206 protein-coding genes, 2 tRNA genes and 1 pseudogene (2 of these 209 only partly in view) are annotated in these 230686 nt (G+C 65.9%); 105 read left to right on the top strand and 104 right to left on the bottom strand.

Annotated features, from left to right (window positions below; translation table 11 throughout):
* The 12 genes from J7643_15320 to J7643_15375 form a co-directional block, all read right to left on the bottom strand.
* A protein-coding gene (locus tag J7643_15320; protein ID MBO9541957.1) for a GTPase domain-containing protein crosses the window boundary here: on the bottom strand, window positions 1-367 show its 5' portion. The gene continues 212 nt to the left of window position 1, outside the view; only the first 367 of its 579 coding nucleotides appear in the window; the start codon lies at window positions 365-367; its stop codon lies off the left edge, out of view.
* 12 nt (window positions 368-379) lie between these two features.
* Window positions 380-856, bottom strand: coding sequence for a roadblock/LC7 domain-containing protein (locus J7643_15325; protein ID MBO9541958.1), 477 nt, complete (start codon window positions 854-856; stop codon window positions 380-382).
* A 43-nt stretch (window positions 857-899) separates the two neighbouring features.
* The gene (locus tag J7643_15330; GenBank protein ID MBO9541959.1) at window positions 900-1808 is read right to left on the bottom strand and encodes a DUF4388 domain-containing protein; all 909 of its coding nucleotides are present in this window, start codon (window positions 1806-1808) and stop codon (window positions 900-902) included.
* A complete protein-coding gene (locus tag J7643_15335) occupies window positions 1805-2851 on the bottom strand; it encodes a hypothetical protein (GenBank protein MBO9541960.1) in 1047 nt (348 codons plus the stop codon). The genes J7643_15330 and J7643_15335 overlap by 4 nt, the downstream gene beginning before the upstream one ends.
* An 83-nt stretch (window positions 2852-2934) precedes the next feature.
* Window positions 2935-5400, bottom strand: coding sequence for a HAMP domain-containing protein (locus J7643_15340; GenBank protein ID MBO9541961.1), 2466 nt, complete (start codon window positions 5398-5400; stop codon window positions 2935-2937).
* Window positions 5401-5619: 219 nt separating this feature from the next.
* Window positions 5620-6186: a hypothetical protein gene (locus tag J7643_15345; GenBank protein ID MBO9541962.1), complete on the bottom strand. Its 567-nt coding sequence runs from the start codon at window positions 6184-6186 to the stop codon at window positions 5620-5622.
* 114 nt (window positions 6187-6300) lie between these two features.
* Window positions 6301-6954: a hypothetical protein gene (locus tag J7643_15350; protein MBO9541963.1), complete on the bottom strand. Its 654-nt coding sequence runs from the start codon at window positions 6952-6954 to the stop codon at window positions 6301-6303.
* Window positions 6955-7100: 146 nt separating this feature from the next.
* Window positions 7101-7745, bottom strand: a complete 645-nt coding sequence (locus J7643_15355) for a hypothetical protein (protein ID MBO9541964.1) — start codon at window positions 7743-7745, stop codon at window positions 7101-7103.
* Window positions 7746-7843: 98 nt separating this feature from the next.
* Window positions 7844-8293, bottom strand: a complete 450-nt coding sequence (locus tag J7643_15360) for a hypothetical protein (GenBank protein MBO9541965.1) — start codon at window positions 8291-8293, stop codon at window positions 7844-7846.
* Window positions 8294-8296: 3 nt separating this feature from the next.
* Entirely contained in the window at window positions 8297-9673 is a 1377-nt protein-coding gene (locus J7643_15365; protein MBO9541966.1) for a carboxypeptidase regulatory-like domain-containing protein, read from the bottom strand.
* A gap of 3 nt (window positions 9674-9676) precedes the next feature.
* A complete protein-coding gene (locus tag J7643_15370; protein MBO9541967.1) occupies window positions 9677-10075 on the bottom strand; it encodes a hypothetical protein in 399 nt (132 codons plus the stop codon).
* Between the two features lie 101 nt (window positions 10076-10176).
* Window positions 10177-10758: a hypothetical protein gene (locus tag J7643_15375; GenBank protein MBO9541968.1), complete on the bottom strand. Its 582-nt coding sequence runs from the start codon at window positions 10756-10758 to the stop codon at window positions 10177-10179.
* A gap of 138 nt (window positions 10759-10896) precedes the next feature.
* Between J7643_15375 and J7643_15380 the strand changes: the two genes are divergently transcribed.
* From J7643_15380 to J7643_15390, 3 genes are all read left to right on the top strand, one after another.
* Window positions 10897-10977 (top strand) — tRNA-Leu (locus tag J7643_15380).
* 111 nt (window positions 10978-11088) lie between these two features.
* Entirely contained in the window at window positions 11089-11733 is a 645-nt protein-coding gene (locus tag J7643_15385; GenBank protein MBO9541969.1) for a DedA family protein, read from the top strand.
* A gap of 176 nt (window positions 11734-11909) precedes the next feature.
* Window positions 11910-12089, top strand: coding sequence for a hypothetical protein (locus J7643_15390; protein ID MBO9541970.1), 180 nt, complete (start codon window positions 11910-11912; stop codon window positions 12087-12089).
* Between the two features lie 49 nt (window positions 12090-12138).
* On the opposite strand, the gene J7643_15395 is transcribed toward J7643_15390, so the two are convergent.
* The 5 genes from J7643_15395 to rpsB all read right to left on the bottom strand — a co-directional run bounded on the left by J7643_15395 (window position 12139) and on the right by rpsB (window position 16454).
* Window positions 12139-13065 carry a phosphatidate cytidylyltransferase gene (locus J7643_15395; protein ID MBO9541971.1) on the bottom strand — a complete coding sequence of 309 codons (927 nt, stop codon included), beginning with the start codon at window positions 13063-13065 and terminating at the stop codon, window positions 12139-12141.
* A 221-nt stretch (window positions 13066-13286) separates the two neighbouring features.
* Window positions 13287-13844 carry a ribosome recycling factor gene (frr, locus tag J7643_15400; protein ID MBO9541972.1) on the bottom strand — a complete coding sequence of 186 codons (558 nt, stop codon included), beginning with the start codon at window positions 13842-13844 and terminating at the stop codon, window positions 13287-13289.
* A complete protein-coding gene (locus J7643_15405; protein MBO9541973.1) occupies window positions 13837-14574 on the bottom strand; it encodes a UMP kinase in 738 nt (245 codons plus the stop codon). Before J7643_15405 ends, frr begins: the two co-directional genes overlap by 8 nt.
* Window positions 14575-14638: 64 nt before the next feature.
* Entirely contained in the window at window positions 14639-15580 is a 942-nt protein-coding gene (locus tag J7643_15410; GenBank protein ID MBO9541974.1) for an elongation factor Ts, read from the bottom strand.
* A 139-nt stretch (window positions 15581-15719) separates the two neighbouring features.
* On the bottom strand, window positions 15720-16454 hold the full coding sequence (rpsB, locus tag J7643_15415; GenBank protein ID MBO9541975.1) for a 30S ribosomal protein S2: 735 nt from the start codon (window positions 16452-16454) through the stop codon (window positions 15720-15722).
* Between the two features lie 364 nt (window positions 16455-16818).
* Between rpsB and J7643_15420 the strand changes: the two genes are divergently transcribed.
* From J7643_15420 to J7643_15430, 3 genes are all read left to right on the top strand, one after another.
* Complete coding sequence (locus J7643_15420; GenBank protein MBO9541976.1) at window positions 16819-17232, top strand: hypothetical protein; 414 nt, start codon at window positions 16819-16821, stop codon at window positions 17230-17232.
* A gap of 414 nt (window positions 17233-17646) precedes the next feature.
* Window positions 17647-18927 (top strand): UDP-N-acetylglucosamine 1-carboxyvinyltransferase, encoded by a 1281-nt coding sequence (gene murA / locus J7643_15425; GenBank protein MBO9541977.1) that lies wholly within the window; start codon window positions 17647-17649, stop codon window positions 18925-18927.
* A 1-nt stretch (window position 18928) separates the two neighbouring features.
* Window positions 18929-20401, top strand: coding sequence for a phosphodiester glycosidase family protein (locus J7643_15430; protein MBO9541978.1), 1473 nt, complete (start codon window positions 18929-18931; stop codon window positions 20399-20401).
* A gap of 119 nt (window positions 20402-20520) precedes the next feature.
* On the opposite strand, the gene J7643_15435 is transcribed toward J7643_15430, so the two are convergent.
* Window positions 20521-22056, bottom strand: coding sequence for a hypothetical protein (locus tag J7643_15435; GenBank protein ID MBO9541979.1), 1536 nt, complete (start codon window positions 22054-22056; stop codon window positions 20521-20523).
* A 236-nt stretch (window positions 22057-22292) separates the two neighbouring features.
* Between J7643_15435 and J7643_15440 the strand changes: the two genes are divergently transcribed.
* The 10 genes from J7643_15440 (at window position 22293) to J7643_15485 (ending at window position 30667) form a co-directional block, all read left to right on the top strand.
* Window positions 22293-23165, top strand: coding sequence for a prolyl oligopeptidase family serine peptidase (locus J7643_15440; GenBank protein MBO9541980.1), 873 nt, complete (start codon window positions 22293-22295; stop codon window positions 23163-23165).
* 96 nt (window positions 23166-23261) lie between these two features.
* On the top strand, window positions 23262-23681 hold the full coding sequence (locus J7643_15445) for a hypothetical protein (protein ID MBO9541981.1): 420 nt from the start codon (window positions 23262-23264) through the stop codon (window positions 23679-23681).
* Between the two features lie 26 nt (window positions 23682-23707).
* Window positions 23708-24862 carry a flagellar hook basal-body protein gene (locus J7643_15450; GenBank protein ID MBO9541982.1) on the top strand — a complete coding sequence of 385 codons (1155 nt, stop codon included), beginning with the start codon at window positions 23708-23710 and terminating at the stop codon, window positions 24860-24862.
* A gap of 135 nt (window positions 24863-24997) precedes the next feature.
* Entirely contained in the window at window positions 24998-25909 is a 912-nt protein-coding gene (locus tag J7643_15455; GenBank protein MBO9541983.1) for a FliM/FliN family flagellar motor switch protein, read from the top strand.
* Between the two features lie 10 nt (window positions 25910-25919).
* Window positions 25920-27302 (top strand): FliM/FliN family flagellar motor switch protein, encoded by a 1383-nt coding sequence (locus tag J7643_15460; protein MBO9541984.1) that lies wholly within the window; start codon window positions 25920-25922, stop codon window positions 27300-27302.
* 54 nt (window positions 27303-27356) lie between these two features.
* Window positions 27357-27698, top strand: a complete 342-nt coding sequence (fliN, locus tag J7643_15465) for a flagellar motor switch protein FliN (protein ID MBO9541985.1) — start codon at window positions 27357-27359, stop codon at window positions 27696-27698.
* A gap of 2 nt (window positions 27699-27700) precedes the next feature.
* On the top strand, window positions 27701-28870 hold the full coding sequence (gene fliP / locus J7643_15470; GenBank protein MBO9541986.1) for a flagellar type III secretion system pore protein FliP: 1170 nt from the start codon (window positions 27701-27703) through the stop codon (window positions 28868-28870).
* A 6-nt stretch (window positions 28871-28876) separates the two neighbouring features.
* Window positions 28877-29149, top strand: coding sequence for a flagellar biosynthesis protein FliQ (gene fliQ, locus J7643_15475; protein ID MBO9541987.1), 273 nt, complete (start codon window positions 28877-28879; stop codon window positions 29147-29149).
* A gap of 4 nt (window positions 29150-29153) precedes the next feature.
* The gene (locus tag J7643_15480) at window positions 29154-29975 is read left to right on the top strand and encodes a flagellar biosynthetic protein FliR (GenBank protein ID MBO9541988.1); all 822 of its coding nucleotides are present in this window, start codon (window positions 29154-29156) and stop codon (window positions 29973-29975) included.
* Between the two features lie 329 nt (window positions 29976-30304).
* The gene (locus J7643_15485; GenBank protein ID MBO9541989.1) at window positions 30305-30667 is read left to right on the top strand and encodes a hypothetical protein; all 363 of its coding nucleotides are present in this window, start codon (window positions 30305-30307) and stop codon (window positions 30665-30667) included.
* Window positions 30668-30764: 97 nt separating this feature from the next.
* On the opposite strand, the gene J7643_15490 is transcribed toward J7643_15485, so the two are convergent.
* From J7643_15490 to gap, 7 genes are all read right to left on the bottom strand, one after another.
* A complete protein-coding gene (locus J7643_15490) occupies window positions 30765-32387 on the bottom strand; it encodes a SulP family inorganic anion transporter (GenBank protein ID MBO9541990.1) in 1623 nt (540 codons plus the stop codon).
* Window positions 32388-32468: 81 nt separating this feature from the next.
* Complete coding sequence (locus tag J7643_15495) at window positions 32469-32798, bottom strand: winged helix-turn-helix transcriptional regulator (protein MBO9541991.1); 330 nt, start codon at window positions 32796-32798, stop codon at window positions 32469-32471.
* Window positions 32799-32936: 138 nt separating this feature from the next.
* Window positions 32937-34457 (bottom strand): 2,3-bisphosphoglycerate-independent phosphoglycerate mutase, encoded by a 1521-nt coding sequence (locus J7643_15500; protein MBO9541992.1) that lies wholly within the window; start codon window positions 34455-34457, stop codon window positions 32937-32939.
* The gene (locus tag J7643_15505) at window positions 34454-34789 is read right to left on the bottom strand and encodes a DUF962 domain-containing protein (protein MBO9541993.1); all 336 of its coding nucleotides are present in this window, start codon (window positions 34787-34789) and stop codon (window positions 34454-34456) included. The genes J7643_15500 and J7643_15505 overlap by 4 nt, the downstream gene beginning before the upstream one ends.
* 87 nt (window positions 34790-34876) lie before the next feature.
* A complete protein-coding gene (locus J7643_15510) occupies window positions 34877-35650 on the bottom strand; it encodes a triose-phosphate isomerase (protein ID MBO9541994.1) in 774 nt (257 codons plus the stop codon).
* Between the two features lie 62 nt (window positions 35651-35712).
* Window positions 35713-36906 (bottom strand): phosphoglycerate kinase, encoded by a 1194-nt coding sequence (locus tag J7643_15515; protein ID MBO9541995.1) that lies wholly within the window; start codon window positions 36904-36906, stop codon window positions 35713-35715.
* A 5-nt stretch (window positions 36907-36911) separates the two neighbouring features.
* On the bottom strand, window positions 36912-37931 hold the full coding sequence (gene gap / locus J7643_15520; GenBank protein ID MBO9541996.1) for a type I glyceraldehyde-3-phosphate dehydrogenase: 1020 nt from the start codon (window positions 37929-37931) through the stop codon (window positions 36912-36914).
* 228 nt (window positions 37932-38159) lie between these two features.
* On the opposite strand from gap, the gene J7643_15525 reads away from it, so the two are divergent.
* The 3 genes from J7643_15525 (at window position 38160) to J7643_15535 (ending at window position 40210) form a co-directional block, all read left to right on the top strand.
* Entirely contained in the window at window positions 38160-38975 is an 816-nt protein-coding gene (locus J7643_15525) for a hypothetical protein (protein ID MBO9541997.1), read from the top strand.
* Between the two features lie 77 nt (window positions 38976-39052).
* A complete protein-coding gene (locus J7643_15530) occupies window positions 39053-39637 on the top strand; it encodes a TIGR00730 family Rossman fold protein (GenBank protein ID MBO9541998.1) in 585 nt (194 codons plus the stop codon).
* Window positions 39638-39697: 60 nt separating this feature from the next.
* The gene (locus tag J7643_15535) at window positions 39698-40210 is read left to right on the top strand and encodes a hypothetical protein (GenBank protein MBO9541999.1); all 513 of its coding nucleotides are present in this window, start codon (window positions 39698-39700) and stop codon (window positions 40208-40210) included.
* A 7-nt stretch (window positions 40211-40217) separates the two neighbouring features.
* Here the strand turns inward: J7643_15535 and mgtA are convergent, their stop codons facing one another.
* The 3 genes from mgtA to recG are packed head-to-tail and all read right to left on the bottom strand — an operon-like array spanning window position 40218 to window position 45991.
* The gene (gene mgtA / locus J7643_15540; GenBank protein MBO9542000.1) at window positions 40218-42755 is read right to left on the bottom strand and encodes a magnesium-translocating P-type ATPase; all 2538 of its coding nucleotides are present in this window, start codon (window positions 42753-42755) and stop codon (window positions 40218-40220) included.
* Window positions 42756-42815: 60 nt separating this feature from the next.
* Entirely contained in the window at window positions 42816-43367 is a 552-nt protein-coding gene (gene rsmD, locus J7643_15545; protein MBO9542001.1) for a 16S rRNA (guanine(966)-N(2))-methyltransferase RsmD, read from the bottom strand.
* Window positions 43367-45991 carry an ATP-dependent DNA helicase RecG gene (recG, locus tag J7643_15550; GenBank protein MBO9542002.1) on the bottom strand — a complete coding sequence of 875 codons (2625 nt, stop codon included), beginning with the start codon at window positions 45989-45991 and terminating at the stop codon, window positions 43367-43369. Before recG ends, rsmD begins: the two co-directional genes overlap by 1 nt.
* Window positions 45992-46145: 154 nt before the next feature.
* On the opposite strand from recG, the gene J7643_15555 reads away from it, so the two are divergent.
* The 4 genes from J7643_15555 to J7643_15570 are packed head-to-tail and all read left to right on the top strand — an operon-like array spanning window position 46146 to window position 50220.
* Window positions 46146-46793 carry a MotA/TolQ/ExbB proton channel family protein gene (locus tag J7643_15555; GenBank protein MBO9542003.1) on the top strand — a complete coding sequence of 216 codons (648 nt, stop codon included), beginning with the start codon at window positions 46146-46148 and terminating at the stop codon, window positions 46791-46793.
* Window positions 46780-47178 carry a biopolymer transporter ExbD gene (locus J7643_15560; protein ID MBO9542004.1) on the top strand — a complete coding sequence of 133 codons (399 nt, stop codon included), beginning with the start codon at window positions 46780-46782 and terminating at the stop codon, window positions 47176-47178. The genes J7643_15555 and J7643_15560 overlap by 14 nt, the downstream gene beginning before the upstream one ends.
* Window position 47179: 1 nt before the next feature.
* On the top strand, window positions 47180-47995 hold the full coding sequence (locus J7643_15565; GenBank protein ID MBO9542005.1) for a TonB family protein: 816 nt from the start codon (window positions 47180-47182) through the stop codon (window positions 47993-47995).
* Window positions 47995-50220, top strand: a complete 2226-nt coding sequence (locus J7643_15570) for a TonB-dependent receptor (protein MBO9542006.1) — start codon at window positions 47995-47997, stop codon at window positions 50218-50220. Before J7643_15565 ends, J7643_15570 begins: the two co-directional genes overlap by 1 nt.
* On the opposite strand, the gene J7643_15575 is transcribed toward J7643_15570, so the two are convergent.
* The 5 genes from J7643_15575 to J7643_15595 all read right to left on the bottom strand — a co-directional run bounded on the left by J7643_15575 (window position 50221) and on the right by J7643_15595 (window position 56160).
* Complete coding sequence (locus J7643_15575; GenBank protein MBO9542007.1) at window positions 50221-52371, bottom strand: PAS domain S-box protein; 2151 nt, start codon at window positions 52369-52371, stop codon at window positions 50221-50223.
* Window positions 52356-52976: a GAF domain-containing protein gene (locus J7643_15580; GenBank protein ID MBO9542008.1), complete on the bottom strand. Its 621-nt coding sequence runs from the start codon at window positions 52974-52976 to the stop codon at window positions 52356-52358. Before J7643_15580 ends, J7643_15575 begins: the two co-directional genes overlap by 16 nt.
* Before the next feature lie 86 nt (window positions 52977-53062).
* Complete coding sequence (locus tag J7643_15585; GenBank protein ID MBO9542009.1) at window positions 53063-53611, bottom strand: thermonuclease family protein; 549 nt, start codon at window positions 53609-53611, stop codon at window positions 53063-53065.
* Between the two features lie 117 nt (window positions 53612-53728).
* Entirely contained in the window at window positions 53729-55549 is a 1821-nt protein-coding gene (locus J7643_15590) for an MFS transporter (GenBank protein ID MBO9542010.1), read from the bottom strand.
* Complete coding sequence (locus J7643_15595; protein ID MBO9542011.1) at window positions 55546-56160, bottom strand: TetR/AcrR family transcriptional regulator; 615 nt, start codon at window positions 56158-56160, stop codon at window positions 55546-55548. Before J7643_15595 ends, J7643_15590 begins: the two co-directional genes overlap by 4 nt.
* A gap of 98 nt (window positions 56161-56258) precedes the next feature.
* Here J7643_15595 and sfsA point away from each other — a divergent pair, with 98 nt between their 5' ends.
* Window positions 56259-56960 carry a DNA/RNA nuclease SfsA gene (sfsA, locus tag J7643_15600; protein ID MBO9542012.1) on the top strand — a complete coding sequence of 234 codons (702 nt, stop codon included), beginning with the start codon at window positions 56259-56261 and terminating at the stop codon, window positions 56958-56960.
* Window positions 56961-57010: 50 nt separating this feature from the next.
* Here sfsA and J7643_15605 read toward each other — a convergent pair whose 3' ends face one another.
* The 10 genes from J7643_15605 to J7643_15650 all read right to left on the bottom strand — a co-directional run bounded on the left by J7643_15605 (window position 57011) and on the right by J7643_15650 (window position 67339).
* Entirely contained in the window at window positions 57011-57763 is a 753-nt protein-coding gene (locus J7643_15605; protein MBO9542013.1) for an EF-hand domain-containing protein, read from the bottom strand.
* A gap of 308 nt (window positions 57764-58071) precedes the next feature.
* Window positions 58072-59013, bottom strand: coding sequence for an MBL fold metallo-hydrolase (locus tag J7643_15610; protein MBO9542014.1), 942 nt, complete (start codon window positions 59011-59013; stop codon window positions 58072-58074).
* Between the two features lie 4 nt (window positions 59014-59017).
* Window positions 59018-59581 (bottom strand): TetR/AcrR family transcriptional regulator, encoded by a 564-nt coding sequence (locus J7643_15615; GenBank protein ID MBO9542015.1) that lies wholly within the window; start codon window positions 59579-59581, stop codon window positions 59018-59020.
* A 332-nt stretch (window positions 59582-59913) separates the two neighbouring features.
* Entirely contained in the window at window positions 59914-60420 is a 507-nt protein-coding gene (locus J7643_15620) for a PaaI family thioesterase (protein MBO9542016.1), read from the bottom strand.
* Window positions 60421-60425: 5 nt separating this feature from the next.
* Window positions 60426-60944 carry an NUDIX hydrolase gene (locus J7643_15625; GenBank protein ID MBO9542017.1) on the bottom strand — a complete coding sequence of 173 codons (519 nt, stop codon included), beginning with the start codon at window positions 60942-60944 and terminating at the stop codon, window positions 60426-60428.
* A gap of 18 nt (window positions 60945-60962) precedes the next feature.
* Entirely contained in the window at window positions 60963-64037 is a 3075-nt protein-coding gene (locus J7643_15630) for an SNF2 helicase associated domain-containing protein (protein ID MBO9542018.1), read from the bottom strand.
* Between the two features lie 107 nt (window positions 64038-64144).
* Window positions 64145-64738 (bottom strand): peroxiredoxin, encoded by a 594-nt coding sequence (locus tag J7643_15635; GenBank protein ID MBO9542019.1) that lies wholly within the window; start codon window positions 64736-64738, stop codon window positions 64145-64147.
* A gap of 33 nt (window positions 64739-64771) precedes the next feature.
* The gene (gene trxB, locus J7643_15640; protein ID MBO9542020.1) at window positions 64772-65719 is read right to left on the bottom strand and encodes a thioredoxin-disulfide reductase; all 948 of its coding nucleotides are present in this window, start codon (window positions 65717-65719) and stop codon (window positions 64772-64774) included.
* Window positions 65720-65793: 74 nt separating this feature from the next.
* A complete protein-coding gene (locus J7643_15645; GenBank protein MBO9542021.1) occupies window positions 65794-66216 on the bottom strand; it encodes a transcriptional repressor in 423 nt (140 codons plus the stop codon).
* 31 nt (window positions 66217-66247) lie between these two features.
* Window positions 66248-67339 carry an SDR family NAD(P)-dependent oxidoreductase gene (locus J7643_15650; GenBank protein ID MBO9542022.1) on the bottom strand — a complete coding sequence of 364 codons (1092 nt, stop codon included), beginning with the start codon at window positions 67337-67339 and terminating at the stop codon, window positions 66248-66250.
* A 178-nt stretch (window positions 67340-67517) separates the two neighbouring features.
* Here J7643_15650 and J7643_15655 point away from each other — a divergent pair, with 178 nt between their 5' ends.
* Window positions 67518-68057, top strand: a complete 540-nt coding sequence (locus J7643_15655) for a DUF4287 domain-containing protein (protein ID MBO9542023.1) — start codon at window positions 67518-67520, stop codon at window positions 68055-68057.
* Between the two features lie 23 nt (window positions 68058-68080).
* Window positions 68081-68383, top strand: a complete 303-nt coding sequence (locus J7643_15660) for a DUF962 domain-containing protein (GenBank protein MBO9542024.1) — start codon at window positions 68081-68083, stop codon at window positions 68381-68383.
* Between the two features lie 8 nt (window positions 68384-68391).
* Here J7643_15660 and J7643_15665 read toward each other — a convergent pair whose 3' ends face one another.
* The 3 genes from J7643_15665 to J7643_15675 form a co-directional block, all read right to left on the bottom strand.
* A complete protein-coding gene (locus J7643_15665; protein ID MBO9542025.1) occupies window positions 68392-69639 on the bottom strand; it encodes an MFS transporter in 1248 nt (415 codons plus the stop codon).
* Complete coding sequence (locus J7643_15670; protein MBO9542026.1) at window positions 69636-71744, bottom strand: HAMP domain-containing protein; 2109 nt, start codon at window positions 71742-71744, stop codon at window positions 69636-69638. The genes J7643_15665 and J7643_15670 overlap by 4 nt, the downstream gene beginning before the upstream one ends.
* Window positions 71745-71863: 119 nt before the next feature.
* On the bottom strand, window positions 71864-72790 hold the full coding sequence (locus J7643_15675) for an ADP-ribosylglycohydrolase family protein (protein MBO9542027.1): 927 nt from the start codon (window positions 72788-72790) through the stop codon (window positions 71864-71866).
* Between the two features lie 83 nt (window positions 72791-72873).
* Here J7643_15675 and J7643_15680 point away from each other — a divergent pair, with 83 nt between their 5' ends.
* The 6 genes and pseudogenes from J7643_15680 to J7643_15705 all read left to right on the top strand — a co-directional run bounded on the left by J7643_15680 (window position 72874) and on the right by J7643_15705 (window position 79931).
* Window positions 72874-74817 (top strand): FUSC family protein, encoded by a 1944-nt coding sequence (locus J7643_15680; GenBank protein MBO9542028.1) that lies wholly within the window; start codon window positions 72874-72876, stop codon window positions 74815-74817.
* A 238-nt stretch (window positions 74818-75055) separates the two neighbouring features.
* On the top strand, window positions 75056-76255 hold the full coding sequence (locus J7643_15685; protein ID MBO9542029.1) for an ATP-grasp domain-containing protein: 1200 nt from the start codon (window positions 75056-75058) through the stop codon (window positions 76253-76255).
* 990 nt (window positions 76256-77245) lie between these two features.
* Window positions 77246-78190 carry a DUF4868 domain-containing protein gene (locus J7643_15690; GenBank protein ID MBO9542030.1) on the top strand — a complete coding sequence of 315 codons (945 nt, stop codon included), beginning with the start codon at window positions 77246-77248 and terminating at the stop codon, window positions 78188-78190.
* A 392-nt stretch (window positions 78191-78582) separates the two neighbouring features.
* On the top strand, window positions 78583-78777 hold the full coding sequence (locus tag J7643_15695; protein MBO9542031.1) for a transposase: 195 nt from the start codon (window positions 78583-78585) through the stop codon (window positions 78775-78777).
* A 327-nt stretch (window positions 78778-79104) separates the two neighbouring features.
* Window positions 79105-79506: a transposase gene (locus tag J7643_15700; protein MBO9542032.1), complete on the top strand. Its 402-nt coding sequence runs from the start codon at window positions 79105-79107 to the stop codon at window positions 79504-79506.
* Between the two features lie 322 nt (window positions 79507-79828).
* Window positions 79829-79931: pseudogene (locus tag J7643_15705) on the top strand (transposase).
* A gap of 153 nt (window positions 79932-80084) precedes the next feature.
* Here J7643_15705 and J7643_15710 read toward each other — a convergent pair.
* From J7643_15710 to J7643_15730, 5 genes are all read right to left on the bottom strand, one after another.
* A complete protein-coding gene (locus tag J7643_15710) occupies window positions 80085-81425 on the bottom strand; it encodes a DNA-protecting protein DprA (protein ID MBO9542033.1) in 1341 nt (446 codons plus the stop codon).
* The gene (locus tag J7643_15715) at window positions 81422-83497 is read right to left on the bottom strand and encodes a RecQ family ATP-dependent DNA helicase (protein ID MBO9542034.1); all 2076 of its coding nucleotides are present in this window, start codon (window positions 83495-83497) and stop codon (window positions 81422-81424) included. The genes J7643_15710 and J7643_15715 overlap by 4 nt, the downstream gene beginning before the upstream one ends.
* Window positions 83498-84232: 735 nt before the next feature.
* Entirely contained in the window at window positions 84233-84508 is a 276-nt protein-coding gene (locus J7643_15720; protein ID MBO9542035.1) for a site-specific integrase, read from the bottom strand.
* Window positions 84509-84719: 211 nt separating this feature from the next.
* A tRNA-Arg gene (locus tag J7643_15725) sits at window positions 84720-84793 on the bottom strand.
* Window positions 84794-84908: 115 nt separating this feature from the next.
* Window positions 84909-87161, bottom strand: a complete 2253-nt coding sequence (locus J7643_15730) for a glycoside hydrolase (protein MBO9542036.1) — start codon at window positions 87159-87161, stop codon at window positions 84909-84911.
* 285 nt (window positions 87162-87446) lie between these two features.
* Between J7643_15730 and J7643_15735 the strand changes: the two genes are divergently transcribed.
* From J7643_15735 to J7643_15770, 8 genes are all read left to right on the top strand, one after another.
* Window positions 87447-88307: a metallophosphoesterase gene (locus J7643_15735; GenBank protein ID MBO9542037.1), complete on the top strand. Its 861-nt coding sequence runs from the start codon at window positions 87447-87449 to the stop codon at window positions 88305-88307.
* Between the two features lie 22 nt (window positions 88308-88329).
* Window positions 88330-89202 carry a dTDP-4-dehydrorhamnose reductase gene (gene rfbD, locus J7643_15740; protein ID MBO9542038.1) on the top strand — a complete coding sequence of 291 codons (873 nt, stop codon included), beginning with the start codon at window positions 88330-88332 and terminating at the stop codon, window positions 89200-89202.
* A gap of 271 nt (window positions 89203-89473) precedes the next feature.
* A complete protein-coding gene (locus tag J7643_15745; GenBank protein MBO9542039.1) occupies window positions 89474-90268 on the top strand; it encodes an ABC transporter permease in 795 nt (264 codons plus the stop codon).
* A 2-nt stretch (window positions 90269-90270) separates the two neighbouring features.
* Window positions 90271-91455, top strand: coding sequence for an ATP-binding cassette domain-containing protein (locus tag J7643_15750; protein ID MBO9542040.1), 1185 nt, complete (start codon window positions 90271-90273; stop codon window positions 91453-91455).
* Between the two features lie 3 nt (window positions 91456-91458).
* Window positions 91459-92637, top strand: a complete 1179-nt coding sequence (locus J7643_15755; protein ID MBO9542041.1) for a hypothetical protein — start codon at window positions 91459-91461, stop codon at window positions 92635-92637.
* Window positions 92634-94553, top strand: coding sequence for a glycosyltransferase (locus J7643_15760; GenBank protein MBO9542042.1), 1920 nt, complete (start codon window positions 92634-92636; stop codon window positions 94551-94553). Before J7643_15755 ends, J7643_15760 begins: the two co-directional genes overlap by 4 nt.
* A complete protein-coding gene (locus J7643_15765) occupies window positions 94550-96841 on the top strand; it encodes a glycosyltransferase (protein ID MBO9542043.1) in 2292 nt (763 codons plus the stop codon). The genes J7643_15760 and J7643_15765 overlap by 4 nt, the downstream gene beginning before the upstream one ends.
* Complete coding sequence (locus tag J7643_15770; protein MBO9542044.1) at window positions 96841-97749, top strand: glycosyltransferase family 2 protein; 909 nt, start codon at window positions 96841-96843, stop codon at window positions 97747-97749. Before J7643_15765 ends, J7643_15770 begins: the two co-directional genes overlap by 1 nt.
* Window positions 97750-97768: 19 nt before the next feature.
* Here the strand turns inward: J7643_15770 and J7643_15775 are convergent, their stop codons facing one another.
* On the bottom strand, window positions 97769-99901 hold the full coding sequence (locus J7643_15775; protein ID MBO9542045.1) for a hypothetical protein: 2133 nt from the start codon (window positions 99899-99901) through the stop codon (window positions 97769-97771).
* A 227-nt stretch (window positions 99902-100128) separates the two neighbouring features.
* Here J7643_15775 and J7643_15780 point away from each other — a divergent pair, with 227 nt between their 5' ends.
* From J7643_15780 to J7643_15805, 6 genes are all read left to right on the top strand, one after another.
* Window positions 100129-100317, top strand: coding sequence for a hypothetical protein (locus J7643_15780; GenBank protein ID MBO9542046.1), 189 nt, complete (start codon window positions 100129-100131; stop codon window positions 100315-100317).
* A gap of 8 nt (window positions 100318-100325) precedes the next feature.
* A complete protein-coding gene (locus tag J7643_15785) occupies window positions 100326-102194 on the top strand; it encodes a hypothetical protein (protein ID MBO9542047.1) in 1869 nt (622 codons plus the stop codon).
* 80 nt (window positions 102195-102274) lie between these two features.
* Window positions 102275-103258, top strand: a complete 984-nt coding sequence (locus J7643_15790; protein MBO9542048.1) for a glycosyltransferase family 2 protein — start codon at window positions 102275-102277, stop codon at window positions 103256-103258.
* The gene (locus J7643_15795; GenBank protein MBO9542049.1) at window positions 103242-104216 is read left to right on the top strand and encodes a flippase-like domain-containing protein; all 975 of its coding nucleotides are present in this window, start codon (window positions 103242-103244) and stop codon (window positions 104214-104216) included. The genes J7643_15790 and J7643_15795 overlap by 17 nt, the downstream gene beginning before the upstream one ends.
* The gene (locus tag J7643_15800; protein ID MBO9542050.1) at window positions 104213-105568 is read left to right on the top strand and encodes an NAD(P)/FAD-dependent oxidoreductase; all 1356 of its coding nucleotides are present in this window, start codon (window positions 104213-104215) and stop codon (window positions 105566-105568) included. The genes J7643_15795 and J7643_15800 overlap by 4 nt, the downstream gene beginning before the upstream one ends.
* Window positions 105569-105587: 19 nt before the next feature.
* On the top strand, window positions 105588-106532 hold the full coding sequence (locus J7643_15805; protein MBO9542051.1) for a glycosyltransferase family 2 protein: 945 nt from the start codon (window positions 105588-105590) through the stop codon (window positions 106530-106532).
* Here the strand turns inward: J7643_15805 and J7643_15810 are convergent.
* On the bottom strand, window positions 106529-106930 hold the full coding sequence (locus tag J7643_15810) for a GtrA family protein (protein MBO9542052.1): 402 nt from the start codon (window positions 106928-106930) through the stop codon (window positions 106529-106531). The two genes, J7643_15805 and J7643_15810, sit on opposite strands and share 4 nt — an antisense overlap.
* Window positions 106931-107090: 160 nt before the next feature.
* On the opposite strand from J7643_15810, the gene J7643_15815 reads away from it, so the two are divergent.
* From J7643_15815 to J7643_15865, 11 genes are all read left to right on the top strand, one after another.
* The gene (locus tag J7643_15815) at window positions 107091-107846 is read left to right on the top strand and encodes a glycosyltransferase family 2 protein (GenBank protein ID MBO9542053.1); all 756 of its coding nucleotides are present in this window, start codon (window positions 107091-107093) and stop codon (window positions 107844-107846) included.
* Window positions 107847-107927: 81 nt separating this feature from the next.
* Window positions 107928-108995, top strand: coding sequence for a glucose-1-phosphate thymidylyltransferase (locus J7643_15820; GenBank protein MBO9542054.1), 1068 nt, complete (start codon window positions 107928-107930; stop codon window positions 108993-108995).
* A 19-nt stretch (window positions 108996-109014) separates the two neighbouring features.
* The gene (gene rfbB / locus J7643_15825) at window positions 109015-110022 is read left to right on the top strand and encodes a dTDP-glucose 4,6-dehydratase (GenBank protein ID MBO9542055.1); all 1008 of its coding nucleotides are present in this window, start codon (window positions 109015-109017) and stop codon (window positions 110020-110022) included.
* 18 nt (window positions 110023-110040) lie between these two features.
* The gene (locus tag J7643_15830; protein ID MBO9542056.1) at window positions 110041-111465 is read left to right on the top strand and encodes a UDP-glucose/GDP-mannose dehydrogenase family protein; all 1425 of its coding nucleotides are present in this window, start codon (window positions 110041-110043) and stop codon (window positions 111463-111465) included.
* 2 nt (window positions 111466-111467) lie between these two features.
* Window positions 111468-112418 (top strand): SDR family oxidoreductase, encoded by a 951-nt coding sequence (locus J7643_15835; GenBank protein MBO9542057.1) that lies wholly within the window; start codon window positions 111468-111470, stop codon window positions 112416-112418.
* Between the two features lie 166 nt (window positions 112419-112584).
* Window positions 112585-113586 (top strand): glycosyltransferase family 4 protein, encoded by a 1002-nt coding sequence (locus tag J7643_15840; GenBank protein ID MBO9542058.1) that lies wholly within the window; start codon window positions 112585-112587, stop codon window positions 113584-113586.
* Between the two features lie 64 nt (window positions 113587-113650).
* The gene (locus J7643_15845) at window positions 113651-114784 is read left to right on the top strand and encodes a glycosyltransferase (GenBank protein ID MBO9542059.1); all 1134 of its coding nucleotides are present in this window, start codon (window positions 113651-113653) and stop codon (window positions 114782-114784) included.
* Window positions 114777-116306: an undecaprenyl-phosphate glucose phosphotransferase gene (locus tag J7643_15850; GenBank protein ID MBO9542060.1), complete on the top strand. Its 1530-nt coding sequence runs from the start codon at window positions 114777-114779 to the stop codon at window positions 116304-116306. The genes J7643_15845 and J7643_15850 overlap by 8 nt, the downstream gene beginning before the upstream one ends.
* A gap of 15 nt (window positions 116307-116321) precedes the next feature.
* Entirely contained in the window at window positions 116322-117611 is a 1290-nt protein-coding gene (locus tag J7643_15855; GenBank protein MBO9542061.1) for a DUF2029 domain-containing protein, read from the top strand.
* Window positions 117608-118579, top strand: coding sequence for a UDP-glucose 4-epimerase GalE (gene galE / locus J7643_15860; GenBank protein ID MBO9542062.1), 972 nt, complete (start codon window positions 117608-117610; stop codon window positions 118577-118579). The genes J7643_15855 and galE overlap by 4 nt, the downstream gene beginning before the upstream one ends.
* Before the next feature lie 2 nt (window positions 118580-118581).
* Window positions 118582-119928 (top strand): phosphoglucosamine mutase, encoded by a 1347-nt coding sequence (locus J7643_15865; protein ID MBO9542063.1) that lies wholly within the window; start codon window positions 118582-118584, stop codon window positions 119926-119928.
* A 69-nt stretch (window positions 119929-119997) separates the two neighbouring features.
* Here the strand turns inward: J7643_15865 and J7643_15870 are convergent, their stop codons facing one another.
* Window positions 119998-121224 carry an amidohydrolase gene (locus J7643_15870; GenBank protein MBO9542064.1) on the bottom strand — a complete coding sequence of 409 codons (1227 nt, stop codon included), beginning with the start codon at window positions 121222-121224 and terminating at the stop codon, window positions 119998-120000.
* A 168-nt stretch (window positions 121225-121392) separates the two neighbouring features.
* Between J7643_15870 and J7643_15875 the strand changes: the two genes are divergently transcribed.
* The 14 genes from J7643_15875 (at window position 121393) to J7643_15940 (ending at window position 133817) form a co-directional block, all read left to right on the top strand.
* A complete protein-coding gene (locus J7643_15875; GenBank protein ID MBO9542065.1) occupies window positions 121393-122286 on the top strand; it encodes a hypothetical protein in 894 nt (297 codons plus the stop codon).
* Window positions 122286-123464, top strand: a complete 1179-nt coding sequence (locus tag J7643_15880) for a tetratricopeptide repeat protein (GenBank protein ID MBO9542066.1) — start codon at window positions 122286-122288, stop codon at window positions 123462-123464. Before J7643_15875 ends, J7643_15880 begins: the two co-directional genes overlap by 1 nt.
* A gap of 118 nt (window positions 123465-123582) precedes the next feature.
* Window positions 123583-124788: a hypothetical protein gene (locus tag J7643_15885; GenBank protein ID MBO9542067.1), complete on the top strand. Its 1206-nt coding sequence runs from the start codon at window positions 123583-123585 to the stop codon at window positions 124786-124788.
* Between the two features lie 67 nt (window positions 124789-124855).
* A complete protein-coding gene (gene maf, locus J7643_15890) occupies window positions 124856-125440 on the top strand; it encodes a septum formation inhibitor Maf (protein MBO9542068.1) in 585 nt (194 codons plus the stop codon).
* A gap of 3 nt (window positions 125441-125443) precedes the next feature.
* Window positions 125444-126211 (top strand): DNA repair protein RadC, encoded by a 768-nt coding sequence (radC, locus tag J7643_15895; protein ID MBO9542069.1) that lies wholly within the window; start codon window positions 125444-125446, stop codon window positions 126209-126211.
* Window positions 126212-126221: 10 nt separating this feature from the next.
* Window positions 126222-127253 carry a rod shape-determining protein gene (locus tag J7643_15900; GenBank protein ID MBO9542070.1) on the top strand — a complete coding sequence of 344 codons (1032 nt, stop codon included), beginning with the start codon at window positions 126222-126224 and terminating at the stop codon, window positions 127251-127253.
* 6 nt (window positions 127254-127259) lie between these two features.
* Window positions 127260-128072, top strand: a complete 813-nt coding sequence (mreC, locus tag J7643_15905) for a rod shape-determining protein MreC (protein MBO9542071.1) — start codon at window positions 127260-127262, stop codon at window positions 128070-128072.
* Window positions 128073-128579 carry a rod shape-determining protein MreD gene (gene mreD / locus J7643_15910; GenBank protein MBO9542072.1) on the top strand — a complete coding sequence of 169 codons (507 nt, stop codon included), beginning with the start codon at window positions 128073-128075 and terminating at the stop codon, window positions 128577-128579. It abuts the gene before it with no gap.
* Complete coding sequence (mrdA, locus tag J7643_15915) at window positions 128576-130384, top strand: penicillin-binding protein 2 (protein MBO9542073.1); 1809 nt, start codon at window positions 128576-128578, stop codon at window positions 130382-130384. Before mreD ends, mrdA begins: the two co-directional genes overlap by 4 nt.
* Before the next feature lie 34 nt (window positions 130385-130418).
* The gene (gene minC / locus J7643_15920) at window positions 130419-131108 is read left to right on the top strand and encodes a septum site-determining protein MinC (GenBank protein ID MBO9542074.1); all 690 of its coding nucleotides are present in this window, start codon (window positions 130419-130421) and stop codon (window positions 131106-131108) included.
* Window positions 131109-131147: 39 nt separating this feature from the next.
* The gene (gene minD / locus J7643_15925; GenBank protein ID MBO9542075.1) at window positions 131148-131948 is read left to right on the top strand and encodes a septum site-determining protein MinD; all 801 of its coding nucleotides are present in this window, start codon (window positions 131148-131150) and stop codon (window positions 131946-131948) included.
* Window positions 131949-131972: 24 nt separating this feature from the next.
* On the top strand, window positions 131973-132275 hold the full coding sequence (gene minE / locus J7643_15930) for a cell division topological specificity factor MinE (protein ID MBO9542076.1): 303 nt from the start codon (window positions 131973-131975) through the stop codon (window positions 132273-132275).
* A gap of 55 nt (window positions 132276-132330) precedes the next feature.
* Window positions 132331-133584 (top strand): rod shape-determining protein RodA, encoded by a 1254-nt coding sequence (gene rodA, locus J7643_15935; GenBank protein MBO9542077.1) that lies wholly within the window; start codon window positions 132331-132333, stop codon window positions 133582-133584.
* Between the two features lie 62 nt (window positions 133585-133646).
* Complete coding sequence (locus J7643_15940) at window positions 133647-133817, top strand: hypothetical protein (protein ID MBO9542078.1); 171 nt, start codon at window positions 133647-133649, stop codon at window positions 133815-133817.
* A gap of 66 nt (window positions 133818-133883) precedes the next feature.
* On the opposite strand, the gene J7643_15945 is transcribed toward J7643_15940, so the two are convergent.
* The 3 genes from J7643_15945 to J7643_15955 form a co-directional block, all read right to left on the bottom strand.
* A complete protein-coding gene (locus J7643_15945; protein ID MBO9542079.1) occupies window positions 133884-134294 on the bottom strand; it encodes a hypothetical protein in 411 nt (136 codons plus the stop codon).
* 161 nt (window positions 134295-134455) lie between these two features.
* Window positions 134456-135223: a hypothetical protein gene (locus J7643_15950; GenBank protein ID MBO9542080.1), complete on the bottom strand. Its 768-nt coding sequence runs from the start codon at window positions 135221-135223 to the stop codon at window positions 134456-134458.
* A 73-nt stretch (window positions 135224-135296) separates the two neighbouring features.
* Window positions 135297-135812 (bottom strand): hypothetical protein, encoded by a 516-nt coding sequence (locus J7643_15955; GenBank protein MBO9542081.1) that lies wholly within the window; start codon window positions 135810-135812, stop codon window positions 135297-135299.
* A 296-nt stretch (window positions 135813-136108) separates the two neighbouring features.
* Here J7643_15955 and mtaB point away from each other — a divergent pair, with 296 nt between their 5' ends.
* Window positions 136109-137389 (top strand): tRNA (N(6)-L-threonylcarbamoyladenosine(37)-C(2))-methylthiotransferase MtaB, encoded by a 1281-nt coding sequence (gene mtaB, locus J7643_15960; protein MBO9542082.1) that lies wholly within the window; start codon window positions 136109-136111, stop codon window positions 137387-137389.
* A gap of 22 nt (window positions 137390-137411) precedes the next feature.
* Here the strand turns inward: mtaB and J7643_15965 are convergent, their stop codons facing one another.
* From J7643_15965 to J7643_15995, 7 genes are all read right to left on the bottom strand, one after another.
* Window positions 137412-137666, bottom strand: a complete 255-nt coding sequence (locus J7643_15965) for a GIY-YIG nuclease family protein (protein MBO9542083.1) — start codon at window positions 137664-137666, stop codon at window positions 137412-137414.
* Window positions 137667-137734: 68 nt separating this feature from the next.
* Window positions 137735-139066, bottom strand: a complete 1332-nt coding sequence (locus J7643_15970) for a c-type cytochrome (GenBank protein MBO9542084.1) — start codon at window positions 139064-139066, stop codon at window positions 137735-137737.
* A gap of 45 nt (window positions 139067-139111) precedes the next feature.
* On the bottom strand, window positions 139112-139639 hold the full coding sequence (locus J7643_15975) for a hypothetical protein (GenBank protein MBO9542085.1): 528 nt from the start codon (window positions 139637-139639) through the stop codon (window positions 139112-139114).
* A gap of 18 nt (window positions 139640-139657) precedes the next feature.
* Window positions 139658-140341: a cytochrome b N-terminal domain-containing protein gene (locus J7643_15980; GenBank protein MBO9542086.1), complete on the bottom strand. Its 684-nt coding sequence runs from the start codon at window positions 140339-140341 to the stop codon at window positions 139658-139660.
* Window positions 140342-140426: 85 nt separating this feature from the next.
* Window positions 140427-140915 carry a Rieske (2Fe-2S) protein gene (locus J7643_15985; protein MBO9542087.1) on the bottom strand — a complete coding sequence of 163 codons (489 nt, stop codon included), beginning with the start codon at window positions 140913-140915 and terminating at the stop codon, window positions 140427-140429.
* A gap of 163 nt (window positions 140916-141078) precedes the next feature.
* A complete protein-coding gene (locus tag J7643_15990; protein ID MBO9542088.1) occupies window positions 141079-141417 on the bottom strand; it encodes a c-type cytochrome in 339 nt (112 codons plus the stop codon).
* Between the two features lie 122 nt (window positions 141418-141539).
* Entirely contained in the window at window positions 141540-142643 is a 1104-nt protein-coding gene (locus J7643_15995) for an alanine racemase (protein ID MBO9542089.1), read from the bottom strand.
* A gap of 243 nt (window positions 142644-142886) precedes the next feature.
* On the opposite strand from J7643_15995, the gene J7643_16000 reads away from it, so the two are divergent.
* A complete protein-coding gene (locus J7643_16000) occupies window positions 142887-143540 on the top strand; it encodes a hypothetical protein (GenBank protein MBO9542090.1) in 654 nt (217 codons plus the stop codon).
* 64 nt (window positions 143541-143604) lie between these two features.
* A complete protein-coding gene (locus J7643_16005) occupies window positions 143605-143955 on the top strand; it encodes a hypothetical protein (protein MBO9542091.1) in 351 nt (116 codons plus the stop codon).
* A 1-nt stretch (window position 143956) separates the two neighbouring features.
* On the opposite strand, the gene J7643_16010 is transcribed toward J7643_16005, so the two are convergent.
* The 4 genes from J7643_16010 to J7643_16025 all read right to left on the bottom strand — a co-directional run bounded on the left by J7643_16010 (window position 143957) and on the right by J7643_16025 (window position 147003).
* The gene (locus tag J7643_16010) at window positions 143957-144763 is read right to left on the bottom strand and encodes a flagellar hook-length control protein FliK (GenBank protein ID MBO9542092.1); all 807 of its coding nucleotides are present in this window, start codon (window positions 144761-144763) and stop codon (window positions 143957-143959) included.
* Between the two features lie 17 nt (window positions 144764-144780).
* A complete protein-coding gene (gene fliJ, locus J7643_16015; protein MBO9542093.1) occupies window positions 144781-145386 on the bottom strand; it encodes a flagellar export protein FliJ in 606 nt (201 codons plus the stop codon).
* Window positions 145387-145471: 85 nt separating this feature from the next.
* Window positions 145472-146248, bottom strand: coding sequence for a DnaJ domain-containing protein (locus J7643_16020; GenBank protein MBO9542094.1), 777 nt, complete (start codon window positions 146246-146248; stop codon window positions 145472-145474).
* Between the two features lie 29 nt (window positions 146249-146277).
* The gene (locus J7643_16025) at window positions 146278-147003 is read right to left on the bottom strand and encodes a hypothetical protein (GenBank protein ID MBO9542095.1); all 726 of its coding nucleotides are present in this window, start codon (window positions 147001-147003) and stop codon (window positions 146278-146280) included.
* Between the two features lie 106 nt (window positions 147004-147109).
* On the opposite strand from J7643_16025, the gene mutL reads away from it, so the two are divergent.
* The 3 genes from mutL (at window position 147110) to J7643_16040 (ending at window position 150012) form a co-directional block, all read left to right on the top strand.
* Window positions 147110-148936, top strand: coding sequence for a DNA mismatch repair endonuclease MutL (mutL, locus tag J7643_16030; GenBank protein ID MBO9542096.1), 1827 nt, complete (start codon window positions 147110-147112; stop codon window positions 148934-148936).
* 30 nt (window positions 148937-148966) lie between these two features.
* Window positions 148967-149218 carry a transporter suffix domain-containing protein gene (locus J7643_16035; GenBank protein MBO9542097.1) on the top strand — a complete coding sequence of 84 codons (252 nt, stop codon included), beginning with the start codon at window positions 148967-148969 and terminating at the stop codon, window positions 149216-149218.
* 131 nt (window positions 149219-149349) lie between these two features.
* Window positions 149350-150012, top strand: coding sequence for a hypothetical protein (locus J7643_16040; protein MBO9542098.1), 663 nt, complete (start codon window positions 149350-149352; stop codon window positions 150010-150012).
* A gap of 2 nt (window positions 150013-150014) precedes the next feature.
* On the opposite strand, the gene J7643_16045 is transcribed toward J7643_16040, so the two are convergent.
* From J7643_16045 to clpB, 4 genes are all read right to left on the bottom strand, one after another.
* Window positions 150015-151034: a hypothetical protein gene (locus J7643_16045; protein MBO9542099.1), complete on the bottom strand. Its 1020-nt coding sequence runs from the start codon at window positions 151032-151034 to the stop codon at window positions 150015-150017.
* Window positions 151031-153919 carry a hypothetical protein gene (locus J7643_16050; protein MBO9542100.1) on the bottom strand — a complete coding sequence of 963 codons (2889 nt, stop codon included), beginning with the start codon at window positions 153917-153919 and terminating at the stop codon, window positions 151031-151033. Before J7643_16050 ends, J7643_16045 begins: the two co-directional genes overlap by 4 nt.
* A gap of 27 nt (window positions 153920-153946) precedes the next feature.
* Window positions 153947-154663: a hypothetical protein gene (locus tag J7643_16055; protein MBO9542101.1), complete on the bottom strand. Its 717-nt coding sequence runs from the start codon at window positions 154661-154663 to the stop codon at window positions 153947-153949.
* A gap of 230 nt (window positions 154664-154893) precedes the next feature.
* Window positions 154894-157497: an ATP-dependent chaperone ClpB gene (clpB, locus tag J7643_16060; protein MBO9542102.1), complete on the bottom strand. Its 2604-nt coding sequence runs from the start codon at window positions 157495-157497 to the stop codon at window positions 154894-154896.
* Window positions 157498-157791: 294 nt separating this feature from the next.
* On the opposite strand from clpB, the gene J7643_16065 reads away from it, so the two are divergent.
* Both J7643_16065 and J7643_16070 read left to right on the top strand, forming a co-directional pair.
* Window positions 157792-159141, top strand: coding sequence for a helix-turn-helix domain-containing protein (locus tag J7643_16065; GenBank protein MBO9542103.1), 1350 nt, complete (start codon window positions 157792-157794; stop codon window positions 159139-159141).
* Window positions 159142-159449: 308 nt separating this feature from the next.
* Window positions 159450-160193, top strand: a complete 744-nt coding sequence (locus J7643_16070; protein ID MBO9542104.1) for a hypothetical protein — start codon at window positions 159450-159452, stop codon at window positions 160191-160193.
* Window positions 160194-160236: 43 nt separating this feature from the next.
* Here J7643_16070 and rnz read toward each other — a convergent pair whose 3' ends face one another.
* The 9 genes from rnz to J7643_16115 all read right to left on the bottom strand — a co-directional run bounded on the left by rnz (window position 160237) and on the right by J7643_16115 (window position 173416).
* The gene (gene rnz / locus J7643_16075; GenBank protein ID MBO9542105.1) at window positions 160237-161184 is read right to left on the bottom strand and encodes a ribonuclease Z; all 948 of its coding nucleotides are present in this window, start codon (window positions 161182-161184) and stop codon (window positions 160237-160239) included.
* A 72-nt stretch (window positions 161185-161256) separates the two neighbouring features.
* Entirely contained in the window at window positions 161257-163071 is a 1815-nt protein-coding gene (locus J7643_16080; GenBank protein MBO9542106.1) for a long-chain fatty acid--CoA ligase, read from the bottom strand.
* Window positions 163072-163163: 92 nt separating this feature from the next.
* Window positions 163164-163403: a KH domain-containing protein gene (locus J7643_16085; protein ID MBO9542107.1), complete on the bottom strand. Its 240-nt coding sequence runs from the start codon at window positions 163401-163403 to the stop codon at window positions 163164-163166.
* A 17-nt stretch (window positions 163404-163420) separates the two neighbouring features.
* On the bottom strand, window positions 163421-163684 hold the full coding sequence (rpsP, locus tag J7643_16090) for a 30S ribosomal protein S16 (GenBank protein ID MBO9542108.1): 264 nt from the start codon (window positions 163682-163684) through the stop codon (window positions 163421-163423).
* Between the two features lie 37 nt (window positions 163685-163721).
* Complete coding sequence (ffh, locus tag J7643_16095; GenBank protein ID MBO9542109.1) at window positions 163722-165110, bottom strand: signal recognition particle protein; 1389 nt, start codon at window positions 165108-165110, stop codon at window positions 163722-163724.
* A gap of 105 nt (window positions 165111-165215) precedes the next feature.
* A complete protein-coding gene (locus J7643_16100) occupies window positions 165216-165539 on the bottom strand; it encodes a hypothetical protein (GenBank protein MBO9542110.1) in 324 nt (107 codons plus the stop codon).
* 5 nt (window positions 165540-165544) lie between these two features.
* Complete coding sequence (locus J7643_16105; GenBank protein MBO9542111.1) at window positions 165545-168847, bottom strand: hypothetical protein; 3303 nt, start codon at window positions 168845-168847, stop codon at window positions 165545-165547.
* Between the two features lie 10 nt (window positions 168848-168857).
* Window positions 168858-172286, bottom strand: a complete 3429-nt coding sequence (locus tag J7643_16110; GenBank protein ID MBO9542112.1) for a hypothetical protein — start codon at window positions 172284-172286, stop codon at window positions 168858-168860.
* Between the two features lie 143 nt (window positions 172287-172429).
* The gene (locus J7643_16115) at window positions 172430-173416 is read right to left on the bottom strand and encodes a hypothetical protein (GenBank protein MBO9542113.1); all 987 of its coding nucleotides are present in this window, start codon (window positions 173414-173416) and stop codon (window positions 172430-172432) included.
* A 287-nt stretch (window positions 173417-173703) separates the two neighbouring features.
* On the opposite strand from J7643_16115, the gene J7643_16120 reads away from it, so the two are divergent.
* The 5 genes from J7643_16120 to J7643_16140 all read left to right on the top strand — a co-directional run bounded on the left by J7643_16120 (window position 173704) and on the right by J7643_16140 (window position 177774).
* The gene (locus J7643_16120; protein MBO9542114.1) at window positions 173704-174291 is read left to right on the top strand and encodes a sigma-70 family RNA polymerase sigma factor; all 588 of its coding nucleotides are present in this window, start codon (window positions 173704-173706) and stop codon (window positions 174289-174291) included.
* 17 nt (window positions 174292-174308) lie between these two features.
* The gene (locus tag J7643_16125) at window positions 174309-174758 is read left to right on the top strand and encodes a zf-HC2 domain-containing protein (protein MBO9542115.1); all 450 of its coding nucleotides are present in this window, start codon (window positions 174309-174311) and stop codon (window positions 174756-174758) included.
* Window positions 174759-174760: 2 nt separating this feature from the next.
* A complete protein-coding gene (locus J7643_16130; GenBank protein ID MBO9542116.1) occupies window positions 174761-175747 on the top strand; it encodes a hypothetical protein in 987 nt (328 codons plus the stop codon).
* Between the two features lie 92 nt (window positions 175748-175839).
* Window positions 175840-177030, top strand: a complete 1191-nt coding sequence (locus J7643_16135; protein ID MBO9542117.1) for a trypsin-like peptidase domain-containing protein — start codon at window positions 175840-175842, stop codon at window positions 177028-177030.
* A gap of 84 nt (window positions 177031-177114) precedes the next feature.
* The gene (locus tag J7643_16140; GenBank protein MBO9542118.1) at window positions 177115-177774 is read left to right on the top strand and encodes a phosphatase PAP2 family protein; all 660 of its coding nucleotides are present in this window, start codon (window positions 177115-177117) and stop codon (window positions 177772-177774) included.
* A gap of 84 nt (window positions 177775-177858) precedes the next feature.
* Here the strand turns inward: J7643_16140 and J7643_16145 are convergent, their stop codons facing one another.
* Together J7643_16145 and glpK are read right to left on the bottom strand one after the other, a co-directional pair.
* Complete coding sequence (locus J7643_16145; GenBank protein MBO9542119.1) at window positions 177859-179619, bottom strand: glycerol-3-phosphate dehydrogenase/oxidase; 1761 nt, start codon at window positions 179617-179619, stop codon at window positions 177859-177861.
* Between the two features lie 23 nt (window positions 179620-179642).
* Window positions 179643-181169, bottom strand: coding sequence for a glycerol kinase GlpK (glpK, locus tag J7643_16150; protein MBO9542120.1), 1527 nt, complete (start codon window positions 181167-181169; stop codon window positions 179643-179645).
* A 147-nt stretch (window positions 181170-181316) separates the two neighbouring features.
* Between glpK and J7643_16155 the strand changes: the two genes are divergently transcribed.
* From J7643_16155 to J7643_16170, 4 genes are all read left to right on the top strand, one after another.
* Window positions 181317-183026, top strand: coding sequence for a cyanophycinase (locus J7643_16155; GenBank protein MBO9542121.1), 1710 nt, complete (start codon window positions 181317-181319; stop codon window positions 183024-183026).
* Window positions 183027-183057: 31 nt separating this feature from the next.
* Window positions 183058-183915: an alpha/beta hydrolase gene (locus J7643_16160; protein MBO9542122.1), complete on the top strand. Its 858-nt coding sequence runs from the start codon at window positions 183058-183060 to the stop codon at window positions 183913-183915.
* A gap of 82 nt (window positions 183916-183997) precedes the next feature.
* Window positions 183998-184945, top strand: a complete 948-nt coding sequence (locus J7643_16165; GenBank protein MBO9542123.1) for a LysM peptidoglycan-binding domain-containing protein — start codon at window positions 183998-184000, stop codon at window positions 184943-184945.
* A 52-nt stretch (window positions 184946-184997) separates the two neighbouring features.
* Window positions 184998-185438, top strand: coding sequence for a peroxiredoxin (locus J7643_16170; protein ID MBO9542124.1), 441 nt, complete (start codon window positions 184998-185000; stop codon window positions 185436-185438).
* 7 nt (window positions 185439-185445) lie between these two features.
* On the opposite strand, the gene J7643_16175 is transcribed toward J7643_16170, so the two are convergent.
* Both J7643_16175 and J7643_16180 read right to left on the bottom strand, forming a co-directional pair.
* On the bottom strand, window positions 185446-185826 hold the full coding sequence (locus J7643_16175) for a response regulator (protein ID MBO9542125.1): 381 nt from the start codon (window positions 185824-185826) through the stop codon (window positions 185446-185448).
* On the bottom strand, window positions 185823-187331 hold the full coding sequence (locus J7643_16180) for a PAS domain S-box protein (GenBank protein MBO9542126.1): 1509 nt from the start codon (window positions 187329-187331) through the stop codon (window positions 185823-185825). The genes J7643_16175 and J7643_16180 overlap by 4 nt, the downstream gene beginning before the upstream one ends.
* Before the next feature lie 203 nt (window positions 187332-187534).
* On the opposite strand from J7643_16180, the gene J7643_16185 reads away from it, so the two are divergent.
* A complete protein-coding gene (locus tag J7643_16185) occupies window positions 187535-189007 on the top strand; it encodes a leucyl aminopeptidase (protein ID MBO9542127.1) in 1473 nt (490 codons plus the stop codon).
* 76 nt (window positions 189008-189083) lie between these two features.
* On the opposite strand, the gene J7643_16190 is transcribed toward J7643_16185, so the two are convergent.
* On the bottom strand, window positions 189084-189452 hold the full coding sequence (locus tag J7643_16190) for an acyl-CoA thioesterase (GenBank protein MBO9542128.1): 369 nt from the start codon (window positions 189450-189452) through the stop codon (window positions 189084-189086).
* 116 nt (window positions 189453-189568) lie between these two features.
* Here J7643_16190 and J7643_16195 point away from each other — a divergent pair, with 116 nt between their 5' ends.
* Window positions 189569-190198 (top strand): MBL fold metallo-hydrolase, encoded by a 630-nt coding sequence (locus tag J7643_16195; GenBank protein MBO9542129.1) that lies wholly within the window; start codon window positions 189569-189571, stop codon window positions 190196-190198.
* A 52-nt stretch (window positions 190199-190250) separates the two neighbouring features.
* On the opposite strand, the gene J7643_16200 is transcribed toward J7643_16195, so the two are convergent.
* Window positions 190251-190700: a DUF3465 domain-containing protein gene (locus J7643_16200; protein MBO9542130.1), complete on the bottom strand. Its 450-nt coding sequence runs from the start codon at window positions 190698-190700 to the stop codon at window positions 190251-190253.
* 200 nt (window positions 190701-190900) lie between these two features.
* On the opposite strand from J7643_16200, the gene J7643_16205 reads away from it, so the two are divergent.
* A complete protein-coding gene (locus tag J7643_16205) occupies window positions 190901-192718 on the top strand; it encodes an ABC transporter ATP-binding protein (GenBank protein MBO9542131.1) in 1818 nt (605 codons plus the stop codon).
* Window positions 192715-194544 carry an ABC transporter ATP-binding protein gene (locus tag J7643_16210; protein ID MBO9542132.1) on the top strand — a complete coding sequence of 610 codons (1830 nt, stop codon included), beginning with the start codon at window positions 192715-192717 and terminating at the stop codon, window positions 194542-194544. Before J7643_16205 ends, J7643_16210 begins: the two co-directional genes overlap by 4 nt.
* On the opposite strand, the gene J7643_16215 is transcribed toward J7643_16210, so the two are convergent.
* The 4 genes from J7643_16215 to J7643_16230 form a co-directional block, all read right to left on the bottom strand.
* The gene (locus tag J7643_16215) at window positions 194541-196592 is read right to left on the bottom strand and encodes a CHASE3 domain-containing protein (GenBank protein MBO9542133.1); all 2052 of its coding nucleotides are present in this window, start codon (window positions 196590-196592) and stop codon (window positions 194541-194543) included. The genes J7643_16210 and J7643_16215 overlap by 4 nt on opposite strands.
* 308 nt (window positions 196593-196900) lie before the next feature.
* Entirely contained in the window at window positions 196901-197473 is a 573-nt protein-coding gene (locus J7643_16220) for a hypothetical protein (protein ID MBO9542134.1), read from the bottom strand.
* 77 nt (window positions 197474-197550) lie between these two features.
* Window positions 197551-198702, bottom strand: coding sequence for an acyltransferase (locus tag J7643_16225; GenBank protein MBO9542135.1), 1152 nt, complete (start codon window positions 198700-198702; stop codon window positions 197551-197553).
* Window positions 198703-198800: 98 nt separating this feature from the next.
* Window positions 198801-199775, bottom strand: coding sequence for an SGNH/GDSL hydrolase family protein (locus J7643_16230; protein ID MBO9542136.1), 975 nt, complete (start codon window positions 199773-199775; stop codon window positions 198801-198803).
* A 185-nt stretch (window positions 199776-199960) separates the two neighbouring features.
* Here J7643_16230 and J7643_16235 point away from each other — a divergent pair, with 185 nt between their 5' ends.
* Window positions 199961-201319 carry a GAF domain-containing protein gene (locus tag J7643_16235; GenBank protein ID MBO9542137.1) on the top strand — a complete coding sequence of 453 codons (1359 nt, stop codon included), beginning with the start codon at window positions 199961-199963 and terminating at the stop codon, window positions 201317-201319.
* Window positions 201316-202233, top strand: coding sequence for an RluA family pseudouridine synthase (locus J7643_16240; protein MBO9542138.1), 918 nt, complete (start codon window positions 201316-201318; stop codon window positions 202231-202233). The genes J7643_16235 and J7643_16240 overlap by 4 nt, the downstream gene beginning before the upstream one ends.
* Here J7643_16240 and J7643_16245 read toward each other — a convergent pair.
* Window positions 202215-202766, bottom strand: coding sequence for an HD domain-containing protein (locus J7643_16245; protein ID MBO9542139.1), 552 nt, complete (start codon window positions 202764-202766; stop codon window positions 202215-202217). The genes J7643_16240 and J7643_16245 overlap by 19 nt on opposite strands.
* Window positions 202763-204226: an amino acid permease gene (locus J7643_16250; GenBank protein ID MBO9542140.1), complete on the bottom strand. Its 1464-nt coding sequence runs from the start codon at window positions 204224-204226 to the stop codon at window positions 202763-202765. Before J7643_16250 ends, J7643_16245 begins: the two co-directional genes overlap by 4 nt.
* 184 nt (window positions 204227-204410) lie before the next feature.
* On the opposite strand from J7643_16250, the gene J7643_16255 reads away from it, so the two are divergent.
* A complete protein-coding gene (locus J7643_16255) occupies window positions 204411-205514 on the top strand; it encodes a hypothetical protein (protein MBO9542141.1) in 1104 nt (367 codons plus the stop codon).
* A 53-nt stretch (window positions 205515-205567) separates the two neighbouring features.
* Here J7643_16255 and sucD read toward each other — a convergent pair whose 3' ends face one another.
* From sucD to J7643_16285, 6 genes are all read right to left on the bottom strand, one after another.
* The gene (sucD, locus tag J7643_16260) at window positions 205568-206461 is read right to left on the bottom strand and encodes a succinate--CoA ligase subunit alpha (GenBank protein MBO9542142.1); all 894 of its coding nucleotides are present in this window, start codon (window positions 206459-206461) and stop codon (window positions 205568-205570) included.
* 28 nt (window positions 206462-206489) lie between these two features.
* A complete protein-coding gene (gene sucC, locus J7643_16265) occupies window positions 206490-207623 on the bottom strand; it encodes an ADP-forming succinate--CoA ligase subunit beta (protein MBO9542143.1) in 1134 nt (377 codons plus the stop codon).
* 139 nt (window positions 207624-207762) lie between these two features.
* Entirely contained in the window at window positions 207763-209046 is a 1284-nt protein-coding gene (locus tag J7643_16270) for an adenylosuccinate synthase (protein ID MBO9542144.1), read from the bottom strand.
* A 24-nt stretch (window positions 209047-209070) separates the two neighbouring features.
* The gene (dnaB, locus tag J7643_16275; protein ID MBO9542145.1) at window positions 209071-210438 is read right to left on the bottom strand and encodes a replicative DNA helicase; all 1368 of its coding nucleotides are present in this window, start codon (window positions 210436-210438) and stop codon (window positions 209071-209073) included.
* Between the two features lie 88 nt (window positions 210439-210526).
* Window positions 210527-210976, bottom strand: a complete 450-nt coding sequence (rplI, locus tag J7643_16280; GenBank protein ID MBO9542146.1) for a 50S ribosomal protein L9 — start codon at window positions 210974-210976, stop codon at window positions 210527-210529.
* 14 nt (window positions 210977-210990) lie between these two features.
* Window positions 210991-211482 carry a YajQ family cyclic di-GMP-binding protein gene (locus J7643_16285; GenBank protein ID MBO9542147.1) on the bottom strand — a complete coding sequence of 164 codons (492 nt, stop codon included), beginning with the start codon at window positions 211480-211482 and terminating at the stop codon, window positions 210991-210993.
* A gap of 162 nt (window positions 211483-211644) precedes the next feature.
* On the opposite strand from J7643_16285, the gene J7643_16290 reads away from it, so the two are divergent.
* The 7 genes from J7643_16290 to J7643_16320 all read left to right on the top strand — a co-directional run bounded on the left by J7643_16290 (window position 211645) and on the right by J7643_16320 (window position 219647).
* Window positions 211645-212112 (top strand): 23S rRNA (pseudouridine(1915)-N(3))-methyltransferase RlmH, encoded by a 468-nt coding sequence (locus tag J7643_16290; protein MBO9542148.1) that lies wholly within the window; start codon window positions 211645-211647, stop codon window positions 212110-212112.
* Window positions 212113-212119: 7 nt separating this feature from the next.
* On the top strand, window positions 212120-212545 hold the full coding sequence (locus tag J7643_16295) for a DUF1934 domain-containing protein (GenBank protein MBO9542149.1): 426 nt from the start codon (window positions 212120-212122) through the stop codon (window positions 212543-212545).
* Window positions 212538-214223, top strand: coding sequence for an arginine--tRNA ligase (locus J7643_16300; protein MBO9542150.1), 1686 nt, complete (start codon window positions 212538-212540; stop codon window positions 214221-214223). Before J7643_16295 ends, J7643_16300 begins: the two co-directional genes overlap by 8 nt.
* A gap of 97 nt (window positions 214224-214320) precedes the next feature.
* A complete protein-coding gene (locus J7643_16305) occupies window positions 214321-215673 on the top strand; it encodes a DUF342 domain-containing protein (protein MBO9542151.1) in 1353 nt (450 codons plus the stop codon).
* A 146-nt stretch (window positions 215674-215819) separates the two neighbouring features.
* Window positions 215820-217115, top strand: a complete 1296-nt coding sequence (locus J7643_16310) for an arginine decarboxylase (protein ID MBO9542152.1) — start codon at window positions 215820-215822, stop codon at window positions 217113-217115.
* The gene (locus J7643_16315; GenBank protein MBO9542153.1) at window positions 217082-218092 is read left to right on the top strand and encodes a 4Fe-4S binding protein; all 1011 of its coding nucleotides are present in this window, start codon (window positions 217082-217084) and stop codon (window positions 218090-218092) included. Before J7643_16310 ends, J7643_16315 begins: the two co-directional genes overlap by 34 nt.
* 10 nt (window positions 218093-218102) lie before the next feature.
* Window positions 218103-219647 (top strand): single-stranded DNA-binding protein, encoded by a 1545-nt coding sequence (locus J7643_16320; protein MBO9542154.1) that lies wholly within the window; start codon window positions 218103-218105, stop codon window positions 219645-219647.
* A 319-nt stretch (window positions 219648-219966) separates the two neighbouring features.
* Here J7643_16320 and J7643_16325 read toward each other — a convergent pair whose 3' ends face one another.
* Window positions 219967-221889, bottom strand: coding sequence for a S8 family serine peptidase (locus tag J7643_16325; protein ID MBO9542155.1), 1923 nt, complete (start codon window positions 221887-221889; stop codon window positions 219967-219969).
* A gap of 18 nt (window positions 221890-221907) precedes the next feature.
* A complete protein-coding gene (locus J7643_16330; GenBank protein MBO9542156.1) occupies window positions 221908-222318 on the bottom strand; it encodes a hypothetical protein in 411 nt (136 codons plus the stop codon).
* Window positions 222319-223570: 1252 nt separating this feature from the next.
* On the opposite strand from J7643_16330, the gene J7643_16335 reads away from it, so the two are divergent.
* Complete coding sequence (locus tag J7643_16335) at window positions 223571-224734, top strand: hypothetical protein (protein ID MBO9542157.1); 1164 nt, start codon at window positions 223571-223573, stop codon at window positions 224732-224734.
* 47 nt (window positions 224735-224781) lie between these two features.
* Here the strand turns inward: J7643_16335 and J7643_16340 are convergent, their stop codons facing one another.
* Window positions 224782-226620, bottom strand: coding sequence for a transposase (locus tag J7643_16340; GenBank protein ID MBO9542158.1), 1839 nt, complete (start codon window positions 226618-226620; stop codon window positions 224782-224784).
* 129 nt (window positions 226621-226749) lie between these two features.
* On the opposite strand from J7643_16340, the gene J7643_16345 reads away from it, so the two are divergent.
* A complete protein-coding gene (locus J7643_16345) occupies window positions 226750-228813 on the top strand; it encodes an anhydro-N-acetylmuramic acid kinase (GenBank protein ID MBO9542159.1) in 2064 nt (687 codons plus the stop codon).
* A gap of 46 nt (window positions 228814-228859) precedes the next feature.
* The gene (locus J7643_16350; protein MBO9542160.1) at window positions 228860-229009 is read left to right on the top strand and encodes a hypothetical protein; all 150 of its coding nucleotides are present in this window, start codon (window positions 228860-228862) and stop codon (window positions 229007-229009) included.
* Here J7643_16350 and J7643_16355 read toward each other — a convergent pair.
* Entirely contained in the window at window positions 229006-229977 is a 972-nt protein-coding gene (locus J7643_16355) for a hypothetical protein (GenBank protein MBO9542161.1), read from the bottom strand. The two genes, J7643_16350 and J7643_16355, sit on opposite strands and share 4 nt — an antisense overlap.
* Window positions 229978-230062: 85 nt before the next feature.
* On the bottom strand, window positions 230063-230686 hold the 3' portion of the coding sequence (locus tag J7643_16360; protein MBO9542162.1) for a carbohydrate ABC transporter permease. Its footprint extends 192 nt past the window's final position; 624 of the gene's 816 nt are visible here — the last part of the coding sequence; its start codon lies beyond the right edge, outside the window — the gene reads right to left on this strand; it ends in the stop codon at window positions 230063-230065.

Raw genomic sequence — 230686 nt, forward strand, 5'->3', positions numbered from 1 at the left:
TCTCCTCCATGTTGCGCAGGCTCTCGATGTTCTCCTGCATCTTCTCGGTCTGGCTATCGGCCACGAACACGATGCCGTCCACCCCGTTGAGGATCAGCTTGCGGCTCGCGTTGTACTCCACCTGGCCGGGGACGGTGTAGAGCGAGAACTTGGTCTTGAAGCCCTGGACCGAGCCCAAATCGAGGGGCAGGAAGTCGAAGAACAGGGTGCGCTCGGTCTCGGTCGCCAGGCTGATCATCTCGCCGCGGATGCCGGGGGCGAGCTGCTTGAAGATGTACTCGAGGTTGGTGGTCTTACCGCCGAGGCCGGTGCCGTAGTAGACGATCTTGCAGTTGATTTCGCGGCTGGCGTAGTTGATGAGGGCCATCGACATTCACTCCTAAAACAGGTCGTTGATCTTCGGCGCCGGCGCCTGCGCGGGCCTCATGGGGGAAGACGCGGGGCTCTGCTTGTACATGGCGTCCATCTGCTGGTCGACGCCGTCGAGGGACTGCTCGACCTTGTACTTGATCCGGCCCACCGGGATCTGGTTGGGGAAGATGACGGCCAGGATGTCGTGGGTCTTGAGCGCCGCCACGTAGATCGAGTTGGTGGCGCCCTGCTGGAACATCTTGGTGAACTCCGCCTCCCCCAACAGGGTGGCGATCGCCTTGGTGGAGTTGAAAGAGCCCGTCACCAGCGCCGAGATCGACATGGTGTCGTAGTGGCTGGTCTCCCCCTGGGCCGCGATCATCTGGCCGGACTTGTCGATGAGCAGCGCCGCCCGCGCGCCCGAATCGAGCACGAGGTTGCCGAGCGAGTTGTTGAGGGCACGAATCCCGTCTTCCGTCAGGACCAGGTGCTTGGAGATGGCCATGGGTGTCGAAGTCCTCCTGCCAGGCGTTCTGGCGGCGTCGAACCTAGGGGGTCCTTGTGGTGACGGGCAAATCAAGGGCCTCCCAGCCGTTACGCTCCTCGGGGGTCGCCCCCTCCAGCGCGTCCGCGAGGACCTTCTCGGTGAAGCCGGGGCCGTGAATCTTGGTGACGTACTCGAGCGCCTGGGTCAGGAACGCCTTGTACAGGTCGCGAAGCTGCTCGAAGGTCTGGGTCGCGGGGACCCCGTCCTGCACCGCGCCGCTGCGCCAGCGCAGCTCGACGCCCCGGGCGCGGGCCTCTTCGTTCAAGAGCGCCTCGAGGCCCTCGGTCATCTTGAGGCCCGAGATCGACGCGAAGCGCGCGTAGAGCTCGTCGCACAGACGGCGGAACACGCTGCGCAGCGCCTCGTCGGGCGCGGTCTCGACGATGAGCGCCCCTTCGCGGTGAAGCTCGATGAGGGCGGTTGCGACCGACAGCTCGTCCAGCTGGACCTCACGCGCAAGCTCGGCGAGGGTCTTGCCCTCGGCGGCCTCGAGCTTGGCGGCGAGCTCGGCGGCGAGCGAGGAGGTCTCCTCGGGCAGGGGACGGCGCTGGGTCCGGAAGCGGGCGCGGGGGGAAATGGTCGAAAGCTCGGCGCGCACCGCGCGCCAGCGGTCCAGGCGGCGGATCCCCTCCTGGGCGAGCTCGCCCAGAGGCGCGGTCACGCTCGGCAGCGCCGCGGGGGTGCCGGGGTCAAAAGCAAAAGCGCCCGTGTCCCAGTGGAAGAGGGCGTAGACCGCCTCCTCGCCCGAAAGGTCCTGGACCTGGGCTCCCACGATCCGGCCCTCGGCGCACGCGAGCGTGCCTTCACGCCCTTCGCTCGAAAGGCGCAAGGTCCCGGTCGAGGCGTTGAGACCGATGATCTGGATCAGGTCGCTGAAGCTGAAATCTTGGAGGCTGCCTTCGGCAATCATTCAATCGGTCCCCTTGCGCTCCCCGGCTCGTTCACTCTCACGATGGCTCCGCCAATGGCGGTGCCGGCGACGATCAGGCCCTCGGCGACGACCCGCGTCCTTCCCCCGGTGGGGTAGGGCACCGCGAGCTCCCGGCGCGAGAGCACCGGCCGCCGCTTCGCCAACACGGCCTCCAGGGCCGGACCGAGCGATCCGCGATAGGCCAGCGCCACCGAGGAAAAGCCCTCGGCCGAATCGAGCAGGTGCTCGATAGTCGCCAGGTGCGCGGCCGGGTCCGAGAAGGCCCCACCGAGCGTCTCCGGCGGGACCAACGGGGCCGCGAGCGCGCTCTCCCCGAGCGTCCATCGCTCACAGAGCAGCTGAGCCAAGCCGAGAGATCCTATACCCTCCAACGGAGGGACGTAACAGTATAGCAGGTCGCCCGGATATTTCGACAGGGCGGCCTCGGGCGGGATCCGGTCGGCCGCGTAGCGACCTTCCGGAAGGCCTCGATGCTGCTCGCGCAGACGGTTGGCCTGCTCCACGTAGTGACGGAAGACCGCCGAGGGAGGCATGGGCTTGAAGCCCAGCTCCTGCCGGTTCCATGAGAGCCAGTAACGGATGGCCCAGTAGACGGCCACCACCCCGATGGCACGCTCCTCGTCGGAGAGGGCGCCGCCGAAGAGGTGCTGGTGCCAGATGCCGAGCCAGATGGTCTCTTCCGGGGTGAAGTAGCGGTTGGCCCAGGGCAAGAAGCGCTTGACGACCTCGGGCTCCTTGCGCAGCTTGAGCCACTCGGCCAGGCGGCGCTCGCCGACCGGCTGCGCCCCGCCCGCCACGAAGGCCCGGCTCCACCAGGCGCTCGAAACGAGCGGGTCGGCGGTGGCCACCGACCATCCCAGACGCTTGAAGGCTCGCGCCTCGGCCCCCCAGCCGCTGAAGAGGCAAAGCGCGCTCGTCGCCCCGAGCCCCGCGAGCTGATCGACCGCCCAGGCCGCCGGTGGGCGACTAGGGGGCGGCAGCGGGCCTTCGATGGCCGGCAGCGGGGAGATGGGGGCGGTCATGGCGCGCGGAAACCCTCGAAAAGACGGACGCCTGCCATCATAGCACGCCCCCTCGACGCCGAGGGGGGAAGGCGCCTCCCCTGTCAGCGCCGCTCGGGCAGCGCCAGGCGAGGCACCGCCTCGATCCGCACGTCGCGCGAGTCCGCTTCAAGCTTGAAGCGCGCAACGGCCCCCTGCAGCCCGCGGGCGTGGCCGTTCAGGTCGTCGGCGGCCCCTGAGACGCTCGTGGTCGCGAGGGATGCCTCGTGGGCGCTCGCGTTCAGGCTCTCGATGGCCCGGACCACCTGGTCGCCCCCCACGCGCTGCTCGGCCGTGGCGTAGCTGACCGAGCGAGTGAGCAGGTGCATCTCGTGGACGGCGGCATTCACCTGCTCGTTGACGCTCGCCATCTGCTCGGCCGCCGTGACGATCTGCTGGCTGGATTGCGCCTGCTCGCTGGTCGCCTCCTCCACCTCCTGGAGGAGGTGAGCCATCTCGGTGGCCGCGCCCTTGATGCGCTGAAGCGCCTCGTGGGTGTGCTCAGCGAGCCGCACGCCCTGATGCACCTTGTCGGTGCCCTCGTGGGTGACGCCGACGGCGTGGGCCGTCTCCTTCTGGATGCCCGCGATCAAGTCGCCGATTTCCTTGGTGGCCTTGGCCGAGCGCTCGGCGAGCTTGCGGACCTCGTCGGCGACCACCGCGAAGCCGCGGCCCGCATCGCCGGCCCGAGCCGCCTCGATGGCGGCGTTGAGCGCGAGGAGGTTGGTCTGCTCGGCAATGTCGTCGATCACCTCGACGATGGCCCCGATCTCGCCCGAGCGCGCCGCCAGCTCCTCGATGGTCGCGCGGATACCCGTCATGGTCTCGTTGATGGCCGTCATGCCGGACTTCGCCTCGGCGACGGCCTGCTCGCCCGAGGCGATGGCGTCGCTCGAGCCCGCGGCGACCTGGTTGGCCTGCGAGGCGTTGCCCGCCACCTGCTGGATGCTCGCGGCGAGCTCCGCGATGGCCCCCGACGTCTGGGTCACGGCTGCCGCCAGCTCGTTGGACTGGCTCTGGACCACGCAGACCTTTTGCTCCAGCTCCTGGGTGCTGGTATCCACGGCCTTGAGGTTCGCGGCCATCTGCTCCATGGCCGCCGAGGTCACCTCGCTGGCCGAAGCCTGGACCGAGGCCGTATCGGCCAGCTGGTGGCTGGATCCCACGATCTGGCCCGCGGCTGAGGTGACCGCGCCGGCGGTGTTGCGCACCTCCCCCACGATGACGTGCAGGCCCTCGATCATCCGGGTGATGGCCGTCCCGAGGCGATCGCGCTCGCTCTTGGGCTTTACCTTGATGCTCAGGTTGCCGGCGCTGACCTCCTCGGCGGCCGCAGCCATCTCGCGCAGGTAGACCATCATCGCCTCGAAGGAGGCGGCCAGATCGCCCAGCTCGTCGCGATGGGCGATGGCGATGCGGCGATCGAGCTCGCCGTTCGAGACGGCCTGGGCCACCGCCACGAGCTTCAAGAGCGGGGCGATGATCCGACGCCGAATGAGGAGAATCGCAAGCCCAACCAGGGTCAGGGTGGCGAGGGACATCAGGACGAGCACGACCGTGTTGAGCTGCTGCTCCTGCTGGGCGGCGCCGACGGCCCGCTCGGTGTCCGCGCTGACGGCCTCCGCCACGTTCAGGATGGAGTCGATGCCGCGCGTGGCCTCCTTGACCCATTCACTCCCCGTCACGGGGTAGGGCGCATGGGCATCGCTCGCCTGGTAGACGGCGCGGCGCATCTGCTCGAAGCGGCCGAGGAATTCGGCGTCGAGCCCGGCCATGGCTTCGCCCACGTGCGAGTCGGCCGGGAACTTCCGGGTGATGAGGCGCAGGACTGTGACGTTCTGGTCGACGATGGCCCGGAAGCGCGCGAGATTCTGGGCGGTCTCGCCCTCGATGGGCTTGCCCTGGGCGATGGCCGACCCGATGGTGGCCCGCTCGCGTCCGGCGTACTCGGCGGCCAGGAACACGATCTCCTTGATCTGGAGGTTGCTGCGATAGGCCTCGTCCAGGGGGGTCTTGGCCGTGAAGGCGTCCCGCCGCACCTGGGACAGGGCCTCGATGAAGGCCGTCATGGTGCCGATCCAGACCTTGGGGGCCAGCGCGGGCGTCCGCGTCTCGAGGGCCCGATCGACCGAGCGGCGGGCCTCCATCAGGGCCGCACGGCGCTCGGCGAGGACGTTGAGACTCTCATTCAGCGGATGGCCCTGATCCCCGGCCTTCAGGCCCTCGGCGATGGCGACGGCCTCCGCGTAGGCCTTGTCCCCGGTCTCGCGCAGGGTGCGGATCTTGGCTGCGGTCTCGGCCGTCACCGCGTCCGGCTTGGAGATCGCCGTGGCCGTCACGCCACGCTCGAGGGCCTCGCTGGCGTTCGCCGTGAGGATGTGGTCGGCCATGCGGTTGGCTTGCTGGAGCCAGGCGGCCTTGCCGCCATCCGCCGTGACGCGCACCCCCTCCTTGACCAGCAGTAACACGGAGAGCAAGGCCAACAGGGCGATCAACGCCATGAGCAGGTGTCGAATCTTCATGTGCTTCATCGGGCCCTCTTCAAGGATCACGCAAAGGGGGCGCCAAAACCGGAAGAAGGCACTCCTCGCGATACCTTGAAGAATAGATCCGGCCGAACGCACGGAACAGTGGGGTTTCTACGGATCCAAGGATCCAATCCCCCAAGAGCGTCGCCTTGCCGCTCGGCGCAAAGGAACAAGCCCCCGCCTGAGGCGGGGGCTTGTGTGCACGGCGGGAGAAGCGGGTGATTATTGGGTGGTCAGCACGTCCGCGGTGGCCGCATCGGCGTACTCGTTCGACTTGACCTTGTAGTCGCGGATCTCGGCCGGGTCGAGGACGACGGTGATGCGGCGAGTCTCGACGATCGCGCCCTTCTTGGTGAAGGTCACCACCAGGGTGCCGGCGCGCTGCATCAGGAAGCTGGGGTTCATCACCTGGACCGTCGCCGTCACCGTCTTGAAGCTCAGGACGCCGCTGGTCTCGGCCTTGACGTTGGTGACGCGCAGGGCGTAGGCCAGATCGATGGGCGCCGCGGTCGGGGCGGGGGTCGGGGTGGCGGTGGGCGCCGGAGTCGGAGTGGGGGTGGGCGCGGGGGTGGGGGTCACCTCCGGCTCGGGGGTCACCGACGCGGTGGGGGTCTCCGTGTAGAGACCGCTGTCGTTGTTGGTGTCCTCGAACTGATCGTAGGCGCTGGTATCGCTCGTCAGGTCGTCCGCCTGGCTGGGCCCGCGGCCGCAGCCGCTGACGGCGATCGCAAAGGCCACGCCAAGCGCAGCAATCATCGGCATCAAGCGCGCAGTACCAAATCGAGCCATCTCTCCACCCTCCCTAACGTGCGGTGCTAACACTATATGCACGCCCCTCCCCGCGAACTGACGCGGAGAAGGTGAAGGGTGGTTTAAGGTATCGGTAAGCTTCGATCCGAAGGCCTAGCGCGCCGCTACGGCGATGATGCTCGCGATCGCGCTGGCGCTGGGCTCGGGGGGCGCCGAAGGCGGGCTCACGTTGCGTGATTGGCTGCTCCAGCGCGCCAGCTGAGAGGCGTACTGCTGGGCGGATGTCTTGACGCTTGCGATCTGGGAGAGGGCCTCGGGGTCCCAGTTGCTCGGATCCCTGCCCGATCGCTTGAAGGCCTGGGCGGCGAGGGCCACGGTGGTGCTCGCCGCGCTGAGGGTGAGGCCTGTCTCGGAAGTGCGCGCCGAAAGGCGGACCAGCCCCCGGTATACAGGCTGGTCCGACGGATCCAAGAGGGAAACCTCGTACAGGGTGGTACTCGCCGAGAGGGCGGTCACCGGGACGTTGACCGAGAAATCGCCCGTGTCGGTCGTGATGCTGCCGACCGCAAGCACGCTCCCATCGAGGCGCGAGAGGCGCGAGCGGAAGGTCCGGGGGGCCGGCAGGGACTCCGCAGCCACCACGTAGTCGTCGGGCAAGAGCGCCTGGCCATAGAGGGTCACCAGGCGGGGCAGAGAGTTCTCGGGCGACATCATGGGCCAGACACAGCCGCCGAGCCCTGCGCTCCCCCCCAATCCGAGCGCGACGAGTCCGGGCAAGGCCCGGGAAGCCAAGGTCCTCACCGTCATGAGCGCCCTCCTTCGCCGCCCGCGCATGAGGCGCGGGCCTCGCCCCCGAGGCTAGCACGACCCTCGGTTGGAAGGCTTGGCTGGCGAGGACCAATTCACTTGGTCAGTCCAAAGCGCGAAGGGGGAAGGCGGCTTTCCTTTTGCGATCAGGGGAAGAGGAGTTCGCCCGCGTCCTGGGCCAGGTCCGAATCCGCCCCCGGAGCGGTCGCCGCGCCTCCCAAGTAGGCGTAGAAGCGCTGCTGGAAGGTGCCGAGGATCCCGCCCGCCCCAGTCGCCTGCGCGGCGAGCTCGCTCTCGAGCAGCAAGGGGCTGCGCGGCTTACCCGATTGATCAAGCAAGCGCGAGGCGTCACGCTGCACTTCGGCCTCCATGGCGAGGCCTGCCAAGGTCGAAAGGTCCGTTATCTCCGCCGGGAGGGTGCCGGTCTGCCCCTTGTTCAGGCGAAAGGTCCGCGAGAGCAGGATTCCCCCTCGGCTGGGGTGGCGCCACGCCACCTTGACCCACTCGCCCCCCGCGGGCAGGGTGTCGGTGCGTACGGCGAAGGAGAAGTTGCCCTCGGCGTCGTTCACGGTCGCCGCGTCGGTCTTGCCGAGGGTCCCGGCGAGGTTGCTCACCGTCAGGGGACTGCCCTTGAGCGCCGGCAAGGCGGCGGGCTGGGTGAGACCCTCCGCGGAAGGGGGACGGATGCGGCCCTGCAGGGTCACGCTCGACTCGCCGGCGGAGCAGCCCGCGAGCAAGGCGCTCCCCAAGAGCCCAAGGCCCAGACGTCGGACGGCAGCGAGATTCGACACGGCACTCCTCCTAGACGGGATCCGTCGGCGGGCCCGAAAGCCACGAGAGGCTCGCCCGCTTTGCCATTGTAACGGATCCCCGAGAGGGGCGCGCGAGGCTAGAGCGGCGTACGCGGTCGGCGGCGGCGCACCCGCTTCTCGACGACCTCGCCCCCCAGTTCGGGGGTCGACCAGCGCCGCTCGAGGTGGCGATCCAGGCGCCGCAATTGGCGATCGAGCAAGGGCAGGCGGGTGGTGCGGCCTTGGTAGGCCATGACCGCCGCGTAAACCGCAACCCCCAGGGCGCCGACCATCCACAGCGAGATCGCGAGCCCCGAGATCCCGAGCAGGAACAAGCCGAGGAAGGGAAGTCGGCCGAGGATCGCCCCGGCCCAGCCGAGGAGCACCGCACCACCGATCGCTCCGAGCAGCAGGGCCAGGGACTGCAGCGCGTGGAAGCGCAGGTGGCGCACCCCGCGATAGCTCGGCATGAGCAGGACGGCGATCGCGACGGGCGGCAGGTAGCCGAGGGCCGCCAGGGTGCGGTAGGACGCGGCGCGGGGCTCCACGCGCTACCCCGCGCGCTTGATGGCGAGGCGCACCTGGGCGAAGGGCGCCTCCAGGGCGATGCGGGCGGTGGCGGTGGCCACGGCGTAACCCGAGCGCTCCGCGCGCACCTTGTACTGGCCAGGTGCCAGGTCGATGATCTTGAAGCGGCCCGCCGCATCGGTCACGGCCACCACCGAGACCCCCGTCCCCTCCAGAAAGAGGCGCACCCCCGCAAGCGGCTCCTTGGTCGCAGCGTCCGTCACCGCGCCCTCGACCGCCCCGCGGCGCAAGGGGGTGGGGGTCGCGGTGATCCGCTCGGCCTGCTGCGCGCCGACCTGGATGGTGAGCGAGACCGGCCCGCCCTCCTGGACCGAGGCCGTCGCGAGCGCGACCTTCTCGCCGCTGGGCGAATAGACCTCGAGCGGATAAGTTCCCGGCGTGAGCGCCGGCAAGTAGAAGTAGCCCGTCGCCGTGGTGGTTGCGCGGCGCGGCGGCTCCGCAAGGCTCACGGCGTAGCCCGCGCGCGGCGTCCCGTCAGCCCCCAGGACGCGACCGAGCAAGGTAGCAGCGGGCAGAGCGGGCGGCGTGACAGGACCGGTCAGGACGGGGATCGTGCCGGGAGCGCTCGACGGGCGCGGCGAAGGGGCGGGCTGGGGACGACCGGCGGCCGGCGTGGCAGGCATCTTGGAGGGCGCCTGGCCGAACTCGGGGATCATGCCCTGGACGCTTGCACCGTAGTGGAAGCCCCGGTCCACGACCGAGAGGCCCGGCACGCTCAGGCTGCCCGCGCTGAGCCGAAGCCAAGAGAGAGGGGTCAGCTCGACGCCCAGGCCCGTATAGGCGCCCGAGGTCGCCTGCGGGCCGTGGCCCTCGACCATGACCCGACCGAGGGGCCCGAACGGCACCTCAAGGCCCGCCATCAAGCGCGTGTTGAGGGAGACGTCCCCGTCGAAGCCCAGGTGCAGGGTGCCCCAGTTGAAGGGCTGCGTCCCGATCCGGCCGGAAAGGTCGCGCGAGAGGACCATGGTGTAGTGCAGGCCCGAGAGCGGACCCGCCGCGTCCACCCCGATGAGCGACAGGCCGACCGCGATCGCCGTGGGGTTCGCGGCACTCGGGCGCATCAGCTGGTACTTGAGCCCGCCCGAGAGGTAGGCGTAGTCCGGCACCGCGTAAAGCAGGCTGCCCTCCAGGCCCTCCATGAAGCCGATGCGCAAGAAGCCGAGACTGACTCCCGGCCGGTCGGCGGGAAGCACCGCGCGCGCGCCCAACTCGAACTCGCGCGCCTTCAGGGTGCGCGCGTCAGGCATGGCGGAAAGCCCGCTGGCTCCCCAGACCGTCGCGGCGTGGGCAGGCCCTGTCGCGATGAGGGCGAGAACGAGGCCGACACGAAGGACACGCACGGCCTAGCGCCTCTGCGGCGCGCGGCGCGCGGCCTCGTCCGCCACCCGGTAGGCGTCGAGGGTCGAGTAGACCTTGGTCCCGATGATGAGGAGGGCGTCGCCCGCGCGGAAGTAGCCGGTGCCCAGGGCGCTGTCCAGGGCCCATGCGAGCGGATAGGCGAGAACCGGCGAGAGGCACCACCAGCCCTTGGCGGTCTCCCCGTTATAGAACTGGCCGGTGCCGTTGACCGCCAAGCTCAGGCCCGCGGCGATGCGCGGGTCCTTCTGGGGCAGGAACGAGAAAAGCGCCTGCTCGGGCGGTAGCGGAGCGGGCTTGAAGGGAGTCTGCTCGACGGCCAGGGCCGCCGCGGGACTCAGGGCGAGGGTTGCGATCGCCAGGAATGCCGACGGGGCGTGCTTCATGCCCTCAGTGTAGCCGAGGGACCGCCCCGTCGCAAGGCAGGCCTAAGCTCAACGGGGGAAAGCAGCCAGGACGGGCCGACTTTCCCCCTTGCACCTACGTCTCAGAAGTTGAGCTTGAGGCCGAGCAGGTTGCCCTGGCCGTTGCTACCGATGGTCCCCTCGATGTGGGGCTGGAACTTGTAGGCGAGCTCCACGCCGCCACTCGGGCCGCCGAACAGATCGTAGTAAGGACCGCCCGAGAGGCCGTAGTAGGGCACCACCAGGTTGAGACGACCGGTCAGCTCTCGGGTGAAGGGATAGGCGAGCCCGAAGCCGATCTCGATGCCCGGCGCGAAGGCGTAGGCGTTGCCCCAGCGCGAGCCGCCCCAGAGGCCGATGATGCCTGCCACGCTCAGGTTGCGGCGGCCGCCGTTGACGAAGTCGTAGAGCAAGCGAATATCGAAGCGGCTGTACTCGGCCTGATAGAGGCCGGTCCCCAGCGAGGCCCCGAGGGTGACGTCCTTGTTCAGGGCAAAGTCCACCGAGGCGCTGAGGCCGTTGCCGATCCCAAGGCCGAAGTATCGAGAATCCTTGCCTGCAATGTCGGCCCGGGGCATGGTCGACGCCAGCGCCGGAAGGGCGAACAAGCAGGAGGCGGCCACGGCGATCGTGGCCGTCAGAGGCGTCGCGAAGCGACTAGACATGGAGGACCTCCTTTCGTCGGACGTGCAGCCAGTCTAGTTTGGAAGATTTTTTAGGTCAACGTTGAATTAACCCTTGACAAAGCCTTTAGACCAGGCGATAATGAACTCATCGTCAGCGCTGCGACTGGCGAGACACCTGCGGAGGTGGCGTAATGGCAGCCGCGCACGTTTGAGGGGCGTGTGGAGAAATCCGTATGGGTTCAAGTCCCATCCTCCGCACTAAAGAATAAAGGCGCCGGGATTCATCCTGGCGCCTTTGTTTCTTGTTAAGGCCGCTCACGGCCTACCAGGAGCCCTCGGGCCGACTGGCCCCTTCCGGAGTCCCGCTCAATGGATCTCTTGCTTCACCTGGTCGACTTCATCCTGCACTTCGACAAGCACCTCAACGTCATCATCCAGACCTACGGTGCCCTGACCTACCTCTTCCTCTTCCTCATCATCTTCTGCGAGACGGGGTTCGTCGTGACCCCCTTCCTGCCCGGCGACTCGCTGCTCTTCGCCGCCGGCGCCTTCGCCGCTTCCGGCTCGCTCGACGTCAGCCTGCTCTTCGGCCTGCTGTTCTTCGCGGCGGTCGCCGGCGACTCGACCAACTACTGGCTCGGGCGCACGCTCGGCCCCAAGATCTTCAAAGAAGGCAGCCGCTTCCTCAACCGCTCCTACCTGGACCGCACCCAGGCCTTCTACGACAAGCACGGCGGCAAGACCCTCGTGCTCGCCCGCTTCGCGCCGATCCTGCGCACCTTCGCCCCCTTCGTCGCGGGCATCGGCCAGATGCCCTACAAGCGCTTCCTCGCCTTCAGCGTGACGGGCGGCCTGCTCTGGATCTCGCTCTTCGTGTTCGGCGGCTACCTGTTCGGCAACCTTCCCATGATCAAGCAGAACTTCAAGCTGGTGATCCTGGGCGTCATCGCCGTCTCGCTTTTGCCCCCGCTCATCGAGATCATCAAGCACAAGCTGCAGCCGTCCCGCGGCTAACCCCAACCCTCTTCAGCCCCCGACCGATGGTCGGGGGCTTTTTACCGGGCGTCTCAGCAAGCAAGGGATAGGTCACAATCGAGTCATCATCTGGAAATTCGGGGTTTAGGCAAGCGTTATGTTGGGCATGAAAAGGGCAGGTTGCCCGCCATTCGTTCGGCCAAGAGGAGCTCGCCATGATGAACCCCCGTTACACGCTGAACATCTGCATCGCCTCCACTGCGACCATCTGGATCCTGATGATCATGGGCGCGATGCTCGGCGGCGCCCCTTCCGGCTTCTCTTACGGCCTCTTGACCCTGAACATCATCAGCACCATGTTTGTGTACCAGCGGTACCGCGGCCTCTTCTGGTAAGCAAAACGAAAGGACCGGCGCCAGAGGCGCCGGTCCTTTTTTGATGGCCTCAGTAGACCACGTGCCAGATGTAGAAGAGGTAGTAATAGGCGACCGCTCCCGATAGCAGGTAGCTGTCCACCCGGTCCAGCACCCCGCCGTGACCCGGGATGATGTCCCCCGAATCCTTCTTGCCCGCATCCCGCTTGATCATCGACTCGGTCAGGTCGCTGATCTGGGCGACCACGCTGATCACCGCCCCCAGCGCCATGCAGTGCAGGATGTCCAGGTGGAAGCCCCAGCCAATGAGCGCGGCGGCCAAGACGGCGAGCAGGATGCCCCCAAGCGAACCTTCAACGGTCTTCTTCGGGGAGAGAGGCCCGATCAGGGGCCTGCGGCCGATGGACTTGCCGATCAGGTACGCCCCCACGTCGGTCGCGATGATCGCCCCAAAGTAGAGGAAGGTGATCCCCATCCCCAGGTGGGGCATGGCCTCGCGATGGACCAGATCCGGGTACTGGAGCTGGCGCAGGAGGGGGATGTAGCTCGGCAACCAGCCCGTCAGCACGATCCCCAGGAAGGTGGTCGCCACGTCCGAGATGGTCCCGATCTGGTTCGGCTTCTGGTCCGAGGCCTTGCCCAGGAGGCTCTGGTAGGGGAACCAGGGGGCGCTGCGGATGATCAGGAACAGGCACGCCAGCACGAAGCTCGCCACCATGAAGGGGGCGTGGTACTTGGTCCCCGTCAGGGCCGTCAGGACGATGATCGAGAGCGAGGCCGCCGTGCCCAGGTAGCGGGCAGGACGGTAGCCCTTCTCCTCGAAGAGCCAGTAGAGCTCCCGGCTCGCGAAGACCGAGAGCACGAAGACGAAGACGGCCATCGGCCACTCGGCGAACCAGATGAGCGCGACGGCCAGCACGATGGCCACGAGCGAGGTGATCACCCGCAGTCGGAACTTGGGGCGATTGAGATCGAAAGGCGAGGGGTCGGGCGACATTTAGGACTCGGTTTCGAGCAGGTCGAGGGTACGCGGAACAGCAAGCAACTCAAGCCCCCCCTGGCCTTTGCGGACCGCCGCCACCCGCCATTCGGCGGGGTGGGCGATCTGCGCGGGCACCGAGGCCCGGGGCGGCAGGAGGGGTTTGACCGTGACCGGTCCCTCGGCGGCAAGCGCCGCGAGGGCTCGGTCTAGAGGATAAGCAAGCCAGGATTGGATGGCTAGACCTCCATGATCTCGGCTTCTTTGGAGACGAGCGCTTTGTCGATCTCGGCGACGAAGCGATCCGTCAGCTTCTGGAGCTGGTCCTGGAGGCGCTTCGAGTCGTCCTGGGTGATCTCGCTCTTCTTCTCGGCGGCCTTGATCTTGTCCTGCTCGTCGCGGCGGACGTTGCGGATGGCGACCTTGCCCTCTTCGGCTTCCTTCTTGGCGAGCTTGACCAGGTCGCGACGGCGCTCCTCGGTGGGAGGGGGGAAGCCGATGCGCAGGGACTGACCGTCGTTGGTCGGGGTCAGGCCCAGGTCGCTCTTGAGGATGGCCCGCTCGATGGCCGTCAGGGCGGCGCGGTCGAAGGGCTGGATCGCCAGCGTGCGCGCGTCGGGGGTCGAGACCGAGGCGATGGCCTTGATGGCCGTCATGGAGCCGTAGTACTCGACCTCGACGCGATCGAGGATCGCAGGGGCGGCGCGGCCGGTGCGGATCGCGGCGAACTCCTGGTTGATCCGGGCGACCGCCTTCTTCATCTTGCCTTCGGCTTCCGCGATGACGTCTTTAAGCATGAGTGGGAATGCCTCCTACGTAAGTGCCGATGGGCTCGCCGCGCACGACACGTTCGATGTTGCCGGGTTCGTTGAGGTTGAACACGATGATCGGGAGCCCGGTGTCCTTGCAAAGGGAGATGGCCGTGGAATCCATGACCTTGAGCTCCTTGCTCAGGACCTCCATGTAGCTGAGTTGCTGGTACTTGACCGCGTTGGGGTTCTTGGCGGGATCCGAGTCGTAGACCCCGTCCACCTTGGTCGCCTTGAGCAGGACCTCGGCGCCGATCTCGACGGCGCGCAGCGAGGCGGCGGTATCGGTGGTGAAGTAAGGGTTGCCGGTGCCCGCGGCGAAGATCACGACGCGGCCCTTCTCGAGGTGACGCATGGCCCGACGCTTGATGAAGGGCTCGGCGACCTCGCGCATTTCGATGGCCGACTGGACCCGGGTGTCGACCCCGGCCTTCTCGAGGCCGTCCTGCAGGGCCAGCGAATTCATGACCGTGGCGAGCATGCCCATGTAGTCGCCGGTGGAGCGATCCATCCCCTTGGCGCTCGCAGCGAGCCCACGGAAGATGTTGCCCCCGCCCACGACCAGCGCGAGCTCGAGGCCCTGGTCCACCAGGCTCTTGACCTCCTCGGCGATCTGGCGGATCACCGCCGGGTCGATGCCGTAGCCCTGCGCGCCCATGAGGGCCTCGCCGCTGAGCTTGAGGAGGATGCGCTTGTACTTGAGACCGTTGCTCAACAGAGTCTCCTCTCGTGAGGAGCGACCCCCGACACATGACGGGGGTCGCCCTTCGAATTGGCCTAGCTTACTTGCCCATCTGGGCGGCGACTTCGGCCGCGAAGTCCTCGACCTTCTTCTCGATGCCTTCGCCGAGCACGAAGCGGGCGAAGCGCTTGACGCTCATCTTGGCGCCGAGCTTGCTCGCGCGATCGTTGATCACGTCGGTCACGCTCTTGCTGGGCTCCTTGATGAAGGGCTGGTCGAGGAGGCAGACCTGCTCGAAGTACTTGTTGATGCGACCCTCGACGATCTTGCCGCGGACGGCCTCGGGCTTGGCCTTGATCTCGTCCTGCTCGGCGAGGATGCGGCGCTCGGCCTCGATCTGCTCCGCGGGGACTTCGTTGCGGTTGACGAAGGCGGGGCTGCTGGCGGCAACCTGCATGGCGAGGTCGCGGGCGAGCTCCTGAGCATCACCGCTGGCGCTGATGTCCTTGTCCGAGATCAGCTCGATCAGCACGCCGATCTTGCCACCCAGGTGGATGTAGGTGCCGACCAGGTTGGTACCCTCGGCGGTGTAGCGGGCGAAGCGACGGATGTCGATCTTCTCGCCGATCTTGGCGACCTTGACGTTGAGGGCCTCGTCGACGGTCTTGCCGGGCTCGGCCACGAAGGGCTGCGCCATCAGATCGGCGCCGACGCCGGCCTCGCTGGTCGCCTTCTCGGCGGCCTGCTGGGCGATTTCCTTCACGAACGCGACGAACTCCTCGTTGCGGGCGACGAAGTCGGTCTCGCAGTTGACCTCGACCAGCGCGCCAACGCGGCCATCGGGGGTCAAGTAGGAGCCCACGGCGCCCTCGCTCGCGATACGACCGGCCTTCTTGGCGGCAGCGGCGAGACCCTTCTTGCGGAGCAGCTCGATGGCCTTCTCCAGGTCACCACCGACCTCGGTGAGGGCCTTCTTGCAGTCCATCATGCCGGCGCCGGTCTTCTCACGGAGCTCTTTGACGAGCGAAGCGGAAATTTCCACGGGTGATTCCTCCTTAAGGAAAGATCAAATTCTTCTTCAGTATACTCTAAAATCCCCGCGAAGGGGACGGCCACACCTTCTCAAACGCACGCCCGGGCGAGTGCCCGGGCGTACGACCGACCATGAGGGGCAGCAACGACTAGATCGAGACGGCCTCGAGCTGCTCGGTGGTGCCGGCGGCGTGCTGAACGCCCTGCTTGCCCTCGAGGACCGCGTCGGCGATCTTCTCGGTGAGGACCTTGATGGCGCGGATCGCGTCATCGTTGCCGGGGATGATGTAGTCGACTTCGTCGGGATCGCAGTTGGTGTCGACCACGGCCACGACGGGGATGCCCAGCTTGCGGGCTTCCTTGATGGCGAGGTGCTCCTTCTTGGTGTCGATCACGAAGATGACGTCGGGGCGACGGCCGGGCAGGTTCTTGATGCCGCCGAGCAGACGCTCGAGCTTGAACGCTTCCTTCTCGAGGAGCGAGACTTCCTTCTTGGGCAGACGGTCGTAGGAACCGTCGACCTTCATCTGCTCGAGCTCCTTGAGGCGGGCGATGCGCTTCTTGATGGTCTCGAAGTTGGTCAGCATGCCGCCGAGCCAGCGCTGGTTGACGAAGAACATGTTGCAGCGCTCGGCCTCCTCGCGGATGGTCTCCTGCGCCTGCTTCTTGGTACCGACGAAGCAGATGTTCTTGCCCTGGACGACCATGTCGCGCACGAAGTAGTACGCGGCATCCAGGTAACGCGAGGTCTTCTGGAGGTCGATGATGTAGATGCCGTTGCGCTCGGCGAAGATGTAGGGACGCATCTTGGGGTTCCAGCGACGGGTCTGGTGACCGAAGTGGACGCCGGCCTCGAGCAGGCTCTTCATAGGTGCGACGGGCATAGGTTCTTGAATCTCCTTATGAGTGGGTGGGGTTACGTCCGCCGCCGACCGGTGCGGGGGCGCCTTCAGACATCGAGGCTTTCGCTTCGACCCCGTCCGAGGGCATGCGAGTCGGCGTGTGGGCTCCGCGGGGCCTGAGCAGGGCTCGGCGCGCGGGCATGAGAAGCGGATCCATTCGTATCGGCCGATTATAGCACGGGGAAGGGGCACCAGCAAGCGAGCGCTCAGCGGGAGCCGCCGCGTGATCAATGACCTTGCGCCGGGAGATCCCGTGGCGTATCCTTAGGCGAAGGCTTGCCCGTTTCGGGCCTCGCCGTGCCGTGCCGCACAGGCCTCTACGGTCGAATGTAGGAAGGAACGCCCCATGCCGACGGTCCAGACCATCCTCTTCGAGAACGTCGAGATCGACGTCTCCAACAACAAGCAGCTCTTCATCCACCCCATCCACCGGGTGGTGGCCGAGGAGTTCCCGGTCCCGCTCTCGTTCGCCGTCCTGAGCTGCGCCTACGATCTGGCCCCCGGCCGCTATTCGTGCAAGCACACGATGTTTGCAGACGACCGCAAGACCGAGCTGATCTCCTTCACCCACGAGGCGGTCGCCCTCGACCAGGCGGGCGGCGGCATGGGCTTCCGCACGACCTTCGAGAACGTGCAGCTGCCCGGTCCTGGCCGCTACTGGATCCGCACCGAGCTCTCGGGCGGCGTCAAGGCCGACGACATCGTCCTGCGGGTCGAGGGCGTCAAGAAGGGCGCTCCCAAGCTCAACCTGCGGGCGTAATCCGGCAAACCGGCCCGGGCGTTAACCTCGCCAAAACCTCCCGAGGGCCCTGTGCAAAAGGGAGAAAGGCGGCTCGGGCCGAAAAATTTAACCCAACCTTTCCGATCCAGGGGGCTTGCCGCGCTATCCTTAGGGGTAGAACGAACTCGAACAGGAGGCCCTCGTTCGGCAAAGGGGCCAAGCGTCTCGCGATCGCTCTCGGCGACCATCCGGAACCTCTCGACCTCAGTACGGGACAGCTCCATCGTAAGGCGGCAAGTGGCACGGCCGGGGTTAAGGCGAGTTTGTGTGATGCGTTACAGCAACATCCCCGCAATCTAGACACAATCTTTTCGACGTACAGTTTCAGGTAGAGTGTGCACAAGCAAGCGATAACACGGCGCAACAACGTGGTTCGAGTAGGAGGATCAGGGCTTGGATAAGCTGATTGTCAACGGCGGGCCCCCTCTCGTCGGCACCATTCCGGTCAGCGGCGCAAAGAACTCGGCCCTGCCGATCCTGGCCGCGGCGATCCTCTCGCAGGGCGATTGCCATATCACCAACGTCCCCGAGTTGACCGACGTCCACATCATCTGCGAGATCCTGCGCACCCTGGGTGTCGAGGTCGAGTCGACCGGCAAGGGCTCCTATCGCCTCAACGCGAGCGGCCTCTGCGAGTACACGGCCCCCTACGAGCTGGTCACCAAGATGCGGGCGGCCTTCTTCGCCATCGGCCCGATCCTCGCCCGGATGGGCCACGCCCGGATCCCCCTGCCCGGCGGCTGCACCATCGGCTCGCGGCCGGTGGATCTGCACCTCAAGGGCCTGCGGTCCCTGGGCGCCAAGGTCACCATCGAGCACGGCTACGTGGAGGCCCAGGCCGACGCCCTGATCGGCGGCAACATCTACCTAGACTTCCCGAGCGTGGGGGCCACCGAGACCATCATGATGGCGGCGGTCCACGCCGAGGGCACCACCGTCATCGAGAACTGCGCCCAGGAGCCCGAGATCGTCGATCTCGCCGACTTCCTCAACAAGATGGGCGCCAAGGTCACCGGTGCCGGCACCCAGACCATCACCGTCGAGGGCGTCCGTCGCCTGGGCGGCTGTGAGCACGCCATCATCCCCGACCGGATCGAGGCGGGCACCTTCATGGTGGCCGCGGCCATCACCCGGGGCGATTTGACCCTGACCGGGGTCCGCAACGACCACCTGCAGGCGATCGCAAGCAAGCTCATCGAGATGGGCGTGACCGTCACCCCCATGGGCGAGGACGTGGTCAACGTCAAGGTCGAGGGGCCCCTCAAGCCGGTGGACATCCGCACCATGCCCCACCCCGGCTTCCCCACCGACATGCAGGCGCAGATCATGACGCTGCTTGCGACCATCGACGGCACCTCGGTTTTGACCGAGATGGTCTTCGAGAACCGCTTCCTGCACGTGGACGAATTGATCCGCATGGGCGCCAACATCAAGGCCGAGGGCAACGTGGCGGTGATCCAGGGGGTGCCCGAGCTCTCGGGGGCCCCGGTCAAGGCCACCGACCTGCGCGCCGGCGCCGCCATGATCCTGGCAGGCCTGGTCGGCCGCGGCGAGACGGTCATCACGGGCCTGCAGCACATCGATCGCGGCTACGAGCACATCGAAGCCAAGCTGACCGCGGTGGGCGCGCGGATCTCGCGCACCTCCCGGCCGGAGACCGTCCTGACCGCCTAAGATGCACCCGCTCGCGGTCCTCTTCGCAGCGCTCCCCCTCGTCGCGACGCCCTCGGTGGCGCCGCGTCCGGCGGGGGGCGCTTCTGCTTCGGTCACTCCCGCAAACCCCGCTTCGACCCTCGTGGGCATGCGGGTCGAGAGCAGCCCCGAGGCCGTGACCCTCTGGCTCGAGCTGACCCGGCCGGTTGCTGCCGTCGAGACCGTCACCCCGGGCGCCTATCGGCTCCGGCTGGCGGGGATGAGCGGCGATCGCCTCTTGCTCTTCGACCAGCCGATCAACGATCCGATCCTCAAGGGCCTGCGCTGGGAGCAGGAAGGGCCCGACCCGGTGCTGGTGGTGCCCTGGGGCTACCGCCTGCCCACCCGGGTCGACGCCACGCTCGAAGCCCCCTACCGCCTCAAGGTCACCCTCCAGAAGGTCTTCAGCGAGAGCCTGAGGCGCGAAGTGGCGCCGGGAATCAGCCACCAGGCCATCCGGCGCGGGACGCCCTTCGGCCCCCTGTCGATCCACGCCCTGCGGGTGGATCCCAAGGCGCCGGGGGTGCGGGTGGCGCCCGCCATGGCCGCGAGCCAGGGCAATTTCGGCTTAGAGACCGTCAGCGCGATCGCCCAGCGCCACCAGGCCCTCGCCGCCGTCAACGGCGCCTACTTCGGGCGTGGGGGGCTGCCGCTCGGCCTGCTGATGATCGATCGCAAGCTCGTGACCGGGCCGATCTACGCCCGCACGGCCCTGGGCTTCGGCCCGGCCACCGCGCGGCCCGTCATCGAGCGCGCGGCCCTTTCCGCCTACGTGGAGCTGCCGAACGGCCAGAGCGCGGAGCTCGACGGGATCAACCAGGCTCGCTGGGACGACCAGATCGTGGCCTACACCGACCGCTGGGGGACCCGCACCCGGACCGAGGGCAAGCCCGGCGCTCTCGAGGTGGCGGTGGCTCCCGACGGCCAGGTCATGGCCCTCGGGTCGAACGATTTGCCCATCCCCTCCGGGGGCTTCGTCCTCTCGGCCCTGGGATCGCCTGCGGGCTGGCTCGGCGAGACCCTCAAGCCCGGCATGAAGGTCAAGCTCCAGGTGCCCCTGAGCGACTACTTCGAAGGGGTCGAGCACGTGCTGGGGGGCGGCCCGCGCCTGGTGGACGCGGGCGAGGTCCGGGTCACCAGCGAGGCCGAGCGCTTCCAGGCGGACGTGGCCCGCGGGCGCGCGCCGCGCACCGCCGTGGGGGTCACGGCCACCGGCGAGCTGGTCATCGTCGCGGTGGACGGCCGTTCGGCCAACGAGTCGGTGGGACTGACCTTGAGCGAGCTGGGTGAGCTGATGCGCGAGCTCGGCGCTCGGGACGCCATGAACCTGGACGGCGGCGGCTCGACGGCCTTCGTGCTGGAAGGGAAGCTGATGAACAAGCCCTCGGACGGCTCCGAGCGGCCGGTCAGCAACGCCCTCTTGATCTGGGGCGACAGGCCGCCCACGTCTTTCTAAATCCCTTCAAGCTTGAGAAACCTCTACTCGCTTCCCTGCCCCCAGGTGGGCGGGGGGGAATGATTAGAACAACAACGGGCGGCGAGTCTGAACTCGCCGCCCGTTGTTGTTCTTGAGGTTTAGTACTCGCCGGTCTGGGTGCCGGTCTGACCGCCGTAGTTGTTGTAGTTGCCGCCGGTCGAGGTGTTGCGCCAGTCGTAGGCCCGCTGCATCAGGTAACCCTGCTTGCCGACGATGAGGCCATCCCCCTGGGGCAGGACGTGGATGCCGTTGAACTCCTTCGACAGGTTGTAGTACTGGAAGTTGTTGTCGATCCGGTAGGTGGTGCCGTCGAAGCCGAGCAGGTTGCCGTACACTTCGCTGATGGTGCCGCTGAACCAGGAACCGGGGTCGGGCAGGCGGTTGGGATCCACCGTGCCGCCGAGGATCCAGCCCTTGTTGCCGTCGATCATCGAGATGCCGCGCAGGGGAACCTGGTCGAGGAACTTGACGCCGGCTTCGTTCGCTTCCTTCACCTTCCAGTTCGAGAAGTTGACGACGTTGCTGCCGCGGCCGTCGCAGACGAGCATCAGGCCGCGCTTGACGCCGAGCAGATCCTTCTGGCTGCCGACCGCGTAACCCTGCTGGTCGTTGAACATCTGGAGGCCGAAGAGCTCCGAGTCGCGACCGATGCCGAAGCCGACCGGCAGCGAGCTCTTCTCCCAGCGCGTGCCGTCGAAGTGCAGCACCAGGGCGTTGTCACCATCGGAGCCGACCGCCCAACCCGACGAGGGACCGAGCATCTGCACGGCGTTGATGTGACCGCTCTTGTTGTACGAGTTGTCACGGGTCCAGGAGGTGCCGTTCCACTTCATCAGCAGGACCTTGCCGGCCGCGTCGCGGCCCGCAGCCCAGGCGGTGCCGTCCGCGAGCGCCGAAACGCCGAGGAGGGAACCGTTGACGCCGGTGTTGGTGCCGACCCAGCTGCCGCCGCGGTACTGCATCGCGATCGCCGGGGTGGTGGCCTTGAAGCTGTTGCCCTGGTGACCGACCATCCAGCCGCTACCGGCGGCGGCGAAGTCAGCCCCACGCCAGGTGTAGGCGGCGTTGCCGCCGGGGACCAGCTGCCAGGAACCGTTGAGGAGGTGAAGCAGGGTGCCGTTAGCGCCGCCGACCCAGGCCTCCTTGGGGGAGACCATCTTCGCCGCGTAGAGATCGGCACTGGTGGGGCTCTGGACCTGCTGCCAGCTGTAGACGGCAGGGGCGATGGTGACGGTGACGTCCGAGACCCGATCCATCAGGGTGGCGCGGACGGTGACGACGCGCTGGAGCTGGGGGGTGAAGACGCCCTGCTCGTTGATGGTGCCCGCCTGGGCGTCGCTGAGCGACCAGTTCACGAGGCGGGGATCCTGGTAGGTCTTGCCGTCGCTGCCCTGGATGGCCACGGCGAACTGGCGCTGCTCACCCACGGTGACCGAGAGGACGTTGGGGGTCACGGCCAAGGAGACGGGATAGACGCCCTGGGGCAGCTCGGGACGCTGATTGATGGTCGAGATGAGGCCCGCGCCGGTCTGGGGCTCGGTGATGACCGAGGTGGGGGTGCGGCCGCAGCCCGTCAGGGCCAGGCTGGCGAGGAGGGGAAGAAGACCCCACTTGATTGCACTCGCTTTGCGCATACTGCCTCCACTCAAGTCCGTTGAAACTGCTGGATTGGATGTCCTGTTGAAGTTATAGGTTGTCGCGGGTTGAATCTGAAGTTAAGCTTCGCCCAAGTTCTTAACGTGTTCATTAGGTGTTATCACCTGCCGCAGCAGGCTACCAGAAGGCCGGAGAGGGATCGTGTGCCAGGGGGGCAAGGATGCCCCGGCTCCTTGGCTCTATCCTACCAAGGAATACCGAGTGAGGAGGAGGCATGCACCCGATCCGTCCGAAGGCTCCGGTCCTTGTCCTGGCGCTCTTGCTGCCGCTGGGGTGCGTCCAGGCGCCGCCCCACGTGGAGGATCCGATCCGGGACTACACGCCCCCCAGGCCCACGCCCAATCCCCTCGGGGCCGCCAAGGTCGTCGAAGAAAACTACGAGGGCCAGAACGTGGTGGTCTCCCTGCCCGCGAGCTTCGATCCGGCGAGCGGCGATCGCTACCCCTTGGTGGTCTTCTTCCACTCATACGACCAGGACGCCCGCCAAATGACCAAGCTGACGCGCTTTGCGAAGCTCACCGCCGATCTGGGCTGGATCGCAGCCTCCGGGGATCTGGCGGGGCCCGCCCACTGGGGCAACGAGCGTTCGATCGCCATGCACCAGGCCATGCTGCGGCGCCTGCGCGAGCGCTACCCGATCGATCCCAATCGGATCTACTACGCGGGCTTCTCCATGGGAGGCGGCACCGCCCTCTTGGCAGCAATTGCTGCCAAGGGGACGCCGGACGCCCCCGCCGCCGTCGCCACCAGCCAGGGCTGGAGCAACCTCATGCGGATGCGCGAGGCCCACGACGGCATGTACGCCACCTCGATCGATACGGCCTACGGCGGCGCCCTCAGCGAGGCCCAGCGCTCGCGCACCGATCTGGTCGCGCGCGCCGACGAGCTCTCGGGCATCCCCATCTACCTTGAGCACGGGGACGCGGACGAGTATGTGCCCATCACCCACTCGGAGCGCCTCAAGGCCGCCCTCGACGCGCAGGGGATCGTAAACACCTTCAAGCGCTTCGCGGGCCTCGGGCACAACGAGGGCACGATCCACGAAGGGGTGATCCTCGACTTCTTCAAGGACAAGCGACGGCCGTAAGGCCGCAAGCGTGCGCAAACGCACGGTTAAGCCCTTCGCGGCGAGGGTACAATGCCAAGGGTCCGTCCCTGCGACCCTTTGGGAAAGGAGCGCCGCATGTCCGTCTACGGTGTCCAAGGCATCACCTACACGCCGCCCAAGTCGGTCGGCTCCACCACGACGACGCCCACCGATCCCGAAGCCCAGAAGATGGACTTCATCCAGTTGCTGATCGCCGAGATCACCAACCAGACGCCTGACAGCCCCATGGAGCCGACGGCGATGATCACCCAGTACGCCCAGATGGAGTCCTCCATCGGGCTGATGAAGCTCAACGCCGCCAGCACCGTCTACCAGAACAGCGCGATCGCCGCGGGCCTGATGAACCAGCAGGTCACGGTCAAGGTCGGCACCGGCAAGGACACCGGCACCTTCAGCGGCCAGGTCACCGCCGTCGACTTCTCGGGCGACAGCCCCATGGTCAAGGTCGGCGAGCTGTACTATCCTCTCTCGTCCGTCATTCACGTCGGCGCGTAGCCCCGCACGATCTAGGAGGATCTCGAATGTCTGACGTCCGGATCACCGCCACCAACAGCATCAGCGCCATCGACACCTGGCTCAAGGCCCTCGCGGGCAACCTGACGGGCTCGACGGTCACGGGCTTCCGCCAGACCCGCGTCCAGTTCGAGGACGTGCTCACCCAGCACCTCTCGGCGGGTGCCCCCGGCACTACGGGCGGCGGAGCCGGCGACTTCGGCGGCATCAATCCCGTCCAGTTCTCGGTCGGCGGTACCGCCATCAAGTCGACCCGCACCGACTTCTCGCAGGGCTCGCTCAACGGCACCCAGCGCCCCACCGACCTGGCCCTCTCGGGCGACGGGTTCTTCGTGCTCTCCAAGACCAAGAACCCGACCTCCATGAAGGACCTGATCTTCACCCGCAACGGCTCCTTCACCTTCAACCTGGAGTCGGATCCCTCGATCCTGAGCGCCGATGACCGCGCCAAGCTCGGCCGCGACTCCGAGGTCGGCGTCATGCGCCTGGTCAACCAGGACGGCTACTACGTCATGGGCGTCACCGGCAGCTACAAGCCCGATCCGAACCCGGGCGTCCCGGGCACCCCCTCGCCCTTCCTGGATGCGCGCGCCAACAACGGCGACGCCATCGGCCCGATCACCAACGAGCCGGGCGCCTCGGGTGACGTGGGCATGGGCTTCAAGCCCTACAGCTACCCCTTCATCAAGGACTCCAACGGCACGTTCAGCGTCAACGAGGATTTGTTGAATCGCGTTGCCTTCGACACCACGGGCCTGCTGCGCAACAGCGGCACCCAGGACGTGCCCGACTCCAGCGTGGAGTTCGAGCAGTCGGGCAAGCTGACCCTCGGCGCCGCTACCGGCATCGGCGGCCAGGAAAAGTACAACAAGTACGTCTCGGTCATGACCTTCGCCACCCCCGACGGCCTCTACCGCACGGACGGCACCAACTTCACCTGGAACAACACGGCGGGCAGCGCCTTCGTGGGCGTGGCGGGCACCGACCGGGGCCCGGTCGGCTCGAGCAACTCGATCAACGCCATGGCCCTCGAGACCTCCAACTCGTCGGTCAACACCACCCTGCCCGAGCTCACCATCGCCCAGAAGAGCTTCACGGCCAACGTCAAGATCATCTCGGTCGGCAACAGCCTGATCGACGACGTCAACCAGCTCATCCGATAGCTGCTTTCCCCCTTCGACGATCCCCCCTCGGTCCCGAGGGGGGATTTTGCTTGACCGGATGCGACCGAGAGGCCGAAAAGCCGCATCTGGCGTATTGTTCGGGAAACTGCTACCCTATGCCTTATGAGCGAAGACTTGAATTCGCTAATCATGAACCAGGCCCCGCAAGGCGACGCCTACCTCTACCGGGCGCTGTACCACCTCGGCTCCCAGATGGCGGACGCCATGCGCGCCTTCGCCCAGAACGAAGCCGACGAGGACGACGAGGAGGATGGCGGCGGGACCGGCGTTGAGCTGCCCGCGGCCGACTGGGCCGTCGTCTCGGTCGAGACCTATCCTTTCGCCACCCTCCAGGAGAAGTACGGCGCCGACGCCGTCTGGGGGATCCTCCAGTTCGTGGATCAGCCGGGGGGCCTCTTCGCCCTGATCGACCACGCCTCGGCCAAGAGCCTGATCGGCCTACCGGCCAACCGCCGCTTCACCGACGAGCACCTGGACACCATCGACGAGGTGGTCCGCCGGCTCTCGCTGGTCTTTGGCGAGCAGTGGGCCGATATCCTGAGCGATACCGAGAACCAGCACGGCACCTTCCCCGAGATGCCCGACCTCTCCGAATTGCAAGAGATCTTCATGGGGCTGGTGACGAGCACCCCCATCGCGGCCATCACCTTCCGCACCACCGTCCCCTCCCAGCCGCTGGGGCGAGTCATGTTCGCCATCCCCCAGCCCTACCTGGTGCCCTACGCCGACAGCCTCAAGGTGGCCGCCGACTACACCCACGTCCAGACCGGCGGCGAGGACATGGACTCGCGCCTGCACCACCTGGGCGACGTCCCGACCCCGGTCGTCGCTTATCTGGGGGCCACCTCCATGACCGTCGCCGAGTTGCAGAGCCTCGAAGAGGAGGATGTGATCGTGCTCGACCAGACCGCCACCGATCCGCTGGTCGTCGAGCTGGGCGGCGGCGCCCGGATCCTCGCCAAGCCGGGCACCAGCCCGGACGGGCTGCGCAAGGCGGTCCAGATCGTCCGCCTGGGCGCGGACTGAGGACGCGCCCATGTCGGCCCGCGATCGCGCCCGCCTCCTGCGCCCCCAGGCGATCCCCCTGTGGTTGGGGCTCGCGCCGTTGGTCATGCTCTTCCTCTTCGCCGTCCAGGCCAAGCTGGGGCTGCCCATGCTGGTCGTGGGCGCTTTGGGCGCGCTCGGCTTCGGCGTCAGCGTGGGCTACCACTTCTTCTGCCGCGCGTCGATCCCCAAGGTGGTCATCAAGCCCATGGGCTTCTGGCGCGGGGCCATCGTCGCCCTCGCCCTCTTGCCCCTGACCCTCGTCAACCTCTACGGGGCGGGGTCGGGCCACTCCCTGATGCTCTCGCCCTACGGCGTGACGACCATCCAGCGCTGGATCTCGATCGCGGCCAAGATGCTGCTCGGCGAGCCACTCGGCCTCAACACCGCCCCCTTGCCGCCGCTGCCCGTGAGCCTCACCCAGGGGATCTTCCTGGACGGGGCGCTGTGGGGCGCGCTCGGCTACGGCATGGTCTTTGCGATCGCGGGCTTCGGCTTCGCCGCCCTGCGGCAGGAGGCCTTCGACCCGCGTCAGGACCCCTTCGGCGGCAGCGGCACCTGGCCCTTCCTGCGGATGATGATCGGCTACTACTACGGTCTGTCGCTGGGCTTCTGGTTCGGCGCGGGCGCCATCTGGCTCGCCAAGACGGTCTTCTCCAACCCGCAGAACCTGCCGCCGACCCTCCAGGCCGTCCTGACCGCCATCGGGGTGGGCACCAACCCCAACCTCGCCTTCACCAACGCGGTGGGCCTCGCAGGGCTCTTGCTCGTCTTCTCCACGCTCTTTCTCGGCAAGGCCGACTTCACGGCCGGCTTCTCGGACCCTCGGCCCGAGGAGAAAGAGCCCGACATGAAGATCAAGATCCCCGAGCTGCCCAAGACCCCCGAGCCCGAGTTCGACTTCGCCTCCATCGGCCACGAGACCGACCAGATCGCCCAGCAGTTCCAGAGCCAGCTCCAGGACCTGGCGCGCCAGCTGGGCTTCCAGGACCCGGTCGAGACGGCGGCCTCCTTGGTCGCCGCCCCCGCCGAGCAGGTCGAGGACGCTCCCACCGAGCAGGAGCCCCCGGTCACCAACATCATCTCGGCCCGGCGTCCGGACTTCGACGTCAGCTTCGACAGCGCCATGGGGCAGCTCTCCAACGTCTACGTGCAGGTCAGCGCCCAGCTGGGCAGCACCGAGCTGCCCCTGACCGACTGGCTCACCATGGCCGAGGGCTCCATCCTGGAGCTGCCGCGGCCCAAGGACAACACCATCACCGTCTGCATCAACGGCAAGCCCGTCGGCAAGGGCCGCGCCGTCATGCTCGAGGACCACAAGGCCATCAAGGTCCTCAAGCTGAGCAGCGACGCGACCCAGCATCTCGGGAGGTAACGCCCTTTGCTCTCCCACCACGCGAGTCAAGATTTCGGAAGGTAGCGCCCAACTATGGAATGGCAAGACCAGCGCCAAGGCTACAACGCCGTCAAGTTCGGCCCCCTCTCGGGGGGTGGTCACGGTGACACCAACATCCGCGGCAGCCTCGATCTCCTGCGCGACATCCGGCTGCAGGTCTCGGTCGAGCTGGGCCGCACCAGCCTCCCGCTCAAGCAGGTCATGCAGATGGCCGAGGGCTCGGTCATCGAGCTGGACCAGCTCGCCGGCGAGCCGGTCAACGTGATCGCCGCGGGCAAGATCGTCGCCCAGGGCGAGGTGGTCGTGATCGGCGCCAACTTCGGCATCAAGATCACCAAGATCTTCCAGAGCGAACTTTCGAGCACGATGGGGTAAAGATGGAAGCCACCGAGTCCTTTTCGGCGCTGAGCGCCACCACCAGCGCCCTGCCCGCCCTTGCACCCGCCCCTGACCTGAGCATCGGCCCCTACCTGGTGCAGCTCCTGCTCGTCACCCTCCTGATGGTCGGCCTGGGCTACGTCAGCCTGCGCCTCACCAAGAACGGCCGCATGCCGGGCCTCACCTTCCGCCCCAAGGGCATCAAGGTCCTGGACCGCCTCGCCCTCGACGCCAAGCGTCAGCTGATGGTCGTCAACGTGGGCAAGCGGAACTGGCTGGTCGGCATGAGCGAGGGCGGCTTCAACGCGATCGCCGAGCTGGACGACGAGGACCTCACGCCGGACTTCGAGAAGCTGGTCGCAGAGGCGGAGCCGCACGAGCCCCGCAAGCGCACCTGGTGGCAGCAGGCGCTGGGCCTGGGGCTCATAGCGGGGCTCGTCACCCTCCTCTTGCCCATGCTGCCCGCCCACGCCCAGGCCGCCGGGGATCTGGCCGCCAACGCCTTCGGGGGCTTCGACCTGCGCAACCCGCTGGGTGCGCCCAACATGACCACCTCGGTGTCGCTGATCATCCTCTTGGCGACGCTGACGGTCCTGCCCTTCCTGGTGGTCATGACCACCTCGTTCATGCGCACGATCATCGTGCTGGGCTTCTTGCGCCAGGCGCTGGGCACCCAGAGCATCCCGCCCAACCCGGTGATGCTGGGGCTCGCGCTCTTCCTGGCCATGTACACCATGACCCCGGTCTGGAACACCATCGACAAGACGGCGCTCCAGCCCTACTTCGCCCGCCAGATCTCGCAACCGGTGATGCTGGAGCGCGCCCAGGCGCCGCTCAAGGAGTTCATGCTGCGCCAGACCTCGCAGCAGGAGCTCGGCTTCTTCATCCGGCTTTCGAACACCCCGGCTCCGAACACGCCGGCGGACGTGCCGCTGCAGGTGGTGATCCCGGCCTTCATGGTCAGCGAGCTCACCACGGCCTTCAAGATCGGCTTCATCATTTACGTCCCGTTCATCGTCATCGACCTGGTGGTCTCGAACGTCCTGTTGGCGCTCGGCATGAGCTCACTACCTCCGCAGATGATCTCGAACGCCTTCAAGCTACTGGTCTTCACCCTGGCGAACGGCTGGCACCTGGTGATGGCCGCCCTCGTCCAGAGCTTCAAGTAGGCGTCCATGTCCGACACGACCGTCATCAACGTCGCGACCCAGGCCATCATCATGGTCCTCCTGCTCTCCGGGCCGATCCTGGTCATCAGCCTGGTGGTGGGCTTCATCGTGGCGCTCCTGCAAACCATCACCTCGATCCAGGAGCAGACCCTCTCGTTCGTGCCCAAGTCGATCGCGGTCTTCGGGGGGCTGATCCTGCTCGGGCCCTGGCTGCTCTCGACCATGGTCGGCTTCCTGACGAGCCTCTGGAGCTCGATCCCCGGGATGCTCGCGCGCTAGGCCCATGGCAGAGCCCGCGGTCCTTCCCTTCATCGACTTCGTTAACCGGGCAACACCCGGCTTCGTGCTCATCCTGGCGCGCTGCATCGGCCTGACGCTACAGGCACCGGTCTTCGGCAGCCGAGTGATTCCCGCCATGGGCCGCATGGCCTTCGCCATGGCCCTCGCCCTGATCTACTGGACGAGCCTCCCGAGCGTTCCCCAGGCCCCGGACCACTTCCTGGCCTTCACCATCCTCGTGATCTCGGAGCTGGTCTTCGGCATGGCGCTCGGGTTCGCCGGCGCCATCGTCCACTTCGCCATCCAGGGGGCAGGCGACTTCATCGCGCAGGCCATCGGCCTGACCATGATCTCGACCATGAACCCCATGATCCGCACCAACTCGACCCCTACCGGCCAGATCTTCTACTACCTGGCCCTCACGGTCTTCTGCCTGGGGGGCGGCCATCTCTTGTACCTGGGCGGCTTCTTCCAATCCTTCGAGCTGGTGCCCGTCGGCGGCTTCAGGGTCACCCCCGCTCTGTGGGGGGTCATCCTCCAGGTCACGGGGGCGCTCTTGGGGATCGTCGTCCAGATGTCCATGCCGGCGGTGATCGTGGTGCTGCTCATCGACGTGGGACTGGGCGTCCTCAACCGCTCGACGCCGCAAGCCCAGAACCTGCTCGACTTCGTGCAGACCATCAAGCCCGGCATCGGCCTCTTGATCGTGAGCCTCATGATCCCGAACGTGGTCGCCTCGGTCCACGACCTCTCGGCCCAGATGATCACCGACGTGCAGCGGGTGATCGTCGCCCAGACCCAGCACATCCGTCCGGCCAAGCGCTGAAGACGGCCGCCCCACGGGCCTTTCCACCTCCGCGCGCGAGGATTTTTCGCCGCGGACGCAATTTTCCACCCCCAAGTGCCGATAACCAGATCCAAGCGGATCCTTAACGTTCCGCGAATCAGGATTTTATGAAGACTTGCTAAGTCGTCAGACCGTGGCTACAATGGAGCTTTCGTCAGCGCGATCCAAGCCCTTCTCGTCCATCCGGCGAAAAGCCTTGTGCAAACCTGTGTCGTTCCTCCGACTCGGGTGCAGTAAAAAGGAGCAAGCATCCGTTGCTCCGTCGCACTCACGAGACCGTCTCATCCAGGCGGAAAGGACTCATCCGCATGCGCACCAAGACATCGCAACCTCTTACGCTGCCTAACCGCACCGCCATCGTCTTCTTCCCGCACGAGCTGCAGCATCCCTGCCGTTGTGGGATGCGCAGCCGCCTCGAGACCTGCCCCCTTTGCCGTGACGGCGTCTGCCAGGACTGCGCCGTCTTCGTCGACCCCGAGACGCGCCATCCCGCCCGTCCGAGCCACCTGATCGCCCAGGGGGTCCGCACCGACTTCCTGGCGCACCGCAGCTGCCTCAGCGCCAAGGACATGCGCCTGGCTTCGTGCGTCTACGCGAGCGACGTGCCCCTGATGGTCCAGATCCTCAAGGGCGGCAAGCCCATGGGCCGCGCGCTGGACTGCATCGTCTAAGCCACTCCCCCAAGCCCTTCGCCCCGGACGCCGACGCGTCCGGGGCGTTTTACTGCCAGCCTTTCAGGCTTGTGAGGCGTTTTGGCTTCCAGGCCATTCAGGCCTGCGGGGCCTCTTCGAGCTCGCGGGCCAGATGAGCAACGGCCTCCTCGGCGCGCGCAAAGCGGTAAGGGGTACCGGCCACCTCCAAGCGATCAAGCATGTCGGCAACCTCTGGGACCAGGCCGCACAGGGCGACCTTGACGCCCCGGTGTTGCAGTTCGCGCACCACATTGCCGAGCGCGATCGCCGCCGTGACGTCCAGGGTCGTGACCGCCCCCATCCCGAGCACCATGCCCCGACAGCGGACGTCGGCGAGGACCGTCTCGGCGAAGCGCCGGGCGTCCCCGAAGAAGAGAGGCCGATCCACCTCGTAGACCCGGATGTCGTCGGCGATCGCAGGCGAGACCCCGCACGCCTGGCACACCTCGGGGTGGCTGACCAGGTGCAGGTCCGCCATCCGGCGCAAGAAGAGGGCGACGGCGATCGCCAGGCCCACCTCGACCGCGAGCACCAGATCGAAGAGCACCGTCACCAGCCAGGTCACGCCCATGACCGTCAGATCGGACTTGGTGGAGCGCAGCAGGAGCTTGACCTGCTCCCACTCGATCATGCGCCAGCTCGTCACCATCAGGATCCCCGCCAGGGCCGCGAGGGGGATGTTGGCGGCAAAGGGGCCAAGGGCAACCACCACCAGGGTGATGACGAGGCCGTGGATGACGCCCGACAGGCGGGTCTTGGCTCCCGAGCGAATGTTGACGGCGGTCCGGGCGATCGCGCCGGTGGCGGGGATCCCGCCGAAGAAGGGAACCGCCAGGTTCGCGAGGCCCTGGCCGACGAGCTCGCGGTCCGGATCGTGCGGCTTGCCCCCCGATAGCCTATCGGCGACCGCCGCCGACAAGAGGGACTCGATGGAGCCCAGGGCCGCGAGCGCGAGCGCCGGGCGGACGAGCTCACCCAGCAGCTCGGGCGCAAAGGGGGGCAGGCTCGGCAGCGGCAAGCCCTGGGGGATGGCGCCGATCCGGGGCAGGTCGAGCCCGAGCAGGCTCGACGCGATGGTCGCGAGCAAGAGCGCCACCAAGGAGCCCGGCACGCTCTGGTTCACCCGGCCCCACAGGACCATGACGAGCACCACGCCGACGGTGACGAGCACCGCCGCGAGGTTGGCCTGTCCCAGGTGCGCCAGTTGCCACCCCACCTGCGCGAGCAGCGACCCCTTGGGGGTCTGGTGGGCGAGCCCCAGGAAATTGCCGAGCTGGCCCGCGAAGATGAGGATCGCAATCCCGTTGGTGAAGCCGGTGATGAGGGGCAGGGGCAGATAAGAGGCCAACCGACCGAGACGACCGAGGCCCAGGGCCAGCTGGATCAGGCCCGCCATCAGGCCCGCGATCCAGACCCGCTCGATGCCGTACTGGGCCACGATCCCCGCGAGGATCACCGCCATGGCCCCGGTGGGCCCCGTGATCTGGAGCGGAGAGCCTCCGAAGAGGGAGGCCACGATCCCCGCCACGATAGCGGTGTAGAGGCCCGCCTTGGGGTCGACTCCGCTCGCCACCGCGAAGGCGAGCGCCAGGGGCAGGGCCACCACCGCCGAGGTGAGGCCGCCCATCAGGTCCCCCAGCCACGGCGGGCGTTGCCCGGTCGGTCGTGTCTCGCTCAGCGGTATGGCTGTCGGTTGCATGGCGCCCTCTCAGTTTCAACATTCTACGATCTTCAAAGATTTGAAGATGCTCAAGAAAAAAATGAGACCCTCGCGCCGGGCTCAGGGCGCCGGCTCGAGGGACTCCAGGGTGTCGCGGATTTCGACCAGGTGGTTATTGAAGATGACCCGGGCGTCGTCCAAGAGGGTGAAGATCGCCGGATCCTTCACGCTGTAGAGGACGAAGCTGCCCTCCTTGCGTCCCGTGACGAGGTTCCGCGCGCGCAGGACGGCCAGCTGCTGCGAGAGGGTGGTCGGCTCCGCCCCCAGGTGCTCGGCAAGCTCATTGACGCCCCGCTCTCCCTCGCGCAGCGCGTCGAGGATCGCGATCCGCAGCGGGTGCGCGAGCGCCTTGAAAAACTCGGCCTTGAAGCGGCGCAGTGCCTCGTTCATCCATCCCCCGATCCGGGCCTCCCCGGAAAACGACTTTGGATCTTCAAAAATCCATAGATCCTATACCATGGAGCGGAACATTTGAAACAAGAGGACCGCACCGTCTGGTGCGGCCCTCTCGTTCAGAACCGAAAAAGATTAGGGACGGACCAGCAGGGAGTGCCCCGTCATCTCCTTGGGCTGGGGGATGCCCAGGATGTCGAGCATGGTCGGCGCGATGTCCGACAGCAGGCCGGTCTTGAGCTTTGCGTCGGAGCCGACCAGGATGAGCGGCACCGGGTTGAGGGTGTGGCTCGTCATGATCTCGCCGGTGGACGGATCGTACATGGCCTCGGCGTTGCCGTGGTCAGCGGTGATGATCGCCGTGCCGCCCTTGGCCTCGATGGCCCCGATGATGCGGCCGAGGCAGATGTCCAGGGCCTCGATCGCCTTCACCGTCGCCCGCAGGTCGCCGGTGTGGCCCACCATGTCCGCGTTGGCGAGGTTCATGATGATGACGTCAGTCTTCGCGTCCTTGATCCACTGCACCGCCACGTCCGCCACCTCGAAGGCGCTCATCTCGGGCTTGAGGTCGTAGGTCGCCACCTTGGGGCTGGGGATCAGCACCCGCTCCTCGCCGCGGTAGGGCTTCTCGACCCCGCCGTTGAAGAAGAAGGTGACGTGCGCGTACTTCTCGGTCTCGGCCGTGCGCAGCTGGCGCACCCCGGCGTCGGCGAGCACCGGCGAGAGGATGCGATCGAGCGACTGGGGCAAGAAGGCCAGCGGCAGCCCGAAGTTCGCATCGTACTGCGTCATGCAGACGTACTGGACCTGGGGGAAGTTGGGGCGCTCGAAAGCGTCGAACGTGGGATCCGTCAGGGTACGGGTGATCTCACGGGCGCGATCCGGCCGGAAGTTGAAGAAGATCACCGAGTCGCCCGAGCGAATGCGGCCTTCCTCCGCCACGATGATCGGCTTGATGAACTCGTCGGTCTCGCCGCGCAGGTACGCGCCTTCCATGGCCTCGCCGGGGCTCGAAGCGCGGTGCTCGGCCACCCCGTCCACGAAGGCGCGGTAAGCGATCTCGACCCGCTCCCAGCGGTTGTCACGGTCCATGGCATAGTAGCGGCCCACGATGGTCGCGACCTCGCCGTAGCTCATGGCATCCAGGCGCTTCTGGACCTCATGGAGGTAGCGCCCGCCCGAGGTGGGGGGGGTGTCGCGCCCGTCGGTGATGGCCTGGACGTAGGTCTGGGGCACGCCGAGGCGCGCGGCCATCTCCAACAGGGCGTAGAGGTGCTCCTGCGAGCTGTGGACGCCGCCGTCCGAGACCAGGCCCATAAGGTGCAGGCGACCGCCGCGGCGCTTGGCGCCTTCCATGGCCTCGACCAGCACCGGGTTGGTGAAGAAGTCCCCGTCGTAGATGGACTTGTTGATCCGGACCAAGTCCTGGTAGACCACGCGGCCCGCGCCCATGTTGGTGTGACCGACCTCCGAGTTGCCCATCTGGCCGGGAGGCAGGCCGACCGCCTCGCCCGAGGTGGGGATGGCCACCGAGGGGTATTGCTGCATGAAGCGATCCCAGTTGGGCTTGTGGGCCATGGCGATCGCGTTGCCCTCGCGGTTGGGGTTGATACCCCAGCCGTCGAGGACGATGAGGGCGAGCGGTCCGTTTTTCATCGATGTTCCTTTGGCAGATTCTCGAGGTCCAGGCGTTCGAGCTCTTTATCCATCCGGCCGGTCAGCATGTACCGGTACAGGCGAAAGTCGGCTCTCAGCGACCAGAGCGGGTAGGTAAACGTGGCGGGCTTGTTCTTCTCGAAGACGAAGTGACCGACCCAGGCGAAGCCGTAACCGACGAGCGGCGCAAGCAGCAGCCACCAGGGCGAACGGATGAGCGCAAGGCCCAGGGCGACCAGGACGCCGGTGGTCCCGACGAAGTGCAGGGCCCGGCACACGGGATCCCGATGCTGCGAGACGTAGAAGGGCCAGAAATCCTCGTAACGCTTGATCTCGGACACGACGCCTCCCGTTCGGAGCTTCCGCCTCTCGCCTTGGAGAAAAGAACAGGCGGGACTAGCAGCCCCGCCTGATGGCCGTTAGCGCGCGGCCGCGGCCTTGTAGTTGACGATGGCCGCGAAGCTCTTGGGATCGAGGCTCGCGCCGCCGACCAGGGCGCCGTCGATGTGGGGCTGCGCCATCTGGCTTGCGATCGTCTCGGGCTTGACCGAGCCGCCGTACAGGATCCGAACCTGGTCGGCGACGTCCTGGCCCATCATCCGGGCGATGGTGTCGCGGATGACACCGGCGACCCGGTTGGCCTCCTCGGGGGCGCAGGTCTTGCCCGTGCCGATGGCCCAGACGGGCTCATAGGCGAAAAGGCAGGTCGCGACCAGCTCGGGAGCGATGTTCAGGAGGGCGCGCTGGGTCTGAACGATAATGACATTATCCGTCAATTGAACCTCGCGATCCTCGAGGGTTTCGCCCACGCAGACGATGGGAGTGAGCTGCCACTGGAGGGCGGCGGCCACCTTGCGGTTGACGGTGCCGTCGGTTTCGTGGAAGTATTCACGACGCTCCGAGTGACCAATAATCACATGGGTGGCGCCGGCATCGCGCAGCATGACGGGCGAGATCTCGCCGGTGTAGGCGCCTTCGTCCATCCAGTGCATGTTCTGGCCGCCCAGCTGGACGCGGGTTCCGGCGAAGGCTTCCTTGAGAGCGTTGAGGGCCGTGAAGGGCGGGCAGATGACGACCTCGGGATCGACGCTGTTCTTGGCGTCGGCGTCGAAGGCCGCCGCGAAGGCGCGGGCGTCCTCGATGGTCTTGAACATCTTCCAGTTGCCGGCGATGACGGGGGTACGTTGCGACATGTGTTTCTCCGTAATGCCCTGCCCCCCGCGAATGCGAGGGGCAGGAAGAAGCGGGGATGCCCTTACTTGTCGTTGAGGGCGCTGATGCCGGGCAGTTCGAGGCCTTCGAGGAACTCGAGGCTCGCGCCGCCGCCGGTCGAGACGTGGGTGAAGCGATCGGCCAGGTTCATCTGCTCGACCGCCGCCACCGAGTCGCCGCCGCCCACGATGGTGATGGCGCCGTGGGCGGTGCGATCGGCGAGGAACTGGGCCACCGCGCGGGTGCCCTCGGCGAAGGCCGGGTTCTCGAACACGCCCATGGGGCCGTTCCAGACCACAGTCATGGCCGAATCGAGCACGCGGCGGATCGCATCCACCGTGCGCGGCCCGATGTCCACGCCCATCTCGGTCGGGGGGATGTGGTCGATGGCGACCGTGGCGCTCGCCGTGGGGGCCTTGATGTCACCCGCGACCAGCACGTCCTCCGGCAGGAGGATCGAGGTGCCGCAGCGCTCGGCCTTGGCCATCAGCTCGCGAGCGAGCTCCAGCTTGTCCATCTCGACGAGCGAACGGCCCACCTCGAGGCCCTGAGCCTTGAGGAAGGTGAAGATCATCCCGCCGCCGATGATGAGGGTATCGACCTTGCCGATCAGGTTGTCCAGCACGCCGATCTTGCTCGAGACCTTGGACCCGCCGATGATGGCCACGAAGGGCCGCTCGGGGTTGGCGAGGGCCTTGCCCATCACCGAGATCTCCTTGTTGAGCAAGAAGCCCGCCGCTGCCGGCAGGTAGCTCGCAACGCCCGCCGTCGAGGCATGCGCCCGGTGAGCAGTCCCGAAGGCGTCGTTGACGTAGACGTCAGCGAGCTCCGAGAGCTGCTTGGCGAAGGCGGGGTCGTTCTTCTCCTCTTCCGGGTGGAAGCGGATGTTCTCGAGCAAGAGGGGCTGGCCGGGCTTGAGGGCCTCGACCATCTGCTTGACCTCGGGGCCGATGGCGTCGGGAGCCATCCGCACGTCGGTGCCCAAGAGCTCGCCCAGGCGCTTGGCCACGGGCGAAAGGCTCAGGTCGGGGGTGTTGCCCTTGGGGCGCCCCAGGTGGGAGGCCAAGATAACCTTGGCCCCCTTGTCCATGAGGTACTTGATCGTGGGCAGGGTCGCCCGGATCCGGGTGTCGTCGGTGATCGCCTTGTTGCCGTCGAGCGGCACGTTGAAGTCGGCCCGCACCAGGACGCGCTTGCCCTGGAGGTCCTTGAGATCAGACAGGCTCAGCTTCGACATGAGGCTTAACCGACGGCAGTCGCGAGGGTCTTACCGACCATGGCGGCCAGGTCGACGACGCGGTTCGAGTAGCCCCACTCGTTGTCGTACCAAGCGACGATCTTGACCATCTTGTCGCCCATGGTCATGGTCGAGTCGGCGTCGACGATGGTCGAGTGCGGGTTGCCGGTGAAGTCGATCGAGACGAGGGGCTCGTCGGTGTACTGCATGATGCCCTTCATGCCGTTGCCCGCGGCCTCCTTGAGGAGGTTGTTGATGGCTTCGACGGTGATGGGCTTCTCGACGGTGGCGACCAGGTCGACGACCGAGACGTCGGGGGTGGGCACGCGCATGGCCATGCCGTTGATCTTGCCCTTGAGCTCGGGGAGCACCAGCGCGACGGCCTTGGCGGCGCCGGTGGTGGTGGGGATGATCGACATGGCGCCGGCGCGGGCGCGGCGCAGGTCCTTGTGGGGCATGTCGAGCAGCTGCTGGTCGTTGGTGTAGGCGTGCACCGTGGTCATCATCGCGTTGACGATGCCGAAGTTCTCGTGCAGGACCTTGGCCACCGGCGCGAGGCAGTTGGTGGTGCAGGAAGCGTTCGAGATGATGTGGTGCTTGGCGGGATCGTAGCTCTTCTCGTTGACGCCGAGGACGATGGTGATGTCCTCGCCCTTGGCGGGAGCCGAGATGATGACCTTCTTGGCGCCGGCGGCGAGGTGGGCCTTGGCCTTCTCGGCGTCGGTGAAGATGCCGGTCGACTCGATGACGAGCTCAGCGCCGAGCTTCTTCCAGGGGATGGTGGCCGGGTCACGCTGGGCCGAGATCTCGATCTTGCGGCCATCGATGATGATGGCGCTGTCGGTGTGATCGACCGTGCCGGGGTAGACGCCGTGCACCGAGTCGTACTTGAAGAGGTGAGCGAGCGTCTTGGCGTCGGTCAGATCGTTGATGCCGACGAACTCCAGCTCGGGGTTCTTGAGGCCGATGCGCAGCACCTGGCGACCGATACGACCGAAACCGTTAATCCCCACTTTAGTGGCCATTGAGAAGTCCTCCTAAAAGTTCGGTTATCCCTTGCTTAAATGTACGCCTCGCTCCTGGCGTGGTCAAGGAAAGTGTGACGCATTGTTTCCGATTGTATCGCAGCCAAGGCCAGGCCACGAGCGAGGAATGGGCTGCCCCAAGTTCGGAACCGGCCGCCTTTCGCCCTGGCGCCGCAGCGCCTAAGCTCGGGGGGTGAAGCTCAAGCACAAGACAAGGAGGCGTTCCCCATGACTCGCGTCACCCGCCTGGCCGTCTTGGCCGGACTGGCGCTCTCTGCCTCGCTGAGCGGCTGTGGCACGGCCTCTCGGCCCGTCCCCGTCCCCTCGCGATCGCCCTCCCTCGAGGTCGCGGCCGCCACCCCGCTCGATGAGCTCAAGGCGTACAAGCAAGAAGCCTACCGCCAGATGGGCATCGACCAAGCGCAGCAGGCCAAGCTCAAGGCGCTGGTGCGCCAAGAGTTCAAGGGCCTCGATCTCAGCGCCCTCAAGGCCGACTACCAGAAGTTCGCCACGCTGATGGAAGCACCGACGGTCGATGTGCAAGCGAGCAATGCCCTGCTTGGGACGATCGAGGGGCGCTATCGCGACCTCGCCGCCAAGATGGCCGACGTGGAGGCCAAGGTCCATGGCATGCTGAGCGACGAGCAACGCAAGAAGGCGCTCGGCGTGCTCGCCGATGCTCCGTCTCGCCTCGATCCGCTGGTGCAGAAGTGGCGAGCAGAAGCCTACGCGGCGATGCTCGAGGGCGTGACCCTGACGCCGCAGCAGCAAGCAGGCCTCCAGCAGCTCCAGCAGCAAGACCAGGCGAAGGGCACCGCGCGGCTCAATGCCGTCATCCAGGCGGACAGCCGCTACTACCGCGACATGGACAAGCTGGCGCTCACGGCAGCCTTCCAGGATGCGGTGGGGGTCAATGCAGGCCGCGAGGCGATCGCATGGGCCACGACCCTGGACCAGGCGCAGCGCAAGAAGATGGTCGCGAACGCGAAGCGATACACGGAGCGGATACTCGCTCAATTCAAGGCGATGCTCCAGGCTGACTGAGGCCCTGGGCGGGACGGGGGGCTGCGCGCTACAATGGGGGTTTCGGCGCCCCCTTCGTGAATGAAAGCAGCCCCTCGATGAATCGAATCTGTGTGTTCTGCGGCTCGAAGCCTGGTAACCGTCCCGCCTACGTCGAATCGGCCCGCGCCCTGGGCCGGGCCCTGGTCGCGCGCGGCTGCGGCCTGGTCTACGGCGGCGCGAGCGTGGGGGTGATGACCGAGGTCGCCGACACGGTGCTCGAAGCCGGTGGCGAAGTGATCGGCGTCATCCCCGAGACTCTGCTCCAGCGCGAGGTGGGCCACCGCGGCCTCACCGAGCTGCACGTGGTCCAGACCATGCACGAGCGCAAGGCCCTGATGGCCTCGCGCTCCGACGCGTTCATCGGGTTGCCCGGCGGTTACGGCACCTTCGAGGAGCTGTTCGAGGTCATCACCTGGGGCCAGCTGGGCATCCATCGCAAGCCGGTGGGCCTGCTGAACGTGGCGGGCTACTACGACGCCTTCATGGCGCTGGTGGACCACGCGGTGGCCGAAGGCTTCATCCCGCCGAGCCACCGCGGGCTCATCCTGGTGGACACGACCCCCGAGGGGCTGCTCGACCAGCTCGAAGCCTACCAGGTGCCCGATCTCGGCCGGAAGTGGGCCGATAAGGAGCACGTCTAGCAAGATCCCGGCTGAGGGAGCGATAACAGAAGAGGTTAAGAACGAACTAAGGAGCCTCTTTTGAAACGCGCCTCCCTCTCCGTTGCCCTCCTGGTCTTGCTGCTTTCCGGCTGCGGCGCCGCCCCCACCGCCCCGAAGGGCGCGGATGATGCCCGCACGACCGCCCAGTCCGTCGCGACCGTCACCAAGGCGGTGAAGGCCTACTTCCAGGCCAAGTTCGACATGCTCGACGTGGACCACTCGGGGCTCGTGACCAAGGCCGAGGCCATCTCGGTCGGCCTCGATCCCGAGGGCTTCGACGCCTACGACGCGGACGGCAACGGCACCCTGACCCTGGGCGAGTTCGCTCCCCCGCATGCAATCGAGGCCATCGTCACCACCATCCGCCAGACGGCCGCTGCCGAGTTCAAGCGGATGGACGTGAACGGCGATCGCGCCCTCTCGGCCGAAGAGATGGCTCAGGCCGTCGCCCTCCCCTTCGCCATGTGTGACGCCAACCGCGACGGCAAGGTCACCGCCAGCGAGTTCGAGAACGCCTTCGCCCTGGTCACGACCAAGGGCACCTCGCGCTAAGCGCCAATCAAACGCCTCCTGAATTCCCCCTGCCCCCTGCCGAGCGATAGAACTGCCGCTTCGCAAGCTCCGCGAGCAGCAGGTATGCCGCCGTGATCCCCAGGATGCTCAAGAGCAGGCTCAGCGGCAGCGGGGTGAAGCCCAGCGCGCGGGCAAGCGGCGAGTAGGGCAGCAACACGGCGATCGCGCAGATGCCGAACACGCTCAGGCGCAACCCGCGCCCCGCCGGATGGCGAAACGGCGAGCGACTCGTCCGGATCACGAAGACCACCAGGGTCTGAGTGAGCAGCGACTCGACGAACCAGGCGGTGTGAAAGAGCGGCGCCGTCGCCCGGAAGGCCCAGAGCAGCAGCCAGAAGGTCAGAAAGTCGAAGATCGAGCTGATCGGTCCGAGCACGACCATGAAGCGCTGGATGAAGCGAACGTCCCAGCGCCTCGGCTTGAGAAGAGCCTCCGGCTCCACCCGATCCCCCGGGATCGCGAGCTGCGAGAGGGCGTAGAGCAAGTTGTTCAGCAGGATCTGCATGGGCAGCATCGGCAGGAAGGGCAACAGCAAGGCCGCGCCCGCCATGCTGAACATGTTGCCGAAGTTGGAGCTGATGGCCATCAGGATGTACTTGATGACGTTCGCGAAGCTGCGACGCCCCTCGAGCACCCCCTGGTGCAAGACCGCGAGGCTCCGCTCCAAGAGGATGATGCTCGCCGCCGCCCGAGCCACGTCGACCGCCGAATCGACCGAGATCCCCACGTCCGCGTCGCGCAAGCAAGGCGCGTCGTTGATCCCATCCCCCAGGTAGCCCACCACGTGCCCGCGCACCTTGAGGGCGCGCAGCACCCTGATCTTCTGCTCGGGCGTCACCCGCGCAAAGACGCCTACCCGCTCGACGACCCACGGAAGGGCGCTCTCCCGGACCCGCTCCAGGTCCCGACCGAGCATTAACCGCCGTGCATCCAGCCCCACGGCCTCGCAGACGTGCCGCGTCACCCACTCGTTGTCCCCAGTGAGGATCACCACCCGGATCCCGTCCGCGGCGAGGGCCTTCAGGGCCGCCTGGGCGTCCGCGCGCGGGGGATCGTGGAAGGCCACAAAGCCGAGCAGGCAAAGATCCCGCTCGTCCTCGACCCCGTAGACGGGTTTGGCTTCGATCGAGCGCTCCGCGATCGCAAGCAAGCGTAGCCCCTGCTCGCTGAGACGCTTAAAGGTCGCAAGAGCCGCCTCACGCGCCGACTCATCCAGCGCCCGCTCTCGCCCCTCCTCACGATAAGAGGCCGAGACCGCAAGGACGGCCTCGGGAGCCCCCTTCGTGATGAGCACCGTTTCTCCGGCGCGGTCCAGCACCACCGACACGCGGCGCCGGTGGAAGTCGAAGGGGATCTCGTCGCGCTTCTGGCATGCGGCCGGCTCGGGGTGGGGCGCGCGCAGGATCGCCTCGTCCAAGGGGCTGCGGATCCCCGTCTCGTAGGTGCTGTTGAGCACCGCCGCGGCCAGGACCTCGGGGGCCTCGCGACCGAGAGGATCCACGCTCGCGGTAAGCGCCAGGACACCCTGGGTCAGGGTACCGGTCTTGTCGCTGCACAGCACGTCGATGCTGCCGAAGTTCTCGATGGCCTGGAGCTGCTTGACGATCACGTGCTTCTGAGCCATTCGCATGGCGCCCCGGGAGAGCGTGACGGCGATGATCATGGGCAGGAACTCGGGCGTCAGGCCCACCGCGAGCGCCAGCGAGAACATGAAGGCTTCGGCCGGCTCGCGCTTGAGCAAGGCCAGCACGAAGAAGACGAAGAGCACCAGGGCGATGACGACCCTCAGGATCATCGCGGAAAAGCCCGCAAGCCCCCGCTCGAACTCGGTCTGTGGCGGCTGAGCGGCAAGGTGCGCGGCAATGTCGCCAAAAGCGGTGGCTGTCCCCGTTTTCACGGCGATCGCACGGGCGGTGCCACTCACCACCGAGGTCCCCGCAAAGACCGCGTTCACGGCCTCGTCCAGGCCCACAGCCTCGCCAGAAAGATCGACGGCCCGCTTCTCGGCGGGCAGGGACTCGCCGGTCAGAGCCGCCTGATCGACGAAGAGGTCCTTGGCCTCGATGAGGCGCGCATCGGCGACGAGCATGTTGCCCGCCGAGAGCAAGAAGACGTCACCCGGCACGACCTCTGTTGCCGGTATCGTTCGACACCGGCCGTCGCGCAGCACCTCGACGCGAATGCCGACCTGGTGGCGCAGGGCCTCAGCCGCGCGCTGCGAGCGGTAGGACTGGAAGAAGTCCACTAGCACGCTCGCAAGCACGATCGTCACGATGATGGCGGCGTCGAGCGCCTCGCCGAAGGCCCCGGAGATGATGGCCGCCGCGAGCAGGATCCAGACCAGGGGGTTCGCGAAGCGATCGAAGAACTGCCGGAGCACCCCCGCCCGCTCCGCGCGGGCCGGCAGGTTGGGCCCCACGCGCGAAAGCCGCGAGCGGGCCTCTTGCTCCGTGAGGCCGTCGGGCCCCGCGTCGAGCGAGGCGAGCAGCCCCGTCAAGGGCTGCAACCAGAACGGCTCGGTCATGCCGCCAGTCTAGGCAAGGGCCGAGGCCCCGTCGAGATCAGCGGCGACGAGGTTCTCGGGCTACTTCGCCTCGCCGAGGCCGTACAGGGCGAGCTGCGCGAGGCCGTAGCGATAGACGCGCCGACAGACAGCCTCGCCCACCACTTCGGGCAGCGTCTCGCCCTTGGCATGCTCGAGCAGGACGACCGCGTCGGGAGCGAGCAGCCCGGGGCGCTGCAAGGCTGTGAGAAGCTTCTCCCAGTCCTCGGTGCGGTAGGGGGGATCCGCGATCACCACGTCGAAGGGGCCTTCGAGCGACGCCAGCTTGGCGTGGACCTCGCCGCGCTGGACCTGGACGCGATCGCCCACTCCCAGCGCCTTGAGGTTGTCGGCGATGACCAAGAGGGCCTCAGACGCCCGTTCGACCATCACCACGTCGCTCGCGCCGCGCGAGAGGGCCTCCAGCGCGATCGCCCCGCTGCCCGCGTACAGGTCGAGCACCCGGGCGTCGTGGATGCGCGGCCCCAGGATGTTGAACATAGCCCCGCGCACCATGCCGGTGGTCGGGCGGGTCAGCTCGCCGGTGAGGGTCTTGATTTTGCGCCCCCTGAGGGCGCCTGCGATGATCTGCATTAACCGATCCCAAGAAAACCGAGGTTGCTACGGAAGTGGCGGTACAGCTCCGCCTTGGCGTGAGGATGGCGCGAAAGATCAGGGTCGGCCGCGAGCAGCTCGAAGGACGCCTTGCGCGCGGCTTCCAGCAGGGCCGTGTCCTGCGCGAGGTCGGCGAGCATGAAGTCGGGCAGCCCACTCTGGCGGGTGCCCAGGAACTCGCCCGGCCCTCTGAGCTTGAGGTCCTGCTCGGCGATGACGAAGCCGTCGTTGGTCGCCACCATGACCTGCATGCGCTGCTTGGTGGCCTCGCTGCTCCCGCTGGTGACCAGGATACAATACGACTGCTCGGCACCGCGGCCCACCCGGCCGCGCAGCTGGTGGAGCTGGCTGAGGCCGAACCGCTCCGCGTTCTCGATCACCATGACCGAGGCGTTGGGCACGTCCACCCCCACCTCGATAACGGTGGTCGCCACCAGGATGTCCAGCTCGTGGTCGCGGAAGGCACGCATGACCGCGTCCTTCTCGTCGGAGGGCATCTGGCCGTGCAAGAGACCCACCCGGTAGTCGGGGAAGACCTCGTTCTGGAGGTTCTGGGCCTCCTCGGTCGCAGCCCGGACGTTCTCCATCTCTTCCGACTGCTCGATGAGCGGGAAGACGATGTAGGCCTGACGCCCGATTTCGAGCTCCCGGCGCACCAGCGCCCATGCGCCCTTGCGGCCCTTGCCCGTGACCCACGAGGTCTGGATGGGCTTACGACCGGGCGGCAATTCGTCGATGACCGACACGTCCAGATCCCCGTGCATGGTCAGCGCCAGGGTGCGCGGGATGGGGGTCGCCGTCATGGTCAGGACCTCGGGGTGGCGGCCCTTGGTGCGCAGGGTGGCCCGCTGCTTGACCCCGAAGCGGTGCTGCTCGTCGATCACGACCAGCCCCAGGTTCTGGAACTCGACGCTCTCTTGGATCAGGGCGTGGGTGCCCACCACGATGGGGGTGTAGCCACTGGCGATCGCCTTGAGGTACTGGTTGCGCTCGCGCTTGCCCTGCTTGCCCAGCAGCAGCGCGCACGGGATCCCCATGGGGGTCAGCCATTCGACGAACTTCTTGTAGTGCTGCTCGGCCAGGATCTCGGTGGGGGCCATGAGTGCCCCCTGGTAGCCGTTCTCGACCGCCACCAACAGGCTCAAGAGCGCGACCACGGTCTTACCTGAGCCCACGTCCCCCTGCACCAGGCGGTTCATGGGCTCCGCCGAGGCGAGGTCCGCGCGGACCTCGTCGAAGACCCGCTGCTGAGCGCCCGTGAGTTTGAAGGGCAGGTTTTCGAGCAGCTTGTTCGTCAATTCGCCGTTGGCGGGCAGCGCGATCGCCTCGGTGGTCTTGCGAAGCTGCGCGCGCCTGAAGCCGAGGCCCAGCTGGAGCCAGAAGAACTCCTCGAAGGCCAGGCGCCGGTGCGCCAGCTCCTTCTCCTGCATGGTTTTCGGGAAGTGGATGGCCTGGAGGGCCTCCCGGCGACCCAAGAGGTCGCAGCGCGAGACCACCTCAGCAGGCAGCGTCTCCTTGATCAGCGGCCCGAAGGTTTCGAGCGCCACGTGCATCGACTTGCGCAGGCCCTTGAGGTGCAGGCCCTCGGTCAGCGGATAGACCGGGACGATGCGGCCCACGTGCAGGGAGTCCGAGTCCTCCTCGCCGCCTTCTCCCAAGAGCTCGAGCTCGGGGCGATCGAAGAACAGCCGGCCCTGGTACTCGTCGTGGCGAGCCTCGCCGGACATGAGCACCTGGCCGCCGATGGGGAAGCGCTTCTTGAACTGTTCGAGCTGGAAGCGATTGGCCTTGCCCATGAACCAGCGCGCCGTGACCGAGCCGCTGCCGTCGGTGATGGTGACGGACATGATGCTCATGTTGGGCTTGCGGGGCGGGCTGAAGGCCTCGACCTTGCGGACGGTCCCCCAGACCGTCACCTTCTCGCCGACCTTGAGATCGCGGATCTTGGTCCGGCTCTGGTAGTCCAGATGCGTGCGGGGGTAGTGCCCGATCAGGTCGCGCACCGTGAGGATCCCAAGCTTCGCGAGCGTCTCGCCCATGCGCGGCCCGACACCCTTGACCCATTGGACCGCCTGGTCGAGCCCCTCGCCCGAAACGGGCTTGGCCGCTCTGGGGGCCGCGGTGCGGCCGGGCGCCTGCTGCACGGGCACGGCAGCTTGTGGGGTGGGCGCTGCGGGCTGCTGAACCTTAGCAGCGGCGGCCGCGGGCCGCGGGGTCTGCTGCATCCCATACTCGGGCGGCTGCTCGCGCACGCGCTGCGCCAGGCGCGACGCGTCGGCGGGGTTGAGCATGCCGGTCGGCGCATGAAGCGCGACCTCGGCGCGAGGCCCCGAGAGGTAGGGCAAGAGGGCGAGCATCCCGTCGACCAAGGTGGCCCGCTCGGGCGGCGTCAGGGCGTCATAGCGGGCAAAGCCGTCGCCCAGCTGAGAGAGCCGCGCACGCACCGAGGGATTCGGCATCAGGGTGAGGCGCAGGATCGCGAGTTGCTCGCAGACGAAATCCGAGAAGCGCGCCGTCTGCCCCTGCAGGTTGGGGTACTGGCGGCGCGCCTCGACGGTAAGCGCCTGTTGCAGCTTGGCGATCGACGTGGACATGCCCTCCATGGTAAGCGTTCGAACAAATGAGCGCAAGCCGCGAGCGAGGCTGAGCCCCGATCAGCCCGAAGGCCGATTGACTCCTTGGGCGCGCCCCGGGACAATAGACTGAGGTATAAAAATAGATTCGGCATTAAATGCTCGCTTCAAGGAGGCCACCGCTTTGGAAATCACCCACCTGATGAAGGTCCTCGGCGCTTCGGGGGGCGAATGGGTCCTGTACCTGCTCATCGCCTTCTCCATGTTCTCCTTCACCCTGATCATCGAGCGCATCGCCTACTTCTTCGGCAACCGCGAGCGCACGGACGAGGTGCTCGCCGAGGGCATCGCGGCCCTCTCGAACGGTGACCTCGGCCTGGCCGCCAAGAAGGCCAAGGGGCCCGTCGGTCGCATGTTCCAGACCGCGAGCGAAGCCTGGAACCTCGGCCCCCATCGCCTGCAGGCCGCCCTCTTGGCGCACCGCCTGCAGGAGAAGGCCGCCGCCGAGCGTGGCCTCGTCTACCTGGGTACCCTCGGCAACAACAGTCCCTTCGTGGGCCTCTTCGGGACGGTCCTCGGCATCATCAAGGCCTTCAAGGACCTCGCGACCGCGAGCAGCCAGGGCCCCTCGGTCGTCATGGCGGGCATCTCGGAAGCGCTGATCGCCACCGCCGTCGGCATCATGGTCGCCATCCCCGCGGTCATGGCCTTCAACCTCTTCCAGCGCAAGATCCGCGTCCAGGACTACCGCCTCGAAGAGGCCGCCGAGGCCATCCGCGCACTCGCGGCGGACCCCGCCCTGATGGCAGGGGGGCAGCATGCACGCCGGTAGCGACCAGGACGCCATCGTCGACATCAACGTCACCCCCCTGGTCGACGTCACGCTGGTGTTGCTCATCATCTTCCTGGCCACCAGCTACATGATCGCCCAGCAGAGCCTCAAGGTGCAGCTGCCCAAGGCCAGCCAGACGGTCGCGACCGAAGCCCGGACCATCGCGGTGGTCGTCAAGGACTCGGGAGAGATCGTCCTGGACGGCCAAAGCATCGAGCCCAAGGCGCTGGTTTCGGCCCTCGAAGCCAAGAAGCCCGCCAAGGGCAACCTCCAGGTGGTGGTCGGCGCCGACCGCAACGTCATCCACGGACGCGTGGTCGAGGTCATGGACGCCGTGCGTCAGGCGGGCATCACCGACCTGGCCTTCGCCGTCGAGCGCCCCTGAGATGGCCGCCCCTCCCCGCACGCGGATGCCCATGGTGGTCGCCGTCTCGGTCGGCGGCCACCTCCTGCTGGCCTTCTTCCTCATGCGCGTCCCCGTGGGCCAGGAGCTCGTCCGCAAGGTCATCCCCATCCAGATGGTCCGGACCGAAGCCCCCAAACCCAAGCCACCCGAGCCCAAGCCGGAGCCCCCGAAGGCCAAGGTCAAGGGCGCGAGGCCGCAAGCCGCCAAGGCTCGCCCTGCCGCAAGCCGTCTCGCCCCTGCGAATACCCAGCCCGGCACCGGTGGGGCAGGCTTCGGCCTGAGCGCGGACGCAGGCGAAGGCGGTACCCTCGCCGTGCCAATCGGCGAGACCCTCGAAGCCGAGAGCACCGCGACGGCCTCTGCCGCGCCCCCCGCGCCCCTGGTGCTCGACGTCTCGGACGACACGCCACTGGCGAGGGCCCTCGACAAGCTCCCGGCCCCGATCGGCAGCCTGCGCGTGGCCTATCCCGAAGTGGCGCGCCTTTCGGGCCAGAGCGGCAGCGCCGTGGTCGTGGCCTACGTCGAGGCCGACGGCCGCGTGACGAGCGCCGAGGTGGTGTCGAGTTCGAACCGCATCTTCGCCAAGGCCGCTATCGAAGCGGTGCGCGGCACCCGGTTCAAGCCCGCCGAGCGCGAAGGGATCAAGGTCGCGGCGAGCATCCGGGTTCCCGTCCGGTTCCAGCTCGCCGAGGCCAAGGTCGACGCCACCATCGAGGCCGACGACGCCCCCGCCGCGCCAGCCGACGCGAGCCCCGACGCCACCGCCTCCCCTGCGACCACCGGAGCGACGCCCTGATGAACGCACGCACCCTCGCCCCCACGGCGATCGCCCTCGCCACGACCGTCCTCGTCGCGGCTCCCGCCCTCGCGGCCACCCTCTCGGGCACCGTCAAGGACAAGCAGACCGGCCGCCCCGTCGCCAACGCCCGCGTCACCGTCGTGGGTCCCGACCGCCGCGCCGAGGTCAAAGCCGACGGCAGCTTCTCGCTCGACGGCCTCAAGCCCGGCACCTACCCGGTCAAGGTCGAGGCTCCGGGCTACCTGCCTCTGGTCATCGGCAAGGTCTCCTTCTCGGACGCGCGCCCCGTCCAGCTGAACGCCTCGCTCAAGGTCGGCACCCTCTCGGCGCCCACCCAGGTGGTCTCGGGCGATCGCCCGGCACGCCTCGCGCAGACCGAAACCAGCCGCCGCTCTTTCACCGCCGAAGAGGTCCGCAAGGTCGCAGGCGCGCGCAACGATCCCATCCTCGCGGTCACCAACACCGCGGGCGTCAACGCGGGCGGCTTCTCGGGGGCGCCGGTGGTGCGCGGCGGCGGGCCCAACGACAACCGCTACTACCTGGACAACATCCAGATCGGCAACCCCTTCCACTTCGGCGGCCTGGTCAGCGTCTTCAACGCCAACACCATCTCCAAGGTGGACCTCTACACCGGGGCCCTGCCCGCGCGCTTCGGCAACGTCAAGTCGGCCGTCATCGACGTGGAGAGCCGAGCACCCAAGACCGACGCCCTGCACGGCGTCCTGGACGCGAACCTCCTCTACGCCGAGGGTCTCGTCGAAGGCCCCGTCGTGCCGGGTCTCTCGTTCTCGCTCTCGGGCCGGCGCAGCTACATGGACTTCCTGGTCGCGAAGCTCGTGCCCAGCTTTACCGTCTTTCCGCGCTTCTCGGACTACCAGGCCAAGGTCTCCCAGCAAACGCCGGGCGACGGGCGGCTGGATTTCTTGGCCATCGGCTCGTCCGATGCGCTCGCGCTGGTCTTGCCCGACGGCACCATCGGGCGCGGGGTGGGCAGCATCTCGCAGGACGACGGCTACCGCAGCACCGGGGCGACCTGGCGCCAGCCCATCGGCGACGGCGCCTCCAATCGCCTGACGATCAACTACCAGGAACCCTTCCAGAACGTGAAGGTCGGCACCTTCCTGGACATCAGCTCCAACCAGTTCCAGTGGACGATCGCGGACGACGTGGTCGCCCAGCTCAACGACGCCCACCAGCTCCGCACGGGCGTACGCTACGACACCATCAACTACCTGGAGCGCCGGCTGCAGCCCAAGCTCCCGCCCGGCACCAACCCCTCGACCATCCGGCCCGAGGACATCGATAGCCTGCCCAAGCTCTCGACCGACACCACGGGCAACCAGAAGGTCTACGGGGCCTACGTCGAAGACGCCTGGAAGGTGGCGCAACCCCTCACCCTCAACCTGGGCCTGCGCTACGACCGCTTGCAGAGCACGGGCGAGGACAAGGTGGGGCCGCGCCTGGGGGCGACCTGGCGCATGGACGAGGACACCACCTGGCGCCTCGGCTATGGCCAGCAGTTCCAGTTCCCCGAGGTCAGCCAGCTGCTGCCCGGCGTCGGCAACCCCAAGCTGACGGCCCCCTTCTCGCGGGACTACGTGGTCGGGCTGGATCGCCAGCTCACGGACAACCTGCTCGGCAAGTTCGAGCTCTATCACCGAGACCTCTTGTTCCTGGTGACGAACGATCCGTTCAGCAACTTCAGCAACGAGGGTTCGGGCTACTCCAACGGCGCCGAGGCGACCCTCGAACTCGCCGAAACGGCCGGGTGGTCGGGCTCGCTCGCCCTCACCTACTCGCGCACTTTCCGGCAGAACCCGCGGGTCGGTCACATCCCCTACGACTACGACCAGCCCCTCATCGCCAACCTGAACATGGTCGCTCCCAAGGCCTGGGACTGGTCGCCCTCGCTGCGCCTGCGCTATTCGAGCGGTAGACCCTACACCCCGGTCACGGGCCGCATCCAGAAACCGGACGGCACCTGGGCGCCCGTCAACGGAACGAACAACTCAGCCCGCTACCCGGACGGCCTCACCTGGTCGGCACGCGTGGAGCGACCCGCCGGGATGTTCGGTCGCGAGGGGCTGTTCTACTTCGAGGTGACCCAGCAGCGCGAAGCCCTCGCCATCGACTACGGCAAGGATTACGCGAACTACGCGAACCCCACCTACAACTACGGCATCCCCGCGATTCCCTACATCGGCTACCAGCTCCGCTTCTGATCAGCCGAGCTGCACTCCCGGGTCATCAGCGGCGCGCGTGAGCGGCAAGGTGAACCAGAAGACGCTGCCCTGGCCGAACGTGCTCTCCACCCCGATGCTCCCCCCGTGAGCCTCGATCAGGGCCTTGCTGATACTCAGCCCCAGCCCGGTCCCGCTCCCCTTCTTGAGGCCTGCCGGCAACTGGCCGAAGCGGGTGAACAACTTCGGGAAGTCCTCGGGCGCGATGCCTTCGCCCGTGTCCTCGACCTCGCACCGGACCGCCTCGCCCTCGATGCGCGTCCGCACCTGGACCCTGCCGCCCGGCGGGGTGAACTTGAGGGCGTTGTTGATCAGGTTGAGAAGGACCTGGCCGATCCGGCGCGCGTCCATCGAGAACAGGAGGGGCTCCGGGGGAAGGATGCGCTCAAGGCGCACCTGTGCCTGAAGGGCCAGCGGTTGCAGGCTCTCGACGATCTCGTCGACCTTGGAGTAGAAATCGGCCTCCTGACACATCAGCCGGAAGGTGCCCGCCTCGATCCGGGCAAAGTCCAGGAGATCGTCCAGCAAAAGCTCCAGGCGCAAGGCGCCGCGCTCGATCTCCGTCACGTAGCTCCGCTGCAGCGGCGTCAAGGAGCCGCCGAGCTCGTCGGCAAGAAACTCGCTGTACCCCCGGATCGAGGTCAGCGGGGTCCTCAGCTCGTGCGTGACGGAGTTGACGAAGTTGCTCTTCAAGCGATCGAGCTCCATCAACTGCTCGAACTGCTCTCGCAGTTGCTGCTCCAGGCGCTTCTGCTCGGTGATGTCCTGGGCGATCCCGATGACCCGAACCGGGCGATCGCCTTGCTCGAACACGCGCTCCGAGACCCCATGCATCAGGCGGATGGAGCCATCAGGGAGCAACAAGCGGTAATGCTCGTCAAAAGCCGCCTTGCCAAGCCTGAGGTCCTCCATGCGCTGCCGCAGCCGCTCCCGATCCTCGGGATGGACCCGTTCGAGGAACAGCGATAGGCTCGGCTTGGCGGCCTCGGGCGAGAGCCCCAGGAGCTCGTACAGCTCGTCGCTCCAGCAGATCGTCTCGTCGGCCAGGACCCACTCCCAGCTTCCGACCCGGCCGATCTGCTGCGCCTGCTTCAGGCGCAGCTCGCTCTCGTTCAGAACCTGGTTGAGGGCGCTCAACTGGGCGGTTCGCTCCCGGACGCGCTCCTCCAGGCCGGCGTTGAGACGTCTGATCTCTTGCTCGGCCCGCTTGCGCTCCGTGATGTCCAAGCAGGTGATGACGGCCCCGACGAGCCGATCCCCCTTGCGCTGGGGGTACGACCAGTACTCCGCGGGAAAACTCGTGCCGTCCTTGCGCCAGAGCACCTCGTCATCGACATGGATCTCATCGCCTCGCCTGACGGCCCGGATGATCCGGCACTCTTCCAGCGGAATGGGCTGGCCGTCGGCGCGCGAGTGGTGGACCAGCGCGTGCATGTCCTTGCCCAGCAGCTCCTGCGCATCCGCGTATCCCAGGATGCGAAGGCTGGCCTGGTTGCAGAAGGTGCAGCGCCCGTCGAGGTCGATGCCGTAGATGGCCTCGGCCGCGGAGTCGAGGATGAGCCTGAGGCTCGCTGTGCGCTCTGCGACCTGCTCTTCCAGGATCGCCTTTCGCCGGTCCAGCTCCCGCGAGTAGTGGAGGATCCGGAAGTCCCCTTCGATGACCTCCTTAAGCTGGTCGAGCAGGTCCTGGTTCGCGGTGGTAAAGGCCAGCGGCTGCGTGGAGAGGAGGCACAGGGTCCCGAAGACCGTCTTGTCAGGCCAAAGCAGCGGCACACCCAGGTAGCTGAGCATGCCCTGGTTGGCGTCCGGCCCCTCTCGCCACTCCGGCGCTTCCAGGGCATCGGCGACCATGAGCGGCGAGCGCGTGGCCAGCACACGCTCGCAGAAAAGCCCAGCCCCGAGGGCTGTCGTCTTCCCAGGGGGACAACAGGGAAGGGCCTCGCCGCTGCTCGAGACCAGGACTTCGAGGCGATCCGACCAGACGCGCCGGATTAGCGCAGCGGAGGCCCCGCACGCCTGCGCCGCCACGTCGACGGTCTTCTGCCACTTCTTCAGGTAGAGCGCCGGGACCTCGTGTTTGTGGTAGCCTTCACCGAGCGCCCGCGAAGCGCCCATGGTCACTTGATCGGCCAAGCCTCCACCGCCTCCCTGGGAACACGGGGGACAAGGGCCTCCGTCCTATCACCATCGCGAAGCGCTCGCCCCAGTTCACCGAGCATGGCCTCGATCTTTCCCTCGAGCAGTTTGATTCGCTGTTCGTCGATGCCACCGGCATCCGCCGGGTGCAGGATCTTCCGAAAATCGGCCTCGATGACTTCCTTGAAGTGCCAGAGGAGCATCTGATACTGCTCGGAGTAGGTCCGCGTCTTCGCATCGAGCACGCAGATGGTCCCGAAGATCTCGTCGTCGGGCCAGATCAGGGGAACCCCCAGGTAATTGACCATGTTCAGCTTGAGGTCCGGGTTGTGATCCCATGCCGGATCCGCGAGGGCGTTGGGCACCAGGAGCGGTGAGCGCGTGGCCATCACGGTCTCGCAGTAAAGCCCGGTACCGAGCTCGGCCTTCTCATGCTCCTCGTAGGGGTTGCTCTCGCCCAGGCTCGCGAGCAGCACCTCGATCTGCTCCGGCCAGACGCGCATGATCAGCGCGGCCGGGACCTCGAAGAGCTCGGCCAGGATGTCCAGGGTCTTCTGCCACTTGGCGAGGTAGGCCGGAGGAATCTCCTGCGTCGTGTCCATGCCCCAACGATCCTTTCACGGCCGGGCCCCATGCCGCTCGGAGACTACGCCCTCTCCTCACAACAGTCAAGGAACGTAGCGAAGCATCACTGGGCGGCGGGCAAGCCTTCCTGACCGATCTTCTTGGGAGGCTTCTTGCCCTTGTGGCGGTACTCGTAAGGGGTTTCCGTCAAGCCGTCCCGGGGCGACCAGATGTTGCGCCCGGCCTCGCGGGCCTCGCGCTGGGCGGCCACGAACTCGTCGGTGTGCGCCACGTTGGGCGGCGAGGTGTAGAGCATGGCGTAGCCCTGGCGGACCAGTTCGAGGTTCACGAAGGTCTTGCCCACGTAGACGTAGCCGAGCACCCGGCCGTAGCGATCGCGCGGCTCCACGTCCGTCTCGACCCGCACCTCCTTGCCCATCACCAGCTTCTGGGTGAAGGCAGAGGCGCGCGGCCCCCAGGGGACCTGCTTCTTCTCGGGGGTATCGATGCCGACCAGGCGGATGCGCTCCTTGGCGCCATCGACCAGGATCGTGATGGTATCGCCGTCGGCGACCTTGATGACCTTGCCGCGCAGGGTCTCGGCGGAAGCAGGGAGGGCGAACAAGGCGACGAAGAGCGCCGCGGCGGCAATGGGACGCAGGCGAGAGGGCATGAGGACTCCTTTGACGCGTAAGAAAGGGCTGCTCGTTCTGTACCCGGATCGCGGGCCTTCTCGAAGGCCACGCGGAAAAAAAGGGGCCGCCTCAGGCGAGGCGGCCCTTTATCAGGCTTAGTGCGCCGCGGGCATGCCCGTCGGAGCCTCACCGGGCTTGCCGCCCGGCGCGCCGTGGTGCTTGAGCTCCGCGTTCGGCAGCAAGAAGATGGCGAACAGCGACAGCAGCACCAGGATGGCCACGTACAGGTAAATCTGACGCATGGCCTCGGTGATGCCGGCGTTGAAGCCTTCCTTGAGCTTGGCGACGAGCTGGGCGGCCGCCTCGTCGAGGCCCTTGCGCAGCCCCGCGAGGGCCTGGCCTTCGGCCTGGGCGATGGCGCCGTCGAGGCGGGCCTGCTCAGCGGGCGTCTTGGGCTCGCCGAACTGGGCCTTGAGGGCGGCGGGGATGCCGCCCGGCTGCATCATGGCCTTGCGCTCGGCAGGGACCATGGGGTTCGCCATGACCTTCTCGTAGGCGGCCTTGTCGCCCTTGATGGCGCCGGCCATGTCGGCGTAGAGGCCGTCGAACTGCGTCTTGATCTTGGCTTCGAGGGCGCCTGCGTCCTGCATCTGGCCTTCGCCCTGCATCTTGAAGGCCGCAGGGTTCGCGCCTCCCGCCGGCAGGTGCTTGGGGATCTCGGTCTGGAGAGTGGTGACGAGCACCGAGCCCAGCAGCGCCACGCCCATGGTCGAGCCGACCTGGCGGAAGAACATGTTGGCGCTCGACGCGGTGCCGATGCGCTCGCGCTCGACCGCGTTCTGGACGGCCAGGGGGTAGAGGGGCATGGAGGGCCCGAAGCCCAGGCCAATGAGCACCATCAGGGTGACGATCTGCCACAAGGGCGTATCGGCCGTCATGATGAAGTGGAGCGCCGTCACGCAGCCGAGCAGCCACACCGCGCTGATGATCATCAGGTACTTGTAGCGCCCGGTCTTGCTCGCAAGACGCCCCGCGGTGATGCTGCCCGCCATCATCCCGAAGGAGAGCGGGGTCATGCTGAGGCCCGAGTAGGTGCTCGAGATGCCCTTGACCTGGACCAGGTAGAGGGGCAGGAAGATGATGGCCCCCATGAAGGCGCCGCCGAAGAAGAAGGCCGCCGCGCTCGCCCAGGTGAAGGTAGGCAGCTTGAACAGGCCCAGGTCGAAGAGGGGCGCATCACTGCGGCGCTCCGCCCAGATGAACAGGCCGAGCCCCGCCAGGGTGAGGGCGGCCAGGCCGAGGATCTGCACCGAGGTCCAGGCGTAGGTGTGGCCGCCCCAGCTGATGATGAGCATGAGGGGCACGGTCCAGACCGCGAGGCTGACGGCGCCCAGCACGTCGAAGCGCTGGCGCGAGGGAGGCTCGATGGCCGGCATGTGGCGGATGATGAAGTAGAGGGCGATCGCGCCCACCGGCATGTTGATGTAGAACACCCAGCGCCAGCTGATGTGGTCGGTAATGAAGCCGCCGAGCCACGGACCGAGGATGCTCGAAATCCCGAAGATGGCGCCGAAGAGGCCCTGGAGCTTGCCGCGCTCGCGCGGGGGGAACATCAGGGCGAAGACGGTGAGGACCACGGCGAACAGCGCGCCGCCGCCCAGGCCCTGGATGCCGCGGAAGGCGACCAAAGCCTCCATGTTGGGGGCCGCGCCGCAGAGGGCCGAGCCGAAGAGGAAGACGACAACCGCCGCCAAGAGCGCCCATTTGCTCACCACCGTCTCGGTCAGGCGCCCGAAGACGGGGCCCGACACGGTCGAGGTGAGCAGGTAGGTGGTCGCGACCCAGGCGTAGAGGCTGGTGCCGCCCAGCTCGGTGACGATCCGGGGCATGGCGGTCGAGACGATGGTCTGATCCAGGGCGGCCAGGAACATGGCCATGAAGATGCCGATAAGCGTGAGTTTTTGCTCTCGGGTCATACGCGTCCTTCTTGTGAAGAGGGGGAAGAAACAGGGACATGCCACCCCGTGAGGAAGTGGCGAACGTAGCGTGGAACGTCCATGCGCGTCGGGTCGCCCCACAGGTCCGCCATCAGCACGCGGCTCAAGAGGGGGCCGAGGAAGTCCATGCCGATCTCGCTCGGATCCCCGGGCTTCAGCTGGCCCAGGGCCTGGTAATGCGCGATGAGGGCGTTCTGCCGCTGGCGGAAGGCCGCGATCTGCGGCGGGGCCGCGTCGCCTCTGAGCTCCGGGTGCCGGATGATCTCGGGCAGGACGAAGATCTTGCGGTCCCGCGCACCCTTGAAGTGCATCAGGTAGCGCGTGGCGAAGGTGAGCAGATCCACCTCCACGTCGCCCGTGGGCTCCGGGACCAGATCCTCCAGGGCCGCAAGCGAGCGGTGGCAGGCCGCCTTGACGAGCGCCGCCTTGTTGCCGAAGTGGCGAAAGAGGGTGAGCTCGGCAACCCCCGCCTGCTGGGCGATCGCCGCCGTGGTGGCCCCCTTGTAGCCGCGCTCGGTCAGCAGTTGCAGGGCCGCTTCCAGGATGCGCTCGGCGATGGGGTCCAGCTCTGTAAGTAAGTACTTACCCATCCTTCCAATCTAGAGTTTCCGTGCCCTTCGCGTCAAGACGCATGGCCCTCTGACGTACAATGGACGTTCTTTCCCCCTTCGCCTTGAGGTCCGACCCGATGGAATACCCCGCTCCGCTCATCCCCGGCACCCTCCTCAAGCGCTACAAGCGCTTCTTGGCCGACGTGCGCCTCGAAACCGGCGAGGTCGTGACCGCCCACTGCGCCAACTCGGGCTCCATGCGCGGCTGCGACGCGCCCGAGAGCCCCGTCCTGCTCAGCTTCCGCGACGATCCGGCGCGCAAGCTCAAGTACACCTGGGAGCTGGTGAAGGTGGGTCCGACCTGGGTGGGGATCAACACCGCCCTGCCCAACCGGATCGTGGCCGAGGCGATCACGGCGGGCGCTATCCCCGAGCTTGCGGGCTATTCGACCCTCAAGCCCGAGCAGAAGTACGGCCAGAACAGCCGGATCGACCTACTGCTGAGCGATCCCGAGAAGGGGCGCTGCTATGTGGAGGTCAAGAACGTGACCCTCGCCGAGGGGGCGCAGGCCCTCTTCCCCGATGCGGTGACCGAGCGCGGCGCCAAGCACCTGCGGGAGCTGAGCGACATGGTGGCCGAGGGGCACCGGGCGGTGATGGTCTATCTGGTCCAGCGCGAAGACTGCGATCGCTTCTGGCCCGCCGAGGCCATCGACCCCGTCTACGCCGCGGCCTTCGAAACAGCCACCGCCACGGGGGTCGAGGCCCTCTGCTACCGCTGCACGGTGACGCCCGAGGGGGTAACGGTCGCCGAGCGCCTGCCCATCACCCGCGGATAAACGAAAGGGCGACCCGCGAATTGCGGGTCGCCCTTCGGCTTGTATGGAAGTTACTTGGCCGCCGGGAGGGCGAGCGGCCCCGGCAGGACCGCCTTGAGCTCGTCGAAGCTGAGGCGGTTGTCGTGGTTGGTATCCGCCTGCTTGAAGAACTCGCGAAGCTGGGCGTCCTTCTGACCGGCGGCCCAGCCGCCGACCGGCTCGCTCAAGGGAGCCTTACGCAGGTCGGTGAGGGTGAGCAGGCCGTCACGGTTGGTGTCGTAGAGGGCGATGAGGTAGCGCACCTGGCCGGCGGTGCCCGCCATCGAGAAGGTCACGTAGGCCTCTTCGTACTCGCCGAAGGGCACCTGGCCGTTGCCGTTGAGGTCGTAGGCGGGCGGGATCTCGTCGCCCTTCAGCACCATGTCGCTGTCACGATCCAGGCCGACGAAGAGGTTGACCAGCTGGACGTGAAGGTTCTGGGCGATGTCCTTGACCACGACGTCGGTCGCAATTTCGCCGAAGGCCAGCTGGCCATCCTTGTCCGCGTCGAGCACCTCGAAGGCCCCGAGGCGCGATTGACCGAGCACGTAGGCGGTGCCGACGGGCATCGCCTCATCCTTCGAGAGGAACCCAGACTTGTCCAGATCCGCCTCGTCGAACTTGACCTTCACGAAGGCGCGCGTCGAATCCACGAGCTTGGCGAAGCTCTCCTTGGACAGGGCACCAATCGCGGAAGACTTGTTCGCCGTCATCGGCCCGACGCCCCCGACGCCGCAGCCGGCGAGCATGGTGAGCGCGAGGGCGGAAAGGACGAATTTCTTCACGGCAAATCTCCTCATAAGCGATTAAGTCGACGCTAAGGACTGATTTACTTATGGGAGATCGTCAGCAAAACTTGCGCGCCCGATCGCACGAAGCCCGCCGGGGGATCCCGGCGGGCTTCGGATATGCGAGTGAGTTTTGAGCCTTTCAAACTTTCCTGGCCAACCGGCTGCGGGTTGCCCCTGGTCTTGCTTCGGCTCTCATCTCTCGGCTTCTGAGAGGATTATGCCCAGGAAATATGACTGCTCGCTGAAGCGTAGGATCGAATTTCATCAAGCTTTCGTTACGGGTTCGTGAAACCCTCGGATGCTCACTCGACCCACTGGGGAAAGTACCCGAGCTCGTCGTGAACGGAGGCGTCATGCGCCGGCACGACGACGAGCGCCGGCTGCGCGCTCATGACCGCGTGCAGCTTCTGCACGCCCGCTAGCGTCTCCGGACGGTCGTGGTCGACGATCCGGCTCGCTACCCAGAACTTGGGGCGCACCTGTTTCGCCGCTTCGAGCCGCCACACCGTGTCGCCGACGAAGAAATACTGCTTGCCGGACGAGACGGTGAGGAACAAGCCGACGGATCCTGGCGTGTGGCCGGGCATGGAGACCAGTACCGCCCGACCGTCCCCGAAGAGATCGTGGCTTCGCGGGTAGGTGGCATAGGGCCGATCCGTCAGGTCGTAGGCCTTCCAGCGGATGGAGGGCGGCGTGATTTGCGAGGGCAGGACCGCCCCGGGGTGCTCGTGGTCGAGGAACTCGCGCTCGGCCGAAGGCAGCCACACCTCCGCCTCGGGGAAGTCCTCGAGACCGCTCGCATGGTCCCAGTGCCCGTGCGACAGGATGATCCGCGTGATCGCTGGAAGCCCTGCCGCGTCGAGCTGGCGCCTGGCCGGCGTAACCTTGCCGTAGGTGAAGAAGGGCTTCGCCCACCACGGCATGTCCTGGCCGAACTGGGCGTCGATGTGCTCGCCCAGGCCGGTATCGAACAAAAAGGAGCCTTTGGGGTGGCTGACGAGCACCGCCGTATGGTTCATGGTCGCCTCCTTGAACAAGCTGCCGCCAGAGTAGGCGAGGCCTTCACGGGTCTTGACCTGCGCCGTCTTGATGATCGAGAAGCGGATCGATCCCTGGGCAGGCGCCTGTGACGCCGTCAGCGGCGCCTTGTCGGCGACGACGGGCTGCGCGGAGCCTGCCGCCGGGCCAGACCAGGTGAGCAGGCCACAAGCCAAGAGAGAGACGAGCGTGATGAAGCGTTTCATGAATTTAATCCTCTTGTTGAAGCATCGGCGTGAGCATCCCCCTCAGCTGGCGAAGGGGCTCGGCGCTCAGGCGTGCCCGACTGAGCAAAAGGGCCCCTTCGAGCGCCACCAACAGGCGCTCTGCTAGGATTGCGGGCTGGCGGTAACCATGAGCTTGCAAGTAAGTCTCAAGCCCGCCCTGCCAAAGCGCGTAAGCCTGAGCGCAGGCCTGCTGGATGACGGGGTTCTGGGCGGCCTGCTCGAGCGCGACCGTCGCGACCGGGCACCCTTTTTCGAAGCTGGAGGTTTCGAGCTCCGCGATGAAGTGCTCGACCACGGCCCAGAGGGCCTCGCCGGGCGCAGCATGAGCGCCGCACAGCTCCGCGATGGTCGTGGCGACCGTCTCGCTCGCATGCCCCAGCGCTGCGACCACCAGCTCGTCCTTGCCGCCCGGAAAGTAGTGATACAGGGAGCCTCTCGGCGTCTCGCTCTCGTCGAGGATCTGCTTCAGACCGGTGTTGCGGTAGCCCTGGGCCTGGAGCAGTCGCGAGGTCGTTTCGATCAACCGCTGGCGATGGGAGGACTTCATTCGTTCAAGCTCCGTTGATTTAACTAGACCGGTCTATATAATTACGGACATGAGAGCAGCTGTCAAGCGCCCCATCGGCTGGCCCTGCCCCTTCGCACGGGTTCGAAGTACATGCGCGAAGCCCGCCGGGAATCCCGGCGGGCTTCGGATGCGAGTGAGTTTTGAGCTTTCCTGAACTACTTGGCCAACCGGCTTCGGGTTGCCCCAAATCTTGCGTCAGCTCTCATCTCTCGGCTTCTGAGAGGATTATGCCCAGGAAAGATGACTGCTCGCTAAAGCGCAGGATCGATTTTCATCAAGCTTTCGTTACAGGTTCGTGAAACCCTCGGATGCTAGCCGTGGAAGGCGCGCTCGAACAGCTTCGGCGCCTGCGCGAAGACCCCCGAGGCCTCGACCGCCACGGTGCCGTCCGGCAAGCGAATCTCCGAGGCGACCCGGATCGAGCGATTCCCGTCCGCCTTCACCCAGGCCGAGGCCATCACCTCGACACCGACGGGCGTCGGGCGGCGCAGGTCGTACTCCAGGTGGACCGCGAGCAGGTTGGTCCGGCGATTCCAGGCGGCCGCCCCCATGATCTCGTCGAGCAGGGCCGCGAGGCTCCCCCCGTGGGCGTGGCCGGGCGGGCCCATCTGCGCGTCGCCGAAGACGAACGGGCAGCGGATCACGTCCTGGTCGCGATAGAAGTCGGCGCGCATCCCGGCCGCGTTGTCAGGGTCGCAGACGAAGCAGGGGCCATGCTTGCTGAGCATCACCCAGCCCTCGCGCGAGCCGGCCAAGGGCGGCGCGGCGTCGCCGAAGGGCGTGATGGGACCGAAGGATTCGACGTGATAAGGGTTCATGGGCGTTACCTCGGGGCGTGGCCGCGACGCGCGAGCCAGTCCTTGATCGCTTGCTTTCCGTTCTCGAACGAGAAGGCGTCGAGCGGCAGCTCCGTGGGGGCGAACCAAGCGAGCTCGCTCACGTCGTCCAGGGCGCTGAGCGCGCCACCGACGACCTCGGCCTCGTAGAAGACGTTGAGGGTCGACACCCCGCTTTCGCCGTAGGTGTCCATGTAGATGCCGCCGAAGCCGGTGAGGCGCACCTCGAGCCCCGTCTCCTCGCGAATCTCGCGCACGGCGCCTTCGGCGGGGTGCTCACCGTCCTCCAGGTAGCCGCCGGGGATGTCCCACAGACCGAAGAAGGGCTGGATGGCACGCCGGGCGAGCAAGAGCCGTCCCTCGGCGTCCGAGACGAGAGCACCGGCACAGGGCTTGGAGTTCTCGTAGAAGACCGTGCCGCAAGCGGGGCAGTGGGTGCGATCGCGCCCTTCGATCACGCGCACCGCAAGCTCGGCGCGGCAGTGGGGGCAGTAGCGGTAGGCCATCTCCAGGTGAACTCCAGGCTATGAGAACAGGTACTCCAGATCCTCGCGGGAGAGCGATCGCACCATCTCCTCGCCGCCCAGGATGTCCCGCACCATCTGCCGCTTGCGCTGCTGCAGGGCCAGGACCTTCTCCTCGACGGTGTCCTTGGCGATCAGCTTGTAAGCGAAGACGTGGCGGGTCTGGCCGATACGGTGGGCTCGGTCCGTGGCCTGGTCCTCGACCGCCGGGTTCCACCAGGGGTCGAAGTGGATCACGTAGTCCGCACCCGTCAGGTTCAGACCGGTGCCGCCCGCCTTGAGGCTGATCAGGAAGACCGGCGTGTCGCTCGCGTTGAACCGCTCGACCCGCTCCAGGCGATCCTTGGTCTGGCCGTCCAGGTACTCGTAGGTGATCCCCTCGGCCAAGAGGCGCTTCTCGAGGATCTTGAGCACCTTCACGAACTGGCTGAAGACGAGCACCCGGTGCCCTTCCTCGACCACCTGCTTCACCAGCTCGACGAACAGCTCCACCTTGGCCGAGGGGATCTCGGCGGCGCGGGTGCTGACCATCTGCGGATCGCAGCAGGCCTGGCGCAGGCGCAACAGCCCTTCCAGGACGTTGAAGCGCGACTTGGCGAGCCCGACCCGATCGACCGCGCCCAGGACCTCCTGCCGGATCGAGGCGAGCAGCGAGTCGTAGAACCGGCGTTGATCGGCGCCCAGCTCGCAGTAGGTGACCATCTCGGAGCGCGGCGGCAGATCGGTCGCCACCTCCTGCTTGAGGCGGCGCAGGATAAAGGGACGGGTGAGGCGGCGCAGGGAATCCGTGCGCTGATCCTTCTCGCCCGGCTCGGTGGAGAGGTAGAGGCGCCGGAAGCGCTTCTCGGACCCCAGATACCCCGGCATCAGGAACTGGAAGAGGCTCCACAGCTCGAGCAGGTTGTTCTCGATGGGCGTACCCGTCAGGCAGAGGCGGTGCCGCGCCGAGAGGCGGCAGGCGAACTTCGCGGCCTGCGATCGCGGGTTCTTGATGTTCTGGGCCTCGTCCAGGATCACGTAGTGGAAGGCCTGCTGCGAGAGCACGTCGAAGTCGCGCCGCAACAGCGAGTAGCTCGTCACCACCACGTCGGCCGAGGCGATCTCCTCGAACAGGTCGCGGCGGCCCGAGCCGTGCAGGACCAGGCGCTTGAGACCGGGAGCGAAGCGCGAAAGCTCCTGCTCCCAGTTGAAGACGACCGAGGTGGGCGCGACCAGGAGGGTCGGCCCCTGGCGGCCCGCCGCCTTCTCGCGCAGCAAGAGGGCGATCGCCTGGATCGTCTTACCCAGACCCATGTCGTCGGCGAGGATGCCGTTGAGGCCGTTGTCCGCCAGGAAGCTCAGATAATCGAGCCCTCGGCGCTGGTACTCGCGCAGCTCGCCTTCGAAGGCCTCGGGCACCGGCACCTCTTCGACCCGCGAGAAGTCCCGCAGCAGCTCGACGAAGGCGCTCCAGTCGGGATCCGCGCGGCGCGCATCCGCCGCCTGCAAGACCTCATCGGCCAAGAGGGCCTGATGCCGCAAGAGGCGCTGGCGCAGGACCTGGCCATCGACCAGGGCGTCCACCCCAAGGGCGTCGGCGAGGCCCCGCTGGCGCGAAAGCCAGTCCTCGGGCAGGCGCGCGTAGGCCCCCGAGCCGAGGCGGATGTAGCGCGAGTTGGCGCGCAGCGCATCGCGCAGGCTGGCCCCGGGCAGAGGCTCGTCATCGAGCGAGAGGATGGTCTCCAGGTCGAACCAGTCGGTGCCGGTGGAGATGCCCACCCCCACGCTAACCCGACGCCGGTCCACCCGGAAGGCCGAGAGGCGCTCCTCGCCGTAGATCTCCCAGCCCGCATCGAGCAGGGCGGGCACCTCGTCCATCAAGAAACCGAGGGCAGCATCCCCCCAGCCGAGCCAGTCCCCGTCCGCGCGCGCGTCGAGGCCAGCCTCGGAGAGGCGCTTGACCAGGGCCGTCTCGGCCTGCGGGTCGCGCAGGTAGTGGCCCCACTGGCCCTCGCGCTCGGCGAGCACCGCGCGGCGCGGATCCTGCGCGGTCACAGGCGTCCCCGCTCCGTAGACGAAGCTGAGGCGCGCCAGGAGGTACTCGCCCTCCTCGTGCAGGGTCAGGCGCGGCACCGGCGCCAGCTGCGGATGGGTCACGGGGGTCGCATCACCCGGCAGCTGAGGCTCGTCCGGGAGGGCCTCCTCGTCCTGCGCGAGCGAGGGCAGGGTCATCTCCACGAAGGGGTAGAAGGCGTCCTCGATCATCACCCAGGCGGGGTCGTCCCCCACCACGCGGCCCGGGGTGACGGGGTGGTGCGCCCCTTCGAGCTCCCAGATGCCCTCGTCGCCGGCCCACGACGAGAGGCGGCGGTGGCGCACCGAAACGTCCGGGCGCACGATGAGCGACTTGCGCCCGGCGCCGAAGACGAAGGGGTAGCCCGCAAGGTGCCGCAGGACCGTGTCCACGTGCTCTTCGAGCAGGGGAATGCCTCGGGCGTGCGGCGAGGAGAAGTGCCGGCCATGAGACTGGAAGAAAGGGGTCACCAGGGTGAGGATCGCCTTGTCCGCCTCGCTCAGGTGGCGGCCGGTGGGCGTCCCCCAGAGGGCCATGGGGCGAGGGGCCCCAGGGGTGCCGTCCTCGCGCAGGCGGGTGGTGTCGAGCGCGAGCCACAGACACTGGGGACGGCGGTACATGTTTTCGAGCTTCTTGGGGGGCGGCGCCGGCCAGAGGCCGTAGAGGATCACCTCTTGACCCGGCAGGAAGACCTTACCGGCCACCTCGGCCACCGGCCGGGGCAGGTCCACCGGCGCGTCGAGGAACGCGAGCGCCAGCGCGATCGCATGGCGGCACCGCTCGCCGTCGTGGCAGTCGCAGCGGGCCTTCAGGCTCTGCCCGTCCCATTCGAGGCTGGTGGTCTGGGGGTAGATCGTCCCGTCGTCGACCCGCGCGGCCACGCGCAGCACCCCGGGCGCCGGCGCGCTGACGGCCGGAGCTCCGACCCCGCCTTGTTCGAAGCAGGCCGAACCCTTCTTGAAGGTCAGCGCATCGGCCCAGCGCTCGAGATCCCGTTTCGAAAAAATCGTCGCTTGTTCCAAGCCGTCGCCTCACCACAAAAAAAGATCAATCCACTGATTATACCGCGTTGCCCGCATGCGAACACCCCCCCGGCTTCCCGGGGGGGTGCGAGCGAAGGATGCTCGGCCTAGACGGCCGCTGCGGCCTTCTGGAAGTACTCCTTGGACTTCTCGGGATCGGGGATGATCGTGTCCTTGCCGGGCTTCCAGTCGGCGGGGCAAACCTCGCCGTGCTGCTCGAAGTGGGTGAGGGCATCGACCATGCGCAGGGTCTCGTCGACCGAGCGGCCCAGGGGCAGGTTGTTGACGACCATGTGCTGGATGACGCCGTTCTTGTCGATCAGGAAGAGGCCACGGAAGGCCACGCCCTCATCGGCCTTGAGCACGCCGTACTCGGTCGAGATGGTCTTGGTGAAGTCCGCGACGAGGGGGTAGTTGAGGCCCTCGAGGCCACCCTCGGTGCGCTTGGCGTTGACCCAGGCGAGGTGCGAGAAGTGCGAGTCGGTCGAAATGCCGACCACCTCGGTGTTGCGGGCCTTGAACTCGGCGATGCGATCCGAGAACGCGAGGATCTCGGTGGGGCACACGAAGGTGAAGTCGAGGGGGTAGAAGAACAGGACGACGTTCTTGCCCTTGTAGTCCGACAGCGAGACGGTCTTGAACTGGCCGTTCACGACCGCGGTGGCCTTGAAGTCGGGAGCGTGCATGGTGGGTTGAAGCATGGTGTCTCCTAGTGAGTGTGGTGCGTGGGTTGGTTAGCTTGCCGCGCCGGCGTGCGCCTCTTCGGCGATGCCAGCGAGCCAGCGCTCGGCGTCGATCGCGGCCATGCAGCCGCTGCCCGCCGCCGTGATCGCCTGACGGTAGACCGTGTCCTGCACGTCGCCGGCGGCGAAGACGCCCTCGACGCTGGTGCGGGTGCCGTCATGCGTAAGGATGTAGCCCTTCTCGTCCAGGTCGAGCTGACCCTGGAAGAGCGCGGTCGCGGGCTTGTGGCCGATGGCGATGAACACGCCGTCGACCGGCTGCTCGCGGGTCTCGCCCGTCTGGACGTTCTTGAGGCGAACGGAGGTGACCTTGTCCTCGCCGAGGACCTCGTCGATCACCGAGTTCCAGACGAACTCGATCTTGGGGTTGGCAAGGGCGCGCTGCTGCATGATCTTGCTGCCGCGCAGCTGGTCGCGACGGTGGACCAGGTAGACCTTGTTGGTCATGTTGCTGAGGAAGAGGGCCTCTTCGAGGGCGGTGTCGCCGCCGCCGACGACCATGACGTCCTTGCCCCGGAAGAAGAAGCCGTCACAAGTGGCGCAAGCCGACACGCCGCGGCCCTGGAGGCGCTCCTCGGAGGGCAGGCCGAGCCACATGGCGCTCGCGCCGGTCGCGATGATGATCGAGCGGGCTTCGAAGAGCTGGCCCTTGCTGTCCCAGACCTTGAAGGGCATGTTCGAGAAGTCGACGCGGTCGATGAAGTCGGTGACGATGCGGGTGCCGAAGCGCTCGGCCTGAGCGCGGAAGAGCTGCATCATCTCGGGCCCCTGGACCCCATCGGGGAAGCCGGGGAAGTTCTCGACGTCGGTGGTGGTCATCAGCTGGCCGCCGGGCTGGGTGCCCTCGAACAGGATGGGGTTGAGGTTGGCGCGGGCGGCGTAGATGCCTGCCGTGTAGCCAGCGGGGCCGGCGCCGATGATGAGGACGTTTTCGATCATTGGGTGGTGCTCCTGGTCCCTTGCTCCCTGCGACGGGGTGGAGGGTGGGGGGATGAAATTTCTGGGCGCGAGCGCTAGGCGCTGCGCGTCCCGCGCAGCAGGACCTCCACCGAGCTGACCTGGAAGGTCGGGTCGAGCATGGTGTCGAAGGTGACGCTCTCGCGCGGGATGTCGTGCAATTCGCCGGTCGTCTCGTCGTAGAAGTGGTAGTGGTCGGCGAGGTTGTTGTCGTAGAGGGAGCTCTCGACATGCGGCAGCTTGAGCTCGCGCAAGAGGCCCGCCTCGACCAGGATCCGCAGGGTGTTGTAGACGGTCGCCAAGCTCATCTTGGGGAAGTGACGATCGACCCAGAGCTTGATGGTCTCGGCCGTCGGATGGTCGGCCTCACACAGCACGAAGCGACAAATCGCGATGCGCTGCGCGGTCGGGTTGATCCCCGCCTGCTTGAGGGCCGCCTCGATCTGATCGGGCGAGAGGCATGACGTCTTCTTCTGCATGTTCTTAGAATAATTCTAAATCCAGCGATCGTCAAGGTCCAAGGCTGCCCTCCCGCTCGCCAATCTCGCCGGTCGTAGCGGCCTGGCCTTCCGGCGTCGACGAAAAGGATATCTGGTTGGTCAGGTGCGCCTCACGCGCCAAGGGCTTGAGGAAAGGCCGCCAGGCACGCCTGAGCACGACGTCCTTGCCCTGGCGCCCAGCGCTCCCCGCCCCGTCCCCCGACGGCAGCAAGCGATTGACGAGGGCGAAAGCATCGAGGGTGATGTTGGGGAACAGGTCGTGGGCGATGCCGAGGGCCAGTGCCTGCCAGCTGAGGGTGGTCTCGCCGACGCCCCGGCGCGTCGCATCGACGATCTTGCGCGCCGAGCGCTCGGCGTTCTGGGAGAGGCCGGGCCAGGAGTCGGCGAGGGCGAACCAGAGGAACTCCTTGGCCTGCTGCCCCTTGAACCAGGCATTGAGCGGGGATCCCGTCCGCATCAGGCCCGGCAGGATGGTCGTCACGGCGATGCCGTCCTTGGCGACCTCGACCCGTAGGCCCTCCGAGAAGCCGCGCAGGGCGAACTTGGCGCAGTGGTAGGGCAACAGGTGGGGCGAGGAAACCCGGCCGCCGATGGAGTCGATGTTCACGATCCGGCCGTAGCCGCGCGCGCGCATCCGGGGCAGGACCGCGAGGGTCGTGTGGAGCGCCCCGTAGAAGTTGACCGCCATGATGTGCTCGAAGTCCTGGTAGGTCATGACCTCGGCGGGGCCGACCTGGATGATCCCCGCGTTGTTGACCAGCACATCGATCTGGCCGTAGTGGGCCCCGACGACGGCGACGAGCTTCTCGGCTTGATCTCGGTCGGAGACGTCGCAGCGCACGGCGAGGACCTCGGCGCCGTGCGCCTCCAGGTCCAGGCGCGCACGCTCGAGCTCGGCCTCGTCCCGCGCGCAGATGGCCAACCGGCAGCCCTGGCGCGCGAACTCGCGGGCAAGCAGCAGCCCCAGCCCCCGCGAGCCGCCCGTGATGAGCACCACCTGGCCATCGAGACTCACCGGCCGGCGCTGAGCGAGTCGCCACCCCAAGTAGGCCGCGCCCGCTACGGCCAACCACAAAGTGCTCCTGCCTGAAGGCTTCTTCATGGGGGCCCCCTTCCTTCTCTTCCAAGGCTCACAGGGCAATGGTGCCAGCCCCCCGCAAGGGAGTCACCAGACGGACGGAATGCGGTATGATCCGGGCAGTCGTCCTTGTCGAGGAGCCACCCCCATGTCCACTGCCCCCAAGGCCTTTCCCTACGGCACCCACCCCGCCGTCGCCCACATGCGCGCGATCGCGGACAACCTCCAAAAGAAAACCGGCAAATCGCTCGCCGAGTGGATCGCCTTGGTCGAGGCCGAGGCCCCGGCCACGGAAAAGGAGCGCATGGCCTGGCTCAAGGCCGAACACCAGCTCGGGCGGGACACGGCCATGACCATTCTGGAGTTCGCCAAGGGCGAGCAGGAGTACGACCCCGAAGCCATGGTCGCGGCCATGTACGACGGCCCCAAGGCGGCTCTCGTCCCGATCTACGAGCGCCTGATGGAGCTTGCCCTCGCGCTGGGCGAGGACGTGAAGGCCGCCCCGTGCTCGACCTACGTGCCGCTGATGCGCAGGCGCCAGTTCGCGGTGATCAAGCCGACCACCCGGACCCGCATCGACCTGGGGCTCGCGCTGGGCGACCAAGAGGCGAGCGGACGGCTTGCGATCGCGAAGAACGTGGGCAGCGCGCGCATCACCCACTGCGTCGGCATTTCCAGACTCGATGACATCGACGAGACCGTGAGCCGCTGGCTCAAGGAAGCCTACGAACAGGACGCCTGATCACCAGCGAAGAGGAGGGACCCATGGCCTTCAAGGACACCCTCGACGAGTACCTGCGCCGCTACGAGGCGGAGCACACCAAGTTCGCCACCCGGCTGACGCACGTCGTCGGCATCCCGCTGATCGTCGCGAGCCTGCCGCTGCTCTTCGTCCGCTGGAAGCTGGGGCTCGCACTCTTCGTGCTCGGCTGGGTCTTCCAGTTCATCGGCCACCGCATCGAGGGCAACAAGCCCGCCTTCTTCGGAGACCCGCTGTACCTCTTGGTCGGTGTCATCTGGGTCGGCCAGGAGATCCTCGGCTGGTTTTCGCCCCGTCGCTCGGCCTGAGCAGAGCCTCAGGCGGGCAAGGCCTCGCCCTTCGTCTCGGTCCCCAGCCAGGCGGCCACGAGCCCAACCCAGAAGATCCCGGCGAAGACGAGGGCCATGGGCCCGAAGCCGCCAAACAAGGCGACCAGCGGCCCGACGCCGAGCACCGCAATTGCCGTCACCAGGCGCCCCACGTTCAGGCAGAAACCCGCCGCGCTCCCACGGATGGCCGTGGGGAACAGCTCCGGCAGGTAGACCGAAAGCCCCGCCTGGGTCAGCCCCAGGCACAGCCCGAGCATCGCGGTCGCCGCGTAGACTCGGGGCGAGAAGGCCCCATGGCCCGCAAAGAGCCAGAAGGCCGCACCGAAGGCCCCGGCGAAGCCGAGCATGAGCCCCTTCCTGCGCCCGAGGGCCTGGGCGAGCACCCCGGCGAGCAAGCAGCCGACAATCGAGCCCACTCCGTTCCAGAGGGTGACGAGGCTACGCACCTCGGCAGGACTGCCGGGCAGCGCCTGCGCCCAGGTCGGCACCCAGGCGAGCGTTCCCCAGTAGCCCACCAGCAAGCTGGTATAGGCGACAGCCCCCACGAGCAGGCCCTTGCGATGCTCGGGGGCAAGCAAGTGCTTCAGAAGACGCCCAGGCGCTCCGCGCTGCGCCTGCCAGCGCTCGGGCTCACGCAGGCCCCAGCGTAGCAAGACGGCGAGCAGTGCCGGCAGCGCGCCCACCATGAAGAGCAAACGCCAGTCATGAATCCGGTAGTGCAGGGCCCCGGCCAGGAAGACGCCGGTGGAGTAAGAGGTGATGAGGGCGCCCACGGCGATCGCCCGGCTGCGCTCAGGCCAGACCTCCGAGAGGTAGGTCGTGATGGCGACCAGCTCGCCCCCCACCCCGATCCCGGTCAGGAAGCGGCAGACGAGCAAGACCTGCCAGTTGGGCGAGAAACCTGCAAGGCCCGTGAAGACCGAGTACAGCCCCACCGAGATCACCATGGCCTTCACCCGGCCGATGCGATCGCCCAGGTAGCCGAAGCCGAGCCCCCCGAGCATCCAGCCGAGCAAGAAGGCAGAGCTGATCCAGCCGCCGACCAGCCCCACGACGGCAGGCCCCGCTCCGCCGAGCAACTCGCCCAGGGCCTGGGGCATGGCCATGGCCATCACGGTCGAGTCCAGGCCGTCGAAGACGCCGCCAAGCCAGCAGGCGAGAAAGGCGAACAAGTGGAAGGGGCGCACCCCTTGAAAGAGGCGTGCGGGCGGGTGAGCGAGTTGTGGCGCGGTCATGCGAGTTCTTTGATGGCCTCGGGCGATTTCGGAAGGGTGAACCAGAAGCGCGCGCCCTCACCGGGCGCGCTCTGCACCCCGATGGTACCACCGTGGGCCTCGACCAGCACCTTGCTGATGTTCAGGCCGAGCCCCGTGCCCTTGCCCTTCTTGAGACCGGCCTCCAGCTGCGAGAAGCGCTGGAAGAGGCGAGGCATGTCCACCGCGGCGATCCCCTCGCCGTCGTCCTCGACCTCGCAGCGGACGAACTCGTCGTCGTCCATCAGGCGGACACGGACGACCCCGCCCGGCGGGCTGAACTTGACGGCGTTGCTGATGAGGTTCGTCAGCACCTGACAGACGCGCTGCGGATCCACCCAGGCGACGAGCGGGTGCGCAGGGGCCTCCAGGCGAATCGTCACCCGGGCATCCTCGGCGAGCGGCCGGAAGCTCTCGACGATCTCCTGGGCGCTCGTGGCGAGCTCCTGCTCGGAATGGCGCAGGGTGAAGGTCCCCGCCTCGATCCGCGCGAAGTCGAGCAAGTCGTTGAGCAGGCCTTCGAGACGCTGGCTCGCCATCTGGATCTGCCAGACGAAGCGCGTTTGTTCCGAGCTCAGAAGACCGCCGATGCCTTCCTCAAGGAACTCGGCGTAGCCGCGAATGGTGGTGAGCGGGGTCCGCAGCTCGTGCGAGACCGAGTTCACGAAGTTGCTCTTGAGCCGGTCCAGCTCCTTGAGCTGCTCGTACTGGACCTGTAACTGGCGCTCCTGGTGGCTCAGCTCCGCGTTGGCCTCCTCGAGCTCGGCGGTGCGCTGCTCGACCCGTGCCTCGAGGGTGTCCCGCGCCTCTCTCAGGCGCTGGGTCATCCCGGCGAAAGCCTCGGCGAGCGTCCCGATCTCATCCTGGGTCTCGGTTGGGAGCGCCTGCAAGGCCTGCGGCGAGAGGTCGCCCCGGCTCACCTTCCGCGTGGCCTCCAGCAAGCGCTTGAGGGGCTGGGCGACCTTGCGGCGCAGCACCCCACCCATCAGGAAGACCTCGACGCACAAGGAGAGCAGCCCCGCGAGCAGGACCGCCCCTGCGGCCTGGATAGCGCTCGTCCACATGAGCCGCTTGGGATAGACGACCGCCAAGTACCAGTCGGGGCCGGCGATGCGCCCAGCAGCCACGAGGCGGTCGTGGCGGGTATCGTTCAGCACGCCCGGCTTCGTCGCCGTCGTCACCAGGCGATAGAGGTCCTGCAAAGCGGCATCCCCGTCCCGCGCGATGTAGAAGTCCCCCTTGAGGCGCGCGATCTCGTCGGCCAGGCCGGGGTGCGCAATGAGACGCCCGTCCTTCCTGAAGAGCACGGCCGTCGTGCCGGGCAGGTGGCGCTCGTAGATCCCGTCGATCAGGCGCTGCAGCGAGATGTCCGTCCCGATCGCCCCCAGGTAGCGCTTGTCCAGATCGATGGGGGTGATGCAGGACGTCATCCAGAGCTGCGAGATCTCGTCGAGGTAGATGCGGGTCCAGCGGGTCTCGCGGGTCGGGTTCACCTCCGGCAGGCCCAGCTCGTAATACTCGTGCCCCTGAAAGCGATAATCCGCCCCCGGACTCCAGCGCAAGCCAGGCCAGTAGATGAGCAGGCTCTTCTCCGGCGCGAGAAAGTACAGGTTGAGAAAGGGCGGCGCTCCGGCCGAGAGGCTGGCCTCCCGGCCTCCCGCGAGCACCTGGCCGAACTGACCGAGCAGTTCGAAGGCCGCCAGGTGCCGGTGAGCGAAGTCCGAGCTCATGGCGGCATCCACCTCGGCGAAGCCCGACAGGTGGCGCGCGTACATCCCGCCCAGCTCATGCGTCCCGCTGAAGAAGGGCGCACGCACCCGCTGCGCACCGTCGGGTGCCGTCTCGAAGATGCGTCCGAGGTCGGGGGGCTGCTTGCTTTCCGCCTGGAGGCGATAGCGCGCCAGGAAGTCGTCTCGCCACTGGTGCTGCTTGGCGACGATGAACTGGAACCACTGGCTCTCGCTGCGCGATCGCTCGGTGACGAACTGCTCGAGCTCCAGCTTGATGCTCCGCTCGCGTAGGTCGGCCACCTGGGTGTAGCCGAACAGGCTCACCAACACCACGACGCCCCCGACACGCAGGGCCATCTGGCGCAAAGCTGCGGCAATCAGCGAGGGACGCTCGGATCTGTCTGGCGACGTTGAAGGCTCACTTGACATCATCAAGCGACACTATACCCCGCCATGGCAAATCTCGCCGCGAAGAATTATTGAGGCGAGCGAGCCTCCTGGGCGCGCAGGAAGGCCTCGACCCTGGGCCGCGCAAGCCATGCCGCGCGCCAGCGCTCGGGCACCACCGCCCCTTCGGCCGCACCGAGGATCATGCCGAGCCCGAGGCCCCGCGCCGCCGAATCGCCGCCGGCCGTCGCGTTCGCGATCAGCGCAGCCTCGAGGTCGTTGGGATGCGCGAGCGCCAGGGCGAGCATGGAGGGGAAGGCGCCCGAGACGCCGCAGGCGGGGCCGAGCGCCTGAACGGCCTCGGTATCGCCCGCCGAGACGGCCGCGCGCGCAGCTTCCAGTTGCTCGGCTACAGGCAGGAGGTAGTAGCTCGCCTTCGCGGCGCTGGCGAGGGCCTCGGGCACGCTTTCGCCCCGCAGCACCGCGCGCGTCGCACGCACCAGGAAAGCCGCCGCGTCGGAGACCGCCACGTCGCGATGGGTCAGCGCGGTCTGGGCCCGCGCCGCCTCCACGACGACCTCGTCCGGCGCGTCCGCGAGCGCGACGAGCAAGGGCGCGATCCGGGTCGCGCCACCCAGGTCCGAAGAGGGCGAGCCAGCCTCGGTGGCGGGCATGCCGGCTTCCAGGTTGGCCAGGGTGGTCTTGGTGGCCCCGTCGCAGTAGCCGGGGTAGTCGGCCCACATGGCGCGCCAGCGCGTGGCGAAGGCGTTCGGATCGAAAGGCTGACCGGGGACCAGGGAGTCCATCAAGGTGAGCGCCTGGTCGCCGTAGTGGGTCTGAGCGCCGGCGGGCCGTCCTGCGTGGTAGCTGGTGGCAGGCGGCGCGACCACTTCGTCGACGCGCCCGAAGGTGCGCGTGATCGCCTCGGGATCGTAGATCCAGTGGGCGGGCAGGGCCAGCGAATCGGCAATGAGCGAGGCTTCGAGTAGGGTGGCAAGACGTGACGACTGCGGCATGGATGCGGCTCCTTTCGATGGAGTAGCATGCTACCACGCGGCCTCTGCCCCCTTGAAGCTGAGCGCCTGCGTTTGGAGTCGCCATGATTCGATCGCTTGGCAGCAAGCTGGGGCTCGATGCAGCCGCCGTGCAGGGTGGCCTGAGGCTGGCCTTCGCGGCCTGGCTCGCCTTCTCCATCGCGGCCTTGTTGCATGTCCAGAATGCCTACTGGGCCGCGATGCCGATCTGGGTCGTCGCCCAGTCGTCGCGTGGCCTGTTGCTGGAGCGAGGCCTGTTCCGCTTGGTCGGGACCCTCATCGGCGCAGGCGTCGGCCTCGGCATCCTGCACGTCCCTGCCGCTCCTTGGCTGCAACTTGCGCTGCTCGGGATCTGGGTAGGGGTCTGCGGTGCGCTCACGCATCTCTTGCAAGGCGTTCGCTCCTACGGCGCCTTGTTGGGCGGCATGACGGCGGCGATCGTCGTGCTGCCCACCGTGCTGGCACCAGACCAATCGCTCGAGCTCGCTCTCTCGCGTATCGCCTGCACGCTCATCGGCGTCCTGGTCGTCACCTTGGTAACGGGCCTCTTCACGCCTAAAGCACGCCGCCAGGCCTTTTATCAGCGTGCGCGTCAGCTTGCGGGTGATGCCGTCGCATTCGCGGCCGATGCCATAGGCGGCTCGCAGCAGGATGAGCTGGAGCGGCGCATCCTGAGCGAGATGAGCGAAATCGACGCCGCGGCCCACATGGTCTCGGCCGGCTCGCTCGAAGGTTCTCGCCGTCTCAAGCACGTCCACGCGTTGGTGGCATCCTCCCTGGCCGTCATGGCAGCCGGGGCGGCGATCCGCGCTCGCTGCCGACGCGGCGGCACGGTGCCTGAGACCTTACCGGTTCAATTGAACGCCCTGGCAGATCAGCTACGCTCGCAAGCCCTATCGGCCGCCCCGGCGCTCGAGATGGCGGCGCTTCGAGCAGCCGACCCTCTCTTCGAACGGCTGGCGAGCGCGCTCGATTCGCTCGTCAACGCCGAGGCCGCTTTGTTCGCAGATCCGGGCGAGACGAACGCCCGCTCGTTTGGCAAGGAAACAGCCTACCTGGCGCCTCATCGCGACTGGATGCTTGCGCGTAGCACGGGGCTTGTTTGCGGCGCCGGCACGTTTCTGGCAGCGTTTCTCGGGCTGGCATCCGGCTCGCACGTCGCCGAGCTCGCGGCCCTCGGGGTCTGCATCTTCTCGATGGTTCTGGGCGCCATGTCGACGCCGCAAGCGATCGCTCCGAAGCTCTTCACAGGCATCGTTGTGGGCGCCCTCGTCGCCACGTTCTACCGCTTCGCCCTGCAGCCGCACATCGAAACGACGGCAGGCTTGATCCTCTCCGTGGCGCCCTTCTTGCTTGTCGGCGGCCTGGCACGGGCAAGCCGACGAACCGCGATTCCCGCGCTGGACGCGAACATGTGCTTTCTTCTCGCAAGCCGGGCCGGCATGCCCGCAGCCAGCGCAGGCGAAATCCTGAGCGGGGCGCTCGCCCTCGTCCTGGGGGCAGGGGTGGTGTCGGCATGGTTCATGATCCTGCCCCGACGCGCGAGTAAACAGGCCGAAGAGGCTGCCCGCCTCATCCGGCAAGACCTCGGCCGGATGATGACACGCAAGGCATCGCTCTCTTCCGAAGCGTGGCACCCTCGAACCGCGCGGCAGATCTTGCGGCTCCAGCTTCATCTCAGCCGCGCAAGCGAACTAGGCGAATCGGCTCCCCGTGGGCTACTCGCAGCGCTGAATCTCGGCCAGGCGATCGCGAGCTTGCAAGAAGCTGCGCGCAGCCAAGATTTGCCCCCCAGCGCCCGCTCAGCTGCAGAGAAAGCGTTGAATATCCTCTCGTTGTTCGCAAACGATCCCTGGGGGACGTCAGATAGATTGCTTCACCGAGCAGCAGCGCTCGGTGATAGCGTCGTATCGCAGGCAATGCGAGATGCCGCCGATGCGCTTCTTGAAGGGGCGGAGCTCTATGCCTACGGCGCCATCACCAGCCCCCGCTCGACAAGGCAAGGCTAGCTGCCTCCAACTCGTCGAATCATCGTTTTTTGATGAAATTGATGGACCAGACCCATCCGAAAAAGCCCAAATCAAATTCAAATCGGATATCCTGGGCATATGAGATCCGAGCCCTGAATCCGACCTGAGTATCAGGTCCACCGGCTACCCTGCGGCAGAGAGGAAACAAGCAGTGCCCAAAAAAGAAAAGACAAAGCCCACTCAAGCCCCGTCGACTCAGGCTATCGAGCCGCCCAAGGTGGAAAAGCCGCTGCGCATCTTGTGCATCGCGGGGATGGTTTCCGGTCGCCCCTTCATGAAGCAGGCGGCTGCGATGGGCCACAAGGTCATCGTTCTGACGAGCGAGAAAGGCCTCAAGCAGGAGTGGCCGCGCGAGATCCTCGAAGAAGTCATCGCCGTCAAGAATTTCGACGACGAGACCGAGGTCAAGAACACCATCAGCTACATCTCCCAGCGGCGCAAGATCGACCGGATCGTCCCGATGGGCGACTGGGAAGTGGAAATGAGCTGCTTCCTGCGCGAGCACATGCGCGTGCCCGGCATGGGTGAGAGCACCATGCGCTACTTCCGCGACAAGCTCGCCATGCGCATGAAGGCCCAAGAGGACGGCATCCCGGTCCCCGAATTCGTGCACATCCTCAACCATGACGACGTCTTCGACTACATGCAGCGCGTGCCGGCGCCCTGGGTGATTAAGCCGCGCCTGGCAGCAGCGTCCATGGGCATCAAGGTCCTGCACAACGACCAGGACGTCTGGAAGAAGATCATGGAGCTGGGCGACAAGCAATCCGGCTACCTGCTCGAAAAGTACACGCCCGGGGATGTCTATCACGTCGATTCGGTCGTCTCGGAGCGGGATGTGAAATTTGCCACCGTTTCCGTTTACGGCACGCCGATGCTCGACCTCAACGTCAAGGGCGGCGTGTTCACGACCCGCCTGATCGATCGCAAGAGCCCGGACTGGAAGGTCCTTCAGGAGCTCAACCGCAAGGTCATCACCAGCCTCGGCCTGGTCCGCGGCGTCACCCACATCGAGTACATCAAGGACCGGGAGACCGGGGAGTTCTTCTTCCTGGAAGCGGCCGCTCGCGTCGGCGCCGCCAAGATCCCGGATGTAGCGTGGAGCGCCACGGACATCTGCCAATGGTTCGAGTGGGCCAAGATCGAAACTCAAGGTGCGGAGTATCAGCTGGCGCCCTTCCGGGAAGGCTATGCCGGCGGCATCGTGTGCCTGGCCAAGGAGCAGTGGCCGGACCTCAGCTCCTTCGACGCCCCCGAGGTGGTGTGGCGCCAGAAGAAGGAGTGGCACGCCGGTATCATCGTCCGCTCGGATGATCCGGACCGCGTGGAGGCCCTGGTTAACGAGTATGCGCGGCGCTTCGCAACGGAGCTGATGGCTCACGCGCCGACCAAGGAGCACCAGGGCGCAACGATGTAGCGTCCCTGAACTTGACGGGTTCCGCGCAATGCGCGGAACCCGTTTTTTGTTTTTGCCCTGCCCTGGGCGGCGCTTGAAGCGAAACCGAGCTGTGGCCTCAAGGGCTCATGGAAAAATAGCAAGCCATTGCCTCTCGAAGGTACTGAATAGCCTGCACGCGACAAATGTCCTGAGTCTTGATGCCCTGCTCAGTTTCCTTATACGGTTCAGGGTCTCTTCGGTCCTTGTGCTCAGAGAACTAACCTTTCAGGTGGATGTCTTTTTCGGGCGAACGTAACATCTACCTGAGTGGTCCTTGATTTAAGGTTTCTCACATCACTCTGAAGTCCCTTGAATAGAGGCTTTGCCGCCTTGAAAAGGAGCGCTCCTTGATTTTAGAACAAATGTTCTATATAAAAACATGATGCAGCCCTCCGTCTTTACATTTATTATCACGCCGCACGTTGGAGATCGGGTACATTTTTTGCTGAGGTTTTATATGCCAAGTAGAGTTGCTCGCTCACTGTTATTTTTAAGTTCCTATTGCCCGCTTTTCTTTATATTTGCAATGCAACTGTTTCAAGGCCATAAGAAATATGCTGCGGCCTTCTTTCTTATTGGCCTGATAAGTATCGCTGGCCTACTTTTTTTTATTCGCTGGCATAGCGGATCATCATCAAATCAGATAACCGTCTCATCTGTACAAACAAAAGATTCGGAAGTAATGAGTTACATAGTTAGCTACATATTTCCCTATATGGGGATAGACTTCTCAGAAATCGCAAACATATTAAGCCTTGCGTTTTTCTTTATAATACTAATGACTATATATGTAAACGCAAATATGATACACATCAACCCAACACTTAATTTAATTGGTTTTCATATATTTGAAATAGAAGACACAAGCGGATCAAAGCACACACTAATATGCAAAAAAGAAAGAATACACGCAGGAGACAGAATAAAAGCCTCCGCAATAGGCGACAATATTCTAATGGAGAGCAATAATTGAGTCACAAAGAACCATTCAGAAAACTAACCAGAATACCCAACATTGATAATAATAATGCAACTATATCAGTGGCTCTGGCTTCATTTGAAGAAGATGATCCAAATCCAATTTACCGAAGTCTAAAATTAAGCACATCTCTAGCTAGAGAATTTGGCCTAATGGCCAAACATTTTATTCGCGGGTACCGCTCAGATGATATCCATCTTCTTCCTTTTGACGGTGGATACAAGCCTGATATCCATGAAATAGAATGGGTTTCCGATCAAGACCCGTGGATTAATCGAATTACACAGTCAATTCCCCAGCCACATAATATTCCATTAGTTGATCCTGAAAGCGACTTTGTTGACCACATGCGGTACTACATGGTCGTCATTGAAATTGGAAATGACAAATTTTATTTCTTCAGACGTTACGGAAGAACAAAAGAGCTAACAAGATCGAACAATATGCTCATCAGAATGATGGGAGATCGATATGAAAAACTAGTAGAGCCAACTTTTCAGTTTGATGACAAATTTGATGCAGCATACTACAACGGATACCTATATAGCTTCAACAAGGCAAATTTTCAGTATATATTTAGATACTACATCATGCTTAGACAAGCAGCTATACATTCTTTAGATACAATCTCCGCACTTATTCCGTTTGCAAATTTTGAAGAATTCAAAGCGTGCTGTCTCGGACACACACAAAAGCAAGAAAAACTTCGAAACATTTTACTTAGGCCATACATTAATCACATCAACATGGACGACATCAAGCGAACCATTGAAGAACACTCGCTAGTAGTCGAAGTCATAATGGATGGCGGCCAAGAAAAAATTGTCTTTGATAAATCCAACAAATGGGCCATCCTTCATCTTCTTGATGATGCCTACGTAAAATCATCAATGGCAAGAAAAAACTACCGCGCAAACTCTAAGACCGAACAATGAACTAAAAAATATAAAATCCCAGCAATAGGTCAGATATGATCAAATACTTGATCGCATCTGACCTATTAAGCATAAATAACCACGTAAACCCATAATCCAAGATCTAGAACCTAGAAACAATCTCACAAACCGCCCGCCCTGCCACTCTGATTCAGTAAGCATAACGAATTGAGGGTTGTGAAGCGTCCCTAGATCCGATTTCATCCAGGCATAGCCCTCACCGAAGACCAGTGGACGATCCTCGCATCGCTCCTTCCAGCGCCCAGGCGTCGCGCCGAGAAACGGGGCCGGCCGTGGCGAGACATGCACTAGGTGCTCAACGGCATCCACGCGGCCTCTGCAAGCCCACCTGACATTACCCTGATCGAGGCAACCTCGCGAGCCGCTTCACGGTGGAAGCCCCCGAGTATCTGAGCGGCGACAAGGCCTACGACAGCGACCATCTTAACGCCGACCTCGCCGCGAGCGGCATCGAGATGATTGCCCCGAACCGAGCGAACCGTCGCAATACCAAGGATGGCCGCTCGCGGCGTCGCTACCTGCGCCGTTGGCGGGTAGAGCATCTCTTCGCCTGGCTCCAGAATTAGCGGCACATCGTGATCCACAGGGAGTAGCACCCCGAGAACTACCTCGCCTTCGCCCACCTGGGTTGCATCCTCATCCTGCTTCGCTATTTATGAGACTGCTTCTAGGGGCTCTGCGGTAAGTACTAAGAAGTCCGTCTGAAATGCTTTAGACAGGGTGGCCTCCTCTGCTGGACGAGAGAACGCGCAAACTCCTCAGGCGATTACGGCTCGAGAACCCAAACGCTACGGCTGAAGAGCTCACTCCGCAGTTCCTCAAAGCAACTGGAATCACGATCAGCCGTCCTACGCTGTACCGCGAGTTGCGGCGGCTTGGCCTTGTGAGCATTCGTGTTCCTCGAGCCAAGTCGCAAAAGCCAGCAGCACCCAAGCAAGCGCCCCGTCCCCGTCAGTGCAAACGACGCTATCCTGTTCTGGGAGCAGGCTTACCTAAGCGATTTCACCGATGCCGAGTGGGCGATGCTCGAACCATTGATTCCCCAAGCCAAGCGTGGGGGACGTCCTGAGGAATGGCCCAAGCGTGAGATCGTCAACGCCATCCTCTACATCCTGCGTTCAGGTTGCCCATGGCGGATGTTGCCCCACGATTTTCCGCCCTACACCACGGTCTACGACTACTTCCGGGCCTGGCGCGATCAGGGCCTCAGGGAGCGGAGCAACTCAGCTCTCTCCAAACGCTTGAGGCGTCATGCCCGGTCGGCAAGCGAATCCAACGGCCGCCATCGTCGATAGCCAATCGGCGAAGACGACGGAAAAAGGGGGCCCGAGGCTACGACGGGGCTATGCGGCTCTCCGGTCAAAAGCGCCATCTGATCGTCGATACGCTCGGATTGCTGATCCGTGCCTTGCTCTACCTCGCAAACCTCAACAATCGGGATGGGGCGTGAATGCTACTGTCTGCGGGCACCCAAGCAACTGCCCGAACTCCAGGTGCTTTGGGTTGTTCAGGGCTACGCTGGATCGCCCTTTGCAGCTTGGTTAAGGGGGATCCTGCCTAGTTGTGAACTACAGATCACCAATCGCGGGTATGGATGGACCCAGCCAACCTTGGTTCCAAGCCACAGAAACAGGCTTTCGAGATCTTGCATCGACGATGGGTCGTTGAGCGAACATTCGGGTGGTTGGGAAGAAACCGGCGCCTATCCAAGGACTATGAGGGCCTCCCCGTCAACGAAGAGGCCCTCATTTACCTGGCCATGGTCAACCTGATGCTCGGGCGATTCTCGCGAGAGCTTACCGTACGCCCTCTACTTTTGGTTGCAGGTCAGGAGCAGTGCATGACCCAGGCCTTCTTTGGTTCGTGATCTCATCTACTTGGGCCGTGGAGTGGTCTCGGCCACAATGGGCTGCTCCGCCTGGTCGAATAGGGGCCTCTTCTTTACCGTGCAGGCGACGTAGCAAACGGGCTTCGTACGCTTCTCTAGTACGCCCTCATCCACCAGGCGCAGCAGCCAATCCTTGGCCTGGCTCTTGGAAACGTTCAAGTCTGCGGCTACTTCAGCATCCGTCCTTGGAGTAAGCATGCTCTGCAGGAGCTCCCGAACTTTCGCAAACAGCGCCTCTGCCGGACTCGCAGCCAATTCGACCGGGGGCGCCTCCTGGGTAAGTGGATGCTTGTCAATGCTCAGCTGGGATTCGGGGAGCGGAACGGGCGGTTCCTGGGGCAGGAACGTAAATTTGGTTTGTTCGACGGGTTCCTTGCTCAACTCGACCTTGGCCGCGAGTGTCTCGGCGAAGGCTGCGGCATCGCCGGGGTTCGGCCAAGGCCGCGCCCCTTTCTTCTGGAGGGCGTCGAGCCCCTGGCTGGTTTCCCCGCTCGATCGGACATAGATCGGCACGAACCTGAGCTTGTCCAGTTGCTCGGCCGCTCCACTCCACGTCCCGCCCTTCTGATAATCCGAGCTTACAACCAGCGCAGCATCGGCCAGGGCGTAGATGAGTTTGTTTCGCTGCATGGCATGGCCAACGTTGAAGCCGGCGCTCGGATCGTACGGTGAGATCAGTGCGAGTTGACCGTCCATCAGCATGTTGCGGTGCTCGCGCTTCATGACTGTTTTTTCTAGGCTATCCGCCATCACTCCGCCCACCAGGCCACCCGCCTGAAGCGCGCCCCGCATTGCAGCCTGATCGATCCCGCGCGCGCCTCCCGAGACCAAGGTCTTCTTCGCCCTGGCTGCCAGGCGGCCAATATCCTCCGTGTAGACGACGAGTTTATCGTCAACATGACGGGAGCCCACGACCGCTAAACCACCCGTCTCGAAGATCGACTTCTCCCCGCAACCGTAGAGGATCGGTGGCGCATCCTCCTTAAGGCGTGCCTTCAAGCGCCGTGGATAATCGGCATCTGCGCGACTGACCACCCAGATGGCGCGCGCTTGCCAACGCTCGATCGCCTGACTCAATAGAAAGCCGCGTGAGAGTAGCCGCTTGAGTCGCGTCACATCGACAACCGGTTCACAAGCTTCAAGAAGATCGTCATCCCGATCAGCAAGTAGGTCCGACGGTTGTCGTTGCCGCTCCCATAGATGGCGCGCAAGTTTTCGGTATTGGCTCTGGGTTAGCAGATCGGCAGAGGGCTCGCCACGTCCTGCGATCAAGGGCGCCGTCAGGAGGAGGATTGCCTGCGTGTTGGGTGAAAGTGATGAGGTCATGAATCATGTCCCGTTCGGGCAAGGGCTATAGGGAAAACTTCGCCAGAGCCCTGTGAGCTCAACAGCCAGGCCCCGATGGTCAGGGTCCAGCCCGAGTCCACCATATCATCCACCAGCAGAACCGGGCCAGCAGGTAATCGATCGACAATGATCGCCAAGGAACCATCGACGTTGCGCGCTTGCTGAGTTTTATTAGCCCTGGTTTTCTGTTCGGGACGTTCGTCCGTCTTTGCGATTACGACGTGGAAAGGAAGACTTAAGGCCTTCGCAAGACGCCAGGCGAGATCGGGCACAAGGTCAGGATGGCGCAGCGACGGAATGCAAGTCACCCATGTGGGAGCCGGCTGAGGGTTCCAGTCACGCAACAGCGACACGCAGGCCGCTACCAATTCGTCGGCGAAGCGTCGATCTTGGTATTTGCCTTTTCGGACTAGGTGCCCCCACCCGGCGTCGCCCCACATGCAAAGAGCCTTACCAGGCTGTGCCTGCAACTTGGCGGGAATACCCCCCTGCAGGCTATACAGCGGCAGCCCGCCGTCTGGCCACCTCTTGCGCGGCTCGATGGGCAAGCTCGTGCGCCGCAGAAAAGCCACTGCATCACGGACGAGCGCAGGGTCAACGGTTTCTGGCAGCAGTGGCAAGGTAGAAGGTCGGACGGTGCCCGGTTCGCCATCCAATGCTCGTATAAGGAACTCCATGTGGCCAGTCTGAAGTGCAGCGTAGTCCTGCATCTGGCTCTGCTCTCGGCGTCGCAGCTCCGTGAGGCGTTCGGCACGTTCCCAGAAGGCATCGCTCAGACGTGCTGCGGTCAATTGCCATTTCGTGCCCTGCTTGGCGATGGGGGCAGGAGATTCCACCGAAAGCAACGCAATGGTCTTGTCGATCCGGCCCTTGCTGAGGTTCACTTTGCTCAGTAAATCGGGGACTGAGAGGCCTTGGGGCACCTCATCGAGGGCTTCGAGCACGCTGGAGACTTCACTGTGGGTAGGAAAAGCGCTGTTGATGAAGTAGTCGTTGATGTCGGTTTCTTCTTCGCCGCTGAGTAACACTCCGTACGCCGCTTCGAGGGCACGTCCCGCCCTGCCGACCTGCTGGTAATAGGCCACGACGGACCCGGGGGTCTGGTAATGAATGACGAAGGCGAGGTCCGGCTTGTCGAAGCCCATCCCCAACGCCATCGTGGCCACCAGGGCCTTGATTCGGTTCTCTTGCAAGGCCAGCTCGAGTTCGGGGCGGGCACGACCGGTATCGCCGGTGTAGGACTCGACGTTCAATCCCCTGGATTTCAACCAGCTGGCCACAAGCTCGGCATCACGCACTGTGAGGGTATAGATGATCCCATGACCTTGCAGGACAGCTATCTTCTCTGCCAGCCAGGCCAAACGTTCAGCTTGGCTGGGCAAACGGATGGTCTGCAACTGTAGTGAAGGACGGTTCAGATCGCCTCGCGAGACAAGGATGTTCGGGCCAAGCACGGTAACCAAATCGTCCATCACGCGATTGTTGGCGGTTGCCGTGGTGGCCAGCAGACGCAGGTTTTGCGGCAGAGTACGCACGATGCGCTCTAGCAAGCGATACTGCGGACGGAAATCATGGCCCCAGTCCGAAATGCAGTGAGCCTCATCGACGACTAGCATGGAGATCTGTCCAGCGACTCCCGCGAGGACTTCCGTGCGAAAGTGTTCGTTAGCCAGGCGTTCGGGCGAGATGAGCAGGATGTCGATCTCATTTCGTTGTATTGCCGCCTCGACGTTCGGCCAGTCGCCCTGGTTTTCGGAGTTGATTGTGGCCGCCCTCACCCCCATGCGCTCGGCAGCGGCAATTTGGTTGCGCATGAGCGCCAGCAAGGGAGAGACCAGCAGTGCCGGTCCACTACCTGCCTCTCGCAAGAGCTTGGTGGCGATGAAGTAGACGAAGCTCTTTCCCCAGCCTGTCTTCTGCACCACGAGGAGGCGTCCGCGCCTTTCCACGATATGGTGGATGGCCTCTTCCTGTCCATCGCGGAACCTGGCATCCGGCCTGCCGGAGCCGATACGCAACAGTTCGAGCGCACGTTGAGCGTTGTAGTTCATGATCATTCCGCCTCGTAAGTGTCGTATTGAAGTTCTTCTGCGTCGTCAGTATCGGGTTCAGGAAACGCCACAAAGTCCTTAAGATCGTTCCGCAGATAACGGTGTCTGGCGCCCATCCTGCTTGCCTGCCAGCACACCGACGATGAGGCGAGCTTTGTATTCTCGAACAAGGGTTATTTCACTCTCAATGCGCGCGATGATGTTATTCAGAGGGGCGCTCGCCTCATCGATTGTAACTTATTATCCACCTTAGCACCATCATTTATACTTCCGCTTAAATGATCTTTCTATTAATAGTTAAAAGCATTAACAACATCAAAACTCTTGTTTTTTGCATGCCACTGACAGTCGACGCTCGACCGAAAAAGACACCCGCCTGAAAGGTTAGTTCTCCGAGGACAAGGAGCGAAGAGAGCCTGAACCGTATAAGGAAACTGAGCAGGGCATCAAGGCCCAGGATATTTGCCACGTGCAGGCATTACCGAGCAGACTGTCTATCGCTGGAAGACGAAGTGCGGCGGGATGGAAGCCGCCGAGACGCAGCGCTTGCGTCACCTGGCGGACGAGAACCGCCGTCTCAAGCACCAGGCCCTCGATCTACAGATGTTCAAGGCGCTGCTCGAAAAGAAATTTTGGGCCCGCAAAGACGCCGCGCAGTTGCCGAGTTTCTTATTCGATGCAAGTGAGCGGTGTGCTTGCGGGCTGGTGGGCCTCTGGAGCTCGCCCCCGCTTTGGCTACAGGAACGCCTTCAGGGAAGCCCTCCGCCCAGCCTGTGTGGCAGGGCTCTGAGATTGCTCCCGAACGCGAGCAAAGTAGGCGCGGATCGTCTCATCGGTGAGAACTTCGAGCGAACCCTTGTAGAATTTGAGGGAGAGCGCCAGGTCGGTCCCATAGCCCTTGATCATGTGGGGGCTCCTATTCAGGCTCTCAAGATCCCGGAGGCACTCCTCAACGAGGATGGTCAAGTCTTCGGCGAGCTTGGGCTTCTGAAAGGCTGCGATGCTTCCCACGGCGATCCGCCTGCGATGCTGTGCAAGATAAAAGTGAGAGTTGCTTCGCTCGCGACGACCTTCAAACCCAGTAGGCTCGTGAGCGATTGAACACGTTGAGCAAGACAATAAGTATTATTTGGCACAGATCAAAGCATTGGACTAGCGCCATGTTGTTGGGCAAACGAAAAAGCGGGTCCGGCCAAGTAGCCGAAACCCGCTTCATTCCTAGCGCCCCCGGAGAGACTCGAACTCCCGACATTCTCCTTAGGACGGAGACGTTCTATCCAACTGAACTACGGAGGCAGCACATCCATTATAGACGCGCGATCGCATCCCCGGCAAGCTACTGAGAGCGGCGAACAAGACAGTTCCTTCAAGCCGCTCCCAGCGGGCAAAACCCGACCCATGCCTGGTTCTGTTAGATGCTCTGCGGGGTCAACGCCCTGAAGGTCGCAAGGCGCGCGGGGAGCTTCAGCGAGAGCGGCTGATCCTGTGGCGCAACCTGCTCCAGCTTGCCGTTCCGACCCAGGGCGACGACGACCCAGATCTCTTGCCCTGGTACCACCGAGAGGACCCGGAAAGGAATCGCCAGATCGAGGGCATCCTTGTAGGCCGAGTGAGCGCCAAGGTCGATGGGAATCCAGCGGTGCGAATCACCCGCGAACGAGATGGTCGCCGTCGGCTCCCCCCAGGCATACCGGATCTCGTGCGCAAAGCCGTAGCCCTTGGTCGCACCCGTGGCACCACCGGGGCCGAAGTTCATCGGCGAGTTGATCCGCGGCTGACCGGGATAGCAAATGTAGACCGCAAGGGCATCATCCGGGGTCGGGACGAAGGAGTCCGCAAACTCCACCCGCATCAACAACTCGCGCTCGTTGTGACCGAAGCGCACGCGGCTGATGCCATTCGCCGCCGCATGCATCGCCCCCTGGCCCGCAGCGGGATCGTACGAGCCCGACCCTTCCCAATCGATCTCGGACTGCGCCGAACCGTCGAGACGGGGATCCACCGGGAGGTAGGGCAGCGAAGGCAACTTGGGCAGCGGCTTGTTGAGCGGGTACTCCAGCGCCTCGGGCACCGGCATCTCCAGCAGGCGATACACGTTCTGCAAGTGCAGGCGGAACTGGTAGTCGAAGAGCTCGTCCTGACCGGAGTTGTGACCCTCGCCAAACCACCAGTACCAATCGCTGCCCTGGGCGATGAAGATCTCCTCGCGCGCCTGCGTCCAACCCGCCAGGCCGCGGCCTTCCTTCGAGGCGAGGGCCTCGCGAGCGCGGGTCAAGAGCTCCCACGCGCGGTTCTTGGTCGGGTCCCCGATCCAGGTCGTGAAGTCCGAGGAGATCCACGAGCCGCTGAACAGGCTCGTCAAGGTTTCGCGGGGCGGATTGGCCTTGAGGTACTCCTCGACCGTCACCATCTCGAGCGACGGATCGTCCGTAACCTGCTGGTAGAAGCTGCGCAGGAACTCCGCCCCGTCCTGGGCGTAGTGCTCCCAGCAGTTCTCCCCGTCCAGGGCGATGGTGACCAGGTGAGGCGCATCGCCGACGCGCTCCTTGATGCCCTTGAGGCGGGCGATCAGATCGTTGGCGGCCTGAACCCCGCTCACCTTGCTGTACGAGAAGCCGATGAGGTCCGAGAGCACGATGTCCCGGAAGACCATGGCGACCTTCTTGCCCTCGATCTCCACCCAGTAAGGCTGGTAGAGGAGCTGCGGATCCTGCAGCAGTCCGTGGGCATCGCGGACCATCTTCTTATCGAGCGTACGAGCGAGCACGCCCTCGTCGCTGATCATCCAGTTTACGCCCTCGCTCGCGAGCAAAGGCACGACCGCCGGACTGACCGATTGCTCCGAAGGCCACATGCCGGCAGGCTTGTAGCCGAAATGGCGCTTGAAGAAGTCGAGCCCCTTGCGCACCTGCGCCTGCGCATCCTGCGGATACTGGAAGCGCGCGTTGGGCAGCGGGAGCCCCGGGCGCGCCACGCGCGCCGACTCGGTATCGATCAAGAGCGGCAGGATGGGGTGGTAGAAGGGCGTCGTGGTCAGCTCCACCTGCCCCGCCTCGGCAAGGCGCTTGTAGGTGGGGATAATGCGACGGATCAGCTCGCGCTGCTTGCGAATGACCAGCTCGCGATCGGCCTGGGTGAAGTCGCGCCCCCGCTGGATCAGGGCTTGCAGGTCCGGATCGGTCTGCTGCCAGAGGGGATCGAACCACGCCAGGTTAAACCAGACCGTGAGGTCCACCCACTCCTGGGCGTCGAACTGGCGAACGGCCTTCTCGAGGGGGAACTTGGCGAGCAGCGCGTTACGCTTGAGCGCAAGCTCGTGGTAGCGCGGATGCTGGACGAGCATGCGATCCCAGTTGAGATCGAAGAAGCGCTCGAAAAGGTAGCACTTGTCGTCGAGGCAGTACTCGCGCACCGGCATCAGCGTCAGCTCGAGCGCGCGGTCGATGGCGCCGTTGTGACCGTAGTCGATCAGCTGCTCCAGCAAGGACGGCACGAGGTTGAAGGTCTGGTGCAGCGTCGGGAACTGCTCCAGGAGCTGCACCATGTCGAGGTAGTCCTTGATGGCATGCAAGCGCACCCAAGGCATGAGGTACTGGCCCGTCAGGCGGTCCTTGTAGAGGGGTTGGTGCATGTGCCAGACGACGGCAATGCTGAGCTTTGACACGGGCGGCTCCTTGATTCCCCTCACACGAGGGATATCCCTTGAGTGTTGATGCTTGGCAAACCCATATTCTACCATGGGCAAGGGAGCAGGCGGTTGCTGGGCCGAAGGCGTGGTATGATGAAGCCGTCACCCTTTCCACCTTTTTTCGAGGCTCAGATGCCGTCCATTCGTCGGCCGAGGGGACGTTTTCCCCGCCTGGTTTGTACCCTTCTCTGCGCCGGTCTCATCGCTCCCTTGGTAGCGTCGATTTCACCGGCCCTCGCCGCCCCCAAACCCCAGGTTTCGGTGCGTGACGGTGCGCAGCGCGGCACCAGCGAGCAAGAAATCGGCATCTGGGCCAACTCGCCGCAGACCGAGGTTTCGGTGCGCAACCCCGCGGGCGGCTTCCTGAGGGCCACCGTCCGCTGGCGCAACGTGCCCAAGGGCGCCTTCCTCGTCTCCCCCGAAGGGGTCGCGGACGCCCCCAGCCGGGAAGGCACCACCCTCTCCAGCCGGATCCTGGTGGCAGGCAACAGCGAAGCACGCTGGAAGCTCGACCCCAACCTCAAGAACGACTACACCTTCGTGGTCTCGGGCGGCGACGTGAAGGGCCTCGAACTCGCCAAGCGCACGGGCACCGTGGACTTCGGCCTGCACCTGGGCAACGCCCTCAAGCCGCTCGACCAGACCCTGAACACCCTGTCCCAGCTACCCTTCCCCACCTACGTGGTGCCCGGCAATCGCGATCGCCGACAGGACTACGTGGCCCGCACCGGCGAGGTCCGGCGCGAGTTCGCCATCGGGCGCGATCGCTTCCTCATCCTCGACAACGCCGAAGACCAGAAATTCTCGAGCGCCCAGCGCGCCTGGGCCGCCGAGCGCCTGCGCGCCTACCGCGCGGAAGACGCCCGCCGCATCTTCGTCTTCATGCACTGGCCCATGGTCGATCCGCGCAAGGGCAAGAACGCCGCCATGTACGATCGCCAGGAGATCCGCGCCCTGCAGGCCCTCTTCAAGGAGCACAAGGTCACCGCGGTCTTCGCGAGCCACATCCCCATCGCCGACATCAGCCAGCGGCAGGGGGTGGACTACTACATCGCCGGCCCCGGCCACGCCATGGTCGTGCAGAGCCAAGGATCCTCCCTTTCGATCCGCGCCCTCCCCTAGCGTAGAAGTAGGAGGCGAAGCCATGAAGGTATTGGTTGCAGGCGCAAAAGGAATGTTGGGGCACGACCTCATCCCCGCCCTGAAGCATACAGGCCACCTCGTGGTATCCAGCGGCCTCCAGCCGTCCGACGAGCCCGACTACGTCCGAATGGACATCACGGACGTCGCCCAGGTGCGCGAGGCCTTTGCCGCGGTACGCCCCGAAGCCGTGATCAACTGCGCCGCCTACACCAACGTGGACGCGGCCGAGACCGATGAGGCCAACGCCTATCGCATCAACGCGCTCGGCAGCTGGAACCTCGCTCTCGCCTGCCAAGCCGCCGAGATCCCCTTGATGTACGTCAGCACCGACTACGTCTTTGACGGCACCAAGGGCAGCGCCTACGACGAATACGACCTCCCCAACCCGCAAAGCGTCTACGGGCGCAGCAAGCGCGCCGGCGAGATCCATGTCGAGCGCCTCTGCACCAAGCACTACATCGTTCGCACCGCCTGGCTCTACGGCCGCGGAGGCAAGAACTTCGTCGAAACCATCCTGAAAGCAGCAAGCGAGAAACCCGAGCTCAAGGTGGTCAATGACCAATGGGGCAGCCCAACCTGCACGACCGATCTCGCGCAGGCAATGACCGCCTTGCTCACGACCGAACGCTTCGGCACCTACCACGTCACCGGCAGCGGCGTCTGCACCTGGCATGACTTCGCCAAAAAAATCATCGAACTCAGCGGCCTGCAGACCCCGATCCTTCCCCAGACGACCGAGGAGCTGAATCGCCCGGCGCCCCGACCGAGGTATTCGATGCTCTCCCATCGGGCGCTCGGCCTGGCCGCTCTCCCGGCCATGACGCAGTGGGAAACAAGCCTCGAGCGCTACCTGGCCTCGCGCGCGAAACCGTAGCGGAACGCTTACCGACGAGGCCCTCGCGCGTCGATCGAGATGGTCCAAGCCCCCCACAGGAATCCCCGCATCCTCGCGGCGCCAGGGGGAATCCGCCGCCCCCTAAACCAAGGCAGAGACGCCTTCGGGGTGCGGAGCCCCAAGATTGAAAAGCCTCCTTGGCTGAGGTATGCTAGGAGTGAGTGACTTCAGAGCTTGCCATGGCGCCACGTTGACGGCTCACCCTCACGCCGGGCTCGCATCGCTTGATGCTTCAAGGGAAACAAACGGAATGAACCCCTTCTCGATCGTCTCTTCCAGCCTGAAAGAGATGTTTCAGTATCGCGAGCTCTTCTTCAATCTCGTCTCACGGGAGCTACAGTCTCGCTACAAGGGGTCCTATCTGGGCTTTCTGTGGTCGCTGCTCAACCCGCTGCTGATGATGGTCGTGTATTCCGTCATTTTCTCCATCGTCATGCGGATCAAGATCGAGAACTACAGCTTGTACCTGTTTGCAGGCTTGCTGCCCTGGACCTGGTTCAGCACCGCCCTGTCGAACGGGGCCGGCTCGATCATCTTCAACTCGAGCCTGGTGAAGAAGGTTTACCTGCCGACGGAGCTGCTCCCCGTCGTCGCCGTCACGACCAACCTGATCAACTTCCTGCTTACCATCCCTATCCTCCTGCTGTTCATCGCCTTTCACCACGTTCCCTTGACGTGGGCGCTGCTTGCCGTCCCGCTGGTGATCGCCGTGCAGTTCCTCTTCACGCTCGGGGTCGCCATGTTCCTGGCGGTCCTGAACGTCTTCTTCCGCGATATCGAGCAGCTGATCGGGGTCATCATCCTCGTCTGGATGTATGGCTCGCCCATTCTCTACTCCCCGGACATGGTCCCGGAAAAGTTCCGGCTGTTTTATGACCTCAACCCGATGGCGGCGATCATCCACTCCTACCACCAGATCTTCATCCATGGGACGCTCCCGAGCCTGCATTCTTTCGCCTTCCCCCTGCTCTTGGGCCTGGTCCTGGTCGCATCCGGTTTGATTCTCTTCTCACTCACCAAGTTTGAGTTTGCTGAGGCGATCTAGACATGAACGCAATTGAAATCGAAGGGGTTTGGAAGAAGTTCATCTGGCACCAGACGCGAGCTCGTACCTTCAAAGAAACGCTGCTGTCGCTGACCAAAGGCGGCGCCCCCAAGCAGGAGCCCTTTTGGGCCCTACGAGACGTCGGCTTCACGGTGCGCCGCGGGGAAACCTTCGGCGTGGTCGGCAGCAACGGCTCGGGCAAGAGCACGCTGCTGAAGCTCATCACGGGGATCTCCAAGCCGAACAAAGGCAAGGTAACGGTCAACGGCAAGATCTCTGCCCTTCTCGAACTCGGCGCCGGCTTCCATCCCGACTTCACCGGTCGCGAGAACATCTACCTCAACGCCTCGATCCTGGGCATTTCCAGGCGAGAGATCAGCGAGCAATTCGACGAGATCGTCGAATTCGCCGAGATCGCTCCGTTCATCGATCAGCCCGTCAAGACCTACTCTTCCGGCATGTACATGCGGCTGGCCTTCTCGATCGCGGTCAAGGTCAACCCGGACATCCTGGTGGTGGACGAGGTGCTCGCCGTCGGCGATAGCGCCTTCCAGGACAAGTGCTTCAAGCAGATCGAGCGCTTCAAGAACGAAGGGAAGACCATCCTGATCGTCTCCCACGATCTCGGCTCGCTCAAGCGATTCTGCGATCGCGTGGCCTGGATCTCGAAAGGGAAGTTCATGGAGGTCGGTCCCGCCGGCGAGGTGATCGACCGTTACTACCAGGACCTGATCGGGGTGCGGCCCGCGCACGCCGCGGCCCCGGACGATTCCCCCGTCAGCGCCCCCAAGCATCACCCCATCCTCATCAGCGACTTCCGCTTCGCACAGCAGGACGCGGCTGACGAAGCGACCTTTACCATCGGGGAGCCGCTGGAAGTCTCGTTCACCTACCGCTGCATCGAGAAGCTCGACTCTCCTCGCCTGCTCGTCAAAGTCCACGACGCGACGGGTCAGGAGCTGGCGGTGAGCCACGCGCAATCCCTCCAAGCCTCCGAAGGCGCCCTGCGCTTTTCCTTCGCGGCCCTGAACTTGGCGCCGGGCAGCTATCGCTTCGAACTGGGCTACGAAGAGCAAGACGTCTACGCGCCTCTGCAGCAAGCATCCTTCTTCGTCCTCGCTCATCGTCTGGAGAGCGGGGTGCGGCTCGACGGCAGTTGGAGCACGACCGAAGCCCTGATCGGATAAGTGATGGTTGCACGCGAGCCGTTGAAACTCGTCTTCTGCAGCCCTGTGGACTGGTGGGAAACACGCCAACGTTTTCACCACATCGCCCACGGGCTGTCCGAGTCTTACGCGGTCTCGGTGTTTTTCCCGCGCTCCCATAAGCGCATCCTGAAGGAGAAGTCCCCTTTCCATCTCTTCCTCCCCTACTCGAAGGAGCAAGAGCGGGAAGTTGCGCTGTTCGGGATTCCGCAGATCCCCTTCTACCGCGCCCACCACTCCTTCGTTCCTATCAACTGGAAGTTCTCCAATCTTCTCACCCGCTCGGCCCTGGGGCGCAAGGCGGCGCAAACCGATGTCCTCTGGTTGACGCACCCCTCTCAAGAAGGCCTCCGTCGGAGCATCCCGCACCGCCTCTGCGTCTATGAGTGCGTGGACGACTACAGCCAGTTCTGGCCACACGAAGACACCCGCAGGGCGGTCGAAGAAGCGGAAGCCCGGCTTGCTTCGGCGGCCGACCTGGTCGTCGCGACAAGCCAAGCGCTCGTCGATCGCATGCGCGCGTTCAACGCGCGCTGCATCCTGGTCGGGAACGGGGTCGAGCTGGAGCATTTCCGCAAAGTCCGCACCGAAGCCTTCGCGCTGCCTGCCGAACTCGCGCAGCGCCCGGGAGCTTGGGTCGGCTTCTTCGGCGCCATCGGGGATTGGGTCGATCTGGAGCTCGTCGCGCAGGCTGCTGCCGCCCATCCTGACGTCAACTTCTTGATGATCGGGCCCGTCTTCACCGATACAAGCGCCCTCGCGAATTCGCCCAATGTCCTCCTGACCGGTCTGAAATCCTACGAGGACCTGCTGCCCTACCTGGCGCACATTCCTGTCTGGACCTTGCCGTTCGTGCAGAACCGCCTCACAGAAGCGGTAGATCCGGTTAAGATATACGAATACCTGGCAGCAGGGCGCCGCGTCGTCAGTACCTACCTGCCTTCCCTGGCTCCTTTCTCGGATGCGCTGAATCTCGCTGCTTCCCGGCACGAGTTTCTCGCGGAACTGAAGAAGGCCTTGGAAGATCCGGGGGACTTCTCTCGACCGGCGGATCTCGACGTTCGCCTGGAACAGCGCTCTTGGGGCCACCTGAGTCGCACGATCCTGTCGAACCTCGCTCAATCCCACGCCGCCATGACGCAACCTATCCAGGAGTCGAAATGAAGGTATTAGTCGTTTTCTCAGGGCCTGACACCGCCGCATTCGCCGGCGCGACACTGACAGAGCTTCTTGCAGAACGCCACGACGTCTTTTGTGCCGCGCCGCTGGACGCGCTCGCCGGGACACCCGACGGCGTCGCCCAGCTCCCGCTGAGCGACCTTCAGAACACGACCCTGATGAACCAGGTGAGCGAGATCGAGACCTTGATCGCGAAGCATGCGATCGCGCGCGTCTTCTTTCCCGCCGACGTAGTAGGCTATGGCGCCTTTATTGCCGCTCGTCGCATGGGTTGCAGCTACGGGCTGATCCGAACTCCGGGCGAAGCCTCCCTCAAGGACGACGAAGCCCAGCTTTGGGCGGGCGTGATCGTCCCCGGCGCCAGCGAAGTGCGCGGCGCGCTCATGTCCGGCGTGAACGAGCTCGCCCAGCGCGAGATCCCTGGCCCCTTCTCGGCGCACATGCTCCAGACCATCCGCCTGTTGACCGGCGAGGCCCAATCCGGCTCGTCCCCCAGGGACCTTCAGACGGAGCTGGCGGAGCTTCGCGCGGAGCTGGAGAAGAAAGACGCCCAGTACAATTACCAGACCATGGAGCTGGACCTGCTCAAATCGAGCATCTTCTGGCTCATGTTCACCCGCTGGCGGCGCCTCCGCAATCGCTTGATGCCGCCCGAGTCGCGGCGCGATCGCTTGTGGATTCTGGGCACCAAGGTGATCAAGCTGTGGGCCTCCTACGGGCTCGTCTCCGGTGTTCGCGCCCTCGGCGCCAAGGCCGCAAAAGCCGTCTACCGCCGCACGCTCCTGCCCCTCCGGTTCAAGCAGGAGCTGCAGCAAATTCTGACCACCACCCCTCACAAGGGCGTCGTCATCTATCCCCCGACGGTGGACTGGGGGTGGATGTTCCAGCGGCCGCATCACCTCATGAGCCAGTTCGCGAAGCAAGGCTACCTGTGCTTCTTCGTCTCGCCCATGTCGCGGGGGGATTCGTTCGAGGGCTTCAAGAAGGTCCAGGACAACCTTTACCTCTGCTCGGACATCAGCCTCCTCTACGAAATCGAGCGCCCGCTCTACTTGATTAGCTGGACGGCGCAGACCCACCACATCGATCGCATGAAGAATCCGCAGGTGATCTACGATTACCTGGATGCCCTGGAGGTTTCGACCGACGGCGAGGTGTCCACCGAGAAGATTCGGGCGCACCACAGCTTGCTGCAGCGGGCGGATGTGGTCGTGGCCACCGCCCGGAAACTGCTCGAAGAGACCAAGCCCCTTCGCCCGGACGTCACCCTGGTGCCCAACGGCGTTCAGCCGGCGGACTTCAGCGTGGAGCCCTCGGCTCCTATCCCCGAGGACATGCGGGAAATCCGCACGAGCGGGCGTCCCATCATCGGCTACTACGGCGCTATGGCCAAGTGGTTCGACTACGAGCTCCTCGAGTTCGCGGCCCAGGCGATGCCCGAGGCCCAGTTCGTCCTGCTCGGCCCCGATTACGACGGGACGATCAGCGAGCTGGCCGATCGCCCGAACATCCACTACCTGGGCCTCAAGCAGTACCACGAGCTGAAGCACTACCTCCACCACTTCGACGTGGCCATCATTCCCTTCCGGATCAACGCGATCACCAAGGCCACCTCGCCCGTGAAGTTGTTCGAGTACATGGCAGGCGGAAAGCCCATCGTCACGACCGCTCTCAACGAGGCCTACTACTACAAGAGCGTCTTCATCGGTGAAACCCCCGATGCGTTCGTCGCCAAACTGCGTGAAGCGCTCATCAAGGGCAAGGACCCGCGCTACCTGGAACTGCTGGCGAAAGAGATGCAAGAAAACACCTGGGAAAAGCGAGCCCTCAGCATCCTGGCGGCGCTAGCCCCCCAGCCGGAGAGCCCCGCGCCGGTCGAGCGCATTGAGGTGAGCCCGTGAGCCGCAAGCATTCCCTGATCGATCGTTACCGGGCCCTCAAGGTCCAAGTCGCCAAGGTCCTCCGCACCGAAGGCCCCCAAGGCCTCGCCGTCAAAGTCTTGAGACGCACCCGCAAGGAGCTTTCGCGCCTCTCTCCCGTCCGTCGGGCCCAGCAGCGCCACCTGCAGCGCATCCTCGCAGCCGCTCAGGGTCGCCGGACGGTGGTCATGTTCCCCACCGTCGACTGGGGCTGGATGGTGCAACGTCCCCATCAGTTGGCCCGGCACTTCGCACGCCGGGGCGATCTGTGCTTCTTCGTGACGCCGCAGACCCGCGTGGACCGCGTCAACGGCTTCAAGGAGATCGAGCCCAACCTCTACCTCTGTTCGGACTTGAGCCTCCTGTACGGTCTCGAGCGCCCGATGCTACTCCAGAGCAACACGCACTTCAGCGACCATCTCGACCGCTTCCAGGCGCCCGTCATCGTCTATGACTACCTCGACGCCCTCGAGGTGACCGCCGGCGGCGACGTCACGGAAGACAAGGTGCTCGCCCACCGAGAGATGTTGCAGCGCGCGCACCTGGTGCTCACGACGGCTCGGCGCCTGTTTGATGAAGTGCGGGAAGTTCGCTCGGACGCCGTCCTGGTCCCGAACGGCGTCGACCCGGCGCACTTCGCGCCTCGCGAGGCATCGCCCGTCCCCCAGGACCTGCGCCGGATTCTCGCCAAGCAGGGGCCCGTCTTCGGTTACTACGGCGCGATGGCCGAATGGTTCGACTATGAGCTGATCCGCTTTGCCGCCGAGGCCATGCCCGAGGCGCAGTTCGTGTTGATCGGTCCCGACTACGACGGCTCGATCAGCCGGCTGACCACCCGGGACAATGTCCACTACCTCGGCCTGAAGTCCTACGAGGAGCTGCCTGCCTACCTGCAGCGGTTCGACGTGGCGATGATCCCTTTCAAGATCAACGCCATCACCCGCGCCACCTCGCCGGTCAAGCTGTTCGAGTATATGGCCGGCCGTAAGCCCATCGTGACGACGGCCATGGACGAAGCTTTCCACTACCAGAGCGTCCTGATCGGCGAAACGCCCAAAGCGTTCGTGGCAAAGCTCGAAGAGGCCCTGAACAAGCGGCAAGACCCCGCGTACTTGAGCCTGCTGGACGCGGAGGGGCGCGCCAACACCTGGACCAGCCGGGTCGAAAGCGTGATGCAGGCCCTGGACCGGCGCGAAACCGACGCCAGGGACACCTACGTGATTCTGGCCGGCGTGCCCATCGACGACAGCGGCGGCGGTCAGCGCCCCACCCAGATCGCGCTGGAGCTCCTGACCCGGGGCGAGCGCGTCATCTTCGTCAGCATGCTGCCCAAGTACGAGGATACCGAGCTCAACCAGAAGATCGTGCACCCTTGGCTCGAAACTTGCGATTTCGAGCATTTCGACTTGACGCGCTACTTCCCGCAGGGCCTCGGCGATCGTAAGCTGGTCGCCATTCTCGAGATGCCTCACCCCGACTTTCTGCCGACCCTCGAGCAGGTTCAGGGGATGGGCGGGCGGGTCGTCTACGACTTGATCGACGATTGGCGCACCATGCTCGGCGGATCCTGGTACCTGCGCGAGGCCGAAGAGCGCATCATCCGAGATGCAGACGCCTTGATCGCCTCGGCAGGCGACCTGCGAGACTACCTGGCACAGACGAGCAATCGAAGCGTCGCCTTGGTCCAGAACGCCGTCAACCTCAACCTGTTCTCACGACAGGCGACGCACGCGCGGCCATCGGACCTGCCCGCGGCGCCGAAGACTCTCCTCTACATCGGCGCCCTCTGGGGCGAATGGTTCGATTGGGAGGCCATGCGCCTGGTCGCCGAGGCCTATCCCCATACGAGCGTGGTGCTCATCGGGGATCATCAGGGCCGGTGCCCCTATCCGCTGCCGCCGAACATGTCGCTCCTGGGCTTGAAGCGCCAGCAGGACCTGCCTGCCTACCTGGCCCATGCGGATGTCACCCTCATCCCCTTCAAGCTGTCGCCGCTGACCCAGGCCGTCAGTCCGTTGAAGGTGTTCGAATACCTGGCCATGGGCAAGCCCGTCGTCTCGACGAATATGCGCGAACTGCATGGCCTGCCTCACGTCCACCTGGCCGACTCGCATGAAGCCTTCGTCGAAGCGGTCCAGGCAGCCCTGGACGCGCCGGTGGACCTCGCGGCGATCGATCGATTCATCGCCCTGAATTCCTGGCGGCAGCGTATCGACACGATTCAAGAGGCGCTCGGCATGCCGACGACACCGGCGGCGCTCGGACGCTAATGCCGTCTCAGCCGTCGCTCTGGATCATCATCCTCAACTGGCGGGGCGCCGCGGATACGATCCGCTGCCTCACCAGCGCTTTCGCCCAGGACTATCCGCACCTGAGCGTGCTGGTGGTCGACAACGGCTCCGGCGACGATTCCGCGGCCCTGATCCGGGCGGCTCACCCGGACGTCTCCCTCCTCGAACTCCCGACCAATCTCGGCTTCGCCGGCGGGATGAACCGGGGGTGTGAGTATGCCATGGAACGTGGTGCGGATCTGCTGCTGCTGCTCAACAACGACGCGACGCTCGCGCAAGACGCGGTGTCTTGCCTGGTTGAGGCGATGATCGAGCGGCCGGACGCCGGGATGGTGACCCCCTGCATCTACCATCAGGATGAGCCGCAAAAACCCTGGTACGCGGGTGGGCGCTTGTCACGCTGGACCGGCACCGCCAAGCACGAGACGACTCCGACCGATCAGGCGGTGCGCCCGGTCAGCTTCGCCACCGGGTGCTGCCTGCTCCTTCAATCCGCGCTCTACCACCGTATCGGGGGGCTCAACGAGCGATATTTCCTTTATTTCGAGGATGTCGAGTATTGCACGCGGGTCCTGGCCGCGGGCTACGCCATCTACTACGTCCCGACGGCCCACGCCTGGCATGCAGTCGGGGCCAGCACCAACAGCCAGCGTGAGAAGGCCCCCGCTCTCGACTATTACGACGTGAGAAACGGGCTGTTCTATATCTTCGAGCACCTGCGGGGGCTTGAGTGGCTGACGGCCTGCCTGTTCTTCTGGCTCGTTCGAATGCCGCGCAAGTTTGTTCGCAGCTTGCTCAAGTCAAAGCAGCCCGCCCAAAACCTGCTGGCGATCCTCTCCGGCATTCGAGATGGCTTCCGCGCCCACGGCGGGGCGCGCCCCTCGTAACCCCGAACCGGCTGACTTCTTAAAGCTTTTCGGCCACCAAGACCGTGATCCAGTTGCCCTTGAAGCCCGTGGACAGGCGATGGCGCGGCATTTGCGTCATGGCGTCACGGACGTAGCTCAACTGCTGCGGTCCCCCGACGAGGATGTAACGCGCATCGCTCTGCGTAAGCGCCCGTTCAAAAGCCTTCGCATCCCCCTGCTCGAGCGCAGCGCTCAGCGCATCTCGCCGACCTTCGACGTTCGTGGCCTTGGGGCCACCTTCGTGCCAAAGCAACTCGTGCGAGACCCACCCGAGCCACGTCGGGCGGCCCGAAAAGACAGACAAACGATTGGCCTCGGACCAAGAAGGACCGTGCAGTTCCAGCAAATCACCCGGAGGTTGCTTGCTTAACCAAGCCAGGACCTGCTGTTCCTCAGGGCTACGCGTCTCCAGGAAGGCCTGGCCATCCACGCCACGCCACCGACTATAGGCCCCATTCCAGGCTCCTGCGGCGATAAGAGGAAAGGTCAGCGCCAACGCCACGAGCGTTCCAAAGGACGCCTTCCAGACCCTGCGAGGGGCCCGCGGCCTGTCTGCAAACCAGCGCAGCACCTCCTTGAGCGCCAAGACGGAGCCAAGCGACAGCAGGGTCCAGACCGGCATGTAGAGCTTAAAGATGGTGTTCCCATGGTCGTGAATCGAGAAGAGGTCAGCGCCGACGGCGATCGCCAACGCCAGGGCGAGGCTCAGCAAGCCAAAGCGAATCTGCGGGCTTTTCTCGACCCACAAAAGACCCCCCAGGGTCACCAGCCCCAACGAGAGCAGCCCCAGCAATGGCGAGCGCAGGACGATGGCGATGAGGGCCGGGAGGAGCAGCATGAGCCCCCCACTCGCCCACCCAGGCAGGCCAAACAGCGTCAGGCGAGCCTTGTTGGCGCGCACACGCAGGATCAGCCAGGTGCCGGCGAGGAAAACAAAGAGGCCGAAATGTTGCAGCCAACTTCCGAGCGTGATCCGCGAATCGAGGATCAGCTGGATCCCCTTGGCGCCATGGGGCGCCACGAAGTGCTGAAAGAACGGGAAAAAAGCAGCCAAACCCGCCGCGCACGCCCCGAACACCAGCGCCCCCCGGAGACAAGCCCGTTTGATGGGGGCCGACGACCCAGCGGCACCGAGGCAAGCAGCGGTGAACAAGACGAAGGCGGCGATGGGCACTTCCCACGAGTTCATGGCGGCAAAGGAGCCCACCGTCAGGGCCATCAAGGCCCAGAAGATCCAGGTGACCCGTCCCACCAGCAAATTGAAGGCACCCGCCAGGTAGAGGAAGCTGAAGGGGATCGCGATGAGGTGAGGATGGAGATCGGCGAACAGGAACGTAAAACTCGGAAATTCGCTGATCGTGCTGCCCGGACTCGGGATGTTGTTGAACGTCAGCACACGCGTCGCGCCCATGCCGATGCGTTCCCAAGGGCCGGCCAACACCTCGCGCGCATTCTCGATCAAGCGGACACCGCCCGCCAAGTTGCCCAAGAAAAACTGGAAGCCGAGGCCTGCGGCAATCCACTTGAGCTTCAGATCCCCTTCAGCGGGACGTAGCCAGGCCAGCAAAATGGCGGCCATGCCGCTGGTGCTCAGGGCGAACAACAGAGCGAGCGCCAGATTGAAGGCCAGTCCCAGGGGCGTGCCCAAAGCCTTGGCGATCATCGCCACGAGGAAGTAGCCGAAATAGTAGTAGTTGACGGTTTCGCCGGCCAGCCAGAGATCCCGAGGCGGTACCTGGGAGTCATGCAGCAGGGCGCTCAGGAACATGGCGTCCGAGAGCTTTTCACCCCAGAGGATGTCGGGGTTGAACCCCCGGATGAACAAGTAGCCGACAAACGCCGCCAAGAACCAGCGCTCTTGCCGTAAGGCCAGGGCCTGACCAAGCTGCTCAAGCCCAATGCGATCGCGCCACAGCGTCCAGCCGGTCGCCGCCAAGGCCAGGGCAAGGGTGGTCACGAGAACGAGAGGCCGCTCGAACGGCACATGGCCAACAACAGCAGCAAGCCAGACAACCCACCCTACGAGGAGCAGACCGATGGTCTTGGAAAGGCCCCAGGCCAGCGCAGGGTGGTTCGGGAAAGCTCGGCGACTAAGGGGCAACGCGATCCAACCCACGACGTAGCTGAACAACAGCCACCCGAGCCCTGCTATAAGCCCTGGCATCACTACTCCTTCAGAGGTACTGCGACTGAAACAAAGACGAAACGGCTACTTGCCATCCGATGGTCGAATTTTAGCACACGATGACTTGAATAGCGCCTATCGAGCGTGCTCCAGCGTGAGCCTTTACTTGACTTCACGCGTCTAGGCATTAAGAATGAAGCGACTGACCGCTTCCTCTTCACTGTCGAGACCTCATGCTCAAGGATCACGAAAAGCCTCCCGCTGATCTCCCGCAAAACCGACGCTGGTCCAACCTCCTCTGGCAGGGGACAATCGTCCTGTCGATGGCCCTTTCGCTTGCCTGCTACGGCATCGGCCACAAAGGCACCCCCAGCGCGCATTCGGTCAAGATAGCCATCAAGCGCCTCATCGGCGACAGGTAGACCTCACGATGATTCAATGGTTTCTGAGCCTCGGGGTGGCTGGCGCCTTGGCCTATCGCTGGTCAGGAGCCCTCCGGGCACCTTTCGTCACCAAGCTGATCAGTCTGGCCTTCCTCTGGCTCGCCTTACCGCTTTGCGTGATGCAAGCGCTCGGCCTCGTCTCGCTCATCTCTCACCAACCCACGGTGACGCTGGGTTGGACTGCCGTGATCCTGGGACTGTTTTTGGCGATCGATCTGACGGCCTTCAGGCAGCGCCGGATCGAATGGACCTTGCCCAAGCTCGCGCTCGGTGAGCTGGGGTTCTGGGGCTGGGGCATCCTCGTCTTGACGGCTGCAATCCTGATTGGGGCGGTGAGCTACGGGCTGACGCACCCGCCCTTCGGCTGGGACAATCAGCACTACCATCTGCCTCGCGCCCTCAAGATCATGCAAACGCAGACGCTGACGGAATACTATCCGCCAGCGGACTATACCTTGCGCCATCTCGAAAACGCGCTCGGCTTCGCCACTTGCCACGCCTACCCGGGCAACTGGAGCCTGTACCTGTCGCTCCTCGCGGTGCCTCACCGAGAGTTCCTGTTCACGCTGGCCCAGTTCCCCTTCAGCTTACTGGGTGGCTTGATTGCCTATCGGCTGTCACGACGCCTGGGCGCCGATCGCGTACCGGCCTTGGCGGCCTTCGCCGTCGTGACCACCGCGCCGCTGACCCTGAGCCAAAGCGTGATTCCCTACTCGGACCTGTTCGTGGCAACGTTGCTGATGGGGAGCCTGCTCTTCCTCCTCGAGCGCCCGGCGGGGTGGGGCATGGTCGCGATGGCCGGCCTTTCCCTCGGGCTGTCGGTCGGCTCGAAGTCGACGAGCTTCATCTATGCCGTGTTGATCGGGGCGATCGCGCTGGGATGCCTGCTCGCACACACCTGGCGCTCACCGCGCAAGTCGATCGGTCAACTCGCGCTCTTTACGCTGATGACCTTGCTGCCTTCAGCCTTCTGGTTCGGTCAGAACTGGTACCTGTACGGCTCGCCGGTCCTTCCCTTCCAGCTCAAGGTGTTCGGGGTGGTGCTCTTCCCCGGGCTTGATTCCACGCTGTTCGGCGCGGCGCAGGAGTGGGCCTACGTCACGCATCGGTCGGAATGGTGGACCTACCCTTGGACCGAAAAGTTCAACATCGAAAGCGGATACGGTTGGCTGTGGGCGACCCTGCTGCCCGCCGCGCTGCTCGGGATGCTCAAGGGGCTCCGCGCTCAAACCATCCCGCAACGTGCGCTCGTGACGGCCGTCTCGTTCTTCACGCTGGGGACGCTCGTGTTCTGGTGGAAGCTCACGCACCATGAGCCGCGCTACATGATGCAGGTGATAGCGCTCGTCGGTGTGCTTGCTGCTTACGCGGTGAGCGGCCTTGCTCGGCCGGCAAGCGTCTTGGTATCTGCGCTCATGACACTGGCCTTGCTCGGAAACGGCGTGCTCGCCTGGGGCTATCTCAGCGATCGCCATGTGCCGGGTTACTCCCGGAACGCTTACATCGGCTCGATAAGCCAGACCCCCGGCGCAATCTTCGACGTCCTGGACGCCCAGCCACCTACCCGTGTCTTCAACGAGCGTCGTGTCGTTTCACCGGCCACGGTGGCCAACTACGGCCTGTACGGCTCCAAGTTCCAGCATGAGCTCATCGACGACCAGAACCTGGTGTCGACCGACGTCACCGCCTTTCATCGCAACCTGGTGGCCAACAAGGTCACCCTGTATTTCGTCATCGTGCCGCAGGGGGACGCCTACCTGTCAGCCTTCACGCCTGAAAAGGGGTTTGAAAAGCTGATCGCGACCGACCAGGGCGGCCTCACACAGGCCTTGTTCCGCGTTCGAGCGACGTTGTAGCCCTGGCTGTGCTATGATGCTGCCATCCCTTGCCCTCAAGCTTTAGGACAGATAGATTCAAGATGAGCGTTCAAGCCACCCTGCGCCCGGTTGTATCGGTCATTATCCCCATCTTCAACGAAGAGGAAATTATCGCCGAGTTGTACCGGCGCATGACGGTCGTCATGGAGGGCATGGCCGAGCCTTATGAGCTCGTGCTCGTCAACGACGGTAGCCGTGACACCTCCCTGCAGAAGATGCAGGAGCTGGCAGCCAAGGACCAGCGCCTCAAGATCGTCGATTTCTCCCGGAACTTCGGCCATCAGGTCGCCATCACCGCCGGCATGGACCACGCCTCGGGCGAGGCCATCGTGATCATCGACGCCGACCTGCAGGACCCGCCCGAGGTGATTCCCCGGCTGGTCGAAAGGTGGCGCGAGGGCTACGACGTCGTCTACGCCGTACGCGCCAAGCGTCACGGCGACACGTTCTTCAAGCGCGTCACCGCTGCGGGTTTCTATCGCATCCTGCATCGGATCACGTCGGTCGATATCCCGGTCGACACGGGCGACTTCCGCCTCATGAGCCGCCGGGCGGTCGATGCCCTCAAGCAGGTTCGCGAGCGTCACCGCTTCATCCGCGGCCTCGTCAGCTGGATCGGCTTCAAGCAGATCGGGGTCGAGTTCGTCCGCGAGGAGCGCTTCGCCGGGGAGACCAAGTACCCCCTCAAGAAGATGCTGAAGTTCGCCTTCGACGGCATCACCAGCTTCTCGTTCCTGCCTCTCCAGCTCGCCACCTACCTGGGCTTCTTCGCCTCGCTGCTGGCGTTCCTCGGCATCTTCGCGGTGGTGGGCCTGAAGCTCTTCACGTCCCTGCCCCTGCCCGGCTGGGCCTCCTTGATGGTCTGCACGCTGCTGCTGGGCGGCGTCCAGCTCATCACCCTGGGCATCATCGGGGAATACATCGGCCGCATCTACGATGAGGTCAAGCAGCGCCCCCTCTACTTCACCAAGGATCTGGTCAACTTCGAGCTGGCCGATCGAATCGCCCCCACAGAGACGAACCACCTTGAAACTTCTCGTTAGCCTTGCCATCAGCGCCCTCTTCCTGTATCTGACCCTGCGCGGGCTGGATCTCGGCGCCATCGGGCACTCCTTGAGCCTCGTGAACCTGTGGCTCTTGGTGCCCGCGATCCTGGTGCACCTGTCCTCGTTCTGGATTCGCAGCCTCCGCTGGAGCGCGATGCTCTCGCCGCTGAAGCCGCTGCGCCCCGCGGCGGTGTTCCCGGCCCTGGCCATCAGCTACCTGGCGAACAATACCCTCCCCATGCGGGCCGGCGAATTCGTCCGGGCCTATCTGCTCGGCAAGAACGAGAACATCAGCAAGACCGCCTCTTTCTCGACGATCCTGCTGGAGCGGATTTTCGACGGCTTGACGCTGCTGCTCTTCCTCGGGGTGGTCTCGCTGCTGGTGCCGCTTCCCGCCTGGGTCCAGCAGGTCGGCATCTTCGCCGGAAGCGCGTTCGTCGGCGTGACCCTCCTGATGATCGGCCTGGTCTTCTTCCGCGAGACGACCCTCTCGCTCGTTCGCTGGTGCCTGCGTCCGCTCCCCCAGAAGATTGCTGACAAGGTCGAAGGCCTTCTCGGGAGCTTCGTCTCGGGCCTGGACGTCCTCCAAGACGCCCGCGCCCTGCTCCAGGTGGCCGCATGGTCCCTGGTCATCTGGGGCCTCGAAGCCGCCGCCCTCGCCATCACCGCGCATGCCTGCGGCCTGACGCTGCCCATGCTGGGGGCGACCTTCGCCCTCGTCATCATCAACCTCGGGACCATGATCCCCTCCTCGCCGGGCTACGTCGGGACCTTCGAGTTCTTCTGCGTGAAGAGCCTCTCCCTCTTCCAGATCCTGGAAGCGCCCGCGATGGGCTTTGCGCTGGTGTTGCACGTGATCCAGTTCGTTCCCATCACCCTGGTGGGCCTGGCTTGCCTGGTGCGCCAGCCGGTTTCCCTGCGGGGCCTGACGACACAGAAAGGAAGCATCGGGTGAAGATCGCGATCATCGGAGCGGGGCTGACCGGCCTGTCTGCCGCCTATCAGCTTGCCGGCTCCGAACACGAGGTGGTCCTTTTCGAGAAGGCCCCCGAGGTCGGGGGTCTTGCGCGCGGCTTCTCGCTCGAAGGCGAGCCCCTCGAGCGCTACTACCACCACATCTTCACCCACGACAGCACCCTGCGCGACTACGCGCGGGAGCTGGGCGTCGAGGATGCGCTCGAATGGCTCCCCAGCCGGATGGGCACCTTCATCGAGGGCCGCACGCTGCCCTTCATGGGCCCCAAGGACCTGCTCACCTTCCCGCACATCAGCCTGTTCGAGCGCATCCGCTTCGGGCTCGCGACCCTCTACGCACGCCAGCTCAAGCGGTACGAACCCCTCGAGCAGGAAACCGCGGCCGAGTGGTTGCCCCGCGTCTTCGGAAAAGCCGGCTACCAGAAGATCTGGGAGCCCCTGCTGCGCAAGAAGTTCGAGGCCTTCACCCCGGAGGTGGCGGCCGTCTGGATGTGGGGCAAGATCGCCCTGCGCGGCTCGTCGCGTGAGAAGGGGAAGGAAAAGGAGCTGCTCGGCTACATGCGCGGCAGCTTCCAGAAGTTCCACGAGGCGCTCGCCGAGGCGTGCCGCGCCCGTGGGGTAGCCATCCACCTCAACGCCGACGTGCGCAAGCTGGAGCGGGAGCAGGGCCAGTGGACCCTCCAGGTCGGCGAGCGCCGCGAGACCGGCTTCGATCAAGTGCTCGTCACGCTCCCGCCCAAGCCCATGCGCGCGCTCGTGGGCCAGGCCCTCGACGCCGATGAACAGCGACGCCTGGAGGCCATGAAGTTCCAGGGCGCCATGGTCGCGGTCCTGAAGCTGGATCGGCGCCTCACCGACTTCTACTGGATCAACGTCAACGACTATCAGGTTCCCTTCGGCGGGCTGATCGAGCACACGAACCTCATCCCGAAGGAGCGCTACGGCGGCTATCACGTCGTCTACCTCTCGCGCTACGTCTCGTCCGAAGACCCGTTCTTCCAGGAGAGCGACGAGAGCGTGCTCCAGCGCTTCTACGCAGAACTCCCGAAGTTCAACCCCGCCTTCTCGCCGGAGTGGGTGAAGGAGTCCTGGCTCTTCCGCGACGCCTACGCCCAGCCCGTCATCCCGTGCAACTACCGCGAGCAGATGCCCCCGATGGTGACGTCCGCGGAGGGGCTGTTCTTGGCCAACATGAACCACATCTATCCCGAAGATCGCGGCATGAACTACGCGCTCGCCCTCGGCAAGCAAGCGAGCCAGGCCATGCTGCAGCGGCGCACCGAGCAGCGCGTGATCAAGCCTGAGCTGACCGGGGCCGAACAAGCGCGCTAAGCCCAGAAAGGCCTTCGCCGTGCTCATTTCGATCGTCGTTCCCATCTACAACGAGGAAGCGATCATCCTCGAGCTGCACCGCCGGCTCACGGCCGTGATGCAGGGCATGCCGGACGATTACGAGCTGGTGTTCGTCAACGATGGAAGCCGCGATGGCTCGCGGCAGCTGCTGAAGGGGGTCGTGAGCAGCGACCCCCGTTCGCGCTTGATCGACCTTTCCCGGAACTTCGGCCACCAGATCGCCATCACGGCCGGTCTCGACCACGCCCGCGGCGATGCCGTCGTCATCATCGACGCCGACCTGCAGGATCCGCCCGAGGTGATCCCCCGCCTGGTCGAGAAGTGGCGCGAGGGCTTCGACGTCGTCTACGCCGTGCGGGCCAAGCGCCAGGGCGAGAGCTTGTTCAAGCGCGTCACGGCGGCAGGCTTCTACCGGCTCATCGCGCGCATCACCAACGTGGAGATCCCGATCGACACCGGCGATTTCCGCCTCATGAACCGCCGGGCCGTCGAGAGCCTCAAGCGCGTGCGCGAGAAGAATCGTTTCGTGCGGGGGCTCGTCGCCTGGATTGGCTTCAGGCAGGTCGGGGTCGAGTTCGTCCGCGAGGAGCGCTTCGCCGGGGAGACCAAGTACCCCCTCAAGAAGATGCTGAAGTTCGCCTTCGACGGCATCACCAGCTTCTCGTTCCTCCCCCTCCAGCTCGCCACCTACCTGGGCTTCCTGGTCTCGGGCGTCAGCTTCCTCGGCATCCTTTACGTGATCTACCTGCGCGTCTTCGCCCATGCGACCATCGTCGGCTGGGCCTCGCTCATGGCGGTGCTGCTCTTCCTCGGGGGGGTGCAGCTCATCACCATCGGCATCATCGGCGAGTACATCGGCCGTATCTACGAAGAGGTCAGAGGCCGTCCCCTCTACCTCACCCAGGAGGTCCTGGGGTTCGACGAAAGGGACGAAGGGGCTTAAGGCTTGATGGGGCGGGTCCGGAAGACCAGCTTCTCGTACAGGAAGTAATTGACCACTGCCCCCAGGGCGATCCCGAGCGAAGCGTTGAACAGGTAGTGCATCCCCGCCCGACGCAGCACGGTGAAAAGCACCAGCCGTCCTAACGATGTGACGAAGGCGGCCCCGTGGAAGCGGATCAATTGCGGCCAGATCGCCCCCTCGCGTTCGGCCCCCTTCCAGACCCAGAAGCGGCACAGGGCGAACTGGAAGAGGATGCTCAGCTCCAGCGCGACCAAGTAGGCCGCGTCCTCTCGCCATCCCCCGCGCAAGCCGCACCAGCCGATCAAGACGTGCAAGAGCGCGAGATTGAAGACGGCCGAAGTGCCCCCCGACGCGATGAAGCGGGCAATCTTGGCCAACAAGGGGCTCTTCGAAATTATCGAGCGCTCGCTTGATTCGATCATGCTCCAGTCTAGCGTGCGGCCCGATCTCTCGACAAGGCGCAAATCGGGACGGCATACCCATGATGAAGGGGATACCTTATAATAAGACGAGTTTGCCAGCTCAAAGAGGAACCCCATGCGCCTTTCCGTCGTTATCCCCGTCTACAACGAAATGAGAACGCTCGCCGAGATCCTACGACGGGTCGAAGCGGTCCCCATCGCCAAGGAAATCATCCTGGTCGACGACGGATCCAAAGACGGCTCGCGCGATTTCCTCGACACGCTGCGGGGCAAGCCTGGTTACGTCATCGTCTTCCAGCCCCAGAACATGGGCAAGGGCGCGGCCCTACGCGAGGGCTTCCGCCACGCGACCGGTGATGCGGTCATCGTGCAGGACGCGGACCTCGAGTACGACCCGGCCGAGTACCCCGTCCTCATGCAGCCCATCCTCGAGAACAAGGCCGACGTGGTCTACGGCTCGCGCTTCGCGGGCGGCCCTCACCGGGTGCTCTACTACTGGCACTCGGTGGGTAACAAGTGCCTGACCATGGTCTCCAACATGCTCACGAACATCAACCTCACGGACATGGAGACCTGCTACAAGCTCTTCCGACGCGAGGTGATCCAGAGCATGCCGCTCGAATCCAACCGCTTCGGCTTCGAGCCAGAAATTACCGTCAAGATCGCCAAGGCTGGGTACCGTATTTTCGAGGTCCCCATCAGCTACAATGGTCGCACCTACGAGGAAGGCAAGCATATCGGCCTCAAGGACGCCTTCGAGGCCATGTGGGTGTTGCTCAAGTACCGCTTTCTCGACCGCACCCCCATCCGCAAGGTTGAACTGAGTGCCATCGTTCCGGCCAACCGGCCTGAAACCCTTGAACGGCGCTAAATTCGGGATTCCGGGTAAGGTGAGTCATCCGTTCCCGTCACACCGGGCGGCTCCCCAAGCCGATCAACAGAGGGAAGTCGAATGAAAGGTTTGATCTTGAGCGGCGGCAAGGGCACGCGCCTGCGCCCTATCACCCACACGGCGGCCAAGCAACTGGTGCCGGTGGCCAACAAACCCATTCTCTTCTACGCCATCGAGGCCATGAAAGCGGCCAAGATCGAGGACATCGGGATCATCATCGGTGAGACCGGAGCCGAGGTCCGTGCGGCGGTGGGCGACGGCTCCCGCTGGGGCGTCAAGATCACCTACATCCCCCAGGAAGCCCCCCTGGGCCTCGCGCACGCCGTCAAGATCTCCGAGGAGTTCATGGCGGGCGAGCCTTTCGTCATGTACCTGGGCGACAACCTCATCCGCGGCGGCATCACGAGCTTCGTCGACGAGTTCAAGACCAAGCGGCCCGACGCCCAGATCCTGCTCGCCAAGGTGCCCAACCCCAACCAGTTCGGCGTGGCCGTGCTCAACGAGCACGGGGCGGTGATCAGCCTCGAAGAGAAGCCCAAGGTTCCCAAGACCGACCTCGCGCTCGTGGGCGTCTACCTCTTCTCGCCCAAGATCTTCCCGGCGGTCAACGCCATCCAGCCCTCGGCCCGCGGCGAGCTCGAGATCACCGACGCCATCCAGTACCTGATCGACCACGACATGCAGGTGCTGCCCCACGTGATCTCGGGCTGGTGGAAGGACACGGGCAAGCTGCTGGACATGCTCGAGGCCAACCGCATCATGCTCGACGACCTCAAGTCCGACGTGCAGGGCGAGCTGGTAGGCAACTGCCAGATCCAGGGCCGTGTCGTGATCGCCCCAGGCGCCCGCCTCGAGAACTGCGTGGTGCGCGGGCCCGCCATCATCGGCGAAGGCTGCAGGCTCACCAACACCTTCGTGGGCCCCTACACCTCCATCGACGAGAACGTGACCATCACCAACGCCGAGATCGAGCACTCCATCATCCTCTCGGGCAGCTCGATCCTCGACATCAACGGCCGGATCGTCGACTCCCTGCTCGGCAAGAACGTCGAGGTCACCCGCGGCGAGCTCAAGCCCAAGGCCTATCGCCTGATGGTCGGCGACAACAGCCAGTTCAGCATCGTCTAAGGGAAGGAAGAGACCTCGCATGAAGATCCTCCTCACCGGCGGCGCTGGCTTCATCGGAAGCAACCTGGTCCGCCACCTGCTGACCGCGCACCCGACCTATTCCATCGTCAACCTGGACGCGCTGACCTACGCGGGCTGCCTCGAAAGCCTCGCGGACGTCAGCGCCGACCCGCGCTACACCTTCGTCCACGGCGACATCTGCGACGCGGCCCTCGTGGACGAGGTCATGCAGGGGGTGGATGCGGTCATGCACCTGGCCGCCGAGTCCCACGTGGACCGCTCGATCACCGAGCCGGCCGCCTTCGTGCGCACCAATGTGCTGGGCACCCAGGTCCTCCTGGATGCCGCCAAGCGCCATCATGTCGAGCGCTTCCTGCACGTCAGCACCGACGAGGTCTACGGCAGCCTGGGGCCCACCGGCCTCTTCACCGAAGAGACGCCTTACGCCCCCAACAGCCCCTATTCGGCCTCCAAGGCAGGCTCGGACCTGCTCGCGCGCGCCTACCACGAGACCTTCGGCTTCCCGGTCCTCATCACCCACTGCTCCAACAACTACGGCCCGTACCACTTCCCCGAGAAGCTCATCCCGCTCTTCATCACGAACCTGATGGACGACCAGCCGGTGCCGGTGTACGGGGACGGCCTCAACGTGCGCGACTGGCTGCACGTCGAGGACCACTGCCGCGCGCTCGACCGCGTCCTGCACGCGGGGACGCCCGGCCAGGTCTACAACATCGGCGGCCACAACGAGAAGACCAACATGGCGATCACCCGCGAGATTCTCGAGCGGCTGGGCAAGCCCGAAAGCCTGATCCGCTACGTCCAGGACCGCCCCGGCCACGACAAGCGCTACGCGATCGATGCATCCAAAATCGAGCGCGAGCTGGGCTGGGTGCCCTCGTACACCTTCGAGACGGGCATCGACCAGACCATCGCCTGGTATCTGGCCAACGAGGCGTGGTGGCGCCCCCTCAAGCAGCGGGGCCTGGATGCGGCCCGGACCAAAGCCAACCAGATCGTTCAATAAGGACCACAAGGAGAAGGCATGCAAGTTTGCGTCATCGGCACCGGCTACGTCGGCCTCGTCACGGGCACCTGCCTCTCGTACCTGGGGCACGACGTGGTGTGCGTCGACAACAACCCTGCCAAGATCGACCAACTGCGCGCCGGCCAGTCCCCCATCTACGAGCCCGGCCTCTCGGAGCTGCTCACCCACTGCATCAAGCAAGGCGGCGCCCAGAAGGGCAGCCTGCGCTTCAGCATGTCGATCGAGGAGGGGGTCCGCCCGGCGGACGTCGTCTTCATCGCCGTGGGCACCCCCCCACAGCCTTCCGGCGAGCCCGACCTCCAGTACGTGGAGACAGTGGCGCGCGCCATCGGCGCCGCGCTCGACACCGGCAAGCCGCGAGTCATCGTGAACAAGAGCACGGTGCCCATCGGCTCGGGCAACTGGGTCGAGATGCTGGTGCGCGAGGGGATTCACTCCCTGCAGCCCGCCGGCCAGCACGGGACCGGCAGCCTTGGCTTCGGGCAGGAGGCCGGACCGGTGTTCATGGTGGCCTCCAACCCCGAGTTTTTGCGCGAGGGCTCGGCCATCGGCGACACCCTGTACCCGGACCGCATCGTGGTCGGGGCCCATGAGCCCGAGGCCCTCTCCATCCTGCGCCAGCTCTACGCGCCCATCCTCGAGCAGACCTTCAAGGCCCCGAGCGTGGCCGTTCGGCCCGAGGGCTTCGGTGCGGTGCCGCTCGTGACCACCGACCTCCAGTCGGCCGAGATGATCAAGTACGCGGCCAACGCCTTCTTGGCCACCAAGATCTCGTTTGCCAACGAGATCGCGAACCTCTGCGAGAAGGTCGGCGCCGACGTGGTCGAGGTGGCCCGCGGCATCGGCCTCGACGCCCGTATCGGCCAGCGCTTCCTCAACGCCGGCGCCGGCTGGGGCGGCTCGTGCTTCGGCAAGGACGTCTCGGCCCTGGTCTCGATCGCCCGGGAGTACGGCTACGAGCCGCAGATGCTCAAGGCGACCATCGAGGTCAACCAGGCCCAGCGCCAGCGCATCGTCCAAAAGCTGCAGGACCAGCTCAAGATCGTCAAGGGCAAGACCATCGGCCTCCTGGGCCTCGCCTTCAAGCCCAACACCGACGACCTGCGCGACGCCCCGGCCCTCGACATCGCCCAGACCCTGCTCAAGATGGGCGCGCGCATCAAGGGCTACGATCCCATCGCCATGGAGGCGTGCAAACGCCAGCATCCCGAGCTGGAGCTGGTCTATGCGGCCGATCCGACGGACCTGGCCTGGGGGTGCGATGCCATCGTCGTGGTGACCGAGTGGGACGAGTTCAAGCGGCTGGATCTGGCGCAGCTCAAGGCGGTCATGCGCTCCAACGTGCTGGTGGATGCCCGCAATATCTACGACCCAGCGACGGCCGAGCACGACGGCTTCGTCTACGTCGGCGTGGGGAGGTAAGCATGCGCATCGTCGTCACGGGCGGGGCGGGGTTCATCGGGTCGCACCTCTGCGATCGCCTCGTTTCCGAGGGACACCGGGTGGTCGTGGTGGACAACCTCGTCACCGGCTCCCTCGCCAACATCCAGCACCTCCAGAGCAGTACCCTCTTCGAGTTCATCCACCACGACGTGAGCAACCACATCCACGTGCAGGGCGCGGTGGACTGGGTGCTGCACCTGGCGAGCCCCGCAAGCCCGATCGATTACCTGGAGCTGCCGATCCAGACCCTCAAGGTGGGCTCGCTCGGCACCCACAACGCCCTGGGGCTCGCGAAGGCCAAGGGGGCGAAGTTCCTCTTGACCTCGACCTCCGAGGTCTACGGCGATCCCCTGGTCCACCCGCAGCCCGAGAGCTACTGGGGCAACGTGAACCCCATCGGCCCGCGCGGGGTGTACGACGAGGCCAAGCGCTTCGCCGAGGCCATCACCATGGCCTACCACCGTACCCACGGCGTGGACACGCGCATCGTTCGCATCTTCAACACCTACGGCCCGCGCAACCGGCCCGATGACGGGCGGGTCGTGCCCTCCTTCATCAACCAGGCACTGCGTGGCGAGCCCCTGACCGTCTTCGGCGAGGGGCAGCAGACCCGCAGCTTCCAGTACGTGTCGGATCTGGTCGAGGGGATCCGTCGCCTGATGGCGTCGGGAGTGACCGAGCCGGTGAACATCGGCAACCCGGTCGAGTTCACGATCCTCGACTTCGCCAAGCGAGTCATCGAGATGACCGGCAGCAAGAGCGAGATCAGCTATCGGCCGCTGCCCCAGGACGACCCCAAGACGCGCCGCCCGGACATCTCGCGGGCCAAGGCGGTGCTCGACTGGGAGCCCAAGGTCATGCTCGAAGAAGGCCTCGTGAAGACGATCGCGTACTACCAAGAGCTGCTGGATCGCCAAGCCTCGCTCGCCTAGCCTCGCCCTGAGATCCCACTCCCGCCCCGGCGGGGAGTATCGCCTGGAGACCTTTCCCATTCGCATCGGCTTCGACGCACGGCTCATCGAAAACAGCGGTATCGGGCGCTACATCCAGTGCCTGCTGCCACGGCTCGCCGCCCCTCAGCGCGAGGTCATCGCCTGGATGCTGCCTCATCAAGTGGCGGATCCGCGGTGGGACTTTCCTGGCGTCGAACGCCGCTCGCTCGATGCCAGGCCCCTGTCGCCTCAAGAGCAACTGAAGGTCGTCGGGGCCGTCAAGGACGCCGGGCTCGACCTGCTGCACGTTCCGCACCTGAACGCGCCCCTCTTGAGTCGCGTGTCCCTGGTCGCCACCATCCACGACTTGATCCCCTTCCACTACCCTGAGGCGATCGCCGCCCGCTTCGGCGGCGCCTACTTCCACGCCATGGCGCGCCTGGTGCCGCGCCTCGCGCGACGCGTCCTGACCGTCTCCGAGCACACCCGCCAGGACCTCATCACCCTGGCAGGCGCCAGGCCCGAGAAGGTCGAGACCATCCCGCTCGGCGTGGAGACGCGCTTCGCCGAGGCGGTTGCACCGGACGCGCGGCGCCGGGTGCGCGATCGCTACCAGCTCAGTGGCCGCTACCTGCTGTATGCCGGCCAATGGAAGGGCTACAAGAACGTCGACTTGCTGCTTGCCGTCATGGAGCAGCTGGACCCCGCTCGCTTCGGCGACGTGAAGCTGGTCCTGGTCGGCAAGGAGGATCCGCGCGTGCCCATGCGCGAGCGGCTCGCGGCGCGCAACCTCTCGGACCGGGTCGTGCTGACGGGCTTCGTCGCCGACGACGCGGACCTCGCCGCCCTGTACCAGGAGGCCACGGCCTTCGTCTTCCCCTCGCGCTACGAGGGCTTCGGGCTGCCGCCCCTGGAGGCCATGGCGGCCGGCGTCCCCGTGATTGCGAGCGATCGCGCCTCTATCCCCGAGGTGGTGGGGCCTGCCGGGCTGCTCTTGAGCCCTGATCGTGTGCTAGAATGGCAACGAGCAATCGAGTCTCTGTGCGAGGATCAGGGCCGTCGCGAGGCCCTTGCGGCCCTGGGCCGCGAGCGGGCGCACACCTTCCAGTGGGACGTGACAGCGGCCAGGACGGTCGAAGCGTACCACCAGGCCCTCACGACGTCCTGAGGAACTCGATCGAATCCCCAAGCTAACCCGCCCCACCGGGGGCGGCGCTCGAGAGGCACGGTCATTGAAGGTCGCCCTGGTTCATGAATGGCTCACCACCCTCGGTGGCTCCGAGCGCGTGGTCTGGGCCTTCCACCGCATGTTCCCGGACGCCCCCGTGTTCACGACCGTCCACCGCCGGGACCTGCTGCCGGCCGAGTTCGGTGAACTCGACGTGCGGCCGTCCTTCCTGCAACGCTTGCCCGGTGGCACCAAGCACTACCAGAAGCTCCTGCCCCTGATGCCGCTCGCCTTCGAGCAATTTGACCTGACCGGCTACGACCTGGTGCTGTCGAGCGCTCACGCCTGCGCCAAGGGCGTCGTGACCCGCCCCGAAACGGTCCACGTCAGCTACACCCACACCCCCATGCGCTACGCCTGGGACCTGTACCACTCGTATCAGGCCACGGTCAACCCGCTGCTGCGCCCCGTCTCCGCCGCCCTGCTCAGCTACCTGCGCCAGTGGGACGTGCTCGCCGCCAATCGCGTCGATCGCTTCGTCGCCAACTCTCGCGAGGTCGCGCGCCGCATCCAGAAGCACTACCGCCGACCCGCCGAGGTGGTGCCGCCCCCCATCGACGTGGAGCGCTTCCAGCCCGCCCCCGCCTCGCAGATCGGCGATCACCTCCTGGTGCTCTCGCGCCTGGTCCCCTACAAGCGCGTCGACCTCGCCGTGCAGGCCGCGAACCTCACCGGCATGCCCCTCAAGATCATCGGTGACGGCCCCCTCTACGCCGAGCTCAAGGCCATGGCCAGGCCCAACGTGCAGTTCCTCGGCCACCTGAACGACGCGGAGGTCGCCGGCGAGATGGCCCGCTGCCGCGCGCTGGTCTTCGGCGCCTTCGAGGACTTCGGCATCGTCCCGCTCGAAGCCCAGGCCGCCGGCCGACCGGTCGTCGCCTTTGGCGCGGGCGGCGCGCTCGAGACCGTCATCGACGGCGTCACGGGCGCCTTCTTCCCCGAGCAGCGCGCCGAGAGCCTCGTCCAGGCCCTCAAGCGCCTGGATCGGATCGACTTCGAGCCCGCGGCGATCCGGCGCCACGCCGAGAGCTTCGCCTTCGAGGCCTTTGCCGCGCGCATGCGCGGCGTCATCGACCAAGCCATCGCCGAGCGCCGAGATGGTGTCTTCGAGGGAGTCAGCGAGGCCGTGCATGGCTAAAGACGCGCTCGAAGCGCATTCCCCCCTATCGCCGAGCACCATGGCGCCCGACTGGCGCGAGTGGCTCAAGCGCAACATCATGTACGCCGGGCTGCCCTTCGTGGTCCTGGCGGACTGGGCGCTCATCAACGGCGTCTTCGCCCTGGTCTACGCCATGCGCTTCGAGTGGCACGTCCTCGCCTCGGTCGAGCATGGGCCGCCCTGGAGCCCCTACTGGCATGCGACCATCCTCATCGCGACGGTCTGGGTCATGGTGCTCGCCGCCACGGGCCTGTACCGCTACCAGCGCGCCGCCTCCAAGTTCGAGGACCTTGTCATCCTGGGCTTCGGACTGAGCCTCGGCACCCTGCTCGCCATGGGCCTCGGCTTCTTCTACCGCGACTTCTCCTACTCGCGCCTGGTGCTGGTCTACAGCGTGGTGTTCGGCTACGTGGCCCTCGCTGCCTTCCACCTGGGACTGCGCACCCTCCAGGAATGGTTGCAAGCCAAGGGCTGGGGAAGCCTCAGCACCCTGATCGTAGGCTGCAACCCCCTCGGCGAGATGATGGCCGCGCGCTTCAAGGACGCCCCGCACCTGGGCCATCGCCTGGTGGGCTTCGTGCCCGCGCCCGGCGAGTGGATGGAAGGCGAGCGCTGGCTGTGCGCGGTGCGCACCGGCGAGCTGCGCGAGACCCACGTCAAGACCTACGGCCAGGTCCTGGGCGAAGTCGAGGACCTCTCCGCCGTCATCGAGCAGCACCGGATCGACGAGGTGATCCTGGCCCGGCCGGGGGCGACCTTCAGCGAGTTCGTCGAGCTGATGGGCGGGGTGGCCTCGCGCCGCCACGTGCAGTTCCGCATCGTGCCCGACCTGCTCGAGCTGATGACCGCCAAGATCCAGATCTCGGACCTGGACGGCATCCCGACCCTCGAGATCTGGGACGTGCCCCTGCGCAAGTGGCACAATCGCTTCTTCAAGCGCCTGATGGACATCGCACTGTCGGCCATCGGCCTGATGCTGGCCATGCCCATCCTGCTCGTCACCGCCCTCTTGGTGAAGCTGACGAGCCCCGGCCCCATCTTCTACAAGCAGGAGCGCATGGGCCGGGACGGTCGCTTGTTCAACATCTACAAGTTCCGCACCATGCGCATCGACGCCGAGGATGCGAGCGGTCCGGTCTGGGCCAAGGCCGGCGACAACCGCGCGACCCCCATCGGGGCCGTGCTGCGCCGCTTCAGCCTGGACGAGCTACCCCAGATCTGGAACGTGCTCGCGGGTGACATGAGCCTGGTGGGCCCGCGCCCCGAGCGCCCCTTCTTCATCGACCAGTTCAAGACCTACATCCCCAAGTACATGGACCGCCACCTGGTGCGTAGCGGCCTGACGGGCTGGGCCCAGGTGAACGGCCTGCGCGGCGAGGAAGGCACCATCGAGGAGCGCACCCGCTACGACATCTACTACGTGGAGAACTGGTCGCTGCTCTTCGACCTGCGGATCATCGTGAAGACGGCGTTGGAAGTCCTGTTCTACAAGGCTTACTAGCCTAGGCCCCGCCCGGTGCGCCGTTCTCTGCCCTGGCTGTTCTTCTACGCGGCGCTCCTGCGCGTCGCGATCGCCCTGATCCCCGGCGGGCAACCCTTCGACCAGGCCTGCTTCAAGGCCTGGGGCGTGGCCATGGTCCTGAACGGCCCTGCGGGCTTCTACGAGGGAAGCAAGGCCTTCTTCGCCTGCGACTACCCGCCCCTCTACATGGCCTGGCTCGGGGGCTGGTCCTGGCTCTACACCCGCTTCGACGTCACCCCGCTCGCCTTGACCGCCTTCGCGTCGTTCATGCCGGTCACGGCCTTCAACGCCCTGCTCAAGGCGCTGGTGGGGTTGCTCGATCTGCTCAACGGCTTTCTGGTCTATCGCATCCTCGCGCCGCACCTCGGGCCCGAGAAAGCGAAGGGCGCGGCGATCCTCGCCCTCTTCAACCCGCTCTTCCTCTACGACGCCGTCTACTGGGGCCAGATCGACACGCTGCTGTTGACCTTCATGCTGGGCATCCTCTGGGCCCTGACCCAGGGCTGGCTCGTCCGCGCCGGGGTCCTCGCCGCCCTGTCCCTGATGCTCAAGCCCCAGGCCCTCTTCCTCGCGCCGTTTTTTCTCGCCGCTCAGTGGTTCCGCCACCATCCCGGCCGCTGGCTCCTGACCCTCGCCGCCGGGACGATGGCCGTGTTCGTCGCCATTCGCCCCTTCTGGCCGCACGGGGCCCCGCTCGATTCGTTCATGGCCCTTTATTCGCGCATGACGACCACCGCGCAGAGCTACCCCTACGGCGCCTTCAACGCCTTCAACTTGCACGGCCTCTTCGGCCAGCTCAGGCCGGACGACGCGACCTTCCTGGGCCTGAGCCAGCGCGTCTGGGGCCTCGTCCTGCTCGGCCTCGTCCAGCTCGCGATCGCCGTGGTGCTCTTCAAGCGGCGCGACCCCGCCACGTTCTGGCTCGGGGCCGCCACCAGCGTGCTCGCCTTCTTCATGTTCGCCACGCGCATGCACGAGCGCTACGGCATCGTCGCCCTCGGCATCCTCACCCTCGCCTACGCCTACCGGCCGCGCCTCAAGCGCCTCTACTGGACGCTGTGCGTCGTCACGATCGTCAACCTGGTCTACGCCCAGGACCCCAACGTCGCTCGCCTGTTAAACACCGTCTGGCTCGATCGTATCTTGAGCCTGGTGAGCGTCGTCGCCTTCGCCATGCTCATCCGGGAGCTGGTACGGCTTGCTCCCCCGAGCATCCCCTCGCTACACTTGGAAGAACCAATCCCTCTCCGAAAGGACCCTTCATGCCAGCAACAAACGACATGATCCTGGTGGTCGGCGGCGCCGGTTACATCGGCTCCCATTGCGTCAAAGAGCTCAACCGCCAGGGTTACAACACCGTCACCTTCGATAACCTGGTCTACGGTCACCGCGACGCGGTGAAGTGGGGGGCCTTCGAAGAAGGCGACATGAGCGACACCGAGCGCCTGCGCGAGGTCTTCCGTAAATACAAGATCGCGGGCGTCATGCACTTCGCCGCCTACGCCTACGTGGGCGAGAGCGTCACCGACCCCGAGAAGTACTACTTCAACAACGTCGCGGCCACCCTCAACCTCCTCAAGGTGATGCGCGAGTTCGGCGTCGACAAGTTCATCTTCAGCTCCACCTGCGCCACCTACGGGGTGCCGACCCAGATTCCCATCCCCGAGACCCACGGCCAGGCCCCCATCAACCCCTACGGCGCCTCCAAGCTCATGGTCGAGCGGGTGCTCGCCGATTACGGCCGCGCCTACGACCTCAAGAGCATCTGCTTCCGCTACTTCAACGCGGCGGGTGCCGATCCCGAAGGGGACATCGGCGAGCGCCACGATCCCGAGACCCACCTGATTCCCCTGGTGCTGCGCGCGGCCATGGGCGGCACCCCGCTCAAGGTCTTCGGCGACGATTACCCCACCCCGGACGGCACCTGCATCCGGGACTACATCCACGTCATCGACCTGGCGCGCGCCCACATCCTGGGTCTGGAGCGCCTGCTTTCGGGCGGCGAGAGCTCCATCTACAACCTGGGCAACGGCAGCGGCTACTCGGTCAAGGAAGTCATCGAGACCTCCGAGCGCCTGACGGGCCGCAAGGTGCCCTTCGAGTTCGCCCCGCGCCGCGAAGGGGATCCCCCCCAGCTGATCGGATCGGCAGAGAAGGCCATCACCGAGCTGGGCTGGAAGCCCGAGTTCGCCAAGCTCGACCAGATCATCGAGACGGCCTGGACCTGGCATCGCAAGGAAGTGGGGGTGTAGCGATGGGCAAGTACTTCGGCACCGACGGGGTCCGCGGCCTCGCCAACGACAAGCTCACCCCCGAGCTTGCCTTCAAGCTGGGGCGCGCGGGCGCGGCGGTCCTGCTCGAGGGGCACCAGGGCGATCGCCCCGTGATCTTCATCGGCCGCGACACCCGCCGCTCGGGCACCATGCTCGAAGCCGCCCTCGCGGCGGGCATCTGCTCGGTGGGCGTGGACGTGTACCGCCTGGGCGTGGTCCCCACCCCGGTCGTCGCCTGGCTCACGGCCAACTGCGGCGGGGCCGCGGGGGTCATGATCTCGGCCTCCCACAACCCGAGCCCCGACAACGGCATCAAGTTCTTCAGCGGCGACGGCTTCAAGCTGCCCGACGAGACCGAGGCCGCCATCGAGGCCCACCTCGACGCCGCCGAGGACACCCTGCCCCGCCCCACGGGCGAGGCGCTGGGGGTGGTCGAGGATCGCTTCGACCTGGTGGAGAACTACGTTCGGCACGTGACCCAGGCCTTCTCGCAGGGCCTCAGCGGCCTGAACGTGGCCCTCGACGTGGGGCACGGCGCGGCCTACGCCCTCGCCCCTCGCGTGCTCCGAGCACTCGGCGCCCACGTCCAGGTCCTGAACGACGCGCCCGACGGCGACAACATCAACCGGGGCTGCGGCTCGACCCACATGGAGATGCTCCAGGCCAAGGTCCGCGAGGGCGGCTTCCAGCTGGGCATCGCTTTCGACGGGGACGCGGATCGCATGCTCGCGGTGGACGAGACGGGCTCGACCGTCGACGGCGACCACATCATGCTGATCTGCCTGGAGCACGCCCTTGCGACGGGCCGCCTCAAGAGCCCATCGCTGGTCGCGACGGTCATGAGCAACATGGGCTTCGAGGAAGCCGTGCAGCGCCTCGGCGGCGAGCTGGTGCGCGCCAAGGTCGGCGATCGCTACGTCCTCGAAGAGATGAAGGCCCGCGACATCCGCATCGGCGGCGAGCAGAGCGGCCACCTGATCTTCCTGGACGACAACACCACTGGCGACGGCCTCAACTCGGCCTTGCGCCTGCTTTCGGCGCTCAAGGCAGCAGGAGAGCCCCTCTCGGTGCTCTCGGCCAAGATGACCGACTACCCCCAGGTGCTCAAGAACGTGCGCCTCGCCTCCACCCAGGGTTGGCAGCAGAACGCCGCGATCGCCAAGGCCATCTCCGACGCCGATGCCGAGCTGGCGGGCAATGGTCGCCTGCTCGTCCGTGCCTCGGGCACCGAGCCCCTCATCCGCGTGATGGTCGAGGGCAAGGACGACGCGCAGATCCACGCGGTCTGCGATCGCCTGATCGGCGTCATCTCGACCGAGCTCGCCTAACCCCTCGAAAAAAAGGGCCACCCGCATAGGCGGGTGGCCCTTTTCGTCGTCAGCGAAGGCTTCTTTCGATTACCCGACCAGGTAGTCGAGCACGCTCTGCACGATCACCTTGACCCCGACCGGCAGGGCGTCCTCGTCGATGTCGAAACTGGGATGGTGGTGGGGCTTGTCGAAGCCCTTCTCGGCGTTGTAGGAGCCGATGAGGAAGTAGCAGCCCGGCACCCTCTGCAGGAAGTAGGCCATGTCCTCGGAGCCCATGGTCTGCTCGGCCTCGACCACCCGCTCGGTCCCCACCGCTCGCTCGGCGGCGGCGCGGACCAGCCGAGCCATCTCCCGGTCGTTGACCGTCACCGGGTACTGGTGCTTGTAGCGAAGCTCGCAGGTGGCCCCGAAGGCCGAAGCCACCCCCGAGGCGAGGGCCTCGATCCGCCGGGGCATCTCGGCGCGAAGGCGCTCGTTGAAGGTGCGGACCGTCCCGCGCATCACCGCGTCCTGGGCGATGATGTTGTGCCCCGAGCCCGCGGAGATCTGGCCCACGGTCACGACCGCCGACTCGAGCGGCGACACCATGCGGCTCACCACGGTCTGGAGGGCCGTGACGACGTGGGCGGCGACCACCACCGCATCCACAGCCAGGTGCGGATCGGCCCCGTGGCCGCCTTGGCCCCGGACGTGGAGCTCGAACTCGTCGGCCGAGGCCATCAAGGCCCCCTCGCGCACCCCGACCAGGCCCACCGGCAGCTCGTTCCAGATGTGGAAGCCGAGCGCCGCGTCCACATGCGGGGCCTCGAGCACCCCCTCCTCGATCATGAGATCAGCGCCGCCGGGACCCTCCTCGGCGGGCTGGAACACGAACTTGACGTTGCCGCAGAGCCTGTCGCGGTGCTCGACCAGAAAGCGGATCGCCCCCAGCAGCATGGCCATGTGGGCGTCGTGGCCGCAGGCGTGCATCACCCCGGGATTGCGCGAGACGTAAGAGTGGCTCGCCTCCTCGTGAAGGGGCAAAGCGTCGATGTCCGCCCGCACCAGGACCGTCTTGCCCGGCCGCGCCCCGCGCAAGAGGGCCACCAGGCCGGTCTTGGCGACCCCGGTCTGGACCTCGAGCCCGAGGCCGTGGAGGGCCTGGGCGATCCGGGCGGCAGTGTGGACCTCCTGGAAGCTCAGCTCCGGCCAGCGGTGGAAATCACGCCGGGTCTCGACCAGCTCCGCGGTCATGGCGCGCACCGCGTCGTCGAGCGTCGAGAGCAGCGATTGGCGATTAGCGGCGCAGGGATCCAGGAGCGGGGTGGTATCCATTCGGTTCTCCGGCGAGCGTAGGGACAAAGTGGCACGGGGGCCGCCTTCCATCTTACCAAAGGGCGGCAGGACGCGCAGCTCCGAGGAAGAGGCGCCTCGACCTTCCTCTCGTTTAACCCCACCAGAGGCAGGGTACTGGAAGATCATCCCCCCACGAGGAGCGCCCGGATGGTCCGACGAATCTCAAGCGAGCCCGCCATCATCCGCCCGCCCGCGCGCGCGCCCCAGGCCCCGGCTCCAGCCCCGGTGCAGGCGCCCGCGGTCAAACCCGTGCCCGTCTCGCCCCCCCGCCCCGCCCAGGGCGAGAAGGCCTGGATGGCCGAGATCCTCTTCGAGGCTCAATTCGACCCCCGCTTCCAGAACGCCCACCCGGGCCCGTCGGAAACGCCCGGCGAAGCCGCGACGCGCTCCGGGGGCTTCACCCGCTCGGCTTTGCTCGAAGCGAGCCAAGAGGCCCCCGTCGGCGAGTTGCCCCGCAGCGTGGGCCAGTACCGCGCCCTGCTCGGCCGCCTCTTCGACGCGAAGGCCGAGGACGCCGTGGATGCCATGCGGGACGAGCCGGTGCTTGCGAGCATGCGCGAGGTCTGGACCCCCGGCCGCCCCGAGGTCAACCGCCGCGTGGCAGGCGAGTTCATGCGCTACTTCTTGCCCAAGCTGGGCGAAGTCTATGGCTTCAAGCCCTGCCCGGTGCAGTTCGACGACACCCTCTCGGGCGGCTACGGCGGCCTCTACGACCTGAAGCAGGACCGGATCTACCTGCCCCAGAAGACCCTCGCGGGCACCTTCGCCGATTTCGTCGACGTGCTCGCCCACGAGCAGATGCACTGCATGCAGGAGCGCCTCATCGGGCGGCTGAGCCTGTCCAAGCATGGGGTCCCGCTCACGCCCGACGAGCGCGCGATCGCGACCTACTGGCGAAACGAGCAGCCCAAGTACCGCTCGGCCATGGCCAACGGCTCCCAGATGAGCCCCGAGACGCGCGCGCGCTACCGCGAGATCGGCCAGGAGTACCACTCCATCCAGACCGGCGCCTACATGAGCGCGCGCCTGAGCACCCCCTGATGCCCATGCGCCAGTTCACCGAGTGGCTCGAAACGGCGCGCACGCGCCTGGCCGAGGACGACCCCACCGGCGCCGAGGAGGCGCTGCGCGAAGCCCTCTCCCTGGCTCCCGACGACCTGGAGGCGGGGCTCGAGCTCTGTTACCTGCTCTTCGACGAGGGGCGCCCCGACGAGGCCGTCCCCGTCCTGGAGGCCCTGCGCCTGCGCCACCCGCGCCACATGGAGGCCCTCAACAACCTCGTCTACGCCTACATGGCCGTCGAGGACCTGGAGGCCGCCGAATCGACCCTCGGGGCGATCTTCGCCTTCGATGCCGAGGATCCCGACGCCCACAACAACCTGGGCCTGCTGCGGGAGCACCGCGGGGAACCGGAGCTCGCCGCGTCGGCCTTCGAGGCGGCCATCGAGCGCAACCCCGAGCACCCCTTCGCGTGGGCCAACCTCGCTCGGGTGCGCGAGGCCCTCGGCGACAAGCAGGGCACCATCCTCGCCCTGCGACGCGCCCTCGAACAGCAACCCGACGCCCACGACCTGCGCGCCCAGCTCGCCCAAGCCCTGCTCGGCGTCGGCGAGGCCAAGCTCGCCGCCCACGAATTGCGGCGCCTCTTGCGCGACGAGCCGGACGACGCCTTCGCCCACGGCGCCCTCGGCATGGCCTACCGCAAGCAGCAAGAGTGGGAGAAGGCCACGGCCTCCTTCGAGGCGGCGATCGCCCACGACCCCGACCTGCAATCCGCCTGGTTCTACCTGGCCATGACCCTCGCCGATCGCGGCCGCCACGACGCGGCGATCGCCACCTACCGCAACCTCCTGGCGCGCTGGCCCCACGACGCCGAGGCCCGCAACAACCTGGGCTTCTTACTCAGCCGCCGGGGCGAGTTCGCCGAGGCCCTCTGGGAAATCCAGCAGGCCCTCAGGCTGGAGCCGGACCTGCCGGTGGCCTTCCTCAACCTGGGCAACGTGCTGCGCCTCAAGGGCGACCTGGAAGGGGCGATCGCCCAGCTCGAACGAGCCGTCGAGCGCCTGCCGGACCACGGCGAGGCCCACTTCAACCTGGCCCTGATGCTCGCCGAGACCGGCCGGATCGAGCGTGCCCGCTTCCACTGCAAGCGCTGCCTCAGCCTCAACCTGCGCGACGAGGCGGCCCTGTCCCTGATGCGGAGCCTGCGGAGCCGCTAGCAAGCCCCTCTTCCCGAAAGCCCCAAGACGGGCTTGCCGAACCGCTTCAAGCGATCGACAATTCAAGAGATACTCCCGCCTCCTTTCATCCTCGTCTTCAACGTCGCAGGAGGGCCCCTTGTCCACCCCCATCCACCCGTTGCGCCAGGCGAGCTTGGCGCTCTCGGCCCTCGCCGCCCTTTGGGGCGCTCTCGCCCTGCCGGTGCAGGCCGCCGAGCCCTGGTACGCCCTCAAGGTCAGCGCCGAATTGGGCAACCAGCCGCGCGCCGATCTGGCGGGCGGCATCGCGACCGCGCTCGGCCTGGCGCAGACCCAGCTCAGCGGCAGCCTGCCCGTCGTCGAGCTACGGCTGGGCCAGAGCTTCACCAGCACCATCGACGCCGAGTTCTCGGCGGCCCTGCGCCAGCGCATCGACCAGCCGCTCGCCAACCCCGACCTCTACCAGGCCTACCAGGACCGCCTCAAGTGGAGCCAGGGCGGCGGGGTCGGCCTCAACCCCCTCTACACCGCCCAGATCGAGGACGCCTTCGTCGCCATCCACGACCCCGAGCGCAACGGCGAGCTCAAGGTGGGCCAGTTCCTGGTGCCCTTCGGCATCACCGACTACCTGAGCATCTCGCCGCCCGTAGCGGTCTCGCCCGTCGACACCCCCATGGCCCAGGCCCTCTCGACGCTCGGCACCGGGGTCTACCAGGGCTCGGGCATCCGCTGGCGGGACGTGGGGGCGGTGCTCAGCAGCAACGCGGGCGGCTTCCCCTACACCGTCGGCCTCTTCAACGGGGCAGGGCCCAATCGCCTCGACGACAACGGCGAAAAGGACTACTTCGCCCGCCTCGACTGGGCGGCGACCCCCACCGACCGCATCGGCGTCAGCGGCATGTGGGGCCAGGACCAGGTCTTCCCCCGCGGCTTCTCCGACCCGGGCGTCACCGTCGGCCGCCGGCGCTACGGCGTCCACTGGCAGTTCCAGGCCGCCGAGGCCACGGTGCGTGGCGAATGGACCCGGGACCAGCGCCTCAGCCTCGACCCCGAGCCCCGCGACGGGTACGCCCTCGAAGCGAGCCAGGCCATGGGGGGCGGCAACGTCTTCTACGTAGGCTACAGCCAGTTCTTCGACCCCAACGCCCTGCCCGGCCGCGGCTACCTGGTGCGCGAAAGCGTCGTAGGCGACATCCACCCGCTCTTGCCGGGCGTCTCCCTGAGGCTCGAAGCCCTCTACCGCTGGGAGACCTCGGGCAGCCTTTCCGAGCACTATGGCCGCTACCTGGCCTCGGTCGAGGCCCAGCTCGGCGGCAAGCCCGCCCCCGAAAAAAATTCACGCTAACATCACGCGAACGTGTAAACTGGGAGCAGCCATGTCCATACCAGAGGTTCCCCTCGTGACCCGATCGATCCAAGAAGCCCGCGTCGTCCTCGCCTCCGCCTCACCCAGGCGCTCGGAACTGCTCACCCAGGCAGGGATCCCCTTCGTCGTCGACCCGAGCGACATCCCCGAAGTCCCCGAGCCCGATTGGGACCCCTGCGAGCTCGCCACGCGGCTCGCCGCCCGCAAGGCGGTCGACGTGGCCAACCGTCACCCGGACGCCGACCTGATCATCGGGGCCGACACGGTCGTGGTCGTGGACCAGGAAGTGTTCGGCAAGCCCAAGGACGACGAGGACGCCGTGCGCATGCTCAAGCGCCTCTCGGGGCGCGCCCATGCGGTGGTGACTGGCTGGAGCCTGGTCGATCCCAAGCGCGACCACGCCATGAGCGAGTTCACCAGCAGCCGCGTCTTCTTCGCCGACCTCGACGAAGAGACGATCCGGCGCTACGTGGCCACCGGCGAGCCCAAGGACAAGGCGGGCGCCTACGCCATCCAGGGCAAGGCAGGCCTGTTCGTTCAAGCGATCGAGGGAGACTACACGAACATCGTGGGGCTTCCGATCGCAGCCATCGGTCAAGCCTTGCGGCAATTCGGCTGGCACGTTATATAGATCATGCAGTCGCAGGACAAGAGGGAGGCCTCGCGCCTCCGCCTCAAGGATCTGCCGCCTGACGCCCGTCCCCGTGAAAGGTTGCTTGAGCTGGGCCCCAAGGGGCTCGCCGACGCCGAGTTGCTCGCCATCCTCCTGGGATCGGGCTCGAACGCGGAGACGGCGCTGGATCTGGCCATGCGCCTGCTCACCACTTTCGGGCCGACGGGGCCCGAAGCCCTCTCGGGCCTCGCCCACGCGCGGCCCGAGGAGCTCGAACGGCTCCACGGCCTGGGGCCCGCCAAGGCGGCCCGCCTGGTCGCGGCCTTCGAGCTCGCCGAGCGCGCAGGGGCCCTGCGCGCCACCGAACGGCCCGCCATCGGGGGGCCCGAGGATCTCGTGCGCCTGGTCGCGCCCCACCTGCGGGGCGAGGGCCGAGAGCACGCTCTTGTCGTCTGGTTAAACGGACGGCAGCAAGTTTTGGGGTGGGAGGCGGTATCGGTCGGAAGCCTGACCGAAGCCGTCGTCCACCCGCGAGAGGTCTATCGCGAGGCCATCCGGCGGGGAGCCTGCGCGATCGCCCTCTTGCACAACCACCCGTCCGGCGATCCGACCCCCTCGGAGGAGGATCGCGCCCTCACGCGACGCCTGATCGCAGTAGGGAGCCTGGTCGGGATCCCGCTCGTCGATCACGTGATCGTCGCGGACGGGGGCTACTACAGCCTGCGAACCGAGCGCGGGCTGTGGGAACGGACGGAAGCCGGCGGGGCCGGCGTCGGCGCATCGTTGTAAGGAGTCGTACGTGTTCAACAATCTCTTCGGCCGCTTCAGCCGCGACATGGGCATCGATCTTGGCACCGCCAATACCCTGGTGTTCGTGCGCGGCAAGGGGGTCGTGCTGCGCGAGCCCTCGGTGGTCGCCATTCAGCAAGGCAACCGCGGCACGGCGCTCGCGGTCGGCGAGGAGGCCAAGCAGATGCTCGGCCGCACCCCCGGCAACATCGTCGCCATCCGCCCCCTGATGGACGGCGTCATCGCCGACTTCGACGTGGCCGAAACCATGCTCAAGCACTTCATCCAGAAGGTCCACGAGCGCCAGGGCGTCTTCCGTCCCCGCATGGTCATCGGGATCCCCTCGGGCGTGACCGGCGTCGAGCGCCGCGCGGTCATGGACGCCGCCCTCCAGGCGGGTGCTCGTGAGGTGTACCTGATCGAGGAGCCCATGGCCGCGGCCATCGGCGCGGGCCTGCCCGTCTCCGAGCCCACCGGCTCGATGATCGTCGACATCGGCGGCGGCACCACCGAGGTGGCCGTCATCTCCCTGGGCGGCGTCGTCGTGAGCCGCTCGGTCCGCATCGCGGGCGACGAATTGACCGACGCCATCGTCCAGTACCTCAAGAAGGTCCACAACCTGAGCATCGGCGAGCGCACCGCCGAGGACATCAAGGTCCGCCTCGGCTCGGCCTACCCCCGCGGCGAGGACAAGTCCATGGAGGTTCGCGGCCTCAACATGGTCTCGGGCCTGCCCCGCACCGTGACCATCACCTCCAGCGAGGTCCGCGAGGCCCTCCAGGAGCCCGTCACCGCCATCGTCGACGCCGTGCGCGACACCCTCGAGAAGACCCCGCCCGAATTGGCCGCCGACATCATCGACCGCGGCATCGTGCTCGCGGGCGGCGGCGCCCTCTTGCAGGGCCTCGACGAGCTGATCAGCCACGACACCGAGATGCCCGTCCACATCGCGGACGATCCGCTCTCGTGCGTCGCCCTCGGCACCGGTCGCGTCCTCGAGGAGTTCACCACCCTCAAGCGAGTGCTCGGCACCTACAGCTAAGACCCCATGCCCCTGCTCAAGCGCCTTCCCGCCCGCGAAATCGGCTTCGTCGTGGCCCTCTTCGGGGCCGCGGCCTTTGTCGGCTGGGCGGCAGGCCGCACCACCGTCCTGACCGAGATGCTGAGACCCGGCTGGGTGCTCACCCAGTCCGTGGTCGGCTCGCTCAAGGGCGGGGCCACCTACTTCCAGGACCTGGATCGCCTCAAGCGCGAGAACGCCGAGCTGCACGCCCGGCTCTCCAAGGTCGAGATCGAGCTTGCGAGCAAGCTTGAGGTCGAGAGCGAGAACCGTCGCCTCGGCCAGCTCCTCGCCCTCTCGCAGACGACCCAGACCAAGGGGATCGCCGCCCACGTGATCGCCCGCTCACCCAACAACTGGCAGCAGCGCCTGGTCATCGACCGGGGCAGCGATGCCGGGATCGGGGTCGACTCGGTCGTGCTCATCCCGCGCGGGGTCATCGGGCGCGTGCTCAAGGTCAGCCCCAACAGCGCCGTCGTGCGCCTCTTGACCGACCCCGGCCAGACGGTGGGCATCGTCAACCAGCGATCGCGCACCCCCGGGGTGGTGCTCGGCGAAGGCAACACCAACCTGATGCTCCAGTACCTGCCGCAGCAGGCGGACTTCCGTGTCGGCGACGCCGTGCTCACCTCGGGCCTCGGCGGGGTCTACCCCAAGGGCCTCAGCGTCGGCCGCGTCACCCGCGTCGAGCAGGCCCCCAACGCCATCACCCCCAAGGTCACCATCGTCCTCAACACCGACCTGGACCGGGTCGAAGAGGTCCTGGTGCTGCCCCCATTGGCCACCGATCCGAGGCTCTAGATGCGCATCCTGCTGGCTGTCTTCTGCCTGCTCATGAGCCTCGGCCTCCAGGCCTCCCCGCTCAACCACCTCTTGCCCGTCCGGCTCGACCCGGTCCTCCTGGTGGTGGTCGCCTGGAGCGTCAGCACCGGCGCGCGCGAGGGCGCCCTCTTCGGGCTCGCGGCCGGCGCCTGCCAGGACCTGCTTATCGGCGATGGGCTGCTCTTTACCCTGCCCAAGCTCGCCGTCGGCCTCTTGGCCGGTAGCCTCAAGCCCATCCTGTACTACCGGCAGGCCTTCATCGTCCTGCCCCTGGTCATCGCCTGCACCGTGCTCCAGGAGGCCCTCGTCATGGTCGGCTTCGGCCTGACGGGCCGCGGCTGGCTGGTACAGCACCTGGGCACCATCCTTTTGCCCGAGTCCCTGGGCAACGCGATCATCGCCTGGCCCGTCTACCACGCGCTGCGGCTCGCCCTCAAGCTCACCCAGGACCGCTGGGGCATGCGCGCCGAGAGCCTGGGCGGATGAACCAGACCCGCGTACGCTTCTTCGCCTTCGCCGGCGTCATCGCCCTGGTCTGCGCGATCCTCATGGGCCGCCTGGTCCAGCTCCAGATCGTGCGCAACGAGACCTTCTCGGAGCGCGCCGACGGCAACCGCCTGCGCATCATCCTCCAGCCCGCCCCGCGCGGGGTGATCCGCGATCGCAACGGCGCCGTCCTGGCCACCAGCCGCCTCTCGTACGCCGTCACCCTCTACCCGCTCAAGCTGACCAAGGAGCAGACCGACGAGGTCATCCAGCGCCTCGGCAAGCTGCTCGACATGTCCCCTGCCGAGATCCGCGCCAAGTGGAAGCGCCCCGGCAACGTGGCCCGGCCCGTGCGCCTGATGCAGGACGTGGACGCGCAGACCATCGCCATCATCGCCGAGAACCAGCTCCAACTGCCGGGCGTGAGCATCGAGCCCTTGACCATCCGCTACTACCCCCGGGGCAACTTCCTGTCGCATGTCCTGGGCTACACCGGCGAGATCACGGACAAGGAGCTGGAAAATCTCAGTGATCAAGGTTACCGAGCAGGTGATATAATCGGGAAGACCGGCGTCGAGAAGGTTTTCGACGCCGAGCTCCGCGGAACGCCAGGTCGTCAGCAGATCGAAGTGGACGCCCGCGGCAAGCCGGTGCGGATCCTGGCCTCGGTGCCCCCGGTGCCCGGCAAGGATCTGACGCTGACCATCGACGCGAAGGTGCAGGAGGTGGCCGAGAAGTCCCTGGCGGGGCATCGCGGCGCGGCTGTGGCCCTCGACCCCAACACGGGCGAGGTCCTGGCGATGGCTTCAGCACCGAGCTTCGATCCCAACTGGTTCGCAGGGCGGATCTCGCCGGCCTTGTGGCGGCAGTTGAGCGACGGGACCCAGCGCCCGATGATCAACCGCGCCATCAGCAGCAAGTACCCGCCCGGGTCCATCTTCAAGATCGTCCCCCACGTGGCGGCCTTGGAGGAGGGCTTCGCCAACGCCAACTCGCGCTGGCGCTCGACCGGCGAGTTCTACGTGGGCTCGCGGCTGTTCCGGGACTGGAAGAAGGGCGGCTTCGGGATCGTCGATCTCAAGAAGGCCATGGTCCAGTCCATCGACACGGTCTACTACGAGCTGGGGCTCAAGATGGGCGCCGACCGCATGGCCCGCTACGCGCGAGCCCTGGGGCTCGGGCGCCAGACCGGCATCGTCCTGCCGCACGAGGTCAAGGGACTCATCCCCGACCCCAAGTGGAAGAAAGAGGCGTACCGCGAGAAGTGGTACGACGGCGAGTCGGTCAACATGTCCATCGGCCAGGGCTACGTCCTGCTCACGCCGATCCAGGCGGCGGTCATGATTTCGACGGTCGCCAACAACGGCCACGTCCTGCGCCCCAAGCTCGTCCGTCCTGCGGCCGAGCAAGAGCGCAAGGACGACCCGCCACCCGACGAGGGGGTCCACCCGACCTCCTGGAAGGCGGAGACCTGGCGCCACCTGCACCAGTCGCTGGCCGAGACGGTCTCGGCCGGCACGGGCGGCGCGGCGCGAATCCCGGGTTTCCCCGCGGCGGGCAAGACCGGGTCGGCGCAGTCGGCCAACGGGGAGAAGTTCAAGACGCACGGGTGGTTCGTCTGCTACGCCCCCGTCGACAAGCCCCGGGTCGCCATCTCGGTGATCCTGGAGCAGGCGGGACACGGCGGCTCCATGGCCGCCCCGGTGGCGGGCAAGATGATGCGGCGCTTCTTCGGGGTGCCGGACCCGTCGATGGCCACCGAATCGGCCAAGCCCGCCCCGCCGGCGGGCTACGTGGGAGACTAGGCGCGACGCGCCACAGGGTAAGGAGAAGGGGACGTTGGATAACATCTCGGTCAAGGGCTGGAAGAACGGCGTGCTGGTCGTCGTCTCGCCCGTCGCTGCGTGGGACGAGGCCGTCCAGCAGCTCGAAGACAAGCTCAAAGAGGCCCAGGACTTCTGGAAGGGCGCGCAGACCACCCTCGACATGGGCGATCGCGCCGTGGCCCAGGACGACCTGGAGGGCCTCTTGGGCCTGATGCGCGGCGACTACGGCCTGGTGCCGACCGCCGTGGTCACGACCGCCGACGAGACCAAGCAGGCAGCAGGCCAGCTCGGCCTCGAGGCCCACGACAAGCTGCCCACCCCCGAGAAGAAGCCCGCCCCGGCTCCTGTCGAGCCCGCAGCTCCCGCCCTGCCCCTCAACAACGCCCTCTACCTCAAGCAGACCGTCCGCTCGGGGCAGCGGGTCCAGCACGACGGCCACCTGGTCATCTGCGGCGACGTCAACGCCGGGGCCGAGGTCGTCGCCTCGGGCGACATCGTGGTGTTCGGCACCCTGCGCGGCGTGGCCCACGCCGGCTCCTCGGGCGACGAGACCGCCCGGATCGTGGCCACCAACCTGCGCCCGACCCAGATCCGCATCGGCACCCGCATCGCGCGCTCGCCCGATGCCGGCTCGCCCCCCCTCAGCAAGTTCCCCGAGATCGCGCTGGTCGAGAACGGCGAGATCTGCATCAACCCGCTCTAGGCCCAGCACCCCTTTCCGTACCACTCTCTAGGAGGAAAAATGTCCAATCGGGTCATCGTGATCACCTCAGGCAAGGGAGGCGTCGGCAAGACGACCACCACCGCCAACCTCGGCATGGCGCTGGCGGCCCTGGGCGAGAAGGTCGCTCTGCTGGACGCCGACATCGGCCTGCGGAACCTGGACCTGGTGCTCGGCCTCGAGAACCGCATCGTCTACGACATCGTCGACGTGCTCGAAGAGCGCTGCAAGCTGCGCCAGGCCCTCATCAAGGACAAGCGCCAGCCCAACCTGGTCCTCCTGCCCGCGGCCCAGACCCGCGACAAGTCGGCGGTCTCCCCCGACCACATGCGCAAGATCATCGCCGAGCTCCAGGAGGAAGGCTACACGACCATCCTGATCGACTGCCCCGCGGGCATCGAGCAAGGCTTCAAGAACGCCACCGCCGGCGCCACCGAGGCGATCATCGTCACCAACCCCGAGGTGTCGAGCGTCCGCGACGCGGACCGCATCGTGGGCCTCCTCGAAGCCGCCGAGCTCCGCAACCCCCAGCTGATCGTCAACCGCCTGCGCCCCAAGATGGTCAAGAACTCCGAGATGATGTCGGTCGAAGACGTCCAGGAGATCCTGAGCATCAAGCTGCTTGGCGTCGTGCCCGACGACGAATCGATCATCACCACCGCCAACCGCGGCGAGCCTGCCTCGCTGGATGAGGCATCGCGCGCAGGCCAGGCCTACCGCAACATCGCGCGCCGCATCAAGGGCGAAGAAGTGCCCCTGATGACCCTGGAGGAGGCCCCCGGCTTCTTCAGCAAGCTCAAGAAGTTGTTCGCCGCGGGCTAGCCCGCTCGCACGGAGGTTCATCGCATGGCACTACCTACCTTCTTCGACAAGCTCTTCGGCCGCCAGGACAACTCGGCCCGCGCCGCGGCCAAGGATCGCCTGCGCCTGGTGCTGATGCACGACCGCGCCGACATCCCCGCCCCCATGATGGAGCAGATGCGCGCCGAGCTCATGTCGGTCCTCTCCAAGTACGTGGAGATCGACCAGTCGGCCCTCGAGGTCAGCCTCGAGCGCTCGGAGGGCACGGTCGCCCTTTTGGCCAACATCCCCATCCGCCGCGTCCGGCCCGAGAGCGATCCCGCCGAGGCCGCCAAGGCCGAGGCCTAGCAAAACCCCCGCTTCCCCGCCCTCTTGGGCGGGGATGTCTCATCGAGAGCAAGGCATGATTCCGAACCTGGGCCGTTCATGGCGAAACTTCGATTGGGCGATGTTCTTGGGCGTCGTCGGGATCCTGGCGATCGGCGTCACCTCGATCTCGTCGGTCAATCACGGCGATGCAATCCGGCAGCTGATCAACCTGGTGCCGGCGGTCATCGCCATGACCTTCTTCATCCTCTACGGCTACGACTGGCTCGACGGCAAAGCCGCCTGGGTCATCTACGCCATCACCATCATCATGCTCATCGCCGTGGACGTGACGGGCCACTCGGCCCTGGGCGCCCAGCGCTGGCTGAGCATCGGCCCCCTCAAGATCCAGCCCTCGGAGTACGCCAAGTTCGGCCTGATCGTGAGCCTCGCCAAGGTCCTCTCCGCCAAGAACATCCACTCGCCTGAGGGCTTCCTGTCGAGCCTTGCGGTCGTAGGCTTCCCGGCCCTCTTGATCTTCAAGCAGCCGGATCTTGGCACGAGCCTCGTCTTCGCCGCCATCACCATGGGGATGCTGTTCTGGGCAGGGCTCTCGGTCTCGACCCTCTTCAAGATGGTCTCGCCCGTGATCAGCCTGATCATCTGCATGCCCTTCGTGCTGTTCGACGACCCGGCCGTCCACCAGGCCTCCATGGGGGTGGCCGCCCTCTACCTGCTGGGGCTCGGCGTCTGGCTCTACTTCCAGCGCCGCCACCACTGGATCCTCTCGGTCGGCATCTGGCTCGCGAACCTGGGGGCCGGCCTCGCCGTGCCCCTCGCCTGGCAGATCCTCAAGGAGTACCAGAAGAACCGCATCCGCACCTTCATCAACCCCGAGGCCGACCCGCTGGGGACCGGCTACCACGTGATCCAGTCCATGATCGCGGTGGGCTCAGGGGGCCTCTTCGGCAAGGGCCTCTTCCACGGCACCCAGACCCAGCTCCACTTCATCCCCGAGCAGCACACCGACTTCATCTTCTCGGTGGTCGGCGAGGAGCTGGGCTTCTTCGCGGGGGCCGGGCTGCTCGCGCTCTACTGCCTGGTGCTGGTGCGGGGCCTGATCGTCGCCAACCGGGCCAAGGACAAGTTCGGCTCGCTCCTGGCCATCGGGGTCGTCTCGATGCTGACCTTCCACCTCTTCGTCAACATGGGCATGGCCACCGGCATGATGCCCGTCGTGGGCATCCCCCTGCCCCTGATGAGCTACGGCGGGACCGCCCTGATGACCAACCTCGCGGCCATCGGCCTGCTCCAGAGCATCAGCATGCGGCACAAGAAGCTGCTCTTCTAGCGGGTTGACGAAGCCGCGCCGGGAGATAGGCTGAAGCCATCCGCTTCGAAAGGAGGCCCGGGATGGGAAACATCAGCCTGCAGCAGGCCACCACCTCGCGCAGCTTCAAGTGCGCGAAGTGCGGCAACATGTTCGCCATCGACGACCGGAACGAGGGGAAATGCGACGTGTGCGGGAACGCCTGCACGCTCGAAACCTGCATGGTGATCGAGGCGAGCAACGAAGGCTATTGAGCGCCACGGTAACCGCGAGAAATGACGACTGGGCTTGCGCGATGGCGCAAGCCCAGCCTCCTTTTCCTAGTCGATGGTGGTCGTCGCAGGCACGCTATCGATGATGGGAAGCTGGATCAGGGCACTGCCGTTGCTCGGCTGCGGCGTCGGCATGAGCCAGAGGGTCCCCGCGCTGACGTCCGTCACCTTGTTCTGCTTGACGATGAAGGCGGGGATCTCCGCCGTGCCGATCAGGGTGACCTGTCCGATCGAAAAATCGAGGAAGGCTTCGATCGTCCCTGCGTACTCGATCTGGCGGTTCTTGTCCTTGAAGGTCAGGTTCTCGAGGTTACACGTAAAAATACGCTTCCCATTGCGGGTGCTCAGGCGGCTGGAGAGCTCGCTACCCTGGAAGGTTCTTTGAAGCGCCACGGTCTTCAAGCCCATATCCTTGAGGGTCACACGGATGGCCTTGACCTCGGCGGGCGTGTACTGCACGCTCCAGCTCTCATCGAGGGCGCACACGATTTCGGCAGCGCCCTTATCGGTCCCTTGAATCGTCTGCGGTGAAGCGGCGCACGCGCTGAGAAGGCCCAACGAGAGTATGCCTGCGATGAACCTCGTCAACGTCAACATCGGGTCTCCTCTCTGCGGCATCGTTAGGGGAGGTTGAGGGCGCGGGTCGAGGTGGTCTGAGTCCCCTGCTGGATCGAAGCGGTGACAGTGTCGTTCGTGCTCGCAAATTCCATCCCGCCCACCGATTTCATGCCGTTGACCGTGATGGAGAGGGTGCTCACCCCACTAGGAAAGGCGACGACGTTGTTGAAGGTCCGGGTGAGGCTCGCGGAGTTCGTCGTGATGCTCGCGGTGGCCAACTGGCCATTGGTTTGCTCCAGACTCAACACGTAGCTTCGCACCGACCATTGCGCCTTCAAGTTGACATTGACCGTGACCTTCCACGACCCCGTCGGGGTAGAGGCGAGCGTCAAGCTCGGCAGCTGAATGGTGCTCGTTTGGCCTTGCTGAACGCCAAAGACGCTCGACGTAGTGGTGCCAAGCGAGGTCGTGGCGGCGCTCTCGCGGAAAGCCTCAACCGTCGCCTGATAGCGATAGCCCGCTGGGCGGACGGCGTCCGCGACTTTAAGGTTCTGGACGGTGAAAGCGAAGGAATGGCCGTTGACAGGCAACTTGGCCGCCAGCGCGGCGCCGGTGAAGAGGTCTTGCCTCAACACGCTCCCGCTGTCGGCGTCCTTGAGGCTCACGCGCACGGCTTTGATGTCACTCGCCAGGTACTGTAGGGTCCGCGAACTCTCCGGTCCGACCATGAACCGGACGGCCCCCGTCGCTCCCTGCCCGGTCACGACGGGGCGCGAGCCACATCCAGTCGCGGCGAGGGCCAAACTTACAATGATGATGGTCGATCTCAATGGCCCGCTCCTCTATCAAGAGCGCATCGATGCGAAAGGGGGCTCCCCTTCGCATCGATACGGTCGATGGGGGCTAGTTGATGGTCACCGCGGCCGGCGCGTTGTCGATGATCTCGACGCTGGCGGCCTCGTTGCCCTGGGGCGTCGCGTTCAGCAGCAAGTTCGGCAAGCTGATGTTGCTCGTCTGAGCATTCGTTACGGAGAAGGCCGTCGAGGTGCTGCTGCCGATGGGGGTCGTGGCGGCCGCGTCGAGGTAGGCCCGCACGACGGCGGTATAGGAGTAGGAAGGCCGCGCGAGATCACCGACCAGAAGGTTGTTGACGGTGAAGGAGAAGGTATTGCCGCTAAGTTTGCTCGTAAGGCCCGCGCCGCTGAAGACGTTCTCGGCGACCTGGCCGTTTGAAGATTCGGTGACGGTCACCTTGATCGCCTTGACGTCGGCTCCGAGGGTGTACTGGACCTGGCGCTGATCCTGGAGGCCCATCACGAGGCGGGCGCTACCCACAGGCGCCTGCTGTAGCGCGGTCGGCGTGGCGGCGCAAGCGGTGACGCCGAGCATGGTGGCAGCGAGCAGAAGGGGGAATTTCATCTCGATATCTCCTCTAATGAAATCGGCTACGTCGGACTGGTCGGATTGGACAAGCAACCCTTGATGAAACGAATCATATCGTCAGAGCTGTGAACTGCCTTTGGGCGAATTGAACCAAAGCTTTCTCCCCTTCCATGTCTCCATTGGCCCCAGAGCGGAGGCCGCCCGGAAAGGGCGCAACCATGCCGATCGTGGAGTACAATGAGGCTCTGAGGAATTGCCGTGAGCAGCTGCGACGCCGCCGTCATCCGCCGTGCCGCAAGGGGGCTGCTTTCCGTTCGAGGGAAACGCCAGCTATGTACGATCATCCGACCGTCGCCTTCGCCACCCTCGGCTGCCGCACCAACCAGGCCGAAACGGCCCAGCTCGCCGCGGACCTCGCGGACGTCTGCGCCATCGTCCCCTTCTCCCAGGAGGCGGACGTCTACGTGGTCAACACCTGCACCGTGACCCACGAAGCCGACCGGCAGAGCCGTCAGCTCGTGCGCCGCGCCCACCGGACCAACCCGGAGGCGCGGATCGTGGTGACGGGGTGCGCCGTGGACTTTCACCCGGAGGAGTTCGCTCAGTTGCAGGGCGTCTCGTTGGTCGCGCGCAACGCCGAGAAGGCGCAGATCGCCCGCGCCGTCGCCGAGTGGTACCAGGCCCGCGAGGGCGAGTGGCGCCCAGCGACGCCCGCCGAGTCGGGTCACACCCGGGCCTGGCTCAAGGTGTCCGAGGGCTGCAACAACCGCTGTGCCTTCTGCATCGTCCCGACCGTGCGCGGGCGCGAGCAGAGCGTCCCGCCCGACACCCTGGTGGAGCGCGCCCGGGCCTACGCGACGCTCGGTTATCAAGAATTAGTGCTGACGGGCACCCACATCGGGGGCTACGGCAAGGACCTCAAGACGGGTCTCGCCTCGCTCCTCGAACGCCTCATCGCCGAGGTCCCCGCGATCAAGCGCTTTCGGGTGGCGAGCATCGAGCCCATCGACTTCCCGGCGGCCCTCATCGAACGCTTCGCATCCCCTGAGGTCTGCCCGAGCGTCCACCTCTGCCTCCAGAGCGGGAGCACCCGGATCCTGAACGCCATGCGCCGGCGCTACAACGCCGACCAGTACCGCCGCCTGGTCGAGCGGATCCGCGAAAGCCGCCCGGACGTGGCTTTCACGACTGACGTCATCGTGGGCTTCCCCGGCGAGACCGAGGAAGACTTCCTCGAAACCTGCCGCATGGTCGAGGAGATCGGCTTTGCGGGGGTTCACCTCTTCCCCTTCTCGGTGCGTGAGGGGACCCATGCCGCCACCCTGCCGGATCGGGTGTCCCCCGCCGTGATCGGCGAGCGGATGGAGCGGCTCGAAGCGATCGCCACCACCACGCGCCGCCGCTTCCAAGAGGGCTTCATCGGACGGACGGTCGAAGTCCTGACCGAGCGCACCCGTGCGGATCTGCGCCCCGGCACCACGCCGCACGGCCTCAAGGTCTGGGTGGACGCCGAGCGGACCGCCCCCAATCAGCGCTGGCTCGCGCGGATCGATCGGCTCGCAGAAGAGGGCCCGATCGCCACCCTGCTCCAGCCGCTCGACGCCCGGAGCTAACCCTCCTCCTTCGAAGCGATCATCAAGGGGCCGCGTCCGGGGCCAGCGCGAGCTTGGCGGCAGGGCGCAGGCGGCGAATACGATACTCGGCGGAGAGGGCCTCGCCCTTGGTGGGATACTCCCATTGGGCCACCAATTCGACGGGCAGGCGCGATCGCGTGTACTTGGCCCCCTTGCCGCTGTTGTGGACTGCCAAGCGGCGCGCGACGTCGGTGGTGTAGCCGGTGTAGAGGGTACCATCGGCGCAGCGCACCAGGTAGACGAAATGCCCCGGCATCAGAGACTTCCTCCATGGACGAAGGCCCCGGCTCTAGGTGAGCCGGGGCCTTCGATTCGCAGCGCTGGTTAGCGCAGGGCCTTGACCTGTTCGGGGGTCACGGCGCCGCCCTTGTTACCCCACGAGGTGCGCTCGTAGGTGATGATGGCGGCGATCTCCTCGTCGCTCAGCTGCGGGAACGGAGGCATGGCCCCGTTGTACTGCTTGCCGAGGACGGTGAGGGGACCCGACTTGCCGTGGAGCACGGTCTTGATGTGCTCCTTGGGATCGCCGTTGGGGGTCTCCGCGCCGGCGAAGGGCGGGAACATCCCGGGCAGACCCTGGCCGTTGGCCTGGTGGCACGAAGCGCAGTTGGCCTCGTAAGCCTGCTTGCCGTCGACCTTGGCGGGCTTGGCGGCAGCGGCGGGCGCCGCAGCGGCTTCAGCCTTCTTGGGGGCGGGGATGGGCATGGCCTTGACCTTGCCGTCGTTGGTCATCATCGACGGGGGAACGGTCGGGGCCTTGAGGCTGAACATGTAGGTGGTCAGCGCCTCGATGTCGTCATCCGAGAAGCCGAAGGCGGGCATGACCGAGCCGGACGAGACGGCCTGGGGGTTCTTGAAGTGGTACTTGTGCCAGGTCTCGATGTCGTTGTGCAGGTGCTTGGCTTCCGCCTTGGCTTCCTCGCCGAACTTGCCGGCCAGGAGGCTGGCCTTCAGGTCGGTGAAGTTGAACTGCTCGGGCACCTTGTCACCCTCGTGGGTGAGCTCGGGACCGATGTTGCCGCCCTGGTCGCCGACCTTGTGGCAGCTCATGCAGTTGTTCTGCTCGAAGATCTGCTTACCGCGGGCCAGCTTGGGGGCGCCGATGGCGGCCCACTTGGTCGAATCCGTGTGGCACGAAGCGCACGAGGCCTGGACGTACTTGGTCAGATCCTTGCGATCGCCGAGCATCGGGTAGTCCCACTTGTGGACGAAGCCGTGGGCGGCCTCGCTGGTGGTGCCCATGCCCTGACCCGAGTGGCACGAGGTGCAGCCGAACTTATCGGTCGGGTGATTGATCGTGATCAGGTCCATGTTCGGGTGAGCCGCGAAGGGCTGCTTCTCACCTTCGAAGGACTTGTCGTCGATGCTCAGGTGGCAGGTGGTGCAGCGATCGACCCGCTTGAGGTCGGCGAGCATCAGCTGACGGATGGCGATCTTGTCGGTGTCGCCCATCTCAGGAACGGGCTTGCCCTCGGCCTGAGCCTGGAGGGCCGCCTTCTCGTGGCGCGCCAACATGATGTCGGCGTAGTCGCGCTGTGTCACCATCCACTCGCGGTTGCCTTCGCGGATGGCCGCCAGGCCGAAGAGGAAGACGAGCACGACCGCCAGCGTCGCGAACCACGCGAGGACGCTAAGGTCCAGCTTGTTAGTGTTCATACGGGGGTGCGATCCTTTTTGAAGTGATGCGATGCGTGACGGGCGCTAGAAGACGGTGAACATCCCGTCCTTCCAGGGCCAGGTCCACTCCCAGCCCGGGCCACGGAAGAAGGTGCCGATGTAGGTCAGCACGGCCACCATGGAGACGAAGAAGTTCCACAGCCCGACGGAGAAGGGACGGTCGAGGATGTTCATCGAGGGGTTGCGGTCGATGTAAGGAACGGCCATCAGGCCAACGACCATCAGCCCGGGGATGAACACGCCCGCCCAGTTCGGGGGGAAGTAGTGCAGCATCTCCTGGAGGAACAGGAAGTACCAGGGCGCCTTGGCGGGGTTGGGGGTCAGCGCGGGGTTCGCCAGCTGCTCGAGGGGCGCGTTGAAGAGCAGCGCCATGATGGTGATGCCGACGATGACCGCCAGCGCCATCACCAGCTCGCGCATGAAGACGTGGGGCCAGGTGAAGACCAGGGCTTGGCCGGGCTTCTCCTTGACGTAGCCGCGCACGCCGCGCACGACGCCGTAGACGATGGCTTCTTCGGGGTTGGTCGTAATCTCCCGAGTGGTGTTAGTCATGGTGGTGAGGCTCCCTGATTACAAGCGAAGGTCGGGCGAGACGGGCTCGTTGGGGTCGCCGATGCCGCCGTCCTTGCGGACGCGCCAGAAGTGAACCGCGAGCAGCACCAGCACGGCCAGGGGCAGCACGATGCAGTGCAGCACGTAGAAGCGGATCAGGGCGTTCTGACCGACCAGGTTGCCGCCCAAGAGGCCGAACTTGATGTCCGGGCCGACGAAGGGAGCGTACTTGGCCATGTTCGAGCCGACGGTGATGGCCCACAGGGCGAGCTGGTCCCAGGGCAGCAGGTAGCCCGTGAAGGACAGCAGCATGGTGCAGACCGCGAGGATGACGCCGATCACCCAGTTGAACTCGCGGGGCGCCTTGTAGGAGCCCGCGTAGAAGACGCGGCACATGTGCAGGAAGACGAACAGCACCATCATGTGGGCCGACCAGCGGTGCATGTTGCGGATCAGCATGCCGAACGACACGGCGAACTCGAGGTCCTTCATGTTGTCGTAGGCGATGCCCGTCGAGGGGATGTAGTAGAACATCAGGGCGATGCCGGTCGCCGAAAGCAGGAAGAACAGCATCAGGGAAATGCCGCCCAGCCAGAAGGTGGTGTTCATCCGCATGGAGCGGACCTTCGACTTCACCGAGTGGAGGTGAAGGAAGACGTTGGTGAACGTCACCATGGACTGGGTCTTGGGGTTGTTGGGCATGCCGTGGCGGAAGATGGACCGCCACAGCTTGCTCGCAAAGAATTTGTTGGCGATGTCGTTGATCACAGGGTGCTCCTACTGATGCCTACGCCTTGTAGAAATCGGTCGTGGTGATGACTTTGCTGAGGTCCACCACCATCTGGCCGTCGCGGGCAGTCTCGATCGAGAAGTGGTCGAGCGCGCGGGGGGCGGGACCGGCCACCACCTCGCCGTCGGCCGAGTAGACCGAGCCGTGGCAGGGGCAAACGAACTCCGTGCCGGTCCAGTTGACGCTGCAACCCAGGTGCTGGCAAACGGCAGAAATCGCCTGGAAGCCCTCGGCAACCCGGCGAATGAAGACCTTCTTCTCGGCGATGAACGTCACGGTGCCCGCGCCAAACTTGGTCGGCATGCCGATCTTGATGCGGTTGGAGGGCTCGTACAGGACGTTCGGGAAGATGTAGCGGATGCCGCCGATGGCGGTGGCACCGAGGGTCGCGGCCAGCGCGCCGAACCCGACGGCACCGAAGAACGCGCGGCGCGTCATGTCCGCCCGTTCGGCCTCGGACGCTCCCCCTTGAGGATTGTTAGCCATACTGTGGTGTGTCCTCCTGCAAGCAGAATTTCAATGCGGATCGCGCCGGTCGGCCAGACGGGGGGCACGATCTTTTGAAGCTTCCCTATTAAAGCACAATTCCCCGCTTGTTTGCCGCCCCTTTACGAATGTTTGTCGCACGCTGCGGGGATCGCAAAGGGCCTCAGGGGCGGCTTGACGGGGTTCGGTCGGTGAGCAAGTAGACGGCGAGCGCCTCGGCTTGAGTCTGGGTCAGACCGAAGCGAGGCATGGGGCTGCCAGGGCGCTCCGCCTGCGGATCTCGGATGAAAGCCGCAAGTTCCTTGCGATCGCGCGCGGGCTTGGCCTTGTAGAGCTTGCTGAGATCGGGCCCGAGGGTCCCGTCCGCCCCCGCATGCCCCTTGAGGGTGTGGCATGCGACGCAGCCCTTGCGCGAGAAGAGGCGATCTCCCGACTCGTTGGCCCACGCGGGCGTCGCGAGCACGAGGGCCATCGCAGCGATCCACCAACCGGAACCTCGCACCGTGCCATCCTTTCAAGCCAAACTGCCGCCCATTCAACCGGATCCATGGTGCGCAGGGGGGCAGAGGTCGCGCAATCCGTAGTTTACCCGGATTACACGACATCGTTTCGCTGCTTGAGGGATTAGTGGCGGTAAACTTTCGGCAGGCGCTGACCGAGGCCGCAGATGATCTCGTAGGGGATGGTCTCGGCCGTATCGGCCCACTCCTCGACCAGGATGCGCTCAGCGCCTTGCTCGCCGAGCAGGACCGCCGGATCTCCCGGGCGGGCGTCCACCTCGGTGACGTCCACCGTGCACTGATCCATGGAAACATTGCCGACGATCGGGCAGCGCACCCCGCCGACCAGGACGGTCTGGCGGTTCGACAGGGCGCGGGGCACGCCGTCGGCGTAGCCCACGGGCAGGACCGCAAGGCGCGTGGGCCGCGTCGTCACGAAGGTGCCGCCGTAGCCGACCTGCACCCCGGCAGGGACCTCGCGCAGCTGGGTGATACGGGCCGTGAGGCTCATGGCGCGCGTCAGCGAGAAGGGAAGCGGCGCGTCCGGGCGCGGCGGAATGCCGTAGATGAGCAGCCCCGGCCGGACCATGCTGTAGTGGGCCTGGGGGAAGAGCAGGGTCCCCGCGCTGTTGGCGGAATGCCGCAGGACCGTCTCGGGCAGCTCAAGGCGCGCTTCGAGCGCGGCGAAGCGTTCGAGTTGCAGCTGGGCGTAGGTGGGATCCGGGGCCTCGGCGGTCGCCAGGTGGCTCATGAGCCCCATCAGCTCCAGGTGAGGCGAGGCGAGCGCCATGCGCGCGAGCGGCTCGGCCTCTTCAAGGGCCGCCCCGACGCGGGTCATGCCGGTGTCGACCTTGAGGTGGACCTTGGCCGGACGGCCGATCTCCGCGGCGACCTCATCAAGCTTGCGCAGGGCCTCTTCGGATCCGACCACCACCTGGAGATCCGAGGCGATGGCCGTGTGGTAGGCGTCGGGCACCAGGAGGCCCAAGAGCAGCATGGGCTGGGTGAAGCCCAGCGCACGAAGGCGAAGCCCCTCCGCTACGGTCGCGACCCCGAGCCAATCCGCCCCCGCTTCGAGTGCCGCCTGGGCGACGGCCATGGCCCCGTGGCCGTAGCCGTCGGCCTTGACCACTGCCATCAGGTGGGTGTGAGGGGGGATCCAGGCCTTGAGGGTGCGGACGTTGGCCGCGATCGCCCCCAGGTCCACCTCGAGCCAGGCGCCACGCATGGCAGCCCCCTCCAGATCCCCGTCGGGGAGCGCAGGAGGCGAGAATTCAGGGTGCAGGCGGGATGGCTGGTTCACCCTCTCATTATAGCCCCGGCTTTCGGACGGCCACAAGGCGCCAACTCCTCACCCCCAGCGACTTAAACGATAATTTCTTGAACCTTAGTCATGCGTTAAGAAAGCATCCCTTCGATCGACCCGACAACGCTAGAAAGGTCCCGATTCCCCGACCGGCGAGGAGCTGCCATGCGAACCTGCTACCAACACGCCAAGATCGAAGCCGTGGCTCATTGCCGCCGCTGCAAGCTGCCGGTCTGCTTCCACTGCGTCGAGGACCAGTACTGCCCCGACTGCGTCAAGATGCAGCGCTACCTGCACCTGGGCCGCACCGGCGCTCGCAAGCCCCAGCTGGTCGAGACCCCGACGGTTCGCTCCAAGACCATGGAGCTGATGATCCAGCGCCTGCAGGCCCAGGCCTTCGACGCCGACGCGGCGAGCCTCCCCGATTCGAAGCCCGTGCGCCGCGCGAGCGCCAAGCGCCCCATCAAGACGCGAACCCCCCTGCGCTACGGCATGCTGCTGCCGGGCGTCTCCCCCTTCATCAAGGTCACCCGCTCGCCGCTCAGCCGCCTTGCGATGGTTGCCGTCACCGCCTTCGGCCTGGGCGCCTTCTTCGCCCATCCCCGCACCACCTACGCCGAGCCGGCGCCGGTGGTCGCCGAGACGGTGAGCACCGAGGCCGCGCTGCAGCCCGAGCCCGAGGTCCGCGTGCACTACAAGCCCGTCTACATCTACCTGGACGAGAAGGCCCCGGCGGCGGCCCCCGCCCCGATCGCAGCCCCCATCCGCACGAGCCAGAACCGCCTCCACTACGCCCCGGCGATCGCCTCGATCCAGTAACCCGCATCACTGCCCGATCGCCACGCGCGGGCTAGCATGGGGCTTCATCGGAGGAGACGCCGTGATGGAAGCCCGCGAAGCCCAAGCCCGCCAGGCCCTGCGCCAGGTCAAGGAACTCGAGGAGCAGGGACGCTCTTTCGAGAGCATCGCCGCCGTCCTCACCGCGATCCCGCTCGAAACCCACGAAGACGAGCGTAAGCTGCTGCGCGCCGAGCTCGAACACGAGCGCGCGGCCCGTCAGGCCACCGACAAGGTCCTCGCCGATCGCTGCAACGAGCTGATGGCCCTGCGCGAGGCCCACGCCCTCGCCCAGGAGACGATCCGCGTCCTCGAAAGCCGCCTCTCCCGTCATGAGCACGAGGCCCGCACCAAGGCGAGCCTCGCACCCAAGTCTTCCTGGTTGAAATGGCGTTGAACTAGCCCACCGTCACGTCGATCCCTTCGTCGAGATCGCCGCCCCGCCGGAGCATCCACCGGTTGGGGGTCTGGTAGTTCTCGCCGTCGTTCTCCGAGAACTGCTTGCCGTTGGCGCCGCCCCCCTGCTGGGCCACTTCCACCTTCAGCTCCGCGGGCTTGAGGTTGTGGGAGGCGAGCACCCCCTGGATGGCGCCGAGCTGCTGCTCCAGCATCTCCTTGGCCTGCTGGTTCGCGGCCACCACCGACACGGCGACGGATTGCTTCTGGAGGGTGAAGGTCATCTGGACCTGGCCCAGATGCTCAGGCGCGATCTGGACCGAGAGGCGCGAGACGGGCTCGCCCTTCTGGGTCTGGTGCGAGATCTGGGCGACGAAGAGGCTCGGGAAGTGGGCCTCGTGGATCGGTGCTCCCTCCTTGACCGCCTCGAGCACCTCGTTGGCCTGGTAGAGGGGCACCGGCTCGAAGACCCGCAGCGCGACCTGCTGGACGGGCCCCGTCTCGGTCGAGGGCGCCATCACGTCGCCCAGGGCCCGCATGAGCCATGCGGGCTTGACGCTCGCGCCAGAGGCGATCGGCGCGGCGAAGGCCTCGGCGGCGGTGGGGACGGCGAACTCGGGCCCAGGAGCCCAGCCCGGGGGCAGGACCCGGTTGAGGTGGGTATCGAAGGCCTCTTTCGGCTTCTCCTTGCGCGCCTCGTCCACGCGCTTCTCGGCCGCTTCGTCCTCTTGCTTGGTCTTGTCGGTGGTGGGCGGAGCCGCCAGGCGCTCGGCGGGCATGGGCATGGGAATAAACGTGTTCAGGTTCATCGCGAGCCCCCTTTCGATCAGTTGCGTCCCCACTCGGCGTTCAGGCGCTCGGCTTCGGCCTGGGCGGTCGCCAAGAAACCCTGCATCCAGGCGGACTCGGCGAGCATGAGATCTGCTTGTTCGAGGGCCGCACGCCGCTCCTCGTACTCGGCCTCTTCTTCTTCCTGAGCACGCCGCACCCGCTGCTTGGCCTGGTACATGTTGCTCGCCATCTCGTCGCCCCGGATGCCCTCCAGGCGCTTTTCCTCGGCGAGCCAGCGCTCGTGGAGCTTCTCCTTGTGCTTCTTGATGATCTCGGAGTCGCGCTGGGCCTTCTTGTAGGCCACCTGGGCCTGCTCGACCTTCTGCTGGGCGAGCAGGAGCTTTTTCTCCTGGGCGGTGATCTTGTCCTTGAGGGAGGCCGCGTAGTCGTTGGCCATCTGCACGTCCGCGGTGCGGCCCGCCTCCAGGTGCTGGTTCATCTGGCGCTGGGTGTTCTGCTCGCGGAGCTTCAGGTCGTCGAGCGCGTCCTGCTCGACCTGGGCGGCGCGCTTGACGTCGGCGAGCGCCAGCTTGAGGTTGTCCTCGTTCTTGACGCGCATGTTGAGGACTTGCTGCAAGCGGTACTTGAATTTACCGGCCATGCCGCCTCCTCTAAAAAGCCGCAGGCGCTACCCGAAAGACGCCAACCGAGGGAAATATACCCGCCCCGCAAAGCGGGGAAACGCGCTACTTCCGGCCGAAAATCGCCCCCAGGAGGGTCTGCAACAGCGAGGTCCGCTTCTTCTTGAAAGTCAGCTGCTTGGTGACCTTGGCCTTGGCGGCCGCCTTGCGCTTGGCGGCGGCAGAGACGGGCTCGGGCTCGCCCTTGCTCTTCTTTTTCTTCTTGCCCTTCTTGTCCTTGGCGGCCTTGGCTTCCTCTTCTTCCTCTTGGGCCTTCTCCTGGGCGCGGATCTGGGCGCGGATCTTGAGGGCGAGCGGATCCTTGGGCTCGAGCTTGAGGGCCGCCTGGATCTCGGTCATGGCGTAGGAGAGCCAGCCCAGGCGCTGGTACGTCACCGCCAGCATGGTGTGGTACTGGGCCACGTCGGGATCGATCCGGACCGCCTCCTTGAAGGCGTCCATGGCCGGCCGGAACTTCTTCTCCATCTGATAGGCCATGCCGAGCCGGAACTTCTTGTCGGCCAGCTCGCGGCGCTCGGCGAGCTCTTCGGCCGTCAGGGAGCGCGGCGCGCCCTCGAAGGCCACGTCCCCGTTGCCTTCGTTCATCTGGCGCATGAAGTCGTACTCGTTGCGCTGCTCGGCGTCCTTGAGGACGTTGTAAGCGTAAGAGACCTTGGCGAAGGCCGCCTGGGCCGCCTCGCGCTCTTCGTCGCTCTTGTCGATGTACCGGTCCGGATGCAGCTTGACCGCTAGCTTCTTGTAGGCCTTGCGGATGGTCGCGTCGTCCGCGTCGACCTCGACGCCGAGCACTGCATAGTGATCATCTTCTTGGGCGAAGTCCACGGAGTCGTTCTTCTCCTTAGCAAGGGGCGCTAACGCAAGAGGCTCATGGCGGTGTCGAGCCGGGTCTGGTAGTCGCTGGTCAGCAGTTGCTCCAGCCGCTCCTCGTCGAGCGCGCGACGCTCGACGGCGGGCGAGAGGCAGTTGATGACGGTGCGCGTGACGGGGTGATGGGTCCACTGCGAGATCGCCTCGGGGCGCAGGCGCAAAGCCCGGCTCCAGAAACGTTCGGCAGCCTGATAATACTCCAGGCCGTTCGTATCGTCGAGAGCCACACAGCAGTGGCCGGCCAGTTCGAAGGCGAGTCCCACCCCCCACATCTGGCTGTTGCTGTCGCTGGAGTAGGAAGGCAGGCTGCGCAGGGCCTCTTCGACGAAGATCAGGGCGCGGCGATAGGCGGCGTCCGCGGTGCCCGGGCGCTTGGCGCGGTGGTAGAGGGTGCCGGCGCGCAGCATGTCGTGGATCCAGTGGTGGAAGAGGCCGAAGCCGGGGCGCCCCTGATCGATCAGCTCGTGGCCGGTGAAGTCGAGGCCGAGCTGCTGCTGGGCGACGATCTCGAGGCAGCGCGCCGCCTGGTAGGGCTGGCCGATGGCCACCAGGTGGTCCACCACGCGGGTCACCTCGGCTTCCGAGAGGCGGGCCACGTTGAGAATGGCGAAGGAGAGTTGGCTCGGGTTGTCGAGATCCAGCTCGGGGGCCTCGCCGGCCGCCGGGCGCCAGAAGTCGAGCCGATCCTCGAAATGATCTTCCGGATGCATGGTGTGCCCCCCGTGCTTGGGCCGCTCCTCTCGCTGCGGTCCCTTGGGGTATTCTACCCAGGAGCGGCGCTCGATTGCAGGGCAGACGCGATGATAGAATAAGGGCATGTCGAAGATTCAGCGCCTTCCCCTTCATATCGCCAACCAAATCGCCGCCGGCGAGGTCGTCGAAAGGCCGAGCTCGGTGGTCAAGGAGCTCGTCGAGAACGCGATCGACGCGGGTGCTTCGCGGATCCAGGTGATCGCCTCGGACGGCGGCCGCAACCTGACCATCGTGGACGACGGCGGGGGCATGCCACCCGAGGAGGCGCCGCTCGCTTTCGAGCGCTTCGCCACCAGCAAGATCCAGGACGCCGAGGACCTCTGGAAGCTCACCACCATGGGCTTCCGCGGCGAGGCCCTGCCCTCGATCGCGTCCATCGCGAAGGTCACCTGCACGACCCGCAGGCGCGGGGCCGAGAGCGGGGTGAGGGTCTACCTCGAAGGGGGCGCCGAGCCCGTCGTCACCCCGGTGGGCTGCCCCGAGGGCACGACCATGAAGGTGGAGGACCTGTTCTTCAACACCCCCGCGCGCCGCAAATTCCTGCGCGCCGACTCGACCGAGCTTGGCCACGTGACCGAGACCGTCACGGCCCTCGCGCTGGCTCACCCCGAGGTCCACATCAGCCTCAAGGTCAACGAGCGCAACGTCTTCGACACGGCGGGCGCCACCGACCTCGCGACCACGGCGCGCCTGGTGCTCGGCGGCGACATCGCCGGCCAGCTCCTGCCGGTCTCGGGCGAGAGCCCCCACGGCAAGGTCCAGGGCCTGGTGAGCCCGCCAGAGCTGATCCGCAGCGATCGCTCCAAGCAGTGGTTCTTCCTGAACGGCCGCGCCGTGCGCCACCCGACCCTCGCCAAGGCGGTCGAGGAAGCCCTGATGGGCCACATCCCCCACGGCCGGCACCCGCTCTACATCCTGTCGCTGACGGTCGATCCGGCGCGGGTGGACGTGAACGTCCACCCCACCAAGAAGGAAATCCGCCTGGCGGATTCGCAGAGCTTCTTCATCCTGGTGCGCGAGGCGGTCTCGCGGGCCCTGCTCAAGAGCCATCCGGCCGCGCCGAGCTTCGGTGGGGCTCCGGCCTTCGCGCCCAAGCCCCCGGCTGCCGGGCCTATCGGCGGTGCGCCCGCCTTCTCGAACGTCCCGGCCTTCAGCCGGCCCGCCGAGCGTCCCACCGTCGAGCAGAACCAGGCCGCCTTCGACGCCTACCGCCCGGCCTTCGCCCCGACCGCGCCAATGGCCGCCGAGCCCCGCCCGGTCTACCAGGTGCCCCTGCCCGCAGGAGCCGTCCCGGTGACCGCCACCGGCCGCGAGGACACCTTCCCCTGGGATAAGATCAAGATCATCGGGCAGCTGCACGACACCTTCATCATGCTGGAGCACCCCGACGGCCTGTACCTCCTGGACCAGCACAACTCGCACGAGCGCTATCTCTACGAACACATGACCCCTGCCGAGGTGACGAGCCAGGAGCTGCTCTTGCCCCTGACGCTGGCCCTCAGCCCCGCCGAGCAAGAGGTCCTGGGCGATCACCTGGCGCCTCTTTCCGAGCTGGGCTTCGTCATCGAACCCTTCGGCGAGGGCACCTGGGCGATCCGGGCAGTGCCCGGCTTCTTGCCCATGGCCGAGGCCGAGCAGACCGTGCGGGACCTCCTGGGCAAGGCGGCCGAGGCGCGCTTCGTCTCGCCCGCGAACAAGGAGGACAAGTGGCGGGTGACCATCGCCTGCCACTCGGCCACCCGCGCGGGCGATCGCCTCACCATGGAGCAGATGCAGCGCATCGTCGAGTTGTGGCGCAAGTGCGACCAGCCCTTCACCTGCCCCCACGGCCGTCCTACGGGCTTCTTGCTCGGGATGGGCGAGTTGCAGCGCCGCTGCCTGCGCAGCTAGCGTCCGCGGCTTTTCTATTAGGAGTTCGACGTGTCGGCAAAACCCTGGGCCTTTCGCCTCGGCATCGGGCTGATGATCCTCTCGTGCGGGCTGTGGGTCGCCCTGCTCGTCGTGCCCTTCCTGCCACTCGCCACCAGCCACAAAGCCGCGCTCGGCGGGGCGGTGGTCGTGGGCGCCGAGGTCCTCTTCTGGGTGGGCGGCCTCATCGCGGGGCCCGAAGCGATCACGCGCTTCAGGAGCTTCTTCGGGCGCAAGCCGCGCCAAGAAAAGACTCCCGAATGATCACCCCGCGCCCGCACTGTTTACTCGCCCGGCTCGGCTAAACAGACTCCTCCCATCCGCTCATGTGAGCGATCATGTGATCGCAGGTTGCTAGGATGCTCCCAGGCTCGAACAAGCGAAAGGAGACACTCATGCGTCGACGGAATTGGATCACGGCCCTTCTCGCCGCAGCACTCGGCGTCGGCGTCGCCTCGCCCGCCTTGGCGGGTACCGGTCCTCGCAGCGACATCACCCAGGGGCACTGGGCCGTCGGCTTCGACAAGAGTGCCTTCTCGCTGGACTTCGGCCTGAACGATCACCTGACGGTGGGCGTCGGCGCCCGCGCAGAGGATGTCGGGACCGCCTGGAGCGGGGTCGGGGCGCACGCCACCTACCGCCTCATCGGCAAGCACGACGGCTGGAACCTCGCGCTCGGCGGCCGCATGAGCGTCCCGATGGATCAGTACGCTGCCCTCGCCGACTCCCGGGTCCGCGACGTGACGGGCGCGGTCGGCTACATGGGGGCTGCGAGCGGCTACGTGCTGCTCTCGATGCCGTTGACCAGCTGGTTCGTCCTGCGCTATCCCGTGGGACTCACCTACTACCTGGGCGCGGGCCAGAACAACGGCACTCCGTGGGCCTTCGGCAGCGACTCGTGGCGGCCGGACGACGGGCGCACCGGCTCGATCACGACCCCGGGCAGCACCTTCTACTTCCCGGCCCTCCAGTTCCTGCCGGAAGCCGCCTTCAAGCTCTGGGGCTTCGAGGCGACCCTGTTCGGGACCAGCATCGCGGGCATCCGCCTGACGTTCTGACGCTAGAGGACGGTGAGGAACACCGAGCGGTTGGACCACTGGCCGAAACGGACGTCGAGGGGGCCTGAGGCGGCGCTTGCGGGCACAGTGAAACGGATCCAGGTGCCGTCAGGCCCCACGGCGGTCACGGGGCACACGAGGCCGTTGCTCGTCTTGACCGAGACGGCCGCCGTCGATTTGGGCAGGCCGAGCCCGTAGAGGGTGACGGTTGCGCCGACGGCACCGCTGACGCCGGTGGTCGCATCCAGCGTCCAACCGCTGGCCCCCCAAGCGATCCCTTCCTCGCCGCCATAGCCCGTGCCCGCCAGACTGGTACTGCTCGAAGGCTGCCCGCCAGGCCGCAAGAAGAGCACGGCGACGGGATCCTCATCCGCTTGCAGCGCTTGCACCACGAGGGACCAAGTGCGGTGGACGGCGGCCTTGGAGAGGGCCGCCGAAGCGGTCCCCGTCAGCGAAGCTGGGACGGTGTAGGTATCGAACATGGTGAAGCCCGCCGCCGTGGAGGGAGTATTGGCCTTGACGCTGCCCAAGAGCGCCAGGTTCTCGCTCGGCGAGAGCCGGTTAAGGCCCGCCAAGGCACTGATGGCGGTGGTGGCGGTGGTGATGCGAACGCCCGCTCCGGTGAGGGTCACCCAGTTGCTGCCCTGAAACGAGGCGAGGGTCCGGATTCGCGCCAAGGGGGCGCCGGCGCGGTTGGGCAGACCTCCGGCCGAAAGCCCCTTCACCGCTTCGAGAAAGTATGCCCCTGCCTGGGGACGGAAGGTCTTCTCGAAGGAGAGGACGAAGGCGCCGTCAGGGTCCGTGAGGGCGGTCGCGAGGGTGTTGCCCGTCGCGGTGTCGATGAGAGAGACCGTCGCCTTGGTGCCGATCTCGGCCATGGTGGCGGAAACCCGGCGCTCGACGGGAAACTGGACCGTTCCCGACAAGGGGGGCGTCACGGGCAAGCCCTCTGCGGCAGGTACGGCACAGCCGGCCAAGAGGATCACGCCCGCAAGCGTCAGGTGACGCATCGTACCGATCATTTGAAGAGCCTCCGGATGCGGTTGGTGCCCAATTCTGCGAAGTAAAGCGTTCCGTCGTTCGGGTCCACGCTCAAGCCCGCGGGGTTGTAAAGGGGAGTCGTCAGCGCGGGCACGTTCTCGAGCGCAGTCCCGCCGGCGCCGTTGCCGGCGATGGTTTTCATCTGGCCGTTCGAGATGCTCCGGACGCGGTAGTTGGTGTCGGAGAAGTACAGGGTACCGCCATCGGTCACGCAGAGGCCGAGGACCTCGCCGATCTTGGCGCCCGCTGCGACGCCGTCGGGGGCGATGCCCTGGGTGCCCGTCCCCACCACGCTGCTGGTCACGGACGAGTTCGCGGGATCGACGATCTTGATGATTTTGTAGGTATCGCGCTCGCCGATGTAGAGCGTCTTGGTGGCACGATGATACGCGAGGTACATCGGCGAGACGGCGTTGGCCACGATATGAACAGTGCCGCCCGTGACCTGGAGAACCTTGTTGTTGCCGCGGCTCGCGATGAACAGGGATTGGGTGTCGGAATCCCACGCCAGCCCCGTGGGGGCATCGAGGGTGCTGCCCAACGCCGAGCCCCCTTCGGTCGGGGTGCCGGAGAGGGACGAACTGTTGCCTGCAACCGTCTGGATGGTCGCACCAGGGCTGCCCGGATTCACGACCTTGCGGACCCGGTTCCCGTAAAACTCGCAGATGTAGAGGGTCTTGGTCGCATTGTCGAAAGCGAGGCCCGAAGGATTCATGAGCTTGGCGCTCGTCGCGACGGTGCCGTCCGGGTCGGTGCCGCTGGCGCCGGTGCCTGCCACGGTCGTGATCACGCCGTCGCTCTTACGGACCATGCGGACCCGGTTTCCCTTGTGCCCCGAGCCCGTCTCACTGAAATAGACGTTGCCGTTACCGTCCACCACGCAGGTCGGGACCCCCCAGGTCACCGAATTGATCAGGAAGATCTGGGCGTTGAGGGCAGGCCCGCCATCCCCCGAGCTGAGCTTCAGACCGTTGCCGGCCACGGTTCGGACCGTGTTGGACGGCGAGGCAATGCAGCGGATCCGCGAGGAGAGGAAGGGCGCGGCATAGTCGAAGAGCGTATGGCTGACGAAGAGGTTGTCGTTGGCGTCGAAGGCGAGGCCGGATGGATTGATCAGGCGCTCGGCCGAAAGCGGGATGTTTTCACCCGCGTAGTTCCCGGTACTGCCGTCCCCGGCAAAGGTGCTGGTAGCGCCCGAGGTCGAGCGCTTGATGAGCTTCCAGTAGGTCGAGATGTAGAGGTTGCCCGTCTTGTCCACGGCGATGCACGCCGGATTAACGGACAAGGTTTGAACGGTCGAGATCAGGCCGCCCACGACCTTGCGAATGCGCTTTTCGTTGTAGAGCGACAGGTAGACGGCATCGTCCGGGCCAACGGCGATGCCCGCCCCTTCGCCACCAAAGCCGTTACCGACGTCCAGCTTTGCGCTCACCGCGCTCACGTTCTCTCCCGTATCGCTGCCGGTGCCCGCAAAGAGCGTCGGGACGCCGCTGGCATCGAGCTTCGTGACCCGATCGGCGGCTCTGGAGAGGACGTAGAGGATCCCGGTGCTATCGAAGGCCATGCCCCAGGGTTGCTGCAGATGGGTGGCGTCGGGGCCGGCGAACGTCGAGAGGTTCCCGGCGGCATCGACCTTGCAGATGCGATTGTTGCCGGTATCAGCGATGTAGAGCTCGCCGGTGAGCGGATGGACGGCGACGCTCTGAGGCCCCTGGAGCAGGCAAGAGGTGGCGGGGCCCGAGAGGGTCATGCCATATTGGCCGGCCCCCGCGACCAGGGTGATGAAACCGGTGGCGAGGTTGACCTTGAAGACCTGGTGGGCCTGGTCGCTTGTGAAGTAGAGGTTCCCCAAGTTGTCCGCGGCCATGCCCCTGGGGTAGATGGCCCAGTTCGTCGCCAGCGTCGAGGGCGCAGGCCGGCTCGTCCCCGCGAAGGTCGCGATGGTGAAAGCAGGCGAGGTGTACGTGCCGACCGTGGCGATCAGGTTCCCGACCTTGACGGTCAGCGGGCCCGTGCTGACGCCCGTGGGGATGGTGACGACGAGCTTGGTGTCGGTCGCCCCGGCATCGGGGGCGACGTAGTTGCCGTTGAAGCCTACCAGGGCCAGCGCCAGGTCCCGGCCGTACAGGGTGATCTTGGCACCTTCGTCGCCGCTCAGGGCCGAGTAGTCGGTGACGAGCGGGCCGCGTTCGAGGCGAACGTACTGGCCGGTGGCCGCGTTGCGGGCGAGCGCTGCCATGGGATCCTGATCACTCGCGAGCGCGAGCGCCGCGAGGCCTGCGACCGAGCTGAGCTCGCTTGCAGCGATCTTGGCGGGGTCGGGGGTGGTGAAGGTGGCAGGGAGCGTGATCGACTCGAGGAAGCCTTGCAAATCGGCCGGGGCGAGCCCCTTGAGGCTCGCGATGACGGCAAGCGCGGTCGTGTTCAGATCGAGCTGGATCTTGGGCGTCGTGAGGCTCTTCCAGCTTCCTCCCGTGAAGGCGACGAGGGTACGCAGGCGAGCCCCCGAGGCCCCCGGGCGGTTGGGGGCCCCACCCGCAGAAAGCCCTTTGACCGCCTCGACGAGGTAGGGCGTATCGGGCTGCGGACTCCAGTTCTTGAACTTGAGGGAGAACGCGCCCTTGTCGTCGGTGAGGGCGGTCGTCACGGTCTCTCCGCTGCCCGGATCGATCAAGGAGACGGTGGCGAGGCTTGCGACCTCCAGGCTGGTGGCCTGAGCACGTAGTCCGACCGACCAGGCGACACTGCCGGTGAGCAGCGGAGCCTCATGAACGGCGGCAGGGTGAGCGCCCGGCATCAAGCCCGGCACCTTCAGGCAGCCGCTGAGCAGCACGAGCAGCATCAAAATCCAGCATTTGCGCGACATGCGATCTCTCCTGGCGCGTGGCGTTCGTCAGTAGGAAAGGGTGATGTCCTGGCGTTCGTTAGCAACCACGCTGACGCTGCATGTCGCAAGCTCGCTGGCATTGCCCATCAAGAGCAGGGTCATGCCGACGCCGGGCGTCACGGCCATCAAGCGATTGATTTCCACGTTGCTCTGAGCGTCCACGGCGCGGTGATCGGCGTCGTAGAGAACGGCCGTGAGGTCGCTGCCCAGCGGGGCGCTCGCGTTCTTCCGGCTGACGGCGATGTTGAGCAGGGCCTTGGGGTTGGCTTTGACGGTCACGAACACGCGGGTGAAGACGGCGGGGTTCGCGGCGGCCTTGGCAACGACCTGCGCCGATCCGACGGCAGCTCCCGGCAAGACCGAGACCTTGCCGGCATCGACGGCAAGACGCGAGGGGTCCGAGACGCTCCAGGTGACGCCGCCCGGATCGGTGCGACCGTCGGTGCGCAGGACCTTGGCGCTCACCACCGCGCTGCTGGGCGAGGCCGGTTGGCCGGCGGTCGGCGGCCTGTAGAGTTCCAGGGTCTCGACCGGAATCTGGACGCTGGCCGGCAAGGGGGTGTCGCCGCCATCGGTGGCGACGTCGCCGCTCACCTCGCTCGATCCGGGATCCTTCGGGCCTGGCGTCAGCACCGCGATTTCATCCGGGTCATTGGTGCAACCCGGCACGGTGCCGACCAGCAAAGCAGCCGCAAGGGCGATGTGAGAAGATGAGCGCTTCATCGATCAAGGTCCTGTCGCTGAATCTAATAGACAACCTCTCGCACTCTAGATTTATTCCCAAAATGAACGTTTTCTCATCCACATATTTAGACATCACCCCCGAACCGTGCCTCGGAGCGCCCCGGCACGACGGCGAAGCCGGCTCGCTCAGGCGACATGGCCGGTGCCCAACCGAGACGGAACACCCCCAAAAAAGAATCCCCGCCCCAAATGGGGCGGGGAGGGGCGCGTCAGGCTGGTTGTGGGGTCCCCTGTTCGAAGCGTAGGCCACCGTCCACCGCGTCGATGAGGATGCGATCGCCGTCGTGGAAGGAGCCTTCGAGGAGCTTGAGCGAGAGAGGGTTGAGGATCTCGTTCTGGATGGCGCGCTTGAGCGGTCGCGCCCCGTAGATCGGGTCGAACCCCTCGCGGGCGATCGCCTCCTTGGCGGCCTCGGTCAGCTCCAGGCCTATCTTGCGCTCGGCGAGGCGCGTGCGCAGCTTGTCGAGCTGGATGTCCACGATCCGCTTGATTTCGGGCAGGGTCAGGGAGTGGAACATCAGGATGTCATCCACCCGGTTCAGGAACTCGGGCCTAAAGTGAGCGCGCAGCTCGTCCATGACGGCCTTGCGGGTCGCCTCGGGGCCTTCGGCGGCCAATTCCTGGATGAGCGGCGAGCCGATGTTCGAGGTCATGATGATCACCGTGTTCTTGAAGTCCACGGTACGGCCCTGACTATCGGTCAAACGCCCTTCGTCCAGGATCTGGAGGAAGACGTTGAACACGTCGTAGTGGGCCTTCTCGATCTCGTCGAAAAGCACCACCGCGTAGGGCCTGCGCCGCACGGCCTCGGTGAGCTGACCGCCCTCGTCGTAGCCGATGTAGCCGGGGGGCGCGCCGATGAGGCGGCTGACCGCATGCTTTTCCATGTACTCGCTCATGTCGATGCGGATCATGGCGTTCTCGTCGTCGAACAGGAAGGCAGCAAGCGACCTGGCGAGCTCGGTCTTGCCGACCCCCGTAGGCCCCAGGAAGATGAAGGAGCCGATGGGACGGTTGGGGTCCTGGATGCCCGCGCGGGCGCGGCGCACCGCGTTCGAGACCGCCTTGATGGCGTCGCTCTGGCCGATGACCCGGGCTTGCAGGCGATCTTCCATGTGGACCAGCTTCTGGAGCTCGGTCTCGACCAGCCGCGAGACGGGAATGCCCGTCCACTTGGCGACTACCTCGGCGATGTCCGCCTCGCCGACGACCTCCTTGAGCAGCTGCTTGCCGCGCTGGGTCTCCGAGAGGCGGGCGGTCTCCGTTTCGAGTTCCTTTTCGAGGGCGTGCATGGTGCCGTAGCGCAGCTCAGCGGCCTTGGCCAGGTCTCCCTCGCGCTCGGCCCTGCCCTGCTCGATCTTGGCCGTTTCGATCTTCTCCTTGACCGCCGAGATCCGGTTGATCAGCTCCTTTTCCTGGAGCCACTGGCCGCGCAGGGCCGTGCGCTGCTCGTTGAGGCCCGCAAGCTCCGCGTCGATGGCCTTGAGGCGATCCGCCGAGACCGCGTCCGACTCCTTCTTGAGGGCTTGCTTCTCGATTTCGAGCTGGGTGATCCGGCGCTCCAGCTCATCCAGCTCGGTGGGCATGGAGTCGATCTCGATGCGCAGCCGGCTGGAGGCCTCATCCACCAGGTCGATGGCCTTGTCCGGCAAGAAGCGATCCGCGATGTAGCGGTGGCTGAGCACCGCGGCGGCCACCAGGGCCGCGTCCGCGATCTTGACCCCGTGGTGGACCTCGTAGCGCTCCTTGAGGCCCCGCAGGATCGAGATGGTGTCCGAAACCGAGGGCTCGCCGACCATCACCGGCTGGAAGCGGCGCTCGAGGGCCGCGTCCTTCTCGATGTGCTTGCGGTACTCGTCGAGGGTGGTCGCCCCGATGCAGCGCAGCTCGCCGCGCGCGAGCGCCGGCTTGAGGAGGTTGCCCGCGTCCATGGCGCCCTCGGCGGCCCCCGCCCCCACGATGGTGTGCAACTCGTCGATGAAGAGGATGACCTCGCCCTGGGCGTCGGTCACCTCCTTGAGCACGGCCTTGAGGCGGTCCTCGAACTCGCCCCGGAACTTGGCTCCCGCGATGAGCGCGCCCATGTCGAGCGCGACCACCCGCTTGTGCTTGAGGCCCTCGGGCACGTCCCCCGAGACGATGCGCTGGGCGAGGCCCTCGGCGATGGCGGTCTTGCCCACCCCCGGCTCGCCGATGAGCACCGGGTTGTTCTTGGTGCGGCGGCTGAGCACCTGGATCACCCGGCGGATCTCCTCGTCGCGGCCGATGACCGGGTCCAGCTTGCCCGAGGCCGCCACCTGGGTCAGGTTCCGGGCGTACTTCTCAAGCGCTTGGTACTTGGCCTCGGGGTTGGCGTCGGTGACCCGGTGGCTGCCGCGCAGGGCGGTCAAGGCCGTGTAGAGGCGATCCTTGGTGACACCCTTGGCGCGCAGGCGATCGCCGGCACGGCTCTTGGTCGCGGGATCAGCGATCGCAAGCAACAGGTGCTCGGTCGAAACGTAGTCGTCCTTGAGGCGGGTCGTCTCGCTCAAGGCCAGATCGAGCGCCGACTTGAGCGACGGCGATACGTAGACCGAGCCCCCGGCCCCCTGGATCGCGGGCAGCTTGGAAAGGTCCTGCTTCAACTCCTCGGCGAAGGCCTGGGGCTGGATCTCGAGCTTGCGTAGCAGCGGCTCGACGACGCCCTCAGGCTGCTCGACCAGCGCCAGGAGCAGGTGATCGGGCTCCACCTGCTGGTGGTTGCGGGACTCGGCGGCAGCCTGGGCCTCCTGCAAGGCCTCTTGGGCTTTGATGGTGAAGCGATCGAAGCGCATCGGAGCCTCCTTAGAAATGTGGGCGCATCTCGGGGGATCGACCTTGATGATACAAGGTCATATAACTTGAGTGGCTGAATGTCAAGCCACATTATCCCGACTCGGAAAAAGCGTCGCCTCCAGGGGGTCTTGGGCCGGATCTGACGATCCTCGCTTGCCTAAGTTATTAACTTATGTTAAGTTGTAACAACACTTTACAAATCGATACTCGGCGGCCCGTGAGGACCCCGATCCCCATGGACCTCCAGGCGCTTCATCCGTAACGTCGGGCCGCTTTCGAGGGAGGGATTCAGGATGCACGTGAGTTTCTACGTTCCGGGGACAAGCGACCCGCACGCCAACGGGGCCACGGCCGGCAGCCAGAGCGCCTTCTCCCCCGCAGCCCTCGCGCTCTCGATCAACCTCACCCAGATCGCGCTCGACGGAGCGGGTCTCGAAGCCGTCGCCAAGGCGATCGCCAAGGAACTGGACGCTCCCGTCCTGATCGAAGACCGCCAGTTCAACCTCCTGGGCCATGGGGCCCCGGCGAGCGCCACCTCGCCCACCTACGACGAGATCGTCGCCTCCAACGGCACCCCGGTCGCCATCCTCAAGGAGCTCGAGGACGCCGGCACCCTGCGCCAGATGCGCACCGAGAAGGGGCTCTTGACCATCCCGACCGGCGAGGGCGGCAAGGAGCCGCGGCACCTCTGCCCCATCGTGGTGGGCGGCGAGATCATGGGCTATCTCTCTTGCGTCGACACCGACGGCAAAGCGGGGGCATTGGCCCCCGAATTCCTCATGGCGGGCGTGCATGCGGTGGCCATCGAGCTGCTCAAGCAAAAGGGCATCGCCGAGAACGAGCAAAAGCTCCGGCGCGACTTCTTCCGGGACCTGCTCTTCTCCAACGGCAACATCTCGCCCGAGACCCTCCACCGCCGCGCCACCTACCTGGGTTACCAGCTCTCCAGCGCCTACTGGGCCTTGACCGTCGAATTCGACCAGGTCCCCAACGAGGAGCTGTTGCCCGATGAGGTCAAGAAGCTCGCGAGCAACCTCAACTCCCTGCTCTCCTTCAGGCAGGCCCTGGTCATCACCCAGACCCAGGGCGCCACCATCCTCTACCCCATCAAAGAGGGGCAGCCTACCCTCGACAAGATCAAGCACCTGGCCGAGACCATCCGCCAGAAGGTCCTAGCGGGCTCCGCCGGCTGGGGCGCGTCGATCGGGGTCGGACAGCTCTACAACGACCTGCTCTCGATCCCCCGGGCCTACCGTGAGGCGCAGCACGCCGTCAAGATCGGCCGCGCCCTCAACGGCCCCAACACCATCGCCTGCTTTGCCGAGCTCGGCATCTATCGCATGCTGTTGCAGTTCGCCCAGACCCAGAACCCCAACGAGTTCTTCTGCGAGGCCCTCCAGCGCCTGCTCGAATACGACCAGCAGGCCGACAAGGAGCTGGTCAAGACCCTCACGGCCTTCCTCGAGTGCAACGGCAACCTCACCGAGACCTCGGACCGGCTCTTCATCCACCGCAACACCCTCAAGTACCGCCTCGAGCGCATCCGGGACATCACCCAGATCGATCTGGACGACTCGGAAAACCGCCTGATGCTCCATCTGGGGCTCAAGATGAACCAGATCGTTTCGACCATCAAGCGATAACGTCGGGCCTCCTCACCCCGCAAGGGACCGCCGTCTTGGCGGTCCCTTGCGGCTTCGTCGTATCGCTTGCTGGAGTCTTGTCTCGTCTCGACGGCCTGTGTTAGCGTCCCGCCTAAATCCCGCTGTGTGTCTCCGGCAAAGGACCTCACCGGCTGGACCTCACACCGATTGAAAGGAGGCAGGCAATGGCCACTCTGGCGACGAAAGCCTTGACGGCGACGTTGTCCCTTGGAATTGGAATCGTCTGGGCCCTGCCAAGCCAGGCACAGATGCGAACCTCACGGCCCTCTGTCGGCGGCGGATACAGCGTGTCGGCTCCTATGGTGTCCGAATCACGCCTGCCCCCCATGAACTTCATCGCCGTGCCGCGCGGGGACGTGATCCCCGAGGGCCGCGCGATCACCTCGGCGAACGTCCAGTTCAACCCAGGCGCGGCGACCCTCGGCACCCCGCCTGCCGGCGCGGGACTGGGGTTCGGCTACTCGGGCAACGCGCTGTCGCTCAGCAGCCAGTCCTCGCTCGGACCCTCCGCCCAGCTCAACACGGGCATCACCGGCTACGCCACCACGCCGTGGGCGGGGCGCATCGACGTTGCGGGCAAGTTCGGCCTGCTGCAAGAGCGCGGAGGCGGCCTGTTCAACCTGGCCGGCCAGGCTGGGACGGCCCTCAACGTGGACGCCAACGGCACCCCGAGCCTGGGCTTCGCGATCGGCGTGCCCATCTCCAAGACCTTCGGCCTCATGGGCGACAGCCGCCTCGCGCTGGGCATCTTCCCCAACTGGGGCACCGGCCTGATGGCACCCGGCGCCATCGGCAGCGAGCTGGTGCCCTCGACCCGCTTCGCGCTGGGGGTAGGCGGCTACCTGAACCTCGCGAACAACATCGGGCTGATCGCTGACACGAGCCTCGCCTCCGACGGGGCCATCGAAGCCAGCAACGTGGGCGTGGACTTCGGTCTCTCGCCTTCGGTAACGCTGCGCCTGAGCGCCGGCCTCCCCGGCACGATCGGCGGCGCGACCAGCTACGGTGCGGGTCTGCACTGGAGCTACTAGGAGGATAAAAGCGAGGGGGGCGCCGATCGGCGCCCCCCTTCGCTTATGAGACCAGCTCCGCCTTCAAGAGGTACGAATCGCCCTTCTCGGGAAGGGGAATGACCAGGCGGTCGAAGTCGTTGGGCATCACGATGCGGTCGAAGACGCCCCGGGCCTCCTGGATGATCTGGCGCGGCAGGTAGCGGAAGCTCATGTGGGTCAATGCGAGCAGCTTCACATCCGCATCCTTGCCCACCTGCGCCGCCTCGGCCGCCGTGGAGTGCATGGTCTGGCGGGCACGATCGGCCTCTTCGACGGTGAAGGTCGAGTCGTGGACCAAGAGGTCCGCGCCGCGCGCGACCTCGACCACGCTCCGGCAGGGGCGAGTGTCCCCGGTCAGGACGATCTTGCGGCCCTGGCGCGTCTCGCCCATCACCTGCTCGGGCCGCACCGGGCCGTTCGTGCCCTCGACCGTCTCACCGCGTTGCAGGCGGCCGAAATCGGGGCCGGGGGTCACGCCGAGGGCACGGGCGTGCTCGGGGTCGAAGCGGCCGGGCCGCTCATCCTCGATCAGGGCGTAGCCGATGCTGCTGATCTTGTGGTCGGTGGCGATCCCCACCACGCGGTAGTCGTCGAAGGGAATCTCGCCCCCCGGGGCGATCTCATGGTAGGTAACGGGGAAGTCGGTCTTGCCGATGAGGCGCTTGAGGACATCGAGGAAGTCCGACAGGCCTCGCGGGCCATAGACGGCCACCGGGGCGGTGCGGCCCCAGAGCTGCCAGGTCTTCACCAGGCCGGGCAGGCCGAGGTAGTGGTCGGCGTGCAGGTGGGTGAGCAGGACGTGCGAGATGTCGTTGATCCCGATGCCGATGCGGATCAGCTGGCGCTGGGTGCCTTCCCCGCAGTCCACCAGGAAGCGTTCGCTCCCGCGTTGGATGAGGGTGGCCGAGAGGCCTCGCTGCGGGGTCGGGACCGAGCCGGCGGTCCCCAGAAAAAGCACGCTTAGTTCCATACCCTCAGTCTAGCACAGCCCGGCGCAAGCAAAAGCGCCCCCCGCTCACGGGGGGCGCCTTTCTTCGTGCGGTTACTGGGCGGCTGCAACCGGTGCCTTATCGTACATGGCGTCGATCGCCTCCTTATGACGCTTGAGAACGACACGCCGCCTGAGCGAGAGCTTGGGGGTCAGCTCTTCGGTGGCCTGGCTGAACTCCTGCGACAGGATCGCGAACTCCTTGATCTGCTCGTAGCGTGCGAAGTCCTTGGTCTGGAGGTCGACCTCGCGCCGCAAGAGGGCGCGGACCTCGGGCTTGGCGGCGAGCGCCTCGTGGGTCGTCTCGGTCCAGCCGCGATCCTTGGCCTCCTTGAGGAGGTTCTCGAAGTTGGGCACGATCAGGGCGGTGATGTAGTTGCGGCCGTCGCCGACCACCATGGACTGGGCGATGAAGGGGCTCAGGGCGAGGGCCCCCTCGATGGGCTGGGGCGCGACGTTCTTGCCGTTCGACATCACCAGGATTTCCTTCTTGCGATCGGTGATGGTCAGGTAGCCGTCCTCGCTCAGGGTGCCCACGTCGCCGGTGCGCAGCCAGCCGTCGGGGGTGATGGCCTCGCGGGTGGCCTCTTCGTTGTTGAAGTAGCCGAGCATGATGTTGGGACCGCGCGCCAGGATCTCGCCGTCCTCGGCGATCTTGATCTCGACGTCGGTGAAAGCCTGGCCGACCGTGCCAATCCGGGCGCGGCCGGGGCGGTTCACGGCGATGACCGGTGAGGACTCGGTGAGGCCGTAGCCCTCGAGCACCGTGATGCCGAGGATCTGGAAGAACATGCCCACCTCGCGCGGCAAGGCGGCGCCGCCCGAGACGCAGCAGCGCAGGCGGCCGCCGGTGCGCTCGCGTACCTTCGAGAAGACGAGCTGGTCGGCGAGCTTGAGCTCCATGGCGGTCCAGGGACCGGGCTCCTGGCCCTGCTCCTTGGCCAGGAAGACACGGCGGCCGAGGTCCAGGGCCCAGGTGAACAGGGCGCGCTTGACCAGCGACCCCTCGTTGACCGAGCCGAGGACCCGGGCGCGGATCTTCTCGTAGACGCGCGGCACGCTGATGATGAAGGTCGGCTTGACCTCGACCAAGTTGGCGGCGATGGAGTCCATGGACTCGGCGTAAGCGGTGCAGGCGCCCTTGGTGAGGAAGGCGTAGTAGGCGACGCGCTCGAAGACGTGGCACAAAGGCAGGAAGCTCAGGGCGCTGTCCTCGGGCTTGAGGTCGATCAGGTCCAGCACGCCGCTCGCGTTGGTCGCGTGGTTGCGGTGGCTGAGCATGACCCCCTTGGGGTTGCCCGTGGTGCCCGAGGTGTAGATGATCGAGGCGATGCTCTGGGGCTCGACGGCGCGCTCCCGGTGGGCGATCTCCTCGTGGTGCTTGGTGCCGAGCGCTTCGCCCTTGGCGACGAAGTCGGCGAACTTGACGACCTCAAGGCCGGCGCCCTCTCCGGAGCTCGCGTCCATGACCACCACCAGGCGCAGCGAGTCGGCTTCCTTGGCGGCTTCAAGGACCTTGTCGCGCTGCTCGATCGACGAGCAGACCATGACCTCGGGGCGGGCGTCGTTGAGGATGAAGGCCAGCTGCTTGGGCGAGAGGGTCATGTAGACCGGGACGTTGATGGCCCCGATGCGCTGGATGGCCATGTCCGTCTGGACCCACTCGGGCCGGTTCTCGCTCAGGAGGGCGACGCGATCGCCCGGACGCACGCCAGCCTCGATCAAGGCAGAAGCGAGCGCCGTGACGCGGCGATCCATCTCGCCGAAGGTGATGTCGTGCCACGTCCCGTTCTGCTTGTACCTGAAGCCCACCCGTTCCCGGTTGCGCTCCATGGTGTGGTGGTAGATGGCGACGAGGGTTTCCAGCATCGGTACCTCCTTCACGTGCAACGTTGCACCCTATAACCATACCACGAGGGCGGGAAGCCATAAGCTTCCCGCCCCCATGATCGATTGTGAGCCTAATCGTTGAGCAGATCCAGGTAGATCGGCTCGCGCTGCTTGGCCCCGGCGGCCCTCAGGACGGTCCGGATCGCGTTGATCGTCCGGCCTTGCTTCCCGATGACCTTCCCGACGTCGTCGGGATCGACCTGGACGCCGAGGCGGATCGCGTCCGGATCATCTCTGCGCTCGATGCGCAGCGCCTCGGGGTTCGAGACGATGCCCTGCAGGATGATATCGGCAACGGCAACGGGGTCCATAGCGCCTCCTAATCGGACTACGCGGTCGGGGTCGAGAGCTTCTCGAACGCGCCGATCTTCTTGAGCAGTTCGCGCGCGGTCTCGGTGGGCTGAGCGCCGGTACGGAGCCACTTGAGAGCGGCTTCCTCGTTGATGCGAACCTCAGCGGGCTCCTTCTGGGGATCGTAGAAACCGATCTCCTCGATCACGCGACCATCGCGACGGGAACGGCCATCAGCCACGACCATACGGTACTTGGGCTTCTTGGTCGCGCCGATGCGCTTAAGACGGATCTTCACCATGTCTGTATCACCTCCTTGTCGCTTGATAAAGTCGACACTAGCGCTTCTTGTTGGGCGGGAACGGAAACCCGCCGCCGAAGCCTTGTGGGAATTTTGGCATCTTCTTGCCGAACTGTTTCTCGAACTTCCCGAACTGCTTCATCATCTGACGCATGTTCTCGAAGTCCTTGAGCAGCTTGTTCACCTCTTGGATCGAGGTCCCCGAGCCGTTGGCGACGCGCCGCTTGCGCGACATGTCGAGGAGCTTGGGGTTGCGGCGCTCCTTGGGCGTCATGGAGCCGATGATCGTCTCGATGCGCTTTAGTTGCTTTTCGCCCTCGGCGAGCTGATCCTTGCTGATGTCCACCCCCAGCATCTTGCCGATGGGCAGCATCTCGAAGATCTGCGAGAGCGAGCCGAGCTTCTTGACCTGGCGCATCTGGCCCACGAAGTCCTCGAGGTCGAACTCCGCCTTGCGGAACTTCTCCTCGAACTTCTTGGCCTCGGCCTCGTCGATGGTCTCCTGGGCGCGCTCGATCAGGGTGAGCACGTCGCCCATCCCGAGGATGCGAGTCGCGATCCGGTCGGGGTGGAAAGGCTCCAGGGCGTCCAGCTTCTCGCCGGCGCCTGCAAATTTGATGGGGCGGCCCGTGACCTGCTTGACCGAGAGGGCAGCACCCCCGCGGGTGTCGCCGTCGAGCTTGGTGAGCACCACGCCGGTGATGTCGAGGGCCTCGTGGAAGCTCTCGGCGATCTTGACCGCGTCCTGACCGGTCATGGCGTCGACCACCAGCAGGATCTCCTGCGGCTGGAGGGTCGCCTTGAGGCGGCGGATCTCGTCCATCATCGCCTCGTCCACGTGCAGGCGGCCCGCCGTGTCGACGATGACGTAGTCCTTGCCGTTCTGCTTGGCGAAGGCGACGGCCTCGGTGGCGATGCCCACCGCGTCGGTGGACCCTTCCTGGAGGAAGACGGGAACGTTGATCTGCTTGCCCAGCACCTCGAGCTGCTTCATGGCCGCGGGACGGTACACGTCGCAGGCGACCAGAAGGGGGTTGCGGCCCTTCTTGCGCAGGTAGAGGGCGAGCTTGCCCGAAGTGGTGGTCTTACCCGAGCCCTGGAGGCCGGCCATTAGGATGATCGTGGGGCCGGGATGGGCCTCGGCCAAAGGCGCACGCTCGCCGCCGAGCAAGGCGACCAGCTCGTCGTTGACGATCTTGATGAACTGCTGACCGGGGTTGAGGCCCTGCATGACCTCGGCGCCGAGGGCCTGCTCCTTGACCTTGGCGACGAACTCCTTGACCACCGCGAGGCTCACATCGGCCTCCAGCAGGGCACGCCGCACTTCGCGCAGGGCCTCCGAGATGTTCTCCTCGGTGATCTTGCCCTGCCCGCGCAGCTTCTTGAAGACGTCTTGGAGCTTATCGCTCAGCGATTCGAACATGATGCTCCGATCGGATCCTGGAACGGCCTTGACCAAGCGGATCTTAGCCAAGACTTAACATTATAGGCGATCGCCACAACAACCGTCAATTGCGTCGGAAGCGACCGCTCAGGAGACATCTTCCGGCGGCTCGTCGTGGATCTCGGGATCCAGCTCGGAGGGATCCGGGGTGGGCTGGGGAGTTGGCGCGACAACGGGCCCGCCCGGCCGCGAGGGCTCCACCCCTTCGAAGGGAGTAGGCTCGGTCACAGGGCGCCACGTGGGGGTGGGCGTCGGGGTCGCAGAGGCAACGGGCCTTGCGGTGGGCGTCGGGGTCGGAGTGAGCTCCTGAGGGGGCACCAGACCCTCCACGCCCTTCTCGTCGGCGAAGCACCCGAGCAGGGTGAGGACCAGGGCTCCGGCGACCATGCGCCAGGCGACGCGGCTTGGCATAGGCACTAGAACTCCGGCCGCCGCAGCCCCACGCTCAGCCGGGTGGCCGACGTCTTGTCGGCGCTCACCCGGTAAAGGTCGGGGCTGTTGCCTGAGATGAACTCCAGGATGCCGTCCGAGCGAGCGTCCATGGCCACGGGAACGTCGGGATAGGGACTGATCGTGGTGATCCTCGACCACTTGCCGGTCGCCGGATCATCCACCTGGTAAAGATTCCGGTCGTTACCGGCGTAATAGACGGCTCCGCCCACCGCCGCAAAGGCCCTGGGGCGCGTCGAGAGCCTGAGCTGGAGATCGGGGGCGCCGTTCAGGCCGAACTTGTACAGACCGCTCGGTGAAGCGGTGTAGACGCCCGAGGCGTGGACGAGGACCTCGCTGGCGGCACGCGTAGGGCCCTCGCCGATGACAGCGGCGTTGAGGCGCACCTCCGCCGAGCTGTTGCCGGTATAGACCTTGTCGCCGGTGCGATCGACGCCCATGGGCAGAGGGTCGTAGCCGCCGGCGGCGTACTTCTCGACGAAGCTCGTCCTGGCGGCGTTGTAGAGGACCACCCCGGTGACGCCACTTGCCATGGTGTTCTGGCTCACGATGATCTGGCCGTTGGCGAGGGCGTCGATGTCGTAGGGCGTATTGAGCGGCTTCGGAAGGGTCGTGACGGTGCCGTCGGCCGAGACCGTCTTGACGTTGCCGGTCTTGGCGTCGAGGCCTTCGGCCACCAGCACCGTGCCGTCCGGTGCGACCCCGATGCCGTTGGGGTTGCTGAGGGTCCCGCCCGAGAGGGCGACTTCGGTCCAGACGTTCCCGACGAGCTTGTAGAGTCCGTTTCCGGGGTTGGTGGCCGCGTAGTAAGTGTTATCGGCCTGGTTGACCGCGAGCCCGTACACCCCGGGCAGATCGTTGCCGAGCTGGCTTCTGGCGAAGGCGCTCGCGGCGTTGTAGCGATAGACCTTGCCGTTGTCGCTGACGATCGGATTGCCGGCCTTGTCGAGGACCACCCGGCGAGGCGCGCTCAAAGTCGCATCCAAGAGGTCATGAATGAAAGCGTTCGTCTGGCCGGTCGGCGAGATCCGCGCCAGTCGGCCGTCGTAAGTGAGGAGGTAGAGAACCCCACCGCGAGCGGCGATCGAAACGGGCGAGTTGACGAGCGCTAACACGTCCTGGGCCGTGCCGAAGGCGGACGCGCGCATCACGCCCGAGTAGCGCAGCCACAAGGTGTCCTCGTCGTAGCCTCTTTGAAGATTCCTGGTGGTGGAGCCGGCGAAGGCGTACTTGTTGGCCCAGACCGTGCCGTCCGGCGCCACGTCGAAGCCCGTGCTCAGAGCCCGGATGCCCTGGGCGTACGTAGTGGCGCGACCGAAGGCGTCGAAGCGCGTGACGCCGCCCGTGTCCTGGTGGCTCGCGAAGAGGTAGCCGAGACGGTGGGTGAGGCCGTAGGGGTTGGCGATGCCCACGGCGAAAGGCTGCGAGGTCTTGCCGTCCGCCGAGACCTTGAGGATGGCGTTGACCTTGCTCAGCGCCACGTAGCGATGGTTGTCGCCATCGAGTGCGAAGCCGTTGGCGGTCGAGATTCCGTAGGCGAAGGGGTAGACGCCGCCGCTGGGCGTCACGCGCAAGAGGCGCGCGTTGTCCCCGTCGCCTACGTAGAGGGTGCCCGCCTCGTCCAGATCGAGCCCGGTCGGCGAGGGGATCGAGGCGTGGAAGGTGACGCGCTGAGCCGGGCTTGCGGCCGTAGGGGGCATGATCTTGAGGACCACGCCACCCTTGTTCGCGGCGACGAAGACGTTCCCTCCGGAATCGACCGCGACCCCCCAGGGGGTGTCGACATAGGCCCAGGTCGAGCGATTGGCATTGGCGATCGCAAGGCGGCTGACCTTGCTCTCGATCCCCTGCTCGGCGACGTAGAGGTACCGGCCCAGGTGCTCGAAGGCGAGGCCCACCGGATGGTCGAACCCCGAGAAGGAAGGCAGGACCGGTACGGCGTCCGAGAGCCTGAAGCGCGAGACGACGCCTTCGTCGTGGCTGGCCACGTACAGAGCGCCGTCGGGCCCGAGGGCCAGCCCCGTGGGATGGGGCACGCTCACCCAGTCCTCGGGCGCGGTCGGGGTGCCGGTTGCCATGTCGAAACGAACGATCTTGCCGCCGTCATAGCAGGCCACGTAGAGCTTCTTGGCCGCTCGATCGTAGGTCAGGGCCCGAGGACCCGGCAGGCCCGCCTCCACCAAGGTGGTGACGGTGCCGTCGAGGGCCACCCGGCTCAGGGTGCCGAACTCCTGGCTGACGACCAGCAAGCGCCCCTCGTCGTCGAGGGCGTCGTGGCCGTCGCCGCCGATCACCTCGAAGCGCTCGCCTGCGACCACGGTGCCGTCGATCTCGAGCGAGATCGCTCCCGACGTGGCCCCGAGAGGCACGGGCACGTCGATCCGGGTGCCGTTGGCGTAGGCGTGGACGTCCTCGGGCGGGACCCGGATGCCGTTGAAGCGGACGACGTTCTTGGTGGGATCGGCCGTATTGAAGCCCGACCCCATCAGGGTCACCGACGTGCCGACCCGGCCCGAGCGGATGCTGATGCCGTCGAGGGCGAAGACGGTGCCCGTCTTGAGGTACTCGCCGGTGTGGAGGTTGAAGGCCAGGTAGCGCAGGGGGTCCTGATCGTAGTTCAGGGCGCTCTTGATCAGCGCGTAGACCTTGTCGTAGTCGGCACGCTTGAAAGGGAAGGAAGGGTCCTGCCAGCGCGCGTCGTTCTTGGGCATCAAGCAGCCGATGAGGGAGGCCGGAGCGGGGTCGAACCCCCGGTCCGCAAGGAAGCGCAGCCCCAACATGGCGGCGACGACGCTGGTGCCCTCGTGGATGGTCACGTCGCCCGTCGTGTCGTTGGTCAGGCTGAGCCAGCCACCCCGGTAATAGAGAAGGGTCCGCAGGCGAACGGCCTCGGCCCCCGGCTGGTTGTACTGCCCGTTGGCGCCCTTGATCCCCTTGACGGCTTCCAGGAAGTAGGCGCGCGTCGGATCGGGCTTGAAGGAGGCCCCGAAGTTGAAGATGAAGCGGCCATCGGCCGTCGTGACGGTGGAGCCCACCGTCGCGTGGGTGGCGGTGTCGATGAGCGAGACCGTCGCGCCGGCCGCGACGTCGTCGTCGACGGTGAAGGCCTGGACAGAAGGGTCTTTCAGGAGGATCCGCCCCTGCAGGAGCATCTCGGAGGCCGCGATGGGCGTCGTCACCGGCAGGCGCACGAGCGGCTCCGGGCGAAGGCAGCCCGCTAGGAGCACCCCGGCGAGGGCGAGCACGACGTGGTTGAAGCGAAGCGCCATGACCGCCCTCCTAGATTTCCGGCCCGCCGAGGCCGGTGGGGACCAGGGTGCGCGTGATCGTGTTGACGCCGCTGTACTTCTCGAGGCGGTGCTGCGTGTGGATGGTGGCGTAGAAATCCCCGTTCCAGCAGGCGCCGCCGTAGCCGATGTTGCTCGAATCCGTTTCGAGCAGGCTCTTCTCGATCTTCGTGAAGCCGGTATCGAAGCGCAGCACGCGGGCCGTACTCGCCCCGATCGACCAGGCCTTGCCGCTGGCCGGATCGAAGCCGAACCCGTGCGGGCCTCGAGACTCGCTGGAGTCGAACACGTGGCGCGCCTCGCTGACGGCCGGATCCAGGTTGATCCGCGTCACGCCGCTGTAGCCGTTGTACTGGGAGCTCGTGACGTACAGGTAATCCTTGCCCTGATAGGTCCCTACTGCGAGCGCAGTGGTGACGAAGCCGCCCAGGGTCCCCCCGAACAGGTTGAAGAGGCCCGCCCACTTTGCCGGCGTGCTGCCCCCGAAGGTGTGAGTGTAGACCCCAGCACCAGGCGACGAGAAGTAGACGCCCGTGGTGCCGATGGGCGCCATGCGCGCCGCGCCGCCGACGAAGTTGTAGCTCTGCCGGTACTCGGCCGAGTACTTCCCCTGATCGTCACGGGGGTAGCGCCAGAGGCTCCCGCTGTCGAGGGTGAAGAGGGTCCCGTCGGGGGCCAGCTCCAGATCCAGCAGGTTGTTGCGAGCGACCGCCTTGGGGGTCACGAGAACGGCTGCCGTCTTGTAGCTATCCACCCGATAGGCGTTGCCGCCGGAGATCAGCCACATGTCCGCGCCGCTGAAGGCGATGCCCGTCGGATTGGTCAGACCGCCGAGCACGTCCGTGACGCTCCAATCGGCGGTCTTGATCCGCTTGATGCTGCCACTGCCAGCCGCCCCAGTCGCCCCGTTACCGAAAAAGACGTCCTGGGTGTCGGGATCGTAAGCGAGCGAAATCGGGCGATCGATCTTGTCGGTGATGGTCCCGAGCAGCGCGCCGTCGGCGCCGAAGACCTGGATCACCTGGTCGCTTGCATCCGTGCCCCGGCAGGCCACGTAGATCCGCCCGAGGGCGTCCAGCGCCACGTCCTCTGGAGAGGGGGCCGTCGTGACGAAGCGGCTCATGACCCCGGTCGAGGGGTCGATCTTCACGAGGTAGTTCTCCTCGGGCTGGGCGATGTAGAGCGGACCGGTGCCGCTCGGATGCATGGCGAGCCCCCGGCTGACGCGCAGGGGGGTGCGAATCACGCGGGTGCGCGCTAAGGCGGGGTCGGTGACGTCGAACGCCCAGAGCTCCGAGAGGTTCTTGTAGACCGTCTCGCCGTCGCGGCTATCCGGCAGATAGACGTAGAGCCGGTTCTTGAGATAGGCCAGACCGCTCGGCAGGACGAGATTGCGCACGACCGTCGAGAAGGACCCGTCGGCCAGGATGATGCGGATGATCGTGCCGCTCCCGGCGTTCGAGACGTAGAGGTGGCCCCGCGCCTCGTCGAGCGCGACCCCCGAGGGGTCGTTCAGGCCCCGGGCGATGGTCGTGACGCTGCCGTCAGGCGCCACCCGGATCACGCTGTTGTTCGCCGCGTTGGCAACGTAGAAGGTGCCGTTCGAGGCAACGGCAAGGCCCTTGGGATAGCTGACCCCTTCCGAGAAGAGGTTGCTGTAGCCGTTCGTGTCGATCCGGTAGATGCGGTTGCTGGCGTTGTCGGCCACGTAGAGATAACCCGACGGGTCGGCGTCGACCCCGCCCGGGTTCTGGACCGAGGCGAAGGCCGTCACGACCCCGTCGGCCCCCACCCGGAAGACCGAGTTGCCGGCGTTGTTGGTCACGTACATGGTCCCGAAGGTGTCGAAGGCCAGGGACCAGGGGCGGCTGAAGCCCGACTTGTAGAGGGTGGTCACGCCGCTGTCGGGATCGACCTTGGAGACCGTGTCGTTCCCGAAGTTGGCCACGTATAGGACGTAGCGACCGGGCGTGAGCGGGTCGGGGCCGAAGGAGAGGCCGCGGGGATTCTTGAGGCCGGTCGCAGTGACGGGCTGGAGCGCCCCGTTGAAAACCTTGACGATCCGGTCGGTGTCTTCCAGGGACAGGTACAGCACCCCCGAAGGGGAGAAGGCGAGCCCCCAGGCGCCAGTAGCGCCGGTGGCGTAGGTCGTCCAGTTCGCCTTGGCGGGCTTGGCGGGATCGATCCGGTGGATGGTGCCGTCCCCGTCGGCCACGTAGAGGAGGTTGTCCGGCCCCAGGGTCAGGCCCCGGGGACGGTTGAGGCCGGTTACGAGCGGGACGGTGATCCCCTCGCTGGTGATGCGCGAGATGGTGCCGAAGTCGTAATTGGCGGCGTAGAGGTTGCCCCGGGCGTCGATGACGCTGTGGCCGTCGCGCGCCGCGAGCTGGAAGGAAGCGGTGCTCATGAGCAGCAGATCGCCCACCTGTACCGAGACCGGGCCGCTGATGGCCCCTGCGGGGACCTTGACCGTCAGGCGGGCGCGATCAGGCGAGACCGCAAGGACCGGGGCCGGCAATCGAACGCCCCCGCTGCCCGTGAAGGTGACCTTGTTGTTGCCCGCGAGCGAGTCGAAGTTGTCGCCGACCACCTCCACCGTCTCGCCGACGGCGACCGAAGGCGGGCTGAAGTACGAGATGGTGAAGGGATTCTTGGCGAGCACGAAGGAGCCGAGATCGGGCGCAGAGACGTCGAGCAGGATCGAGCGCACCGGGTCCTGGTCGAGGGCGAGCGACGCCTCCACCAGCTCGGTTGCTTGCTTGAGGGCGGCGATGGTGATGCCCGTCTTGGCGCTCTGCGTGAAGGTCTCGGGGTCGTCGGCGACCTGCAGGCTCGAAATCAGGTCGTTGAGCGGCACGGCCTGCCCGGCGCCGGTGCGCAGGCCCGCGATGATGCTGAGGGCGGTGGTCGCCGGGGTGACGATCACACCCGCTCCGGGGGCCGTCGCCGCCGAGCTCCAGCTGCCCGAACGGTAGGCGACCAGGGTGCGGATGCGCGCGAGCGGCGCCCCGACGCGGTTCGGTACGTCCGAGCCCGCCATGAGCCCCTTGAGGGCTTCGAGGTGGTAGACCTGGCCCGAGACGGGCCTAAAGCCGTTGCCGAAGGTCAGCCGGAAGGTGCCGGTGGGGCTCGTGACGCTCGAAGCGAGCGTATGGCCGCTCGAGGGGTCGATGAGGGCGATGGTCGCCCCGGCGGCGATCTCGCCAATGGTGGAGCTCTGGGTCTTGAAGACGCTCAGTTCCACGCGGCCAGTGAGGGGCTCGATGGGTGCGGCGACCTCACCGACGGCCGTTGGTGCCCCGTGGGATGGCGCGAAGGCGTGCGGGCAGCCCGAGACGAGCAGGACCAGGCACAGCAAAAGGAGCTTCCGTAGGTTAGGGGCAAAGCTGCTCCAAGCAGCGCGACTCAGGTTCAAGGCCATCACTGCCTCTTGCCGCACGGCAGGATCACTCCACGGTCGTTACCACCCCTTGATGGGGGCAAGACGGGAAGTTGCGTTCAACGCCGTCCGAAAACGCAGACACCCGAGCCTAGCACGAACCTGCGCTTGCTGGCAAAAGCTGATTATTCCTCGGCTTCTGGCCGCGGGGCGAGCAAGTCACGTTTGGCGAGCGCCATCAGGCCGCGGACCATCTTGCTGGTGACGTGGAGATCGAGGGTGGTGATCTCGTCGATGGTGCCGAAAGAGGGCGGCGGCTCGGCCGGTTCCAGGTCCTCGACCCGGATGGGCTGCAGGGTCTTGGAGCTCTTGACCCGCTTGGGCCAGAAGCGATCGAGCGCATCCATCAGCTCGGGGGCGCGCGCGTTGGCGAAGTCCGCGAGCGCCACGGCCGCGGCTTCGGGGTCGAAGACGTCGGCGGGCTTCGCGTCCTGGATGGCGCCGATCCACTTGCCGTGACCCTTTGCCGCCTGCTTGCGCAGGTGGTGGCTCACGTAGGCCTCATAGTAAGTGTGCAGGTTGGTCGCAAGCGTGCCCAGGCGCTTGGTGTCGAGCTTGGCGTCCAGGATCTGGCGCCACAGGATCGGCTTGGTGTGGTAGGGCTGACCCATGTCCTCGAGGTAGTGGACGGACCGGGTGAGGAAGCGGAAGCCCCAGTAGTAATCCTGCTTGTTGAAGGCGACGCGGGCGAGGTCGTAGTAGGCCTTGACCCGCTTGGGGGCCTCGCCCAGCTTCACGACGCCGTTGGCGAGCTGGTAGCTCTGGTGGCGATAGCCCTTGGATCCGCCGGTGAGGCTTTGCAGGGGCGAGGCCTCGATACCGTCGTCGAGGCCCCAGTCGGGCTCGTCTGCGTAGCGGATCATGATCTCGCGGGCGTTGGTCGTCTCGCCCACGAGCTTGTCCAGGTAGACGGGCTTGTAGTCGGGGTTGATCGCCTTTTCCTGCTCGGCGTAGGTGTAGGGCGTGACCTTGACCGCGCGGTACTGGTTGAGCCACTTGACCTCGCGCAGGATCTCGCGGGTCAAGAGGTCGTGATCAGCCCAGGCGAGGGCGGGCGCCGGGAAGAAGGCACAGGCGATGAGGGCGAAGGCGACGGAACGCTTGAGAATCAATTGAACCTCGATGGCGAAGGGAACGATCGCTTCCCAGATTATGCCCGAAAGGTTTCGGCTGAAACGAGCCCGCCGTGTACTCGCTGCTCGACGGGTCCTTGCAGCAAGCGCTCGCCCTCAACCCCAAGCACCAGAACGCCAAAACAGGCCTCGATTATCAACGCAAATTCAAGCGCTCGTCGGGGTCTGAGCGGCGAAGGGCCGTCCTTCCAACTTTGGGAGACGGCTTTTCGCATAGACGGGAACCTAATCGGGAGTGCGCGAGTCTCATGGTATAAGGGTGGAGCATGAACCCCAACGCGGCAGACGAATCAGCACTCATCAAGGCCTACCAACAAGGCGACAAGCGCGCCGCGGAGGCGATCTTTCGACGCTACCACCCGATGGTCCACGCCCTGGCGACGCGGATGCTCGGTAACGCGGCGGAGGTCGACGATGCGGTGCAAGAGGCGTTCATCCGTGCCTTTCGCGGCCTCAAGACCTTCCGAGGCGAATCGTCGCTCAAGACCTGGATCTACCGGGTCGCCACCAACGTCTGCCTGACCCAGGCGGACAAGATCAAGCGGACGCAACCCTACGACAGCCTCGACGACCCGCTCGGCGAGGAGGGGGGCGAGACCCGCGGCAGCCAGATCCCCTCCGACGTGCGGCCTCCCGACGAGGCCCTCTTGGGAGAGGAGCTGGGCGACAAGATCCAGGCGGCGCTGGATAAGCTGAGTCCCGAGTTTCGGGCGGTGCTGGTCCTGCGCGATGTGGAGGGGCTCTCGTACGAGGAGGTGGCGGCGACGACCGGCGCCAACCTCGGGACCGTCAAGTCGAGGCTGGCGCGGGCGCGGACCCAGGCCATGCGCTGGTTGAAGGAGTACCTTGGATGAGAACGGAGGATCCAGCCATGGATTGCGGCCACGCGCAACTGCAGCTCTCGGGCTACATCGACGACTGCGTCTCGCCGGACGAGGCCCACTGGCTCCGCGCTCACCTTTCGAGCTGCCCCGACTGCGCCCAGCACCTGGCGCTCCTGCTCGGCACCCTCCAGGCCCTGCGCACCCTGCCGCGCGAGCTGCCCCGCACCGACTGCTGGGAGGCCGTCGCCTTCACCCTGCGGCGCGAGGGGCTGATCCGCGCCTGGTGGGCGCGCCCCCTGCCATGGGGGGTCGCAACGGCGGGGGTGGTGGCCGTGGTGGTCGCCTACAGCGCGCTCAGGCCCACCCCGCCCCCGGCGAGCCTGGATGCCTACTGGCGCGAGCACGCCATCTTCACCGCTCAGGAGGAGCCCGTGCTCTTCAACGGTGGCTCTTCCATCGACGCCATCGAGGCCACCTTCCAGCTACAGGGCCAATGACCATGGTAAGGCTGTCCCTCGGTATCACCGCCCTCACGGGCGCCACCCTCTTCGCCCCCGCCGCCCTGGCCGCCGCCGAGCCCTCGTTCGCACGATTGGTCCAGGCCAGTTCGATCCCCTACGTCGGGGAGCTGGTGGTCAACGGCCGCACCGTCCTCAAGGTGACCCAGGGTTCGGGCGACAAACGCCGCCAAGAGGTGGTCTCGCCCCCGCGCATGGTCGGCGAGCTGGTGGTGGACAACGGCAAGACCCGCTGGCACTACTCGCCCCGGACCCGCCAGGTCGACATCACCCCCTCGACCCTCGGCATGCGCCGCCCCCTGGTCAGCGAACGCCTGCTTTCGCGCAACTTCAAGCTCGAGGTGGGTCCCCGCGCGACGATCCTCGGCCGCCCGACCCGCATCGTCGAGATCGTCCCCCTGCACCCCGAGCGCCCACGCCAGCGCCTCTGGATGGACGTGACCACCGGCCTGCCCCTTCGGACCGAGCACCTGAGCCCCAAGGGGCTCGTCCTCGACCGCAGCGAGTTCCGCAGCATCCAGATCAACGCCCCCATGACGGCCGAGGCCTTCGAGTTCACCCTGCCGTCCCGCGCCAAGGTGACCAGCTCGGTCCAGGTGCTCGCCTCGGGCAAGGAACTGGACGACCTCCAGGTGGAGCTGCCCTTCTCGCCGCAACTGCCGAGCTACCTGCCGGCGGGCTTCGAGGTGCTCGACGTGCAGGTCTTCGAGCGCAAGGGGGTCCGCAGCGTCCACTGGCGCCTCAGCGACGGGCTCGGGATGCTGTCGCTGTTCCAGGCGACCCGCGAGAGCATGCCCGCCAAGCCCGAGAGCGCCCGCGAGGTGGCCATCGACGGCGCCCGCGGCTACGTGATGGGCCACGGCGCCCACCGCATGCTCTGCTGGGAGGTACCGACCGGCACCTACTCGCTGGTGGGCGACCTCGGCGAGACCGAGCTGACCAAGATCGCTTCCTCCACGGCTCCTTGAGCGATCGCTCGCCAAGAGGGGAACTTTTCCCGTCCGCGAGTGGTCCATAGGAGCGACACTTCACTCACACGTCCGAAAGGAGTCCAACGCCCATGCGCATGCGCGTGTTGCCCGCTGCCCTCACCCTGGTGATCGGCGCCGGCGGGGGCGCCATCGGAGCCGCGGCGGTGCTCGCCGCCAAGCCCGCCGTCGAAGCCAAGCCTGCCTTCGCGACGCCCTCCAGTGCCCCCATGCCTGTCGCCGCCAGCGGCGGCGAGATCATCGCGGATCTGGTCGACAAGGTGGGGCCGGCGGTGGTGAACATCGACACGGTCAGCGAGCGGCGGGTTCCCGCCTACTCGTTCAATCCCTTCTCCTTCGAGGACTTCCTCAACGGGCAGCCCATGCAGCAGCGCCAGCGGATCGTCCAGCAGAAGGGGGTCGGCTCGGGCTTCGTGGTGCGCCCCGACGGCCTGATCGTCACCAACAACCACGTGGTCGCAGGTGCCACCGACCTGACCGTGACCCTGCCGGATGGCCGCAAGTTCAAGGGCAAGCTGATCGGCACCGATCCCGGCAGCGATCTTGCCCTGGTCAAGGTGGAGGCCAAGGACCTGCCCTCGCTCAAGCTCGCGGATCCCAAGACCCTGCGCGTCGGCCAGTGGACGGTCGCCATCGGTAGCCCGCTGGGCCTGAGCCACTCGGTCACCGCCGGCATCCTGAGCGCCATGGACCGCGAGGTCTCGGTCAACAACCGGGTCGGCTTCCTGCAGACGAGCACCCCCATCAACCCGGGCAACTCGGGTGGCCCCCTGCTCAACCTGAAGGGCGAGGTGATCGGGGTCAACACGGCGGTGGCGGCCCACGCTCAGGGCATCGGCTTCGCAGTGCCGGTGGACACCGTCTCGCGCATCATTCCCCAGCTCGAGTCCAAGGGCAAGGTCGAGCGCGCCTGGCTCGGGGTGGGTCTCAAGGACCTGCCCGACAACCGCCAGGCCATGTTCTACCCGGTCGACTCGGGCGTGATCGTCGCCCAGGTGGATCCCAAGGGCCCCGCGGCCAAGGCGGGTCTCGCCACGGGTGACGTGGTGCAGGCCATCAACGGCAAGCCCATCAAGAGCGCCCACGAGCTGATCGTGACGGTGAACACCCTCAAGGTCGGCGAGAAGGTCTCGCTGCTGGTCAACCGCGAAGGCCAGAAGAAGACCCTCGACGTCACCCTCGGCCAGATGCCCCAGCGAGTGGCCAACGCGGCCCAAGAGCAGCAGCAGCAGATGGAGGCCCAGCCGGAAGAAGGCGAATAAGCCCGACCCCAGACGGTCTACAGGCGCCTGTTATCGCGATGATCGTGCGATAATGGGCGCCTGTCACCGTTGAAAGGACCCTCCATGAAGTCGCTCGCCCTTACCGGCCTCACCGTGGCCGTCGTCGCCGCCCCGTTGCCCGCCCTCGCCGAGACCGCGCCTCCGTCGCTCGACCTTGCGATCGTGCGCGGGGTCAACTCCTTCGGCGCGCCGGCGCTCGATTGGCCCATGGGCGTAGTGTCCCACAACTACTTCCTGGCGGGCGCGCCGCTCGCGCTCGCGGTGGCGGCCGATCACACCACCTTCAAGGCCCCAGCGGCGGCCCTGGTCGCCGAGGGGCTCGCCGGTGTGAGCGTCACGCTTCTCAAGCCGCTCTTCGGCCGCGAGCGGCCCTTCAAGGCCGATCCCGCGCTGCGGACGCCAAGCGGCCACTGGAACGAGTCCCCCGAGAGCTTCCCCTCGGGCCATGCCGCCGTCTCCTTCGCGGCGGCCACGGCGATCGCCGACCTGCAGCCAAGCTGGGCCTGGCCGGCTTACGGCCTTGCGGCACTCATCAGCTACTCGCGGATGTATAACGGGGTCCACTACCCTACGGACCTGCTCGTGGGCGCCCTGCTGGGAATCGGGGCAGGCAAGGTGACGACCTGGGGCATGGGCCAGGTGACGGATCGCTACGGCTGGCCCATCTCGGGGATCTCCACCGGAGGCGACGCACTGACCCTGAGTGTCGGACGGCAGTTCTGAGGCCTATCTGGACTGAGGTGAACACACGCTCGATTCTCCTGCTCCCTTGCGGGGCGGGGAGAGTTCAAGCGGGGCTAGCCCCCGCTACGATGCGTTTGCTCCCTGTGCCGTCGCGCGCGATCGCGCAATCTCCGCCCGATAAGCAGCCACTTCCTTCTCGACCCAGGCGGCGCGAGCCTCCTCGGTCCAACCTTCGAGGGCTTGCAAGCTCCCGCTCATGACCGCCGCAATCTCGTCCACGGCGTGCAAGCCCTGGTTCGCATCGAGTAGGTTCAGGCGGGTCCGGCGCATCATGACGTCCTGCAGGGTCATGGCGAGCTCGAAGCGCACGAAGTAGGCGACCTCCGCCCGCAAGAGCGGGGTCTCGGGGCTCAGGCCCGAGATGCTGCGGTCCAGGCCCCGGTCCGCATCCATCAGGGACAGCACCACCAGGTAGTTGGTGCCGTAGCGCCCGATGAGCGTGCGGATGAGCGCTGGCTCCACCGTCGGATGGGTCGCAAGCGCGTACTGCAAGTACGCCTCCAGGCTGCCGCCCGGGATATCGCCGCCCGACAGGGGCACGTCGTCGCAGTGACGATCCGTCAACGGCGCAAGCCACGCCTCCTCCCGCAGGCTCTTCACCGCCACGTCCACCACCTGGCGCGCCATGGCCCGGAAGGTCGTGTACTTGCCCCCCGCCACGCAGATGAGGCCCGAGGCGGTGGTGAAGATCTCGTGCTCGCGCGAGATGTCCGACTCGCTGACGCCATCGCCCTCGGGCGCGATCAAGGGGCGCCACCCGCCGAAGGTCGCGATCACATCGTCGGGCGTCAGGTTCGCACCGGGGCAGGCCGCGTTCGCCGCCTCCAGCACATAGCGGATCTCGTCGGAGTTGGCGTAGATGTCGTCGTCCAGGTAGGAATCGCCCTCGGCCCCTTCGGCGTGCGCCGTGTCCGTCGTCCCGATGATCGTGCGATCCCCGTAGGGAATGACGAACATCAGGCGCCTCTTCTTGGGATCGTCCGTGTCCGCGCTCTTGATGACGATCGCTTTCTCGGTGATCTTGCGGGTGACGACGTGAATTCCCTTGGTCGGCTTCAGGCGCGGCTTGGCGTCCGGGTCGTCCAGGCGGTTGAGCCGATCCACCCAGGGCCCGGTCGCGTTGATCACCCGGCGGGCATGAACTTTCAAACGCTGGCCGCCCAGCCGATCGTGGAGCACCACCCCCGTGAGCTTGCCGTCCGGGCCCTTCTCGAAGCGCTCGACCTCGGCGTGGTTCGCGATCGCCGCCCCCCAGAGCGCCGCCGTCTTGATGGTTTCGACGTTCATCCGGGCGTCCTCGGTCAGCCCGTCGACGTACGACAGCGCCCCCGTCATGCCCTCCTGGCGCAGGACGGGCTCCTGGCGCACCGCCTCCTTGGGGCGGAGCTTGCGGTGCAGGCGGCCCAAGCGGAACTCGGAAGCACTCGCAAGCCCGTCGTAGAGCCACAGCCCCACGTCCATGAGCCCGAGGCCGTGCCCGCCGTACTCCTTGAAGATCGGGTAGAGGAAGGGCAGCTCCTTGGCCAGGTGCGGCGCGTGCCGAAAGAGCCGGTTGCGCTGGCTCAGGGCCTCGTGCACCAGGCGCAGCTCGCCGTGTTCGAGATAACGCAAGCCGCCGTGCAGGAGCTTCGAGCTCTTGCTGCTGGTGCCGCCCGCGAAGTCGCCGCGCTCGATGAGGGCCACCTTGAGGCCGCGCAGGGCGCCTTCGAGGGCAACCCCGGCCCCGATGATGCCCCCGCCGATGACCAGGAGATCCCAGCTCTCCTTGGAAAGGCGCTCGAGGGTCACCCGGCGCGAGGTGGCGGACAGTTCACGGCTCAGCATGGCGGCAGCTTATCCCTTCGATCTCAGGCGATCGGCTCGCGGACCCCGTCCTCTTCGGGACGGGCCCAGTCGCGCGAACGTGCAACGGCCCGCTGCCAGTCGCCGCGCAGGCGCTTGCGGGTCTCGACGTCCATGGCGCTCGAAAAGGTCGTAAGGCCCCCGTCGAGCGGGATGGCCTCGGGGCTCTCCCAGAAGCCGACGCCCAGGCCCGCGAGCATCGCCGCTCCCCAGGCCGTGCTCTCGACGACGGCCGCCCGGCGCACCGGCAGCCCCAGCACATCCGCCTGGAACTGCATGAGGAAGTCGTTGGAGGACGCTCCCCCGTCTACCCGCAGCTCGCGCAGGGCGCGGCCCGTGTCGGCCTGGATCCCCTCGATGAGATCCGCGCTCTGGAAGGCGATGGACTCGACGGCGGCCCGGACCAGGTGTGCCCGGCTCGTGCCCCGAGTGATCCCCACGATGGTGCCCCGGGCGTACGGGTCCCAGTGAGGCGCGCCGAGGCCCACGAAGGCGGGCACCAAGTAGACCCCGCCCGTGTCCGGCACCGTCTTCGCGAGGGCCTCGGAGTCGGAAGCTTTGGCGATCAGGCCCAGCTCGTCGCGCAGCCACTGGATGGTCGCCCCGCCCGAGAAGACGCTGCCCTCCAGGGCGTAGACCGTCTTGCCGCCAATCTGCCAGGCGATGGTGGTCAAGAGGCGGTTGCGGCTGAAGATGGGGCGATCGCCCGTGTTGACCAGCAAAAAGCAGCCGGTGCCGTAGGTATTCTTCCCCATCCCCTCTTCCCAGCACCGCTGGCCGAAGAGGGCCGCCTGCTGGTCGCCCGCCATCCCGGCGATGGGGATCCCCGCCCCCAGGCGACCGTGGGCCACAGTGCGGGCGAACTCACCGCTGTTGGGCAGCACCTCGGGCAGCATGGCCCGGGGGATGTCGAGCCGCGAGAGGATCTCGGGATCCCAGTCGAGGGTCGAGAGGTTGAAGAGCATGGTGCGGCTCGCGTTGGAGAAGTCCGTCGCATGCCGCGCACCACCCGAGAGGCGCCAGAGCAGGTAGCAGTCGATGGTCCCGAAGAGGACCTCGCCGCGCTCGGCCCGTCCGCGCAGGCCCGGCACCTGGTCGAGCAGCCACTGAAGCTTGGTGCCCGAGAAGTAAGCATCCAGCACCAGGCCCGTCTTGGAGGCGAAGAAATCAACCAAGCCCGCGTCGCGCAAGGCGTCGCACATGGCCGCGGTGCGGCGGCACTGCCAGACGATGGCCCGGTGGACGGGCTCGCCGGTCTCGCGGTCCCAGACCACGACCGTTTCGCGCTGGTTGGTGATGCCGATGGAGGCGATCGCCTCGCTCGAAACCCCAGCGGTCTCGAGACATGCGTCGATGGCCTCGCAGACCCCCTGCCAGATCTCGCTGGCGTCGTGCTCGACCCAGCCGGGCTGAGGGTAGTGCTGGGTCACCTCGCGGTAGGCGCGGCCCGCCACGCGGCCCTCGCGGTCGAAGAGCAGAACGGTGGAACCGGTGGTGCCTTGATCGATGGCCAGGACGTAACGCGCGGTCATGAGGCCTCCTCTTCGGGCAATGGCTTGGCAGGCCCTCCCATTTTAGAGCAAATCGCCCCCGGGTATGTCCTTTGTAAGGCAGCTTCGCCCTAATTTCCGCATCCTTGTTATAATCGAGCCGGCCGAATCAGCCAAGAAGGAGACGGTTTGAGCACATCCGGGTTGCAACCGAGGGGTCCACGCGCGGGTCGCGCCATCGCGCTCACCGCCATGACCGCCCTTGCGCTCAGCGCCGTCCTGCCGGCGTGGGCCCAGACCCAGCAGGGCATCTTCGTCGCCATCGGCGGCGGCCCCGAGCGCCCCGAGATCGTTTCGACCGTGCTGCAGCTCGCCGGCGGCAAGGACAAGCACGTGGTCGTGATGCCCACCGCCTCGGGGGCCCCCTCCGAGAGCGGCCTTGCTTACAAGCAATACTTTCAGGGAGCCGGCGTGCAGGAGGTGGACAGCCTCCCCATCCCCAACCGGGACGGCGCCAACGAGCTGGAGCCGGTCAAGACCATCGGCCGCGCCGACCTGTTGTACTTCACCGGCGGCGACCAGAACCGCCTGGTCAACACCCTCACCAACACCGCGGTCCACGGCTCGATCCAGACCGCCTGGCAGCGCGCCGCCCTCATCGCGGGTACCAGCGCCGGGGCCATGGTCTGGGGGCCCGAATTCATCGCCAACGGCAGCAGCCGCGGTGCTTTGCTCAACGGCTTCAGCCGGGACGCCCAGGGAATGCCGGGCCTCGAGCTGCGCCCCGGCCTCAACCTCTGGGAAAACCTGATCGTCGACACCCACTTCACCGAGCAGCAGCGCCTCGGGCGCCTGGTGCTCGCGGTGGCGAGCAACCAGGGCTACACCGGGCTCGGGATCGACGAGGGCACCGCCGCCATCGTCACCCACGACACCATCCAGGCCATCGGGGTGGGCGCGGTCACCGTCCTCGAAACCGACAAGGTAAGCGCGAGCAACGCCGAGACCGTCGGCCCCGGCCACCCGCTCGGCATCGGCAAGATCACCTACCACCGCCTCATCCCGGGCAAGACCTACCTGCGCAAGTGGAAGACCATCCAGGAGGATGCCCCCCTCGCCCCGGCCGAGGGCCAGCCCCCGCGCACGCCCTATATCGCGCTCGCCGGCAGCGACACGCCCCCCAAGCAATCGACGCCCATCTCGGACTTCGTGCGCGCCAGCGGCGGCAGCCAGGCGCGGATCCTGCTCTTGACCGGCGAGGGTGCCACCCAGGGCGCGCGCATGTGGAAGACCCACCTGCTGCGCCTGGGCGCGGCCCAGGTGGTCAACTACCAGTCCATCGAGCTTTCGGAGCAGGGGCTCGCCCTTGCGATCCAGCAGGCCACGGGCATCTTCATGCTCGAAGACGGCCGCGCGAGCCTCTTGAAGGCCCTGCTCGCCAACCAGAACCGGCTTGCTCAGGTCGTGATCGACGCCGGCCAGCGCATGCCCATGGGGGCCGCCGGCAACGGCGTGCGCCTCTTCGGGTCCCATGCGATCTTCGGTGCGCCCGGCTCCAACGACTACGTCTCGCTGCCGGGGCTCGGCATCCTGCCCGCGGCGGCGGTGGACAAGGCCTTCTGGACCACGGACGCGGTCGAGCGCTTGGTCCGCTGCTCGATCCGTGGGCAGCGATCGCTCGCCATCGGCCTCTCGCCCGACAATTCCCTCACCATCTCGGGCGGACAGGCCACCGTATTCGGTTCAAGCCAGGTCATGTTCCTGGAGGCCAAGGACGTCACGGGCTTCAAGCTCGCCCCCGAGGAATCCCCGGGCCCCACCGGGATCACGGGCATGGCCCTGTCGGTGGTGCCCGCCAACGGCTCGTACGACTTCATCCGGCGCGAACCCCGCTTCTAGCGTCGCCCGCATCACAGGAGAACCGCCGCCCATGTCGCTTGAAAGAGGCCTCGTCGAGTCCGACGGCTTTCAGCTACGCTATGTCATCGAAGGAGAAGGGCAACCCGCCCTCGTGATCGGCAGCGCGGTCTACTACCCCCGGACCTTCTCGGAACAGCTGCGCCGGCACCTACGGCTGGTGTTCGTGGACCATCGCGGCTTCGCGCCGGGCTCCACGACGACCGACACCGCCGCGTTCTCGCTGGATCGCCTGATCGAGGACGTGGAGCGGGTCCGGCAGCAGCTCGGGCTCGAGCGCATGATCGTCATCGGCCACTCCGGCCACGCCTTCATGGCCCTGGAATACGCCAAGCGCTACCCCGAGCACGTCTCCCACGTGGTCCTCATCGGCGCAGGCCCCGACTACGGCGAGGCCAACTCGAAGGCGGCGGATCGCTATTTCGAGGACCTGGTCGATGCGCCGCGCAGGGCGGCCCTCGAACGCAACCTGGCTCTCTTGCCCGCCGAGCTCGAAGCGGCCCCCGAACGGCGCTTCATCACCTTCTGCATCCGGCTGGGCGCGCGCAGCTGGTTCGATCCCGACTTCGACGCAGCCCCTTTGTGGGAAGACGTCGAGGTGAACATGGCCATGTTCGACCACGTGTGGGGCACGGTGTTCCGGGACATCGACATCACCCGGGGCCTGGAAACGTTCGATCGGCCAGTCTTCCTCGGGCTGGGCCTTTACGACTTCCTGGTGCCCCCGCACTACACCTGGAGCCCGATCCGCGCCAAGTTCAAGGACCTGACGGTGCGCCTCTTCGCCAAGAGCGGCCACACGCCCCAGCTCGAAGAGCCCGAGGCCTTCGACACGGCGCTCCTCGAATGGCTCGCGCGTCCTTCGATTTAAGCCGTCCATTACCCATTCTTTATCGATTTTCGCGCGCAGCGCCGGACAAGGATCCTTGGTACCTGTCCGTGAGGTCTTGCGCATGACGACGATCAATCCAAATCAGACGCCAGCCAGTGCCGAGGGCTATCGCCAGCTCCTGAACCAGCTCCACGGCATGACCGCCGCCGCCCCGCAGGCCCCGGCCCCGAGCCTCGGCCAGGACACCTACGTCCCGAGCACGCCGCCGGTCGCTCCCGCTCTGCCGCAAGTCGAGGCGCAGGGCCTCTTCAAAGATCTCGTCGGGCGCTTCCGCTCGCTGATGGACAAGCTCTTCGGCAAGCCGGCCACTCCCGCCCCCCAGCCCACGCCTACCCCCGCGACCAAGACCCACACCGTCGGCGAGGGCGACACCCTCTCGGCGATCGCAAGACGCTACCTGGGCGACGGCAACCGCTGGCCCGAAATCTACGAGCTGAACAAGGACGTCATCGGCGGCAATCCCAACCTGATCCGCCCCGGCCAGGTTCTGAAGCTGCCTTCGGGCTCGGCCACCGTGGCGCCTCCCGCCCCGACCCCGAGTGCTCCCGGCGGCTACGGCTCCAAGGTCGCCGACCAAGCGGGCTTCCTCATCGGCAGCGGCTACAAGTACCCGCCCAACCTCACGGACAAGTACTACCACTCGCCGGACAAGGTGGGTTGCTGCGCCGACTTCGTCTGCGACGCCAACCGCCGGGCGGGCTTCGACCTTAACGGGGTCATGAAGAAGCTGGGGATGAACCCCCACTACTGCCCCTCGATGATCCAGTACTTCCGGGAGCACCAGTCCTACGTCAAGGGCAACGCCGGCGCCAAGGTGGGCGACACCGTCTTCTTCAGCTGGGACGGTGGTCCGGGCCCCGACCACGTGGCGGTGGTGACCGCGGTTGACGCCCAGGGCCGTCCGACCCGTATCATGGAGTCGTACGACTTCAACAAGCCCGCCCGCGAGCGCTCCATCGGCAACTCGCTCGACAACATCCTCGGCTTCGGGCGGATCACCAAGTCCTAAAGGGGGATCTCGCTTGAAAACCTTCCTCATCGCGGCCGCCGCCGCAAGCGCCCTGACGGGCGCTCAGGCTCCCGACTTCAGCCTGCAATCGGACCAGGGCGCCAAGGTCTCGCTGAGCGACTACCGCGGCAAGCAGGCCGTGGTGCTCGCCTTCTTCCCCAAGGCATTCACTCCGGGCTGCGAGAAGGAGATGACCGACTTCGGCCGCGAACTCTCCAAGTTCCACGCCCTCGGCGCCGAAGTGATCGGCGTCAGCTACGACACCCCCGAGACCCAGCGCAAGTTCGCCCTCCACTGCGCGGCGAGCTTCCCCTTCCTCTCGGACGAGGGCGGCAAGGTCGCCGACCAGTACCGCACCGGCGGCGGGTTCGGGCCCTTCAAGTTCGCCAGCCGCCGCACCTTCGTGATCGATCGCAGCGGGGTCATCCGCTCGGTCCAGGACGGCATGCCCGACATGCCCAAGCTCCTCAAGGACCTGGAAGGGCTGCGCTAAGCGCCGCTCAGCGTTTCCAGCCCAGGGCCGCCTCCAGCGAGGCGGCCAATTTCATGGGATCGAACGGCTTCGCGATGATCCCATGGACCCCGAGGCTTGCGACGTCGCTCATCTCATCCGATAGTGCCTTGGCCGTCAGCAGCACCACCGGAATCCGCGCGGTTGCCTCGTCAGCCTGCAGGTGCCGCACGGCCGTCAGGCCGTCCATCTCGGGCATCATGATGTCCATGAGGATGGCGTCCGGCGCCTCCGCGCGCGCCACTTCGAGCGCTTCAAGGCCCGAACGAGCGCTCAGGATCCGGTAGCCGCCCGCCAATTCAAAGCAAAGGGCGGCCACTTCCCGGATATCGGGCTCGTCGTCCACGATGAGGACCTTCTTGAGGGTCACGAGGCGGTATCTCCTGTCGGTACGAAGGGCAGGGTAAAGTGGAAGGTCGCGCCCGCGCCCAGGCGGCTCTCGACCCAGAGGCGCCCCCCGTGCTGCTCGATGATCCCGCGGGAGATGGGCAGGCCGAGGCCGGTCCCGCCCTTCTCGCGCGAATCGGACGCATCCACTTGCCGGAAGCGCTCGAAGATGACCTCGGTCATCTCGGGCGGGATGCCGCGCCCCTCGTCCTTGATCGAGAAGCGCAGCGCCTCGCCCATGGGCTCGACGCTCAGGGTCACGACGCCTCCGGGCGGCGAGAACTTGATGGCATTGGAGAGCAGGTTGGTGAGCGCCTGGAGGATGCGCTCCTCGTCGGCCCACACCCGATGGGCCGCAGGACGAACCTCGAGGGTGACACCCGCCTCATCGGCCAGCGCCCACATGGCCTCCGCCGCCTGAGCGAGCAGGTGGGGCGCCTCCACCGGCGCAAGCTCCAGGCTCAAGTGGCCGGTGGCCATGCGCTGCACGTCCAGGATGTCGTTGACCAGGCGCATCAAGCGATCGGTGTTGCTCAGGGCGATCGCGAGCATTCGCTCGCCCTGGGACGAGAGGCCCCCCAGTCGACCGTCGTTCAAAAGACCTAGGGCGCCCTTCAGGGCGGTCAAGGGGGTGCGCAGCTCGTGGCTGACCACCGTGATGAACTGGTCCTTCATGCGCTCGACCTGACGGCGGGCGGTGATGTCACGAATGATCATCCCGTTGGAGCGGCCCCCGTCCTTGTCCCGGAAGCTCACCGAGGTGACCTCGGCCGGAAAGCGGGTGCCGTCCTTGCGGATGAGGGTGAGCTCCGCCCGGTACTGACCGGCCTGCCTGCGCGCGAGGGCCGCTTCGGCAAAGCGCGGATCGCTCGTCTCGACCAGCTGGTCGCGCCGCACCAGGCGAAACTCCTCAGGGGAGTAGCCGAAGACCTCGCAAGCGGCAGGATTGGCCGTCACGACCCCGTGGATGGGATCGACGATCAGCACCGCGTCGCTGCTGTGCTCGAAGAGCAGGCGATAGCGCGCCTCGCTCTCGCGCAAGCGCTCGCTGGCGCGCCGCTTCTCGGTGATCTCCCGGACGATGGCGAACATGAGGGCGTCGGGCCCCGCGTGCGTCCCCCGGATGACGACCTCGACCTCGACGGGGCTCCCGTCCTTGCGGCGAAGGAAGGTCTCATAGCGATCGGCGGTGGGTTCTGCCGGGTCGCGGTCGCAGATGCGCGCCAGGAGGCCGTCCCGGACGCTCTCGTGGACCAAGACCCGCATGTCGGGCAGCGCGAGCAGCTCTTCGGACGCGTAACCTACCAGCTTGCAGTAGGCCTCGTTGGCGTAGTGGACCCGAAAGCCCTTGGTGATGACGAAGCACTCGCCCACCTCGCTCTGAGCCTTGAGCAGCGCCTCATGGCGCCCGTGCAAATCCCTGAGGGTGGACAAGGCCAGATCCCGTTCGAGGAGGGCCTCCTCGATCGAATCAGCATCCATTTCCATCCAGACGCCCTCCGCCGGCAAAGTAGTCAGTGCGCGCCTCCGCAAACCCGAACGGGCGCCTAAAAGCAAAGCGACCCAGCAATCCCTCGCTAAGATGCCATGCAGCAAGGGGACGGTCAAGCCAGGATCTGCCCCTCGGGCCCCAGCGAAGCGGCGAGCATATGCTAGAATTGAGCGCTCGCCCTATCGGAGGATTAACCCACGTGAATATCCAGCTTAACGCCGGCCCCGCAGCCGCTTTGCCCGTCGACACCCTCATCCTCGGCCTCTACGAGGACGAAAAGGCCCTCTCGGCCGCCGCTAAGGCGATCGACGCGGCCTTCGGCGGCGCGGTCTCGAACCTGCTGGCGCTCGGCGACTTCAAGCCGGAGCTCAACGAGACCTTCCCCCTCTACCTCCAGGGCGAAATCAAGCGCCTGGTGCTGCTCGGCCTCGGCAAGCGCTCCGAGTCGACCCTCGAGAAGCTCCGCCAGGCGACCGGCAGCGGCGTCAAGGCCGCCCGGGACCTCAAGGGCGAGCGCGTGGCGATCGCGGGCCTCGAGTGGGCGGATAAGGCCGCCCTGGTTCAGACCGTGGTCGAGGGCGCTGAGCTTGCCCTCTACACCTTCAACGAGTGCCGCAGCACCTCCGAGACCTCGGGCCCCTCGCAGCTGACCCTGGTGCTCGACGCCGTGACCCCCGAGGCCGAAGCGGCGCTGCTCAAGGGCCAGCGCATCGCCGAAGCCGTCAACTGGGCCCGTACCCTGGTCAACCGCCCCGGCAACAAGCTGACGGCGACCAACCTCGCCACCGAAGCGACCGCCATGGCGATCGCGCGCGGCCTCTCGTGCCGCGTGTTCGGCAAGAAGGAGCTCCAAGCCATGGGCTTCGGCTGCCTGCTCGGCGTTAACGCCGGCTCCACCGAGCCTCCCGCCTTCATCGTCGTCGAGTACATGGGCGGCAAGCCGGGCGAGAAGCCCTACGCCCTGGTCGGCAAGGGCCTGACCTTCGACGCGGGCGGCCTGTGCATCAAGCCCGCGGGCGGCATGGAAGAGATGAAGTCCGACATGGCCGGCGCCGCCGCGGTGCTCGGCACCATCCGCGCGCTCGCCGACCTCCAGGTCCCCATCAACGTGGTGGGCTGCATCGCGAGCACCGACAACATGCCGAGCGCCAGCGCTTACCGCCCCGGCGACATCCTCAAGAGCTACAAGGGCCTCACCGTCGAGGTGATCGACACCGACGCCGAGGGCCGCATCGTCCTCTCGGACGCGCTCGCCTACGCCGACAAGCACTACGACCCCAAGGTCACCATCGACCTGGCGACGCTGACCGGCTCGATCATCGTCGCGCTCGGCGGCCACGTCACGGGCCTCTTCAGCAACGACCAGGCGCTCAGCGACGGCCTCTACCAGTCCGGCCAGACGACGGGCGAGCGGGTGTGGCCCATGCCCACCTGGGAGGTTTACGCCGATCGCGCCGAGAGCGACATCGCCGATCTCAAGAACGCCGATCCCCGGCGCGGGGATGCGATCAACGCGGCCAAGTTCCTGGAGCGGTTCGTGGGCGAGCGCCCCTGGGCGCACCTGGACATCGCGGGTCCCTCCTGGCTCGACGCGGACCGCCCCTACGAGACCAAGGGCGGCACCGGCCACGGCATCCGCCTGTTGGTGGACTACCTGAGCCGCCAGGTATAAAACGAAAAGTCGAAGGCCCCGCGCGAATCCGCGCGGGGCCTTCGTCTTGAAGGGAGCGTCGCTCGGTGAGGCGCTCTTAGACGATGGTCGTTTTCTTGCCGTGCGCGTCGATGGCGACGAAGACGGCCTCGGCCTCGGTCACCCGCACCACGGCGCTCGGGTCGGTGGCGCGCTGCGCCTCGACGGTGATCTTGACGGTGATCGAGGTGTTGCCGGTCTTGACCAGCGAAGTGTAGAAGCTCACGGTATCGCCCACGTAGACGGGCTCGTGGAAAATCACCTCGCGCATGGCGACGGTGACGACGCGGTGGCGGGTGTGACGGCGGGCCTCGACGGCACCGGCGATGTCGATATAGCTGAGAATCACCCCGCCGAAAATGGTCCCGAAGGCGTTGGTGTCCTTGGGCATCAACATGACGCGGATGGCGGGCTGTTGGTCGGTCATCGAAAATCTCCTGAAAAGGGCTGTCCGCCTGCCATCTTAGCAATTCCCCAGGGGATCCGATAGAATCGAAACGGACATAAAAACAGACCGCGCTTCTATCCCGAAAGGCCCTTGGCATGATCGTCGAAACCTTCCCCGTCGGCCCCCTTGGCTGCAACTGCACCATCCTCGGCTGCCCCGAGACCAAGGAGGCCGTGGTGGTCGACCCGGGCGGCGACCTGGAGCTCATCCAGGAGGTCCTGGACCGACACGGGCTCAAGGTCACACGCATCCTGCACACCCACGCCCACTTCGACCACCTGCTCGCCACGGGCGACCTCAAGGCCAGCCGCGGCGGCGAGATCCTGCTGCACGAGGGCGATCTGGACCTGTACCGCAACGTCCCCATGCAGGGCCGCCTCTTCGGCATGGCCCTCGACGCGCCGCCCGAGCCGGACCGGCTGGTCAAGGACGGGGAGCGGCTCGCCTGGGGCGAGGGCACGGGCGAGGTGCTGCACACCCCCGGCCACACCCCGGGCAGCATCTGCCTGCACGTGGGCGCTCACAAGCTGGTACTGACCGGTGACACCCTCTTCTCGGGCGGCATCGGCCGCACGGACCTGTGGGGCGGCTCGTTCCCCGAGATCATGCGCTCGATCCACGAGCGGCTGCTGACGCTCGACGACGACACCGTCGTCATCCCGGGGCACGGCGACACGACCACCATCGGGGAAGAGCGCCGCAGCAACCCCTTCCTCCAGGACTAGAACGCCAAAACGGGGGGCGAGCAGATGCTCGCCCCCCGCGTCGTTTGAAAGCTTACTCGTAAATCTTGCCGTCGGCGGTCTTGATGTAGCCCGCATCGCCAGGCTTGTTGGCCATGTGGGTCCAGTGGATGCCCGACTTGTCCCGCTTCTGGTCTTCGTAGACCGTGCCGCGGATCTCGAGCACCGCGCCGACCTTGAGGTTGGGGACCTTGGAACCGTGGGTCGTGCTGTTGTTGACCTCGTACTCCTTGCCGGCGTTGGGCGAGATGGCCTCGACCACGAAGTTCTGGTGGGTCAGGCCCTGGGTGTCCTCGGGCAGGATGCGGACCACCTTGGCCTTGAAAATCTTGAAAGCGCTCTGGGGCGGAACCGCCTTGGCCTCGAGCACGGTGGACGAGTTGGCCGCGGGCAGGCTCGAGATGGTGGCAGGCGCGCTGCAACCCGCGAGCGCCACGATGGCGGCCAAGATCGAGGCAGAGCGCCAAACGTGCTGAAGACCCATTGTGAACCCCCTTCTGAGGCAGACGAGTGATGACTTGCAAGTTCTCTATCGCCGGATCGGAATTCAGGCTTGCGCGGCATGCATTAACACCTGATTAATTCTGAGCCATGCTTTGCTCAAGAGGCGATCGCCAGCCCTACGTTCTTCGCGCTGAAAGCCGCGCCACCAGAAAGTTTTCAGGCAACTGAGCGGCTGGTATAATGGCCTGGTTCAGCAAGACGACACCGAGCGGCAGCACCTGCCCTAGCAAGGAACACGGCGTGCGACAACAACTGCGCCAAATCGCCGGCCTGGCATGGCGTCACCGGGGCCGCTACGCCCTGGGATTCGCCGCCCTGGTGGTGACCGACCTCGGCAACCTCAGCATCCCCTGGCTCATCGGACAGTTCATCGACGCGGCCCGCGCGAGCGGCATCGACGCGCAGAGCGCCCTTCGCTTCGGCCTCGCGGTGCTCGGGATCTCGGTCGTCGTGGCGATCTTTCGCTACGCCTGGCGCATGGCCATCTTCGGGACGGCGCGCACCATCGAGTTCGACCTGCGCGAGCGCTTCTTCAAGCACCTGCTCTCGCTCTCGCCCAGCTTCTACCAGCGCCGCACCATCGGCGACCTGATGGCGCACGCCACCAACGACCTCAACGCGATCCGCGGCCTCTTGGGCGAAGGGGTGATGGCCGGCTACGACACGGCGATCATGCTGGTGCTCGCCCTCATCACCATGGCCGGCGCCATCGACTGGCGCCTGACGCTGGCCGCCATGATCCCCCTGCCCATCCTCGCCTTCGTCCAGTGGCGCCTGGCGAGCACCGTTCACCACCGCTTCAAGGAGGTCCAGGCCACCTTCGGCACCCTCTCCGAACGGGTGCAGGAGAACCTCTCGGGGGTCCGGGTGGTCAAGGCCTTCGTCCAAGAAGAAGCCGAAGAGGCGCGCTTTGCCGGCGTCAACCAGACCTACTACGACCGCTACATGCGCATGACGCGCCTCCAGGCGCTCACCGACCCGATGATCTCCTTTCTCTCGGGCCTCAGCGCGGTCATCGCCCTGGGCTACGGCGGGGTGCTCGTCATGAGCGGCGAGCTCTCCTTGGGGCGCTTCATCGCCTTCAACAGCTACCTGGGGATGCTCGTCTGGCCCATGCTGGCCCTCGGCTGGGTCGTGAACCTCGCCCAGCGCGCCACCGCCAGCATGGCCCGCATCCAGGCCATCCTCGACGAGGTCCCCGAGGTGAAGGACGCCCCCTCGGCCCTTACCCCCGAGCGGATCGAGGGCCACCTCGCGATCCAAAACCTCACCTTCGCCTATGGGCCGGAGCTTGCCCCCGTGCTCGAAGCCCTCACGGTCCAGGTGGCCCCCGGCAAGACCCTGGGGCTCATCGGTCGCACGGGCAGCGGCAAGAGCACGCTCGCCAACCTCCTAGTGCGGGCCTACGACCCGCCCAGGGGCACCGTCTTCTTGGACGGCCACGACGTGAACGACCTCTCGCTCGAAGCCCTGCGCCGAGGGATCGCCTACGTGCCCCAGGACGCCTTCCTGTTCTCGGACACCCTCGAAGCCAACATGGCCTTCGACCCGGCGCCCCACGACACGGCCGCCGTGCGCGCCGCGGCGGCCTCCGCCCAGCTCGAAGCCGAGATCGACGCCATGCCCCAGGGCTTTGCGACCATGCTCGGCGAGCGGGGCATCACCCTCTCGGGCGGCCAGCGCCAGCGGGTCAGCATCGCCCGCGCCCTCTTGAAAGAGGCGCGCGTCTTGATCCTCGACGACTGCCTCTCGGCGGTGGACACCGCGACCGAAGCCCGGCTGCTTGCGACCCTGCGCCGCCACGGCGCCCGGCGCACCACCCTCATCGTCTCGCACCGGATCTCGGCCCTGCAGCACGCCGACGAGATCCTGCTCCTCGACCAGGGCCGGGTGATCGAGCGCGGGACGCACGCCGAGTTGCTCGCCTTGGGCGGCGAGTACCGCCGGCTGTATGACCGCCAGACGCTCGAAGCCTCGCTCGCCACGGAGGACGCATGAGCCGCCGGAACTTTCACGAAGAAGAGAGCCTCGCCAAGCACTACGACGCGGAGCTGATGCGCCGGCTCTTGGCCTACGCGCGACCCCATGCCCGCACGCTGGCCCTCTGCGTCGGGCTGCTCGCCTTCCTGAGCGCCGCCCAGCTCGCCCAGCCCTACCTGGTCAAGCTCGCCATCGACCAGGTGATCCTGCCGGCGGACAAGCTGCCGATCGCCGAGCGCGGGGAGGCGATCGCGAAGCTCTGGTGGCTGGTCGGAACCTACGGGGCGCTCTTGGTTTCGAGCTTCGGCGTTTCCTACTGGCAGACCTGGCTGCTGCAGAGCACGGGCCAGCGCATCATCTACCGGATCCGGCAGGACGTCTTCGCTCACCTCCAGCGCCTCTCGTTAGCCTACTTCGACGCCAATCCGGTCGGACGCCTGGTCACCCGGGTCACCAACGACACCGAGACGCTCAACGAGATGTACACGAGCGTGCTCGTCAACCTCTTCCGGGACTGCTTCTCGATCGTGGGCATCCTCGGGATGCTGTTCTATCTGGACGCTCGCCTCGCGTGGGTCACCTGCGCGGTGGTGCCGGTGGTCGTCCTGGTGGTCGCCTTCTTCCGGAAGCTCGCCCGCGAAAACTTCCGCGAGCACCGCACGCGCCTGGCGCGGGTCAACGCCTTCATCGCCGAGAACCTCTCGGGCATGCGCACCATCCAGATCTTCAACCGCGAAAAGCGGCAGCTGGACGACTTTCGGGCCGTCAACGCCTCGTACTTCGAGGCCACCTGGGGCCACCTCCAGATCTTCGCCGTGTTCCGGCCGGCCCTGGACCTGCTCGCGGCCCTCGCCCTCGCCCTGGTGCTCTGGCAGGGCGGCCTGCTCAGCGCCCATGGGGCCCTGCAACTGGGCACCCTCTACGCCTTCACCAGCTACGTGCGCCAGCTCTTCCAGCCCATCAACGAGCTGGCCGAGAAGTTCAACCTGCTGCAATCGGCCATGGCCTCGTCCGAGCGCATCTTCCAATTGCTCGACACCCAGAGCGACATCCAGGATTCCCCCGAAGCCCTCCCGCTGCCGGGCCTCGTAGGCGGGGTCGAGTTCGAGCGCGTCCACTTCGCCTACGAAGAGGGGGTGCCCATCCTCAAGGACGTGAACTTCTCGATCAAGCCCGGCGAGACGGTGGCCTTCGTCGGCCACACCGGAGCGGGCAAGTCGTCGATCCTGAGCCTTCTTGCGCGCTTCTACGACGTGCAGCAAGGCAACGTGCGCCTCGACGGTCACGACGTGCGTGCCTTGCCCCAGGCCACCCTGCGGCGGGGGATCGGCTTCGTGCTCCAGGACGTGTTCCTGTTCGCGAGCGACATCCGCAGCAATATCCGGCTCAACGACCCGACCATCACCGACGCACAGGTGGAGGAAGCCGCCCGCGCGGTCGGCGCCGAAGCCTTCATCCGGCAGTTGCCCCAGGGCTACGACACGGTGCTTTCGGAGCGCGGCACGACCCTCTCGACCGGCCAGCGCCAGCTTTTAGCCTTCGCCCGGGCCCTCGCCTTCGATCCGGCGATCCTGGTGCTCGACGAGGCGACGGCCAACATCGACAGCGAGACCGAGGCCGTGATCCAGGAGGCGCTCGCGCGGCTCTGTGCGGGGCGCACCACCTTGATCGTCGCCCACCGCCTCTCGACCATCCAGCATGCGGACCGGATCGTGGTGCTGCACAAGGGCGAAGTCCGTGAGGTGGGCACCCACGCGGAGCTGCTCAAGCGCGAGGGCCTCTACCACAAGCTCTGGCGCTTGCAGTTCGAGGCCCTCGAAGCACACCCGGCCGAGCGCGCCTAACGGCTCAGAGGGAGCGCCGGCGGCTTGGCGCTCGCGATGGTCACCTCGATGTGACGCGCTTCTTCGCCCACCCTGAAGAAGGAAACAGCCTCTTGCAGGGTGTGAGCCTGCTCGGCGAGGCTGCCCGCCGCACCCGAGACGTAGGCCGTCGCCGAGGCCGCCTCCTGCGCGCTCTTGCTGAGGCTCTCCACGGCGAGGACGACCTGATCGCTCCCCTGGCGCTGCCCGCCGATGGCGTGGGTGACCGCGTGCGTGAGGCGGTTCATCTCGACGACCGCACCGGTCACCTGGTGGTTGATGCCGGCCATCTGCTCGCTGGCCGCTACGATCTGCTGGCTGGCGCGCGCCTGCTCGCTGGTCGCGGTCGCAACCTCGCCGAGCAGGGTGCTGACCCGGGTGCTGGCCTCCTTGATGCGCAAGAGGGCCTCGCCGGTATGGGCCGCCAACTCGCTGCCCTCTTGCACCTTGTGGGCGCCCTCTTGGGTCACATGGACCGCCTGCGAAGTTTCGGCCTGGATGCCCTTGATGAGCGTCCCGATCTCGCGGGTGGCCTTGGCGGAGCGCTCGGCGAGCTTGCGAACCTCATCGGCGACCACCGCGAAGCCCCGGCCCGCCTCGCCGGCACGCGCCGCCTCGATGGCGGCGTTGAGGGCGAGGAGGTTGGTCTGCTCGGCGATGTCGTCGATCACCTCGATGATCGCCCCGATCTCGCCCGAGCGCTGATCGAGCAGCTGGATGGTGGCGCGGATCGCCGTCATGGTCTCGTTGATGGCCTGCATACCGGCAATCGTCTGGGTCACGGCCTGCTCACCGGCCGTGGCCGCCGTCGCGGCCTCCTCGGCCATTTGATTGGCGTTCCCCACGTTGCCCGCCACCTGCTGGACGCTGGCCGCCAGCTCGCCGATCGAGCTGCTGGTCTGCGTGACGGCCGCCGCGAGCTCGTCGGCCTGGCCTCGGATGGTCTCGACCTTCTGGGCGAGGTCCTGGGCGCTCTGGTCCACCGAGTGGATGCTCCCGGCCATCTCGGCCATGGTGGCCGAGGTTTGCTCGGTGCTGCTCGCCTGGACCTGCACCGTCCGAGAGAGCTCGGTACTCGAGCTTGCGATCTGCTTGGCTCCCTCACCCACGGAATCCGCGGCCGAGCGCACCTGGTACACGGTGGTGCGGAGGCTCGCCACCATCTGCGAGATGGCCAGGCCGAAGCCGTCCTGCGGGCCCTTGGGGGTGATCGAGCGGGTCAGATCCCCCCGGCTCATGGCCTCGGCCACGCCCTCGACCTCCTTGAGGTAGGCGACCATGCCGTTGAGGGCGTCGACCAGGTCCCCGACGCAGTCGGTGTACGCCTTCTCGATACGGCCGGGCAGCTCTCCGAGGGCCAAGCGCTCGGTCAGGGCGATGACGCGCTTGAGCGGAACGGTGATGCTGCGCGAGATCAAGCTGGCGAGGGTAAAGCTGGTGAGCAGGCAGAGCAGGAGCATGCCCCAGAGGAATCCTGTCTGCTGCTGGCGGAAGGCCTGGCTCTGCTGAACCATGGCCGCCATGTCGCGGTTCGAGGTTTCGACCAGCTCGTTGATGGGGGCGTTGAACGCGTGAAACAGGGCGGGCATCTCCGTTCGCTCGATCCGGATGATGGCCTGCATGTCCCCGCGCTCGCGCAGGCGCCGCTTCTCGTCGAGCTTGAGCTCCACCCTCTGGCGGGCCTGGTCGACGAGATCGAGCTTGGCCCTGGCTTCAGGCGCGAGGGATAGGCTGCGGGCCGAGGCCAGGGCCTGCTGGTACTCTGCGCGTGCAGGCTCCAGATCCTCGAGCGCCCCGGGCTGACCCGAGAGGAGATACCCGCGCATGGCGATGACCTCCCGGTAGAGGCTCGAGCGCATCGCACGAACGGCCGAGCCGCTCGCCTCCAGGTTCGCCGAGCGGGTGATGTTATCGACCAGGTGATGGAGGCTCCACAGGCTGGCCCCCGCGACCAGGCCCATGAAAAGCAAGTTCACGGCGAGAAGCACGTTGAGCTTGGGACCAATCTTCAAATCGTAGATGAATTTCATCGGCTTCATTTCCTCTCTCGACTCAAGGCTTGAACAGGAAAAAAACCACGAAACGGTGATCCGCCCAGCACGATGGCTCCCGTCAGCTCCTTGATGACCTGTATTCAAGACATGATTCCCTTGTCATTATTGCGAAGCATTAAAAATCCAAATATCCGGACATCGTTAAATTAGCGATAAAATTACGTTAAATATACGCACTTCAAAAAGGCGATCAGGTGCTATCCCCCCAAGACCTAAACAAGCTCAAGGGCCATGGACGACGTCCATGGCCCTTGAGCTTGTTTGATTTACTGAGACGAAGCCGCTCAGTTCTCGATCGGCAAGGTGAGGGTGAGACGCTTGAAGTCGAGGCGCAGGCCCACCGTGACGCCCGAGAGGCTGTTGACCTGGGGCACGTAGAGGTAGCCCACCGACAAAGCACCGCTCACCCCGCCGCCAAAGTCCTGCCGCAGAGAGACGGTCGGCTCCAACAGGAAGCTGCCGCCGCTCACACGCGCGCTGCCGCCGCCACCACCGCCGAACAGCAGGCTCACGTCGTAGGCGAGAGGCTGCGCGATCTTGCCCTCGGTGCCCACCACCATGCCGCCGTAGCCGAAGCCGCCTGAGACGCCGCCCGAGGACAGCGCGCCGCCGTAACCGGCGCCGCCCAGATAAAGGGACTCGGTCAGGTAGCCGACGCCACGGCCCCCGACGAAGGTGCCCAGGTCGCCCGCCTGGTTGAAGATCGCCTTGAACTCGGGGCCGCCCCGACCCAGCGATTGCTCCGCCTGCGAGAGGTCCAGGGTCTTGAGGTCGCGCTTGATCGTGGCCTCGGCGGCCGGCGCCTGCACGAAGGTGAGCGCGAGGGGGAGGGCGGCGTAGAGCAATGCACGTCGCATGGCATGTTCCTTTCGTCGTCTAAGAGATAAGGGAACTATCCCCTAGACGAGTCAAGCAAGCAAGCGGTTCCCGCTTCTCACGAAGAGGCCACGGGGGTCACGGGCTGCGCTTGCAGCTCAGGCCGCGGCCGACGCACCATGAAGGGCCGCTCCACCCATCGGTAGAAGCCGGCTGCGATCGCAAGGCTCAAGGGCACTCCCACCGCGAGGGTCACCCCCATCTGAAGCGCCTGGCTGCCGGGCACGAGCTGGCTCACGGCGTGGTTGACGTAGTAGCAGGTGGGCCGGTTGATCAGGTAGAAGCTGTACGACATCTCGCCGAGCGAGACGAGCGCAGGCCATGCGAGCGCGCGTCCGAGCCCCCGCGCCCCGTCGGCGTAACGCAGGAGAATCCCCCCGGCGGCCACCCCCAGGCACACGTCCGAGAGGGGCCAAGCCCCCACCGGGTGGAAGTACCAGTAGAAGCCAAGCATCACCAAGGGCACCGTCGAGAGGCCCCAGAGGGTATCGAGCAGCCCCTCAGGGCGCTTGCCGCCCGTCTCGCGGATCACGAGGGCGACGACCATGCCCGCGGTGAAGATGGCGAGCCGGCCCACGATGGAGTTGAACAGCAAGAACTCTTGCCGCGAGAGGTTCGCCCCCAGGATGGCCAAAAAGCCGAGGCGGTAGAGGCCGCAGACCGCCAAGATCGCAAGCACCCCTTTCCAGCGCCAGCGCAGGATGGCCAGGGCGAGCAGGGGGAAGACGAGGTAGTACTGGGCCTCCAGGCTCAGGGACCAGAAGCTGGGGTTGATGAGCCCGGGCAGATCGACCAGGTTCTGGAGCATGGTGACGTGGACGAAGAGCGACCAGGCGCTGGGCAGCGCCTCCGGCGTGAAGCGCAACCCCGTCGCCGCAAAGAGGGGTGCCAGCGCATGCGGCAAGACGATGGCGTAGAGCAAGGCCGCGTAGTAGGGCGGCAGGATGCGCTTGGCGCGGCGCACGAAGAAGGTGCGCCAGTGGCCCACCGGCAGGCGCCAGAGGTGGGCCATGGGGTAGAAGAGGCAGAAGCCGCTGAGCACCATGAAGATCTCGACCCCCAGGTGGCCGCTGGCGCACACGGGGGTGAGAAGGCCCAGGTCGGGCTCGCGGTTGAAGCGCCACACGTCGTAGAGGATGACCCAGAGCGCCGAAAGGGCGCGCAGGCCATCGACATAGGCAAGGCGGGAGACAGGCTTGGTCTCGGTCATGAGGCCCCCCGTTTCGAGCGACGAAGAACGGTCGGTTCCCCGTTATAGCTCCCGAGCAAGCAAGGGGGCATTGGTCAAACTGGACGAAAGCCTCCCGTTCAGGGCAGGGGGGCGCTGGCGCTCGCTTCGGCCTTGAGCATGGGGGCGAGGGCCTCGGCGCACGCGAGCGCCATCAGGTCGTGGCCCGCGCCGTTCGGGTGCAGGTCCCCCTGGGCCCGAGATTCGGGGGCGCGCAGGTCGTAGGGGGCCTGGTGGTAGAAGAGGTCCCACTGGCCGCGATCGCCTGACTCCTTGAAGCGGGCCGACCACGGGACCAGGGTCGCGCCGTACCGCGCGGCGGCCGCGGCGATCTCGCGGTTGAAGGGGCGTGCCTGCTCGTTCCACTCGCCGGCCCAGCGAGGCTTGTAGGGGATGTCGGCCACCAAGAGGCGGCAACGGCCGGCAAGGGGCGCGAGCACGCCGTCCATGCTGGCGGCGAAATCCTTGAGCGGGGTCAAGGAGACGTCATTGGTGCCGAAGGCGACGAGCACCACGTCGGGCCGCGCCGACAGCACGTCCGACATGAGGCGCTCACGCGCGTTACGGTAGGTATCGCCGGCCCTGCCTCGGGCGTAGACATCCACGCGCACCCCGGCCATGGCCTTGCGCAGGTGGCGCGGGAGCTGGTAGACGAAGCGCTCCGGCTCGCTGACCTTGGCCCCGGCCGTCAGGCTGTCGCCGAAGACGACCATGCGCACGACGCTCGGGGTGAGGCGAAAGGAGAGTTGCGAGCCGTCCACGAGGGCCCCGGTCCAGGAAAGCGGCAGGTAATTGCCGCCCGAGACCCGCAGGGCGCGCTGCTCGGCCGGTAGCAGGTAGGCCGTGCGGAGGCCGGCCGCGTCGGTTGCGGTCGTCACCCCGTCCACGTCGAGGCGCAGGCCGTTGACGCTCCGACCGGTCAAGGCGTCGTAGAAGGTGGCCCTCAGGCGCAAGAGCTGCTTTTGAGGGCCCTCATCGGCCACCGGCAGGGGCAGGGGCTCTTGAGGGGGAGGCGGCGCAGCAACACAGGAAGCAAGCAGGAGCAGGGCCGGCAAGAGGGCCCTCATCGCCACCACAGGCTTTTGGCGCACAGGCATGGTCCCCATTGGCCGCACACGGGAAAATCGATCGAAGGTTTGGGCCCCCGATGGTAGAGCAAGGGGGCCTTGGCGGGTATATCTGGCAAGAACAGGCTTTCTCGCTTGAAGCAACCGATCGAGACTTGATTTGGAGCCCGGCCATGCGCGACACTCCCCCACTCAACGACCCTCTGCTCGAAGGCGAAGGCCTCGCCCTGCTCACCATGCACGACCTGGACGCGATCGCCTCTCGCCTGATGCGCATCGTGGAGGGCACGTTCGCGCCCGCCGCAGCAGCCGTCCTCATCTCCAACTCGGAAGACTCGGCCTTCGTCCCCTTGGCGAGCTTCGGCGGCCTGGCGCCGGCCGCCTTCGGGATCGACTCGCCTTTGGCCTTCGAGATCATCGAGAGCCAGGCGATGATGACGGCCGCGGAGCTTTCGGGCTTTGGCCTGCCGGCCGAGACGGCCCTCGCGGTGCCCTTGGCCTTCGAGCGAAAGGTCCACGGCCTGCTCTTGCTCGGTGCCAAGCGGGACGGCACGGCGTACGGCGAAGAGGAGCTCGCGCGGCTACGCGTCCTGTCGGCCCACGGCGCGATCGCCTTCAGCCACGGGCGGGCCTATCGCACCATCCAGGACCTCAACCATGCCCTCGAGTCCAAGATCTACCAGCGCACCCGCGAGCTGCAGGAGGCCTACCGGGACCTCAAGGCGGCCCAGGCGCAGCTGATCCACGGTGAGAAGATGAACTCGCTCGGCCTCCTGGTCGCAGGTGTCGCCCACGAGATCAACAACCCCATCAGCTTCATCTACAGCGGCGTCGGGCTGCTCGAGACCAACATCGACACCTTGCGCCGGCTGCGCGCCCACCTGGAGGAGACCCTGCCCGCCGAGCAGATGAAGGCGATCGCCGATGAGTTCTCGCTCGACTCGGCCTTCCTGCACCTGGACTTCCTGACCCGCGCCTTCCAGGACGGCGCCACCCGGATCCGCGACATCGTGCGCAGCCTGCGCAGCTTCTCACGGCAGGACGCCTACGACTACCAGGAGGTCAACCCCCGCGCCTGCCTCGAATCCACCGCGGCCCTGGTGCAGGCCATCCACCGGCACGTGCGCATCCACCTGGATCTGGTCGACGGCCCCGCCATCCCGGGGGCCGAAGGCCCGCTCAACCAGGTCTTCATGAACCTCCTGGTCAACGCCTGCCAGTCCATCGAAGGATCGGGCGAAGTCTGGGTGCGTCTGCGCTACGCGGGCGAGTCCTGCCAGATCGAGATCCAGGACAACGGCCAGGGCATGACCGAAGAGGTCCAGAGCCACATCTTCGAGCCCTTCTTCACCACCAAGCCCGTGGGCAGCGGCACCGGGCTCGGCCTCAGCATCTGCCACGGCATCCTCGAGAAGCACCACGCCCGCATCGAAGTCGAAAGCGAGGTCGGCACGGGCTCCTGCTTCAAGCTCACCTTCCCGACCTTCGGCAGCGAGCACAACCTGGCCCTCGCGGAGCGCTTCGAGGCGTGAGCCCCGCGGACGTCTCGAGCTTTCGCTACACGGTACGGGCGACCCCCGAGCGCGCGACGGTCTGGGGGGTGCTCACCCGCCAGCTGGGCGCCTCGCGGGCTCTCATCCGCCGGCTCAAGGCCACCGACGGCATCCTCCTCAACGGGGTGCCGGTCAAGGTCCACACCCCGGCGCACGAGGGCGACGCCCTGGAGCTCAGGCTCCCCGAGCCGCCCTCCGAAGGGGTGGATGCCGAGCCGGTGCCCCTCTCCATCCTCTACGAGGACGATGACCTGATCGTGCTCGACAAGCCCGCGGGGATCGTGGTCCATCCGACCCACGGCTGTCATCACGGCACCCTCGCCAACGGGCTCGCCTATCACTACCAGGCCCGGGGCCTCTCCTTTCGCTGCCACCCGGTGCATCGGATCGACCGCGACACCTCGGGGCTGGTAGTCTTCGCCCGTCACACCTACGCTCACCAGCAGCTCGCCGAGCAACTGGTCGCATACAAGCTGGATCGCGAGTACTGGGCGCTGGTCCAGGGGCACGTCCGCGAGGCGCAGGGCGTCATCGAGGCCCCCATCGCGCGGCTCGGCGGGCCCGGGGGCTACCGTGCGGTCGCTGATCACGGGCAGCCCGCCCTCACCCACTACCGGGTCCTCGAAGTGAGCAAGACGGGGGAAGAAACCCTCGTAGGCCTGACCCTCGAAACGGGGCGCACCCACCAGATCCGGGTCCACATGGCCCACGCGGGCCACCCGCTGCTTGCGGACAAGCTCTACGGCAGCCCACACCCGGTGCTTGGGCGCCAGGCACTGCACGCGCGAAGGCTATGCTTCAAGCACCCGCGCACCCAAGAAGCGATGACGTTCGAGGCCCCGCTGCCGCCGGACCTCGCCGACTACGTAGCGGCTTACTTCCCGAGGGCCTGACGCAGCGCGAGGACGGCCTCCTCGAAGCGCTGGCGAGCCTGGACATTGGCGGTCAGGGGCAAGAGCGAGGCGAACTCGAGCTCGGTCTTCTTGAGGTAGCGGGCCGCCCAGTCGCGGGCCTTGGGCAGCATGCGGGCCATGTCGCGCAGGTTGTCGGCGCGATCGAGCAGCTTGATGACCAGGGCGTCGGGGTCCTCGCGCAGGGCCCCGTAGTACTTGGGGTTCCCCTCGCGCTTGACCTCGGCCGGCGCGTCGTCCGGCCACCACTTGGTCATCAGGCGGACCAGGTGGGCCACCCGCGCGGGGAACTCGGCTTCGACCAGCTTCTGGGTGACGAGGGTGTCCTCGACCACGTCGTGCAAGAGGGCCGCCGCGACGGCCTCAGGGGGAAGGCCGCACGCTTCGACCGCCGCAGCCACGCGCAGCGGGTGATTGATGTAAGGCTCGTCGAGCCCCTTGCGACGCTGGCCCACGTGCGCCTCGGCGGCGAAGACCGCCGCCCGCAGCACCAGGCTCATTTCGGGTTGATTCATGAGGGCTCGACCACCACCTCAGCGCTCTTGGCCACGACCGCCTCGCGCGCGGCCATCACGCGGCCCGCCGAGCGGTAGCCCCAGAAGTAGTACACGGCCCCGCCCACCGCCAGCCAGATCAAGAAGCGGATCCAGACCTGCAAGCCCAGGCCGCTCATCAGGTACAGGTTGATGGCGATGCCCGCCAGGGGCAATCCGGGCACCCACGGGCAGCGGAAGGTGCGCGGCGCGTCGGGATCGGTCTTGCGGAGCATGATGACCCCGGCCGAGACGGCGATGAAGGCCGCGAGGGTGCCGATGCTGACGAGATCCGCCAAGGCACTCAGGGGAACCACCGCCGCGAGCGCAGCCGTCAGCACCCCGAGCACCAGGGTGGTCTCGACCGGCGTGCCGGTGCGGGCGTGGACGTTGGACATGAAGCGGGGCATCAGCCCGTCGCGCGACATGACGTAGAGGATGCGCGACTGACCGATGGATCCGACCAGGAGCACGCTGAAGATACCGACCACCGCCACCGCCGAGAGCAGCGCGGCGGCGCGCGGGTGGTTCAGAGTCGCGAGGGCGATCGCGAGCGGCTCGCCCACCTGGAGCTTGTCGAGGGGCAGCACGCCCGTCAGGACCGTGCCCACCGCCACGTACAGGATCGTCACGATCCCGAGCCCCGCCAGGATCCCGATGGGCAGGTTGCGCTGGGGGTCCTTGGCCTCCTCGGCCACGGTCGAGACCGCATCGAAGCCCACGAAGAGGAAGAACAGCACCGCCGCCCCCGAGACCACGCCCTGCCAGCCGAAAGGCATGTAGTTCTGCACCAGCTGGGGCTGGATGCCAGGTGCGCAGAGCGCGACGAACAAGACGAGCACCGCGAGCTTGGCGCCCACGATCAGGGCGTTGGCCCGCGCGCTCTCGCGGATCCCCAAGAGCAAGAGCCCCGTCACCAAGACCACCGCGAGCACGGCGGGTAGGTTGAACCAGCCCACCAGCTCCGTCCCCGGGATCGCTTGCCCCGGCGCGAACATGAGCTGCGGCGGGATCTCGAGGCCCACCGTCGAGAGCAGGCGATTGAGATAGCCCGCCCAGCCCGCCGCCGTGGCCGCGTTCGCCAAACCGTATTCCAGGAGCAGGTTCCAGCCGATGAACCACGCGATGACCTCGCCGAGCGTGGCGTAGGCGTAGCTGTAGGCGCTGCCTGAGATGGGGATCATCGCCGCCAGCTCGCAGTAGCTCATGGCCGCAAGCGCGCAGGCGAGGGCCGCCAGCAAGAAGGAGAGGACCACCGCCGGTCCCGCGTGCATCGCGGCCACCTCGCCCGGCATGATGAAGATGCCGGCGCCCACGGTGCAGCCGATGCCGAGCGCGATCAAGGACCAGGGTCCGAGCACTCGCTTGAGGCCCTTGCCGTGCTCTGCCTGCTCACGTTTCAGGAGCTGAAGGGACTTCTTCCGGAAGATGGTGTCGCGCATGCAGCTAGGACCTCGTAGCGAAAGGAACGTCCGTGCTATCGTATCACACGCCGCCTCGGCTCGGCGGCGCCAGGGGCGCCGCCCGGGCAACGGGTGTGATAGAATTGATCGTCCTTCCCGTGGCCCTCGGTGGGCCTGTGCTTTCGTGACCACTAAAGGGTTTGGCCCGATACTTGATGCGCCTGTGAGACGCTCCATCCCATCCAAACGCCAGGCGCCCGCCGCCAGCCGCAGCACCGCCAAGCGCCCGATCTGGCCGATCGTAGGGGCGGTGGCTTCGCTTCCCATCTTCTTCGTCGGCGGCATGATCGCCGGCGAGATCACGAAATCCCTGGTCTCGACGCGGGTGGTCGAGATGTCCTCGGACACCCCGCTCGCCGCCGCCAGCGCCGACCAGATGAAGCTCGACCTCAGCAAAGAGGCGCAGGTCGCCGTCCTGGACCCCGCCACCATCCGCATGGAGCTGGCCCGCGGCTGGGAGCACGAGCGCGTCGCCTTCCAGGACCCCACCGGCCTTCTGTACTTCAGCGGCCCCTTCTTCGAAGAGCGCAAGGGCGACAACGACTACTACGCCCGCGCCATCGGGGATTTGTACTTCGACGACCACCTGGAGCTCGCCACCCCCGTCAGCCGCCCCTTCGCCGATCGCCGCTACTACATGGCCCTGCGGCGCTCGGGCACCGTCGAGTTCGGCTACAGCGGCTGGCGCCCCGGCTACGAGGAGAAGTACTCGGCCTTCGTGGGCGGTCTGGGTTACCTGTACAGCCCGTACGACGCGGCCCCTGACTACAGCGACCCCTACACCGGTCTCAAGCAAGAGCTCCACAACATGATCCCGCGCGAGCGCCTGTTGGTGGGTCGCGACTCCGAAGGGCACCTGGTGGTCATGAAGACCCTGCCCATGCCCCTTACGACCGCGAGCTGGCTCGCCAAGAGCAAGGGGATGGTCGAGGCCTACTACCTGGACCAGGGCAACAAGGCGCGCTTCGTCGTGCCGGGCCGGGTGCAGGACAACCCGCGCTACAACCTGCCCTACATGCTGCGCATCTCGGACAGTTCGAGCCCGCCGCTGCTCTTCTCGCCGCCTCCGCCGCTCGACGAGTACCAGCTCCACCACAAGAAGCGCAAGCCGCACGTCAAGAAGACGCCGACGCCCGAGCCCACCACGTCCCTCGACGAGGCAACGAGCCCGAGCACCCCGGCTCCGGTCTCGACCCCCGCGGCGCCGAGCATCGACGAGCCGGTGCCGACCCAGAACTCCATCGACGAGCCATCGCTTCCCGAATAACCCAAAAAGAAACACCCGCCGGAAGCTCCGGCGGGTGTTTCGCTAGCGGGGTCTTACTTGACCGCGGCGAGCTTCTTGAGGCGCTCGACCACCAGGTCGCCGATCTCGGCGGTGGTGTTGGCGACGGGCACGCCCGCCGCTTCGAGAGCCGCGACCTTCGCCTCGGCGGTACCCTTGTTGCCCGAAACGATGGCGCCGGCGTGGCCCATGCGCTTGCCCTTGGGGGCAGTGCGGCCGCCGATGAAGCCCACGACCGGCTTGGTCATGGTCTTGATGTACTCGGCAGCGATTTCCTCGTCCTCGCCGCCGATCTCACCGGCCATGACGACCAGCTCGGTGGCGGGGTCGGCTTCGAACGCCTTGAGGACGTCGATGAAGCGGGTCCCGATGATGGGGTCGCCGCCGATACCGACGATCGAGGTCTGGCCGTAGCCGCGGTTGGTCAGGTCAGCCGCGATCTCGTAGGTCAGGGTCCCCGAGCGCGAGACGACGCCCACGGTGCCGGGCTTGAAGATGTGGCCGGGCATGATGCCCATCTTGCACTCGCCGGGGGTGGTGAGGCCGGGGCAGTTGGGGCCGATCAGCATCGACTTGGGCGAGCGCTGAAGGACCTGGTTGACCTTGATCATGTCGTGCAGGGGCACGCCCTCGGTGATGCAGACGATGAGGGGAACCTCAGCGTCCAGCGCCTCGAGGATCGAGTCCGCGGCGAAGGCGGGGGGCACGAAGATGATGCTGGCGTTGATTTCGGGATGGCTCTTGAGGGCATCCTTGACCGTGTCGTACACGGGCAGGCCGAAGGCCTCCTGGCCACCCTTGCCGGGGGTCACGCCCGCGACGATGGTGCCGGGGCCGTAAGCCATCATCTGCTGGGTGTGGAAACCGCCCTCGCGGCCGGTGATGCCCTGGACGAGCACCCGGGTATCCTTGTTGATGAAAATGCTCATGATGTAATCCTTTTGCTCAGGGCAATCGTTAGCGGCCGTAGGCCAGGTCGACGACCTTCTTGGCGGCTTCCTGCATGGTGGCGGCCGGGATCAGGTTGGACCCGGCGAGGAGCTTGCGGCCCTCTTCCTCGGCCGTCCCCGAGAGGCGGACCACGATGGGCACGTTGATCTCCATGCCCGAGGTCGCCTCGAGGACGCCCTTGGCCACTTCGTCGCAGCGGGTGATGCCGCCGAAGATGTTGATGAGCACGCCCTTGGGCTTCTCCATCATGACGACTTCGAGGGCGTTCTTGACGACCGCAGCCTTGGCGCCGCCGCCGATGTCGAGGAAGTTCGCCGCAGCGCCGCCCTCGCGGCCCACCGCGTCGAGCGTGGTCATGACCAGGCCGGCGCCGTTGCCCATGATGCCGATGTCGCCGTCCAGGTGGACGTAGGTCAGGCCGCGGGTGCGGGCCTCGTCCTCGATGGCGTTGTCCTCTTCGGACTCCTGCCAGGCGGCGAGCTCAGGCTGACGGAACAGGGCGTTCTCGTCGATGTCCATCTTGCAGTCGGCCGCGATGACGGTGCCTTCCTTGGTGACGACCAGGGGGTTGATCTCGGCAAGGGTCGCGTCCGACTGGATGAAGGCCTTGTAGAGGAGCTTCAGGAACTTGGTGTATTCCTTGATGTAGGCGCGGTCGAGCTTGGCGTCGAAGATCAGCTGGCGGATCTGGTAGTCGGTGAGGCCCAGGGCGGGATCGACCCAGATCTTGGCGAGCTTCTCGGGGGTCTTCTCGGCCACCTCTTCGATGTCCATGCCGCCCTCGGCGCTGACCATGACGACGACCTTGCGCGCATCGCGGTCGAAGATCATGCCCAGGTAGTATTCCTTGTCGATGTTGACGCCTTCCTCGACGAGGACCTTCTTGACGATGAGACCCTTGAGGTCCATCCCGAGGATCTGCTTGCCCATGTCGTAGGCTTCGTTCGGGGTCTTGGCGAGCTTGACGCCGCCGGCCTTGCCGCGGCCGCCGACGTGGACCTGCGCCTTGACGACGACGAGCTTGCCGAACTCGGTGGCGATGTTCTTGACTTCGTCAGGCGAATAGGCGACCTGGCCGCGCGGGGTGGGCACGCCGTACTTGGCGAGAACCTGCTTGGCCTGGAACTCATGAATCTTCATGTGGTGGGGATCTCCCTGGTCTTGATGGGGCGATGTGGCGCTCAAGAAGGGATGTTGACACCTTCGAGCGCGTCGCGTCCATTCTACCAAGCGCGCCGCCATCCCACAAGGAACGGCGGCGCTTATCAAGCAAGGGTTATCAGGCGAAGAGGTCCGTGCGGATCATCGTTGCCGCTCGATCCGCCCCGACCGAGACCATGGCGATGGGGACGCCGGTCAGCTCCTCGAGGCGCTCCAGGTAGGTCCGGGCCTTCGCCGGCAGCTCTTCGAAGCGGCGCAGGTGACCGGTCGGCTCCTGCCAGCCGGGCCAGGTCTCGTAGATCGGCTCGCAGGCCGCCAGTTCCTCGGCGTCATAGGGGAGTTCGGTGATCGTCTCGCCGTGGAGGCGGTAGGCGACTGCCACCTTGATCTCGTCGAAGCCGTCGAGCACGTCGAGCTTGGTGATGCAGAGGGCATCCAGCCCGCTCGCGCGTGCCGCGAGGCGCAGGGCCACCGCGTCAAACCAGCCGCAGCGGCGCGGCCGGCCGGTGGTGGTGCCGTACTCGTGACCCGCGTCGCGGAGGCGATCGCCCGTCTCGTCGAAGAGCTCGGTCGGGAAGGGACCGCCGCCCACCCGGGTGGCGTAGGCCTTGGCGATGCCGAGCACCCGGTCGATGGCGCCGGGACCGACGCCCGTGCCGACCGCGGCCCCACCCGCCACCGGGTAGCTGGAGGTCACGAAGGGGTAGGTGCCCATGTCGATGTCGAGCAGCACCCCCTGGGCCCCCTCGAACAGGACGCGATCGCCCCGCTTCACCGCCTCGTGCAGCATCAGCGAGGTATCGGCCACGTGGGGGCGCAGCCTTTCGCCCATTTCGAGCAGGTCCGTCGCCATGGGCTCCAGCGAAAGCGGGGCGTGGCCGTAGACCTTCACCAGCGTCTCGTTGACCCGCACCAGGGCCTCTTCGAGCTTCTTGCGGAAGCGCTCGGGCTTGAGCAGGTCCATCACTCGGAAGCCGCGGCGCAGGTACTTGTCGCCGTAGGCCGGGCCGATGCCGCGGCCGGTGGTGCCGATCTTGTTGGCGCGCCGCTCCTCTTCGAGGCGATCGAGCAGCTTGTGGTAGGGCATGATGACGTGTGCCAAGGGACTCACCGAGAGGTTGTCCAGCGAGAGATCCTGGGCCCAGAGGCCGTCCAGCTCGGCGACGAAGGCCTCGGGGTCGAGCACCGTGCCGTTGCCCACGAAGCACCGGACATGGGGGTAGAGGATGCCCGAGGGCACCAGGTGCAGCTTGAGGGTCCTGTCCCCGACGATGACGGTGTGGCCTGCGTTGTTGCCGCCGCCGTAGCGCACGATCACGTCCGCGCGCTCTGCGAGCAAGTCGGTGATCTTGCCCTTCCCCTCGTCTCCCCACTGGGCTCCGACGACTGCGACGTTGGCCACGATGCCTCCTATATCTGCGGGTGTTTACGCGGGTTCGGCCATGGTGGGCTGGGCGGTCAGGTTCTCGAAGCGAGTGTGCTCCTTCTCGAAGAAGAGCTTGACCGTACCCACCGGGCCGTTACGGTGCTTGGCGAGGATGACCTCGGCGACGTTCTTGTCCAGGCTCTCCTGGTTGTAGTACTCGTCGCGGTAGATGAACATCACGATGTCGGCGTCCTGCTCGATGGCGCCCGATTCGCGCAGGTCCGAGAGCATCGGGCGCTTGTCGGTACGGCTCTCGACCGCGCGGCTGAGCTGCGAGAGGGCGATGATCGGCACGTTCAGCTCGCGGGCGAGCGCCTTGAGGTTACGCGAGATGGCCGAGATCTCCTGCACGCGGTTGCCGTCCGAGCTGCTGCCGCCGCCGCTCATCAGCTGCAAGTAGTCGATGACGATGAGCCCCAGTTCCTTCTTCTCGAGAGCCTTGAGGCGGCGCGCTTTGCCGCGCACCTCCATGACCGTGATGGCCGGGGTGTCGTCGATGTAGATGGGGCTCGAAGCCAAGGAGCCGATGGCCTCGGTCAGCTTGGGCCAGTCGGTCTCCGAGAGGAAGCCCGTCTTGATGCGGTGGGCGTTGATGCGGGCCTCGGAGCAGATCAGACGCTGTGCGAGCTGCTCCTTCGACATTTCCAGGCTGAAGACCATGACGGGCAGGTTGTTGAGCTTGGCGATGTTCTGGGCGAGGTTGAGCGCGAACGAGGTCTTCCCCATCGCCGGACGGGCCGCGAGGACGATCATGTCCGACGAGTGCAGGCCGCTCATCATGTAGTCGAGGTCGTAGTACCCGGTCGCGTAGCCCATGACGTTGTCTTGGTTCTCGTACCGGTGCTCGATGGTCTCGAAGGTGTCGCGCAGGATGTCCTTGATGTGCGAGATGTCCTTGGAGGTGCGCCGGCCCTGGGCCACGTCGAAGATGATCCGCTCGGCCTCGTCGATGGTCTCGTCGAGCTTCTGGGTCTGGGAGTAGCCGAGTTCGACGATCTTGGTGCCGCCCGTGATGAGCGCGCGCAGAGCGGCCTTCTCTTCGACGATGCGGGCGTAGTACTCGGCGTTGGCGGCCGTCGGGATCGACGCCGCCAGGTCCATCAGGTAGGTGTAGCCGCCGATCTCGTCCAGGCGGTTCGCGGTGCGCAGATCGGTCGAGACCGTGACAAGGTCGACCGGCTCGCCGCGCTCGGCGACCCTGAGGATCGTCTCGTAGAGGGTCGCATGCGCGTGGCGGTAGAAGGACTCCGGCTTGAGGATCTCGGAGACCCGCACCAGGGCGTCGGCCGAAATGAGCAGCGCGCCGAGCACCGATTGCTCGGCCTCGATGCTCTGGGGGGGAATTCGCTCTAGAAGAGGATCTTGCATCTCGGCTCCGGCTGAAAGTGGCTTGAACAGGGAAAGCGAGGGTCATGTACCCGCCTCAAGCAGGCGATAACCCTCGCTCCTAGACCGTTTACTTGGCCTCGACGACGTGGACGCGCAGCTTGGCGGTCACCTCGGGGTGGACCTTGACGGCGAGATCGTAGTAGCCGAGGGCGCGGATGGCGTCCTCCATCTCGATCTTGCGCTTGTCGATCTCGAAGCCGGTCTGCTTCTTGGTCTCGAGGGCGATCTCCTTGGCGGTGATGGCGCCGTAGAGGCGGCCGCCCTCGCCGGCCTTGGCCGGCATCGTCACGGTCTTCTCGGCGATCTTGCCGGCGTACTCCTGCATCTCGGCCTTGAGCTTCTCAGCCTTGATCGCCTCGCGCTTGGCCTTGTCGGCCACGGCCTTGAGGGCCGTCTCGGTGGCCTCGGCGGCGAGGTTACGCGGCATGAGGTAGTTGCGGGCGTAGCCTTCGGACACGTCCACGATCTGACCGGCCTTGCCGATGTCCTTGACGTCCTTGTTGAGGATGACGCGCATGATGGGCTTCCCTTCTAGCGATAGTTGACGAACTGCAGCTCGATGTCGAGGTCGACGCCCTTGAGGGCGGCGATCACCGTCTGGAGGTCGTCCTTGCTCTTGCCGGTGACGCGGATCTGGTCGTCCTGGATCTGCGCCTGGACCTTGAGCTTCTTCTCCTTGATCAGGTTGGTGATTTTCTTGGCGCGGTCCTTGTCGATACCCTGACGGATGGTCAGCGTCTGCTTGACCGTGCCGCCGAGTCCCGCCTCGACCTTGCCGTGCTCCAGGCCCTTGAGGGGGATGTTCCGCTTGATCATGCGGTTCTCGAGGATGTCGACGACGTTCTTGAGCTTGAGCTCGTCGGGCGCCTTGACCGAGATGGTCTCCTTCTCGAGGGTCAGCTCGCAGCCGGTGCCCTTGAGGTCGAAGCGGTTCTCGATCTCCTTGTTGGCTTGATGGATGGCATCGGTCATCGCGGGCATATCGACCTGCGAGACGATGTCGAACGAGGATTCTTTGGACATTTGACGAAATCTCCGCGAGAGGCGCTAACATTCGCCCGATCGACCGGGCGTTTCTTGCCTTGCAAGGGTTATTCTACCATTCGCCTGCTTCCTTGACGCTCACCCCCCGACTGGGTAGAGTGGAAATTCTGACTAAGCATAGGTTAAGGCGGAAGAACGAAGTTGAAGTGGTCGGTCGTCGCCGTCGGGCGGGTCAAGGAGAGCTGGTACCGCGAGGCGATCGCTGAGTACCACGGCAGGCTCCAGCGCTATCGCCCCGTCTCGCTGGTCGAGGTGAGCGAAGAGCGCCTGATCCAGGGACGCGAGGCGCAAGTGATGCGCAAGGAGGCCGAGCGCCTCGAAGCGGCCTGCCCTCCCGGCATCCGCATCGCGCTAACCGAGCGCGGCGCGCGGGTCACGACCCAGCAACTCGCAGACAAGCTCGCAGCCTTCGAAGGCCAGGGCGTCCCGCACCTCTCGTTCGTGCTGGGGGGCCCGCAGGGGCTCGACGCCGACTTCGTCAAATCCTGCCAGTGGGAGCTCTCGCTCTCTCCGTTGACTTTCCCCTACCAGCTCGCGCGCCTGGTCCTGGTCGAGCAGCTCTACCGCTGCGAGACCCTCAGGCGCGGCGAGCCTTACCACAAGGCGTAGGCGCACGATGAAGCATCCCGTCTCGATCCGCGTCGAGAGCGTCCAGCTCGACGCCGAGGGCAACGAGGCCCGGACCGAAAACCAGTACGAGGGCACCTGGTACCAGCAGGAGACCTCGGACTACGTCATCTATCAGGACGAGGGGGTCCAGACCACCCTGCGCTGGGATGCGAACGAGTGGCGCCTGTTCCGCCGCGGCCCTGAGCTCGAGGGCTTCCAGCTCTTTCGGCTCGACAAACCGACCGAGACCGAGCTGCGGGTGCAGACGAGCACCCTGCCGCTCAAGACCACGACCCACCGCATGCAGGTGGCCCCTTTGCCCCAGGGCCGCGAGCTGGTGCTCGACTACACCCTGGAATCCGGCCCCGAGCTCATCGGGAACTTCACGCTGATCATCCAACTGAAAACGCACGAGGACGAAACCCATGGCTAATGCGACTCCCACCATCCGGACCCTCATCGCCGACGCCGTCTCCGAGGCCCTGCGCCGGGCGGTCGAGGAGGGCGCGCTGCCTGCCGAGGCCGCAGCACAGCCGACCATCGAGAAGCCCCGCGACGCCAAGTTCGGCGACTTCGCGACCAACGTGGCCATGACCCTCGCCAAGCCTGCCAAGAAGGCGCCCGCGGCGATCGCCCAGGCCATCGTCGAGCGCCTGCCCAAGGACGGTCTCTTCTCGCGCGTCGAGATCGCAAACCCCGGCTTCATCAACGTGACCCTGCAGGACGCGTGGCTCCAGGGCAACTTGCAGCAGGTCCTCGCAGCGGGTGAGACCTACGGCCACACCGACGTGGCCCAGGGCGAGGCGGTCCTCATCGAGTACGTCTCGGCCAACCCCACCGGCCCCCTGCACGTGGGCCACGGCCGCTGGGCCGCCATCGGCAGCACGCTCGCCAACCTCATGAACGCCGCCGGCTACAAGGCCAGCCAGGAGTTCTACATCAACGACGCGGGCAACCAGATGCTGAACCTGGGCCGCTCGGTCCTCTACCGCATGGAAGGCCGCCCCTTCCCCGAGGGCGAGGCCGCCAAGGAGTTCTACGGCGGCAGCACCATCCTCGACGTGGCCGAAGCCGCCAAGCAGCAGATTGCCGGCGAGCTCGAAGGCCTCGACGAAGAGGGCAAGATCAAGCGCCTGACGCTTTTCGCCCGCGACTACTTCCTCGCCGCCCAGAAGGCGACCCTCGCGCGGATCAAGGTTGGCTTCGACGTGTGGTACAGCGAGACCACCCTGCACCAGAAGGGTGAAGTCCAGAAGGCCCTCGAACTGCTCAAGGAGCGCGGGCACATGTTCGAGGAGGGCGGCGCCCTCTGGCTGCGCTCGACCGCCTTCGGCGATGACAAGGACCGGGTCGTCATCCGCGAGAACGGCATGCCCACTTACCTCGCGGCCGACATCGCCTACCACCTGGACAAGCTGCAGCGCACCCCCAAGCTGCTCAACATCTGGGGTGCCGACCACCACGGCTACGTGGCCCGCATGAAGGCCGCGGTCCAGGCCCTCGGCTACCCCGAGGACGCCATCGAGATCGTGATCGGCCAGCTCGTCTCGCTCTACCGGGGCGGCGAACCCGTCCGCATGTCCAAGCGCACCGGCGAGATGGTCACCCTCGACGAGGTCATCGACGAGGTCGGCCCCGACGCCGCGCGCTACTTCCTCGTCATGCGCAGCGCGGACACCCCGCTCGACTTCGACCTGGAGCTTGCCAAGCAGCAGACCGCGGACAACCCGGTCTTCTACGTGCAGTACGCCCACGCCCGCATCTGCTCGATCCTGCGCAACGCCGAAGAGGCCGGCTTCAAGGTCGACAGCCTCAAGGACGCGAACCTCTCCCTCTTGACCCATGCCGACGAGCGCAACCTGATGCTGCGCCTGGCGAGCTTCCCGGACGAGATCGTCAAGGCGGCCACGGCCCGCGAGCCGCACCGCATCGCCCGCTACGCCCAGGACCTGGCCGCGGACTTCCACCAGTTCTACACGAACTGCCGCGTGCTCAACCCCGCGGAGCCCGAGCTGACCCGCGCGCGCCTGGCGCTTGCGGTCGCAAGCCGCATCACGCTGGCCAACGCCCTGGAAGGAATCCTCGGAGTCCAGGCGCCCGAACGGATGTAGCCTAAATCCTGACCGCGCGTTCGCGGGACAAGGTTGCAATTTTTCGTTATAATCCTTGATTGCAGCCGAAGGTCTTGATCACGAGAGCGCGCGCGTCATGGAAACTTCGAAATCAACCGCTCCCACCATCAAGGTCACGCTGAAACAGCGTGGCCTTGAAGCATGGGCGCGGATCGTCCCGCCTGAGCCCGTTTCGCCCGACCAGGTGCGGGCGGCCCTACGCGAGCAAGGGGTGCGCGAAGGGATCGACGAGGAGAGCCTCGCGGCGCTGTGCGAGGCCCCCGAGAGCGGCGAGACACTCGTGGCCCGCGGGCTGCCGCCGACCCCGGGCGAGCCCGCCCGGATCGATTACCTGTTCCTCGCCGACAACGGCGAGTTCAACCCCCTGGTCGACCAGCACGACCGGGCCGACTACCGCGAGGTCGGTCTCATCCAGAACGTGGTGCCGGGGCAACTGCTCGCCCGCAAGACCCCGCCGACCTCGGGGGTGGCGGGCCGCTCGGTGACCGGCGAGCCCCTCCCGGCAACGCCCGGCAAGGACGTCCACATCCTCGCCGGCAAGAACGTGCAGCTCTCGCCCAACAAGCTCGAAGCCTTCGCGACCGTCACGGGCATCCCCAATGTCGCCAAGAACCGTCTCACCGTCCAACCCACCTTCCAGGTGGGCGACGTGGACTTCTCGACGGGCAACATCAACTTCCAGGGCTCGGTCCAGATCAAGGGCAGCGTCAACCCTGGCTTCGTCGTCAAGGCGACCGAGGACGTCACGATCGAGGGCAACGTCGAGCAGGCGACCGTCGAGGCCGGCGGCACGATCGTCGTGAGAGGCGGCGTGCGCTCGGGCTCGCGCCTGCAGGCCCAGGAGGACGTGGAGGTCCGGTTCTGCGACTCCGAGTCGATCATCGAGGCGGAGCAGGGCATCCTCATCAAGGGTGACTCCCTGCACTGCAACCTCAAGGCGGGGCTGCGCATCGTGGTGGAGCACCGGCTAATCGGCGGCACCGCCCGCGCGGGCGAGTACATCCAGGCGAGCATCGCGGGCACTCGGGCCGAGACCCCCACCATGGTGGAGCTGGTCCAGGTCGGCAGCCAAGAAGAGCTCGAACAGCTGCTCGAAGAGATCGCCCAGGTCGAAGAGAAGCTCACCCAGGTCTCGGCCCGCATCCAGGCCCTGATGCGCGACCCCAAGGCCACGAACCGCACCGACCTCCAGCGGCTGACCCCCACCAAGATCACCCTCAACCTCCAGCTCGCGCAGCTCAAGACGCGTCACAAGCAGATGACGCAGCGCGAGACCGAGCTCGCGCCGCCGCGCTTCGTCGTCAAGAGCGAGCTCTTCCCGGGTGTAACGGTTCGCTTCGTCACCCGCGAGGGCGAGCGGGCGCAACGCATCCTGAGCAAGCAGTTCGCGGCCACCGCGCGCTTTGTCGAAGGGGAGATCGCGTTCTGAGCACGCCCCTGGTCGATGCCCTCGCCCGCTACCACGACGCGCCCTGGGCCCCCTTCCACACCCCCGGCCACAAGCACGGTCGCGCAGCCGATCCCGAGGCCCTCGCCCTGTTGGGCGCAGGGGCCTTCGCGCGTGATCTGACCGAGTTGGACGAAACCGACAGCCTGCATGCCCCCGAAGGGGTCATCGCCCAGGCCCAGGCCCTCGCCGCCCGCGCCTTCGGCGCCGACCAGACCCATTTTCTGGTCAACGGCTCGACCGGCGGCATCCACGCCATGGTCATGGCCGCGGTAGGCCCCGGCGAGGCGATCGCCCTCTCGCGCGCCTCTCACCTCTCGGTGCTCGGCGCGGTGGTGCTCGCGGGCGCGCGGCCCGTCTTCACCGGCTCGGGCTGGGATGCCGAGTGGCAGGTGCCCGAGCCGCCCGCACTGGACGCGGTGGAAGCGGCTTTTGCGGCGGATCCCGGCCTGAGGGCGGTGCTCGTCACCCGTCCCGACTACTTCGGCCGCGCGGTGTCCCTTGCCCCCTACGCCGAAGCGTGCCGGCGGCACGATCGCCTCCTCTTGGTGGACGAGGCCCACGGGGCACACCTGGGGCTCACCTCGCGCTTGCCCGCACCCGCCCTCGCGCAGGGGGCGGATGCTGCGGTGCAGTCCACCCACAAGCTGCTCTCGGGGCTGACCCAGGCCTCCATGCTGCATCTCAAGGGCGATCGCCTCTCTCCACTGCGCGTGCGCAAGATGCTGCGCCTCTTGCAGACCACGAGCCCCTCGTACCTCCTGATGGCCTCCCTGGACGCAGCCCGGCACCAGCGTGAAACCCAGGGAGAAGCCGCCTGGCAAGAAGCGATCGCCCTGATCGACGAGGCCCGCGAACGCCTTGCCCGGCACGGTCTGGCCTGCCTCGGCCCCACTCACGGCCCTGCGGGCGACTGGGACCCGGCGAAGCTCATCGTGGACCTCGCGGGCACCGGCCACGACGGCTACGCGGTGGCCGACCACCTGCACGACCACTTTCACGTCCAGGTGGAGCTTGCGACCCCGCGCTACCTCGGCGCCCTCGCGGGGCCGGGCAACACCCGCGAAGAGCTCATGCGGCTGGTGGACGGGATCCTCTCGGCCCTCTCGCTCCCCAAGGAAATGGCCACGGCGTACCCCGAGGTGCCGCCCGCCCCGGAGCTCGTCGTGCTGCCGCGCGACGCGCACCTGGGGCCGTCGCGCGCCGTCCCCTTCGCTCAGGCCGTAGGCGAAGTCGCCGCCGAGTGGATCTGCCCCTACCCTCCCGGCGTCCCCGCGCTGATTCCAGGCGAGCGCATCACCAAGCAGGTGCTAGAATACTTGGATGCCCTGCGAGCGCTCGGCGCCGAGTTCGTCGGCCCCGAGGCCCCCGACCTGGAGACCTTGACCGTATGCGCGCCCCGCACCGCTCACACCCCCTTCTGAAGCCCGACCGTCGCTACTTCAAGCTGATCTGCGGGGCCAACTTCACCGACTACCCCCAGCTTCGCTACCTGAGCGCCGTCTACGCGCTCGCCGGCTGCGACATGATCGACGTGGCAGCCACCCCCGAGGCCGTCGAGGCCGCATTGGCGGGTATCGAGGACGCCCAGGCGATCGCAACCCACTTCCCCGACGCCACCGAGCCCGTGGTCATGGTCAGCGTTACCGCCTCGGACGACCCGCATTGCCGGCTGGCCGTCAAGATCGAAGAGCGCTGCTCGTGGGTCTGCCCCCACTGCCGTGACGCTTGCCCGCACGGGGCCATCGACGAGGGCTTCAACATCCTCGCCGACAAGTGCGTCGGCTGCGACCTGTGCGTGCCCGCCTGCCCCTACGAGGCCATCGAGATGGCGCATGTCCCCTTCAACCCGTCCTTGACCCAGCTCTGGGAGATGGGCGCCCGCGCCCTCGAGCTGCACACGGGCGGCGGCGATCGCGCCGAGCTCGACTCCTGGCGCGAGAGCTGCCAAGAGTGGGTCACCAAGGGCGGCCTCTTCTCGGTCAGCCTCAACGCGGTGCAGATGACGGTGGACGAAGCCGCCGATCTGGCGTCGCACCTGGGCGGATGGTTCCCTGAAGACCGGATCGTGATCCAGGCGGACGGCAAGCCCATCAGCGGTACTGCGGGCCGCGAGTCCACCCTGCCTGCGATCGCCTTCTCCCAGGCCCTCTTGGGCACCGGCTTGAAAGACGCGGTCCAGCCCGCCGGCGGCGCCAACGACCAGACCGGGGTGGTTGCGACCGAGCGCGAGGCCGCGATCGCAGGCGTTGGCATCGGCAGTTACGCGAGGTGTATAATCGCCGGCAAAACCGAGGCGCAGCGGGCCTTGCAACAGAGAGATCCCGGCCTCACCCTGGACGCCGTGGCGCTCGAAGACATCCAGCGAGCAAGCGTGCTCGTCCAGTCGGTGAACCGATAGGAGGCGTAGGATGTCCAACCCTCGCGAGCAGAACATCACCGACAACCTCACCCAGCTGATCGAGATCCTGCCGCCGGCGCTCGCCCACCACCTCCAGGCCCTGCCCGATCGCGAGCAGCTGGTCGAAGTGGTGATGGACCTGGGCCGCATCCCGGAGGCACGCCTTCCCCACCACGGGGTGGATCTGGGCGAGACGCCCGTCACCCGCGAGGATCTGGACCACGTCATCAAGCGGGTAGGCGCCTTCTCGGGCGACAACCGCGCCGGCATCGAGCGCACCCTGCACCGCATCTCGGCCATCCGCAACCGCCAGGGCATGATCGTCGGGCTCACCTGCCGGGTGGGCCGCTCGGTCGTTGGCACCATCGACATCATGCGCGACCTGGTCGAGAGCGGACGCTCCATCCTGATGCTCGGCCGCCCCGGCATCGGCAAAACGACCAAGCTCCGCGAGATCGCCCGGGTCCTATCGACCGACCTCAAGAAGCGGGTCATCGTCATCGACACCTCCAACGAGATCGCAGGCGACGGCGACATCCCCCACCCGGCAATCGGGCGCGCCCGGCGCATGCAGGTGCCCACCCCCGCCCTCCAGCACGCGGTCATGATCGAGGCCGTCGAGAACCACATGCCCGAGGTCATCGTCATCGACGAGATCGGCACCGAGCAAGAAGCGCTCGCCGCCCGCACCATCGCCGAGCGCGGCGTCCAGCTCATCGGCACCGCCCACGGCAACTCGCTCGAAAACCTCCTGATGAACCCCACCCTCTCGGATCTGGTCGGCGGCATCCACACCGTCACCCTCTCCGACGAGGAGGCCCGCCGCCGCGGCACCACCAAGAGCATCCTGGAGCGCAAGGCTCCGCCCACCTTCGACATCGCCATCGAGCTTCAGGACCGTGACCGGCTCGCCGTTCACCAGGACGTGGGCGACGTGATCGACCAGATGCTCCGGGGCTACATGCCAAGCCCCGAGCTCAGGCAGGTGACCAGCACCGGCAGGGTCGAGATCCAGCAGGCGCCCGTCGAGGACCTCTCGCGCCAGGTGACGGCGCTGACCGGCGAGGTCGGGGCCACCATCCGCATCTACCCCTACGCCGTGAGCCGCTCGCAGCTCGAACGGGTGGTACGCAGCATGCGCATGCCCGTCGAGCTGACCCGCAGCCTGCGCGACGCGGACGCCCTCTTGATCCTCAAGGCCTACGTCAAGAGCGCAGCCCGGGTGCTCTCCGACGCCGAAGAGCGCCAGATCCCGACCTACATCGTCAAGGCCAACACCATCCCCCAGATCCAGAAGAGCCTGCGCGAGGTGCTGCACCTGGACGTGCAGCAGGTCCTCCATCCCGGTGACGAGTCGGATGCCCTCAAGGAAGCCCGCCAGGCCATCGATCACGCGCTCGCGAGCGGCCAGAGCGTCGAGCTTCGCCCCCGCAGCGCGCCTTTGCGCAAGCTCCAGCACGAGCTCGCGAGCCGCTACCAGCTGAGCACCCAGAGCACCGGCGAAGAGCCCAATCGACGGGTGCTCATCTACCCGGCGGAGTTGTTCGAGGACTAGAGGTTGTTGAAAAATACCCTGTCTTAAATGTCTCGGCTGCCAATCCCAATGATCACCGACGATGGTGAGCCCAAAGCCAGATGAATACTCAGGCTTTGGGCAGCCACGCAAGCTGACAGACGCCCAGCACAAGCTTCTCAAGGAGCTTCCGAAAGCGGCCCCATCCGCATCCTTGCGACGTCTCGTCGTGCTGTTTGAAGAATGATGCGCTCAGCGTATCAGTACCCGTACGATGCGGCGCGAGCTGCTGGAGATGAGGCTGTGCCATGTCCGAGTCCGATACGAGCGAGATATCCTCTTAAGCAATTAGCGCGTTTTATTAGTAACCTAAACTGAAGTACTTGTACGAATTTTGATTAAAATCAGCAGGGGCTTGTCCCCAGAGTTGGCTTCCATCCGGATTCTTGCGTTCAACAAACCCAGAACTATAGTAGTTCCAGTTTAGATTGCTACCAGACCAACCAACGACGCTGCCTCCGAAATTTCTCCCGGTTCCAGTCCCCCAATATGAGGCAAAATCAACAATACGGGTAGAAAGGGGGTTTCCACCACCAACCTTTTCTCCATAGGTGTCAGCCTGAAGAATATTATTGGTCCACCATCCTCCATCCCGCGGCTTAGCGATGATAAAGTCCATCGCATTATAAGCCCGCGCAGCGTAGCCTGTGTAATTCGAATAGCTAGACCAAGCAAGCATCTGCATGGCTTGCAAGAAATCAACCATTCGACTTCCATTGCCAGTAGAATTTTTCGTTGTATCCCACATGTCAAGCCCAAGACATTTGCCGGAAGCTGAGGGACCAACGTTTGCCGATGCTACAAGTAGCGCTCTAACATTCATATATGTGAGCTGAGGATAAATTCCGTATAGATATGAAACTAGGCCAGCAACAATCGGAGCAGCCGCGGATGTACCACCCCAGACTGGGGCATCATACATGCTTCCATCAGGGTTTACAATTGTCGATAATTTGCCTTCAGATGTTGGAATATTGTTTCCGCATGCCGAAACATCAATTCTGGTCCCGTAATTTGTACCCCAGTTAGTATAACTTGCGTCCTGCCCTGTGTAATCATCAAGGGCAGCAACCATGATTGCGCCAGAATAGTTCGACGAGGAATATGGAACGTATAGCTTAGAATTTCCTGCGGAAATTACGGTAGTAGATCCCTTACTGTTTGCATACGCGATACAGTCTCGAACGTATGGATCGTTTTCAGCAGGCATTCCATTAAGAAGACCCTGCGACATTACAATGACTTTAATGCCATTGTTTGCAGCATACTTGATTGCCTCGCCCCATAGTCTCGTATCGTTATCAGGAGCCAGAGGCAAGACCGTTACGCCAGGATTCACGCCACAAAAGCCAACACCGTTATTCTTGTCTGCAGCAAGTGTCGATGAAACCAGCGTGCCATGCGTAGGACCAACGGACGATGTCCAATTTCCATCTGTTGACAACACCTTGTTGCCAATCCAGTCTGTAGACCAATAAAAATGGCGCGCTAACGGAATATCCCAGTTAATATTGTCGATACATGCGCTAAATTTGGAAAAATCAACGACAGCAACTTCGGCCCTAGGGCGCGATCCTACCCAATATTGGTAGTAGTTCCACCCTTCAAATACTGCCTCTCGATTAAAGGGAAAATATACAATATCATTACCTGGATAGCTGGTATAAGTACTACCACTTGCTGCTCGGTACGACGTTGCAAATCCTGGATCAGTGGGCGGAGCAGCATAGGGCGGGCTTGCATGCGTGATACCACGACTTGGAAATCCAATCTCGTCAACCAAATTAGAAGCCCAAAGTTTATTGGCAATTTCTCTGGTATCAACATCTTCAGAGAATTCAAGCATATAAACAGACTTCGGATTATGGTAATGACTACCAGGATTGGAGGCGCGAACTTCCTGCTTTTCTCGCTCACCTTCAAGCTCATTAAGCTTATCACCTGGAGATCGCATTGATACGAGAGAATATGAACTAATAATTTCATTAATAACAGAACTTTTATCACCAATGAATGAAATCATGTCTTTATTCTGTCGAATTTTCAATTCATCCTTAAACCATACGGTAATACAGCCAGGAATCTTTGCTTTATTGTCAATAGATTGCACCGATATTTTATTAATTCCATAATCCTGTTTTATCGGCGCATTATTTGGGATATTTTCAGTACATCCAGCAGATAATACCAGAATTGCGACAAGATAAATTGAAATTCGCTTCAAAACAAATCTCCAAGTATTTTAAGGAGTAACAAGCACAGATGCAGTAGCACTGCCTGAGGCAGCGGCAATCTTATAATCACCCGTTGATGCAGGAACAAAGCTTACGGTCGCCTCAAAGGGCTTTGTGGCAGGTGATAATCCTCCGCCCGAAGGCACAGTAGCCTCTGCAGTCGCATGTATACTTGCGATCCTTGATTGTTCGTTTACAGTGACACCAACCGAGCTAATGGAGAATTGACTATAGGGGAGCGTGCCAGTTACCGTTAAGTCGACTGGTGATCCCACCTGTACTGACAATGTACTAACGCGGATTGATTCAACGACTACATCTTGTCTAATCGTTTGATCATTTGCCATATTAGTTTGAGAGCATGCACTAACAATCACAATTACTGAAACTGCAGCAAAAATATGAGCAGATAACTTCATACGGGGTCTCCTACTTGCGAACACAAAGTCCACGGGATGATAGGTCTGGACCTTGTCGAAGTGTGTAAGAAATGAACTTCTTGATAGAATAGTCTAAGGCAATGATGAATTTTTGACCATATGCAATACATTAAATCTTAAGGTCACTAACTGGCCGGAAATCCTGTAATTTCTTAACGTCTAGACGATTCATCGTCCTCGCGAAATTTATTAAACTTTGTAAGTCCTGCAACAGTAAGCGGAACCACTGAGAGCCTGTCGCAAGATTGACACCAGAAGGCACTTGTCATGATGTCGATCTTTGTCGAGACAGGTGGTCCGGGGGACTAGGGGCTCATTGTGGGCTACGAAGAGCTAACAGAAAACGGTGTGTAGGCAGCCCTTTCTGCGTCCAGTCTCCTCAGAGGCCAGAGCAGTTACCGGCGGGACGCATTGTTACCCGCCAGTGGTTCGGCTCAAGCTCTTCTATGCGAACTGGTCGCCTTCTTCAAGGCCATTGAACTTGATATCGAGCCCATGCTCGTCAGGCCAGCAACTGAGCACGCCGTCGCTGCCGAAGTATCTTGCGACCAAACGTGCGTCTTGCCTGCCTGCTTGCTTGGGGTGAGCGTTCTCGAAGTCAATCAGTAGCTCCTGCAAGACTGGATCGTAGCTGAAGATTCTCTTGGTATCCCCTCAGGTGCGACTGCAGTCACTCGACTACCTGCAATGTTGTTGCACTGGAGATCGGCTACACTGGTCGCCTGGCATGCGGGGAAAAGCTGCCTCAACGTTAACCCCCTCGGTTGATGGATTCACGGTCGGTCTTTATCTTGTTGGCTAGGAGCTCGATCGATAGCGATCCATGCAGGAACTTGTCGTGCTTATAATCGAGCGAGAGGGCGGTTCGCGCACTTAGGAAGAAGAAGGCACCCGAGTTGCTGTTGGTGCGAGGTGACCAAGACCCAGTAGAAGAATGCCTGGAACTCCTTTGCGAGCTCACGCTGGATAATCGGCCGCCGGGCCGGATTGATGTCGATTACTTCCATGGAGCCGTCCAGATGCCGACAAGCGGGAGTAGACCCGAAAAGTCGAGGGATGAACCCTCGACTTTTCGTCATCAGCTTTCAGGGCAAGAGGTTGGCCTCGTTGAGGCCAACCTGTCTAAAGCACTCCAGACGAACCTCCTAGGAGTTTCCGTACACCCTCTGGCATCGCTTGGCTCCTCGGCGGGTATAGGACTTCTTGCCCACCCTCGAGGAGACCGTCCCGCATGACACGCCGCCACATCCCCGCCCTCGCCATCGCAGGCCTAGCCCTCGTCGTTTCCGCCTGCGCGGACAACGGCCCTGCGACGACGAACACCCCTTCGAGCGACCCGTTCGCCGACGTGGGGCGCGGCGCGGCCGCCATCCAGCAGGCCTCGGGCATGACCGGCGACGCAACCGCCGCGGGCCTCACGACCGTCGCTCCCCTCACCACGGTCGCGCCGCTCACCACCGTCGCCCCCTACCGCGTCGCGGCTGGCCTCCCCGAGCCCGAGCTCGAAGAAGAGGGCCCCTACAGCACCCGCTACGAGTTCACCCAGGTCTCGGAAGGCGCGAGCGCACCCGGGTTCGTGCCGAACGGCGCCTACCGCAGCGAGCGCCATGCGAACTACACCACCCGCAACGAGGACGGCGAGACCGTCGAGCAAGGGATGGCGGTGCGGCGCTTCGACCTCTACCAGCACCCGAGCAGCTTCACCCTCGAGGTCTTCGACGCGCGCAAGGTCGCAACCTCCGTGCGCCGCCAGCCGGGCGTCTACGGCGCCTTCGGTACCCAGACGCTGACCGCAACCGAAGACATCCGCGCCATCACGGTCTACCACCAGCCCGAAGGGACCGCGAGCAGCTCCTTGACCGTCGCAGCGATCGACCGCTACGAGGCGGGCAAGGGCGAGGACCTCGCCGAGCGGATCGCGGCCCGACAGGCACGCGTCTCGCGCGGCGTCACCGTGCGCGGCACCCTGCCCGACGGCTTGCCCGTCTCCTTCACCCAGACCCGAGCGGGCAGCGGCAGCCTGCAAGTGCGCGGCTTCGACGGCGAGGTAACCCTCGATGGGGGTGCTGGCAAGTTCAAGGTTTCAAGCCGCCTCGAAGCCACCATGCCCGATCGCTCCCGCATGCCGAGCGCGCTCACGGGCAACGTCGTCCTCTCGCGCGACGATGCCAACGGCGTGGCGCTCGCCGATTTGCACCTCACGAGCTTCATCTGCCACCCGGCGCTCAAGACCATCGACGTCAAGGGCGAGGTGCGCAACCCGCGCGGCGACAAGACCGGCACCTACGTTGGCCAGATCAACCTGCGCACCGGCAAGTGGCTGGGCAGCTACGAGGCCACCGGCAAGCCGAAGCAAACCCTGGACCTCACCGGCGTGATGGAACAGCTCTTGTAAAAATGAAGGGGCGGCGCTGACGCGCCGCCCCCAATCCCTGAAAGGGACTACTTGGTAGCCTTGCTGCTGGTGGTGGCAGCGGGCTTTTCGGTTTCGATCTCGACCCGGGTCACCTGGGGCGCACGGGTGGCGACCGGCTTCGTGCTCGTGGCGAGCGGCATCAGGCGGTTGGTGACGGTCTTGGTGGTTTCCAAGGTCAGGTCCACCTGGTTGCGAAGGGACGCGATGCCCTCCATCGTCATGCGGGTGCTGACGCCGATGAAATCAGCCTTCTTGCCCTCTTCGGAAATCGTGTTGACGACTTCCTTCGCGGCTTCGAGGCTGCCATCGGCGACGGCCTTGGCCTTGCCGAAGAAGTCGAGCCCGTTGGGCTCGGCGCTCAGCTTGACGACCTTCTTCGTGTTGTCGATAGCCGTATCCAGGACGCGACGGGTCACGCCGACCAGGTCGACGCGGCTCATCTCATCCGAGGTACGATCGACGTACGTCTTCAGGTTGTCGAGGCTCCCGGTGACGAACTTCGTGCCGGATTCCGTGAGATCTTTAACCAAGCTAGCCATTTCAATACCCTCCATTTGGTATGTATTCGTTGATGCGTTGACACCAAGGGTTGGAGAGGTTGGGAGGGTGGCATGCGAGACCGCCTCGCCAAGCGAGGTGAGCGCGCTTCTCATGCGATCGGCCTGTCCCTTGATCAGACCAGCCACTTGAGCTGCAGCCGTGCCGTCGGCCTGGGCGCCGGGGTTGTACCCGACGCCTGCGATACGGATCGTCTCCGACCAGATCGCGGTTTGGGCGATGTTGCGGGCCGCGTTGAGGTCCGCGTGGGCGTGGTAGCCGCACGCGCACCGGTAGGCGCGGCCGCGCCTATTGCCCGGTTGAACGACCCCGCAGGCATAGCACCGCTGCGAGGACTCGAAGCCATTGACCGCCATGACCGGGATCCCGCGCAGCTCGGCTTTGCGGGACACCAGCCGCTGGATGCGGCGGTAGGATTCGACCTCGCGGGCGGCACCCGGAGTCGTTTGGGAAGTGAAGGATTCGAACTTGATGCAGGAGCCCTTGTCGTGGGCGGCGAAGGCCACCAGGGCGTTGGCCAGGGTGCGGTCCGCGTGCACCATGTAGCGCTCGCGCTTGGCGACGACGCGCTTGAGGGCGCGGCGGTTGCCGCTTTCGGCCAGGCGCGCGACCACCTTGTCGTAGCGACGCAGATGATGCTCGTGGGCCTTGCCCGACAGGAAGAGGCGGCGATTGGAACCGGGCGCCACGGCCACGGCGCGGTGCCGACGCCCGAGATCGACGCCCACCGCCGCATAGCTTGCGCTCGGCGCCGGCACGTCGTTGAGGTAGGTCGCCGCGAAGAACCAGCGCCCGCGACGCTGGTAGAGGCGCCCTTCCAGGGGGATGCCCGCGAGCATCAGGCGCTGCAGGGCCTCGGTCTGGGCCATGGGCACGAGCACCGGCACGGTGACGGGGCGGCCAAGAACCGGGATGGTGAGCTTCCAGCGCCCCTCGATGCTGGTGAGCTGCCAGTCCTGGTCGCCGAAGACGACCGGGGCGTACGGCTTGAACTTGGGAAGGGGCGATCGCTCGGTGCGCGACTTGGCGGCCTTGAGCTGGCCGCGGATCATGCGCGTCAGAGGATGGTCCAGGCCCGAGGGGAAGAGGCGCTCCATGGCCTCGAAGGCGCCGCGCTCGAAGAGTTCGAAGGCGCTGCGTGCCATCGCGGGGGTGGGAGCGACCGTCTCGACCGCATCCAGCGAGCCCCGGACCATGGCAACCGCTAGCTCGTTGGCGATCCGGTTGAACTCGACCTGCATCTGCCGAAACGCCTGCTGTTTGGCAAGCGTCGGGGCGTGCAGTTCGAGGGTGATCGTCCGGGCCACTGAGGCGTCCTCATGCAACCGAGGGGGCGTCGATCCGATTATAGCACCCTTGGAAACGAACTTGCCTGCTGGCCGTTTCCGGGCTAACCGAGGCCATGAGCTGGGCGAGCAGGTGCTATGATCAGCAGCATGATACGCGTGATCGGCCTGATGTCAGGCACCTCTCTCGACGGCGTGGACGTTTGCATGGTCCGCTTCTCCCAGGCGGGCCGCCTTCGCTTCGAGATCGAGGCCTTCGAGACTTACCCCTTGCCCGAAGCCCTCAAGGCCGCGGTGCTCGCCCAGATGCGCCCCGAGACCAGCCGAGTGGATGCCCTCTGCGCCCTCGACGCCGAGCTGGGCGCCTTCTTCGCCGACGCGGCGCTGCGGCTCATCGCCGAAGCCGGCCTCTCACCCGAAGCGGTGGACCTCATCGGCTCGCACGGCCAGACGATTTACCACCTGCCCCACGGCCCTTATCCCTCGACCATGCAACTCGGCGACGGCTCGTTCATCGCCGTACGCACGGGGATCACCACCGTCAGCGACTTCCGGATGGCCGACATGGCCGCAGGCGGGCAGGGTGCGCCCTTGGTTCCCCACGCGGACCGGACCCTCTTCGCTGATCCCGCGCGCGCGATCGCCCTGCTCAACCTGGGCGGCATCGCCAACATCACCCTGATGGCGCCCGGCGGCGATCGCCTCCTGGCCTTCGACACGGGCCCCGCCAACATGGTCGTCGATCGCTTCGTCGAGCGCCTGACCGAGGGCAGGCAGCACTACGACGCCGACGGCCGGATCGCGCTGAGCGGCCGGGTCCAGCCCGAGCTGCTCGACCAGTGGCTCCAGCACCCCTTCTTCATGGCCCGTCCGCCCAAGTCCACCGGGCGCGAGGATTTCGGGCACGCCTACGCGGATGCGCGCTATGACGAAGGGCTCGAAGCCGGGGTGAGCGGTCCTGATCTGGTGGCCACGGCCACCGCCCTCACCGCCCACAGCGTTGCCCAGAGCCTGCGCGCCTTCGCCCCACCCAGCCTTCGGCCTTCCGAGATCCTGGTGAGCGGCGGCGGCGCCCGCAACCCTGCCCTGATGGCCTTTTTGCAAGAGGCCCTCGCCCCCGTGCCCGTCGTGCCGCTCGATGCACGTGGGGTCTCGGGGGATGCCAAGGAAGCCCTCGCCTTCGCCCTCTTCGCCTACCAGGCGGTGCAAGGCCTCTTCAACCACGCCCCCGACGCCACCGGTGCGAGTACTCCGCTGGTCCTCGGCAAGATCGCTCCTGGGCGCAACTTCGCAGGCGTCAAGCTCCGGGCGACGAGCAGCCCTGAAGTCGGCACCGAGAGCCCCAATCCCCTGAGCCAGGACCTGGACCTCATGACGATCCCCGAGATCCTGGCCGTCATGAACCAAGAGGATGCGCGCTGTCTCGATGCGATCGCCTCGGCCCTGCCGACCCTCTCTGCGCTCGTCGCGCGGGTGCAAGCAGCGCTTGAATCAGGCGGCCGCCTCTTCTACGTGGGCGCGGGCACCAGCGGGCGCCTCGGGGTGCTCGATGCCTCTGAATGCCCGCCCACCTTCTCGACCGACCCCGAGCTGGTGCAGGGCCTCATCGCCGGTGGTGACTACGCCCTGCGCAACGCCGTCGAAGGGGCCGAGGACGATCGCGAGGCGGGCGCCAAGGACCTGGCGGCGCGCGGCCTGAACGCCAAAGACGTCGTGGTGGGGATCGCCGCGAGCGGCCACACTCCCTACGTCCACGGCGCCCTCGCCTACGCGCACGAACTCGAGGCCGCCACGGGCCTCATCGCCTGCAACCGGCTCGCCGAGCGCCCCGCATACGTGGACGAACTGGTGGAACTCGTGGTGGGGCCGGAAATCCTGGCCGGTTCGACCCGCCTCAAGGCCGGGACCGTCACCAAGCTTGCGCTCAACATGATCTCGACGGCCGCCATGGTGCGGCTCGGCAAGGTCTACGGCAACCGCATGGTCGATGTCCGGGTTTCGAACGCCAAGCTCGCACGCCGGGCCCTCGGCATGGTCCAGGCCCTCGGGGGCGTCGAGGCCGCCGAAGCCGAGCGCTTGCTTGAAGCGAGCCAGGGGCGCGTCAAGACGGCGATCGCCATGGCCCGGTGCGGCCTCGACGCCGCCGAAGCGGAGCGTCGCCTCGCCGAAGCGGCCGGGCGGCTGCGGCAAGTGGTCGGCAATCCAACCCCTTGACGTTTGGTCGGTTCTAGGGCGTCATGGTGGCATGCAGCATCAAGCCATGAGCCAAGCACAAGCCCAGTTCTTCGCCGAGACGGCCTGCTGTCCGGCGTGCCAGTTCGAGCGCCTCAAGCGCGGCGTCAACCTCAAAGAGGGCTGGTGGTTATGCGGCGGCTGCGAGATCTGGTGGAACCAGCCGACTAACGACTAGAACCGGGCGTTGAACTCGATCGCGCCGCCGCTCTGGTTGGTCTTGCTGTTGTGGAAGGCACGAGCCGTGACCTTCGCGTCCTCTTTCAGAGAGTAATCGACCCCGACGCTCGTCTCCAGGGACTTGTCCTGGAAGCGATAGCGCTCTTCGGCGAACGCCGACAGGTTGCCCTCGGGTGCCGTGTAGTCGACGCGCAGCGACGCAGACCCAGGCCGCACGAAGGACTTGCCGCCGGTCAACTCGGCATTGAGGCGTCCTTTTACCTTCAGGGAGTCGGTCTCGTACAAAGTGGCGCTCACGGCGTTGAACGAGAAGGGCTTGCCGGTTCGACCCGCGCGATCGTTGAGGTAGTAGGCAGCCCCTGCGACGGCGACGGAGGCGAGTGCTCCCACGAGGACCGGATCCTCCTGGAACTTCGCCTTGAGTGCGTCCTTGGCGATGTCCGTGACGTCCTTGCCGTCCTTCAGGATGTCGTCGATGCCCAGGCGGCCGTTGCCGTCGAGCTTGAGCTTCAGCTCGTAGCCGCCGCCCGCCACCCAGAAGACCATCTCCCGAAGGGCCACGTCGTGCTGGCCGGTCACCGGGTTCACCCCGAACGGCGGCAGCGGCAGGTGCGGCTGCCCCGCCGAGACCGCGTACTCTCGACCACCGCCCGCAAGATCGGCAAAGCGAACCTGCTCGATGCTCAGCGGCGGCCGACGAAACGGCACCGAAATTTCGAGGTCCGGCAGATCCTTGGCGAGCGAAGCCTGCGCCCGCTCCACACCCGGCGTGAGGGCAAGGGTGACGATCTCATCGGCGATCGCCTCTCCCGAACTGGCCTTGGTCGTGGCGCCGCTGGAGAGGGCCAGCGCATCGCCGGTCAGGGCGAGCATGTCCGACTGAGGCTCGGCCCCACTCGCCTTCGCCCGCGACTTGGCGGCGGAAGTGGGCGACACATTGCCGGAGCTGTTGATGGTGTTACCCATTGAATCCCCCTGTCGGCGAGAAACGAGCGTAGGTTCATTATGCCCGAAAGGAGGCCTCGGCTGACCTCCTCTTTTTCACAAGGGGCTAGTCCTTGAGGCTGCCCGCGAGCATCCCCTGGATGAAATAACGCTGGCCCGCCAGGAACACCCCGATCGCAGGCAAGATGGCGAGCGTGGTCGCCGCCATGAGCGTGCCCCAGTCGGTGATCTCGCGGAACGAGGCGCGATAGGCGGCAAGGCCCACGGGCAGGGTCCGCAGGGCATCCGAGTTGGTCACGATCAAGGGCCAGAAGAACGAGTTCCAACTGGTGATGAAGGCGAAGATAGCAAGCGTTGCGATCGCAGGCACCGCCGTCGGGAAGGCGATCCGCCAGAAGGTGCCCCAGGGCGTGCAGCCATCGAGCTTCGCGGCCTCTTCGAGCTCGGCAGGGAAGCTCAGGAACCACTGGCGCAACAAGAAGACCCCGAAGGCCCCGAACAGGCCCGGCACGATGAGGGCCCAGTAGGTGTTCACCCAGCCCAGGCGGCACATCAGGCCGAAGAGCGGCACCACGTTCACCTGCGGCGGCACCATCATGGTCGCCAAAAAGACGAGAAACAGCGCGTCGCGCCCCTTGAAACGCAGGCGCGCGAAGGCGTAGGCCGCCATGGCCCCGGTGACGACCTGCCCCAGCACCGTGACGCTCGAAACGAGCACGCTGTTGAGGAA

This window comes from bacterium (assembly GCA_017744355.1).
GTDB lineage: Bacteria > Cyanobacteriota > Sericytochromatia > S15B-MN24 > UBA4093 > JAGIBK01.

Coding starts and splice junctions, on each gene's coding strand:
- mrdA (MBO9542073.1), top strand. CDS start 128,576: ATGAACCAGACCCGCGTACGCTTCTTCGCCTTCGCCGGCGTCATCGCC.
- rnz (MBO9542105.1), bottom strand. CDS start 161,184: ATGGAACTAAGCGTGCTTTTTCTGGGGACCGCCGGCTCGGTCCCGACC.
- J7643_15970 (MBO9542084.1), bottom strand. CDS start 139,066: ATGAACACTAACAAGCTGGACCTTAGCGTCCTCGCGTGGTTCGCGACG.
- mgtA (MBO9542000.1), bottom strand. CDS start 42,755: ATGACCGAGCCGTTCTGGTTGCAGCCCTTGACGGGGCTGCTCGCCTCG.
- mutL (MBO9542096.1), top strand. CDS start 147,110: ATGTCGAAGATTCAGCGCCTTCCCCTTCATATCGCCAACCAAATCGCC.
- J7643_16000 (MBO9542090.1), top strand. CDS start 142,887: ATGCGAACCTGCTACCAACACGCCAAGATCGAAGCCGTGGCTCATTGC.
- J7643_15965 (MBO9542083.1), bottom strand. CDS start 137,666: ATGCCGGGGCATTTCGTCTACCTGGTGCGCTGCGCCGATGGTACCCTC.
- J7643_15865 (MBO9542063.1), top strand. CDS start 118,582: ATGGGCAAGTACTTCGGCACCGACGGGGTCCGCGGCCTCGCCAACGAC.
- J7643_15390 (MBO9541970.1), top strand. CDS start 11,910: ATGATGAACCCCCGTTACACGCTGAACATCTGCATCGCCTCCACTGCG.
- J7643_15495 (MBO9541991.1), bottom strand. CDS start 32,798: ATGAACGAGGCACTGCGCCGCTTCAAGGCCGAGTTTTTCAAGGCGCTC.
- J7643_15835 (MBO9542057.1), top strand. CDS start 111,468: ATGCGCATCGTCGTCACGGGCGGGGCGGGGTTCATCGGGTCGCACCTC.
- J7643_15435 (MBO9541979.1), bottom strand. CDS start 22,056: ATGCGCAAAGCGAGTGCAATCAAGTGGGGTCTTCTTCCCCTCCTCGCC.
- J7643_16050 (MBO9542100.1), bottom strand. CDS start 153,919: ATGTCGCGCAAATGCTGGATTTTGATGCTGCTCGTGCTGCTCAGCGGC.
- J7643_15450 (MBO9541982.1), top strand. CDS start 23,708: ATGTCTGACGTCCGGATCACCGCCACCAACAGCATCAGCGCCATCGAC.
- J7643_16285 (MBO9542147.1), bottom strand. CDS start 211,482: ATGTCCAAAGAATCCTCGTTCGACATCGTCTCGCAGGTCGATATGCCC.
- J7643_15665 (MBO9542025.1), bottom strand. CDS start 69,639: ATGACCGCGCCACAACTCGCTCACCCGCCCGCACGCCTCTTTCAAGGG.
- J7643_16355 (MBO9542161.1), bottom strand. CDS start 229,977: ATGGGTAACACCATCAACAGCTCCGGCAATGTGTCGCCCACTTCCGCC.
- J7643_16120 (MBO9542114.1), top strand. CDS start 173,704: ATGAACCCCAACGCGGCAGACGAATCAGCACTCATCAAGGCCTACCAA.
- J7643_15750 (MBO9542040.1), top strand. CDS start 90,271: ATGAACGCAATTGAAATCGAAGGGGTTTGGAAGAAGTTCATCTGGCAC.
- rfbB (MBO9542055.1), top strand. CDS start 109,015: ATGAAGATCCTCCTCACCGGCGGCGCTGGCTTCATCGGAAGCAACCTG.
- J7643_15840 (MBO9542058.1), top strand. CDS start 112,585: ATGCTGCCTCATCAAGTGGCGGATCCGCGGTGGGACTTTCCTGGCGTC.
- J7643_15440 (MBO9541980.1), top strand. CDS start 22,293: ATGCACCCGATCCGTCCGAAGGCTCCGGTCCTTGTCCTGGCGCTCTTG.
- J7643_15940 (MBO9542078.1), top strand. CDS start 133,647: ATGGGAAACATCAGCCTGCAGCAGGCCACCACCTCGCGCAGCTTCAAG.
- galE (MBO9542062.1), top strand. CDS start 117,608: ATGATCCTGGTGGTCGGCGGCGCCGGTTACATCGGCTCCCATTGCGTC.
- J7643_15620 (MBO9542016.1), bottom strand. CDS start 60,420: ATGAACCCTTATCACGTCGAATCCTTCGGTCCCATCACGCCCTTCGGC.
- J7643_16065 (MBO9542103.1), top strand. CDS start 157,792: ATGCACGTGAGTTTCTACGTTCCGGGGACAAGCGACCCGCACGCCAAC.
- J7643_15670 (MBO9542026.1), bottom strand. CDS start 71,744: ATGGCCCTGCGTGTCGGGGGCGTCGTGGTGTTGGTGAGCCTGTTCGGC.
- J7643_15490 (MBO9541990.1), bottom strand. CDS start 32,387: ATGCAACCGACAGCCATACCGCTGAGCGAGACACGACCGACCGGGCAA.
- J7643_16165 (MBO9542123.1), top strand. CDS start 183,998: ATGACGACGATCAATCCAAATCAGACGCCAGCCAGTGCCGAGGGCTAT.
- J7643_15660 (MBO9542024.1), top strand. CDS start 68,081: ATGGCCTTCAAGGACACCCTCGACGAGTACCTGCGCCGCTACGAGGCG.
- J7643_15395 (MBO9541971.1), bottom strand. CDS start 13,065: ATGTCGCCCGACCCCTCGCCTTTCGATCTCAATCGCCCCAAGTTCCGA.
- rfbD (MBO9542038.1), top strand. CDS start 88,330: ATGAAGGTATTGGTTGCAGGCGCAAAAGGAATGTTGGGGCACGACCTC.
- J7643_15770 (MBO9542044.1), top strand. CDS start 96,841: ATGCCGTCTCAGCCGTCGCTCTGGATCATCATCCTCAACTGGCGGGGC.
- J7643_15820 (MBO9542054.1), top strand. CDS start 107,928: ATGAAAGGTTTGATCTTGAGCGGCGGCAAGGGCACGCGCCTGCGCCCT.
- J7643_16300 (MBO9542150.1), top strand. CDS start 212,538: ATGGCTAATGCGACTCCCACCATCCGGACCCTCATCGCCGACGCCGTC.
- J7643_16330 (MBO9542156.1), bottom strand. CDS start 222,318: ATGAAGTTATCTGCTCATATTTTTGCTGCAGTTTCAGTAATTGTGATT.
- J7643_16350 (MBO9542160.1), top strand. CDS start 228,860: ATGAGCCAAGCACAAGCCCAGTTCTTCGCCGAGACGGCCTGCTGTCCG.
- J7643_15980 (MBO9542086.1), bottom strand. CDS start 140,341: ATGCCCAACAACCCCAAGACCCAGTCCATGGTGACGTTCACCAACGTC.
- J7643_15595 (MBO9542011.1), bottom strand. CDS start 56,160: ATGGGTAAGTACTTACTTACAGAGCTGGACCCCATCGCCGAGCGCATC.
- recG (MBO9542002.1), bottom strand. CDS start 45,991: ATGGAGGGCATGTCCACGTCGATCGCCAAGCTGCAACAGGCGCTTACC.
- J7643_15785 (MBO9542047.1), top strand. CDS start 100,326: ATGATTCAATGGTTTCTGAGCCTCGGGGTGGCTGGCGCCTTGGCCTAT.
- J7643_15590 (MBO9542010.1), bottom strand. CDS start 55,549: ATGACCCGAGAGCAAAAACTCACGCTTATCGGCATCTTCATGGCCATG.
- rplI (MBO9542146.1), bottom strand. CDS start 210,976: ATGCGCGTCATCCTCAACAAGGACGTCAAGGACATCGGCAAGGCCGGT.
- J7643_15830 (MBO9542056.1), top strand. CDS start 110,041: ATGCAAGTTTGCGTCATCGGCACCGGCTACGTCGGCCTCGTCACGGGC.
- J7643_16225 (MBO9542135.1), bottom strand. CDS start 198,702: ATGACCGAGACCAAGCCTGTCTCCCGCCTTGCCTATGTCGATGGCCTG.
- rpsB (MBO9541975.1), bottom strand. CDS start 16,454: ATGCCCGTCGCACCTATGAAGAGCCTGCTCGAGGCCGGCGTCCACTTC.
- J7643_16040 (MBO9542098.1), top strand. CDS start 149,350: ATGCGTCGACGGAATTGGATCACGGCCCTTCTCGCCGCAGCACTCGGC.
- J7643_15530 (MBO9541998.1), top strand. CDS start 39,053: ATGAATCGAATCTGTGTGTTCTGCGGCTCGAAGCCTGGTAACCGTCCC.
- J7643_16100 (MBO9542110.1), bottom strand. CDS start 165,539: ATGCCAAGCCGCGTCGCCTGGCGCATGGTCGCCGGAGCCCTGGTCCTC.
- trxB (MBO9542020.1), bottom strand. CDS start 65,719: ATGATCGAAAACGTCCTCATCATCGGCGCCGGCCCCGCTGGCTACACG.
- J7643_16220 (MBO9542134.1), bottom strand. CDS start 197,473: ATGCGACGTGCATTGCTCTACGCCGCCCTCCCCCTCGCGCTCACCTTC.
- J7643_16200 (MBO9542130.1), bottom strand. CDS start 190,700: ATGGGTCTTCAGCACGTTTGGCGCTCTGCCTCGATCTTGGCCGCCATC.
- J7643_15760 (MBO9542042.1), top strand. CDS start 92,634: ATGAAGGTATTAGTCGTTTTCTCAGGGCCTGACACCGCCGCATTCGCC.
- dnaB (MBO9542145.1), bottom strand. CDS start 210,438: ATGCAAGATCCTCTTCTAGAGCGAATTCCCCCCCAGAGCATCGAGGCC.
- J7643_16085 (MBO9542107.1), bottom strand. CDS start 163,403: ATGGACCCCGTTGCCGTTGCCGATATCATCCTGCAGGGCATCGTCTCG.
- J7643_16190 (MBO9542128.1), bottom strand. CDS start 189,452: ATGACCGACCAACAGCCCGCCATCCGCGTCATGTTGATGCCCAAGGAC.
- J7643_15755 (MBO9542041.1), top strand. CDS start 91,459: ATGGTTGCACGCGAGCCGTTGAAACTCGTCTTCTGCAGCCCTGTGGAC.
- J7643_16045 (MBO9542099.1), bottom strand. CDS start 151,034: ATGATCGGTACGATGCGTCACCTGACGCTTGCGGGCGTGATCCTCTTG.
- J7643_15880 (MBO9542066.1), top strand. CDS start 122,286: ATGCCCATGCGCCAGTTCACCGAGTGGCTCGAAACGGCGCGCACGCGC.
- J7643_15460 (MBO9541984.1), top strand. CDS start 25,920: ATGTCGGCCCGCGATCGCGCCCGCCTCCTGCGCCCCCAGGCGATCCCC.
- glpK (MBO9542120.1), bottom strand. CDS start 181,169: ATGACCGCGCGTTACGTCCTGGCCATCGATCAAGGCACCACCGGTTCC.
- minE (MBO9542076.1), top strand. CDS start 131,973: ATGGCACTACCTACCTTCTTCGACAAGCTCTTCGGCCGCCAGGACAAC.
- J7643_16160 (MBO9542122.1), top strand. CDS start 183,058: ATGTCGCTTGAAAGAGGCCTCGTCGAGTCCGACGGCTTTCAGCTACGC.
- J7643_15715 (MBO9542034.1), bottom strand. CDS start 83,497: ATGAACTACAACGCTCAACGTGCGCTCGAACTGTTGCGTATCGGCTCC.
- J7643_16320 (MBO9542154.1), top strand. CDS start 218,103: ATGTCCAACCCTCGCGAGCAGAACATCACCGACAACCTCACCCAGCTG.
- J7643_16345 (MBO9542159.1), top strand. CDS start 226,750: ATGATACGCGTGATCGGCCTGATGTCAGGCACCTCTCTCGACGGCGTG.
- J7643_15645 (MBO9542021.1), bottom strand. CDS start 66,216: ATGCAGAAGAAGACGTCATGCCTCTCGCCCGATCAGATCGAGGCGGCC.
- J7643_16135 (MBO9542117.1), top strand. CDS start 175,840: ATGCGCATGCGCGTGTTGCCCGCTGCCCTCACCCTGGTGATCGGCGCC.
- J7643_16180 (MBO9542126.1), bottom strand. CDS start 187,331: ATGGAAATGGATGCTGATTCGATCGAGGAGGCCCTCCTCGAACGGGAT.
- J7643_15335 (MBO9541960.1), bottom strand. CDS start 2,851: ATGACCGCCCCCATCTCCCCGCTGCCGGCCATCGAAGGCCCGCTGCCG.
- J7643_15385 (MBO9541969.1), top strand. CDS start 11,089: ATGGATCTCTTGCTTCACCTGGTCGACTTCATCCTGCACTTCGACAAG.
- clpB (MBO9542102.1), bottom strand. CDS start 157,497: ATGCGCTTCGATCGCTTCACCATCAAAGCCCAAGAGGCCTTGCAGGAG.
- J7643_16025 (MBO9542095.1), bottom strand. CDS start 147,003: ATGCATCCGGAAGATCATTTCGAGGATCGGCTCGACTTCTGGCGCCCG.
- J7643_15350 (MBO9541963.1), bottom strand. CDS start 6,954: ATGACGGTGAGGACCTTGGCTTCCCGGGCCTTGCCCGGACTCGTCGCG.
- J7643_16305 (MBO9542151.1), top strand. CDS start 214,321: ATGGAAACTTCGAAATCAACCGCTCCCACCATCAAGGTCACGCTGAAA.
- J7643_15485 (MBO9541989.1), top strand. CDS start 30,305: ATGCGCACCAAGACATCGCAACCTCTTACGCTGCCTAACCGCACCGCC.
- J7643_16250 (MBO9542140.1), bottom strand. CDS start 204,226: ATGCGCGACACCATCTTCCGGAAGAAGTCCCTTCAGCTCCTGAAACGT.
- J7643_16235 (MBO9542137.1), top strand. CDS start 199,961: ATGCGCGACACTCCCCCACTCAACGACCCTCTGCTCGAAGGCGAAGGC.
- J7643_15815 (MBO9542053.1), top strand. CDS start 107,091: ATGCGCCTTTCCGTCGTTATCCCCGTCTACAACGAAATGAGAACGCTC.
- J7643_16130 (MBO9542116.1), top strand. CDS start 174,761: ATGGTAAGGCTGTCCCTCGGTATCACCGCCCTCACGGGCGCCACCCTC.
- sfsA (MBO9542012.1), top strand. CDS start 56,259: ATGGAATACCCCGCTCCGCTCATCCCCGGCACCCTCCTCAAGCGCTAC.
- J7643_15610 (MBO9542014.1), bottom strand. CDS start 59,013: ATGAAACGCTTCATCACGCTCGTCTCTCTCTTGGCTTGTGGCCTGCTC.
- rsmD (MBO9542001.1), bottom strand. CDS start 43,367: ATGCAGATCATCGCAGGCGCCCTCAGGGGGCGCAAAATCAAGACCCTC.
- J7643_15480 (MBO9541988.1), top strand. CDS start 29,154: ATGGCAGAGCCCGCGGTCCTTCCCTTCATCGACTTCGTTAACCGGGCA.
- J7643_16005 (MBO9542091.1), top strand. CDS start 143,605: ATGGAAGCCCGCGAAGCCCAAGCCCGCCAGGCCCTGCGCCAGGTCAAG.
- sucC (MBO9542143.1), bottom strand. CDS start 207,623: ATGAAGATTCATGAGTTCCAGGCCAAGCAGGTTCTCGCCAAGTACGGC.
- mreD (MBO9542072.1), top strand. CDS start 128,073: ATGCGCATCCTGCTGGCTGTCTTCTGCCTGCTCATGAGCCTCGGCCTC.
- J7643_15510 (MBO9541994.1), bottom strand. CDS start 35,650: ATGTCGCAACGTACCCCCGTCATCGCCGGCAACTGGAAGATGTTCAAG.
- J7643_16110 (MBO9542112.1), bottom strand. CDS start 172,286: ATGGCCTTGAACCTGAGTCGCGCTGCTTGGAGCAGCTTTGCCCCTAAC.
- fliN (MBO9541985.1), top strand. CDS start 27,357: ATGGAATGGCAAGACCAGCGCCAAGGCTACAACGCCGTCAAGTTCGGC.
- J7643_15850 (MBO9542060.1), top strand. CDS start 114,777: ATGGCTAAAGACGCGCTCGAAGCGCATTCCCCCCTATCGCCGAGCACC.
- J7643_15525 (MBO9541997.1), top strand. CDS start 38,160: ATGACTCGCGTCACCCGCCTGGCCGTCTTGGCCGGACTGGCGCTCTCT.
- J7643_15330 (MBO9541959.1), bottom strand. CDS start 1,808: ATGATTGCCGAAGGCAGCCTCCAAGATTTCAGCTTCAGCGACCTGATC.
- J7643_15710 (MBO9542033.1), bottom strand. CDS start 81,425: ATGACCTCATCACTTTCACCCAACACGCAGGCAATCCTCCTCCTGACG.
- J7643_16245 (MBO9542139.1), bottom strand. CDS start 202,766: ATGAATCAACCCGAAATGAGCCTGGTGCTGCGGGCGGCGGTCTTCGCC.
- sucD (MBO9542142.1), bottom strand. CDS start 206,461: ATGAGCATTTTCATCAACAAGGATACCCGGGTGCTCGTCCAGGGCATC.
- J7643_15680 (MBO9542028.1), top strand. CDS start 72,874: ATGATTCGATCGCTTGGCAGCAAGCTGGGGCTCGATGCAGCCGCCGTG.
- J7643_15560 (MBO9542004.1), top strand. CDS start 46,780: ATGCACGCCGGTAGCGACCAGGACGCCATCGTCGACATCAACGTCACC.
- J7643_16010 (MBO9542092.1), bottom strand. CDS start 144,763: ATGAACCTGAACACGTTTATTCCCATGCCCATGCCCGCCGAGCGCCTG.
- J7643_15655 (MBO9542023.1), top strand. CDS start 67,518: ATGCGCGCGATCGCGGACAACCTCCAAAAGAAAACCGGCAAATCGCTC.
- rodA (MBO9542077.1), top strand. CDS start 132,331: ATGATTCCGAACCTGGGCCGTTCATGGCGAAACTTCGATTGGGCGATG.
- radC (MBO9542069.1), top strand. CDS start 125,444: ATGCAGTCGCAGGACAAGAGGGAGGCCTCGCGCCTCCGCCTCAAGGAT.
- J7643_16215 (MBO9542133.1), bottom strand. CDS start 196,592: ATGAAATTCATCTACGATTTGAAGATTGGTCCCAAGCTCAACGTGCTT.
- J7643_15500 (MBO9541992.1), bottom strand. CDS start 34,457: ATGAAAAACGGACCGCTCGCCCTCATCGTCCTCGACGGCTGGGGTATC.
- J7643_15420 (MBO9541976.1), top strand. CDS start 16,819: ATGCCGACGGTCCAGACCATCCTCTTCGAGAACGTCGAGATCGACGTC.
- J7643_15585 (MBO9542009.1), bottom strand. CDS start 53,611: ATGCCCTCTCGCCTGCGTCCCATTGCCGCCGCGGCGCTCTTCGTCGCC.
- J7643_15445 (MBO9541981.1), top strand. CDS start 23,262: ATGTCCGTCTACGGTGTCCAAGGCATCACCTACACGCCGCCCAAGTCG.
- J7643_15780 (MBO9542046.1), top strand. CDS start 100,129: ATGCTCAAGGATCACGAAAAGCCTCCCGCTGATCTCCCGCAAAACCGA.
- J7643_15565 (MBO9542005.1), top strand. CDS start 47,180: ATGGCCGCCCCTCCCCGCACGCGGATGCCCATGGTGGTCGCCGTCTCG.
- J7643_15325 (MBO9541958.1), bottom strand. CDS start 856: ATGGCCATCTCCAAGCACCTGGTCCTGACGGAAGACGGGATTCGTGCC.
- J7643_16210 (MBO9542132.1), top strand. CDS start 192,715: ATGAGCCGCCGGAACTTTCACGAAGAAGAGAGCCTCGCCAAGCACTAC.
- J7643_15615 (MBO9542015.1), bottom strand. CDS start 59,581: ATGAAGTCCTCCCATCGCCAGCGGTTGATCGAAACGACCTCGCGACTG.
- J7643_16145 (MBO9542119.1), bottom strand. CDS start 179,619: ATGCTGAGCCGTGAACTGTCCGCCACCTCGCGCCGGGTGACCCTCGAG.
- J7643_15995 (MBO9542089.1), bottom strand. CDS start 142,643: ATGCGTGGCGCCTGGCTCGAGGTGGACCTGGGGGCGATCGCGGCCAAC.
- mreC (MBO9542071.1), top strand. CDS start 127,260: ATGCCCCTGCTCAAGCGCCTTCCCGCCCGCGAAATCGGCTTCGTCGTG.
- J7643_15875 (MBO9542065.1), top strand. CDS start 121,393: ATGGTCCGACGAATCTCAAGCGAGCCCGCCATCATCCGCCCGCCCGCG.
- J7643_15375 (MBO9541968.1), bottom strand. CDS start 10,758: ATGTCTAGTCGCTTCGCGACGCCTCTGACGGCCACGATCGCCGTGGCC.
- J7643_16295 (MBO9542149.1), top strand. CDS start 212,120: ATGAAGCATCCCGTCTCGATCCGCGTCGAGAGCGTCCAGCTCGACGCC.
- J7643_15570 (MBO9542006.1), top strand. CDS start 47,995: ATGAACGCACGCACCCTCGCCCCCACGGCGATCGCCCTCGCCACGACC.
- J7643_16195 (MBO9542129.1), top strand. CDS start 189,569: ATGATCGTCGAAACCTTCCCCGTCGGCCCCCTTGGCTGCAACTGCACC.
- J7643_15745 (MBO9542039.1), top strand. CDS start 89,474: ATGAACCCCTTCTCGATCGTCTCTTCCAGCCTGAAAGAGATGTTTCAG.
- J7643_15345 (MBO9541962.1), bottom strand. CDS start 6,186: ATGGCTCGATTTGGTACTGCGCGCTTGATGCCGATGATTGCTGCGCTT.
- J7643_15580 (MBO9542008.1), bottom strand. CDS start 52,976: ATGGACACGACGCAGGAGATTCCTCCGGCCTACCTCGCCAAGTGGCAG.
- J7643_15430 (MBO9541978.1), top strand. CDS start 18,929: ATGCACCCGCTCGCGGTCCTCTTCGCAGCGCTCCCCCTCGTCGCGACG.
- gap (MBO9541996.1), bottom strand. CDS start 37,931: ATGGCCACTAAAGTGGGGATTAACGGTTTCGGTCGTATCGGTCGCCAG.
- J7643_15515 (MBO9541995.1), bottom strand. CDS start 36,906: ATGTCGAAGCTGAGCCTGTCTGATCTCAAGGACCTCCAGGGCAAGCGC.
- J7643_15625 (MBO9542017.1), bottom strand. CDS start 60,944: ATGGCCTACCGCTACTGCCCCCACTGCCGCGCCGAGCTTGCGGTGCGC.
- minD (MBO9542075.1), top strand. CDS start 131,148: ATGTCCAATCGGGTCATCGTGATCACCTCAGGCAAGGGAGGCGTCGGC.
- mtaB (MBO9542082.1), top strand. CDS start 136,109: ATGTACGATCATCCGACCGTCGCCTTCGCCACCCTCGGCTGCCGCACC.
- J7643_16335 (MBO9542157.1), top strand. CDS start 223,571: ATGACACGCCGCCACATCCCCGCCCTCGCCATCGCAGGCCTAGCCCTC.
- J7643_15870 (MBO9542064.1), bottom strand. CDS start 121,224: ATGGATACCACCCCGCTCCTGGATCCCTGCGCCGCTAATCGCCAATCG.
- frr (MBO9541972.1), bottom strand. CDS start 13,844: ATGCTTAAAGACGTCATCGCGGAAGCCGAAGGCAAGATGAAGAAGGCG.
- fliQ (MBO9541987.1), top strand. CDS start 28,877: ATGTCCGACACGACCGTCATCAACGTCGCGACCCAGGCCATCATCATG.
- J7643_16105 (MBO9542111.1), bottom strand. CDS start 168,847: ATGGCGCTTCGCTTCAACCACGTCGTGCTCGCCCTCGCCGGGGTGCTC.
- J7643_15650 (MBO9542022.1), bottom strand. CDS start 67,339: ATGAAGAAGCCTTCAGGCAGGAGCACTTTGTGGTTGGCCGTAGCGGGC.
- J7643_15975 (MBO9542085.1), bottom strand. CDS start 139,639: ATGACTAACACCACTCGGGAGATTACGACCAACCCCGAAGAAGCCATC.
- J7643_15370 (MBO9541967.1), bottom strand. CDS start 10,075: ATGAAGCACGCCCCGTCGGCATTCCTGGCGATCGCAACCCTCGCCCTG.
- J7643_16140 (MBO9542118.1), top strand. CDS start 177,115: ATGAAGTCGCTCGCCCTTACCGGCCTCACCGTGGCCGTCGTCGCCGCC.
- rpsP (MBO9542108.1), bottom strand. CDS start 163,684: ATGGTGAAGATCCGTCTTAAGCGCATCGGCGCGACCAAGAAGCCCAAG.
- J7643_16055 (MBO9542101.1), bottom strand. CDS start 154,663: ATGAAGCGCTCATCTTCTCACATCGCCCTTGCGGCTGCTTTGCTGGTC.
- J7643_16205 (MBO9542131.1), top strand. CDS start 190,901: ATGGCCTGGTTCAGCAAGACGACACCGAGCGGCAGCACCTGCCCTAGC.
- J7643_16315 (MBO9542153.1), top strand. CDS start 217,082: ATGCGCGCCCCGCACCGCTCACACCCCCTTCTGAAGCCCGACCGTCGC.
- J7643_15675 (MBO9542027.1), bottom strand. CDS start 72,790: ATGCCGCAGTCGTCACGTCTTGCCACCCTACTCGAAGCCTCGCTCATT.
- fliP (MBO9541986.1), top strand. CDS start 27,701: ATGGAAGCCACCGAGTCCTTTTCGGCGCTGAGCGCCACCACCAGCGCC.
- J7643_15955 (MBO9542081.1), bottom strand. CDS start 135,812: ATGAAATTCCCCCTTCTGCTCGCTGCCACCATGCTCGGCGTCACCGCT.
- J7643_15985 (MBO9542087.1), bottom strand. CDS start 140,915: ATGGCTAACAATCCTCAAGGGGGAGCGTCCGAGGCCGAACGGGCGGAC.
- J7643_16080 (MBO9542106.1), bottom strand. CDS start 163,071: ATGCTGGAAACCCTCGTCGCCATCTACCACCACACCATGGAGCGCAAC.
- J7643_16125 (MBO9542115.1), top strand. CDS start 174,309: ATGGATTGCGGCCACGCGCAACTGCAGCTCTCGGGCTACATCGACGAC.
- J7643_15340 (MBO9541961.1), bottom strand. CDS start 5,400: ATGAAGCACATGAAGATTCGACACCTGCTCATGGCGTTGATCGCCCTG.
- fliJ (MBO9542093.1), bottom strand. CDS start 145,386: ATGGCCGGTAAATTCAAGTACCGCTTGCAGCAAGTCCTCAACATGCGC.
- J7643_15635 (MBO9542019.1), bottom strand. CDS start 64,738: ATGCTTCAACCCACCATGCACGCTCCCGACTTCAAGGCCACCGCGGTC.